Source organism: Pseudomonas sp. CAU 1711 (assembly GCF_039888625.1).
In the GTDB taxonomy this organism is placed as follows: domain Bacteria; phylum Pseudomonadota; class Gammaproteobacteria; order Pseudomonadales; family Pseudomonadaceae; genus Aquipseudomonas.
Genome location: NZ_JBDQQT010000003.1, coordinates 1 through 230,686, shown reverse-complemented (window position 1 = coordinate 230,686; position 230,686 = coordinate 1). Strand labels below are relative to the sequence as shown.

Genomic DNA, 230,686 nt, shown 5'->3' with positions numbered 1-230,686 from the left:
CAGCCGACGCCGCGCCTACTGCTCGGCAGCAAGCTGCTGAGCGTCTACCTGCCTGGCAGCGGGCGCATGAGCCAGCAGTACCAGCACCGCGCCGCGCTCAGCTTCGACTATGCCGGCAAGCGCGTGCATGGCAAGGCCGCCCCCGGCGAGCGCATCCGCCTGACGCGCGATAACCAGCTGCTCAGCATCTGCCGCCAGGCCGAGCAGGAGAAGGCCCTGCGTCGCCAACTGGAGAAGCACGGCCCGCGCCCGGCCAAACGCCAGAGCCAGGCACTACCGGCGCAGGCCGGCGACATGTTCGAGCTGGCCGACGACAACGCCTGGCTGGCATTCGCCCAGCAGGCCCTGCCCCTGCTGCGCGAGCAAGGCTGGCAGATCGAGATCGCGCCCGGCTTCCAGTTCGACCTGACGCCGGTGGATGGCTGGTATGCCGACCTCGACGAGGCCCCCGAGCACGACTGGTTCGATCTGGAACTGGGCATTCTGGTCGAGGGTCGGCGCATCAGCCTGCTACCGGTGCTGCTGCGCTTGATCCAGCGCAGCCCCGAGCTGCTCAGTCCGGCCAACCTGCAGCAGCGCGGCGATGAGGAGCTGCTACGCCTGCAGCTCGACGAACAGCGCAGCGAGGATGGCCGTCCGTTGCAAGTGGTGCTGCCCTACGGCCGCCTCAAGCCGGTGTTGGCCACCCTCGGCGAACTCTATCTGCGCGACCAGACCCCGAGCGCCGCCCTGCGCCTCTCCGCCCCCGACGCCGCGCGTCTGAGCGAGCTGGAGGGCCTGCCACTGGAGTGGCAAGGCGGCGAACGGCTGCGCGACTTCGCCCGCCGCCTGCGCGACTGCCACAGCGCCCCGGTGCTCGCCCCGCCAGGCCTGCAGGCCGAACTGCGCCCCTATCAGCTCGAAGGGCTGGGCTGGATGCAGACCCTGCGCGAGCTGAGCGCCGGCGGCGTGCTGGGCGATGACATGGGCCTGGGCAAGACGCTGCAGACCCTCGCTCACCTGCTTACCGAGAAGCACGCCGGCCGCCTCGACCGCCCTGCCCTGGCGGTGATGCCCACCAGCCTGATCCCCAACTGGCAAGACGAGGCCGCGCGCTTCGCCCCGCAGCTGCGCGTGCTGGCCCTGCACGGCCCGCAGCGGCAGAAGGACTTCGCCCGGCTCGGCGAATACGACCTGCTGCTGACCACCTACGCCCTGCTCCCGCGCGACCTCGAACAACTGCGCCGGCAGCCGCTGCACCTACTGGTCCTCGACGAAGCGCAGTACATCAAGAACCCCGCCAGCAAGGCCGCCCAGGCCGCCCGCCAGCTAGAGGCCCGCCAGCGCCTGTGCCTGACCGGCACGCCCCTGGAGAACCACCTGGGCGAACTCTGGTCGCTGTTCCACTTCCTCATGCCCGGCTGGCTCGGCGACAGCAAGCGCTTCACCCGCGATTACCGGACCCCGATCGAGAAACACGGCGACGGCGCCCGCCTGGCCCACCTCAATGCACGGATCAAGCCCTTCCTGCTGCGCCGCAAGAAGGACCAGGTAGCCAAGGAGCTGCCGGCCAAGAGCGAAATCGTCCATTGGGTCGAACTCAGCGAGGCGCAGCGCGACCTCTATGAGACCGTGCGCCTGGCGATGGACAGGAAGGTGCGCGACGAGATCGAGCGCAAGGGCCTGGCGCGCAGCCAGATCGTCATCCTCGAGGCCCTGCTCAAGCTGCGCCAGGTCTGCTGCGACCTGCGCCTGGTGAAGGGCGGCGCGGCCGGGCGCAAGTCCGGCAGCCACTCCGGCAAGCTCGACAGCCTGCTGGAGATGCTCGAAGAGTTGCGCGAGGAAGGCCGCCGCGTGCTGCTGTTCTCCCAGTTCACCTCGATGCTGGCGCTGATCGAGGCTGAGCTGCAGCAGCGCGACATGCCCTACGTGCTGCTGACCGGCGACACCACGGACCGCCGCACGCCGGTGCGCCGCTTCCAGAGCGGCGAGGTTCCGCTGTTCCTGATCAGCCTCAAGGCCGGCGGCACCGGACTCAACCTGACCGCCGCCGATACCGTGATCCACTACGACCCCTGGTGGAATCCGGCGGCGGAGAACCAGGCCACCGACCGCGCCTACCGCATCGGCCAGGACAAGCCGGTGTTCGTCTACAAGCTGATCGCCCGTGGCACGGTGGAGGAGAAGATCCAGCAGTTGCAGCAACGCAAGGCCGCCCTCGCCGCCGGCGTGCTGGAACGCGGCGCCGAGGCCGACTGGCAGCTGCGCGACGAGGATATCGACGCGCTCTTCGCGCCGCTGCCCGCCTAGCCGGTCGTTGCCGATGCGCCGCGACCGCGACGAGATTAGTCCGCCGCCAGCACCCTGCCCAGCACCGCGCGCACCTTGTCGATGCCGCGCGCCAGCTCGGCCTCGATCTCGGCCATGGAGATGATGCCGCTGGCCTTGCCGGCCGCCGGATTGACCACCAGCGCCAGGCAGGCGTAGGGCAGCTCCAGCTCACGGGCCAGGGCGGCCTCGGGCATGCCGGTCATGCCGACGATGTCACAGCCGTCGCGCTCCAGGCGGGCGATTTCCGCCGCCGTCTCCAGGCGCGGCCCCTGGGTGGCGCCATAGACACCGTGACTACTGTGCGGGTAGCCGAGTTCCTGCAGGGCGGCGATCAGCCGGCCGCGCAGCGCCTCGTCGTAGGGGTGGCTGAAATCGACATGGGTGACATGCGCGAGCTCGCCCTCGAAGAAGCTATGTGCGCGCCCCCAGGTGTAGTCGATCAGCTGATGCGCTACACAGAGGTGGCCGCTGCCCATGGCCGGGTGAATGCCGCCCACCGCGTTGACCGCCAGCACCGCCTCGGCACCGGCCTGCTTGAGCGCCCAGAGGTTGGCGCGATAGTTCACCTGGTGCGGCGGAATGCGGTGTGGATGGCCGTGACGGGCGAGGAACAGCACCTCGCGCCCGGCATACTGGCCACGCAGCACCTCCGCCGAGGGCTGGCCATAGGGCGTGTCGAGGCTCTGCGCCTGTTTGAGGTCGAGGCCCTCCAGCTGGGTCAGGCCGCTGCCGCCGATGATGGCGTAGGTCGTCATCGCCAACCCCTCAATCGATCAGCTGGGCGTCGCGCAACGCGGCGACGGCCTGCAGCCAGCGCGGCTGCTGTTTGTAGTCGGTGCGGGCGAAGCCCCGCCCGCGCATGCGCGCAAGCCCCTGGGGCGGTCGCACGCCGAGACGCTGCAGGGCGCTCAGGGCCAGCTCGGCGGCGCCACGGTCGTTGCACACCAGGCCCATGTCGCAACCGGCGCTCAGGGCCGCCTCGATGCGGCTGGCGGCGTCGCCCACCACATGGGCGCCGGCCATCGACAGGTCGTCGCTGAAGATCACCCCCTGGAAGCCCAGCTCGCCGCGCAGGATGTCCTGCAGCCAGCGCCGCGAGAAACCGGCCGGCCCGGCGTCCACCTGCGGATAGATGACATGGGCCGGCATCACCGCGGCCAGCTGCCGGCTCAGGCGCTGGAACGGGATCAGGTCCTTGGCGCGAATCTCCTCCAGGCTGCGCTCGTCGACCGGGATGGCCACATGGGAGTCGGCCTCGGCCCAGCCATGGCCGGGGAAGTGCTTGCCGCAGGCGGCCATGCCCGCGGCGTTCATGCCGCGGATAAAGGCGCCGGCCAGGCGGGTCGCAAGCTCCGGGTCGCCCTCGAAGCTGCGGCTGCCGACCACGGCGCTGCGCTGGTGGTCCAGGTCCAGCACCGGGGCGAAACTGAGGTCCAGCCCCACGGCCAGCACCTCGCTGGCCATCAGCCAGCCGCAGTGCTCGGCCAGCCGCTCGGCGGCGGCGTTATCGGCCAGCGCGCGCATCGCCGGCAGGCGCACGAAGCCGCGGCGCAGGCGCTGCACGCGCCCACCCTCCTGATCCACGGCCAGCAGCAGGTCCGGACGCACGGCGCGGATCGCCGCGCACAGCTCGCGCACCTGGCGTGGCTCCTCGATGTTGCGGGCGAACAGGATCAGGCCGGCCACCTCGGGCTGGCGCAGCAGGTGGCGATCTTCGGCAGTCAGCCAGGTGCCCTGGATGTCCAGCATCAGGGAGCCATGCAGAGTCTGTGTCACAAGTAATCCTTAAGCGAGGTCGGTGGTGGCCCACTGCGGGCACGCCGCCTCGTCGATCTGAACCGGGCAATGGAGCGGGACGCGGGGGAAGAGTTCCAGCAGGTCGGCGTTGCGCAGGCGGATGCAGCCATGGGAGCGCGGCACGCCCATCGGCTGGTTGTCGGGCGTGCCATGCAGGTAGATGTAGCGGCGGAAGGTGTCGACCGCACCCAGGCGGTTGATCCCGGGCTCGCGGCCGCTGAGCCAGAGGATACGGGTGAGGATCCAGTCGCGCCCGGGGAACTGTGCGTCCAGCGCCGCGGACCAGACCTCGCCGGTCCAGCGCCGCCCGCGCAGCACCGCCCCCAGCGGCAGGCCCTCGCCAATCTTCGCCCGCACCTGGTGGCGGCCGCGCGGCGTGCAGTTGGAGCCGCTGCGCTCGCCGGCGCCATTGAGCGCGGTGGACACCGGCAGGCGCACCACCAGCTGCCCGTCGGCGAAGCCGTACAGACACTGGTCGGCGATGGAGATATGCAGGAAATCGAGCGAACGCATAGTGGCTAGCTTAGCCCATCGACCCGCCCAGGCACAGCGTCAGCCGGCCTTGGCGGTCGCACTCACCTTGGCGCGCGGCTTGAACTGGGCGTTGGCCAGCACCTCGTCGTTCACCCCGCTCTCGGCGCGCATGCCGGCGGCGAGGAAGGGCACCATCAGGCGCATCACCTGCTCGATCGAGGTATCCACGCCGAAGTCGTTCTCCGCCATGCCGCGCAGGGCCTTGATCCCGGACATGCTGAACGCCGCGGCGCCGAGCATGAAGTGTACGCGCCAGAAGATCTCCAGCGGTGGCAGCTTGGGCGCCACCTCGTTGAGCAGCTGCATGTAGCGGCGGAAGACCTTGCCGTACACCTCTTCCAGATACTTGCGCAGGTGCCCCTGGCTCTGGCTGAAGGCCAGACCGAGCAGGCGCATGAAGATGGACAGGTCGTTGCCGCTGCGCGGCTTCACCGCGAGCGCCTGCTCCACCAGCATCTCCAGCAGCTCCTCCAGGCTGGCCTTGCCGTCCGGCCTGGCCTGGCGGCGGTCCAGCTCGCGTTCGAGACTGATGCAGAAAGGCCCGAGGAAGCGCGAGAACACCGCCTGGATCAGCGCCTTCTTGGAGCCGAAGTGGTAATTGACGGCGGCCAGGTTGACCCCGGCCTTGCTGGTGATCAGACGCAGGGAAGTCTCGGCGAAGCCCTTTTCCGCGAACAGCTGCTCGGCAGCATCCAAAATGCGCTCAACGGTCTCTGATTGAGCCATGACACCCTCACCTGACAAACACTTGTTTGAAACATACGTTTCAGGCTCTAGCCCTGTCAAGCCTGACAGGCCCATTCATGGCTGACCGGTCACGCATTTAACCATAGGTCAACCGGGCAAATTCCCCACTCGCCCCGCCGGGCGGCAGAAATGGCGATTTCGCCTTCGACTGAAACAACTGTTGCCAGCGGCCAATCACTGTATATAATCACAGCAACTGTATAAACAGACAGACCGCCAGCATGCTCAAACTGACGCCGCGCCAATCCGAGATTCTCGCCTTCATCAAGCGTTGCCTGGAAGACAACGGCTATCCGCCGACCCGCGCCGAGATCGCCCAGGAACTCGGCTTCAAGTCCCCCAACGCCGCCGAGGAACACCTCAAGGCCCTGGCCCGCAAGGGCGCCATCGAGATGACTCCGGGCGCCTCGCGCGGCATCCGCATCCCCGGCTTCGAGCCGGCCGCCCAGGAGGAAGAAGGCCTGCCGGTGATCGGCCGGGTCGCCGCCGGCGCGCCGATCCTCGCCCAGCAGAACGTGGAGGACTCCTGCAAGATCAATCCGGAGTTCTTCCACCCCAAGGCCGACTACCTGCTGCGCGTGCGCGGCATGAGCATGAAGGACATCGGCATCCTCGATGGCGACCTGCTGGCCGTGCACACCACCCGCGAGGCCCGCAACGGCCAGATAGTGGTCGCCCGTATCGATGACGAGGTCACGGTCAAACGCTTCCAGCGCACCGGCAACAAGGTGCTGCTGATCGCAGAGAACCCGGAGTTCGCCCCCATCGAGGTGGACCTGGAAGAACAGGACCTGGTGATCGAAGGCCTGAGTGTCGGCGTGATCCGCCGCTGAGCATCGAGGAGAGCTTCATGCAGTTCCCGCAGTCGCTGAACCGTTCGCAACTCCCGCTGTTTGAAGCCTTCCTCGGCAGTAGCCTGCCATTGCTCGACGAAGCGCCGGGCCCAGCCTGGCAAGACGAGCCCGAGCCCTTCAGCGAGCTGCGCCTGACCGGCTCGCTCGGCAACTGCCGGCACCTGCTCGGCCCGGTGCTGCGCGAGCTCAGCCTGAACCAGGACGCCCGCTGGCTGACCCTGGTCGCCCCGCCCGCCGCCATCACCACCGCCTGGCTGCGCAGCGCCGGCCTCAATCTCGATCGCCTGCTGCTGTTGCAACCGCGCGCCGGTCAGAATGCGCAGGATCTAGCCCGCGAGGCGCTACGCCTGGGCCGCAGCCACACGGTGGTGAGCTGGCTCGACCTGCAGCCGGTTCAGCGCGCAAGCCTGGCCTGCGCCGCTCGCCTGGGCAGCGCGCAGAGCCTGAATATTCGACTGGATTGATGTCTCTCGCCGCTTCGCAGCGCCCCTAGCGGGCGCCGCGATCAGTGCAGCACACGCGGCTGCTCTTCGTGCTCGATCTCGCCTTCGGCCAGGCGGCCGGCCATCTGCACGCCGACATTGAGCATGGCCTTGGCCACCTCGACATGATGCCCCTGCAGGAAGGCCTTGGCATCCGCCGAGAAGTCCAGGGTCACCAGCACTTCCTCATCCTCGGCGCGACGCAGAATGATGCGGCCATCGGGCAGTTCGACGATTTCGAGGAAGGAAGTGGGCATGGCGGGAATCTCCTAGCGGACGGCCAGTGTAACAGCCAAAAGGCCATCACCCCAGGATAAATGAGCCGCGCCGCACGCTCAGCACTCGCTGAGCGACTCCCGGTAGCGCAGCACCAGCTGCTTGAGCTGCTGGCGCCAGCTCTCCAGCTCATCGCTGTTCAACGCCGGCGACTCCTCCTCGATGCTGACCGCGCCGATCAGCGGCAGCCCCGGATCGACCTTGGCGGTCTTCGGCGCCTGCGGCGGCTGGAACAACGCCGCATGGGCGGCCAGCAGACGGGCCAGCCAGCTCTCCGGCTGCCGGGCGATCTCCACCAGCTCAGCCAGTTCCGGGGTCGGCGAGGCCTGCAGCACGTCCTGGTTCAGCAGCAGTTCCACGCGCGGCGCGTAGGCCTCGGCCAGCCTGTAGTAGCCGGCCACCTCGTGGCACAACCCCAGCAGCGCGCCATAGAGGTGGAACAGCGCCGCCTCGCGCTCGGCCAGCATCAGCGCCTGGGCGTTCATCGCCTCGCCGGCCTCGGCCTTGCGCAGGTTCTCCAGAGCCAGGCCGGCGAAGAAGATCTTCTGGTTGGTGCGGGTATAGAGTTCGTGGGCCATGCCAGTGCCTCGCAGATGTTCGGGGTGGACAGCGCGCCCGCATCACGGGCGCTCGGGCGCGATCAGCGCTTGTCTTCCACCTTCCACTTGCCGCCGTCGAAGAAGGCGCGCCAGCCGGTGGGCTTGCCGTCCACCTCGCTCTGCACATATTGCTCCTTGGTCTTGCGGCTGTAGCGGATCACCGCCGGGCGGCCTTCCGGATCCTTCTGCGGGGCGTCCAACAGGAAGTGATACTTGGGGTCGATCTCGCTCTTGTGCGGAATCAGTTCCAGCACCAGCGGCGCGCGGGTCTCGCGGTTCTTCGGGAAGCCGCTGGCGGCGAGGAACAGCCCCGAGGCACCGTCACGCAGCACATAGGTGTCGTCGACCTTCTCGCAGCGCAGCTCCGGCATCGGCACCGCATCCATCTTGGGCGGCGCCGCCTCACCGTTCTTGAGCAGCTTGCGGGTGTTCTTGCAGCTGGCGTTGGTGCAGCCGAAGAACTTGCCGAAGCGACCGGTCTTGAGCTGCATCTCGCTGCCGCACTTGTCGCACTCCAGGCTCGGGCCCTCGTAGCCCTTGATGCGGTACTGGCCCTGCTCGATCTCGTAGCCGGCGCAATCCGGGTTGTTGCCGCAGATATGCAGTTTGCGGGTCTCGTCGAGCAGATAGGCGTCCATGGCGGTCGCGCAGATCGGGCAGCGGTGCTTGCCCAGCAGCACCAGGGATTCGGACTCGCCCTCGTCGTCGGCGGCGATCTCGTCGCCCGGAATCAGGTTGAGGGTGGCCTTGCAGCGTTCCTTCGGCGGCAGCGCATAGCCGGAACAGCCGAGGAACACGCCGGTGGAGGCGGTGCGGATCATCATCGGCCGGCCGCATTCGCGGCAGGCGATATCGGTCGGGGTCGGCTGGTTGGCGCGCATGCCGTCGTTGGCCGCCTCGGCCAGCTCCAGCTTCTTGCGGAAATCGCCGTAGAACTCGTCGAGCAGGTGCTTCCAGTCGCGCTCGCCCTGGGCCACGTCGTCGAGGTGCTCCTCCATGGCGGCGGTGAAGCCGTAGTCCATCAGGTTGGCGAAACTCTCGTCGAGACGCTCGGTGACGATGTCGCCCATCTTCTCGGCGTAGAAGCGGCGGTTGTGCACGGTGACGTAGCCGCGCTCCTGGATGGTCGAGATGATCGCCGCATAGGTGGACGGCCGGCCGATGCCGCGCTTTTCCAGCTCCTTGACCAGGCTGGCCTCGGAGAAACGCGCCGGCGGCTTGGTGAAGTGCTGGCTGGGGTCGAGCTTGAGCAGCTCGAGCGCCTCGCCCTCCTTCATCTCCGGCAGCACGTCGTCCTCGCCCGGCTTGCCCTGTTGCGGCAGCACGCGGGTGTAGCCGTCGAACTTGAGGATGCGGCCCTTGGCGCGCAGCTCGAAGGCGCCAGCGGCGACGCTGACGCTGGTGGACAGGTATTCGGCCGGCGGCATCTGGCAGGCCACGAACTGGCGCCAGATCAGCTCGTACAGGCGCTCGGCGTCGCGCTCCATGCCGGACAGCTGAGTCGGGCGCAGGTTGACGTCGGACGGGCGGATCGCCTCGTGCGCTTCCTGGGCACCCTCCTTGCTCGAATAGAGGTTCGGCTTGGCCGGCAGGTATTTCTGGCCGAACTCGCTGTCGATAAAGCCCCTGACCATCTCGATGGCGTCGGCCGACAGATTGGTCGAGTCGGTACGCATGTAGGTGATGTAGCCGGCCTCGTAGAGACGCTGGGCCATCATCATGGTCTTCTTCACGCCGAAGCCGAGGCGGTTGCTCGCCGCCTGCTGCAGGGTGGAGGTAATGAAAGGCGCGCTCGGCTTGCTTGAGGTCGGCTTGTCCTCGCGCTTGGCCACGCTGTAGCTGGAAGCCTTGAGCTTCTCCAGCGCCGCCATGGCCTGGGCCTCGTTGAGCGGCTTGAAGGCCTCGCCGTTCTCGCGGACCACCTCGAAGCGCACCTTGTCGCTCTTGGCCGTGCCCAGGTCGGCGTGCACCTCCCAGTACTCTTCCGGCACGAAGGCGCGGATTTCCTTCTCGCGGGCCACCACCAGCTTCACCGCCACCGACTGCACGCGACCGGCGGACAGGCCGCGAGCGATCTTGGCCCACAGCAGCGGCGAGACCATATAGCCCACGACGCGATCGAGGAAGCGCCGCGCCTGCTGGGCATTGACCCGGTTGATGTCGAGCTCGCCCGGCTGGGAGAAGGCCTCTTGGATGGCCTTCTTGGTGATCTCGTTGAACACCACGCGCTTGTAGCGGCTGTCGTCGCCGCCGATGGCCTCGCGCAGGTGCCAGGCGATGGCCTCCCCTTCGCGGTCCAAGTCGGTTGCGAGATAGATGGTGTCGGCATCCTTGGCCAGGCGGCGCAGCTCCTCGATCACCTTCTCCTTGCCCGGCAGGATCTCGTACTTGGCCTTCCAGCCGTGCTCGGGATCGACGCCCATGCGGGCGAACAGCTGGCGCTTGGCCTTTTCCTTGGGCGACAGGGCCGGCGCCTCGGCGGCCGCAGCCTTGCCGCGCTTGGCCGGCTCCTTGCTGGCGCTGGCGGAACCGCTGGTGGGCAGGTCACGAATATGGCCGATGCTCGACTTCACCACGTACTGGTTGCCCAGGTACTTGTTGATGGTCTTGGCCTTGGCCGGGGATTCCACTATGACCAGCGATTTGCCCATGGATCGGAGAATTCCTGAAAGCTAGAAGGGAAGAAATAAGAGGCGGGAGCCTATCAAGGCACCGCTATATATAGTGGCGCCTGAGCCCAGGTCAAGGGCGAGCCTCTGCCGGCACCTGCCCGATCAGCGCCGGTTCGGCCTCGATCAGAGCAAAGCGCGGGACGCTTTCGCCGTCCAGTTCGACCGTGCTGCAGAACATCTCCAGCGGTCGGACCCACAAGCCGTAGTCGCCATAGAGCGCCTGGTAAACCACCAGCCACTCCTCGCTTTCCGAGTGCCGTGCGGTGCCGAATACGCGGTACTGCGGCCCCTTGTAGTGCCGGTAGAGCCCTGGTTGCAGCTGTTGCATGTGACGCCTCCCCAAAACAAAAACCGGGGCACCAGGCCCCGGTTTTCACATCGACTAGCGTTTAGACGGGGTCGCCTAGACGCGTTCGAAGATGGTGGTGATGCCCTGGCCGAGGCCCACGCACATGGTGGACACGCCCAGAGTACCGCCGTTCTGCTTCATCACGTTCAGCAGGGTACCGGAAATACGCGCACCGGAGCAGCCGAACGGGTGACCCAGGGCGATGGCGCCGCCGTGCAGGTTGACCTTCTGCTCCATCTTGTCGAGGAGTTTCAGGTCCTTCAGCACCGGCAGGGCCTGGGCGGCGAAGGCTTCGTTGAGCTCGACGAAGTCGATGTCGTCCATGGTCAGGCCGGCGCGCTTGAGCGCCTTCTGGGTGGACGGCACCGGGCCGTAACCCATGATCGCCGGATCGACACCGGCCACGGCCATGGCGCGAACCACGGCCATCGGGGCAATGCCCAGGTCCTGGGCGCGCTGGGCGCTCATGACGATCATGCAGGAAGCGCCGTCGGTGATCTGCGAGGAAGTACCCGCGGTCACGGTGCCGCCTTTCGGGTTGAACGCCGGTTTCAGCGCGGCCAGGCTCTCGAGGGTGGTCTCCGGACGAATGGTCTCGTCGAAGTCGAACATCTTGAGGAAGCCGTTCTCGTCGTAGCCCTGCATCGGGATGATTTCATCCTTGAACTTGCCTTCGACGGTGGCCTTGTGCGCCAGACGGTGGGAACGCTCACCGAAGGCGTCCTGCTGCTCGCGGGTCATGCCGTGCATCTTGCCCAGCATCTCGGCGGTCAGGCCCATCATGCCGGACGCCTTGGCGGCGTACAGGGACAGGTGCGGGTTCGGATCGACGCCGTGCATCATGCCGACGTGGCCCATGTGCTCCACGCCACCGACCACGAACACGTCGCCGTTGCCGGTCTGGATGGCCTGCACGGCGGTGTGCAGGGCGCTCATGGAGGAACCGCACAGACGGCTGACGGTCTGGCCGGCGCTGGTGTGCGGGATCTGGGTCATCAGCGACGCCATGCGCGCGATGTTCCAGCCCTGCTCCAGGGTCTGGTTGACGCAGCCCCAGATCACGTCTTCCACTTCGGCCGGATCGACCTTGGTGTTGCGCTCCAGGAGCTTGCTGATCAGATGGGCCGACATGTCCTCGGCACGGGTGTTGCGGTGCATGCCACCCTTGGAACGACCCATCGGGGTGCGGCCGAAGTCGACAATGACCGCGTCTCTCGGATTCAGGCTCATATTTCTACTCTCGCTCTGTTCGCTGCGCGATTAACCGAAGAACTTCTGGCCCTTGGCGGCCATTTCACGAAGCTTGGCGGTCGGGTGGTACAGGCCGCCCAGGTCGGCATACTTGTCGGCCAGGGCGACGAACTCGGCTACACCGATGGAATCGATGTAACGCAGGGCACCACCGCGGAAGGGCGGGAAGCCGATGCCGTAGATCAGGCCCATATCGGCCTCGGCTGCGGTATCGACGATGCCGTCTTCCAGGCAACGAACGGTTTCCAGGCACAGCGGGATCATCATGAAGTTGATGATGTCCTCGTCGCTCAGCTCGCGCTGCTCTTTGATGATCGGCTTGAGGATCTCGTAGGCCTGCGGATCCTGGACCTTCTTCGGCTTGCCGCGCTTGTCGGTCTCGTAGGCGTAGAAGCCCTTGCCGTTCTTCTGGCCCAGGCGGTTGGCGTCGTACATCACGTCGACGGCGGTCTTGCCTTCCACGGCCATGCGGTCCGGGAAGCCTTCGGCCATCACGTCACGGCCGTGGTGGCCGGTGTCGATGCCGACCACGTCGGACAGGTAGGCCGGGCCCATGGGCCAGCCGAACTTCTCCATGATCTTGTCGATGCGCACGAAGTCGACGCCGAATTCCAGCAGCTTGGCGAAACCGCCGAAGTACGGGAACAGCACGCGGTTGACCAGGAAGCCCGGGCAGTCGTTGACCACGATCGGGGTCTTGCCCATCTTCTTGGCGTAGGCCACGGTGGTGGCGACGGCCACTTCGCTGGACTTCTCGCCGCGGATCACTTCAACCAGCGGCATCATGTGCACCGGGTTGAAGAAGTGCATGCCGACGAAGTTTTCCGGGCGCTTGAGCGCCTGGGCCAGCAGGCTGATGGAGATGGTGGAGGTGTTGGAAGCCAGGATGGCGTCCTCGCGCACCACGCCTTCCACTTCGGCCAGCACGATCTGCTTGACCTTGGGGTTCTCGACCACGGCCTCGACGACGATGTCGACGTTGCCGAAATCGCCGTAGGACATGGTCGGGCGAATGGCGTTGAGCGCCTCGGCCATCTTGGCCGGGGTCATGCGGCCCTTCTCGACGCGCTTGCCGAGCAGCTTGGAGGCCTCGGTCAGCCCCATCTGGATACCCTCTTCGCGGATATCCTTCATCAGGATCGGAGTACCCTTGGAGGCCGACTGATAGGCGATGCCGCCACCCATGATGCCGGCGCCGAGCACGGCGGCCAGGTTCACGTCGCGGGCGATCTCGTCGTGGTGCTTGGCCTTCTTCTTCAGTTCCTGGTCATTCAGGAACAGACCGATCAGGCTCTCGGCGACGGAGGTCTTGGCCAGCTTGACGAAGCCGGCGGCCTCGACTTCCAGGGCCTTGTCGCGGCCGAAGTTGGCGGCCTTCTGGATGGTCTTGATGGCCTCGACCGGGGCCGGGTAGTTCGGGCCGGCCTGGCCAGCGACGAAGCCCTTGGCGGTCTCGAAGGCCATCATCTGCTCGATGGCGTTGAGCTTGATCTTTTCCAGCTTGGGCTGACGCTTGGCCTTATAGTCCAGCTCGCCGGAGATGGCGCGCTGAACCAGGTCCAGAGCGGCGTCCTTGAGCTTGGCCGGAGCCACGACGGCGTCGACGGCACCCACTTTCAGGGCGTCGGCGGCCTTGTTTTCCTTACCGGAGGCGATCCACTCGATGGCGTTGTCGGTGCCGATCACGCGCGGCAGGCGCACGGTGCCGCCGAAGCCCGGGTAGATGCCCAGCTTGACTTCCGGCAGGCCGATCTTGGCGTTCTCGGAGGCGACGCGGTAGTCGCCGGCCAGGCACATCTCGAAACCGCCGCCCAGGGCGATGCCGTTGATGGCGATGACGGTCGGAACGGCCAGGTCTTCGAAATCGCTGAAGATCTTGTTGGCTTCGAGGTTGCCGGCAACCAGTTCTTCGTCGGGCAGCTTGAAGTTGTCGACGAATTCGGTGATGTCGGCGCCGACGATGAACACGTCTTTGCCGCTGGTGACGATTACGCCCTTGATCGAACCGTCGGCCTTGATGGCATCCACGGACTGACGCAGCTCGGTCAGGGTGAGACGGTTGAACTTGTTAACGGACTCACCCTTGAGGTCGAAATTCAATTCGACGATGCCGCCCTCAAGAGCCTTAACCGTGATGGCTTTACCTTCGTAAATCATCAACTGATCTCCACGGTATGGAAGCTGAACTGTACACATCGGAGCCAACCGGCCGGAACCGCTCTAGGCACAGGCCGTCGAGCATAGTCCCAATCGATCCGACACACCCGCCGACGCGATAATCGGGCTGTAAAGGCGCAGCCTGGTGAGGCGAAACGCTCGATTCATACGCCCGTTTGATTTGGGTGGGCGTACATTCAGTGAAAACCCGGCAATTGTCAATTGCCCGTCGCAAGCGCCCCAAATAAGCCTAGCGTCATAGCGTGACCGAAATCCGCGCGAGAGCCACGAAATACTGCCGGACCTCTCTATCTAGACATTTAGCGGACACAGCGCGCGACATTCAACAGATTGATGCAGCCCCTCAAGCGCGCCGCGCCAGGAAGTCCGCCACCTGGCGCAACTCGGCCTCGCCGCCGCGCTCGCCCCAGTACAGCGCGATCATTCGCGGGTCGGCCTCGACCTTGTAGACGTCCGCCGGAAGCGCCTGCAACTCGGCCAGCAGCGCCTCGTCGGCACAGGGCTCGCGCCACTGGTTGCACCATTGCCCGGGCGCCACCTGCCAGCAACTCCAGCTATCGCCGCGCCCGGCGCGGCGGCCGCGATGGTACTGGGCGCAGCTGGTCGGCGGATGGCCCGGCAGCCAGTGCGGCCAGTCCTGCTGTACCAGCTGCATGCCGAGCCCCAGACGGCGCGCCGCCAGGCGCATTTCCATCTGCCCGCGCTGGCGCGGCGAGGGCCGCAGCCAGACCAGCGGGCTGAGCGCGGCACCTACCAGCAGCAGGACGATCCACCAAGTCATCGGGAAAAACCTGTGTTATGAAAGGAGCGGAACCATACTGCAAATATGCCCGCTCAGTGGAGAAGACCCATGCCCTACCAGCACATCCTGATCGCCGTGGACCTGACCGACGAGTGCCACCCCGTGGTCGAGCGCGCCCTGGCGATCGCCGCCAGCAGCGACGCCAGGGCCTCGCTGGTGCACATAGTCGAGCCGATGGCCATGGCCTTCGGCGGCGACGTGCCGATGGACCTGTCCCTGCTCCAGCAACAGCAGTTCGACCAGGCCCGCGAGCACCTGCAGAGCTTCGCCGGGCGCTATCCGCAGCTGGGCAGCGAGCAACGTCACCTGGCCTATGGCCAGCCGCGCCAGGAGATCCACCGCCTGGCCGAGGAACAGGGCTGCGACCTCATCGTGGTCGGCAGCCACGGCCGCCACGGCCTGGCCCTGCTGCTCGGCTCCACCGCCAACGACGTGCTGCACGGCGCGCCCTGCGACGTGCTGGCGGTGCGCCTGAAGAAGGCCAAGGAGTAGCGCAGGCTACTCCAGGTTCTCGCCCGCGCTCATCACCAGCGGACGAATCTTCTGCAGCTGGGTCTCCATGGACACCGTCATGCTCGACGACATGGAGAAGAAGGTGAGGAAGGCCTTGAGGTTGGAGTCGCCCTCGCAGACGTCGTGGATGCGCTGCCAGAAGGCCTGGTTGACCAGCTGCAGCTGCTGGAACTGCCTGACCAGCCCCTTCAGATCCCAGTCGGCGTGACGCCCCTCGCGATAGTTGAAGTACTGCCGGGTCAGGTACAGCGAGATGGTGCGCAGGATGAACTCCTGGCTGCTGGCGAACGGCAGATGGTTGTGCGCCATGGGCTTGAGCTTGCCCAGCACCGGGCAGGCGCTGGTGGCCATGATCACCCCGAGCAGCGAGCGCAGCCCCTCTTCCAGCCCCACCAGCTTGCTGTACTCGCGCTCCGGCGTGCGCACCCACACCTGGGCCTTCTTGAAGGCCGGCAGGCCCTGAAAATCCTCGATGACCCTGTGCAGATCCACCGCCGCCGGGCAGCGGCTGAACTGGTCCTTGCTCAGCGGGCAGTTGCTGCACTGGTGGTGTTCCAGGCGCGTCCACCTGGGGGTCTGCTCGGCACTCTGGGGGTCGTACTGACGGTCCAGCTCGATCCTGTAGCTGAACTGATGGTTGTCATCCAGAGTGACGCGGTACTCAATCGCCATGCATGTCTCCGACAGGCTACTCGGGCCTCGCACCGTGCTCGTCCAGTGTGGCGAACCGCGTGCAGGCCTCTCAGGCTTCCAGTTCGGCCCAGCGCTCCAATAGCTGGTCCAGTTCTTCTTGCAGACGCTGCAGACGCTCCAGCGCCGGCCCGGTGATGTCCGGGGCCTGCTGGTAGAACGCCGGATCGGCGATCTGCGCCTGCAGTTCCGTCAGCTGGGCCTCCAGGGCGTCGATCTGCCCGGGGATGGCCTCCAGCTCGCGCTGCAGCTTGTAGCTGAGCTTCTTCTTCGCGGCCGGAGCCGCTGAAATCTCATTCTCCACCGGAGCCGGGTCAGGCTGTGCGGCGGTATCGGCCTTGGCCGGCTTGTTCTCGCCGACACCCAGCAGGCGCGGCGAACCGCCCTGGCGCAGCCAGTCCTGGTAGCCGCCGACGTACTCGCGCACCCTGCCCTCCCCCTCGAAGACCAGGGTGCTGGTCACCACGTTGTCGAGGAAGGCCCGGTCGTGGCTGACCATCAGCACCGTACCGGGGAAATTCAGCAGGACCTCTTCCAGCAGTTCGAGGGTTTCCACGTCCAGATCGTTGGTCGGCTCGTCCAGCACCAGCAGGTTGGCCGGCTTGCTGAACAGCTTAGCCAGCAACAGGCGCGCCCTCTCCCCCCCGGACAACGCCTTGACCGGCGTACGGGCACGCTGCGGACTGAACAGGAAATCCCCCAGATAGCTCAGCACGTGGCGGTTCTGGCCATCGATGCTGATGAACTCGCGTCCCTCCGCGAGGTTGTCTATCACCGTCTTTTCCGGCTCCAACTGGTGGCGCAACTGGTCGAAGTAGGCCACCTCCAGCTTGGTCCCTGCCACTATCGTGCCAGTAGTCGGACTCAGCTCGCCGAGCAACAGCTTGAGCAACGTGGTCTTGCCGGTGCCATTGGCCCCGAGCAGACCGATGCGGTCGCCGCGCTGCAGCACCAGGGAGAGATCGCGCACCAGCGCGGCTCCCCCTGGGTGCGCAAAACTGACATTTTCCGCCACTATCACCTGCTTGCCGGACTTCTCCGCGGCCTCCAGCTGGATGCTCGCCTTGCCCTGGCGCTCGCGCCGCTCGCTGCGCTCGGCACGCATGGCCTTGAGCGCGCGCACGCGGCCCTCGTTACGGGTGCGGCGGGCCTTGATGCCCTGGCGAATCCACACCTCCTCCTGGGCCAGGCGCTTGTCGAACAGCGCGTTGGCCGTTTCCTCGGCCGCCAGCTGCTGCTCCTTGTGCACCAGGAAGCTGGCGTAGTCGCCGTTCCAGTCGATCAGGTGGCCGCGATCCAGCTCGAGGATGCGCGTGGCCAGGTTCTGCAGGAAGGAGCGATCGTGGGTGATGAACAGCACGGCGCCGCCGAAACCCAGCAGGGCCTCCTCCAGCCAGGCGATGGCGCCGATGTCCAGATGGTTGGTCGGCTCGTCGAGCAGCAGCAGATCCGGCTCGGCCACCAGCGCCTGGGCCAGCAGCACGCGGCGGCGCCAGCCGCCGGAGAGTTCGGCCAGGGTCTTGTCGGCCGGCAGCTGCAGGCGACTGAGGGTGCTCTCCACCAGCTGCTGCAGGCGCCAGCCGTCCTTGGCCTCCAGCTCCTGCTGCACGCGGGTGAGCTTGGCCAGGTCGTCGTCGCCCTGGATGTGCTGGCTCAGGTGGTGATACTCGGCCAGCAGCCGGCCGACATCGGCCAGGCCCTCGGCCACCACGTCGTACACCGTGCGCTCGTCGGCGCGCGGCAGCTCCTGTGGCAGCTCGCCGATGCGCAGCGCCGGGGCGCGCCAGACCTCGCCGTCGTCGGCCATCTGGTCGCCCTTGACCAGGCGCAGCAGGCTCGACTTGCCGGTGCCGTTGCGCCCGATGATGCATACCCGCTCGCCCCGGGCGATCTGCCAGGACACTCCGTCCAGCAGCGGCATGGCGCCGTAGGCCAGGGATACGTCGGAAAACTTCAGCAGGGTCATGACGGGAGCACCTCGGGAAACAGGGCGCGCATTCTAACCGAGTTGTGACGCACAGACCCCGACGGCATTCTCCCGCCCCGCGCAACCGGCTAAGCTAGCGCCAGTATGCTTCATTTACCCCCTCTCGCCGGATGTGTCATGCGCCGCCCTCTGTTCTGCCTGCTTTCCGCACTCTTTATCTGCAGCCTCGCCCCCGACGCCGCCCAAGCCGCCAACCTGACCCAGCAACGGCAGATGTACGACGAGGCCAAGCGCGCCCTGGCCAAGGGCGACAAGGGCCCCTACCTGCGCTATGCCTCGGCCCTGCGCGACTACCCGCTGGAGCCCTATCTGGCCTACGAGGAGCTCACCGCGCGGCTGAAGTGGGCGAGCAACGACGAGATCGAGGCCTTCCTCACCGAACACGGCGACCTGCCCCAGGCCGGCTGGATGAAGTTGCGCTGGCTGCGCTGGCTGGCCGAGCGCGGCGAATGGCAGACCTTCGCCAACCATTACGACCCCAAGCTCAATTTCACCGAGCTGGACTGCCTGTACGGCCAGTACCTGTACAAGCAGCGCATGCTGCCGGAGGCCCGCCAGGCGGCCGAGAAGCTGTGGCTGGTGGGCAAGTCCCAGCCCGAGGCCTGCGATACCCTGTTCGGCACCTGGCGCGCCGACGGCCAGCTCACCGAGGAACGCCGCTGGCAACGCGCCAAGCTGGCCGCCGAGGCGCGCAACTACGGCCTGGCCAGCTACCTGGTCAAGGGCCTGCCGAGCCTGGGCAAACAGGGCCAGCTGATGATCGAGGCGGCGCAGAAGCCGCAGATCATGAGCCAGACCGCGCGCTTCGCCCCGGCCGACCGCCATATGGCCGACGCCGCCGGCCTCGGCCTGCGCCGCCTGGCGCGCCAGGATCCGGAGAAGGCGCTGGGCCTGCTGCAGGTCTATGCCGGCAAACTGCCCTTCTCCGCCGAGGAGAAGGTGGCCATCGCCCGCGAGATCGGCCTGACCCTGGCCAAGCGCTTCGATATCCGCGCGCTCCAGGTGATGGCCCAGTACGACCCCGAGCTGCGCGACAACACCGTGTCCGAGTGGCGCGCGCGCCTGCTGCTGCGCCATGGCCGCTGGGACGAGGCCCACCAACTGACCGCGCGCATGCCGCAGGATCTGGCCGGCACCAGCCGCTGGCGCTACTGGCAGGCGCGCAGCCTGCAGCTGGCCCAGCCGCAGAACCCGCAGGCCGTCGCCCTCTACCAGCCGCTGGCCAAGGAGCGCGACTTCTACGGCTTCCTCGCCGCCGACCGCATCGAGGTGCCCTACAGCCTCAACCACAAGCCCATGGTCATCGACCCGCAGCTGCTGCACAGGGTGCGCAACACCGCCGGCATCCGCCGCGCCCTGGAGTTCCACGATCGCGGCCAGATCGTCGACGGCCGCCGCGAGTGGTACCACGTCAGCCGCCTGTTCAGCCGCGAGGAACTGGTGGCCCAGGCCCGCCTGGCCTACGACAAGGGCTGGTACTTCCCGGCCATCCGCACCATCAGCCAGGCGCAGTACTGGGACGATCTGGATATCCGCTTCCCCATGGCCTACAAGAGCAGCCTGACCTCCCAGGCCAAGCTGCGCGGCCTGCATTCGAGCTGGGTATTCGCCATCACCCGCCAGGAGAGCGCATTCATGGCCGACGCCCGCTCGCCGGTCGGCGCCATGGGCCTGATGCAGCTGATGCCGGCGACCGCCAAGGAGACCGCGCGCAAGTTCGGCATCGCCCTGGGCAATCCGCAGCAGGCCCTGGTGCCGGAGAAGAACATCCAGCTCGGCGCCGCCTACCTGAGCCAGGTGCACGGCCAGTTCAACGGCAATCGGGTGCTCGCCTCGGCCGCCTACAACGCCGGCCCCGGCCGAGTGCGCCAGTGGCTGCGCGGCGCCGACCACCTGGCCTTCGACGTCTGGGTGGAGAACATCCCGTTCGACGAGACCCGCCAGTACGTGCAGAACGTGCTGTCCTACTCGGTGATCTACGGGCAGAAGCTCGGCGCGCCGCAGAAGCTGGTGGACTGGCACGAACGCTTCTTCGACGATCAGTGACAACGCGACGGGCGCCCCAGGGCGCCCGTTTTGTTTGGCTATGCCCCGCTATACATCGAGGCAACACGATACTGCGTAGGGTGGGTTAGGCCGCAGGCCGTAACCCACCAGACTTTGCCTCATGTGCCCCAAGCGCTGGGTTACGCCGCGATGCGGCTAACCCAGCCTACGAAACGGCACTCAACGACCAGGCTGGTGATTGCGCCTGTAGGTGTCCTCGCCCATGGCCGCGATCTGCCCCTCGATCAGCGCCTCGAACGGCCGCAGCAGCGCGTCGAAACGCGCCGGCGCCTCCTGCAGTTCGAGCGCCGCGACTATAGCCTCGAGGGTCGCCAGGGCGCCCTCCGCCGGCGCCTTGCGCAGGCGGTAGCGCGACTGCAGCCCGGCCGGCAGGCAGACGCGCGGCAGCGCCGCCAGCTGGGGATTGAGGTGCAGCAGCTTGCGCGCCTTTCGCCAGGTGCCGTCCGGCACCACCAGCTGCAGCGGGCGCGGGTCGTCGTCGGGCAGGGGCAGCGTCCGCGCCGCCTCGCCGGGAAACAGCAGGCAGCTGCGATAGGCCGGGTCCAGCGCCAGCTCGGCGAACCGCTCGCCGACCCGCAGCTCGCAGTTCTCCAGGCCCAGGGCGGCCAGGCGCGCGGTGTTCAGCGCGTGGCCGACCTCATCCGGGTGCTGCAGGATCAGCACCCGGCTGCGGCTCGGCAGACGCGGGATCAGGTGGCACAGGCAGTGGCTCAGCGGGCGGGCACAGCGCTCGCAGCGCGCTCGGGACATGGTGGGCTTCCTCCGGCCGCGCAGTGTGCCACAGCGACCCGAGCTACAGGCCCAGCGATTGCAGCGTTCGGCCAGGCGGCAGGCTGCGCCTCAGGCGATGCGATCCGCTTTGCGCCGATAGGGGAACACGTCGATCACCTTGCCGGCGCGGATCGCCTCCTGCAGGCTCTTCCAGTAGTCGGCGTCGTACAGGTCGCCGTGCAGTTGGGCGAACAGGCGGCGCTGGCCGAGGTCGGCGAACAGGAAGCGCGGGAACTCCTCGGGGAACACGTCGTTCGGCCCCACCGAGTACCAGGGCTCGCTGGACATCTCGTCCTCCGGGTAGCGCGGCGGCGGGATATGGCGGAAGTTGACCTCGGTGAGGTAGCTGATCTCGTCGTAGTCGTAGAACACCACGCGGCCGTGGCGGGTGACGCCGAAGTTCTTCAGCAGCATGTCGCCGGGGAAGATGTTGGCCGCCGCCAGCTGCTTAATGGCCAGGCCGTAGTCTTCCAGCGCCTCCCGCACCTGCGCCTCGTTGGCGTGCTCCAGATAGATGTTCAGCGGGGTCATGCGCCGCTCGGTCCAGCAGTGGCGGATCAGCACGGTGTTGCCGTTCTCGATCTGCACCGTGGAGGGCGCCACCTCCAGCAGCTCCTCCAGGCACTCGGGGTCGAACTTGGCCACCGGGAAGCGGAAGTCGGAGAACTCCTGGGTATCGGCCATGCGCCCGACCCGGTCGACGCTTTTGACCAGGCGGTAGCGGTCGATCACCGTGGCGTGGTCGATGTTCTTCGACGGCGAGAAGCGGTCCTTGATGATCTTGAACACCGTGTTGAAGCCCGGCAGGGTGAACACGCTCATGACCATGCCGCGCACCCCGGGCGCCATGACGAACCTGTCGTCGGTACCCGCCAGGTGATTGATCAGGGCGCGATAGAACTCCGACTTGCCGTGCTTGTAGAAGCCGATCGAGGTGTACAGCTCGGCGATGTGCTTGCCCGGCAGGATGCGCTTGAGAAAGCCGATGAACTCCGCCGGAATCTCCACCCGCACCATGAAGTAGGAACGGGTGAAGGAGAAGATGATCGAGACTTCCGCCTCGTCGGTGATCAGGGCATCGATCTGCACGCCCTGGCCCTCGCGGTGCAGCAGCGGGAACACCAGCGGCCACTGCTCGTCCGGGGTGAAGATGCGCCCGACCAGGTAGGCCCCCTTGTTGCGATACAGGGTCGAGGAGAACAGCTCGATGCACAGTGCCTGGTCCTTGCACACCCAGTCCGGCAGGTTGCTGCGCAGCTGCTCCTCGAGGCGCGCCAGGTCGCGTTCGAGGTCCTCGTAGGGCACGCTGAAGGCGTAGTCGGTGAAGATCTGCCGCAGCGCCTGGCTGAGATCGCCGCGCGGCCGGTAGCTACGGGTCTGCGGGGTGCGTTCGTGGGAGCGCAGCGAAGGCCGGGTGGTGTGGATGAACATGCAGCCGTCGCTGATCTTGTCGTGACTGAACAGGCCGCAGAAGATCGAGTTGTACCAGGTCTCGGCCAGCTCGTCGTCGTTGCGCAGGTCGATCAGGCCGATATAGGCGCTCTTCACCAACGGCCACAGGTCGATGTCCAGCAGCTGCTCGGCGCTGAAGGCCTGGCGCAGGCGCTCGACCACCTCGGCAACCTTGTCCTCGTACAGGTTGATGCGCGCCGCCGACAGCCGCTGCACCTCCTGCCACTGCGCCTGCTCGAAGCGGGCGCGGGCGCCGTTGGTGATCTCGCGAAAGTCCGCTCGATAGTCGTCGAACCCTTCGAGTATCAGGCGGGCGATATCGGCGGCCGGGCGTTGCTGCGACATGGGAGAGCCTCTGCTGCATGGGCGAAAGGACGAGCTTAGCCAGAAGCGGGCGCCGAGGAAAAGCCGCAGCGGGAACCAGTCCGCCCGGTCATTTTGCGAACCGCGACCGCACGGCGTTCGGCCGCGCAAAAAAAAAGGCGATGCCGGGGGACATCGCCTAAAGGCTCTCGGGTCGAGCGGAGGTGTCAGCGCGGCCGCGGGTAATCCACGCGGGCGGCGCGAGCAGAAGTGCAACGAGAAATGGTGACGCGACCAGGCAGGCGAGGCCGGAGCGCCGGGCGGGAGGTGCGAAGTAGCGGGCAGGAGCGAGGCGGCAGGGCTTCGGCTTCCCGGGGCGCGCACGGGCGCGAGAGGTTCGACATGGCATCCGTTCCAGAGTCGTTACGCAGGCCCGTATTAAGCCGCGCCCTGCCCCGCTTGGCTCGTGCCATGCGAGCGAAATGCGAAGTCCGTCATACAAATGTTCACCGAAACGAAAAGGCCCGCCGACGAGGGCGGGCCCGGGACAGCGCCGCCCGGACTACCCGGGCGGCGGATTCACGGGGCCTCAGGCGGTCTCGCGCACGGCGCCGAGCTCGGTCGACGGCTTGCCGCCCTCGGCCAGCTCGCGCCGCAGGGTGCCCTCGTCGAGTTGCTTGCACCACTTGGCGACCACCAAAGTGGCCACGCCGTTGCCGATCAGGTTGGTCAGCGCGCGTGCCTCGGACATGAAGCGGTCGATGCCGAGGATCAGCGCCAGGCCGGCCACCGGCAGATGCCCCACCGCCGATAGCGTGGCCGCCAGCACGATAAAGCCCGAGCCGGTGACGCCGGCGGCGCCCTTGGAGGCGATCAGCAGCACGGCCAGAAGGGTCAGCTGATGGCTGATGTCCATCGGCGTGTCGGTGGCCTGGGCGATGAAAACCGCGGCCATGGTCAGGTAGATCGAGGTGCCGTCCAGGTTGAAGGAGTAGCCGGTGGGGATCACCAGGCCGACCACCGACTTGTTCGCCCCCAGCTTCTCCATCTTGGTCAGCATGCGCGGCAGGGCCGACTCGGAGGACGAGGTGCCCAGCACTATCAGTAGCTCCTCGCGGATGTAGCGGATGAACCTGAGGATGCCGAAACCGTGGGCGCGGGCGATGCCGCCCAGCACCACGAGGATGAAGAACAGGCAGGTGATGTAGAAACACAGCATCAGCTGGCCCAGCTGCACCAACGAACCGACGCCGTACTGGCCGATGGTGAAGGCCATGGCGCCGAAGGCACCGATGGGCGCGACCTTCATGATCATGTTGATGATGCCGAACATCGCCTGGGCGATGCGGTCGATGAACTCCAGCAGCGGCATGCCGTAGTCGCCCATGCGCTGCAGGGCGAAGGCGAAGATCACCGAGAAGAACAGCACCTGCAGGATATCGCCGTTGGCGAAGGCACCGACCACGGTGCCGGGAATCACGTTGAGCAGGAAGGCCACCGTGCTCTGCGCCTCGCCGGCCTTGGCATAGGCGGCGATGCTGCTGGCATCCAGGGTGCTCGGGTCGACGTGCATGCCGGCGCCCGGCTGGCCCAGGTTGACCACCAGCAGGCCGATGACCAGGGCGACGGTGGAGACTATCTCGAAATACAGCAGCGCGTAGCCGCCGGTCCTGCCCACCGCCTTCATGTCCTGCATGCCGGCGATGCCGCTGACCACGGTGCAGAAGATGATGGGCGCGATGGCCATCTTGATCAGTTTGACGAAAACGTCGCCGAGCGGCTTCAACGCCACACCGGTCTCGGGATAGAAGTGGCCGAGCAGGATGCCGATGGCGATAGCCACCAGCACCTGGACATAGAGGCTCTTGTACAAGGGTTTGCGGGTCATGGCAGTTCCTCTTCGCGGCGCGCGGTGGCGCCGCGGCGGCGGGTGGCGCTTGGGGTCTTGTTCTTGGCTGCCCCCTGAGGGGCTGAAGACCCAACGGCAAGCGCTATGCCAGACTCATATAAAGATTAAAATCCTTTAAAAACAAACACATATAGTGCAGCCAGCGACAGCCTCGGCGAGCCGAATGGCGAATATCCGCCAAGGCCATGGCGGGCCATCGCCAGGCCGACTAGAGACAGAGGATGACCTGCTGCGGATCGATCTGCAGGCCGACCCGCTGCCCGACCCGCAGTCGCATGGCATCGGCCGCGTCGATGCCGAGCAACGCCGTCAGCCGCACGCCGCCGGGCAACTCGACCTGCGCCTCGCAGTGACTGGCGCCACGGCGCAGCTCCCGCAGCTCGCCCTGCAACGCTCCGGCCTCGTCGACCAGGTGTACCCAGGGCGCCTTGACCAGCAACAGAACGCTGTCGCCCAGGCTCAGGCCCAATCGCTCGGTACTGCCGTGGGTGATGGCGGCCAGCAGGCGCTGGTCGCCGGCGAGCCCCAGTTCGACCTCGTCGCACAGGTCGCCGGGACGAATGGCCAGCACGCGCCCCGTCAACTGGTTGCGCGCGCTGGTGCGCAGCGCGCCGGGCGCGGCCTGGCCCTCCTCCAGGCTGGCGAGAAAACGGCGATGCTCCCGCTGATGCAGGCGGAAGCGCTCGATCAGCTCGCAGCCGGCGGCGGTGAGGCGCGTGCCGCCACCGCCCTTGCCGCCCACAGAACGCTCCACCAGGGGCTCCCCGGCCGCCTTGTTCATCGCATCCACGGCATCCCATGCCGCCTTGTAGCTCATGCCCATGACCTTGGCCGCCCGGGTGATCGAGCCACAGTCGGCGATGCGCGCGAGCAGTTCGATGCGTCCCTCGCCTGCCAGCCTCTGGCCATTGCGGGTGATCCAGAAACGCCCTTCCAGCTTCATCGCATCCACTTCTTGTCCCAGGTTGACGGCGATGGTAGCACCGGGCGCCCGCTACTCGGGCTGAGGCAAACAGCGCGGAAGGAGCCCCGCGCGTTTCACAATGGGGCAGCGCGGGCCCCGCGCGCCTCTTTTTGGGTCTCCCAGGCGTTGCCGCGAGTGCCCGATATGGCCACAAGGCCCGGCCGTAGAGGGCTGCAAGCAAACTGGCACAGCCGCTGCATAGTCCGTCACGAGCCCGCCCTGCCGGGTCGTCCACGCGATCAATGGCGATCGCGACGATGGACATAGAGGTGCCCCTGCAGGCACCGCATAGAACAGGCAAAGGCGCCTGAGACCGCGAGGTCTCAGGCGCCTTTTTATTTGCCGCGGAAAAACCTGATGAGCTTCGGCCGGGAAATGCCATGAACAGCACAGACACCTCCACAGACAAGCAACGGCTGATCGTCGTCGGCAACGGCATGGTCGGCCACCACTGTGTCGAGCAGTTGCTCGCGGGCGGCGCCCTGGCGCAGTACCGCATCGAGGTGTTCGGCGAAGAGGCGCAGCGCGCCTACGACCGCGTGCACCTGTCCGAGTACTTCGGCGGCCGCGACGCCGAGTCCCTGGCCATGAGCGCCGCCTCGCTCTACGAGGCCGACGGTCTGACTCTGCACCTCGGCTGCCAGGTACTGGAGATCGACCGCGCCAAGCGCGAGGTGGTCACCGCCAAGGGCCGCTTCGGCTACGACAAGCTGGTGCTGGCCACCGGCTCCTATCCCTTCGTGCCGCCGATCGAAGGCGCCGAGGGCGAGTCGCGCCTGGTCTACCGCACCCTGGACGACCTCGACGCCATCCGCGCCGCCGCCAACGGCAAGCGTCGCGGCGTGGTGGTCGGCGGCGGCCTGCTCGGCCTGGAGGCGGCCAATGCCCTGAAATCCCTGGGCCTGGAGGCCCATGTGGTGGAATTCGCCCCGCGCCTGATGCCGGTGCAACTGGACGACTTCGGCGGCGCCGCCCTGAAACAGCGCATCGAGGACCTGGGCGTCGGCGTGCACCTGTCCAAGGCCACCCAGTCGATCAGCGCCGGCGACGAGTACCGCTACCGCATGAACTTCGCCGGCGAGGACTACCTGGAGACCGACCTGATCGTGTTCTCCGCCGGCATCCGCCCACAGGACGCCCTGGCCCGTGCCTGCGGCCTGGACATGGGCGCGCGCGGCGGCGTGGCGATCAACGACCAGTGCCTGACCAGCGACCAGCACATCTACGCCATCGGCGAATGCGCGGCCTGGAACGGCAGCATCTTCGGCCTGGTCGCCCCCGGCTACCAGATGGCCCGCGGCGTAGCCGCCCAGCTGTGCGGCCAGGAGGCCCAGCCCTTCCTCGGCGCGGACATGTCGACCAAGCTCAAGCTGCTCGGCGTCGACGTCGGCTCCATCGGCGACGCCCACGGCGCCATGCCGGGAGCCAAGAGCTACCGCTACATCGACGAAGCCAGCGCCAGCTACCGCCGCCTGGTGGTCTCGGCCGACGGCAAGCAGGTGCTCGGCGCCGTGCTGGTCGGCGACAACAGCTACTACGACACCCTGCTGCAGTACGCGCAGAACGGCATCCAGCTGCCGGAGGACCCGGCCAGCCTGATCATGCCGGCCGGCGAAGGCGCTCCGGCCCTGGGCGCCGATGCCCTGCCGGACAGCGCCACCATCTGCTCCTGCCACAACGTCAGCAAGGGCGCCATCTGCGCAGCCATCGACGGCGGCTGCAGCGACATCGCCGGGGTCAAGGCCTGCACCAAGGCGGCCACCGGCTGCGGCGGCTGCGCGGCGCTGCTCAAGCAGGTGGTCGAGCACGAGCTGACCGCCCGCGGCGTGGAAGTCGACAAGAGCCTGTGCGAGCACTTCGCCTACACCCGCCAGGAGCTCTACCACTTCGTCCGCGTGGAGGGCATCGAGAGCTTCGAGGAGCTGCTGGCCAAGCACGGCAAGGGCCACGTCGGCTGCGACATCTGCAAGCCGGCGGTGGGCTCGATCCTCGCCTCGTGCTGGAACCAGCCGATCATGAACCCCTCGCTGGTGCCGCTGCAGGACACCAACGACACCTTCATGGCCAACATGCAGAAGAACGGCACCTACTCCGTGGTGCCGCGCATCCCCGGCGGCGAGATCACCCCGGACGGGCTGATCGCTATCGGCGCGGTGGCCAAGAAGTACGACCTCTACACCAAGATCACCGGCGGCCAGCGCATCGACCTGTTCGGCGCCCAGCTGCACGAGCTGCCGGACATCTGGGGCGAGCTGATCGCCGCCGGTTTCGAGACCGGCCACGCCTACGGCAAGTCCACCCGCACGGTGAAGAGCTGCGTCGGCAGCACCTGGTGCCGCTACGGCGTGCAGGACAGCGTGAAGATGGCCCTCGACATCGAACACCGCTACAAGGGCCTGCGCTCGCCGCACAAGCTCAAGTTCGCAGTCTCCGGCTGCACCCGCGAGTGCGCCGAGGCGCAGAGCAAGGACATCGGCGTGATCGCCACCGAGAACGGCTGGAACCTCTACGTGTGCGGCAACGGCGGCATGCGCCCGCGCCACGCCGAGCTGTTCGCCACCGACCTGGATGACGCCACCCTGATCCGCTACATCGACCGCCTGCTGATGTTCTACATCCGCACCGCCGACAAGCTGCAGCGCACCTCGGTGTGGCGCGAGTCGCTGGAAGGCGGCCTGGACTACCTCAAGGCCGTGGTCATCGACGACAGCCTGGGCCTGGCCGCCGAGCTGGAAGCGCAGATGCAGCTGGTGGTCGACCGATACGAATGCGAATGGGCCAACGCGCTGAAGGACGAGGACAAGCTCAAGCGCTTCCGCACCTTCGTCAACGAGCACGGCGGCGACCCGGATATCCACTTCGTCCGCGAACGCGGCCAGCGCCGCCCGGCGCGCGCCGATGAACTGCAACTCATCCCCCTGACCGAGGAAGCCGTCTGATGAACTCCGCACTCAACCTCGAAAACACCTGGCAGCCGCTGTGCAGTGCCGCCGACCTGGTGGCGGGCTCCGGCGTGGTCGCCCTGCTGGGCGGCCAGCAGGTGGCGCTGTTCTACCTGCCGGAGACCGAGCAGCAGGTGTTCGCCATCGGCAACTGCGACCCCAAGTCCGGCGCCAACGTGATAGGTCGCGGCATCATCGGCCACCTGCAGGGCGAACTGGTGATCGCCTCGCCGCTGTACAAGCAGCACTTTCGCCTGAGCGACGGCGGCTGCCTGGAATACCCTGAGCTGAACCTGCCGGTATGGCCGGCACGGCTCAACGGCGAACGGGTGGAAGTGCGCCTCTGAGCCGACAGCATGGCCGCCCGGTGCCCACCGGGCGGCCATTGCGCGACTCGGCCCCCGCTCGCCACCCCAGTCGCGCGCCCCTCACGCGAATCTTGTTGACTTCACAGTCAGCTTTTGGCCTCATGCACAGCTGACGCCGCCCCGCCCTTCGACTCCTCCACAGCTAGCACTATGCCCAGGAAACTGGGGACGCAGGCGTTCGACTAGCGTTATATAGACGACCATATAGCGATGGCTCGCCGGCATGCCCTGGAAAGCGAGGCCCTCCTCGGGCGAACTGCCGGTACGAACCGCGAGCCGCGCCAGCAGGCAAAGCCCGAGCCGACGCCGAGCGACTGCCTGGTCGACCATTACATTCGTCGGTGCATCCCGAGGAGACTCCATGTTCAAGACAGCGCAACTCAGCCTCCTGGCCCTGGGCCTGGCTTTCGCCGGTAGCGCCTTCGCCGAGCGGGTCCTGGTCGCCGTCGCCGCCAACTTCACCGCGCCGATGAAGGCCCTGGCCGCAGACTTCGAGAAGGACACCGGACACAGCCTGGTCGCGGCCTACGGCGCCACCGGCCAGCTGTATGCGCAGATCCACAATGGCGCCCCCTTCGAAGTCTTCCTCTCCGCAGACGACAGCACCCCGGCCAAGCTGGAGCGCGAAGGCCTGGGCGTGCCCGGCACTCGCTTCACCTATGCCATCGGGACCCTGGCGCTGTGGTCGGCCAAGCCAGGCTATGTCGATGACCAGGGCCAGGTACTGCACGGCGATCGGTTCCAGCACCTGGCCGTGGCCAACGCGAAGACCGCGCCCTACGGCCTGGCAGCCATGCAGACGCTGGCCAAGCTGGGCCTGAGCCAGGCCGTGGCGAAGAAGCTGGTGGAGGGACAGAACATCGCCCAGACCTACCAGTTCGTCGCCAGCGGCAACGCCGAGCTGGGCTTCGTCGCCCTGTCGCAGATCTACCAGGACGGCAGGATCACCAGCGGCTCCGCCTGGCTGGTACCGACCGAGTTGCATGAGCCGATCAGGCAGGACGCGCTGATCCTCGCCAAGGGCAAGGACAACCCCGCCGCCAAGGCCCTGGTCGAGTACCTGCGCGGCACCAAGGCCGTCGCGGTGATCCGCGCCTACGGCTATCAGCTCTAACCGACGGCCGGCTGCCCCGCTAGGGTGTGGCCGGCTCACTCTCGAACAGGACACCGACCATGCCTCTGAGCAGTGCCGACTTCGGCGCGATCTGGCTGACCCTGCAACTGGCGGCGCTGACCACCGTGCTGCTGTTGCTGCTGGGCACCCCCATCGCCTGGTGGCTGGCCCATACCCGCTCGCGCCTGAAAGGGCCAATCGGCTCCCTGGTCGCCCTGCCCCTGGTGCTGCCGCCCACGGTCATCGGCTTCTACCTGCTGGTCGCCATGGGCCCGCACGGCCCGGTCGGCCAGCTCACCCAGAGCCTCGGCCTGGGCGTCTTGCCCTTCACCTTCGCCGGCCTGGTGGTGGGCTCGCTGTTCTATTCCCTGCCCTTCGTCGTGCAACCCATACAGAACGCCTTCGAAGCCATAGGCCCGCGCCCGCTGGAAGTCGCCGCCACCCTGCGCGCCAGCCCCTGGGACTGCTTCTTCAGCGTGGTGCTGCCACTAGCCAAACCGGGCTTTCTCACCGCTGCGGTGCTGGGCTTCGCCCACACCCTCGGCGAGTTCGGTGTGGTGCTGATGATCGGCGGCAATATTCCGGACAAGACCCGCGTGGTCTCGGTGCAGATCTTCAACCACGTCGAAGCCCAGGAATACGCCCAGGCCCACTGGCTGGCCGGCGGCATGCTGCTGTTCGCCTTCCTCATCCTGCTAGTGCTGCACCTCAAGGGCCGCCCGACGATGAAGGTGAGCTGATCCATGAGCCTAGCGATCGAACTGAGCCTGAACCACGCCGACTTCCACCTGCAGGTCGCGCTGCAACTGCCCGGGCGCGGCATCACCGCGCTGTTCGGCCCCTCGGGCTCGGGCAAGACCAGCCTGCTGCGCTGCGTCGCCGGCCTGGAGCGGCCGCCGCGCGGGCGCATCGAGGTCAACGGCGAGTGCTGGCAGGACGACGCGCGCCAACATTTCCTCGCCCCGCACAAACGCGCCCTCGGCTATGTGTTCCAGGAGGCCAGCCTGTTCCCGCACCTGTCCGTGCGCAGCAATCTGGAGTTCGGGCAGAAGCGCATCGCCGCCGCCGCGCGGCGCATCGACCTGGACCAGGCCGCGCGGCTGCTGGGCATCGACCACCTGCTGGCGCGCGACCCCGCCACCCTGTCCGGCGGCGAGCGCCAGCGCGTCGGCATCGCCCGCGCGCTGCTCACCAGCCCGCGCCTGCTGCTGCTCGACGAGCCGCTGGCGGCGCTGGATGACAAGCGCAAGCAGGAGATCCTGCCCTACCTGGAACGCCTGCACGACGAGCTGGACATCCCCATGCTCTACGTCAGCCACGCCGCCGACGAGGTGGCGCGCCTGGCCGATCATCTGGTGCTGCTGGAGCGGGGCCGCGCCCTGGCCAGCGGCCCGCTGGAGCAACTGCTGGCGCGCCTCGACCTGCCCCTGGCGCAGGGCGACGACGCCAGCAGCGTGCTGCACGCCCGCGTGTGCGGCCACGACAGCCACTATCAGCTGCTGGAACTGCAGTTGCCGAACAGCGACCTGCGCCTGCGCCTGCCGCACGCGCCCCTGGCGAACGGCCAGGAACTGCGCCTCAAGGTGCCGGCCCGCGACGTCAGCCTGAGCCTGGAGCCACCGGGGCCGAGCAGCATCATCAACCGCCTGCCGGTGCGGGTACTGGAGCTGGTCGACGCGCCACAGCCGGCGCAGGTGCTGGTGCGCCTGGAGCTGGCCGGCCAGCCGCTGCTGGCGCGCATCACCCGCTACTCGCGCGACCAACTCGAGCTGCATCCGGGGCAGGCCCTGTGGGCGCAGTTCAAGGCCGTCGCCCTGCCCGCCTGAGCCAGATGGCTTGTCTGCGGCAAAGGCCAGCGCCTAACATCCGCCCAGCCTTTCGACGAGCCCGCCCATGCGCGAACGCACCATCGCCAGCCACTTCATCCGCGCCGCCCTGCGCGGCGCCGAGCGCCGGCAGCGTGATGTGAGCGGCCTGCTGCGCGCGGTCGGCATCCAGCCGGCGCTGCTCGACGAACCGCGCGCGCGCCTGGCGCCAGAGCAGTTCGCACAACTGGTGCAAGGGCTGTGGCAACTGCTCGACGACGAGTACATGGGCTTCGGCAGCACGCCCAGCAGGCGCGGCACCTTCGCCATGATGTGCCATGCCATCATCCACTGCCACAGCCTGGAGAAGGCCCTGGTGCGTGGCATGCTGTTCTACGGCCTGTTCCCCGAGGCGCCGCGCGTGGCCCTGCAGCGCGAGGGCGAGCAGGTGCGCCTGAGCATCGACAGCTCCGCCCTGTGGGACCCGGACCACTTCCTCACCGAAAGCCTGCTGGTGATCTGGCACCGCCTCGGCAGCTGGCTGATCGGCCAGCGCATTCGCCTGGAGGAAGCCACCTTCGCCTACCCCGAGCCGGCGCACAGCGCCGAGTACGACCTGCTGCTCCCCTGCCCGCGGCACTTCGACCGGGCAAGCACCAGCCTGCTGTTCCACGCCCGCTACCTGAGCATGCCGCTGCTGCAGGACGAGCGCACGCTCAAGCAGTTCCTCGAACACTCACCCGCCGACCTGCTGGCCCGCCCCGATGGCGGCGACAGCCTGACCAGCCGCATCCGCCGCCTGCTCGGCCGCGACTGCGCCCACTGGCCGGACCTGGAGCAGGTCGCCGAACAGCTGCACGTCAGCCCGCAGACCCTGCGCCGCCACCTGCGCGAGGAAGGCTCGAGCTTCCAGGAGCTCAAGGACCACCTGCGCCGCGACCTGGCCATCTACCATCTGGGCCGCGACGAACTGTCCATCCAGGCCCTGGCCGAACAGCTCGGCTTCTCCGAGCCTTCGGCCTTTCACCGCGCCTTCAAGAAATGGACCGGGCTCACGCCCGGGGCCTACCGGGCCCACCAGGACAACTAGCCACCGGCATACCCCGCCCATCCCAAGGAAGAACCATGAAAGCCACGGACCTACTTGCCATCGCCCTGCGCCTGTTCGCCCTGTTCCTGCTGTACATCGCCTTCGCCACGGCCATCCAGCAGTACCAGTACCTCCAGCAGGTCGCCAACCTCGGCACGCCCGGCGACACCCGCGGCCTGGTCGCGCTGGCCGTCGGCCAGGTGCTCTGCCTGCTGCTGGTCGCCCTCGCCCTGCTCAAGTTCCCCATGACCATCGCACGGCGCCTGGCCCCGCCAACCGCTGACGAAGCGCAGAGCCAGGGTCTCAGCACCCAGGAACTGCAGTCGGTGGCTTTCTGCGTGCTCGGTGTCTACCTGGTGGCACTGGGCCTGGCGGACCTCATCTACAATGCCGCCTGGATCATCTACATGCTGCGCGGCACCCCTGCCGTGCAAGACAACCTGGTGGCCTACAGCATCCAGGAACTGATCACCCTGGTCGAACTGCTGATCGGCCTGTTCCTCTGCCTCAGGGCCGAAGGCCTGAGCCAGCTGATCCGCCGCCTGCGCAGCGCAGGCCTGCGATGAAGCACCCGGGCAAGCGCCACCTGCTGCTGGCCTTTATCCTCGCCTGGCTGCTGGCCCCGGAATGGCTACGCATACCCGTGCACAACGGCAGCGCCCGCGACTGGAACACCAAGAGCTTCTGGTTCGAACCCTGGGGCCGCTCCGGCACCCACAAGGGCATCGACATCTTCGCCCGCCGGGGCACCCCGGTCACCGCACCGACCCACGGCCTGGTACTGTTTCGCGGCGAACTCGCAGCCGGCGGCAAAGTCATCCTCATGCTCGGCCCCAAATGGCGTCTGCACTACTTCGCCCACCTCAACGACTACCACGCCCTACCCGGCCAGCCCGTTCTGCCCGGAAGCCTGCTCGGCAGCGTGGGCGACAGCGGCAACGCCCGCGGCAAACCACCCCACCTGCATTACTCGATCGTCACCCTGCTGCCCTACCCCTGGCGCTGGGACGACAGCACACAGGGTTGGAAAAAGATCTTCTACCTAGACCCGAGCGAACTACTGAACGACGGCGCGATGGACAGCCAAAGCGAGTCAGGAGGCTAGAGTACGGCGTCGGGCTGGGCTTCGGGTGCGGCAGCCTTGAAGGCATCGAGGGCCAGGCAGCGTTCCTCCATCGCCAGCAGGCGCGGAAAAGCCTCCAGAGAACAGGCGAAGCGCCGCGCGTTATACAGCTGCGGAATCACGCAGGCCTCCAGATAGCCGGGGCGCTGGCCCAGCGACAGATCACCCTTGAGCGGTGCCAGCCCCTGCTCCACCGCCGCCAACCCCTTCTCCACCCAATGCCGATACCAGGCGTTCTTCGCCTCGTCCGAGACGCCCAGCTCGGCGCTCAGATACTGCAGCACGCGCAGGTTGTTCAGCGGGTGGATATCGCAGGCGATATGCAGGGCCAGGGCGCGCACCTGGGCGCGCTGGGCCGGGTCGGCCGGCAGCAGTGCCGGCACCGGGAACGCCTCGTCGAGGTATTCGAGGATGGCCAGCGACTGGGCGATGCGCACCCCGCCATTGCCCTCGTCGACCAGCAGCGGCACCAGCTCCTGCGGGTTGAGCGCCTGGTACTCGGCGCCATGCTGCTGGCCGCCGTCCTTGACCAGATGCACCGGCACCTGGCGGTAGGCCAGGCCCTTGAGACCGAGGGCGATGCGCACGCGGTAGGCGGCGCTGGAGCGCCAGTAGGAATAGAGGGTCAGCATAAGGCCACCTGCGTTGCTGCTTGAACGTAGGCTGGGTAGAAGCGCCTAGTGCGCTGAAACCCAGCTGGGTTGGCGCTGGGTTTCGCTGCGCTCTACCCAGCCTACGCCTGGTATTTCTCCACGGTTTGGTCGATGGCGCCGAAGATGCTCTGGCCGCTGGCGTCGAACATCTCGATGCGCACCCGGTCGCCGAACTTGAGGAACGGCGTCTTGGCCTCGCCCTGTTCGATGATCTCCAGCATGCGCTTCTCGGCCAGGCAGGAGGAACCGGCGCTGCGGTCATAGTTGGACACGGTGCCCGAGCCGATGATGGTGCCGGCGCCCAGCGGGCGGGTCTTGGCGGCGTGGGCGACCAGGGTCGGGAAGTTGAAGGTCATATCCACGCCGGCATCCGGCTGGCCGAACAGCGCGCCGTTGATATGCGAGACCAGCGGGCGATGCACCTTGCCGTCCTTCCAGGCGTCGCCCAGCTCGTCCGGGGTCACCGCCACCGGCGAGAAGCTCGACGACGGCTTGCTCTGGTAGAAGCCGAAGCCCTTGGCCAGCTCGCCAGGGATCAGGTTGCGCAGCGACACGTCGTTGACCAGCAGCAGCAGGCGGATATGTTCGCCCGCCTCGGCCGGTGTGGCGCCCATCGGCACGTCGTCGGTGATCACCGCCAGCTCGGCTTCCAGGTCGATGCCCCAGGCCTCATCGGCCAGACGGATCGGCGCATGCGGCGGGATGAAGGAATCCGCGCCGCCCTGGTACATCAGCGGGTCGTGCCAGAAGCTCTCCGGCATCTCGGCGCCACGCGCCTTGCGTACCAGTTCGACGTGGTTGACGTAGGCGCTGCCGTCGGCCCAGTGGTAGGCGCGCGGCAGCGGGCTGTGGCAGTCGGCCTGGTCGAAGACGAAGGCGTCCTCGATCAGACCGTCGTTGAGGCGCTGGTAGACCGACTCCAGCAGCGGGCGCTTGATCTCCCAGTCGTCCAGCGCCGCCTGCAGGGTAGCGGCGATCTGCGGTACCTGCACGGCGCGGGAGAGGTCGCGGGAGACGACGATCAGGGTGCCGTCGCGGCCTTGGTTGAGTGATGCGAGTTTCATGGGTTGTACCTGTTCCGTTGACTGTTTCCCCTCTCCCTATGGGAGAGGGGCCAGGGGTGAGGGATTACCAGGCTGCGCGGAGCTGCCTATAGCACCCTCACCCAAGCCCTCTCCCGGAGGGAGAGGGGGTTGTTTTGCGTCAGCCTTGCTTGCCTGGCGCGCGCCAGGAGTTCACGTATTCGGGCACGTCCACGGCGGCGGCGGCCTCGGCCACTTCCAGGGCGCGGCGGGTGTCGATCATCACCGCCACTTCCTCGGCGAAGGTGGCGGGGTCTTCCTGGGCCTTCTTCAGCGCCTTGGGGTGCGGGCCGTGGGGGAAGCCGCAGGGGTGCAGGGTGACCATGCCGGCCTCGATGTTGTCACGGCTGAAGAAGTTGCCGCGGTGGTAGAACAGCACCTCGTCGTAGTCGTCGTTGTTGTGGAAGAACGGCACCTTGAGCGCACCGGGGTCGGACTCGACCGGGCGCGGGGTGAAGGTGCACACCACGAAGCCATTGGCGACGAAGGTGGTGTGCGCCGACGGCGGCAGGTGGTAGCGGTGGCTCATCAGCGGGCGGATGTCGCGCCAGTTCAGGCGCACCACCGTGTTGTCGCCGTGCCAGCCGACCGCATCCAACGGGTTGAACGGATAGGTGACGGTGCTGATCTGGTTGCGCCGCTTGATCCTGATCTGCCAGGTCTGCTCGTCCTGCTGGGCCTTGAAGGCGGCATCGATGCGCGGATGGTCGAGCACGGCCGGGTCGAAGATCGCCTGCGGGCCGAGCAGGCCCTTGTCCGGCAGCTGGTAGGCGCCGTCGCTGTTCTCGATCAACAGGAAGTGGCTGGGCGCGGTCGGCTCGATGCGCCAGGCGGTGCCGCGCGGGATCACCAGGTAGTCGCCGTCGCGGTACTCCAGATGGCCGAAGTCGCAGTAGAAATGCCCGGCGCCGTCATGCACGAACAGCAGTTCGTCGCCGTCGGCGTTGCGCGCCAGGTGGCGCATGGCGCCGTGGGTCTTCCACACGCGCAGCTTGACGTCGGCGTTGTGCAGGCACAGCGGCGCCTCCAGCGGGCAGTCGCGCTCGCTGGAGATCTTGTTGAAGTTGAAGGCGTGCGGGCGCAGCGGGCCTTGCCAGTCGATCCAGCCGGTCGGCGGGTGCTTGTGGTGCAGGTGCGCGGTGGGCCCGAAGAAGCCCTCGCGGCCCATCTCCCGCTCGTAGGTGCCCTCGGGGAAGTCGCAGTGGGCCTGGCGCGAGTGCTCGCCCTCGCGCAGGGGGAAGCTGATCCATTTGCGGCTCATGAAAATCTCCTCGTTTCGCGGCGCCCAAACCCGGATGCCGGGTGGGTTAGGCGCCGGCGCTTAGCCTGGGATCGGTATAGGGAGCTGCCGCGCCATAATCCGCCATGGTGCGTTCGACCAACTCCGCCTGGTGGGTTACGCGGCGCACAGGCTCCGTGCAGTACGGACTCGCTGCGACAAGCGCCGCTAACCCACCCTCCATAGCGGCTCATTCCTGGCTAATCACGCCACGACGCAGCTGGTCTTCCTCGATGGACTCGAACAGCGCCTTGAAGTTGCCTTCGCCGAAGCCCTGGTTGCCCTTGCGCTGGATGATCTCGAAGAAGATCGGGCCGATCACGGTGTTGGTGAAGATCTGCAGCAGGATGCCGTCGTCGCCCGGTGCGCCATCGATGAGGATATTCAGCTCGCGTAGCTGATCCAGCGGCTCGCCGTGGCCGGCGACGCGGCTGTCGACCTTCTCGTAGTAGGTGTCCGGCGTGATCATGAAGTCCACGCCATTGGCGCGCAGCTTGCGCACCGTCTCGTAGATGTCGTCGGTGCTCATGGCGATGTGCTGGATGCCCTCGCCGTGGTACTCGCGGATGAATTCCTCGATCTGCGACTTGTCGTCGGCCGACTCGTTGATCGGGATGCGGATCTTGCCGCAGGGCGCGGTCATGGCGCGGGAGAACAGGCCGGTGAGCTTGCCCTCGATGTCGAAGTAGCGGATCTCGCGGAAGTTGGCGATGCGCTCGTAGAAGCCGGACCAGACGTCCATCTGCCCGCGCATGACGTTGTGGGTCAGGTGGTCGATCTGCTGCAGGCCGACGGCCTTGTCGCCCGCCGAACGACCCTCGATATATTCGAAGTCGACGTCGTAGATGGTCTTGTCGCCGTAGCGATCCACGAGGTACAGCAGCGAGCCGCCGATGCCCTCGACGCAGGGGATGTTCAGCTCGCCGAAGTTGGCGTGGCTGCCGACCAGGGTGGCGCCCTGCTGCTCGACGTAGGCGGCGGCCTGGGCCGCGTTCTTCACCCGGAAGGCCATGGCGCAGGCGCTCGGCCCGTGCTTCTCGCCGAAGGCGCGCATGTGCCCGGTGGGGCTGCCGTTGAGCACGAAGTTGATGTCGTTCTGCTGGAACAGCCAGACCTGCTTGGAGCGGTGCTTGGCGGTTTCGGTGAAGCCCATGGCGCCGAACAGCTGACGCAGCTGCTCGATACCTTCCGCGGTGGGTGCGGTGAACTCGACGAACTCGAAACCGTCGGTGCCTATGGGGTTGTGCTGATCGATCTTGGCCACGGCGTTCATCCGGCCTCCTTGATTGTTGTTGTGGGGCAGTCGCACGCCCTCATGGCTGTGCGCTGGATTGCCTTCATCACAATCCCTGGGCGGCGTGCGTACAAGCCGCGGCGCAGGCGCTCGGGGCGGCGCCATGCCGGGCCATTGGCAAGTTTTCCTTACACCACTTGAGACCTCTGAGTTCGCAGTCGTCGGCACCGGCAATGTGTAAGCTTTTCTTGCCAGCGTGGTTCAGCCGGCTGCCAGTCGCGCGGCCGACTCGGGCTCGGACTCAGCCAGCAGCTCGACGAGCGGCCGCGGTTTGCCCAGGTGATAACCCTGGGCGAAGTCCACGCCCATCGCGCGCAGGGCCTCGAGCACTTCGCCGGTCTCGACGAACTCGGCGATGGTGCGTTTGCCCATGACGTGGCCGATCTGGTTGATCATCTCGACCATGGCGCGGTCGATGGGCTCGTCCAGCATGTCGCGGACGAAGCTGCCGTCGATCTTCAGGTAGTCCACCGGCAGGTGCTTGAGGTACATGAAGGACGACATGCCGGCACAGAAGTCGTCCAGCGAGAACTTGCAGCCCAGCTCCTTGAGTTCCTCGATGAAACGGGTGGCGTCGGCCAGGTTGGCGATGGCCGCCGTCTCGGTGATCTCGAAGCAGAGCGTGCCCGGCGGCACCGGCAGGCGCTGGAACTGCTCGCGGATGAAGGCGAGGAACTCGTGGTCGCCGATGCTGGCCCCGGACAGGTTGACCGCGCAGCACTGCGGCATCGCCCTGGGCCGCTCGTGGTGCAGGCGGGCCAGCGTCTGCAGGGTGTGGCGCACCACCCAGCGGTCGATCTGCGGCATCAGGCCGTAGCGCTCGGCGGCCGGGATGAAGTGGCCGGGCGCGATCAGCGCGCCCTCCTCGTCCTGCAGGCGCAGCAGTATCTCCAGGTGCCCTACCCGCACGGCGTCGTGCAGCGGCACTATGGGCTGCCCATAGAGCAGGAAGCGGTCGTCCTCCAGGGCGCGCTGGATGCGCTGCACCCAGCTCATCTCGCCAACCCGGTGGGACAGCTCGGAGTCGTCCGGCTGGTAGGCGTGCACCCGGTTGCGCCCGCGCTCCTTGGCCGAATAGCAGGCCAGGTCGGCGGTGCGCAGCAGCTCGGCCAGGCTGATCTGCCCCGGCGGCACCTGCACCAGGCCGATGCTGGCGCTGATGCTGAACACGCGCCCGGCCCAGACGAAGCGCAGCTCCTGCACCGCCTGGCGCAGGGTCTCGGCCACCCGTTGCGCGGCATCCTCGGGGCAGTTCTCCAGGATTACGCCGAACTCGTCGCCGCCCAGGCGCGCCAGGGTGTCGCCCTCGCGCAGGTGCTGTTGCAGGACCTGGCACACCTGGCGCAGCAGCTCGTCGCCAGCGGCATGGCCGCAGGTGTCGTTGACCAGCTTGAACTGGTCCAGATCGATGAACATCAGCGCGTGGCGCCCCGCCTGGCGCAGCATGCGCGCCAGCAGCTGGGCCAGGCGGTACTCGAACTCGCGGCGGTTGGCCACGCCGGTCAAGGCATCGTGGCTGGCCTGCCAGGACAGGCTGGCGACGAACTGACGCTCGCGGGTCATGTCGTGCAGCACCATGACCACCCCGCTGACCCGGCCCTGTTCCTGGATGCGGGTGCCGACCAGATTGACCGCCACCGAGCTGCCGTCCGGGCGCCGCATCAGCTTGGGATAGTCGCCGCCCAGCGCCTGCTCGCCATGCAGTATCTGACGCAGCGGGGACTCGCCGGCGCCCTCGGCATGCTCATCGACGATGGAAAACAGCTGCTCGAAGGGCGCGCCCTCGGCCTGCCGTGCGCTGCAACCGGTGAGCTGCTCGGCGGCGGCGTTCATGTAGGCGATGCGCCCCTCGCGGTCGAGGCTGATCACCGCGTCACCGATCGCGGCGAGAATGGTCTGCGCGCGCTGCTTGGCGGCCGCCAGCGCACGGTCGACGGCGGCCCGCTGCAGCAGCAGGTTGCGCGTGCGCAGCAGGGCCAGGGCGATGAGCAGCGCGGCGGTGAGCAGATTGCCCAGCACCAGCAGCCAGAACACGGCGCGCGAGGCCTCGCCGAGTATCTGCGAGAAGGCCTCCGCCGCGCCGGTGGCGCCGACGTTGATCGCGTCGATACGCGCATGCCAGGCTTGCCGCGCCTCGGGCGGTTCATCGCCGCGCCGATGCGCCCGCTCGATCTCCTCGACCAGCTCCTGCAGCTCGAACACGTAGCGGTCGCCCAGGGCCCATTGCTCGATGGCCCGCCGCAGGTAGTCGAGCTGGCCGAAGTTGCGATAGAGCCAGATCATGCCGGGCACATCGTCGGGATGGTTCTTGCCTTGCAGGATGCCGGCCCGCGCCAGTTCCAGGTCCGGCTCGGGGCGATCCAGGGCGATGCGGAACTGGTGGTCGCCGAGCGGCACGGCGATCGCCTCGTAATACTTGTCCAGGTGGGCCTCGTCCCCGCTCTGCACATGCAGGTCCAGGTAGTAGATGGCGTCCTTGAGCCCCTTGGACCACAGGCTCTCGCCGGCGATATAGGCACGCACGGCCGAGTGCAGGTAGAGGCTGCCGCCGGCCAGCAGCGCCTGGACCACCACCACCAACACGAAAGGCCAGACCAGCCTTAGCAACTGCGAGGCGCTGCGCACTTCCTGGATTGTGCTCTCCTGGCTCATCTTTCCCTGTTCTCCGGGCAGACACGGACAAACCCGCCGTACGCGAGGACTGACGTACCTTCAGGTATAGATGGCTTATTGCCAACACTGGAGGGTGCGCGCCAGGATCCAGACAATCGGCAGTCGCCCCCCCTCATGAGAGGCACCGAACGCGAGCACAGAATCGCTCAGCCCCTATCAGGAAAGCCGGGACCTGGCCGGGAACCAGGGTCTGTCACGCCTGGGCGAACAGCGCCGCCACGCCTGCCACCAGCGCCTCATTCTCAAACGGCTTGGCCAGCACGGCATGGGCCCCCAGTTCGAGCGCCTCGCGTTGGCGCGCCTCGCTGTCCGCGGAGATCACCAGCACCTTCAGAGAGAACGGCAGGTTGGCACGCTGCAGGTAGCGCAGCACACCCAGCCCGTCGAGCCCAGGCATGCGCAGGTCGAGGGTCATCACGGCGGGTTGGAACCTGTAGAGCATCGCCCCCGCGGCAAAGCCGTCCGAGGCCACCACGGTCTCGTAGCCGGCGCGATCCAGTACCCGGGAAATAGCACTGGCCATTCCCGGGTCATCTTCGGTGATCAGCACCTTGCGCGCGCCGAGCGCCTCGCCGACCTCGCCCCCCGAGCCGGCCGCATTGGGAATACCGTTTTCGAGCATGAAGCGTTGCAACTCGCCGAGCGGCACGCGGTAGTCGCCGCGCCCCGGCAGGCGGTAGGACTGCAACAGGCCTCGCTCGATCCAGCGGATCACCGTGCGAAAGCTCACTCCGCACAGATGCGCGACCTGCCGAGTGGTCAATACCTCTGACATCCTTCCTCCTACGCCGAGCGATATACCATCTCGCGCCAGCGCAACATCATCGATAAGTGTCACGTTAGTCACGTTTGACATATTTGTCACACAAAACTAGCTTGATCCTGGCAGCTGCCTGAGCGGCATAGCGCAAGCGCCGATCTCATCGACCATCCCGCCCCGCAGAGGCACGCGATGATACGAGCCCTCGACTGCCTTAGATCCCGACACTGCCTCGCCACGCTGGGCAGCCTGCTGCTCTGCGCCAGCCTGACTCTCGCCCTGTGGTGGGGCGCCCAGCGCGAACAACTCGCCGCCGCCACGGAGCGATTCCAGTTCGAGATACGCGAAGTGCAGTTCGCCGTGGAGCAACGCCTGCTGGCCTATGAGCATGTGCTGCGCGGCGGGGTCGGGATGTTCGCCGCCTCGCGCCAGGTCGAGCGCGACGAGTGGCACCGCTACGTGGCCAATCTGGACATCGAGCACAACTATCCGGGCATCCAGGGCATAGGTTTCAGCAAGTGGCTGCGGGCCGAGGAGCGTGATGCGCTGGTCCGCCAGGTACGCGCCGAAGGGTTCGCCGACTTTCGCCTGTGGCCCGAGGGCCGGCGCGACGGCTATAGCGTCATCCTCTATCTAGAGCCGTTCGACTGGCGCAATCGCCGCGCCTTCGGCTTCGACATGTACAGCGAGGCGAACCGCCGCGCGGCCATGCGCCGCGCGATCGACACCGGGCAACCGGCGATTTCCGGCAAGGTACGGCTGGTCCAGGAAACCGAGGAAAACGTGCAGCATGGCTTCCTCATGTACCTGCCGGTGTACCCGCGCGGAGAGGTGCCGGATAGCGAGAGCGAACGCAGCGAGCGCCTGCTCGGTTTCGTCTACGCCCCATTCCGCATGAACAACCTGATGACCGGCACCCTCGGCAACAAGGCCCTGCCGGACATCCGCCTGCAGATCTTCGACGGCCCAGGCGTCGACGCCGAAAGCATGATGTACGACAGCGCCGCCGACTCGCGCCATGTACCGCTGTTCAGCGAAGTGCGGAGTGAGCAATTCAACGGCCGCGTCTGGACCTTCAGATTCTCCTCGCTGCCGGCCTTCGAAGCCGCCATGGATACTCAGAAGCCGGCACTGATCCTCGGCGGCGGCCTGCTGGTCAGCCTGCTGCTGTCTGGACTGATCTGGCTGCTGGGCCAGAACCGCAGCCGCGCCCGCAAGCTGACACAGGCCAACCGGGGCCTGCAGAAGGAGATCGGCGAGCGGCGCCGGCTCGAAGACAAGCTGGTGCAGGCCCGAGACAAGGCCGAGGAGGCCAACCGCGCCAAAAGCGACTTCCTCGCCAACATCAGCCACGAGCTGCGCACGCCTCTGACGCTGATCCTGGCTCCGGCCGAGCAGTTGCTCGAGCGCGCCCCGGCGGAGCTGCGCCCGCAGCTCGAGCGGATCTGCCGCAATGCATTGCTGTTGCTCAACCGGGTCAACGACCTGCTCGATTTCGCCAAGGCCGAAGCCGGCAAGTTCGAGCTGCACAACGAAAAGCTCGACCTGCAGCAATGGTTGCCCATATTGGCCGAGGATGCGGCCCTGGTGGCTCAGCGCAAGGGCTGCGCCCTCACCTGGGAAGTCGATGCGAGCCTCGGCGAAGTCTGGGTGGACCGTGGCCACCTGGAGACGATCCTGCTCAACCTGCTGAGCAACGCCCTCAAGTTCACCCCCGCCGGCGGCACTATCGGCGTCAGGGCGACGGTGCTCGACAGCCAGCGCTTCCAGCTCGAAGTGAGCGATACCGGCAGCGGCATCGAGGCGGAACAGCTGCCCCTGCTGTTCCAGCGCTTCCAGCAACTGGACAACTCGGCGACCCGCCCGCATGGCGGCACCGGCATAGGTCTGGCACTGGTCAAGCAGTTGGTCGAGCTGATGGGCGGCGAAGTCGAGGTGCACAGCGCCCCCGGCGCCGGCTCCAGCTTCCAGGTACGCCTGCCGCACTGCGCCACCCAGCAGCCAAACGACCTGGCCCCGCCCTGCGTACTGGAGGAAATGCCAGACCTGGCGGCCCAGCTGCGCCACACCCGCTTCGCCGAGAGCCAGCCGCTGTCGCCGGCCGCCTCGGCGTCTGCCGCCGGAGCGGGCGTTGCGTCGACTCTGCCCTGCGTGCTCATCGCCGACGACAACCCGGATATGCGCCAGTATCTGGCCGAGCTGCTGAGCGACGAATGCAGCGTACTCTGCGCCGACGACGGCGAGCAGGCCTGGGAGCTGCTGCAGCGTCAGCCGGTCGACCTGCTGCTGTCGGATGTGATGATGCCGCGCCTGGATGGACTCGGCCTGACCGCCCGGGTCAAGGCCAGCGAGGCCCTGGCCTCGCTCCCCGTCATCCTGATCACCGCGCGCGGCAGCAAGGAAGCCGGGGTCGGCGGCCTGGAGTGCGGCGCCGACGACTATATCGCCAAGCCCTTCGCCCCCGAGGAGCTGCGCGCGCGGGTACGCGCCGCCCTGCGCATGGCCCACACCCAGCGACTGCTGCAGGAACGCGCCCACGATGCCGGCATGGCCCTGCTGGCGGCCGGCATCCTGCACAACCTGGGCAACGTGCTCAACGGGGTCACCGTGGCCTCGGCGGTGCTGCGCAACAAGCTGCAACAGTCCAAGGTGAGCGCGGTAGGCCGGGTCGCCGCCCTGCTGCAAGAGCATGTCGACGGCCTGGGCCAGTTTCTCGACAACGACCGCCAGGGCCGTGCCCTGCCCGGCTTCGTCGCGCAACTGGCCGAACAGTTGGAAAGCGAGCAGCGCAGCCTGCTCCGCGAAGTGGAGATACTGCGCAACTGCGCGGAACACGCCGACGCCGTGCTCGCCAGCCAGCGCAATTTGACCGCTGCCGGCACCATGCTTGTGGAACTGGTGGCGGTGCATCGGCTGCTGGACAGCGCACTGGAGATGGCCAGCGCTTCCTTTCTTTCGCAGGATATCCTGATAGAACGCGACTATGGCCACGAGGAAGTGGTGCTGACCGATCAGCATCGGGCCCTGCAGATCCTGCTCAATCTACTGAAAAACGCCAGCCAGGCCCTGACCAAGTGCCCGGCCGGGCAGGCCCGTATCCGGGTGAGCTGCCGTAGCCATGAGAACGGCGTACGCCTGGAGGTCCAGGATAACGGCGTGGGCATCGCTCCCGAACGGATCCCCCTGCTGTTCAATCAGAACCCCACGAAACAGGCCAATGGCCACGGCTTCGGCCTGCATCTGAGCGCCATCTGGGCCGTGGAACTCGGCGGTCGGCTATGCTGCATGAGCGAGGGCCAGGGACAGGGAGCCAGCTTCACCCTGGAGTTGCCTGCTCCAACCAGCTAGGCGCCAGAGACGACGGCGCCCGTAAACGAACGGTTCCACGAGGGATGAAGCATGCGAACCGACTCCTCCCAGTCCGACGATCTACTCGCATCAGGATCGCACGAGACCACCCACGGCGCCGAGCCTGCCGGTAGCCCGGAGACACCCGCCAGGACACAAGATTTCGCGCAGAGCCAGGCGCCCGTGCGAGTCCTGCTGATCGACGACAACTGCGTGAACCTCGAACTCATGCAAAGCATCCTCGCCGACCAGGATGCCGCTGCGGCGCAGCACTTCGAGAGTCTCGAGTCGGAGCTGTTCGGCCGCGCGTCGACCAGCAGCCGGCCGGCGCTCCCCGGCTTCGTCACCGAGTGCTGCCAGGACGGCCGCAGCGGCTGCGAACTGGCGGCGCAGGCCAAGGCCGAAGGCCGGCCCTTCGCGGTGGCCTTCGTCGACATGCGCATGCCCGGCGGCTGGGACGGCCTGCAGACCATCGAAGCCCTGTGGCGCATCGATGCCGACCTGCAGGTGGTGATCTGCACGGCCTATAGCGACCACTCCTGGGAGGATATCAACGCCCGCCTCGGGGTATCGGACAGCCTGCTGATCCTGCGCAAGCCCTTCGACCCCATCGAGCTGTTGCAGCTGGCCAGCGCCCTCGGGGAGAAGTGGCGACTGCAGCGGGTACGCCAGCAGCAGCTGGCCGAACTCGAAGCGCAGGTGGCGGCACGTACCGAACACCTGAACCTGTCGCTCAAGAAGAGCCTGCGCACCGAACAGGAGCTGCAGTATCGGGCCACCCACGACGCCCTCACCGGCCTGGCCAACCGCGTACTGTTCATGGACCGCCTGCGCCAGGCGGTGGCGCGTGCCAGGCGATTGAACTGCCAGCTGCTGGTGGCGTTCATCGACCTCGACCGCTTCAAGCTGGTCAACGACAGCCTCGGCCACGAACTCGGCGACGAACTGCTGAAAGCCGCGGCCGAGCGAATGAGCGCCTGCCTGAGAGAATCCGACACCCTGGCGCGGATCGGCGGCGACGAATTCGCCCTGGTGCTGACCGATCTGGAGAGGTCCAGCGACGGCATGGCGGCCCTCGACCGCCTGCTCGAACGGCTGGCCGAGCCGCTGCAACTGTCAACCACCACCCTCAGCGTGACCTGCAGCCTGGGCTGCAGCGCCTTCCCGGACGATGCCATCGATGCCGACGAGCTGCTGCGCTTCGCCGATGCCGCCATGTACCGGGCCAAGGAGCTCGGCCGCAACAACATCCAGGTCTACAACCCGGCGCTGCGCGCGCGCATCGAGGAGCGCGTCCAACTGGAGGCGGCGCTGCGCCTGGCGATCGAACGCCAGCAGCTGGAACTGCACTACCAGCCGCAGATCGATCTGCGCAGCGGCCGCCTCAGCGGGCTGGAGGCGCTACTGCGCTGGAAACATCCCGAACTCGGCATGGTCGCGCCGGGCCGCTTCATCCACATCGCCGAGGATACCGGGCTGATCGAGGAGATCGGCGAATGGACCCTGCGCCGGGCCTGCGCGCAGATCAAGGAGTGGCAGGGCCAGGGGCTGCAGCCGCCGCGAGTGGCGCTGAATCTGTCGCCGTACCAGGTCCAGCGCCCCGGCCTCGTGGAAATGATCGAGGCATGCCTGCGCGAATCCGACACGAACCCCGCCCTGCTCGAACTGGAGCTGACCGAGAGCGCCTCGATGGACGACCCCGAGCGCACCATCCCATTGATGCGTCGTCTGCGCGCCCTGGGGCTCAGCCTGTCGATAGACGATTTCGGCGCAGGCTACTCGAACATGCGCTACCTGAAGCTGTTCCCGGTACAGACGCTGAAGATCGATGGCTGCTTCGTCCGTGAGATCACCAGCGATGCCGGTAGCATGGCGATCATCGACGCGGTGATCGCCATGGCCCATCGACTGGGGCTCAAAGTGGTGGCCGAGATGGCCGAGAACCAGGGGCAGGTGATGCAACTCGCCGCCCGCGGCTGCGATCTGGTGCAGGGCTATTACTTCAGCCGGCCACTGCCTCCGGAGCAACTGGGGCCCTTGCTGCGGGAGGGCTGCATGCCCCTGCCGCAACGCCTGGACAGCGACAGCAGTTGCCAACAAGTTCTCGTGCTGGACGACGAACCCAGCATCACCAATGCCATCAAGCGTGAGTCCCGTCAGCAGGGCTATCAGGTACTGACGGCCAACAGCAGCGCGGAGGCCTTCGACCTGCTGGCCCGCCATCCGGTCGGCGTGGTGATCAGCGATCAGCTCATGCCGGACATGAAGGGCACCCAGTTCCTCAACCAGGTACGCATGCTCTACCCGGATACCATCCGCATCCTGCTGACCGGCTTCACCGACTTCCGTTCGGCCCAGGAGGCGATCAACATCGGCGCGGTGCATCAGCTGCTCAGCAAGCCCTGGAACGCCCAGGAGCTGCGCCAATTGATCCGCGAGTCGCTGGAACGCTATGGCCGCACATGGCAGCGCGACCGGGTGCTCGAATGACGAAGCGCGCTTGCACTGGCATCTCCCTGCCTCGCCCTAGAGACATTCTGGTCGCCGACGGATAATGTTCCAGCCAGACCAAAACAAGGACAGGCGACCATGAGTGAAGACAGCGAGACCGGTGCCATCGAGGTGCTCGACGACCAGCAGCGCATCGCCCAGCTGGAACAGGCCGGCAAGCTCAACCGTATGCTGATCCTCGCCCTGGCCGGCGCGCTGCTGCTGAACCTGATCTCCTGGGTGCTGGTCGCCGCGCTGGGCGGCTCCGGCGGGCCGGACGAGGAGACCCTGGCGGCCCTGGCGAGCCGGGCCAGCGTGGAGTCCCTGCAGAAGGAGGTCGGCGCCCTGCAGCTGCAGAGCGAGACCCTGCAGCAACAGCTCAAGGATCAGCAGAAGACCATGCTCCTGCTGCAGAAGCAGGCCACCGCATCGCCCTCCTCTTCCTCCGCCCCCGCAGCGGCCAGCGAGGAGCCGAACAAGGAGAACGTGCAGATGCTGGCACGCACCCTGATCGGCCAGGAACGCAACTACCAGCAGACCCTGATCGCGCTGAAGGAAGGCATGCGCGAACTGGCCGGCATGACCCCCGGCTCGCGCAGCTGGCTGGCCTTCTACGAGGAGTCCCTGGCCAAGCCGATGGCCGACAGCCAGGCGCGGGTCAAGGCGCTGGAGAAGTGGTCGGCAGCGCAAGCCAAGTAACACAGTCGCCCGTGGACGCGGCTTCTCATCCCCTCTCTCCCTGGGAGAGGGTAGGCTGAGTGGCTCTGGGGTGGCCTGGTAGTCCCTCACCCCCCGCCCCTCTCCCAGGGGGAGAGGGGGGCAACAGCGGCTCAGTGCTGCAGATGCCCGTAGAGTTTGGCGTACAGCCCGCCCTCGGCGATCAGCTGCTGATGGTCGCCATCCTCGGCGATGCTGCCGCCGTCGAACACCAGCACCCGATCGGCCTGCTTCACCGCGCTCAGGCGGTGGGCGATGATCAGCGTGGTGCGGCCGTTGAGGAAGCGCCCCAGGGCCTGGTGCAGGGCGTATTCGGTGGCGGCGTCGAGGGCCGAGGTGGCCTCGTCGAGTATCACCACCCTGGGCTCGGCGAGGACCATTCGGGCGATGGCCAGGCGCTGACGCTGGCCGCCGGACAGGCGCACGCCGGAGCGCCCGACCATGCTGTCCAGGCCCTGCGGCAGGGCGCGAATGGCCGGGGCCAGCTGGGCGATCTCCAGCGCCTGCCAGCAGGCCTCGTCGCTGCGCGGGCGGCCCATGCACAGGTTGGCGCGCACCGTGTCGTTGAACAGCGCCGGGTGCTGCAGCACCACCGCCACGTGCTCGCGCACGCGCTCCAGGCCGATCTCCTCCAGGCTCGCGCCACCGAAGCGGATGCTGCCCGCCTGCGCGCTGTAGAGCCCCAGCAGCAGCTGCACCAGGGTGCTCTTGCCGCCGCCGGAGGCGCCGACTATGGCCACCTTCTCGCCGGGTGCGATGACCAGGTCGAGGTCGTGCAGCACCGGCTCCTCGCGGTAGGCGAAGCTCAGCCCGCGCACTTCGATGCCGACCGTCTCGCGGCCCTTGAACGGATCGACGCGGCCCTCGTGCTGCGGCTCGTCGGCGCGCGCCAGCAGCTCGTTGATCCGCGCCATGGCGCCGCCGGCGGCGTAGTAGGCGTATTGCAGGCCGAGCAGTTGCTCGACCGGGCCGATCATGTACCAGAGGTAGCTGAACACGGCGAGCATCTGGCCGATGGACAGGTCCGAGAGCAGCACGGTGAGCATGGCGGCGGCGCGGAAGATGTCGATGCCGAACTGGAACAGCAGGCCGCTGGTGCGCGCGGCGGCATCGCTCTTCCACTGCGAGGCCACGGCGTAGTCGCGCACCTCGCGCGCGCGCAGGCCGAGGCGGCCGAGGAAATGGCCCTGACGGTTGCCGGCGCGCACCTCCTGGATCGCCTCCAGGGTCTCGGTCAGGGCCTGGGTGAAGCGCGCGGTGCTGTCGTTCTCCTGCTTCTTCAGCAGCTTGACCTGCTTGCCCAGCTGCACCGTGGCGTAGATCACCAGGGGGTTGAACAGCAGGATCAGCAGGGCCAGCTGCCAGTGCATCCAGATCAGCACGGCGGCCGTGCCGACCAGCGTCAGCAGCGCCACCAGCACTCGGCTCAGGGTCTCGCCGATGAACTTGTCGAGGGTGTCCAGATCGGTGACCAGGTGCGCGCTGACCGTGCCGCCGCCGAGATTCTCGTACTCGCCCAGGGCGATGCGCTTGAGCCGTTCGATCAGGCGGATGCGCAGGCGGTAGATGACGTCCTTGGACAGGCGGGCGAACAGCCGTGCCTGCAGCACGTTGCTGACCAGGGCGCCCAGGCGCAGCAGCAGGGTCAGCGCCAGCATCAGGCCGATATAGCCGGGAGCGTTCTCCCAGGCGACCGGCAGGAAGCGGTCCATCACCTTGAGCGCGGCGTCGCCGTCGCCCAGCAACACCTCGTCCACCAGCAGCGGCAGTAGCAGGGGAATCGGCACGCTGCACAGGGTGGCGAACACGGCGATCAGATTGGCCAGCAGCAGCCCCTTGCGATGGTGCAGGGCCAGGCGGCGGATCTCCGCCCAGGTCAGGCGATCAGGCATGCACGGCGCGCTCCAGCCAGCGCCCCAGCAACGGCTGCAGCGCCTCCAGCGGCTGGTAGCCGTTGGTCAGCAGGGCCAGCTGGCCGTCGCGCTCGGCCAGCAGGGTGGGAAAGCCGGCGATGCCCAGATCCTGCACCCAGGCGAAGTCGGCCGCGGTGGCGGCCTGCATGGCCGGGCTGTCGAAGGCGGCGGCGAACTCGATGCGCGGAATGCCGGCGCGCTCGGCCAGCTCGACCAGCACCTGGGCGCGGGTGACGTCGCGGCCCTCGGCGTAGAAGGCCTGCTGGATCAGCCCGGCCAGCGGCCAGGCGCTCTGCTCGTCCAGCTGGCGGGCGGTGACCAGGGCCCGGCAGGCCGGCTCGGTGTCGTAGACGAAGCCTTCCGGCAGGGCATTGTGGAAGTCGAACAGCTGGCCGGTGGCGGCATTCACCGCCTGCCAGTGGCCGAGGATGCGCACCCGCGCGGCGGGGTCCAGCGCCGCACGCTCGCGGCGCAGGCCGCCGGCCACCAAGTGCAGCGGCACGCCGGCCGCGGCGGCCTGTTCGGCCAGGGCGCCGGCCACCGGGGCGAAGCCCCAGCACCAGGAACACATGGGATCCATCACATAGAGCAGACGGGTCGGGCGCAAGCTGGGCTCCTTAACGCACTGTAGGGTGGGTTAGGCCGCAGGCCGTAACCCAGCGTGGGGCATCGCCGGGGTACGCCGCCAAGCGGCTAAGCCAGCCTACGCCATGAAATTCCGTAGGCTGGGTTAGGTCGCAGACCGTAACCCAGCATCGGGGCCACGCGAAACCTCATTAGGAGGGTTACCCCGCGAAAGCGGCTAACCCACCCTACACCTGGCTCAACCTTCCTGCAGCGCCTTGTAGTTGTAACCGATGGGATGCGGCAGGTTACGCGCCTGGGCGATCTCGATCTGCTTCTGCCGCTCGCGCGCGGCCTGGCGGGTCTTCTCCGGCAGCGAGTCCCAGCAATGCGGGCAGCTGATGCCGGGCGAATAATGCTCGCTCTGGCGGTCCTCGGCGGAGATCGGGTTGCGGCAGGCGTGGCACTGGTCGTAGTCGCCCTCGGAGAGGTCGTGACGCACGGTGACCCGGTTGTCGAAGACGAAGCAGTCGCCGCGCCACTTACTCTCATCCTGGGGCACTTCCTCCAGGTACTTGAGGATGCCACCCTTGAGGTGGAACACCTCCTCGAAGCCCTCGCCGAGCATGTAGCTGGAGGCCTTCTCGCAGCGGATGCCGCCGGTGCAGAACATGGCGACCTTCTTGTGCTTGCTCGGATCGAAATGGGCCTTGATGTACTCGGGAAACTCGCGGAACGACTTGGTCTTGGGGTCGATGGCGCCCTCGAAGGTGCCTATGGCCACTTCGTAGTCGTTGCGAGTGTCGATCAGCAGCACCTCGGGGTCGTCGATCAGGGCATTCCAGTCCTGCGGCTCGACATAGGTGCCGACGCGCCGGTTGGGGTCCACGCCCGGCACGCCGAGGGTGACGATTTCCTTCTTCAGCTTGACCTTGGTGCGGTAGAAGGGCTGCTCATCGCAGTAGGACTCCTTGTGGTCGACATCGGCCAGGCGCGCATCGCGCCTGAGCCAGGCCAGCAGGCCGTCGATGCCTTCGCGGGGGGCGGAAACGGTGCCGTTGATGCCCTCCTCGGCGAGCAGCAGGGTGCCCTTGACGCCGTGTTCGAGCATGGTGTTGAGCAGGGGTTCGCGCAGCGCCTCGTAGTCCGGCAGGGACACGAACTTGTACAGCGCCGCGACGACGATCTTCGCAGTCATGAAAGGCTCTCCAGTGGTCGCCCGCGCAAAGGGCGGACCGGGGATGAAATAACAGCGCCGGCTGAGGCCGGCGCGGTGGCGATTCTAACGCAGCGGCGGGCCCGAGGGCACGCTATGCGGGATCAGTGGTCGTGCTTGCTGCCGCCACGGCAGGTGGGCGAGTCGGGTGCGGCGCCCTGCTGCACCCACTCCTCCGGGGTGTAGGTGTGCAGCGCCAGGGCGTGGAACTGCTGCATCAGCTCGCCGAGGGTGGCGTAGACCTTCTGGTGACGCTTGACCGCGTTGAGCCCGGCGAACTGCGGGCTGACGATCACCGCCTTGTAGTGGGTCTGCTGGCCGCGGCTGTGCATATGGCTCTCATCGAGCACCTCCAGGTGCTCGGCGTGCAGCGGCTGCAGGGCGGCGATGATCTTGTCGCGCATGCTCATGGGCGTTCCTCTCAGGGCTTGAGCTCGGCGCTCATCTCGCCGAGCAACTGGTTCACTTCCGGCACCGCCTGCTGCAGACGATCCTGGGTCAGCTGGGCGGACATCGCGGTCAGCTGCGGCAGCTGCTCCAGCAGCTTGCGCCCGGTCGGGGTCTGGTAGAAGGCCAGCAGCTCCTTGAGCTCGGCCTCGCTGAAGGCCCGTACATAGAGATCGACCAGCTCGGGCTCCAGGGTCTGCCAGCCGACCGCCTTGTCCAGCGCAGCATTGGCCTGGGCCTGGTAGCGTTCCAGTATGGGCTTCTGGTTGTCCTTGCCCTGCACCTGGGCGAAGCGCTGGGCGAACATCTGCTGCACCTGGGCGTAGGCCGGCACGCTGAGCTTGTCGGCACGGGTCAGCTGGAGGAAGCGCCGGGCCTCGGCGGCATGGCTCTGCGGGTCGGCCAACAGAGGGCCGCCGGCGAGCAGCAGGAAGACGGAAAGAATGACGCGCAGGCGGGTCATGGGGGGATCCTTGAAGGGGCGAATCTGCGGCCAGCCATTCTGCGCGCGCCGGCCATGCCACTCAAGCGCCGGGCTTAGCAAAAAGCCAGTACTTGCCCTATACAGAATCCCATGTGCATGCTTGATCACCTGACGCGCAGCGCCGACAGGCCGCCCGCGTGACAGAGCCTGTCCCACACACGGATGTGTCGATGAACAGTTTCACCAACCCGCTCGCTTCGCCGGCCGTGCAGCATCTGTGCGACGCCCGCGGTCGCCTGCTGGATGCCGCCATCGGCTGGTCGCCGCGCCCCCAGGTGCATTGCGCCCTGCCCGGCAACCTCGGCCGGCGCAAACGCTGGAACCACTGGTGCATCACCACGCCGGACTGGATGCTGGCGCTGACCATCGCCGACCTCGACTACCTGGGCTACGGCGCCGTCTACTTCCTCGATCTGCACAGCGGCAAGGCCGTCTCACGCACCCAGCTGAGCCCGCTGGGCCTGGGCTGCAAACTACCCGCCAGCGCGCTGGAAAGCCACGAATTCCGCCATGCCCGCCTGCACCTGCGGGCCGAGGATCGCGGCGCCGCGGTGCGCCTGACCGCCATGGCCGCCGACCTCGGCGGCCGGCCGCTGCAGTTGGCCCTGGACGTGCAGCGCCCCGCGCATCTGGAGTCGGTCAACCTGGTCTGCCCCATGGGCCGCCGCACCTTCCACGCCACCAGCCGCCAGCTGGGCCTGCCGGTGAGCGGCAACCTGCAACTGGGCGGCAGGCAGTACCTGTGCACCGGCGGGCAGAGCTTCGCCTCGCTGGACTTCGCCCGCGGCGTATGGCCGCTGCGCAGCCACTGGACCCGCGCCGCCTTCGCCGCCCCCGGCGGCATCGCCGGCAACTTCGGCAGCGGCTGGTGCGACTACAGCGGCCTGTCGGAGAACGCCCTGTGGTTCGGCGGCGAATTACTGCACCTCGAGGAGCGGGTGCAGATCGAACAGGGTCCGCGCAGCTCCCTCGAACCCTGGCGCCTGTCCTGCGCCAGCGGCCAGGTGGAGCTGTGCTTCACCCCGCGCCAGCTGCACCGGGCCCGCCCCAAGTTCGGCCCCTTCTACGCCGACACCCGCCAGTGGTTCGGCCGCTTCGACGGCCTGCTGCGCGGCCCGCAGGGCGAGAAGGTGCCGGTCAGCGCCGCCTACGGCTGGCTCGGCGCCACCCAGGCACGCTGGTGATAGCCGCGATAGCGAAGTCGTGGAACCGGCGCGACACACGAGGGCCTAAACTGCCGACAAAGCCCTTGGAGACTGCCCAACATGAGCCGCATCGAAACCGATAGCATCGGTGCCATCGAGGTCCCCGACGACGCCTACTGGGGGGCCCAGACCCAGCGCTCGCTGATCAACTTCGCCATCGGCGAGCAGCGCATGCCGCTGGCCGTGGTGCACGCCCTGGCGCTGATCAAGAAGGCCGCGGCGCGGGTCAACGACCGTATCGGCGAGCTGCCGCCGGATATCGCCCGGCTGATCGAGCAGGCCGCCGACGAGGTGCTGGCCGGCCAGCACGACGAGCAGTTCCCCCTGGTGGTCTGGCAGACCGGCAGCGGCACGCAGAGCAACATGAACGTCAACGAGGTGATCGCCGGGCGTGCCAACGAGCTGGCCGGCCAGGGTCGCGGCGGCAAGAGCCCGGTGCACCCCAACGATCACGTCAACCGCGCGCAGAGTTCCAACGACAGCTTCCCCACCGCCATGCACATCGCCGCCGTGCAGGCGGTGCAGCAGCAGCTGCTGCCGGCCATCGCCGAGCTGGCCGACGCCCTGACCGCGCAGGCCGACCGTTACATGGGCCTGGTCAAGACCGGGCGCACCCACCTGATGGACGCCACCCCGGTGACCTTCGGCCAGGAGCTGGCCGCCTTCGTTGCCCAGCTGGGCTATGCCGACCGCGCCATCCGCGCCGCCCTGCCGGCGGTCTGCGAGCTGGCCCAGGGCGGCACCGCCGTCGGCACCGGGCTCAACGCCCCCAAGGGCTTCGCCGAGGCCATGGCCGGCGAACTGGCGGTGCTGGCCGGGCTGCCCTTCGTCAGCGCGCCCAACAAGTTCGCCGCGCTGGCCGGCCACGAGCCGCTCACCGCGCTGTCCGGCGCGCTGAAGACCCTGGCCGTGGCGCTGATGAAGATCGCCAACGACCTGCGTCTGCTCGGCTCGGGGCCGCGCGCCGGCTTCGCCGAGGTGCGCCTGCCGGCCAACGAGCCGGGCAGCTCGATCATGCCCGGCAAGGTCAACCCGACCCAGTGCGAGGCCCTGTCCATGCTGGCCTGCCAGGTGCTGGGCAACGACGCCACCATAGCCTTCGCCGCCAGCCAGGGGCAGCTTCAGCTCAACGTGTACAAGCCGGTGATCATCCACAACCTGCTGCAGTCGGTACGCCTGCTGGCCGACGGCTGCCGCAACTTCGCCGAGCACTGCGTGGCCGGCCTGCAGCCGGACGCTGGGCAGATGGCCGCGCACCTGGAGCGCGGCCTGATGCTGGTGGCCGCGCTGAACCCGCACATCGGCTACGACAAGGCCGCCGAGATCGCCAAGAAGGCCTATGCCGAGGGCCTCAGCCTGCGCGAGGCGGCCCTGCAGCTGGGCCACCTGAGCAACGAAGAGTTCGACGCCTGGGTGCGTCCGCAGAACATGCTGGAGTCGGGACAACATGGTTGATGAAGTGAAAAGCGGCGCCACCCCGCTGGAGGGCGACGGCAAGCGCATCCTGATGATCCTCGGCACGCCCAAGCGCGACAGCCTGTGCCACGCCATCGCCGAGGCCTATGTGCGCGGCGCGCGCACCCGCGGCCACGCGGTACGCCAGCTGCATCTCGGCGAGCTGCAGTTCGACCCCATCCTGCGCGAGGGCTACGGCCAGAGCCAGACGCTGGAGCCCGACCTGCTCGAGGCGCAGCGGCAGATCCACTGGGCTGAGCACCTGGTGTTCGTCTATCCGGTCTGGTGGGGCGGCGTGCCGGCGTTGCTCAAGGGCTTCTTCGACCGTGTCTTCCTGCCCGGCTTCGCCTTCAAGTATCGCAACCGCTCGCAGCTATGGGACAAGCTGCTGAGCGGGCGCAGCGCCGACCTGCTGGTGACCCTGGACACCCCGCCCTGGTACTTCCGCTGGATCTACGGCGCGCCGGCGCACCGCCAGATGGTACGCACCATCCTCGGCTTCTGCGGCATCAAGACCCGTCGCCTGGCCGAGTTCGCCCCGGTGCGCCCCTCCAGCGAGGAGCAGCGCCAGGGCTGGCTGCGCCGGGCGGAGAAACTCGGCGTCAGGGCCTGAGCAGCGCCAGGCGCGCCCTGCGCGCGCGCCAGCCGGCCAGCAGCGACGGCCCCAGCGCGGTCAGCGCCGAGCCGCCGACCACCAGCAGGGCGCCGCCATAGGCCAGGGCGTTGAGCTGCTCCGGCTGCACGTGGTCGGGCCACAGCAGGGCGGCCAGGGCCACCGAGGCGAAGGTCACCAGCGGAGTGATCGCCAGGGTCGCGCTGACCCGCGAGGCCTCCCAGTGCGCCAGGGCCTCGGCGAAGGCGCCGTAGGCCACCAGGGTGTTCAGGCAGCAGGCCAACAGCAGCCAGCCCTGCAGCGGGTTGAGCTGCAGCGCCTCGAGCGGGCGAGCCCAGGGCGTGAGGATCAGGGCGCAGGCCAGGTAGATCACCATCATGATCTGCGGCGAGCTCCACTGGGTCAGCAGCTGCTTCTGCGCCAGGCCGTAGAACACCCAGACGAAGGCTGCCGCGAGGATGATCAGCACGCCGGTGGTGTAGGCGCTCAGCGAGCTCAGCAGTTCGTCCAGGCGCTGGTTGAAGAACAGGCCGAAGCCCAGCAGCAGCACGCCCACGCCGAGGCCCTGACCCAGGCTGAAGGACTCGCGGAACACCAGCAGGCTGGCGAGCAGGAACAGGATGGGCGCCATCTGGATCACCAGCTGGGTGGTGCCCGGGCTGAGCATATTGAGACCGACCAGGTAGAGCACGTAGTTGGCCGTGAGGCCGCCGATGGCCAGCGCCAGCAGCGCGCCACCGCGCCGACCGAGCGGGGCGAAGCGCGGCAGGCGGCGATTGGCAGCCAGCCAGGCGAGGAGGATCAGGCCGGCCACCAGCAGGCGATACCAGGTGACGGTCACCGGGTCCATCACCCGCAGCACTTCCTTGAGCTTGATCGGCAGGATGCCCCAGAGCACGGCGGTGGTCAGGGCGAGCAGCAGGCCATAGAGCCAGCGGCCGGAGGAAACGTGCATGGGGGTCTCGGATATGGAAGCGGCGGGAGCCTCATTCTAGGCCCGTGGCCGAGCGCCCGACAGCCACAGTTGACCACTCGGGCAAGAACAAACTGTGCTGCGCCATCCCATGCATGGTTAAAAAATGACCACTTATCGAGAATCCCGAACGCCCGGTAAGCAGGCACTAAACTAAAAACAGTGCACGCTTTTGCAGGAGCTCCCCTATGTTCGGTCAACGCCATATCGATCCCGCACCCGGTACCCATTACCGTAGCGAGCGGGTCAGTGCCGTCAACGGCCAGTACTTCTTCGCCACCCGCGAGGGCACCCTGGAAGGCCCCTTCTTCACCCGGGTCGATGCCGAGCGGGAGATCACCTCCTACATCCGCCGCATGCAGCAGGCCAGCAGACTCGTGGAAAACCGCGCCTTCTGAGACGCGGCCCTCAGCCCTCGGCGAAGGCACGTTCGAGGGCATCGTTGAGCGTGCGTAGCACCTTGACCCTGGCGAAGCGCTTGTCGTTGGCCTCGACCAGGGTCCAGGGCGCGATCGAAGTGCTGGTGCGGTCGACCATGTCGCCCACCGCGTCACGGTATTGCTCCCACTTCTCCCGGTTGCGCCAGTCCTCCTCGGTGATCTTGAAGCGCTTGAAGGGAATCTCCTCGCGCTCCTTGAAGCGCTGGTACTGTTCGTCCTGGTCGATGGCCAGCCAGAACTTCACCAGCACCACCCCGGCGCTGGTCAGCTGTTCCTCGAAGTCGTTGATCTCGCCGTAGGCGCGCAGCCAGTCGGCCGGATCGCAGAACCCCTCCACCCGCTCCACCAGCACCCGCCCGTACCAGGAACGGTCGAACACGGTGAACTTGCCGCGCGCCGGGATGTGCCGCCAGAAGCGCCACAGATAGGGTTGCGCGCGTTCTTCCTCGGTGGGCGCGGCGATCGGCACTATGCGGTACTGACGCGGGTCCAGGGCCGCCGCCACGCGGCGAATGGCGCCGCCCTTGCCGGCCGCATCGTTGCCCTCGAACACCGCCACCAGGGAATGCCGGCGCATGCGTTTGTCGCGCACCAGCATGGCCAGGCGCGCCTGCTCGGCGGCCAGCTGCTCCTTGTACTCGTCCTTGTCCAGGCGCTGGGCAAGATCGAGGCTGTCCAGCAGCACACGGTTGTCCAGGCTGGCGATCATCGGTGCCACGTGCGGCTGCGGAACGCGCCGGGTCTTGGCCTTGAGCGCGGCCTGCAGGCCGTCGAGGAGGATGCGCCCGACCATCAGGCCGCGATAGTGCTCGTCGCTGCCCTCGACCACGTACCAGGGAGCGAAGTCGCGGCTGGTGCGGCGCAGCACACGCTCGCCGTGGCGCACGAACTTGTCGTAGGTCTTCGACTGTTGCCAGTCCAGCGGGCTGAGGCGCCAGGCATGCTGCGGGTCGTCCTGCAGCGCCTTGAGGCGCGCCTTCATCTGCTTCTTGGACAGGTGAAACCAGAACTTGAAGATCAGTGCGCCCTCGTCGCAGAGCATCTGCTCCAGGGCCAGGGCGCTGTCTATCGCCTGGTCCAGCACCGCGTCCTTGAAGTGGCCATGGACGCGGCCCTGGAGCATCTGGCTGTACCAGTTGCCGAAGAAGATGCCGATCCGCCCCTTGCCCGGCAGCTGACGCCAGAAGCGCCAGGCCGGCGGCCGCGCCAGCTCCTCGTCGGTCTGCACGTCGAAGGTGCTGACCTGGATCAGCCGCGGGTCCATCCATTCGTTGAGCAGCTTGACCGTCTCGCCCTTGCCGGCCCCCTCGATGCCGTTGATCAGGATGATCACCGGAAAGCGCCCCTGCTGCTTCAGCTCGTACTGTGCCTCCAGCAATGCCTCGCGCAGCGCCGGCACTTCGCGCTGGTAGGTTTCCTCGTCTATCGCGTGGCCCAGCTCGGCGGACTCGAACATGTGCATCTCCTTGCCTCGGTGCGCTCAGCCTAGCGGATTCGCCGCCGCTTTGAACCGCCCGCTACAATGCGCACCTGTCTGCAAGGTGCCCCGATGTCCGACTCCCGCAACGCCCAGCTCGACTGGGACGACCAAGGCCAGCCGCTGTCGCGCCAGTTCGGCGACGTGTATTTCTCCCGCGACGACGGCCTGGGCGAGACCCGCCATGTGTTCCTCGACTGCAACGATCTGCCGGCGCGCTTCGCGGCCCTGCCCGCCGGCGGGCGCCTGGTGATCGGCGAGACCGGCTTCGGCACCGGGATGAACTTCCTCTGCGCCTGGCAGCTGTTCGACCGGCTGGCACCGGCCGACGCCCGCCTGCATTTCGTCAGCGTCGAGAAGTATCCCCTGGCGGCGGCCGACCTGCGCCGCGCCCTGGCCCTGTGGCCGGAGCTGGCGCCCTGGTCGGAGCAACTGCTGGCGCAGTACGTCGCCATCCACCCCGGCTTCCAGCGCCTGGTACTGGCCGGCGGCCGGGTGATCCTCACCCTGCTGGTCGGCGACGTGCTGGAGCAGCTGCCGCAGCTGGACGCGCGCGTCGATGCCTGGTTTCTCGACGGCTTCGCCCCGGCGAAGAACCCGCAGATGTGGAGCGACGCGCTGTTCGCCCAGCTGGCGCGGCTGTCGGCCCCGGGCGCCAGCCTGGCCACCTTCACCAGCGCCGGCTTCGTCCGCCGCGGCCTGATCGCCGCCGGCTTCGCCATGCAGCGCGTGCCCGGCTACGGACGCAAGCGCGAGATGCTCAGCGGCCGCTACCAGGGCCCGGCGCAGGAGTCCGCCAGGCCCTGGTATGCCCGCCCGCCGCAGGCCGCCTGCCGCGAGGCGCTGGTGATAGGCGCCGGCCTGGCCGGCTGCGCCAGCGCGGCCAGCCTGGCCGCGAGGGGCTGGCGAGTGACCCTGATCGAGCGCCACGCCGAGCTCGCCCAGGAGGCCTCGGGCAATCCCCAGGGCGTGCTCTACCTCAAGCTGTCGGCCCACGGCACCGCGCTGTCGCAACTGGTGCTGGCCGGCTTCGGCCACACCCGGCGCCTGCTGCAGCGCCTGCTACCCGCCGACTGGTCGGCCTGCGGCGTGCTGCAGCTGGCCTTCGACGCCAAGGAGGCCGAGCGCCAGGCCAAACTGGCGGAGGCCTTCCCCGCCGACCTGCTGCAGCCTCTGCAGCGCGAGCAGGCCGAGGCCATCGCCGGGGTCGCACTGCCGGCCGGCGGGCTGTTCTACCCCCAGGCCGGCTGGGTGCATCCGCCGGCCCTGTGCCGCCTGCTGGCCGAACACCCCAATGTGCGCCTGCTGCCCCATGGCGAGGCCCTCGAACTGCGCCGGGTCGACGGCCGCTGGCAGGCGCTGGACGGCGAGCGCCTGCTGGCCGAAGCGCCGGTGGCGGTGCTGGCCGGCGCCGCCGAAGTGCGCCGCTTCGCCGAACTGCCGCTCAAGCGCATTCGCGGGCAGATCACCCGCCTGCCGCAGACCGCCGCCAGCGCCGCGCTGAACTGCGTGCTGTGCGCCGAAGGCTATGTGGCGCCGCCGCGCCAGGGCGAACACACCCTGGGCGCCAGCTTCGACTTCCACAGCCAGGACTGCACACCGACCGCCGCCGAGCACGCCGGCAACCTCGATCTGCTGCGCGAAATCTCCACCGACCTGGCCGCGCGCCTGCAGGCCGACGCCCTCGACCCGGCCCGGCTGCAGGGCCGCGCCGCCTTCCGCTGCACCAGCCCGGACTACCTGCCCATCGTCGGGCCGCTGGCGGACGAGGCGGCCTTCGCCAGCGCCTACGCCGTGCTCGGCAAGGATGCGCGCCAGGTGCCGGACACCCCCTGCCCCTGGCGCGAGGGCCTGTACGTCAACAGCGGCCACGGCTCGCGCGGGCTGATCAGTGCGCCGCTGTGCGGCGAGCTGCTGGCCGCCTGGCTGGAGGACGAGCCACTGCCCCTGCCGCGCGCCGTGGCCGAAGCCTGCCACCCCAATCGCTTCGCCCTGCGCAAGCTGATCAGGAACGGCTGATGGAGATATTGCTGCTGGAAGCCCTGGGCATCGGCGCCGTGCTCGGCCTGCTGCTCGGCCTGACCGGCGCCGGCGGCTCGCTGGTGGCCCTGCCGCTGCTGCTCAGCCTGCACCTGCCGCTGCGCGACGCCATCGGCGTCAGCCTCGGCGCGGTGGCGCTTACCGCCCTGATCGGCGCCGTGCCACGCGCGCTGCGCGGGCAGGTGGCCTGGCGCCCGGTGCTGCTGCTGGCCGTCGCCGGCCTGCCCGGCAACGCCATCGGCCAGTGGCTGGGACGCCTGGTGCCGGAAACCCTGCTGATCCTCGGCTTCTGCAGCCTGGTGCTGTGGAGCGCCTGGCGCATGTGGCGCACCTCCTGCCAGGTGCGCAGCGGCAGCGGTCCGCTGCGCAGCGCACCCCTGATCGGCATAGGCCTGGGCGTCGGGGTGTTCTCCGGGCTGATGGGCGTGGGTGGCGGCTTCATGGTGGTGCCGGCGCTGCTAGCCTTCACCCCACTCAACATGCTGGCCGCCACCGCCACCTCGATGGCGGTGATCGCCCTGGTTTCCGGCGGCGGCTTCCTGCTCTACCTGAGCGGCGCGCAGCCCTCGCTGCCGCTGCTGGCCGGCCTGGCCCTGGGCGGCGCGGCCGGTGTGCTCGGCGGCAACGCCCTGGCCCAGCGCCTGGGCGGGCGCACCCTGCAGCGCCTGTTCGCCCTGCTGCTGGTGGCGGTCAGCCTGTCGCTGGCCGCGCAGAAACTGCTTGGAGGTAGCTGACCGTGTTGTTTCGCCAACTCTTCGATGCCGACAGTTCGACCTACAGCTACCTGCTGGCCGACGACGGCCAGGCCGTGCTGATCGACCCGGTGAAGGACAGACTCGACGACTACCTGCGCTTGCTGCACGAGCTGGGCCTGCAGTTGCACCTGGCGCTGGACAGCCATACCCACGCCGACCACATCACCGCCCTCGGCGAGCTGCGCGCCGCCACCGGCTGCCGCAGCGGCTTCGGCCGCGAGAGCGGCAGCGCCTGCGCCAGCTTCACCTTCGCCGAGGGCGATCACCTGGCCTTCGGCGCGCGCGAGCTGATCGCCTGGTACACCCCGGGGCACACCGACGACTCCTACTGCTTCCTGCTGCCGGCAGAGAGCGGCCAACCGGCCAAGCTCTTCACCGGCGACACCCTGCTGATCCGCGGCAGCGGCCGCACCGACTTCCAGAACGGCGACGCCCGCGCCCAGTGGGCCAGCCTGCAGCGCCTGCTGGCCCTGCCGGGCGCAACCGAGGTCTGGCCCGGCCACGACTATCGCGGCTGGACCCGCTCCAGCATCGCCGAGGAGGCCGCGCACAACCCGCGCCTGCAGGTCGCGGACGCCGAGGCCTATGCCGCCCTGATGGCCAACCTCAAGCTGCCGAGCCCCAGGCTGATGGACATCGCCGTGCCGGCCAACCGCGCCTGCGGTCAGGCTCCGCTGGGTAGCTAATCCGCCTCGCCGCACATCTCCGCCACCCGCAGCAGGGCGGCGGTCAGGCTGTGCCGCTCCCATTCCGGCAGGGCCGCGAAGGCGGCGCGCAGGGTCGGCGGCAGCAGGGACGGCGCCTCCACCAGCAAGGCCCGTCCGGCCTCGCTGATGCTCAGCCACTGGCGTCGGCGATCCTCCTCGTCGCGCCGGCGCAGCAGCAGGCCGCGCTCCTCCAGGCGCTCGAGCATGCCCGAGAGGGTCGCCGCGCTGAGGCTGACATGCCGGCTCAGGGCGCTGGCGGTCAAGCGCCCCTCGCCCTCCAGCACGCGCAGGATCATCAGCTGCATCGGCGTCAGCCCGCCGAAGCGCGCCAGACGCTTGGCGTGCACCTCGCCGGCCTGCTGCAGGCGCCGCATGGCACCGAACAAGGCGGGTTCGAAGTGGGACAAATCTATTTCAGATGTAAGTAATTTTTCTGACATAACCCACTTATTATCCTGAATAAAACTTTGACATCAAAGCATTTTTTTGTTTTGGTAGAAAAGGTTCGTCACCGCGCGAACCCATCCCCAACGGCAACACCGGTAAGGACATATATGTGCGGAATCGCTGGAGAACTACGTTTCGATCGACAACCGGCCAACCTGGCCGCCATCGAGAAAATCACCCATCACCTGGCCCCACGCGGCCCCGACGCGTGCGGCTTCCATAGCCAGGGCCCGCTGGCCTTCGGCCATCGCCGCCTGAAGATCATGGACCTGGAGCCCGCCTCCGGTCAGCCCATGGTCGACCACCAGCTGGGCATGACCCTGGTGTTCAACGGCGCCATCTACAACTACCCGGAGCTGCGCGCGGAGCTGCAGGCCCTGGGCTACCAGTTCCACTCCGACGGCGACACCGAGGTGCTGCTCAAGGGCTACCACGCCTGGGGCGAGCAGCTGCTGCCGAAACTCAACGGCATGTTCGCCTTCGCCATCTGGGAACGCGACCGCGAGACCCTGTTCCTCGCCCGCGACCGCCTCGGCATCAAGCCGCTGTACCTGGCCCAGGACGGCGCGCGCCTGCGCTTCGCCTCGACCCTGCCGGCCCTGCTGCAGGGCGGCGAGATCGACACCGAGCTGGACCCGGTGGCGCTCAACCACTACCTGAACTTCCATGCCGTGGTACCGGCCCCGCGCACCCTGCTGCGCGGCGTGGAGAAGCTGCCGCCGGCCACCTGGATGCGCCTGGGCCTCGATGGCAACCGCGAGCAGCAGTGCTGGTGGCAGTTGCAGTTCGGCCCGAAGCGCGACGAGGTGCCGTTCGAGCTGGCCGACTGGCGCGACCTGGTCCTCGATGGCCTGCGCCAGGCCGTGAGCATTCGCCAGCGCGCCGCCGTGGATGTCGGCGTGCTGCTGTCCGGCGGGGTGGACTCCAGCCTGCTGGTCGGCCTGCTGCGCGAGGCCGGGGTGGAGAATCTGTCGACCTTCTCCATCGGCTTCCAGGACGCCGGCGGTGAACGCGGCGACGAGTTCCACTACTCCGACCTGATCGCCAACCACTACGGCACCCGCCATCACCAGCTGCGCATCGGCGAGAACGAGATCATCGAGCGGCTGCCGGACGCCTTCCGCGCCATGAGCGAGCCGATGGTCAGCCACGACTGCATCGCCTTCTACCTGCTGTCGCGCGAGGTGTCCAAACACTGCAAGGTGGTGCAGAGCGGCCAGGGCGCCGACGAGCTGTTCGCCGGCTACCACTGGTACCCGCAGGTGGACGGCGCCCAGGACGCCTTCGCCGCCTACCGCCAGGCCTTCTTCGATCGCGACCACGAGGAGCTGCTGGCCACCCTGCAACCCAAGTGGCAGGGCGAGGACTGGGCCGGCGAGTTCGTCCGCGAGCACTTCGCCATGCCGGGCGCCGTGGCGCCGGTGGACAAGGCGCTGCGCCTGGACAGCACCATCATGCTGGTCGACGACCCGGTCAAGCGAGTCGACAACATGACCATGGCCTGGGGCCTGGAGGCCCGCGTGCCGTTCCTCGACTACCGCGTGGTCGAGCTGTCGGCGCGCATCCCCGCCCGCTTCAAGCTGCCCGACGGCGGCAAACAGGTGCTCAAGGAGGCCGCGCGCCAGGTCATCCCCCACGAGGTGATCGACCGGCCCAAGGGCTACTTCCCGGTGCCCGGGCTCAAGCACCTGGAAGGCGCCACCCTGGACTGGGTGCGCGAGCTGCTGCTCGACCCCGGCCAGGACCGTGGTCTGTTCGACCCGGCCATGCTCGACCGCCTGCTCAGCGACCCGCAGGGCCAGCTCACCCCGCTGCGCGGCTCCAAGCTGTGGCAGCTGGCGGCGCTGCACCTGTGGCTCGACCAACAAGGACTCTGAGGGAGGGATAGCCAAATGCGTGCCACTGCCTACAACCAACGCCTGCAACGCGGCCAGCCGCCCTCTTACCAGCGCCTGCAAGCGCACCTGGCGCGGGACGGCGGCGAAGCCAGCCAACCGCAGAGCGTGCACTGCGGCTGGGGTCGCCTGCTGATGGGGCACACCTACCCGGACCCGGCCAGCCTGGCCGCCGACCTGCAAGGCGAGCGCCATGGCGAGCGCGACATCGCCCTCTACGTGGCGGCGCCGCAACAGGTGCTGGCGCAGGCGCCGCAGCAGCTGTTCCTCGATCCCTCGGACACCCTGCGCCTGTGGTTCACCGACTACCGCCCGGCGCCGCGCAGCTTCCGTGGCTTCCACATCCGCCGCGCGCAGAGCGAGGCGGACTGGCAGGCGATCAACCGCCTCTATCTGCAGCGCGGCATGCTGCCGGTGGACAGCGAGCGCCTGACCCCGCGCGCGGCCGGCGGCCCCAGCTACTGGCTGGCCGAGGACGAGAGCGACGGCCGCATCCTCGGCACCGTGATGGGCCTGAACCACCTCAAGGCCTTCGCCGACCCGCAACTGGGCAGCAGCCTGTGGTGCCTGGCGGTGGCGCCGGATTGCCCGCGCCCAGGCGTCGGCGAAGCGCTGGTGCGCCACCTGATCGAGCACGGCATGAGCCGTGGCCTGGCCTACCTCGACCTGTCGGTGCTGCACGACAACGCCCAGGCCAAGGCGCTCTACGCCAAGCTCGGTTTCCGCGACCTGCCGACCTTCGCCATCAAACGGCGTAACGGCATCAACCAGGCGCTGTTCCTCGGCCCGGGCCCCGAGGCCGAGCTCAACCCCTACGCCCGCATCATCGTCGACGAGGCCCAGCGCCGCGGCATCGAAGTGCAGGTGGACGATGCCGAGGGCGGCCTGTTCACCCTCAGCCAGGGCGGCCGGCGCATCCGCTGCCGCGAGTCGCTGTCGGACCTGACCAGCGCGGTGAGCATGACCCTGTGCCAGGACAAGCGCCTGACCCACCGCGCCTTCGCTCGCGCCGGCCTGCGCCAGCCGGCGCAGCGCCTGGCCGGCAGCGCCGAGGACAACGCCGCCTTCCTCGCCGAGCACGCCAGCGTCGTGGTCAAGCCGGTGGACGGCGAACAGGGCCAGGGCGTGGCCGTCGACCTGCGCGATACCGAGGCGGTGGAGGCGGCCATCGAGCGCGCCCGCCAGTTCGACCAGCGCGTGCTGCTGGAGAGCTACCACGCCGGCATGGACCTGCGCATCGTGGTGATCGGTTTCGAGGTGGTGGCCGCCGCCATCCGCCATCCGGCCACGGTGATCGGCGACGGCGTGCACAGCATCGGCGCGCTGATCGAGACGCAGAGCCGCCGGCGCCAGGCCGCTACCGGCGGCGAGAGCCGCATTCCGCTCGACGCCGAGACCCAGCGCACCCTGCAGGACGCCGGCTACGACTACTCCAGCGTGCTGCCGGCCGGCGAACGCCTGGCCGTGCGCAAGACCGCCAACCTGCATACCGGCGGCACCCTGGAAGACGTCACCGAGCGCCTGCACCCGGCCCTGGCCACGGCGGCGATCGGCGCCGCACGCGCCCTGGACATCCCGGTGGTCGGCCTCGACCTGCTGGTGCCGGCCGCCGACCAGCCCGAGCACGTGCTGATCGAGGCCAACGAGCGGGTCGGCCTGGCCAACCACGAGCCGCAGCCGACCGCCGAGCGCTTCATCGACCTGCTGTTCCCGCTCAGCCGCGCCCATCCCTAAGCTTTCTGCGGCCCTCTCCCCGACGGGGAGAGGTGCCGACCTCCCCCGCCCCCTTCCCCAGGCCGTGGGAGAGGGGCACAACCATTCCGAGGAGACTCTATGCCCCACCTCGCCGAACCCGATCTCGCCTACCTGCGCCAGGTGCTGCTGGAGATGCTGGCCATTCCCAGCCCGACCGGTTTCACCGACACCATAGTGCGTTACGTCGCCGAACGCCTCGAGGAGCTCGGCATCCCCTTCGAGCTGACCCGCCGCGGCACCATCCGCGCCACCCTCAAGGGCCGCCAGAGCAGCCCGGACCGCGCCGTGTCGGCCCACCTCGACACCATCGGCGCCAGCGTCCGCGAGCTGAAGGACAACGGCCGCCCGGCCCTGGCGCCGGTGGGCTGCTGGTCCAGCCGCTTCGCCGAGGGCAGCCGGGTCAGCCTGTTCACCGACAACGGCGTGCTGCGCGGCAGCGTGTTGCCGCTGCTGGCCTCGGGGCATGCCTTCAACACCGCGGTGGATCAACTGCCGGTGAGCTGGGATCAGGTCGAGCTGCGCCTCGACGCCTACTGCACTACCCGCGCCGACTGCGAGGCGCTGGGCGTGGCGGTGGGCGACTTCGTCGCCTTCGACCCGCTGCCGGAGTTCACCGACAGCGGCCACATCAGCGCCCGCCATCTGGACGACAAGGCCGGCGTGGCGGCCCTGCTGGCCGCGCTCAAGGCCATAGTCGAGAGCGGCCTGGAGCCGGAGATCGACTGCCACCCGCTGTTCACCATCACCGAGGAGGTCGGCTCCGGCGCCGCCGCCGCCCTGCCCTGGGACGTCAGCGAATTCGTCGGCATCGACATCGCCCCGGTGGCGCCCGGCCAGCAATCCAGCGAGCACTGCGTCAGCGTCGCCATGCAGGACTCCGGCGGGCCCTACGACTACCACCTGTCGCGCCACCTGCTGCGCCTGGCCGGCGAGGGCGAGATCCCGGTGCGCCGCGACCTGTTCCGTTACTACCACAGCGACGCCCAGTCGGCGGTGACCGCCGGCCATGACATCCGCACCGCCCTGCTGGCCTTCGGCTGCGACGCCACCCACGGCTACGAGCGTACCCATATCGACAGCCTGGCGGCGTTGAGCCGCCTGATCGGCGCCTACCTGCTCAGCCCGCCGGTGTTCGCCAGCGACGCCCAGCCGTCTCGCGAGCATTCGCTGGAGCGTTTCAGCCACCAGATCGAGCACGACGTGCAGATGTCCAGCGACACGGCGGTACCGGCCCTCGACAGCCTGCTCGGCCAGCAACGCCAGGGCAGCAAGGACTGATCCGCGCGCGCTCTTGAAGCGCGGCCCGCAACTGGGCAAAGTGCAGGCTATAACCAATAAGAAAACCGAGGTGGCGATGCCGCGCTTTTGTCTGGCTGTGCTGCTGCTCTGCCTGTGCGGCCCGTCCTGGGCGCTGCCCCCGGTGCCGCTGGAGCGCGGCGAACTGCGCCTGGCCCTGGCGCCCTACATGGGCTACCACGAGGACAAGGACGGCAGCCTCGGCGTCGAGGAAGTGCAGCGCCTACCGGACAGCGCCTTCACCCGGGTCGGTGACGACCACGCCAATCTGGGCAAGAACGATTCGGTCTGGTGGTTCAGGGTACGCCTGATCAACGGCGGAGCGCAGCCGCGGGCCGGGTTCCTGGAAGTCAACTATGCCCTGCTCGACCGCCTCGACCTCTATCTGCAGGACGAGCACGGCAACCTGCAACATCAGCAGAGCGGCGACAGCTTCGCCTTCGCCCAGCGCCCGGTGCAGGTGCGCAACTTCTGGTTTCCCCTCGAGCTCCCCCGGGGCAGCAACACCCTGCTGCTGCGGGTCGAAACCACCAGCACGGTGTTCGTGCCGCTGTACTTCAGCACCCATGGCGCCAGCGCGGCGGCCCAGGAAAACCTGATGGGCCTGAACGGCGCCTTCTACGGCGTGCTGTTCGCCATGTTCGTGTACAACCTGTTCCTCTTCGTCTCCCTGCGCGAACGCGCCTACTTCTGGTACCTGACCTACATCCTGGTATCGGCCCTGTTCGCCGCCGCCTTCGACGGCATGCTGTTCAAGCTGCTACCCGAGCAGGTGGCCCTGCAGTCGGCCAGCATCTATGCCCTGATGTACCTGCTCGGCCTGATCGCCGTGCAGTTCAGTCGTCATTTCCTCGATATCCCGAGCAATTTTCCCCGCCTGGACAAGGCCATGCGCCTGCTCATGCTGGCTATCGCCGGCTGCCTGCTGTCCGGACCGCTGATCGGCCTGCAAGCCTGGAACATCCTGGCCAGCTTCACCGTACTGGGCTTCTCCAGCATCCTCCTGCTGATCGGCATCTACGTCTGGCGCCGCGGCCTGCGCTACGGTTCCTACTATGTGCTGGCCTGGGGTGCGCTGCTGACGTGCTTCATCCTCGCCACCAGTGGCTCGCTGGGCGTCGAGCTGTTCGGCATCTACGGCGCCAGCGCGGTCAAGCTGGGCGCCACCTTCGAGCTGCTGACCCTGTCCCTGGGCCTGGCCGACCGCATCAACCTGCTCAAGGAGGAAGGCTTCCACTCGCGCCAGGCCGCCGAGCAGGCCGCATTCGAGAGCGAGGCCAAGAGCCGCTTCCTGGCCAAGATGAGCCACGAGATCCGCACGCCGCTGAACGGCGTGCTGGGCATGCTGCAGCTGCTGCGCGAGACGCCACTGGACCGCAACCAGCGCTTCTATCTGGACACCATCGCCAGTTCCGGCAGCTCGCTGATGGCGGTGATCAACGACATCCTCGACTACGCGCGCATCGAATCCGGCAAGCTCAGCCTGGAGGAAATCGAGTTCGATCTGGAGCAACTGGTCTCCGACACCCTGGCGCTGTTCACCGCCCAGGCCCTGAACAAGCACCTGCGCCTCTACGCCAGCCTGGAAGGCGGCGTGCCCAGGCGCGTGCTGGGCGATCCGACCCGGCTCAAGCAGGTGCTGATGAACCTGCTGGGCAACGCCCTCAAGTTCACCCAGGAAGGCCAGGTGACCCTGAGCATCAGCCGGCGCAGCGATGGTCTCGGCCAGTTGTACCTGGTGTTCGCCATCGCCGACAGCGGCATAGGCATCCGCGACGACAGCCTCACCCAGCTGTTCCGCTCCTTCGCCCAGGGCGACTCCAGCACCACCCGACGTTACGGCGGCAGCGGCCTGGGCCTGGCCATCAGCAAGGAGCTGGTGGAGATGATGGGAGGCCGCATCGAAGTGCAAAGCACCCTGGGCCAGGGTTCGCGCTTCGCCTTCGACATGCCGCTGCGCCCCGTCGCCGATAGCCGCGACGAACTGGCCGAGCTGCTGAACAGCCGCACCGCCCTGCTCTGCTCGCTGGATGCCCAGGGGCTCGACTGCCTGGGGCACCTGCTCGGCCGCTGGGGCATGCGCACCCAGCGCTGCCAGGACCCGGAACGCCTGCGCGACTATCTGGAAGACTTCAAGGCACCGCCGCTGCTGGTGCTGATGGCCCCCTGGCCAGGCAGCTGCGGGCACTGGCTGGACAGCCTGCGCCCACAGCTGGAGCAGGGCCAACGGGTGCTGCTGCTGAGCCCGCCGGAGCAGCAATCGCCCCTGCCGGAGGGCCAGGGCCTGCACCTGCTCAACCTGCCCCTGCCGCTGTCGATCACCGCCCTGCGCGATACCCTGCAAGAGCTGTACAGCGAGCGCCGCCTCGCGCCAGTGGAACAGCCGCCGATGGAGAAGCGACTTGCCGCCAGCACGCCCTGCATCCTGGTGGCCGAGGACAACAAGGTGAACCAGATGGTGGTGCAGGGCTTCCTCAAGAAACGCGGCTACTCGGTGCGCCTGGTGAACGATGGACGCAGCGCGGTGGAGGAGTACCAGCGCGCCCCAGATGCCATCCGCCTGATCCTGATGGACTGCGAGATGCCCGAACTGGACGGCTTCGAGGCGACCCGGCAGATTCGTCAGCTGGAGCGCAGCCAGCAGTTGCCAGCGGTGCCGATCGTCGCCCTGACCGCCCACATACTCGACGAACATCGTGCCCTGGGCCTGGCCGCCGGCATGGATGACTTCCTCGGCAAGCCGCTGGACTGCCAGCAGCTCTATGCCCTGCTCGACCGCTATCTGCTCGCGCAGGCACACGCAAGCGAATAGCATGGGCGCCCGTCACAGGGCCTACAACATCGGGCCCGCCCCCGACCACAGGCCCCTGGAGCCGCCATGCTGATCCCCCACCAGATGCTCGAAGCCGACACCCTGACCCGACTGCTGGAGGACTTCGTCACCCGCGAGGGCACCGACAACGGCGACGACACGCCGCTGGCCACCCGTGTCGAGCGGGCACGCCAGGCGCTTAACAAGGGTCAGGCACTGATCGTCTTCGATCCGGAAAGCCAGCAATGCCAACTGGCCCTGCGCGAGGAAGTGCCGAAGGAGTGGCTGGAGGACTAGCCGCCGCTGTAGCGAGGGGGACGCCCAGTCCTCTGCTCGCGAAATTGGCTGACGGAGGTTTCACGAGCACAGGGCTCGGCACCGTCCTCGCGCCTACCGACTCAGTGACTGGCCAGGCGCGGGCCGAACAGGATGATGCCGGCGCCGAGCAGGCACAGCGCCGCCCCCAGCCAGTCCGTGGCCAGCGGCCGGGCCCGCTCGACCGCCGCCAGCCAGAATAGCGAAGCCACGATGTAGACGCCGCCATAGGCGGCATAGGCGCGCCCGGCATAGGCTGCCTCGACACGGGTCAGCAGTAGCGCGAACAGGCTCAGGCTGAGCAGACCGGGAAGCACCCACCAGGCGCTCTTGCCCAGACGCAGCCACATCCAGAAGGCATAGCAGCCGGCGATCTCGAACAGCGCGGCGAGAAAGAACCACAGGTAGTTCAGCATCCCCACCTCCTCAGCCGCGCAGGCCGCCTTCGCGCTCCCACACGCAGCGCACCCGCAGGTCCTCCTCCTGGGGGCCCTGGAAACCGCTCTCGGACTCCCAGCGGAAGGTGTGTACCCCGTTCAACTCGGTCTCCAGATGCACCACCGCGCTGGCCCAGTACAGGCGCCGGAGCAGGGCCTCGAACTCCTTGATCCAGAGCGACCACTCGTACTCGATGGCGCGGTAGCTGGCGCCGAAATGGATCACCTGGGTCTGGTACAGGCCCTCGCCCTCACTGGCGCAGAAAGAGAACATCTCGCGGCCGAGGAAGGGCCAGGCCTCGCCCTCCGGCAACTGATCCAGTACCCGGCGATTGCTGGTGCGACGCAGCCGATGCTGCTCGCGATCACCGGACGGCCAGTCGCGGATGCAGCCATAGACGATGGATTCGGACTCCACTCGGGTACTCCAGAAAGTGCAGGCTGCCTTCTAACACAGGCCCCCGCCCATGCAAAGGAACCACTGCGCCGCTTTGCGAAAAAGCCCCTAGGCCGTAGGTCTCGGCGTGCGCAGCGCCCAGGCGATCAGGGTCATCAACGCCCCCATGGCGATCAACACCATGAAGGGGGTCTGGTAGTCGCCCGCCAGATCGCGGCCCAGGCCGGCGAGCACCGGCGCCAGGCAGGCCATGCCGTAGCCGGCGCAGAGCATCATCGCGGTCCAGCGGCTGACCGCCAGCGGGCTGTGCGCCTCGTACAGCGGCAGCACCAGCGACAGGGAGAAGGAGCCGCTGAGGGCGAAGCCCAGCAGCGCCGCCCACAGCTCAGGCAACAGCAGCGGGTGGAAGGTGATCATCGTCAGGCACAGGGTCAGGCCCAGGCCACAGCTCACCAGCAGCGGCTGGCGGATGTCGAAGCGCTGCGCCAGCCAGGGCAGCAGCCAGGCGCTGGGCAGGCCGACCAGCATGAACAGGCTGAACAGCGCGTTGCCATGCATCAGGCTCAGCCCAGCCTCGTGGTAGCGCGCCACCAGCCAGGTGGCCAGGGTGTAGAAGAAGCCGGCCTGAATGGCGAAGAAACCGGTCACCAGCCAGGCCCGCGGCTCGCGCCAGGGCAGCCCCTGGCCGTCGCCGCCCTGCGCCTCCTCGGCGCGGCTGGGCAGGCACAGCCAGAACGGCAAGGTCAGCAGCGCCGGTACGCACCAGGCGGCCAGGCCCAGGCTCCAGTCGTCACCCAGCCCCCGACTGATGGGCACGGTCAGCACCGCGCCGGCTGCTCCGCCTATGCCCATGCTGAAGGAGTACCAGCCGACCACCTGGCCGACGCGGTCGCGGAAGTGGCGCTTGATGAATCCGGACAGCAGGGGCCCGGCCACGGCGATGCCGGCACCGAGCAGCGCCGCGCTGCCAAGCAGCAGCGGCGCGATATGCCCCCCCAGGCGCAGCAGCAGGGCCAGTGCGATCAGCCCCAGGCACCCAGCAATCGTGCGCTCCAGGCCAAAACGCACGGCCAGACGTGGCGCCAGGGGCGCGAGCAGGCCCATGCACAGCACCGGCAGGGCGGTGGTCAGGCTGATCAGGGCACGGCTCAGCGCGAGCTCCTCGGCGATGCGCTCGATCAACGGGGCGAGCGATGTGATGCCGGGGCGCAGGTTGACCGCCGCCAGCACCAGGGCCAGCAGCGGCAGAGCCTTGGACAGATATTTCACGGGACTTCCAACAAGGCCAAGAGCGGCAGCCACCCTACTCCCGAGACCGCCGAACAGGCAAGGGCTCGCGGCCATATCCTGCCCGACTGGACAACATTCTCGGCACGGCCGGACGCGCCCCAGGGGGCAAAGAAAAAGAACCCGCTCACGCCTCGAACAATAGCGACCCGCTGTATATAGTTTTTACTCGTGCAAGGAACCCCTACAACCCGAGCAGGCGCACGTCAACACGTCAGGAGTGTCGCGATGAAAACAACTAAAGACGCTGACTCCACCGTTTCCGAACCACGCACCATCGCCCCCAACCTTCTCGCACCCCCACCGCCCGTCATGCCGGCCATGCCCGCTACTCTGCAGCTCGGCAACGAGCAATACATGTACTTCACCGAGCGCGACATCGACCGCATCCTGGAGAACCTCGACGGCCTGCGCGAACGGGTGTTCCCCAAGCTGCTCGGCGACGACGGCCTCGACGCGCGCCACGCCCAGCACTTTCCCTCGGTGTGCCTGATCGGTCTCGGCCGCTGCGGCTCGAACATCGCCCTGGACGTCGCCTCGCTGGTGTACAACGCCAGGCGCTTCTACCTCAACGAGTTCAGCAACCCGGAGCGCCCCGCCGAACAACGCCCGGCTGGCTGGCTGCGCAGCAACCTGCGGCTGTCCTCGGGGCGCGGCGCCAAGCCGGTGTTCCTGATCGAGCCGCTGGTGATGCTCGGCGACCTGGACAAGGACATCGAGGGGCGCATCCGCTTCTCGCGCAAGGCCGAGAGCAGCGGCTTCCTCGACGACTACAGCAAGATGAAGATCATGGACCTGTCCGAGGTCCACGCCGGCGGCGCCGGCAACGCGCCGATCCTCGGCCAGTACCTGGCCAAGATCATCCTCAACAAGGACACCCAGCGCTTCAGCAACGCCGACTGGAAGTTCATCCACAGCTACCTGATCGACTCCTGCGGCATCAAGGCCAACCAGTCGCGCCTGTACTTCTACATCTTCAGCGCCGGCGGCGGCACCGGCTCGGGCATGGCCTCGGAGTTCGGCCTGGCCCAGCAGTTCGCCTACATGAGCAAGACCTTCGAGACCAAGCAGGAGATCAACAGCGAGGACAATCGCGACCACTCCTTCGTCTTCGAGCCGATCTTCACCAGCGGCATCTGCATCCTGCCGAACATCTCCGATCAGCGCATCGAGATGTCCGAGGCCCTGCATATCAACGCCGGGCGCCTGCTGTGCAAGTACCTCTCAGAGGAGTGGGACTTCTCCTACAACTTCGACAGCGAGGAGACCGGCGAAGAAAGCGTGATGCGCCGCATCCGCCCGTGGAACGCCATGATGCTGATCTCCAACGACATCATGCGCTACGCCGAGGAAAGCGACGGCGGCAACGTGCAGAACATCGACGTGAATGCCATGGAACGCCACGCCAACCAGTACATCTCGCAGCAGATCTTCAACATCCTCACCGCCCAGGCGGTGACCACCGACTACGACCAGAACTACTTCCGCCGCGCCGGCATCGACATCGGCGAGACCATCCGCCTGGACGCCAACGACCTGTTCATGAGCCTGGCCGGCCCGGTAGCGGTGGCCTACGCCGAGTCCGTGGTGGCCGAGCAGGCCGCACCGGCGCCCACCGAGAAGTTCAAGGTGTTCGACAAGGAGCAGCCCAAGCTCAACATCGACGACCTGTTCTTCCGCTCCATCGACCTGCCGCATTTCAACAAGGCGACCCAGGCCATCGAGGGCATCAGCCTGCTGCCGATCGAGGCCAAGCGCTACCGCGCGGCCCTGGAGCAGTACAAGAAGTCCAACTATGACGCCAGCGCCCTCAGCGACCTGCACTTCTTCAAGAACTGCTCCTCTGTGGTGTCCATCGTCTCGCTGCCGAAGGACTACAAGCTGTCCTACATGGACCTGAACCGGCTCAAGACCCACCTCAACAGCCTGTTCCCCAACACCACCCTGAAACGTTACGCCCTGGTGATCGGCGCCTCGGCCAACCTGTCGCTGACCACCCTGATCGTCAAGAGCCCGTGCCTGTCGGACGACTTCCTCACCCTGATCGTCGCCTTCATCAAGCGCTGCTTCGCCCGCGACCAGTTCCGCTACGACGAGAGCCTGGACAACGCCATGCTCGATTTCATCGTGGCCGACGAACTCGACGAGGTACGCCTGGAGGCCATGCTCAACGAGTACGAGAACCCGGCGAAGATCCTCGACACCAACTGGTACGCGATCAAGCCGATGTACGAGAAGAAGTACCGCGAGCTGATCCACGACCAGGACAAGTTCGTCTCGATCAACGATATCCGCCTGTCGCGCGACAGCGTGAAGAAAGCCATCCGCTACCTGCGCGAGATCTACCGCCACCGCGTCGGCAAGACCCGGGTGATCTCGCTCAACGGCTACAACGACAACAGCGCCTGACCCGCGAGTTAGTCGTTGCTCGCAGGCCGTTTCGGCCTCTGCACACCCAGCAAGATGCCAACAGGGAGCCAGAGCACTACCCAGTAGGGACTGGGGCGATGGAAGATGGCATAGATGTCTGACACCATTGCCACCATTGCGAACACCAACAAGCCCCCCCCCAGGCGAGCCAAGGGCTGTTCACGGCACAGCCAGGCCTTCCACAACAGGCTGAGCATAAGCGCGATGAACAATCCGATACCTAGCACACCATACTGGTACCAGAACTGGAGATAAAGGCTATGGGAATGGAAGAAGTCCCCCCCCCCTAAATAGTGGCCTTGGGGAAAGGTGAAAATAAAATCAACCCCTGCACCAGCCCCCCATAGCCAGAAAGAATCTAGGCGCTCGAACCAAGCAGCCCAGATAAGCTCTCTTCCAGTTACCCCTCGCGCGCGCTCAAGCTGTATTTCAGGCCAGAACAAATAGGCTCCAGCCACCAAGAGAATACCTCCCACCACTAACAGGCTGAATGCCTTACGGTTAGCAGTCAAAAGAAGCAATGCCACCCCACCCGCCCCAAGAGCAATCCAGGCGCCACGGGAAAAGGTAAAGAGCACATAAACAATCAACCCCAGCATGGCTAAAGCAAGCAAAATGGCTCGCCCGGTGGTCATTCGCCAGTGCACGAAGAGCCAGGTCAGCAGAATCGCAAACACACTGTAGTACAGCCCTGCGATAATGGGATGCTGCAAATCAGCCAAACCATTCCAGCCCATTTTCTCTATGCGCTGCTGCCGCAAAACATCATAGTCTAGCGACCGTTCCAGAACTCCGAACTGATAATACAGGGAAAGCCAAGCAAAAGCCGCCGCCACTACGACCGCTGCGCCCAAGACCCAGGCAAAGCGTTGCGGCTGTCTTGTCAACCAGGCTACGGCGTACAGATAAAGACATAGCAGCCCTACAACCTTGAACCAGTGCCAAACGGTTTTTTCAGAGCCAGGATGCGCCCCTCCGACCAGCAACACCCAGGCTGCTAGCGCAACAAAAAGATAAGCCGCCCACTGATGTGATCTGACGAGGGCAATACGCTCCTTTAGAACCAAGAGCAGGGCTGGCACGAACAGCAATAGATACAGTTGAGTGGCATAACGGCTACCATCATTGTTGAAGAGGATGCCGGCCAACTGAAAAAAAAGACCTATCGATAACCAGCCCAGCAGCAGGCTATCTATGCGTTCATTACTTTTATTAAACACCGCCCTCACCCATCTATCTAATAAATCAGGACCAGCAATCCCGACATGCAATCACACGGTACGCACCGAAACACCTAATAAGCAGCTTTACCCACGAACCCCTTGAACAGGGTCCAGAGAATAATCTTGATATCCAACCCCAGCGACCAGTTATCGATATACCAGAGGTCGTGTTCGACACGTTTTTGCATCTTCTCCAGCGTATCGGTTTCCCCCCGATAGCCATTGACCTGGGCCCAGCCGGTAATGCCCGGCTTGACCTTGTGCCGCTGCATGTAGGACTCGACCAGATCCTTGTAATACTCGTTGTGTGCCAAGGCATGGGGCCTGGGCCCGACGATGGACATGCGCCCCTGCAGCACATTGAAGAACTGGGGAAGCTCATCGAGGCTCGTCCGGCGAATGAAAGCCCCAATGGCGGTTACCCGGGCATCATTCTTGGTCGCCTGCGTCACACACCCTTCGCTCTCCTGATGCACAACCATGGAGCGGAACTTGTAGACCTTGAAGCGCTTGCCATTAATACCCGTGCGGTACTGCTTGAACACCACAGGCCCCGGCGATGTGCACTTGATCGCGAAAGCGATCAACAGGCAGACCGGCAAGATCGCCACAGAGATGGCACCGCCAATGACAATATCCTCCAGCCGCTTGACCAGCCTGGCCGGCCCATCCATCGGGCTGCAGCTCAGGTCCAGGGAATAGAGCCCGGCAATATTGCTGACCTTGTGGTTAAGTAATGGAATATCGCCCCACTCGGGGATGAAGCGCACCGCAACGACATGGTGGCGCAACGCATAAAGCACGGCCTTGATCGAGTCGCCCGCCGTCAACGGCAAACACAGCCAGACCTCATGGGCCCTCTTTTCCTCGACGGCCTCGACCAGTGCACTCACCCACCCCTCGCCCTGCTCATAGTGCAGACTGTGAGCCACGCGATAACCGAACTCGCGCAGCGGGCCCTCATGCCCCAGTTGCTCGGCCGCACGCCCACCGTCCCCCACCAGCACGACAGTCTTCAGATTGCGACCACTGGAGCGCAACCAGCGCAAGAACTGGAACATTGCGAAACGCAGAAGCGTGCTAGCCACAACCCCTACTGCCAACATTACGAAGGCCCATTGCCGCGAATAGTTGGTCGATATCTTGAGGGAGAAGGTCAGGGTAAGGGCTATGCCAAGAGCGGCCAGCCAGCCCGCATAGAGGCGCCCCAACTGATGGAGAAAGGACTTGCCGCGCCAGGAACCATAGACCCCGAACGCCCAGAAGCAGCAGATAACCAGGAAAGCGAACAGAAAGGCCGTAAGCGTATAGCGGCCATCCATTGCCAGCCGGCCGAATCGCCAGAAATGCGCCGCATAGCAGCTGGTCACCACAGTCAAGAAATCCAGAACCGCCGCCAACAACTGGATTGGATAGCGCTCGGCAAAGGTAGGCTGATATTGAGGGCGAAATAGCATTGGCGAACCAGAAATTAAAAAGCGCGCAAAGTTACCACAGATAGCCGGGACGATGCTGCCCCGAGCCTTATGAGGGCAACGCGGCAAGCATCACTCGCAATTCCTCTTGCCATACGGCCGGCTCAAGGCCATAGCGTGCCTCGCCCTTGCTGCAATCCAGCACCGACCAGAGAGGGCGCTTGGCCGGAGTCGGGTACTCCCGTGAAGTAATGGGTTTGACAGCTGGCATGCGCTCGAGCAGCCCACACGCCAACGCCTGGTGGAAAATCTCCACGGCGAACTCATACCAGCTCACCGCCGGCTGCCCGGCAAAGTGGTAAACCCCCCACTCCAACCTCCCCTCCTGCCGGCACACTGCAGCCAAGTGCCACAGGGCCTGCGCGATGCTGCGCGCCGAGGTTGGGCAACCACACTGGTCGGCCACCACGGCAAGCTCTTCGCGCTCGCGCCCCAGGCGCAGCATGGTCTTGACGAAATTGGCCCCGTGACTACCGAAGACCCAACTGGTGCGCAGAATCAGGTGCTGCATGCAGGTGGCCGCCAGCACCTGCTCACCGGCCAGCTTGCTTGCGCCATAAACCCCAGTGGGCGCGGTAGGCTGATCTTCACGGTACGGCTCGCTGGCGTCGCCTGAGAACACATAGTCCGTCGAGATATGGAAGAGCGGAATGCCCAGCCGCTGGGCCTCGGCTGCCAGATGGCCTATGCCATCGCGATTGACCGCATAGGCGGCTGCCGACTCCGATTCGGCCCGATCCACCGCCGTGTAGGCCGAGGCATTGATGATCAGATCCGGCCTGAGCTCCCGCACGACCGCCATCACTGCCGCCGGATCGGTGATATCCAGCTCGGCCGAACCCAACCCAACAGGCTCCGCCCATTGCGGTGCAAGACGCATCAGCTCATAGCCAACCTGGCCACGGGCACCACACACGAGAACGCGCATCAGCGTGCCTCTGCCGCGAGCAGATCGCGCAACAGAGGATTCACTCGATCCTTGGCAGAGAGCTGAGGATCGACGATAGGCCAGGGAATGCCCACCTCGGGGTCGTTCCAGAGCAGTCCGCCCTCATCCTCCGGCTGATAATAATCGGTGCACTTGTACTGAAAATCCGCCACCTCGCTGAGCACGCAGAAACCGTGGGCATAGCCCGGCGGCACCCAGAGCTGGCGATGATTCTCATCGCTCAGCTCCACGCCGACGAACTGGCCACAGGTCGGTGATTGCGGATCTATATCCACCGCGACATCGTAGACCACACCACGGCTAACGCTGACCAGCTTGCCCTGCGGCCGGGCACGCTGAAAGTGCAGGCCCCGTAGAACGCCACGCCCGGAACGGGAATGATTGTCCTGCACAAAAGGCAGGTCGATCCCGCACTGTCGGTAACGCTCTAGCTGGAATGTCTCCTGAAAAAAACCACGCTGATCGCCAAACACCTTCGGCTCGATGATCAGAACCCCAGGCAACAGCGTTTCTATCACCCTCACCGCGCGCACTCCTGCTCCAGAAGACGCTGCAGATAACGGCCATACCCCGTCTTACCCAACACGGCAGCCTGGCGCTTGAGACTGTCGGCACAGAGCCAGCCCTGGCGATAGGCGATTTCCTCCAGGCAAGCCACCTTCAACCCCTGCCGGGCCTCGATGGTCTGGACGAAATGGCTCGCCTCCATCAGCGAGTCGTGAGTGCCGGTGTCCAGCCAGGCGAAACCACGCCCCAGCAGGCTTACATGCAGCTCACCGCGCTGCAGATAGGCATTGTTGATGTCGGTGATTTCCAGCTCGCCACGCGCCGAGGGCCTGACCTGTTTGGCGATCTCCACTACCGAGTTGTCGTAGAAGTACAGGCCGGTCACCGCGTAGTTCGACTTGGGCCTCGCCGGCTTCTCCTCGATGGAAATGGCCTTGCCCTGTGCATCGAACTCAACCACGCCGAAACGCTCCGGGTCGGAAACGTGGTAGCCGAACACGGTAGCGCCACGAGAACGGCTGGCGGCCTCATCCAACATGGCACTGAAGCCGTAGCCATAGAAAATGTTGTCGCCCAGGATCAGACAGACACTGCTCTCGCCGATGAACGCCTCACCGATCAAAAAGGCCTGCGCCAGGCCATCGGGCGACGGCTGCTCGGCATAGCTGAGCTGAATGCCAAAATCGCTGCCATCGCCCAGCAGCTTGCGAAAGCTCGGCAGGTCATCCGGCGTGGAAATCACCAGGATCTCGCGAATGCCCGCGAGCATCAGCACCGACAGCGGATAGTAAATCATCGGCTTGTCGTATACCGGCAGCAGCTGCTTGGAAACGCCACGAGTGATAGGGTGCAGCCGAGTGCCGGAGCCCCCGGCCAGAATGATGCCTTTCATTGATTAGCCCTGTGAAATTCCAGAATATCGGATGCTCTCAGCCACCCAGCCTGTCCAGCCGGTAGTCACCACTCAAAACGCGCTGCCACCATTCGGAATTTTCCAGGTACCAGAGGACCGTCTTGCGGATACCGCTTTCAAAACTCTCCGCCGGCCTCCACCCCAGTTCCCGCTCGATCTTGCCCGCGTCGATAGCATAACGCTTGTCGTGCCCAGGACGGTCCTTGACGAAGGTAATCAAGTCACTGTAGCGCGCAACGCCAGTGGGTTTCTCGGGTGCCAGCTCTTCCAGAAGCGCGCAGATCGTTTCCACCACTTGCAGATTCCGCTTCTCGTTATGCCCACCAATGTTGTAGGTCTCGCCCACCACACCCCGGCACACCACCTCGCACAGTGCCCGCGCGTGGTCCTCCACATAGAGCCAGTCGCGAATTTGCGAGCCATCGCCATACACCGGTAGCGGCTTGCCATGGATCGCATTGAGGATCATGTGGGGGATCAACTTCTCCGGGAAGTGGTACGGCCCATAGTTGTTCGAGCAGTTCGTCACCAGCACCGGCAGGCCATAGGTACGATGCCAGGCGCGAACCAGATGGTCCGAACTGGCCTTGGACGCCGAATAAGGCGAGCTGGGCGCATAGGGCGTGGTTTCGGTGAAGAGATCGTCCGTGCCCTCCAAGTCCCCGTAGACCTCGTCGGTGGAGATATGGTGGAAACGGAACGCACTACGCTCCTCCTCCGCCAAGGCGCTCCAATAGCGACGCGCCGCCTCCAGCAACGTGTAGGTACCGACGATATTGGTCTCTATGAAATCCGCCGGCCCATCGATGGAACGATCCACATGGGATTCCGCCGCCAGATGCATTACCGCGCTCGGCCGGAACTCGGTGAACACCCTCTCCAGCGCAGGCGCATCGCAAATATCCACTTGATAGAAACGGTAGCGCGGCGAATCCGCCACCGCCGCCAAGGACTCCAGATTACCGGCGTATGTGAGCTTGTCGAGATTGGCAACCTCGAATGCCGTGTTGTCGATCAAATGACGGACGACGGCGGAGCCGATGAAGCCCGAGCCACCGGTGACCAGAATGCGCATCAGTATTTCTCCGCGTAGGGGCTGTCCCAATAACGTTTGTACATGCCCAATTTTTTCTTCAGAGCCACCGACATGCCCTGCTCCTTCTGCCCCAACTTGTAGGCAAGCAACTTGCAGGCGTTACGGAAAACGACCGATGGCCAAAGGTAAAGGCGGGACAGACCGAGAAACTTGAGTTCGGACTTCACGTAACGCAGCCCTTCCCCACCGGCCCCCCCGAAGCGCTCGCGAATCCAGGGCTCGCGAGCGTGGAAGACGCCCATGTCGAAATAGCGGCGGAATTCTTCCTGAAGACTGTAGTTATGGGAGTGCCGGCAACTCGCACTGCCGGCATAGGCCACCTTCCAGCCAGCGAGCAGCATCTTGGCCGCGACGTACATGTCCTCGGCGAATATCACATGCTCTGGAAAGCCACCCACTTCGAGCAGCGCAGCGCCCCGGTAGGCCGCGAATGAGTTGGACATGAACGCCGTCTTGATCCCCATCACGGGGGCATCCTCGAACGACTTCACCACGGAAGTCGCCGGGTAATTGAACAGGCGCGCATGCTCTGCCAGTGGCGAAGCATCCCTGTGCGGCAACTGGCGCCCGCATACCGCCCCAACCTTTTCGTCCTCGAAGGGAGCCACCAAAAGCTCGATGGCATCGACGTCCTCCAAATAGGCATCCTGAGTCAGGAACACATAGATGTCATAACCGGGGTTGCGGCTCACCATCATCTGCCGCGTGCCACCGTGGTTGAACTGGCTGCTGGGAATCGTTACGACGTTTGCCACACGAGAACGGGCCAACTCCCCCGTGCCATCCGAGGAACTGGAATCGACGATGAACAAATCAAAGGGGGCGCTCTGTTTTTCCAACGACCCCAACAGCCGGGCCAGGTCGTCCAGCCCGTTATAGGTCGGAACGATACAAGCGATCCGTGTCTTCCGATTATCGAGTAAATCCGACATGCAACCTCACGCTCATTGCCACTCTTGCGGACAGCTCTGCTTCCAGTCCGCAAAAGCGCTTTCCAGGGTGTATTGATAGGGATAGCCGTTCTCCACCAGATAGGTGGGAAGGATGTTGTTGGAGCGCACCAGCTTACGAATACGGACCGGACTGAACGGATGGCTGATGCGTAACGGCTTAGCGATGGCATCGATGGCATAGGCAGCGGTCAACAATAGGGGATAAGGCACAGCCGCAACCGCGCGCTTTACCCCCGCCACCTTACAAACGGTCTCGACATAGTCCTCAATGGACGGCCCGGGGTTCATCGACATATTGAACAGACTGAGGTGCTCGCCTTTCGCCTCTTGCTGCTGCAACACCCACCACATGGCGCTGCACAGCTCCTTGACATAGACGCCCGCCTTACGGGTGCCCCGATTCCCCATATAGAAGAAATAACGGTGCAGAACGGCCTTAATCAGGCGTGACACGTTGCCACCTTCACCCGGGCCGAACACCACGCCCGGCCGCACGATCACCAAGCGTCGATTGGCATCGTCCCGAGCTTGCCATACCTGGTGAATTTTCTCCGCAGCCAGCTTCGACCCGCCATAGGCAGTGGCCGGCACGGGCAACGAGCGCTCATCCTTCACCGCCTCGCTGGGGCCATAGGGCGAAATGGAACTGGTGAAGATCAGGCGCTTGCAACCCACCCTCTCCGCCCAGGCACAAACGTTCTCCGCCCCCAGCAGGTTGGTCTCGTAATACTCGAAATCCTCATGGCCGGGCTCGCGGTGCACGGCCGCAAAGTTGGCGATCAGCTCGACAGATTCAGCGGGAACCCAGCCGATAGGCTGACGCACATCGGCGATGACCACCTCGAGCTTGTCACAGGAACTCACCAAGGCTCGGCGAAAGGCACTAGCCTTTCGATCTAGGGGTTCGACATCGACAAGATAGACCTTCTCTACAACCTTCTGCTCCAGTAGAAAACGGGAAAAGAAGGAACCAATAAAGCCTGTACCGCCATAAATTACGGCGCAATGCATTCAGCCACTCCATAATCTTCATTTACCTCGAGAAATTGCCTCACGAGGCCCAAGTAAGCGCCGGAATTCTCTACCCACGTATTGATCTTCATGCACTTACAACCCTCTGAGCCCAGTGACTGTGTGATTGCCGCGAAGCACTGTTCCATGTCCTTGACATCAACTCGACAGTAACGCTCACTGTCGGAAAGGTGGGAATAGGAATAGGTAGTGGAGACGACATTACAGCCACATGCTAGAGCCTCTAGATCGACAAGAGGAGAGACCTCAAGCTCGCTAAAATTCAATAACACCCTGGCTCTGCGCATGAACCCATAGACCACCGAAGGGTCGCGCCTACCCAGATATATAACATTCCCCTTTAACACCCTAAGAAAGAATTTAAAACAGTAAGATGGGTGATACCAATTTATGCCGCCGATACAAACAAGCAGCGAATTAGGTGCCGCTTTTGCAACCGCATCAACAGCCTCTACTACTCTTTTCTTGGGCTCAATCCTCCCAACGACTATAAAATCAAAAAATCTCTCATGTTCGCCGTGCGCAATCTCATCAGCAACCCCGTTTTGATAGATAACGCTCTCACCCCCAGCACAGGCTGGAAAGCTTTTAAAGAAAGCCTCACTCTCCGCCTCAGAGAGAAAAACAAAACCATCAAACCGGCCAAGAAGCTCTTCAGGCTCTTTTAAAAAATGATGAAAAGAGGCCCGATCCCAAAGACAATTCCTTATGAAATTCTTTACCGCCAGTCTAAGACCAAACCTGAACCCAGGCTGAACTATAGGAGACAGCAGCAACCTCCTATACTTAACCCCCTGAAGAAGCGCCATGTTTTCATGCAACCTGGACACATTAAAAACCTGAACCAGATCCCAGCTAACCTTCTTTACTTCAGCCAGAGGTAACTCGTGAAAAAAATAGACCTTACAAGCTATCCTCTCTTCAAGCACCCTCTGATAAAATTTAGCCTGAACTAAGTCGCCACCGGATTTAACGCCAGCATCCGAACGAAGCAAGAATAAAATTTTCTTAAAATCATCAAGCATCACACCCCCCCTGGGAAACCGAAACCTCTTTAAGACCACGCAGACTCAAAACTGCCTCCAGAAAAAACAAAAATAAACACACAACAAAAAATTTCCAGTTAACAAACCCAGACAAAGACCCATGCTGAAACCAGGCCAAAGACGCCATATACAAGTATGCAGAAAAAAACAACCTCACCCTAGAACCAAGAAAAATCAGGCGAGCCAAGTAGAACAAAAACAAACCATAAAACCCCCACCAAAACACAGAAAACAGCAGCACACCCCAAAAACTAAAAACCAAGAGCAATATTGCTGGATACCCCGCAGTGAACTCGACTCCACTTTCAAGATAGCTAAGATACAAATATTCAGGCGCGAGACTTTCCATTATATACCGCATACCAACAGGCCCCTCACTTTCACTAGAAAGAATCGCACCAAACTCCTTCGCAATCTGATCATAATCAGGACCAATCGATAACACCTCATTGACACTCCCCCACCAAACGTGCCCCTGAAGCACCAGCACCCTTTCAATCAGTTGCTCACCTGCATCCAGCCCTCTCGATTGAAATCTCTCGTATTGCAGAAGAACCAAACTAGCAACCGTAAAAGCAAAAACCAGACCCAACAGGACCGTCCGCCGAAAAACAGGATAAGCCATACCATATCTTCTGCGAAATGAGACAACCCCCGGAACAAAATAAAAAAAAACAACCAAAAGCAGGGCAGAGAATTTATTCCCCCAACTCACATAATACAAACATGCAAGTATCAAAACAGAAAAAGACAAAACCCAAGAAACCCTACTTCTAACATACATAAAATAAGCACCATTCGCCCCAACCACAAACAAAATAGGGTAAAGCGCCCAATTAAAAATAGAGAGCGACTCAAGAATGGCCTTTTCTCTCCAAAAATTGAATTTTGTAATACCAACCTCCACTAAAGGCGAACCCGATAAAAAGACGTGAATAATCAGCAGCAACTCAAGAGCAATGACCAAAATCAAAACTTTAACAGAAAGCAGCGGCCTCCCAACCTCAGGAACCCTTACCACATTCGCTAAAGCCTGAAACACAAAAATCACTGAAACCACAGAGACAAACAGGACAGCAATGAGCAATAATGAAGAACCATTAAAGAATGAGAGCACCCCCTGCTCAAAAATAAAAGACGGAAATAACTCCAAATACAAACAAGAGACAAAAACACCAAAATAGCCATAGATAAAGGGAAATAACAAGGTAAAAATTGAACTAAACTTCCTCCACACAACAACCCCTAGTAAGAAAAATAGTAAAGCCCCTCCCCCCCCATAGATTACTCCAAACACGACACTTCCCCAGATTGTTTACAAAACAGCCTCAACTGCATCCACAACATCTGAAACATTACTTTCCTCAACAATCTCAGGATAGGCGTTAACATCAGAAAAAGTACCAGAAAAGCTATTCATATATACATACTCAAGAAACTCAAGCTTTTTAAACTCATCGCTCCCCCCCGAACAATACCCAATCAACTCATACATGACATTGGGAAGACTTCTTACCGCAGAGCAATACCTGACAGAAGGCAACTTACTAAAAAACATATCCGAAAAAGTAATGGCTGGCTTTCCTAGCAACCCTGCCTCGTATGCCATTGTCCCAGAGACTGTTACCACAAGAGCTGCCAACTTCAAAATATGAAAACTATCCACCACTGGAGAAATCAACCTGGTATTCGGAAGTTTCTCCACCTCGCGATAAAAACTTACAGGCCTATCTCCGATAGCATTCGAATGCTCTTTTACGTACAACTTATAGCCGACCGGAAGTGATCGAACAATCTGCTTGATCAGATTCAACTGATCGGAATAAAAATCCCCCAACACATCCACACTGGACTCCGGCTGTTTGTGCAAGGGGTATAAAACAAATCTTTCTCCCGGAAAAGCCTCCTGAAAATTTATTTCTTTCAGCCGATATCGATTGACAACCTCCCCCATACGCTTCCTTAACAACCACGACAGATTGAATCGGGTAGGGTCCGATTTTTTATATTTATACTCTTCAAAAATTGTCTTAAAAAACTTAAGGAACCATATTGCTTGAAACTTTGGAAGCTTGTTATTTTTATGCCAGTACGAAGGCTTCGGTTTCTTTTTCTCAAACGATGACGAGAACTCTTCGGCCCATCTCTTGGCGGCTTCGCGATCTTCTTCCGTTATATTTTTTCGTAACGCAAACTCGTTATGGAACCGCCCTTTAAAGAAAGCAAACCGGCTATCCGGCACGCGAACAGTAATCGGAAAATAATACGGTATGTCTATCCATTCACATACAACCGAAGTCAATAACTCACTAGCTGGTGTCGCCTCACCAATAACCATGTCAACCTTGTTTTCCAAAAGAAATCTCTTCAATAGCACATAGAGGCGAACCAGATAATTGTAAGCCTGCTCCGGCTTCCATTCCCTGACCAATCTATCCATCAGGATCATGCTATTTAAAGTGAGACTGCTCTTCCGCTCAGCCCTCTCAATCTCCTCAAAAAAGGATAACTCGTCCTCTGATAGAGGCTCACTCTTGATGGCTGCAGTCTGATCCAGAATCCTTTCTTTACTTATCCCTTTTCCCTGCAACCAATCGCGCCATTTGGGGCTAGGGCACAAAAAGAAAACAGTATGCCCCCTCCTTTCCAATTCAACAGAAAGAGCGTACACAAAGGGAGCACGATAGTGCAGCACCGTAAAACACACATTGGCCATCTATAGCGTTTCTCTAATATTTTCGAAACAGAAAACATGCGTAGCTGGAAGCTACTCTTCTATTGCATCCCAACTTACCGGGGTATTTCTTGTTACATCCCGTAAAAGTCGCTTGCCAACAACTCGTTCAAGGTACTTCGGGGCAAGACCATAACCAGGCCTTACACTTCTAATCGTAGAAGCCTGGATCACAGCACCAACCTTCAAGTCTTCCACAAAATAAAGCGATCGCCGGAACTGGACATTCCCCTGCTCACTGGACTTTCGCCCATAGTCAACTCGGCCCAAGGCGGCCCAAGCCGTCTTGCTGTCTCGACACAGGGCCTCCAGCTCCTTCGGCTCCAAGGAGAAGCTGTCGTCGGGGCCGCCACCGCTGCGATCCAGCGTGAAGTGCTTCTCGATGAGGGAGGCGCCCAACGCCACGCTGGCTATGGCCGTGGTGTTATCCAGGGTGTGGTCGGAGAGCCCCGTTACCAGACCGAAGCGCTGGATCATGTCCGGGATGGTGCGCAGGTTGTAATCCTCGGCCGGAGCCGGGTAGCCACTGACGCAGTGGAGGATTGCCAGTTCCTTGCAACCACCTGCACGTGCCGCCTCGATGGCCTCCTGAATTTCCTTGGCGTCGGCCATACCGGTGGAAATGATCATGGGCTTGCCGGTGCTGGCCACATATTTGATCAGCGGCAGATCCACCGCCTCGAAGGAGGCAATCTTGTAGGCCGGTGCGTTCAGGTCTTCGAGGAGATCGACCGCCGTGTTGTCGAACGGTGAGCTAAAGATAGTGATACCGATACGCCGCGCATAATCGAAAAGAGGAGCATGCCACTCCCACGGTGTATGCGCCCACTCATAGAGTTCGTAGAGGGTTTTGCCACCCCATAACCCCCCTTTAATCTGGAAGTCTGGCAGGTCGCTTTTCAAGGTAATGGTATCTGGGCGATAGGTCTGTATTTTTAAAGCATCCGCTCCTGCCTGCTTCGCCTGATCAATGATTTTGAAGGCGGTCTCTAAACTACCATTATGATTGGCAGACATCTCCGCAATGACATAGGGCGCGAAGTCCGCCCCAATCTTGCGCCCTGCGATTACAATTGATTCACTCATCGTCCAGCCTCTCAATAGTCAATTTATATCTATGCCCATGCAGCTTAAAAAAAGCGGGGAACCGCTCAGGGTCGCAGACACGCAGCAGATTAAATTGACTAGCAATAGTTAATTGTGGATCCAACTCACTATCGGCAGGCCCTCTGCGCGGATAGTAAGTTGGCTCGATACTGCAATCTTGAGCCATCGGCACAACGCTGTCGAAATGCTCCACGGCAAAGTCCATCAGTTCCGACTCGGCCCGAAACAACAGTTCGTTGATCTCTTGATATAGCGCGTGCGGGGGAATATCTATATGGACCTTCTTCCAGATATCCCCACTGTCTACTTTATCTTGCGCTTCCAGCAGGCTAACCGTTAACCCGGCGGCACCCTGTGTCAGCTCCCATATATGGGGGCTCCAGCCTCGCCCTCTGGGTAGATCGCTAGCATGAATGACCAGGGTCTTCTTGAAGCGCCGGCGCTCATGTTCAGTTATGATTTCGCCGCAGGAGATCAAAAAGAGAATATCCCCGGATGCAAGCTCCCGTTTACTCCGAGCCAATGCAACTTGATGAAGCGTCTTATTCTTCTCCATCCAGCGCTGGAGCATGCCATTGACCGGATGCACTTCAGAACTACACAGAATCGTTATATCCATAATTCAGCAACCGTTCGGTAATCTCAGCGCAGCCTGCCCCATTCGTAATGCTCGCCGTGGCCTGGCTCATTGCACACAAGCGGCCATCGATTTGTAAAAGCTCCGACAATGCAACCAGGCACCTCTCCTCGAAGCCAGGCTCATCCGGCGCGCCAATCAAGATAGCGGCGCCTGCGCGCTGCAGAGCGCAGCCAATTGCGGCCTGGTTCTCTGCCAATACTGCCATCAAGGCGGGCACCCCCATGCAGCAACGCTCCCAGGACGTACTCCCTGCGGCCCCGATGGCCAGATCACAATCCGCCATGCGTTGAGCCATGTCGGTAACATTGACCAGTACCTCGGTCGGCCAGGGCATATCCCTGGAAATTCCCTTGACCTCCTCCAACCAGGGAGCCTTGGCTCCCATCACCACATCGAGCCGAATATCATCCGGCAAGGCACTTCTTTTCAAAGCCGCCAATACTTTACCGGTGGCGTTGGGCTGGTCTACGCCGCCCATGGTAATGAGCAAACTCCGCAGTTTGGGCTGCCTACGACGCTCCAGGCTGTATTCTCGCAGCGCCGCGAATTCCGGGCGCAGCAAGGCGTACTGTGGCCCCACGAGCACGGCGCACTCCTTGGACACCAGCCCGGCGTAGTCTGTTGCTTGCCGCCCTAGATTCTGATCGAGCAACAGGTCGCACTGGTGGGCGCGATCAGCCAGGTCATCGATGACCATCAGCCGCTGGCAGAAGGGTCGAAGGTGCCGCTCCCATCGAATGTCCAGAGCGTAGTGGTCGACGATCAGCCAGTCTGGCTGGAGCGCCTGCAGGATGGGCAGGCAGGCCTGCGCATCCTGCTCCTGGGTAGTCCCCAGCCAGGCGGCATGGGCGGGGCCATCGCTGTCTATCGGGCTATTCGGTACACAAGGCAGGGCATGGACGGCATGGCCCTTGCCGCGCACCACCTCAATCAGGTGACCTGGGTGTTCCCGGCAGAGAAAGTGGCATTCCGCGCCCTTTTGTTTCAAGGCGTCGGCCAGCGTCACGCAGCGCATGAGGTGGCCGCTACCCATCTGCAGCGAGGCGTCCGCACGGAAGACGACTTTCATGAGCTTACCGTTTCGCCTGGGCCCGCATGGCCTTGAACAGCCACTCGGCCCGCTCCCAGTCCTCGGGAGTGTCGATGTCCTGAACGCGATGACGAGACAGCAACACCGGGGACGAGCTCGGCCCAAAGATCACCCTGCCGTCCATCCAGGCGCTGGCGCGCCCCCAGTAGAACTGACCCGCATCGTGATAGGCCTCTTCGAGGTCCTGGGAGCGCGTGTTGAAATGCTCCGGATGAAACATTTCGACGCGGCCCGCCGACGTGATGCGGATTGCTCGCTGGATGGGGAAGGCATAGCTGGTGACGGAAAAGGCGTAGTCGCAATCGTTCTCAAGCAACGACTCCAACCCCCTGCGGATATCCTCGCCGGTCACGAAGGGTGCGGTGGCGTAGATGCAACAGACCTGCTCCGGGGCCTCGTCGTTGGCGATGAACCACTCCACAGCATGGCGAATCACAGGAACGGTTCCGGTGTAGTCGTCCGAGAGTTCCGCCGGACGCATGAAAGGGACGTCGGCGCCATACTGACGGGCGACTTCGGCGATTTCGGCATCGTCGGTGGAGACGATCACCCGGTCGAAGCAACCGCTCTGCAGGGCGGCCTCGATCGAGCGGGCGATCATCGGCTTGCCGCAGAATGGCTTGATGTTCTTGCGGGGGATGCGCTTGCTGCCACCGCGCGCGGGGATGACCGCCAGCCTCATGCGCCGATTGCCTTGTTCAGGGCTGCGATTACTTCGTCCTGCTGCTGTTCCGTCATGGTTTGGAACATCGGCAGGCTGATGGCCTCGCGATAGTAGCGTTCGGCCTCGGGGAAGTCGCCGACCTGGAAGCCCATGCGCTGGTAGTACGGCTGGGTATGAACCGGTATGTAATGAAGGTTGACGCCGATGCCCTGCTCGCGCAGCGACTCGAACACCTGGCGATGGCTACTACGCAACTTGTCCAGTTGCAGGCGGATCACGTAGAGGTGCAGGCCGGAGTAGCCGTCCGCATGTTGCCAGGGCGTGATGAGCGGCAGCTCCGCCAGCAACTGGTCGTAGCGCCGGGCCAGTTCATGGCGCCGGGCGACGTAGCGGTCGAGACGCGCCAGCTGGGTTACGCCCAAGGCGGCCTGCAGTTCGGTCATCCGGTAGTTGAAGCCCAGGTCGACCTGCTGGTAGTACCAGGGGCCATCCGACTCGCGGGTCATCTTCGACGGTTCACGGGTGATTCCGTGGCTACGCAGGAGCGCCATGCGTTCGGCCAGCGCGGCATCATTGGTCAGCGCCATGCCACCTTCGGCGGTGGTGATGATCTTCACCGGATGGAAGCTGAAAACGGTGATGTCGCTGTAGCGGCAGTTGCCGATGAACTCGCCCCGGTATTTGCCCCCGATGGCGTGTGAGGCGTCTTCGATGATGCGAAAGCCATAGCGCTTCGCCAGGGCATGGATGGCCTGCATGTCGCAAGGTTGGCCGCACAGGTGCACCGGCACCACCACCTTGGGCAAGGTACCGTCACGTTCGGCCTGCTGCAGCTTCGCCTCCAGCGCCCGCGGGCAGAGGTTGTAGGTGCGCGGATCGATGTCCACGAAGTCCACTTCGGCACCGCAGTACAGGGCGCAGTTGGCGGAAGCGACGAAGGTGACCGGGCTGGTCCAGAGCCGATCGCCCGGGCCGAGGCCCAGCGCCAGGCAGGCGATGTGCAGGGCCGAGGTGGCGCTGTTCACCGCCAGCGCGTGTTCGGCGCCCACGTGCCGGGCCACGCCTTGCTCGAAGCGCGGCACCATCGGACCCTGGGTCAGGAAGTCGGACTGCAGCACCGCCACGACGGCATCGATGTCGGCCTGGCTGATGTCCTGGCGACCATAGGGAATCATGACTCAGATGCTCCCGATCTTTTCGCGGTTCTTGTCGATCCAGGCTTGCAGCTCTTGGTCGCTCATCCACTCGGTGTTGTTGTCGCTGGCGTAGACGAAGCCTTCCGGCACTTGCTTGCCGTCCTTAATGCGCTTCTCGCAAGTGGCCCAGTCGTTGATCACCGGCAGGATCTTGAAGTGCTCGGGGTACTCATAGGTGTAGTGGGCGTCCTCCGCGCTGATCATCTGCTCATGCAGCTTCTCGCCGGGACGAATGCCGACGATCTCCTGACGCGCATCCGGCGCGACGACTCGCGCCAGGTCGGTCACCTTCATGGAGGGTATTTTCTTCACATAGATCTCGCCGCCTTCCATGTCCTCGAAGGCATGCCAGACCAGCTCGACGCCCTCTTCCAGGGAGATCATGAAACGGGTCATGCGCTCGTCGGTGATCGGCAGCACGCCCTTGTCCTTGATCGACATGAAGAACGGGATGACCGACCCTCGGGAGCCCATGACATTGCCATAGCGCACCACCGAGAAGCGGGTGCCGTGCTCGCCGGAGTAGGAATTGCCCGCCACGAACAGCTTGTCGGAAGTCAGCTTGGTGGCGCCGTACAGGTTGATCGGGCTGCTGGCCTTGTCGGTGGACAGGGCGACGACGCCTTTGACCTTCTTGTCGATGCAGGCATCGATCAGGTTCATGGCTCCAAGTACGTTGGTCTTGACGCATTCGAACGGGTTGTATTCGGCGGTCGGCACAATTTTTGTGGCAGCGGCGTGAACGACATAGTCAACGCCATCCAAGGCACGATACAGGCGCTCCTTGTCTCGCACATCGCCAATGAAGAAGCGCACGCGCTTGTCGCCCTGAAACTTCTTGGCCATGTCCCACTGTTTCATCTCGTCGCGCGAGAAGATGATGATCTTCTTCGGGTTGTATTTGGCCAAAGTCATCGGCACGAAGGTGTTGCCGAAGGAACCAGTGCCACCGGTGACGAGGATGGTTGAGTTTTCGAACATGCGAGAAATACCTTTTCTAAAGATCAACGCTCAGGTCAATGTGAATAATACTGCGCAGGGGTCAGCCTGAAGAAGGCATACGATTTTCCAAGCGCCATGGTGAGGAATGCCAGGCAGAGGCCGAACGGAATTGCAATCTGCGGCCAGCTTAGCGAAAAGAGCCAAGTTGACAGGACGAAGACGACCAAGCCGGCTAGATGGTTCTGAACAATCGGGCGATCCTGCCCCTGGGCATAAAGGCCGTAGTGCGGGATCATGCCCAATGCGAACAACAACGTGCCTAACAGGATCCAGGGAAACATCGCTTGCTGCTCCACATACAATGGCTTATCCAGCCACAACAGCAAAGGACCGATCAGCAGGAGCGAAGCAACCGCGAAGCAGCCGGAGACCCCCACTGTCTGCACTGCGAGACGCTTCATCTCACGACGAAACCCCTGGGGGTCGGCTCGCTGAAACAAGGTGATTAGTTTCGGATAGCTGAAGGCGAACACCCCCGCATCCAGGAAGGACACCATGGCATTGGCAATGCCCATGAACAGCACATAGGCACCCAACACCTCAAGCCCGGCCAGCGCCTCCAGCCAGTAGCGATCCAGCGTATACAGGCCTCGCAGGGCCAGGGTGGCGATCAGGAGAGGAGCCGCAATCCTGATGCCCCGCCCAATCCAGCGCCAATCCACCTCGCTTTGCCAGCCGGATATTTCCAAGCGCGCCAGGCGCCAGAAAGCCAGCAGGACGGCCAGCAGCCCACCCAGGGTCCAGGCGCAGAGAATCGCCTGCAGAGTCTGCAGTTCCGGCCAGACGAACATCAACGCCACCACTACTACCCCCCAGGCCCCGGAGCGCAGGAATAGTACGACGCTAGCCATCAGCTGGTCAGATATCGCGATCAGCAAACGCATGAGCTCCTGATTCATGTGCTCAAGCACCAACAATGCGAAGAACCAGAAAGCCAGGTGCCACGGAAGGGTCTGTGTCACGAAAAGCAACAGCAGCAACGGGACAGACAGGGCGTAGAGAAGCAACGTGAGCGCCGCCTGACTCTTGAGCAAAGCGCCCCACTCGCACCGCTCACGCTTCAGAATCTCCCGAGTTGTAAAAGTGTAGAAGTCCAACCCGAGCAGATACAGGGCATAACCAACAGTTACCGATAACAGCCCATACAGCCCCAGCTCTGCCGGCTCAAGGAACCGGGCCAAGAAGAAGATCAACAGAAACTTGCTGCCCAAGGTTAAGCCCCGGAGCGCAACATTGAGCAGACGATGCGGAATCATGGTCGAGTCCCGTACTCCCTGGAGACCCTTCTAAGAGAACGCTTACCGCCCCCTATAGGCTCCACTCGATTCAAGCCCGCCTGTTGAGAACCCAACGAATCAAGGCAACGAACACCCCGAGCATCAAGCCCAACACGCCAGCCACCGCCAAGATCATCAGCTTCTTGGGCTTGGCCGGCCTGTCCGACTGCACTGCCACCTCGTCCACGCGCACCAGCTTGAGACCGGAAAGATCAAGCTTCATGGCCTTGAGCCGAGACTCTTCTTCCTTGTACTTGGCCAGTTCGACCAGGAAGAGATCCTCTTGCTCGCGCGCCTCCAATACTTCTATCTGTCGATTGTGCTCGAGCAGCTGAAGCTCTTTGGCAATTTCGGCCATGCGCGGCTCGGTGAAGTCGTCGGAGCGTCGCTGCTGCAAGACTTTACGCTCGGCCTCCAGCGCCTCGGTACCCATGAAATAGAGCGGGATCTGCTGGTTGTTGACCTCGGTGCGAATGACGTTCCCCCCGCCCTCTCGCCCGGCATCACCAAGGGCCGTGGGAGTTGTGGGCTTGCGAATGCCGAGGCTGTCGGCAATGCGGATGGCCTCGTCGAGTTGTGCGATTCGATTGAGGCGGCGCGTGCGACTGTGCTGACGAAGGGCTTTCAGCTCGTCTCTCAGCTTGGCGCGCTTGAGGCTGTCCGCCTCGGCCAACTGGGCGATCTTGCTTGCCTTGTCTGCCTCGTAACTGGCACGCGCTGCGTTGGTCTTGCGCTCCAACACTGCAAGCCTGTTGGCCAGAACCCCGTCAAAGTCAGCCGCAATGCGTTGACGCTCCAGCTCAATCGCATGCTCCACCAACCCATTGACGATTGCGACCCCGTCGATGGACTCCGGATACAGCAGCCGAACCCCGACGAAGTCGCTCAGGTTGTTGGGCTTCTTGGGATCGGGCTGCAGCAGTTTGAAACGCCCCTCATTGAACTCTCGAAAGACCTGATCGAGAGGGCGCCCCTCGGCCTCAAGCCCCTTAAACAGCTCCCGATTAGCCTCGAAAAAACTCTTACGGGTCTCGTAGGATTCCAGGGCCGCCCCCACCTTACGCAAGGCAGCCTCCGGTGTGAGCTCATAAATTTCAGTGCTGTTCAGCTCATCCAGGTCCTTGGCATAGGCCGGGCGAAGCTTGCTTTGGGCCTCATACTCGGCGGCGGCCAGCAACACATAAGCCAGCGCAACGGCGATAACGCTTACCGTGGCAGCGATAATGAGTATTTTTTGCCGCCATAAGCCCGCCATCAAATCCAGCAGATCGATCTCATCGGCTGGCGGATACATGGGAAGGGAGGGCTGATTCATTGGAACTCCAAATTTTCCGGCATGGCTGTCCCTAAGCACGTCATCCTAATGCCAGATAAACATCTAGCGGCCCGAGCAATACCAAGCGGATTCAGCCTGAGCTGAGAGAGGCGGGAGTCGCATCTACCTGAGCTTGCGCCCTTGGAACTAGCCCGATCGGTAGCCTGCCAAACATAGGTTAAGAACCGCTTTCCGATGGAATCGAGAAACGGAAAGCCTGTGATCTAGTGCCGAATTTTACTTTCCGTTCAGCTTTTTACAACCCTTGACAGCAAGCGCCTCACGCTTCCCGACCAGGACACGGGATCGCCAAACCGCTTTCGCCCTTTATCCACCCAAGCATCCACGCCAAATCCTCCAAGGCGTTCTTGCTGCGATACTCTGCCCCCAACCAGCCAGCGTAGCCGATGCGCTCCAGGGCCTGAAGCATGCTGTCAAACCTCACCACTCCACTACCCGGGGCTCCGCGCCCCGGGCAGTCGGCGAACTGCACATGGCCAATCCCTTCTCCCAACAGTTCTATCGCGCGCTCGGGGGCAATGCCTTGTCGGGCCATGTGATAGATATCCAACTGAGCCTTGCAGTTGGAGTGCCCCACACGATCAAGCAGATGAGCCATGTGCTCCGGCGTATTGACCAGGAATCCCGGCATGTCCAAGGGATTGATGGCCTCAACCAATACCTTTATGCCTAGCGGCTGAAACGCCTGCGCGGTTTTTCGCAGATTATCCACTAAGGCCTCCAGCGCATCCTCCCTAGCTGCATCAGCGGCCAAGCGCCCCGGCAGCACATTGACGCACAGCGGGCGGACCACGGCCGCGTAACTCAAGGCCTCCTGCAGGGCCGCATCGAAGTGCGCCTGGCGCGACGGCACCGCCGCCAGCCCGGGGCCGCCACTCATCAGGTCACCCGCGGGCAAATTGATCAGTACCAGCGGCATGGCACAGCGCGCCAACTCTTCCCTCAATGCGGCCGCTGGCAGCTCGTAGGGAAATTGAATTTCAACTCCATCAAACCCCGCAGCCGCCGCTGCAGCCACGCGCTCAATCAGGGATGACTCGGTGAAAAGCATGGACAAGTTGGCGGCAATCCTCATTGCTGCTCCTCCCGATAAAGCTGCACCAGGGTAGCAGGGTCGCGCTCAAGCCATCCCTGGCTGCCATGCAGGCGCATCAACTGCGCCGCCAGACCGCTCATGGGCGTCGCCCCGCCCTGCTCGCGCGCCAGCTTGACCGCAGTATCCAGGTCCTTGAGCAGGGTGCGCACATGCCACTTGACCGGCTCGAAGCGGCTCTCGGCCATCTGCGGCGCCAGAATCTGCAGAGGCTTGGAGTCGGCAAAGCCGCCACTCAGGGCCTGCGCCAGCAACGCGGCATCGACCCCGGAACGTTCCGCCAGGCCGACCACTTCGGCGATCACCAGGGCATTGCAGGCCACCAGCATCTGGTTGCAGACCTTGGTCACCTGGCCCGCGCCGACCGCGCCCATATGGGTCAGGCGCTGGCCCAGATGCATCAACAGCGGGCGCACCCGCTCCACATCCTCGGCACGCCCGCCGGCCATGATCGCTAAAGTACCCGCCTCGGCTCCCGGCGTGCCGCCGGACACCGGAGCATCAACCCAGCGCATGCCGCTGCGCGCTTCCAGTTCGGCAGCCATCTCACGGGTCGCCGCCGGCTCCAGGCTGGAGAAGTCGACCAGCAACTGCCCAGGACGGGCACGCTCGACAATGCCTCCGGCCCCGAAAACCACCTGGCGTACCGCCGCGGTGTCGGCCAAGCACAGCATCAGCACATCGGCCCGCTCACAGAGTCGGGCCGGGGTCGACACGATCTCGGCACCGGCTTCCTGCAAGGGCGCACACTTATCCAGCGAACGATTCCACACACTGAGCGGGTAGCCGGCCGCCAGCAGGCGACGGGTCATGGGCAGCCCCATCAAACCTATGCCGGCGAATCCAAGCGAGGGTAGTACCGGGGCCACAGCGAACTCCTTAGCAAAAGCAACATGGCATTCTATATCCGTCCCGAAGAAAGCAAAGAAGCCGGTCATTGACCGGCTTCTTTGCTTTCTTCGGGCTCTAGTTCACGCTCAACTTGGCGCGATTCTTCTCCAGGGTCGCCGGCCCTATGCCTTTGACTTCCAACAACTCGTCCACCGAGGCGAACGGACCATTGCTGTTACGGTGATCGACAATGGCCTGCGCCTTGACCTGACCGATACCGACCAGCTCGGCCTCAAGGGTGGCTGCATCGGCGGTATTGAGGTTGATCAGGCCGCTCACCTGTTGCACCTGCTCGGTGACGCTGGCCGCGGGCTGGCTCGTCTCGGCGGCGGAGACATTGAAGGACAGTACGGCAAGGCAGGATAACAGCAGTACGGCGAAGGGTTTCTTGCTCATGGGGCGAAGCTCCTTGTCATGGATGGAACGTGAACTTCCCGATCACGCCCGGAGAAAGCTAGCTATCGCCATGGAGCTGTCAAACCGCCACTACCGGGGTTCTGTGCGTCGCTGCACATGCATCCAGTCGACTATTTCACCTTCCGGCGCATAACCACTCACCGTCTCGCGCAAGAGCTGCCGGACACGGTCGCAATCATCATGAAGCAAAGCCGTCAACATGCCATCGAGCACCACCTTCAGCGACTCCCAAGAGAGGTGCTCCTCGCTCGCGCGCATGATCATCGGATGGCAGGTCGGACTGACGTTATCGCCGATCAGCAACTCCTCATAGAGTTTCTCTCCTGGACGCAGGCCAGTGAACTGAATCTCGATATCACCCAATGGGTTGCGTTCAGAGCGGATACTGAGGCCCGAGAGATGGATCATCTTCTCGGCCAGTTCGAGAATCCTGACAGGCTGCCCCATATCCAGAACGAAGACATCGCCCCCCTGCCCCATGGCGCCGGCCTGAATCACCAGCTGCGCCGCCTCGGAAATCGTCATGAAGTAGCGGGTGATGGAGGGGTGAGTGACGGTTACAGGACCACCACGCTTGATCTGCTCGCGAAACAGGGGAATGACGGAGCCCGATGAGCCCAGCACGTTGCCGAAGCGCACAATGGTGAAATGGGTCTTGTGAACCTGGTGCACGCCAAACTGATCCCGGAATAGCAGAGGCGCGGATTCGCGGCTCAGCGCCTGCAAGACCAACTCGGCCAGACGCTTGGTGCTGCCCATGATATTGGTTGGGCGCACCGCCTTGTCGGTGGATATCAGGACGAAGTGCTCAACCCCAGCCTTCAGTGCAGCCTGGGCGGCGCTCAAGGTGCCGAAGACATTGTTGCGCACCCCTTCGGCAATGTTGTGCTCGACCATCGGCACATGCTTGTAAGCCGCGGCGTGGTAGATGGTATGCACACCCCAGGCACGCATCACCTCGAGCAGATGTTCCTGCATGCGTATCGAGCCGAGGATTGGCACCAATCGAATGGGCAGGGACTCGCGACGGATGGTCTCCTCCAACTCTCCATGAACACTGTAGAGATTGAACTCGGCATGTTCGAACAGCACCAGAGTGCGCGGCTGACTACCAATAAGCTGGCGACACAGCTCTGAGCCGATGGAGCCGCCAGCCCCAGTCACCATCACCACCTTGTCGCGGATGCAGCGCTCGAAAAGCTCCGCCTGCGGAGGAACAGCATCGCGACCCAGTAGGTCAGCGATATCGACCTCCTGGATATCGTCGACCCTGACCCTGCCGCTGGCCAGGTCCATGATGTCTGGCACCGAACGGACATGCAGCGGAAAGGTCTCGAGAAACTGCAAAATCTCCTTGCGCCTCGCCCGGCTGGCCGAAGGAATCGCCAGAAGGACTTCCTGAGCCCCGGTCTCCTCGATCATCTGCGCGATATGTTTGGGTTTGTACACCTTGAGCCCGGCGATCACCCGGTGAGCAATACTGCTATCGTCGTCGATAAAGGCCACCGGGCGCATCGCCCGCCCCATACGCAGAGCAGCCACCAAGTGGTTGCCGGCCGTGCCCGCACCGTAGATGGCGACTCCGGGCAGCCCGTCGTCCCTGGAAGAAAAACTCATCGCGGCACGCACGTTGAACCAATCCCCCATGAAGTACTGGCGCATGAGCAGGCGCAGCCCCCCGGCGAGGAACAGGCTCAACCACCAGTAGTTGAACACCAACGAGCGCGGCACCACAGCGGGAGCCCCCTTGTGCCAGTAGACCAGCAACGCAAGCAGCAGCGCCGAAACGGTGACCGCCTTGAAAATAGTCATCAAGGCATCATTGCCCAGGTAACGCAGTACCGCGCGGTACATACCGGAACGGATATAAATAGGGATAGCAACCAGCGGCGCCGCAGCAAACAGCCACAGATAATCGCCCAGAGGATTGATCAGCCTGTCCGACCCCCAACGAACCCAGAACGCCAACCACAGCGACATCCAGCACAACAGGATATCCGCGCTGACCTGCAGCAGCCGTTTATAGCGGCGCGGCCACCCTAGCAGCCATAAGCGCATACTCATAGGCTTCGTGCCTCGTTAGAAATCAGACTACCCTGCAAGGCCTGCACGGTACCTCAGAACCAAACAGACCAGAGGCGCATAGGCTAGCGGCACAGCCAGCCAGATGGCTCCCCCCCAAACCACCCAGATGGCCAAGGGCATCAACCAGCCCAGGTTGATCGCCGCCACGCCCAGGGAAACCGGCAGATGTCGCCCGAACCGCCTGGCCGCATGCTGGTATGCGTGGCTCCGATGAGCCTGATAAACCCTCTCGCCACGCATGAAACGGCGCATCAGCGTGACGCTGGCATCGACCAGAAAGACCCCTAGCATAATCAACCAGGACCAGAGCAGCCTGGGCTCCAGCCAGGCCATTTGCACGGAAATCAACCCCAGGGTCAGCCCGAGAAAGCCACTGCCCGAATCCCCCATGAAGATCTTGGCAGGGGGAAAGTTCCAAAACAGGAAGCCGCCAGCTGCAAGCGCCAGAATTGCCGGCAGTACCGCAAGTTGCCAGTTGTCGATGAGGATGCACATCACGACTGCGGCCAGGCAAGTGGTCACGGCCTCGATGCCGGCAATACCATCTATGCCGTCCATGAAATTGTAGAGATTGAGCAGCCACACCAAGTAAAACAGCCCCAGAACGGCGCCCAGTCCCCCTAGATCGAGACGCGACTCGCCAAGCTGCAAGACAGGCAGGCCACCGAGCCAGTAGAGCCCCCACCCCGCGGCCAGAAAATGAATCAACAGGCGCCAACGCGCGGGAACATGACCATGATCGTCGAGAAAACCGATCAAGGCCACCAGAGCACCGCCGCCCAGAAGTGCGATAACCGAGCCTAGCGGCAGCCAGCCCACGAACCAGGCGACCGGCAGCGCCAGCAGAAAGCTCACCACTATAGCCATGCCTCCACCACGCGGAGTCGGCACGCTGTGAGAGCTACGCTGATTGGGCAGATCCATGATATTGCGTCTCAGCGCATAACGACGCAGGCAACCTGTCATCCCCCAGGACAGCAGCAATACGGCCGGCAAAAGCCATCCGAGGGTCAGCATGCCCTTCTCCGCAAGAAGTCGTCGGCGGTCCGCTGCAAGGCCCTCCGCACACTGACGGGAGGGGCCCAGCCAAGCAGTTCGCAGGTCTTTCCAATATCCACCTGCAGCGAGCCGTACAAGCGCTGCAGCAGGGCATCGCGCCCGGCAAGCTGCAACGCTCTGCGCAGCAGGGGGGATGCCCCCCCCCAGAGACGGGCAGGTCTGTGCAACGCGGCGCCCAGGCGCAGCAATAGCTCGCTGGTCGACAGATCCTCACCATCGCTGACCAGAAAGACCTGATTATCCGCTGCGGGGTGCTCTATGCAGCAGGCCAGGAGATCGACCAGATTATCCAGGGCCACCAGACTACGGCGGTTATCTATCCCACCTAATGGCAGCGGCACCCCCTTCGCCAACCATCTCATCATGCTGAGAAAGTTGGCGCGCACCCCAGGCCCATAAACCAGCGGCGGGCGCACGATGACCACCCCCATTCCCGTTTCGCGCGCAATCTGCAACAGACCCCGCTCGGCCTCGAACTTGGAAATGCCATAGGGATCCGCCGGAGCTGGCTCCATATCCGCCGTGAAAGGCAGGCCCGGCGGACTCGACTCGCCATTAACCTTGATCGAGCTCAGGAACACAAAGCGCTGCACCCCAGCGGAAGCCGCCGCCTTGGCCAGTGCCAGTGTGCCCGTGACATTGACCCGCCGAAACACGGCCAAGGGCTCTGAAGCACGCTCATGCATCACATGCACGCGCGCCGCGGCATGCACGATCGTGGAGAGCCCCTGCAACTGTCTGGGCTCCACAAGACACTCCTCCAGATTGCCCAGGGGCATGTACTCACGCCGACTCCGCTCTGATATATCCGGCAATCTACGCACACCGGCAACAGCCTGAATCCCTGGCACGTCGTCGAGCCTCTTCAGCAAAGCGGCCCCCACGAAGCCGGAGGAGCCAGTCACTAGTACTCGCCTCATCACCACAGACTCAGATCAAACTTCTTCGCCGCGGGAGCGCAAGTCCGTAAGGCCAGGAGCAGAAGCTGTAAGTGACTCAATCGGATCTGCTGCCCTTGAACCGCCCCAAGCGCAGAACTCGCAGAATCGCGACGCTGAGGATTCCCAGCACGAAAGCCAGAATCAAAAAAATGGAAAAAGGCAGCTCGGGCGTAGCCCAGTGCAGGAAGTGAAACTGGGTGCGCTGCGGATTCTGCAGAATGAGCAGCAATATTGCCGCACCAATCAGCAGCAAAACCAAGAGACCGATCAGGCGTTTGACACTGTCCAGCATATTCAGCTCCTTGCGAGCCGTGCCAGCAGCTCACTCCTCATCGTTGACGCGATCACGCAGTTCCTTGCCCGGCTTGAAGTGCGGGACATACTTGCCATCCAGACGCACCGATTCGCCGGTCTTGGGGTTGCGCCCCACGCGCGGCGCGCGGTAATGCAGGGAAAAGCTGCCAAAGCCACGAATCTCGATGCGATCGCCGGTCGCCAGAGCCTGGGACATCTGCTCCAGCATGGTCTTGATCGCCAGCTCCACGTCCTTGGACGAGAGCAGGCCCTGATGGCTGACGATACGCTCGATCAATTCCGACTTGGTCATGGTTTTCCCTTCTTTTTCAAGCGGCTAGATCACCTAGTAAGGTGTTTTTAGCACGCTTGCAGGGCTTTGAATAGCCCGCTGTCAAGAGGGGGAAAGCGCAGAAACGAAAAGGGGCGACCGAAGTCGCCCCTTTTTTCCGATGAAGCAGAACTTAGTTCTGGTTCATCTGGGCACGGATCAGATCACCGATGGTGGTCGGACCAGTGCTTTCGGCTTCCTGCTTGTTACGCAGCTCTTTCATCGCGTCCTTTTCGTCTTCGACGTCTTTGGACTTGACGGACAGGCTGATAACGCGGGACTTGCGGTCGATGCTGATGATCTTGGCTTCGACTTCGTCGCCTTCCTTCAGCACGTTGCGGGCGTCTTCGACGCGGTCGCGGCTGATTTCGGAAGCCTTCAGGATGCCTTCGATGTCGCCACCCAGGCTGATCACGGCGCCCTTGGCGTCCACTTCCTTGACGGTACCGCGCACGATGGTGCCTTTCTCGTTCAGGGAGGCGTAGTTGGAGAACGGATCGTCTTCCAGCTGCTTGATGCCCAGGGAGATGCGCTCACGCTCCGGATCGACGGAGAGGATGACGGTTTCCAGCTCGTCGCCCTTCTTGAAGCGACGCACGGCTTCTTCGCCGGCTTCGTTCCAGGAGATGTCGGACAGGTGAACCAGACCGTCGATGCCGCCGTCCAGGCCGATGAAGATACCGAAATCGGTGATCGACTTGATGGTGCCGGAGATCTTGTCACCCTTGTTGAACTGGCTGGAGAAGTCTTCCCACGGGTTGGACTTGCACTGCTTGATGCCCAGGGAGATACGACGACGCTCTTCGTCGATGTCCAGAACCTGAACTTCCACTTCGTCGCCGACCTGAACGACCTTGGACGGGTGGATGTTCTTGTTGGTCCAATCCATCTCGGACACGTGCACCAGGCCTTCCACGCCTTCTTCCAGCTCGGCGAAGCAGCCGTAGTCGGTCAGGTTGGTGACTTTGGCGGTGACACGGGTGCCTTCCGGATAACGGGCCTTGATGGCGACCCACGGATCTTCGCCCAGCTGCTTCAGACCCAGGGAGACGCGGTTGCGCTCGCGGTCGTACTTGAGGACCTTGACGTCGATCTCGTCGCCAACGTTGACGATCTCGGACGGGTGCTTGATGCGCTTCCAGGCCATGTCGGTGATGTGCAGCAGGCCGTCTACGCCGCCCAGGTCAACGAACGCACCGTAGTCGGTGAGGTTCTTGACGATACCCTTGACCTGCTGGCCTTCCTGCAGGGATTCCAGCAGGGCTTCGCGCTCGGCGCTGTTCTCGGCTTCCAGCACGCTGCGACGGGAAACGACAACGTTGTTGCGCTTCTGGTCCAGCTTGATGACCTTGAACTCCAGCTCTTTGCCTTCCAGGTGGGTGGTATCACGCACCGGACGGACATCGACCAGGGAGCCCGGCAGGAACGCGCGGATGCCGTTGACGTCAACGGTGAAGCCGCCCTTGACCTTGCCGTTGATAACGCCCTTGACCACTTCCTCAGCATTGAAAGCGGCTTCCAGAACCAGCCAGGACTCGGCACGCTTGGCTTTCTCGCGGGACAGCTTGGTTTCACCGAAGCCGTCTTCCACTGCGTCCAGCGCAACGTGGACTTCGTCACCGACCTTGATGGTCAGCTCGCCTTGTTCGTTGAAGAACTGGTCGAGCGGGATGACGCCCTCGGACTTCAGGCCGGCATGTACGGTGACCCAGTCACCGTCGATGTCGACCACGATGCCGGTGATGATGGCACCCGGCTGCATGTCGAGGGATTTCAGGCTTTCTTCAAAAAGTTCTGCAAAGCTTTCGCTCATGTTGATTCCTGTTGATCAAGGGCGGGGATTCGCCCAAACCACACTCCAGACAATGTGGGTTCGTTCATGTAAAAAGAGGCCTGCGGGACTATGACTGGTCTCCCGCATGCCTCCTTGCGAGCCTCTCGACTTAAGTCAGCCGTGGCTCATTCACCCGGCGAGATCGCGGCTGGCGACCTCGCTGAGAATTCTTTCCAGCACCTGCTCGATGCTCAGTTCGGTGGAATCCAGCTGGATGGCGTCGGCCGCCGGCTTCAGCGGAGCCACCGCGCGCTGCATGTCGCGCTCGTCGCGCGCACGAATCTCGTCTAGCAGACTCGGCAGGCTAACACCTTCCACCTTGCCTTTCAACTGAAGGTAGCGGCGACGGGCGCGCTCCTCGGCGCTGGCGGTCAGGTAAATCTTCAGCGGCGCGTCGGGAAACACCACGGTGCCCATGTCACGACCATCGGCCACCAGGCCCGGCGCTTCGCGGAAGGCACGCTGGCGCTGCAGCAGGGCCTCGCGCACGGCCGGCAGGGAGGCGACCATGGAGGCGCCGGCGCCGACCTGCTCGTTACGGATGGCGTCGGTGACTTCCTCGCCCTCGAGGATGATGCGCTTGTCGACGAACTGCACGTCCAGGTGAGCGGCCAGGGTCTTCAGCGCTTCCTCGTTGGTCAGATCGATGCCGTGGTTGCCGGCGGCGAAGGCCAGCAGGCGATACAGGGCGCCGGAGTCCAGCAGTTTCCAGCCCAGCTTGTTGGCCAGCAGGCCGGCGATGGTGCCCTTGCCCGAGCCGCTCGGCCCGTCGATGGTGATCACCACGGCGCTCATTTGCCTTCCTCCGCCACGCGGATGCCGGCCTGGGCGGCCAGACCGAGGAAGTTGGGGAAGGAGGTGGCGACGTTGGCGCAGTCGTGGATGCGGATCGGCGCCGATGCGCGCAGCGAGGCGACGCTGAAGGACATGGCGATGCGGTGGTCGCCGTGGCTCCACACCTCGCCGCCACCGATGGCGCCGCCTTCGATGACGATGCCGTCCGGGGTCGGCTCGGCCTTGACGCCCAGGGCGATCAGGCCGTCGGCCATCACCTGGATGCGGTCGGACTCCTTGACCCGCAGCTCCTCGGCGCCGCGCAGCACGGTGCGGCCCTCGGCGCAGGCGGCGGCGACGAACAGCACCGGGAACTCGTCGATGGCCAGCGGCACCAGGTCCTCGGGAATGTCGATGCCCTTGAGCCGGGCACTGCGCACGCGAATATCGGCCACCGGCTCGCCACCCACTTCGCGCTGGTTTTCCAGGGTCAGATCGGCGCCCATCAGCTTGAGGATGTCGATCACCCCGGTGCGGGTCGGGTTGATGCCGACGTGCTCCAGCACCAGCTCGGAACCTTCGGCGATGCTGGCGGCGACCAGGAAGAAGGCCGCCGAGGAGATATCCGCCGGCACTTCGATATGGGTAGCCGTCAGCTTGTGGCCGGACTCGACCGTCGCCACATTGCCGTCGACCTCGACCGGGTAGCCGAAGCCGCGCAGCATGCGCTCGGTATGGTCGCGGGTCGGCGCCGGCTCGGTCACCCGGGTTCTGCCGGCGGCGTAGAGACCGGCCAGCAGCAGGCAGGATTTGACCTGGGCACTGGCCATCGGCATCTCGTAGCTCATGCCGCCGAGGCGACGACCGCCGCGAATGGTCAGCGGCGGACGACCTTCCGGACCGGTCTCGATCAGCGCACCCATCTCGCGCAGCGGCTTGGCCACGCGGTTCATCGGGCGCTTGGACAGCGAGGCGTCGCCGGTCAGCACGGTGTCGAACGGCTGAGCGGCGAGCAGGCCGGAGAGCAGGCGCATGGAGGTGCCGGAGTTGCCCAGGTAGAGCGGCCCGGGCGGCGGCTTGAGGCCGTTGAGGCCGACGCCGTGAATGGTCACCTTGCCATGGTGCGGGCCTTCGATCACCACGCCCATGTCACGGAAGGCCTGCAGGGTGGCCAGGGCGTCCTCGCCTTCGAGGAAGCCTTCCACCTGGGTCACGCCTTCGGCCAGCGAGCCGAGCATGATCGAGCGGTGCGAGATGGACTTGTCGCCCGGTACGCGGATGCGGCCGGAGAGCGAGCCACCGGGATTGGCGAGGTAGATCAGGTCGTTCGAGTGCATGGCGTCCACATAGGCCCTGCGGGCCAGGATTTTGCTGAAATGCTCGCGGGCATGGCGGGCGCGGGTGAACACGCCCAGCAACTGATGCCCGTCCCCTGCGTCGACCGCTTCGCGCAGGGCGTCGAGGTCGTCGCGAAACGTGTCGAGGGTGCGCAGCACCGCCTCGCGGTTGGCGAGGAAGATGTCGTGCCACATCACCGGATCGCTGCCGGCGATCCGCGTGAAGTCGCGGAAGCCGCCGGCGGCATAGCGGAAGATCTCCAGGTTCTCGCTGCGCTTGGCCAGCGAGTCGACCAGGGAGAAGGCCAGCAGGTGCGGCAGGTGGCTGGTGGCGGCCAGCACCTGGTCGTGGTGCTCCACCTCCATGTGCTCCACGTCGGCGCCCAGCGCGCGCCACAGGCGATCGACCAGCGCCAGTGCCTCGGCATCGGTGGAGTCCTGCGGCGTCAGAATCACTTTATGGCGACGGAACAGCTCGGCATTGGCGGCTTCCACGCCGCTCTGCTCGGAGCCGGCGATGGGATGGCCCGGCACGAAGCGCTCGACCCTGCCGTCGAAGGCCAGGCGCGCGGCGCGCAGCACATTACCCTTGGCGCTGCCCACGTCGGTGAGCACCGCATCGCCCAGCTCGCACTGGGCCAGCTGAGCCAGCACTCTTTCCATGGCCAGGATAGGCACCGCCAGCTGGATCACCGCGGCCCCCTGACAGGCGGCGGCCAGCTCGGTCTCGCAGCGGTCGACCACGCCCAGCGCTACGGCCAGGCGCCGCGACTCGGCGTCCAGGTCCACGCCCACCACCTCGTCGAACAGCCCCTTGTCGCGCATGCCCTTGGCGAAGGAGCCACCGATCAGGCCGAGACCCACCACCACCAGGCGGCCGAGCTTGCCGGGCGCTCGCTGCAACGGCAGTGCATCAGCCACGGAGAATCTGCTCCAGCGCTTCGAGGAAACGGGTGTTCTCCGCTTCGGTGCCGATGGACACGCGCAGGAAGCTCGGCATGCCGTAGCCGGCCACCGGCCGCACGATGACGCCGGCTTGCAGCAGCGCCTGATTGATCGGCGCCGCATCGCGGGCGAAGTCGACGGCTATGAAGTTGCCCTTCGATGGAATCCAGCTCAGCCCCAGGCGGCGCAAGCCCTCTTCCAACTGCGCCATGCCGGCATCGTTGCTGCGCCGGCTGGCCGCCAGGTAGTCGGCATCGTCCAGTGCGGCGCAGGCGGCGGCCAGGGCCAGGCTGTTGACGTTGAACGGCGCGCGCACGCGGTTGAGCACATCGGCCACCTGCGGCGAGGAGAGCGCGTAGCCGACGCGCAGCGAAGCCAGGCCGTAGGCCTTGGAGAAGGTGCGCGAAACCAGCAGATTGGGGTAGCGCGCCAGGTAGTCGAGGCCATCGGGCAGCTCGTCGCCTTGCGCGTACTCGATATAGGCCTCGTCCAGCACCACCAGCACGTTCTGCGGCACGCGGGCGAGGAAGGCCTCCAGCGCATCGGCGCCGAACCAGGTGCCGGTCGGGTTGTTGGGGTTGGCGACGAATACCACGCGGGTGCTTTCGTCGATGGCCGCCAGCATGGCCTCCAGATCGTGGCCGTGGTCCTTCGCCGGCACCACCTTGCCCTGGGCACCGACCGCCTGGGTGGCGATGGGATACACGGCGAAGGCGTACTGGCTGAACACCGCGTTCAGCCCCGGAGCCAGCCAGGCACGGGCGACCAGGTCGAGAATGTCGTTGGAGCCGTTGCCCAGGGTGACCTGGGCCGGCGTCACGCCGCAGCGCGCGGCCAGCTTCGACTTCAGTTCGAAACCGTTGCCATCCGGATAGCGGGTCAGCTCGGCCAGCTCGCCACGAATCGCCTCCAGCGCCCTGGGCGAAGGGCCCAGCGGGTTCTCGTTGCTGGCCAGCTTGACGATGCCGGCGGGGTCAAGGCGCAGCTCGCGGGCCAGTTCATCGACTGGCTTGCCCGGCACATAGGGCGAGAGTTTCTGCACGCCCGGCACGGCCAGGGCTAGGAAATCACAAGTCATAGCTACAAGCCTCAAGCTGCAAGCCACAAGTCAGAAGCCGCGCGTCGATCCGCCTGCAGCTTGAGGCTTGCAGCTTGCCGCCGCTATTCAGAGTACCGCCTTCGGATAGGAACCCAGCACCTTCAGCGCCACGGCTTCCTGATTGATCTTTTCCAGCACGTCCTTGATCAGCGGGTCCTGGTGGTGGCCGACGAAGTCGATGAAGAACACGTAGGTCCACTTGCCGCTGCGCGACGGGCGGGTCTCAATGCGGGTCAGGTCGATGCCATTGGTGTGGAACGGCACCAGCAGCTCATGCAGGGCGCCCGGCTTGTTGCGCATGGAGACGATGACCGAAGTCTTGTCGTCGCCGGTCGGCGGCACTTCCTGGCTGCCGATGATGAGGAAGCGCGTGGAGTTGTCCGGGCGGTCCTCGATCTTCTCCTGCAGCTTGGTCAGGCCATAGAGGTTGGCCGCCATATCGCCGGCAATCGCGGCGGAATTCCACTCGCTCTTCACCCGCTTGGCCGCGTCGGCGTTGCTCGATACGGCCACCCGCTCGACGTTGGGGTAGTGCGCGTCCAGCCACTTGCGGCACTGCGCCAGGGACTGGGCGTGGGAATAGATGCGGGTGATCTTGTCGGTCTTGGTGGTATCGCCGACCAGCAGGTGATGGTGAATGCGCAGCTCCACCTCGCCGCAGATCACCATGTCGTGCTCGAGGAAGCTGTCCAGGGTGTGGTTGATCGCGCCCTCGGTGGAGTTCTCCACCGGCACCACGCCGAAGTTGACCGCGCCGGCGGCGACTTCGCGGAACACCTCGTCGATGGCGGCCATCGGCACGCTGATCACCGAGTGACCGAAGTGCTTCATCGCCGCGGCCTGACTGAAGGTGCCTTCCGGGCCGAGGTAGGCGACCTTGAGCGGCTGCTCCAGGGCCAGGCAGGAGGACATGATCTCGCGGAACAGCCGCGCCATCTCCTCGTTATCCAGCGGCCCCTTGTTCAGCTCCATGATGTGCTTGAGCACCCAGGCCTCGCGCTCGGGGCGGTAGAACACCGGCTTTTCGCCTGCAGGCAGGGACTGCATCTTGACCCGCGCCACGTCCTGGGCGCAGCGCGCGCGCTCGCTGATCAGCTCGAGGATCTTCTCGTCGAGGCTGTCGATGCGAACCCGCAGCGCCTTGAGCTGATCGGCGTCGCTCATCAGCCGTGCTCCTTCTCGAATTCGGCCATGTAGGCCACCAGGGCCTCCACGGCGTCCAGGCCGGTGGCGTTGTAGATGGAGGCACGCATGCCGCCCACCGAACGATGGCCCTTGAGGTTGAGCAGGCCGCGCGCCTCGGCGCCGGCGAGGAAGGCCTTGTCCAGCTTCTCGTCGGCCAGGCGGAACGGCACGTTCATCCAGGAGCGCGCGTTGGCCTGGATCGGGTTGGAGTAGAAATCGCTGGCGTCGATGGCCTTGTACAGCAGGTCCTTCTTGGCCTTGTTGCGTTGCTCCATCGCGGCAACACCACCCTGCTCCTTGAGCCACTCGAAGACCAGGCCGGAGAGGTACCAGGAATAGGTTGCCGGGGTGTTGTACATGGAGCCGTTATCGGCGGCGATCTTGTAATTGAGCATGGTCGGGCAGACGCTACGGGCCCGGCCCAGCAGGTCCTCGCGGATGATCGCGACGACCAGGCCGCTGGGGCCGATATTCTTCTGCGCGCCGGCGTAGATCAGGCCGAACCTGGAGACGTCGATCGGGCGCGAGAGGATGTCCGAGGACATGTCCACCACCAGCGGCGTGTCGCCCACCTCGGGGACCCAGTCGAACTGCAGGCCGCCGATGGTCTCGTTGCTGGCGTAGTGCAGGTAGGCGGCATTCTTGCTCAGCTGCCACTCGTTCTGCCCGGGGATGGCGAAGTAGTCGTAGCCCTTGGCGCTGGCGGCGACGTTGACGTTGCCGAAACGGCGCCCCTCCTCGATGGCCTTCTTCGACCAGATGCCGGTCTCGATATAGTCGGCCACGCCGTCTTCCGGCAACAGGTTGAGCGGAATCTCGGCGAACTGCTGGCTGGCGCCGCCCTGCAGGAACAGCACCTTGTAGTCGTTGGGGATGCTCAGCAGGTCACGCAGGTCCTGCTCGGCCTTCTCGGCGATGGCCACGTACTCGTCGCTGCGATGGCTCATCTCCATCACGGAGAGGCCCTTGCCCTGCCAGTCGAGCATCTCGGCCTGGGCCCGTTCGAGCACGGCGGTGGGCAGCGCGGCCGGGCCGGCGCAGAAGTTATGGGCGCGTTTGCTCACTTCGACTCTCTCACTCTTCGCTATTGCCGGCATCCGCGCCTTCTTCGGCGACGGCTACCGCTTCTTCGTTCTGCTCGACGGTTTCGCCTTCCAGCTCTTCCTCGTCGCCACCGGAAGGCTCCTGTACCCGCTCCAGGCCGACCAGGGTCTCGTCCTCGGCCAGCTTGATCAGGATCACGCCCTGGGTGTTACGACCGGCGCCGCGGACTTCATCGACCCGGGTCCGCACCAGGGTGCCCTGGTCGGAAATCAGCATGATCTCCTCGCCGTCCAGCACCTGCACGGCGCCGACCAGCTTGCCGTTGCGCTCGTTGATCACCATGGCGATCACGCCCTGGCCACCACGACCGCGGCGCGGGTAGTCGGCCAGCGGGGTACGCTTGCCGTAGCCGCGCGCGGAGGCGGTGAGGATCTGCGCGTCGGCTTCCGGAATCAGCATGGAGATGATGCGTTGATCGTCGGCCAGACGCATGCCGCGCACGCCACGGGCCAGGCGGCCCATGATGCGCACCTTGCTTTCCTTGAAGCGGATCACCTTGCCAGCGTCGGAGAACATCATCACGTCCTTCGAGCCATCGGTGATGGCGGCGGCGATCAGCGAGTCGCCCTCTTCCAGCTTCAGGGCGATCAGGCCGTTGGAGCGCGGCTTGGTGAACTGGATCAGCGGAGTCTTCTTCACCGTACCGAAGGCGGTGGCCATAAAGATGTAGGCGCCGGTCGGCTCGTCCTGGCTGAAGTCGGAGTCGTCGCCTTCTTCGGCCTCATCCACCTCGACCACTTCGCCGGCCTGCTCGGCGACCACGTCGTCGTCATCGTTTTCTTCGTCGGCGAAGCGCGCACGCACGGCTTCCAGGTCGATCTGCAGCATGGCGGTGATGCGCTCACCCTCGTCCAGCGGCAGCAGGTTGACCAGCGGGCGACCGCGCGCGGTGCGCGAGGCCTCGGGAATCTCGAAGGTGCGCAGCCAGTAGACCTTGCCCTTGCTGGAGAACAGCAGCAGGGTGGCGTGGCTGTTGGCGACCAGCAGGTGCTCGATATAGTCCTCGTCCTTCACCCCGGTGGCCGACTTGCCCTTGCCGCCGCGACGCTGGGCCTGGTAGGCGGCCAGCGGCTGGCTCTTGGCGTAGCCGCCGTGGGAGATGGTGACCACGCGCTCTTCCTCGGTGATCAGGTCGGCGATGGTCAAGTCCATCTGCGAGGCCATGATCTCGGTGCGGCGGGCGTCGCCGAACTCGGCCTTCACTTTCTCCAGCTCTTCGCGGATGACTTCCATCAGGCGCTCGGGGCTGGTCAGGATGCGGATCAACTCGCCGATCTGCAGCAGGATTTCCTGGTACTCGGCCAGCAGCTTCTCGTGCTCCAGGCCAGTCAGGCGGTGCAGGCGCAGTTCGAGGATGGCCTGGGCCTGCTCCGGCGACAGGTAGTACTTGCCCTCGCGCAGGCCGTATTGCGGGTCCAGGTCTTCCGGGCGGCAGGCATCGGCGCCGGCGCGCTCGACCATGGCTTCCACCGCGCTGGATTCCCAGGCGGTGGCGATCAGGCGCTCCTTGGCCTCGGCCGGGGTCGGCGAGGTCTTGATCAGCTCGATCACCGGGTCGATGTTGGACAGGGCGACGGCCTGACCTTCGAGGATATGCCCGCGCTCGCGGGCCTTGCGCAGCTCGTAGACGGTGCGACGGGTCACCACTTCACGGCGGTGACGGACGAACACCTCGAGCATGTCCTTGAGGTTCAGCGTGCGCGGCTGGCCGTCGACCAGAGCCACCACGTTGATGCCGAACACGCTCTGCATCTGGGTCTGGGCGTAGAGATTGTTCAGCACCACTTCGCCGACTTCGCCACGACGCAGCTCGATGACCACGCGCATGCCGTCCTTGTCGGACTCGTCGCGCAGCTCGGTGATGCCTTCGATCTTCTTCTCTTTGACCAGCTCGGCGATCTTCTCGATCAGACGCGCCTTGTTCAGCTGGTAGGGCAGCTCGGTGACCACGATCTGCTGGCGGCTGCCGCCCTTTTCCATGTCCTCGACGGTGGCGCGGGCGCGCATGTAGATGCGCCCGCGACCGGTGCGATAGGCCTCGATGATGCCGGCGCGACCGTTGATGATGCCCGCGGTCGGGAAGTCCGGACCGGGGATGTACTGCATCAGCTCGTCGACGGTCAGCTCGGGGTTATCGATCAGCGCCAGGCAGCCGTCGATCACCTCGGACAGGTTGTGCGGCGGGATGTTGGTGGCCATGCCCACGGCGATACCGCTGGAACCGTTGACCAGCAGGTTGGGGATCTTGGTCGGCATGACCGCCGGGATCTGCTCGGTGCCGTCGTAGTTGGGCACCCAGTCGACGGTTTCCTTGTCCAAGTCGGCCAGCAGCTCGTGGGCCAGCTTGGCCATGCGCACTTCGGTGTAACGCATGGCCGCGGCGTTGTCGCCGTCCACCGAACCGAAGTTGCCCTGGCCGTCGACCAGCATGTAGCGCAGGGAGAAGGGCTGGGCCATGCGCACTATGGTGTCGTAGACAGCCGTGTCGCCGTGCGGGTGGTACTTACCGATCACGTCACCGACCACACGGGCGGACTTCTTGTAGGCCTTGTTCCAGTCGTTGCCCAGCTCGCTCATGGCATAGAGCACGCGGCGATGCACAGGCTTGAGGCCGTCACGCGCATCCGGCAGCGCCCGCCCGACAATGACGCTCATGGCGTAGTCGAGGTAGGACTGTTTCAGCTCGTCTTCGATATTGACCGGGAGGATTTCTTTGGCCAGTTCGCCCATAAGAAGCCAGGTTCCTTTTTATAAGGTGCGTAATCCTGAGAAGCGCCGGATAGTACCACAGGCAGAGGCCCGCGAGCTGCATCCGGCGTAACTCGAACGAGGGTTCAGTGGAGGCGCTTGCGACACATGAGCTTCGCCATTTTCGCCGCATCTGGCCGCTCGACCACGCCCTTTTCGGTGACGATCGCGTCGATCAGGTCGGCCGGCGTTACGTCGAACACCGGATTGACCACCGCCACCTCGGCGGCGACCCGGCGACCGTCCAGTTCCAGCAGCTCGCGCCCGTCGCGCTCCTCGATGGGGATGTCGTCGCCCTCCTCCAGGCTCATGTCGATGGTCGAGCTGGGCGCCACCACCATGAAGCGCAGGCCGTGGTGCATGGCGTTGACCGCCAGCTGGTAGGTGCCGATCTTGTTGGCCACGTCGCCGTTGGCGGTGATGCGGTCGGCACCGACTATGACCCAGGTGATCGACTCGGTCTTCATCAGATGCGCGGCGGCGGCATCGGCGTTGAGGCTGACCGGCACGCCGTCGCCGGCCAGCTCCCAGGCGGTCAGGCGCGAGCCCTGCAGCCAGGGCCGGGTCTCGTCGGCATAGACCCGCTCGACCAGCCCGGCCAGGTGGGCGGCGCGGATCACGCCCAGCGCCGTGCCGAAGCCGCCGGTGGCCAAAGCCCCGGCATTGCAGTGGGTAAGCAGTTTCTGCGGGCCGTCCTGATGCTTGCGGATCAGCTCCATGCCCAGCTGGGCCATGGTCAGGTTGGCCTCGCGGTCGCTGTCGAGGATGCCGACCGCCTCAGCCTCCAGCGCCGCCAGCACCTCGCCGTCATTCTTGACGCGCTGCAGGCGCTCGCGCATGCGCTCCAGAGCCCAGCACAGATTGACCGCGGTCGGTCGCGATGCGGCCAGCGCGCGAAAGTCCTCCTCCAGCGCCGCCCGCCAGTCGCCGCCCGCCGCCAGGCGCGCCCGTGCGCCGAGCAGCAGGCCGAAAGCCGCGGCGATGCCGATGGCCGGCGCGCCGCGCACCACCATGTCGCGGATGGCCTGGGCCACGGCGACGGCCGAGTCATGGCCCAGCCAGACCTGCTCGCCCGGCAGCAGGCGCTGATCCAGCAGAAACAGCGTGCCGTCGCGCCACTCGATGGCCTTAACCTTCTCCGCCGCCAACAGTTCGTCGCGCATGACATCTCCACCCGGTGAAACAAAAAGCCGCGGATTATAACGAGCCGCCTTCAGTTATACTGCCGCCACCTTTTTATTGCCCGGAAATCACCTCATGCCCGAGTCCCGCCAGCCGCTCGACCTGCTGCTCCTGCCGACCTGGCTGGTGCCGGTCGAACCGGCCGGCGTGGTACTCCGCGACCACGGCCTGGGCATCCGCGACGGCCGCATCGCGCTGATCGCGCCGCGCGCCGAGGCCCTGCGCCACCCGGCCCAGGAAGTGCGCGAACTGCCGCAGCACCTGCTCACCCCCGGCCTGGTCAATGCCCACGGCCATGCCGCCATGACCCTGTTCCGCGGCCTGGCCGACGACCTGCCGCTGATGAGCTGGCTGCAGGAGCATATCTGGCCGGCCGAGGCCAAGTGGGTCGACGAGGGCTTCGTGCGCGACGGCACCGAGCTGGCCATCGCCGAGCAGCTCAAGGGCGGCATCAGCTGCTTCTCCGACATGTACTTCTTCCCGGAAGTGGCCAGCGAGCTGGTGCACAAAAGCGGCATCCGCGCCCAGCTGACCATTCCCGTGCTGGACTTCCCCACCCCCGGCGCGCGCGACGCCGAGGAGGCCCTGCGCAAGGGCCTGCGTCTGTTCGACGACCTCAAGCAGCACCCGCGCATCCGCGTCGCCTTCGGCCCCCACGCGCCCTACTCGGTCAGCGACGACAAGCTCGCCCAGGTGCTGATGCTGGCCGAGGAGCTGGACGCCGGCATCCACATGCACGTCCACGAGACCGCCTTCGAGGTGCAGCAGAGCCTGGAACAGCGCGGCGTGCGCCCGCTGCAGCGACTGGCCGACCTCGGCCTGCTCGGCCCGCGCTTCCAGGCCGTGCATATGACCCAGATAGATGAAGCCGACGTGGAACTGCTGGTGGCAAGCAACAGCAGCGTGATCCACTGCCCCGAATCCAACCTCAAGCTGGCCAGCGGCTTCTGCCCGGTGGAGAAGCTCTGGCAGGCCGGGGTCAACGTCGCCATCGGCACCGACGGCGCGGCCAGCAACAACGATCTCGACCTGCTCGGCGAGACCCGCACCGCCGCCCTGCTGGCCAAGGCCGTGGCCGGCAGCGCCACCGCCCTGGATGCCCACAGCGCCCTGCGCATGGCCACCCTCAACGGTGCCCGCGCCCTCGGCATGGACGAGCAGATCGGCTCGCTGGAGCTCGGCAAGCTGGCCGACCTGGCCGCCTTCGACCTCGCAGGATTAGCCCAGCAGCCGGTCTACGACCCAGTGTCGCAGCTGATCTACGCCGGTGGCCGGCAGTGCGTGAAGCACCTCTGGGTCGGCGGCAAGCAGCTGCTCGACGACGGCCGCCTGAGCCGCCTGGACGAAAACAGAATCACCGCCACCGCGCGCGCCTGGGGCGAGCGCATCGCCGCCAAGAATTCGCTTTGAAGAGAAACCTGCCATGAGCAACGTCGACCACGCCGAAATCGCCAAATTCGAGGCCCTCGCCCACCGCTGGTGGGACCGCGAGAGCGAGTTCAAGCCACTGCACGACATCAACCCGCTGCGGGTCAACTGGATCGACGAGCGCGTCGGTCTGGCCGGCAAGAAGGTGCTGGACGTCGGCTGCGGCGGCGGCATCCTCAGCGAGGCCATGGCCCAGCGCGGCGCCAGCGTCACCGGCATCGACATGGGCGAGGCGCCGCTGGCCGTGGCCCAGCTGCACCAGCTGGAATCCGGGGTCGAGGTCGAGTACCGGCAGATCACCGCCGAGGCCCTGGCCGAAGAAATGCCTGAGCAGTTCGACGTGGTCACCTGCCTGGAGATGCTCGAACACGTGCCGGACCCGGCCTCGGTGATCCGCGCCTGCTACAAGATGGTCAAGCCCGGCGGCCAGGTGTTCTTCTCCACCATCAACCGCAATCCCAAGGCCTACCTGTTCGCCATAGTCGGCGCCGAATACGTGATGCGCCTGCTGCCGCGCGGCACCCACGACTTCAAGAAGTTCATCCGCCCCTCCGAGCTGGGCGCCTGGAGTCGCGCCGCCGGCCTGCAGGTCAAGGACATCATCGGCCTGACCTACAACCCGCTGACCAAGCGCTACAAGCTGGAAGCTGACGTCGACGTCAACTACATGATCCAAACCCTGCGCGAGGAGTGAGGCGCATGGCCCTGCGAGCGATTCTCTTCGACATGGACGGCACCCTGCTGGACACCGCGCCGGACTTCGTCGCCGTGTGCCAGGCCATGCGCGCCGCCCACGGCCTGACGCCGGCGGACGAACAGCGCATCCGCGACGTGGTCTCCGGCGGCGCCCGCGCCATGGTCGAGGCCAGCTTCGACCTGGCGCCCGAGGCCGAGGGCTTCGAGGCCCTGCGCCTGGAGTTCCTCGAGCGCTACCAGGAGCACTGCGCGGTGCTCAGCCGGCCATTCGCCGGCATGCCCGAGCTGCTCGCCGACATCGAGGCCTCGCGCCTGCTGTGGGGCGTGGCGACCAACAAACCGGTGCGCTATGCCGAGCCGATCATGCAGCAGCTGGGGCTGGCCGAGCGCAGCGCCGTGCTGGTCTGCCCCGAGCATGTCGAGCGCAGCAAGCCCGCTCCGGACATGCTCCTGCTGGCCTGCGAGAAGATGGGCGTGGCGCCGGCCGACACCCTGTTCGTCGGCGACGACCAGCGCGATATCGAGGCCGGCCAGGCCGCCGGCTGCAAGACCGCGGCCGTCACCTACGGCTACATCCACCCCGAAGACAACCCGCGCCACTGGGGCGCCGACCTGGTGGTGGGGCATCCCCTGGAGCTGCGCGCCGCGCTCGAGCGCGCCCTGTGCGGCTGCTAGCGCAGCAGCTGCAAGCTGCAAGCTGCAGAGCGGATGGCCGCCCCGCATAATGCCCAGAATTCCCCTGTCTTCCGCTTTTTCTTGATGCCTGCAGCCTGAGGCTTGCAGCTCTCCGAAGGAGATTTCCCATGTTCGACTACCAAGCCCGCCCCGATCTGCTCAAGGACCGCGTGATCCTGGTCACCGGCGCCGGTCGCGGCATCGGCGCGGCCGCCGCCAAGAGCTTCGCCGCCCACGGCGCCACCGTGCTGCTGCTGGGCAAGAGCGAGGAGAACCTCAACCGGGTGTACGACGAGATCGAGGCCGCCGGGCATCCGCAACCGGTAGTGATCCCCTTCAACCTGGAGACCGCCCTGCCGCACCAGTACGACGAGCTGGCCGCCACAGTCGAGGCCGAGTTCGGCCGCCTCGACGGCCTGCTGCACAACGCCGCCATCGTCGGGCCGCGCACGCCGCTGGAGCAACTGTCCGGCGACAACTTCATGCGTGTCATGCAGGTCAACGTCAACGCCATGTTCATGCTGACCAGTACCCTGCTGCCGCTGCTCAAGCTGTCCGACGACGCCTCGGTGCTGTTCACCTCCAGCAGCGTCGGGCGCAAGGGCCGCGCCTACTGGGGCGCCTACGGGGTGTCCAAGTTCGCCACCGAGGGCCTGATGCAGACCCTGGCCGACGAGGTGGACGGCATCGCCAACGTGCGCGCCAACAGCGTCAACCCGGGTGCCACCCGCACCGGTATGCGCGCCCAGGCCTACCCGGGCGAGAACCCGGCGAACAACCCGCTGCCGGAGGAGATTCTGCCGGTCTACCTGTACCTGATGGGCCCGGACAGCCGGGGCGTCAACGGCCAAGCCTTCGACGCCCAGTGAGCCCGCCGGTTTTCCGACGGGCGCCGGCAGGGCGGCATCAGATTGCCATCAGCGCCGCCAGATAACCGGCAACAGCTCGCCACAAACCTCGCAAAATGCTCATTAAGCCAATGATTTTAAAGTAATTAATATCATTGGCACGGAACTCGCTTAACCCCTCTCGTCCAACGCGCACAGTGCCAGAGGTTGAGCCCCATGGTTCCGCACACTCCGTCCAACACCATCGATTTCGACGCCGCCAAGCTGCAGCGCCTGGGCTACGCCAGCCGTAGCCGCCAGGCGCTCAGGCCGGTGAGCCTGGCGCAGCTGCGCCAGCAGCTGAGCCTGCAGCTGCAGACCTCGCTGGAAGTCGAGCGCATCCTCGGCCTGTTCTTCCAGGAAGTGCAGCGCCTGGTGCCGCTGAGCGCCCTGAGCTACCAGCTGCAGGCCTGCGACCTGCGCCTCGAGCTGGGCGAGCGCGCCAACCACTCGGCCGGCTATCGCCTGAGTCACCAGGGCGAATACCTCGGCGAACTGGTGTTCCGCCGCAACCAGCGCTTCAGCGACGACGAACTGGGCCAGCTGGAGTCGCTGCTGGCCAGCCTGCTGTTCCCGCTGCGCAACGCCCTGCTCTACCGCTCGGCCCTGCAGAGCGCACTGCGCGACCCGCTGACCGACACCGGCAACCGCATCGCCATGGACCAGGCCCTGCAGCGCGAGGTCGACATGGCCCGGCGCAGCCTGCAGCCGCTGTCCGTGCTGATGCTGGACATCGACCACTTCAAGGACATCAACGACCGCTTCGGCCATGCCACCGGCGACGAGGTGCTCAAGGCCGTGGCCGCCGCCCTCAAGGACAGCCTGCGCAACATCGACATGGTGTTCCGCTATGGCGGCGAGGAATTCCTCGTGCTGCTCTCCAACACCGGCCGCGAAGCCGCGCAGATGGTCGGCGAGCGCCTGCGCCTGGCCGTGCTGGGCCTGCAGTACCTGGTCGAGGGCCAGGCCCTGGACATCTCCATCAGCCTGGGCTGCGCCAACCTGCTGCCGGGCGAGTCGGCCGAAAGCCTGCAGCGCCGCGCCGACAACGCGCTCTATGTGTCCAAGCGCGAGGGCCGTAATCGCCTGTCCATGGCCGGTTGAGCCACGCGCAAAGAAGGTTCATTGGGGGCTGGAAAGCGCGCCTTGATGCCGGACTGGCAAGATTGTTCTTGGTGGCCAAGCTGGTTTTCGCGCCTTCCGATGCTTCTTGTTTCGCCCTCCCTGGGCGACTCACTTTTCTTTGTTTGCGCAAAGAAAAGTAAGCAAAAGAAAGCGCACCCCGACATCCGGGTCTCGCTGTGCTCGACTTCCCTCCTTCCGGTGTCGCTCCGGGGGCCGTCACGAAGGGACGTCCCTGTCCCTTCGTTCCTCACTCGGCGTCCTGCCTCGCGTCCCCCTGCGCAACACCTCCACTCGGCCTGCTGACGGGGACTCCGGCTCCGAGCTGCTTGATGCTTTTTCTCTTCTTTTCACTCTGCTCTCGCGAACTGTCAGGCAGCGCCAAACGCCCCTTGCAGAAGGGTGAGTGGAATCGTTGCGTAGAGGGGTGAGCCGCAGGGATGCGGCGAAAGGCTTAAAGGGCCATGGAGGGCCCTTGTAAGCCGACCCTCGGAGAGACGATGGAGCGAACGAACCCGGAGCGAAGCGCAGGGCCGGATGAAGGGGCAAGCGTTTTGCCTACTTTTCCGCGACTGGAAAAGTAGGTCGCCCGGGGAGGGCGAAACAAGAAGCATCGGAAGGCGCGAAAACCAGCTTGGCCACCAAGAACAATCTTGCCAGTCGGGTATCAAGACACAAAAAAGCCCCGGCATTCCAGGGCTCAGGAAAGTCCGCCGCAGCGAACCGGACTATCTCAATGCAGCTTCATCAGCGCCTCGCGGCTGAACGGCAGGATGTCGCCCTCGCGGCCATCGCGCACCTTCACCGCCCAGTCCGGGTCGACCAGCAGGGCACGTCCCACGGCCACCAGGTCGAACTCCTGCCTGTTCAGGCGCTCCAGCAGGTTCTCGATGCTGGCCGGCTCGGCGACCTTGTCGGTGTTGACCATGAACTGCAGGAACTCGCCGTCCAGGCCGACGCTGCCCACGGTGATGGTCGGCTTGCCGGTGATCTGGCGGGTCCAGCCGGCCAGGTTGAGGTCGCTGCCGTCGAACTCCGGTTCCCAGAAGCGCCGGGTCGAGCAGTGGAAGATGTCCACGCCGGCCGCGGACAGCGGCTCGAGGAAGGCTTCCAGCTCCTCGGCGCTGTGCACCAGGCGCGCGCTGTAGTCCTGCTGCTTCCACTGCGAGAAGCGGAAGATGATCGGGAAGTCCGGGCCGACGGCGGCGCGCACGGCCTGGATCAGCTCGATGGCGAAGCGCGAGCGGCCGGCCAGGTCGCCGCCATACTCGTCGCTGCGATTGTTGCTGCCTTCCCAGAAGAACTGGTCGATCAGGTAGCCGTGGGCGCCGTGGATCTCCACGCCGTCCATGCCGATGGCCTTGGCGTCGCGGGCGGCCTGGGCGAAGGCGGCGATGACCTCGGCGATGTCCTCCTTGCTCATGCCATGCACCACCACCTTGCCGTCCTTGAGCTTCTCGCTGGGGCCGTAGCCCGGCACGCCGGCGTCCGGTTCGGTGCCCAGCTTGCGCACGTTGCCCACGTGCCACAGCTGCGGGACTATCTTGCCGCCCTCGGCGTGCACGGCCTCGACCACCTGCCTCCAGCCGGCCAGGGCATCCTCGCCGTAGAAGCGCGGCACATTCGGGTAGCCGTTGGCGGCCTTGTGGCCGACCGTGGTGCCCTCGGTGATGATCAGGCCGACGCCGGCTGCGGCGCGACGGCGGTAGTACTCCACCACCTTGGCATTGGGCACGCCACCCGGGGAGAAGGAACGGGTCATGGGCGCCATCACCACGCGGGTCGGCAGCTCCAGGCTGCCCAGGCGGAAGGGTGCGAACAGGGCTTGAACGGGGGCGGTCATGGGTACTCCTTGGGCCGGCCAGGCGACCGGTCGTCTCGTCGATGGGCAAAAAAAGAACTGTCAGGGCCGCAGCAGCAGCTCCAGACGCCGAATGAAGTCTTCCAGTGGCAGCAGGCTGCGGCCGACCTTGAGGCGGGCCAGCACGCCCTGCCAGGCATTGGCGATGAAGGTGGCCAGGTTGGCGCAATCCTCGTCGGCGCTCAGCTCGCCACGGGCCCGGGCCTGCTCCAGGCAGCCCTGCAGGATCTCCACCGAGGCCTGCTGGATACGCTCCACCTCGGCGCCGATGGCCGGCAACACCTCGCTCATCTCGAAGCTCAGGCTGCCGATGAAGCAGTGGTATTCGAGTCGCTCCTGGCGGGAAAAATGCGCCAGCAACTCGCGGTAGTAACCGAGGATGCGCGCCCGCGGGCTCGCCACCGGGTCGCCCAGGGCCTCGGCGTAGCGCGCCAGGCGCGGGCCGTAGACGAACTCCAGGGCCTGCAGGGCGAAGTCTTCCTTGCTGGCGAAGTAGTGATAGAAGCTGCCCTTGGGGATGCCGGCGGCCTGGACGATTTCCTGCACGCCGGTGCCGTGGTAGCCGCGGCGGGTCATCACCTGCGAGCCCTTGGCCAGGATCAGGTCACGCTTGTCGAGTCGGGTGGCATTGTTCATGGCGGCGAGCATATGACCGGTCGTCTCGCCTCGCCCAGCACTATTGATCCGGGTGATTAGGGGCCATGCGGGAGAGGGGCTGTCGAGCCAGGGGAAGAACTGCAGAGCGCGTCGCCTCAGGCGCAGGAACGAGCCCTGCTCGCGCGGCTTGTGAAACGACCGGGCTCGCGGACAGAGGCGAGAGCCGCCCCGAAAGAAAAACACCGCGCCAGCGCGTAATGCTGTTCACTTAAGAAAACGCCGCGACTTCTTTACAGAGCCGCGGCGTTCTTCTGGCCTGTGTCTGCCTGGGGGCACACTGCGCAATGCCATGACCTAGATGTCGCGGTGTCTTGAGAGCGCTCCCCTCTCCCGCCGGGAGAGGGGCTGGGGGTGAGGGCGTTTCGGCGAGTCCCTCACCCCGACCCTCTCCCAGGGGGAGAGGGAGAACAACAGCCTGAACCAAGAAAAGTCCGACCGTGGCCGTGATGCCGCTAAGTGAACAGCATTACGCGCCAGCGTGGTGCTTCTCGAGCGAACGGCGGGAGTATGGCGCGGTGGGCGTCAGCCCAGGGCCTGCTCGATGGCCTGGATCAGCGCCGGGTCGTCCGGCGTGGTGCGCGGCGAGAAGCGCGCCAGCACGCGACCGTCGCGGCCGACCAGGAACTTCTCGAAGTTCCAGGTGATGTCGCCGGGAAACTCGGCGCCCTCGCCCGCCAGCAGACGGTACAGCGGGTGGCGGCCGGGGCCGTTGACCTCCAGCTTGCAGCCCAGCGGGAAGGTCACCCCGTAGTTGAGGCTGCAGAACGCGCGAATCTCGTCTTCCGTGCCCGGCTCCTGGCCGGCGAACTGGTTGCACGGCACCCCCAGCACGGTGAAGCCGCGCTCGCGGTACTCCTGGTACAGGTTCTCCAGGCCGGCGTACTGCGGGGTCAGGCCGCACTTGGAGGCCACGTTGACCACCAGCACTATCTGGCCCTTGTAAGGCGCCAACGGCAATTCCTGGCCATCCAGCGCACGCAGATTGAGATCGTGAAAGGCACTCATCGGCTGACTCCTCGTGGACAAAAAAGGCGCCCATGGGCGCCTTTTCGGTTAGCTCAGCTTAGCAGCCGCGACGCCGCATGACATGACCATAAGTCGTCTTGCAGCAACGACCCGGTGGTCGAGCGAGCGTGCGTGCTAGAGCCGTGCGATCAGTGGTGATGACCGCCTTCGCCGTGGATGTGGCCGTGGGCGATCTCTTCGGCGTTGGCCTCGCGCACGTCGACTACCTTGACCTGGAAGTTCAGGCGCTGGCCGGCCAGCGGGTGGTTGCCGTCGACGATCACGTCGTCGCCCTCGATGTCGCGGATGGTGACGATCTGCATGCCGCCGTCCGGGCCGGAGGCGTGGAACTGCATGCCCACTTCCAGCTCGTCGACGCCTTCGAACATGCTGCGGTTGAGGGTGGCGACCAGCTCGGCGCTGTACTCGCCGTAGGCATCGCCCGGCTCGATGGCCACGCTCAGCTCGTCGCCGGCCTGCTTGCCCTCGAGGGCCTTCTCCAGACCGACGATGATGTTGCCGGCACCGTGCAGATACACCAGCGGAGCGCCACCGGCGGAGCTGTCGATCACCTCACCGGCATCGTTGGTCAGGGTATAGTCGATGGACACGGCCTTGTTGGCGGCGATCTGCATGGAGGGAAAACCTTTTGCAAGAGAATGGAAAGGGGCCAAGTCTACCCGTCATGCCGGCCGAATGCGACCGCAGGGCGGACGGACGGACCACGCTGCAGGGTTTCCACCAGGACGAGGACGGCCATTGGGTGGCCGAGCTGTCCTGCGGCCATACCCAGCACCTGCGCCACCAGCCACCCTGGCAGAATCGCGCCTGGGTCACCGACCCCGCGGAGCGTTTGCGCCATATCGGCCAGCCCTTCCCCTGTGGCTGGTGCGCGCAAACGGATAGGGAATAAGTCATCCCGGCACGACGGTCCGTCGCTCAAGCCCTCCTGAAAGCCCTGGCGCCTCGGTCGAGCGCCTCGGCAATCGCAGGCGGCGCCTCGCGCGTGATCAGGCGCGGCAGGCCCGGCGGTATTCGCCGGGGCCGACCCCGTAGCTCTGCTTGAACTGCCGGCCGAGGTGGCTCTGGTCGGCGAAGCCCAGGCGCATGGCCACCTCGAGCGGCGCGCAGCCCGCGCGTAGCAGCGCGCGTGCCTGCTCCAGGCGCCGCTGGCGCAGCCAGGCGTGCGGCGGTAAGCCGGTGGCGCGGCGGAACACTCGGGCGAAGTGGAAGGGCGACAGGCCCACCGCCGCGGCCAGCTGCTCCAGCGACGGCGGCTCGGCCAGGCTGGCGCCCAGCAGCTCCTTGGCCAGCGCCACCGCCCGCGGCTCGCGCCCGGCGCCGCGGGGCTCGGCCACCCGTGCATGGCGCTGCAGCAGTTGCAGCATCACCTCGCGCCATAGGGTCTGGCGCTGCAGGACCGCCGCATCCGGGCTCTCCAGCAGGCGATGCAAGCGGAGCAGCGCCGCCACCAGATCGGCATCGCCGTGCACGCTGCCCTGGAACATCGGCGCGCTGCCATGGGGCAGCTCGAGCTCGGCCAGCAGCGCCTGGAACTGCTGCGGTCGTGGGTAGAACACCCGGTAACGCCAGCCCTGCTCGCTGGCCCTGGAGCCGGTGTGCACCTCGTCCGGGTTGAGCAGGGCGAAGCTGCCGGCGGCGGCCAGGTGCTCGGCGCCACGATAGCGGTAGCGCTCGGCGCCCTCCTCCAGCACGGCGATGGCATAGCTCTCATGCACATGGGGATCGAAGCTGTGTTCGATGAAGCGCGCCGAGAGCAGCTCCAGGCCGTCCAGCTCGGCCACCGAGCTGAAGCGCGAGCGCTCGGCGTCAGGCGGCATGGGCGTGCTCCGGGGCCGGCGCGGGGCGGCACTGGCGCTGAACGATGGGCACGGGAAGGCTCCGCTGCGTCGACAATGGCCGACCACGTTAGAGTCTCAGCCCGCCTCGGTGCAAGTCGCGCCGCAGCGGTAACGGGCGGCGCGCGCCTGCGACCATGGTCGGCCTGACGCGCGCGCGCGGCCGTGCGAGACTGGGCAGCAATCGGACCCTCGCCCTGGAGCCCGCATGTCGCTGTCCGGCGGACTGATCGCCTTCGTCGCCCTGGCCTACATGGCCCTGCTGTTCGCCATCGCCTTCTACGGCGACCGCCGCCGCGCGCCGCTCAAGCCCCGCCAGCGCGCCTGGGTGTTCAGCCTGTCGCTGGCGGTGTACTGCACCAGCTGGACCTTCTTCGGCGCGGTCGGCCAGGCCGCCGGCGAGCTGTGGTCGTTCCTGCCGATCTACCTGGGGCCGATCCTGGTCCTGCTGCTGGCGCCCTGGGTGCTGGAGAAGATGGTGGCGATCAGCAAGCGCGAGAACATCACCTCGATCGCCGACTTCATCGCCGCCCGCTACGGCAAGTCGCAGAGCCTGGCGGTAGTGGTGGCATTGATCTGCCTGGTCGGCGTGCTGCCCTATATCGCCCTGCAGCTCAAGGGCATAGTCCTCGGCGTCAATCTGCTGGTAGGCACCGAGCCCAGCCCGAGCCGCGGCCAGGACACGGCGCTGATCGTGTCGCTGGTGCTGGCCCTGTTCACCGTGCTGTTCGGCACCCGCAGCCTGGACGTCACCGAGCACCACCGCGGCATGGTGCTGGCCATCGCCTTCGAGTCTCTGGTCAAGCTGCTGGCCTTCCTCGCCGTCGGCCTGTTCGTCACCTGGGGCCTGTTCGACGGCTTCGACGACCTGCTCGGCCAGGCCCGCAGCAGCCCCGAGCTCGAAGGCTTCTGGAGCAGCACCCTGAGCTGGCCGTCGATGCTGGTGCAGACCGGCCTGGCGATGGCCGCCATCATCTGCCTGCCGCGCCAGTTCCACGTCGCCGTGGTGGAGAACATCGAGGCCTGCGACCTGCGCCTGGCGCGCTGGGTGTTCCCGCTGTACTTGCTGCTGGCCGCGCTGTTCGTGGTGCCCATCGCCCTGGCCGGCCAGTTGCTGCTGCCGGCCGGAGTGGCGCCGGACTCCTTCGTCATCAGCCTGCCGCTGGCCGAGGCGCATCCGTCGCTGGCCCTGCTGGCCTTTATCGGCGGCGCCTCGGCTGCCACCGGTATGGTCATAGTCGAGGCGGTGGCGCTGTCGACCATGGTCTGCAACGACATGCTGCTGCCGCTGCTGCTGCGCCGGCAGAGCACCGAGCGGCCGTTCGAGGCCTTCCGCCACTGGATGCTCAGCGCGCGGCGCCTGAGCATCCTGATCATCCTGCTGCTCGGCTACGTGTGCTATCGCCTGCTCGGCACCAACGCCAGCCTGGCCACCATCGGCCAGCTGTCGTTCGCCGCCATCGGCCAGCTGGCGCCGGCCATGTTCGGCGCCCTGGTGTGGAAGCAGGCCAACCGCCGCGGCGTGTTCGCCGGCCTGGCCGCCGGCTGCGCGCTGTGGTTCTACACCCTGGTGCTGCCGCTGGTGGCCGGTGGCCTGCGCTGGTCGCTGGATGGCTTCCCGCTGCTGCCGGAGCTGCTCTACTACCCGCTCGGCATCGAGGTCGACCCGCTGACCCGTGGCGTGGTGCTGTCGCTGACCGGCAACCTGCTGCTGTTCGCCGGCGTCTCCTGGCTGACCCGCTCGCGGGTCGCCGAGCACTGGCAGGCCGGGCGTTTCATCGGCCTGGACACCGGCAACCGGCCCAGCGGCCGCCATCTGCTGGCGGTGCAGGTGGCCGACCTGATGGCCCTGGCCGCGCGCTTCGTCGGCGAGGAGAGGGCCCAGCAGAGCTTCGTGCGTTTCGCCGACCAGCAGGACAAGCCGTTCAACCCCGGGCAGAACGCCGACAGCGAGTGGATCGCCCACACCGAGCGCCTGCTCGCCGGCGTGCTCGGTGCCTCCAGCACCCGCGCCGTGGTGCGCGCCGCCATCGAAGGCCGCGAGATGCAGGTGGAGGACGTGGTGCGCATCGTCGACGAGGCGTCCGAGGTGCTGCAGTTCAACCGCGCCCTGTTGCAGGGCGCCATCGAGAACATCACCCAGGGCATCAGTGTGGTCGACCAGAACCTGCGCCTGGTGGCCTGGAACCGCCGCTACCTGGAGCTGTTCGACTACCCCGAAGGGCTGATCGGCGTCGGCCGGCCCATCGCCGAGATCATCCGCTACAACGCCGAGCGCGGCCTGTGCGGCCCCGGCGACGTGGAGGCGCATGTGAGCAAGCGCCTGTACTGGATGCGCCAGGGCAAGCCACACACCTCCGAGCGGCTGTTCCCCAACGGCCGGGTCATCGAGCTGATCGGCAACCCCATGCCCGGCGGCGGCTTCGTCATGAGCTTCACCGATATCACCGCGTTCCGCCGCGCCGAACAGGCGCTGCTGGAGGCCAACGAAGGCCTGGAGCAGCGGGTCGAGGCGCGCACCCGCGAGCTGTCGCAGGCCAACCAGGCATTCGCCGAGGCCAAGGCCAACGCCGAGGCCGCCAACGCCTCGAAGACCCGCTTCCTCGCCGCGGTCAGCCACGACCTGATGCAACCGCTCAACGCCGCCCGGCTGTTCTCCGCCGCCCTCTCCCTCCAGCAGGACGGCCTGCCGCGCGAGACCCGCGAACTGGTGCGCCACCTCGACAGCTCGCTGCGCTCGGCCGAGGACCTGATCGCCGACCTGCTGGACATCTCGCGCCTGGAGAGCGGGCGCATCGCCCCCGAGCGCAGCCAGTTTCCCCTGGCCCAGCTGTTCGAGGCGCTCGGCGCCGAGTTCCGCGTGCTGGCCCAGGAACAGGGCGTGGATTTCCGTCTGGTGCCCAGCCGCCTGTATGTCGACAGCGACCCCAAGCTGCTGCGCCGGGTGCTGCAGAACTTCCTCACCAACGCCTTCCGCTATGCCCGCGGCCGCGTGCTGCTCGGCGCGCGCCGCGAAGGCGGGCAACTGCGCCTGGAGGTGTGGGACCGCGGCCCAGGCATTCCCGAGGACAAGCGCCAGGTGATCTTCGAGGAGTTCAAGCGCCTGGACAGCCACCAGACCCGCGCCGAGAAGGGCCTGGGCCTGGGCCTGGCGATCGCCGACGGCCTGTGCCGGGTGCTCGACCATCGCCTGCAGGTGCGCTCCTGGCCGGGCAAGGGCAGCGTGTTCAGCGTCAGCGTGCCGCTGGCCCCGCAGCAGGGCGCGCAGCGGGTAGCCGTGCCCCCGGCGACGCACGAACTGGCCCTGGGCGGCGCCCAGGTGCTGTGCGTCGACAACGAGGACAGCATCCTCACCGGCATGCACAGCCTGCTGTCGCGCTGGGGCTGCCGGGTGTGGACGGCGCGCAACCGCCTGGAATGCGAGCACCTGCTGGACGAGGCGGTGCAGCCGCAGCTGGCGCTGGTCGACTACCACCTGGACGAGGGCGATACCGGCACCGAGCTGATGGCCTGGCTGCGCACCCGCCTGGGCCAGCCGCTGCCCGGCGTGGTGATCAGTGCCGACGGCCGCCCCGAACTGGTGGCGGCCGTGCACGCCGCCGGCCTCGACTACCTGGCCAAGCCGGTCAAGCCGGCCGCGCTGCGCGCGCTGATCAGCCGCCATCTGCCGCTCGGCTGAGGCGTTTTGCCCGCTGACCCAGTAGAATCCGCCGCACGCGCCAGGGCCGGCCGACATGACCTCGCGGTCAGACACAGCACTTGCCGTTCAGTGCACAAGCGTTAACCTTTTGCGCCGGACCGACTTGCCGCAGGGAGTGCAGCAGGTATCTCGACCCTCGACCCGGAGCTTTTCGCGCCCATGCTGCATTTCCTGCCCCATGCCCTGCGCGGCGTCCTCAGTGCCCTGCTGCTGGCCCTCAATACCCTGATCTGCTGCTGGCCGCTGTTCGGCGTCGCCCTGCTCAAGCTGCTGCTGCCCTTCCCCGCCGCCCAGCGCGCGCTGCGCTTCGCGATGCACGCCATCGCCGAGACCTGGATCGACGTCAACAAGTTCTGGATGAACCAGGCCGGCGCCACCCGCTGGGACGTCCAGGGCATGGAGGGCCTGGATATGCGCCACTCCTACCTGGTCACCAGCAACCATCAGAGCTGGGTGGATATTCTGGTGCTGCAGTACCTGCTCAACCGGCGCATGCCGCTGCTGAAGTTCTTCCTCAAGCAAGAGCTGATCTGGGTGCCGGTGATCGGCCTGTGCTGGTGGGCCCTCGAATTCCCCTTCATGAAGCGCTACAGCAAGGAATATCTGGCCAAGCACCCGGAAAAGCGCGGCCAGGACCTGGCCACCACGCGCCGCGCCTGCGCGCGCTACAAGAGCAACCCGGTGTCGGTGTTCAACTTCCTCGAAGGCACCCGCCTGACGCCGCACAAGCACGCCCAGCAGCAGTCGCCCTTCCGCCACCTGCTCAAGCCCAAGGCCGGCGGCATCGCCTTCGTGCTGGACGCCATGGGCGAGCAGCTGGACGGCCTGGTCAACGTCACCATCCACTATCCGGGCAGCGCCCCCGGCTTCTGGGACCTGCTCTGCGGCCGCCTCGAGCAGGTGGTGGTGCGCTTCGACAAGCTGGCGATCCCCGCCGAGTTCATCGGCAAGAATTACGACCAGGACGAGGCCTATCGCCTGAGCTTCCAGCAGTGGGTCAACCAGCTGTGGCAGGCCAAGGATACCCAGCTGGACGAACTGCGGCGGCAGTATCCGGGCTAAGCGTCGAACGCCTGGGGCGCTCCCGGCATGCGTGGCCCGGAAGGCTACGGCGGCGGTGTCTGCCAGGTCGACCAGTCCAGCTGCGCGGGAAAGGCGCTGGCCTGCTCCACCTTGAGCCCCGGCGCCACCAGGAAGCCCTGCAGGGTGCCGCAACCGTGGGCCAGCAGCCAATCGCGCTGCGCCAGGGTCTCCACCCCCTCGGCGATCACCTCCAGGCCCAGGTGATGGGCCAGGTCGATGATGGTGCTGACGATGGCCGCATCCTTCGGCGAGTCCAGCATGTTGGCGACGAACAGGCGGTCGATCTTCAGGGTGTCCAGCTCGAAGTGGCGCAGGTAGGCCAGCGACGAGTAACCGGTGCCGAAATCGTCGATGGCGATGCGCACGCCCAGCTCGCGCAGCTGGCGCAACTGCTCACGGGTGGTGTCGAGGTTCTGCATCAGCGCGCTTTCGGTCACCTCGATCTCAAGTTGCGCGGCCTGCAGCTGGTGTGTCTCCAGCACCCGACGCAGGTCGTCCACCAGTTGCGGCATGCCGAATTGCACCGGGCTGACGTTGAGGCTGAGCAATAGCTGCTCGCCGAACTGCGCCTGCCAGGCCCGGCACTGGCGCACGCCCTGGTTGAAGATCCAGTCGCCCAGGCGGTTGATCAGCCGGGTCTCCTCCAGCAACGGGATGAACACGCCGGGCGCGATGGTGCCACTCACCCGATGTTCCCAGCGCAGCAGCGCCTCGAAACCGCGCAGGCGGCCGCTGGCCAGTTCGATCTGCGGCTGGTAGATCAGCACGAAGTCGTCCTGCTCGATGGCCGTGCGCAGGCTCTCCTCCAGCATCAGGCGAGCGCGCGCCCGCCCGTTCATCTCCGGGGAGAAGAAGCGATACTGCTGGCGCCCGGCACGCTTGGCCTCGTACATGGCCATATCCGCCGCGCACAGCAGGCCGTCCACCGTCTGCCCGCACTCCGGATAGCAGGCGATGCCCACGCTGGCGCCCAGGGTGAACTCGACGCCCTCGAGCTTGTGCCGTACCGACACCAGCTCGATCAGCTTCTCCGCCACCCGCGCGGCATCCTCGGGATGTTCCAGGGAGTCGAGCAGGGCGGTGAACTCGTCACCGCCCATGCGCGCCACGCAGTCGTAGGGGCGCAGGCAGGTCTTCAATTGCTCGCCGACCTTGCGCAGCACCTGGTCACCGGCGGCATGGCCGAGCGAGTCGTTGATCCGCTTGAAGCCATCGAGGTCGAGGTAGAGCACGGCCATGCGCCTGCCCAGGCGGTCGACACGGGCCAGGGCGTTCTCCAGCGCCTGGTGGAAGCCACGGCGGTTGAACAGCCCGGTCAGGGCATCGGTGATCGCCTGCGACTCCAGCTGGGCGTGCAGGTCGCGCACCACCGACATGTCCAGGGCGATCAGCACCATGGAGCTCTGGTGCTGCGGCAACGGCGAGCAGGACAGCGCCGCCGGCAGGTAGCCACCGTCCAGGGTGGTCAGCACCGCGTCGTGGACGCGGTAGGTCTGGCCGGCACGCCAGTGGCGGTAGATCTCGCTGTCCTGCCAGTTGTCGGGCATCTGCGGCACCTGTAGGTAGGAAAGCAGGCGGCTGCCCTGCAGGTCGGCCACCTCGCCGCGCAGCATCCGCGCCATGGCCGGGTTGGCGAAGCGGATGATGCCCTGCGGGTCGATCACCAGGATGCCCTCGGAGGCATTCTCCAGCACCGAGGCGTTGAAGGCGCGCTCGCTGTCCAGCTGGCGGGTCAGCAGTTGCAGCTCGTGGCGATGGCGCTCCTGCTCCAGCAGGGTATTGATCTTGTGCCTGAGCACCTTGGGGTCGAAGGGCTTGAGGATGAAGTCCACGGCGCCGACCGCGTAGCCCCGAAGTACCGAATCCTCGGTATGCGCGATGGCGGACAGGAAGATGATCGGCGTGTAGCGGGTGCGCGGGTTGCCACGTATCAGGCGGGCCACTTCGAAACCGTCCATCTGCGGCATCTGCACGTCGAGCAACACCAGGCCGACCTCCTCCTCCATCATGCAGCGCAACGCCGCCTCGCCGGAGCTGACTGTGCGTACATCCCAGTCGCCATCGTCGAGCAGGGCTTCCATGGCCACCAGATTCTCTTCGCGATCGTCCACCACCAGCAGCACTTGCTGGGTCGCTACCGTTTCCGCCTGCAGCTGCGTCATATCCGTTCCTCCGTTCGCCCCTGCGCTGCATGACGCGGCGCATCGGCAACGGCCAGCCAGCGCAGCAGCATCTCCAGCAGTTCCTGGCGCCCCACCGGCTTGGCCAGGTAATCGTCGCAGCCCGCGCTGATGCACTTCTCGCGATCGCCCTTCATGGCATGGGCGGTCAGGGCGATCACCGGCACGCGGCAGCCGCGCTCGACCTTGAGGATGCGGGTGGCGCTGTAGCCGTCCATGTTGGGCATGGCCATGTCCATCAGCACCAGGTCGAGGGGTTCGCGGTCGAACAGCGCCAGCGCCTCCACACCATCCCTGGCCGGCACCACCGCCAGGCCCAGTTCGTCGAGCAGCGCGGTCATGGCGTAGATGTTGCGTACATCGTCGTCCACCAGCAGCACGCGACGGCCCTCCAGGCCCGGGTCGCCGGCCCGCGGCTTGTGCACATCGGCGAGAAAACCCTGCAATGCGGCGCTGAGCTGGGCGAGATCGTCGCCACTCTTGCGCACCACCACCGCCGAGTAGCGGCGCAGGCGCTGCAGATCCTGGCGAGTGACATCCACGCCGGTGTTGATCACCACCTGGCAACCCTGCAGCGGCCGCTCGCACTGCAGGGTCTCGAGCAGGTCGAAGCCATCGCGGTCGGGCAGGTCGAGGTCGATCACCAGCGCCTGGTAGTCACGCCCCCGATAGGCCTGCAGCGCCTCCTCGGCACCGCCCACGGCGGTGACGGCGAAGCCGATCTGCTGCAGATGCTCGCGATAGTGCTCGCGCTCGACCTCGACATCCTCCACCAGCAGCAGGGCCGGCGCCGGGGTGTCGGTCACGGCGATATGGCGAAAGACCCGTTCGAGGTCCTCGCGGGCGATCGGCTTGACCAGGTAGCGGGTGCCGCCCTCGTGCCAGTCCTGCGGTTGCGGCACGCAGGAGACGATGTGTACCGGCACGTCGCGGTACTGGGCCAGGCTGCGCAGGCGGCGGAAGATCTGCCAGCCGCTGATGTCCGGCAGCAGGATGTCGAGAATCACCGCGACGAAGCGCTCGCTCTGCAACAGGCCGATAGCCTGCTTGCCATTGCGGCAATGGACACTGGAGAAGCCATGGGCCTGGGCCGATTCGGCAATCACCGCGGCGAAGTTGAGGTCGTCCTCGACGATCAGCACGGTCGGCCCCGTACCGCTGCGCTGCGGCAACGCCGACTGCTTCTGCTCGACCGCCTCAGGCGTCGGCAGCGCGGTCACCGGCAGGCGCACGAGGAAACGCGCGCCCTGCCCCGGCGAACTCTCCAGAGCGATGCTGCCGCCCAGCACCTCGACCAGCTGGCGGGTGATGGCCAGGCCCAGGCCGGTGCCGCCGAAGCGCCGGCTGGTGGAGCCGTCGATCTGCTGGAAGGCCTGGAAGATGCGCTCGTGCTGGGCCGGGTCGATACCTATGCCGCTGTCACGAACGACGAACTGCAGGGTCTCGCGATCCTCGTCCAGGGGTATGGGCGAACGCTCGATGGACAGCTCGACCTCGCCACGCTCGGTGAACTTGAGGGCATTAGACAGCAGGTTGCGCAGGATCTGCTGCAGGCGCCCGCGATCGCTGTGGATCAGCCGGGGCAGCCCCGGCTCCAGATGGGTGATCAGGCGCAGGCCCTTGATCTCGGCCATCGGCCGCAGGCTGGAGTCCAGCTCCACCAGCAGGTCGTGCAGGTTCACCGGTTCGAGCTTGAGCTGCACCCGGCCGGCCTCGATCTTGGCCAGGTCGAGCACGTCGTTGATCAGCTGCAGCAGGTCATTGCCGGCCTTGTAGACGATGTCGGCATGCTTGACCTGTTTCTCGCTCAGGTTGCCGGCGGCGTTGTGCTTGAGCTGCTCGCTGAGGATCAGGATGCTGTTGAGCGGCGTGCGCAACTCGTGCGACATGTTGGCGAGGAACTCCGACTTGTAGCGGTTGGCCAGGGCCAGCTGCTCCGCCTGCTCGCGCAGGCGCTGCTCGGCGGCACGGCGTTCGCTGATGTCGATGATCACCGCCTGCACCAGCACATCGTCGCCGCTGCGCAGCGGCGACAGCCCCACTTCCAGCGGGATCAGCCGGCCGTCGCGATGCTGGCCGAACAGCTCGCGACTGCCGCCCATGCGCCGGGGCGTGGGGTCCTTGAGAAAGCCGTCGCGCAGCGTGGGATGCAGGGCGCGCATGGACTCCGGCAGCAACCGCTCCACCGGTGCGCCGAGCAGCTCGTCGCGGCCATAGCCGAACATCAGCTCGCTCTGCCGGTTGACCATGGCGATATGGCCACGACCGTCGACCAGCACTATGGCGTTGGGTGAGGCCTCCACCACCAGACGGAAGCGTTCCTCGGCGGCCTTGCGCTCGCTGATGTCGATGATCACCGCCTGCACCAGGGTCTCGCCGCCGACGCGCAGTGGCGACAGCCCCACCTCCAGCGGAATCAGCTGTCCGTCCCGATGCTGACCGAACAGCTCGCGGTTGCCGCCCATGCGCCGGTGCTCCGGGGCCTTGTAGAAGGCCTGGCGCAGGCCGACATGGCCGTGTCGCAGCGCCTCCGGCAGCAGCCGCTCGACGGGCGCGCCGAGCAGGTCGTCGCGGCCGTAGCCGAACATCAGCTCGGTCTGCTGATTGACCATGGCGATGCGCCCGTCGCCATCGACCAGCACCATAGCATTGGGCGAGGCCTCCACCACCAGGCGGAAGCGTGCCTCGCTCTCGCGCAGTTGCCGGCCCTGCCGCTCGCTGATGGCCAGGACCCGCTCGCGCTGGAGCAGGAAACCGCCGACCAGCAAGGCAAGCAACAGGGAGGCCAGCAGACCGCTGATCAGGCTGAGCGGCAGGCTGCTGTTGCTCACCGCTGCCTCGTAGGTCTGGGTGCTGACGACTCGTAGCACCCAGGTGCGGCCGTAGATGTCCAGTTCGCGGCGGGCCTCGAAGCGTGGCGAGTGGGCGCCGTTACCCACCTGGCCGAGCAGTGGATATTCGAGCGCCGCCTGGTCGACCAGTTCGATGCCGAACTGCTCGTTGCGGCCGAGGATGCCATGCATCAGGTCGCCCATGCGGAACGATCCCGAAACCATGCCCAGCAGTGCCTCGCGACGCTCCTCGACGCTGCTCAGCGGGGTGTCCTGGCGAAATACCGGCAGGTACAGCAGCACGCCCGTCTGCACATCCTTCTCGGACTCCTGCTTGAGGCGCAGCGGCCCGGTAAGCATCGCCTCGCCGCCGTCCCGCGCCTGGTCGATCGCCGCGCGGCGGGTCGGCTCGCTGTACATGTCGAAACCAAGCACCCGACGGTTGCGCCAGTCCAGCGGGTTGATGAAGTCGACTATCAGGTAGCGCTCGCGCTCACCGGCGGGATATGTCTGGAAGTCCTTGCGACCCCGTTCGTGCGTCCGAGCCACGAAGCCCGGCAACTGCTCCGCCTGCAGGTAACGGGCCCAGGCCAGTGCCTGAATTCCGGGGTAGTGCTCCTGCAAACGCAACTGGTCGGTGGCACGCTGCCACTCGGCGTCGGACACCTCCTCGCTGCCCGCGAGCAACCCGGACATGCCGCGCAGCACCATCTCGTAGGCATGCATGCGCTCGCGCACCGCAATCTCGATACCGTCCACGGCCAGGGCGAAACGACGCTCCTGGGCCTCGCGGCTGCCGCCCTCGAGAATAGTCCACTGCCAGAACACCAGCAGACTCAGGCCAACCAGCAGCAGCAGGCTGACCAGCAGGGGAATCCAGGGTTTGCGCGACGAGGTATCGTCCATGAAATGACCTGTTCCTCGGAGTCGGCGGGGTATCCCTGAGAGTGTAGTCAGGAATTGCCTCGCCAATGCCGGGCCGCATAAATGCGAAAGGCCCCTCGCGGGGCCTTCCTTCTATCCGGTCGTTATCAGTACTGCGCGCCGGGCAAGGGTCGCAGGGTCACTTCCACCCGGCGGTTCTGCGCCCGCCCCTCGGCCGTGGCATTGCTGGCGATCGGCTGATTCGGGCCGGCGCCGCGCGTGCTCAGACGCGAGGCATCGACGCCCTGGGCCAGCAGATAGTTGGCCACGCTCTGCGCGCGGCGCTGCGACAGATTCATGTTGTAGGCATGGCTGCCGGTGCTGTCGGTGTGACCGACGATCTCGATGCTGTTCTGGTTGTACTGGCGGAAGGACGAGGCCAGGTTGTTCAGCGGGGCGTAGAAGCTGCTGGCGATCTCCGCCGAATCGGTGGCGAAGGTGATGTTGCCGGGCATGATCAGCTGGATGGTGTCGCCCTGGCGCTGCACCTCCACGCCGGTGCCCTGCATGCTGCGGCGCAGCTCCTCTTCCTGCTTGTCGGCGTAGTAGCCATAGCCGGCACCGGCCGCGCCGCCGACGGCGGCACCGATCAGGGCGCCCTTGCCACGGTTGTCGTGGCTGATGGCGGCGCCGGCCACGGCGCCGGCCAGGGCGCCCAGGCCACCGTACTTGGCAGTCTTGCTCATGCCGCCGCTCTGGCCACCGGCCTGGTTATCATAGGGGTTCTGCGAGGCACAGCCTGTCACCAGGGCGACCAGGACGGCAGCGAGAGTCAGGCGTGAGGTATTCAGCATCTTGGGCTCCTGAATGCATTGGCGCCAGGCACCGGCCTGGCATGAGTTAGAACCGCGGTCGGGAGAAAGATTCCCGCTCGCTCAGGCTCGAATGAAGGGATTCTCGCGCATTTCGTCGCCCAGACGCGTATCGGGGCCATGGCCTGTGACCACCGTCGCGTCTTCGTCCAGGGTGTACAGGCGCCGGATCGAACGCTCGATGGTGGCGTAGTCGCCGCCCCACAGGTCGGTGCGACCTATGCCGCGACGGAACAGGGTGTCGCCGGCGATCAGCAGCTTGGCCTGGGGAAACCAGAAGCTGGTGGAGCCCGGCGTATGCCCCGGGGTGTGCAGCGCCACGCCGCAGCCGCAGGCCAGCTCCTCGTCGTCGGCCAGCCACTGGTCCGGCGCCGGCACCGGGGTATAGGGCACGCCGAACATGCGGCACTGCATCTCCAGGTTGTCCCAGAGGAACTGATCGTCCTTGTGCAGGTGCAGGCTGGCGCCGGTCCTCTCCTTCATCTGCCCGGAGGCGAGGAAGTGGTCCAGGTGCGCGTGGGTATGGATGATGCTGACCACCTTGAGGCCATGCTTGTCCAGACGCGCCATGATCAGCTCGGGGTTGCCGCCCGGGTCGACGACGATGGCCTTTTTGGTCACTGGATCGCCGATGATGGTGCAGTTGCACTGCAAAGGGCCGACCGGGAAGGTCTCGCGAATCAGGCTGGGTTGCGGGCTGTCGCTCATCTGGCATTCTCCTCGGGCGTCACGGGCTGCGCACGATAATCGCTCGGCACCCTGCCCGTCCATTTGCGGAAGGCGCGGCGGAAGTTGGAAGGGTCGCTGAAACCCAGCAACTGGGCGATCTCGAACAGCGGCAGGTGGGTGGTCTCCAGATATTGCAGGGCCAGGCGCTTGCGCACTTCGTCGAGCAGCTGCTGGTAGCTGGTGCCGGCGGCGGCCAGCTGGCGGCGCAGGCTGCGCCCGCTGGTGTGCAGGGCCCGCGCGGCGCTCTCCAGATCGGGGAAGTCGCCCGGCCGGGTCAGCAGCAGGCGGCGCACCCGGTTGAGGGGACCGTCCTGCAGATCCAGGCTGATCAGCAGCGCCTCGCACTGCTGCTCGCACATCTGCATGGTGGCCGGGTTGGCCAGGGCCATGGGGCGCGCCAGGTAGTGCCGCGGCAGGCGGAACCAGTGCCAGGGCTGCTCGAACAGGGCCGGCGCGCCGAAGGCTTCGCGATAGCGCTCGGCGTGCCCAGGCTCGGGGTAGGCGAAGCCGACCCGAACGCCCTGCGGGCGCTCGCCCAGGAGGAACTGGGCGATGCTGAACAGGCTGCCGAACAGCCCCTCGGCGGCGAAGCGGGCGAGCCCACCCAGGGGCAGCGACTCGCTGGCGCGCAACTCCAGCCAGCCCTCCTCCTCGACCAGCTCCAGTTCGAAGGTCAGCCCCAGCACCCGGTAGTACTTGAGGGCGAACTGCACCGCCCTGCCCAGATCGGCGCTGGACAGCAGGGCGTAGCCGAGGATGCCATGGGCGGAGGCGTTCAGGCGCAGGCCGAGCAGCAGCCCCAGCGCCGGCTCCTCGCACAGCAGCAGGGCCGCATGGGCGAGCTGATGAAAGTCGGCCAGCGCCAGCCGCCCCGTCGGATTGTGCAGCAGCTGCGGCCGCACGCCGGCCTGCTCCAGCAGGCGCTGGCGCGGCACGCCACGCTCCTCGGCCAGCGCCAGCAGCGCCTCGGCGTAGGCCAGGGGCGCCAGTTCGGCATGCAGAGCGGGAATCCTGTTCATGACGATAGTGGCCGGATATGACCCGAAAGATGGCTGAAGATAACCTTGTCCGGAAATGACCCGCAAGACCATAGTCGGGGCATCGACAAAAACAAGATGGGAGGCCCCATGCCCAGCCCCACGCCCAACGAGCTGCACATTCGCCCGCGCCAGCCGGAGTTCGATCTGCCCGCCCCCTGGAATCGTCACTGGCACGGCGGCAATGCCTTCAAGAGCCACTTCTTCGACGCCATGTCGCTGCTGTTTCCCGATGGCGAGCGCTTCTTCATCGACTCGGTGCGCGCCTTCCGCGACCGGGTCAGCGACCGCCAGCAGCTGGAGCAGATCCGCGGTTTCATCGGCCAGGAGGCCCATCACAGCCGCGAGCACCAGCACTACAGCGATGCCCTGCGTGCCTGCGGCTACGATCTGGACTATCTGGAGCGGCGGCTGAAGAAACGCCTGACCTTCGTACGCCAGCACTTGCCGGCCAAGGTGCACCTGGCGGCCACCGTCTCGGTGGAGCACCTGACCGCGATCATGGCCGATGCCATTCTCAAGAACCCCGACTGGCTGGCCGGCGCAGACCCGCGCATGGCGCGCCTGTGGCGCTGGCACGCGCTGGAGGAAAGCGAGCACAAGGCGGTGGCCTTCGACCTCTACCAGCAGGTCTGCGGCAGCGTCTGGCTGCGCCGGCGCGCCATGCTGCAGAGCACCTTCTTCTTCACCCTGGATACCTGCAAAGGCCTGCTGCACATGCTGCGCCGCGATGGGCTGCTGGGCAACTGGCGGCTATGGCGCGACGGACTGGCCTGGCTGTGGGGCAGCCGGGGCATACTGCGCCCGCTGGTGCGCGCCTATTGCGACTTCTACCGGGCCGACTTCCATCCCTGGCAGCACGACAATCTGCAGCTGATCCTGGAACGCCGCCGCGAGTTCGATCCGGCCACCGAGCTCAGCTGATCAGCCCCAGGCTCTTGGCCCTGGCCACCGCCTGGGTGCGCCGCTCCACGCCCAGCTTGCTATTGATGTGGCGGGCATGGGTCTTGACCGTGTGCAGGGAGATGAACAGCCGCTCGCTGATTTCCTGGTTGGAGCAGCCCAGGGCGATCAGACGCAGTACGGCCAGTTCCCGGCTGCTGAGTGTTTCCATCGCCCCCGTCGGCACGACCTCGCTCTCGCCCGCGTCCGGCAGCAAGCGCCCCAGCATTTCCTGCAAGGCACCGGCTGGCGCAGTCTGCAACTGCGCGCGCAACCAGCCCGGCTGATGCTCCAGCAGCTCATGAAAGGGCAACAGCACACCGCCGCTAGCCGCCTCGAAGCTCGCCAGCAACTGCTGCTGGGCCTCACGCTCGCGGCCGCCGGCATACAGCAGCAGGCTCAATTGCACCTGGGCGAACACGCCGAGCAGCTGCCCGCCCTGGGACTGGGCGCGCAGCAGCAGGGCTCGCAGACGCCGCTCGGCGGCCTCGATCTGGCCCAGGCGGCGCTCCAGGGCGGCCCGTTGCAGTTCGATGTGCAGCGGCAGCTGCGGATGGAACTCCGGTGCCGTGGCCGCCTGCTCGCCATCGTAGGTCTCGGCCAGTCGCGTCAACCAGGCCTGGGCCAGTTCGATCTGCCCCTGACTGAGCCACAGCTCGCACTTGGTGATAGTGATCATGGCCAGGTAGTAGACCGGTGGCACGTCCCAGATATGCATCAGGCGCTCGGCCTCGGCCAGATGGGCGAAGGCCTCGCCGAGGCGGCCAAAACGTCCGTCCTGGCTGGCCAGGAAGCAATAACCGATCAGCAGACTGATATCGCGACAGCCGCGCGCCTCGGCGATGCCGGCGAGCAGCCGTTCGCGCGCCTCGTCCGGCTGCAGGTGCAGGGCCAGCAGGCAGCCCTCGTACAGGGTCAGCCGGGCGCGCACCGCATAGACGCGCTGGGCGGGCAGATTGTGCAAGCGCGCCAGGCCGGTGCGCACTTCTTCCAGGGCACGCTCCAGTTCGCCACGGGCCAGCAGCACCCGCGCGCGATCGTAGTGACAGAACGCCTCGAACAACGGATTGCCCTGACGCTGAGCCAATTCCAGGGCCTCGCGATTGAGCCCGCGCGCACGCCACAGGTCGCCACGCACCACCGCCAGGTTGGACAGCGTGGACATGCACAGCAGGCGTGAACCGTAGTGCTGCGCGGGCATGCTGGCCAGGGCCTCACTGCAATAGAGTTCGGCCAACTGGCTGTCCCCCCGGCCCCGTGCGATCACTCCGCTGACGGCCAGCCACTGGGCCAGCAGCGACTGCTGCTCGGCGGCCGTCGGCGCCGGCAGGAAGTGCTGCAGGTGGGCCGCCAGCTCCTGGGCCGCGTCCAGCTGGCAGGCCAGCGCCAACGCCCAGCTGTACAGCAGAATCAGCCGCGGCGTGCTGGTCAGCAGGCTGTCCGGCAGGTCCATCTTCCAGCGCAGCAGCATGGCCACGTTCTGCTCGGCCAGCAGATGCTCCTCGGAGAAGTTCTGCACCAGGCTGGCCGCCACGTCCGGCTGGCCCGCACGCAGGGCCTGCTCGACGGCTTCGTCCAGCTGGCCCTGACCGCTGAACCAGCGGCAGGCGCGCAGGTGCAGGCGCGCCGTGGGCTGGCTGGCCGGATTGGCGCGTAGCAGGTCGGAAAACAGGTGGTGATAGCGAAACCAGCACCCGTTTTCGTCCAGCGGCACCAGGAACACCTGGTGCTCCTGCAGATACTGCAGCATGGCGGCGCTGTCGTGGCTGTCGCGCACCGCGTCGCACAGCTCGGCGCAGAAGCGCTCCAGGCAGGCGGTGTCGTAGAGGAAGGCCTGCAGCTCCGCCGGCTGGCGCTCGATCACCTCCTCCAGCAGGTAGTCGCGAATCATCCCCTGCGCGCCATGCAGATCGTGCTCGCCGGGCGCCAGCAACCACAGGCGCAGCCCGGCCACCCAGCCCTCGCTGCGCTGTAGCAGGCTGTCCAGCGCATCACCCGGCAGCTCGGCGCCCTGGGCCTGGAGCAACTCGCGCATCTCCTGCGGGGTGAGCCGCAGATCCTGCTCCTGCAGCTCCAGCAACTGGCGGGAAAGACGCAGTCGGGCAAGATGCCAGTCGGGCCGCTGGCGACTGGTGACCAGCACCAGCAGGCCGGCCGGCAAGTGATTGAGAAAGAACTGCAGGCAGCGATCCAGCACCGCGCCCTGGGCTAGATGGTAGTCGTCGAGCACCAGCAGCAGTGGGTTGTCCTGGCTCAGGCACGCGCCCAACTCGTCGAGCAGGCCATCCAGCCATTCCTCGAAGGCGAACGGCTGATGCCGCTGGCGCATCTTCAGCAGCCCCAGCGCCTCGTCGCCCATGCTGGGAAAGTGCTGGCGCAAGCCATCGAGCAGGCGCTCGAGGAAGCGCCCCGGGTCGCCATCGCGCCGGGTCAGGCCCAGCCACAGGCTCTGCCAGTGCTGCGGCAGGCGCTCGCAGAATTCCACCGCCAGGGAACTCTTGCCGAAACCCGCCGGCGCACAGACCAGCAGCAGCCGCCCCGCCATGCCGGCCTCCAGGCGCTCGCACAGGCGCGGTCGGCGTATATGGCCGGCAGGCAACGGCGGGCGAAAGAAGCGCCCCTCGCCGGCAGACGCCGGAAGGCTGGCAAGCATGGGAGAGCGGGACAGGTCGGTCACGGGCGAAGTCGGCATCCAGGCACGAATGTGCCGCAGCCTATCCCCTCGCGCCGCGTATTTGAAGCCCAGGACGTCCGCCGCAAAAGAAAAAGCCGGCGCAAGGCCGGCTTCTTCGAGGGTGACGCGAGGATTAACGCACGCCAGCCTGACGCAGGGCTGCCGGGGTGTAGTCGCTGGTAGCGGCCTTATAGTTGAAGTCGTAGGACTGCTTCTCCTCGTTCTTCATACCCAGGGCCAGGTAACGACCGGAGATGATGTCGTAGAGGGTTTCCACGGTGTACCACGGCACTTGCTTGTCGTAGTAGTACTGGGCATGGGCCTCGGCGACGCGCCACAGCGAACCACGACCATCGTAGTGGTCGATGATGGCGGCTTGCCAGGTATCCTCGTCGATGTACACATCACGCTTGGCGTAGATGTGACGCTCGCCGGCCTTCAGGGTACCGGTCACGTGCCAGACGCGGTGCAGCTCGTAGCGAGCGTGCTCCGGGTTCAGGTGGCCGGCCTTGATGATGTCGGCGTACTTCAGCTTCGGCGAGTCCATCTTGTAGGAGTTGTACGGGATGTAGATCTCCTTCTTGCCGTTCAGCTTCCAGTCGTAACGGTCGGGAGCACCGTTGTACATGTCGAAGTTGTCGGAAGTACGCAGACCGTCGGCGGCGGTACCCGGGCCGTCGTAGGAGACCTGCGGAGCGCGGCGCACGCGACGCTGACCGGCGTTGTACAGCCAGGCCAGACGCGGCTCCTTCACCTGGTTCAGGGTCTCGTGGACCAGCAGCACGTTACCGGCCAGACGCGCCGGAGCGGTCACCCGCTGCTTGAAGTAGAACAGGATGTTGCTCGGCTTGCTCGGATCGTAGTCGGTCAGGCTGGTCGGGAAGGTGAACTCGTCCTGGAAGTACACCAGGCTGTAGGAACCGTTGGCCTGCGGAGTGGCCTGGGTTACCAGACGACGCACGCTGCCACCGCGATAGCGGGTGATCTGGTTCCAGATCGCTTCCAGACCGTTCTGCGGGATCGGGAAGGGGTAGGCGGTCTTGAAGTTCTCCAGACCGTTACCGCCCTCGACCAGCTTGGTGTTGACCGCGTTTTCCTTCACCGCGGCCTGCACGTCGGCCGGCACGGTGGCGGAACGGTGAGTGGTGTACACCGGCATCTTGAAGCTGTCCGGGTAACGCTTGAACATGGCCTGCTGACCGGGGGTCAGCTTGTCCTTGTACTGGTCGACGTTCTGCGCGGTGATGGTGAACAGCGGCTGCTCGTTGGCGAAGGGATCGGACAGGAAGCCGCGATCATCGGAGGTACCCGCGCTCTGCGGCAGACCGCCGGTCCACTCCGGGATGGAGCCATCGGCATTGCCGGCCTTCTCGGCGCCCAGCGGCGTCAGGGTGGAGCCCAGCTTGGCGGCTTCGTCGGCGGAGACTGCGGCCATTACGCTGGTGGCCAACATGGACAGGGCCAGAACACCGGATTGCAGCATGTACTTTGTTGTTTTCATTTGCATGTGTTTCCTCAGGAATCCTGGTCTCTTAGAAGCTGGCGCCGACGCTGAAAGCTACGAAGTCACGATCAACCGAAGTGTTGTAGTCACCACCGAAGAAATCGGTGTAGGACAGGCTGGCGGTATAGGTGTTCTGGTATTCAGCCTCGACACCCAGACTGATGGCCTTGCGGCCCTCTTCGAAGTTGGCACCCGGGCCAGGCGAGTAGCCGTCGACATCGTGCGACCAGGCGACGCTCGGACGCAGGTTGATACCGGCGAACACGTCCGGGTAATCCCAGATAGCGCGAGCACGGTAGCCCCAGGAGCTGTGTGTGGTGAAGCCGTCGTCGTTGCAGTCTTTGGAGACGTTGGAGAAATCGGTGTTGGGCGCACCATCCACTACGGCACGACCGAGAGTGACATCGTTAAGAGCCTCGCAGGTACCGTTTGGCAATTCGCCCGGCCCGAAGACAGGATCACGACCATAGCGGGCTTCACTGGTGTGCTCCAAGCCGCCGACGAAGGTGGCACCTACTTCACCAACCAGAGTCAAACGACTAGCACCCATAACCTGATCGAGGAAATGGGTGAAGGTAGTCTGGATCTGGGTGACTTCCTTACGGTTGTAGCCATGACGAGTGGCGCCTGGCGCGCCATCCAGAACAGAGGCATCCGCATAGGGATTGGTAACAGTCGGACTGCTGATTGGCCGCACAGCGGAATATAGGACATCTGTAGTGTTCAACGCCACTGGAGCATTGGGGCGATAGCTGATCTCGCCGCTCCAAGCAGTCCCCGTAGGCAATGTGGTGGAGAAGCTCAGGCCATAGAGACGAATATCTTCTGGATACTCGATGAAATACTCCGAGTTACCTGCAATAGCCAGTGCTGACGCCGATCCACCAAGTCCCGGCCCAAGAAGAGTAAGTAGATTTCCAGCGACGTTGTAGACACCTTGGTCCGGTGCAGTAGCACTGAGGAACGGAGCGCGGCTGTGATAGTTCATGGCATAGGCACCGAACTCGGTATCCAGTGGCTCATAGAAATAACGGAAGGCCAGGCCCCACTGGCCGCTATCACGTGCATCGCGATCACCTCCGCGAGCAACCAGATTCCCCTCGACATTCGTGTCAAGTGGGTCAAGGCCACCGCCAACCAGAAATCCGTTTAGCGCACCAATCAATGCTGTATTGTTGGAAAGCAGGCGCAGATTGTCATCACAACCATCGGCAACCACGTCTACCTGGGAGAAGAAGGTGCCGCAGTTATCGACTACGGTCTGATCCCACTCCAGCTGATAGAAAGCCTCCATAGACAGGTTGTCGGTCAGGCTCTGCGAGACGTAGAACATATTGACCGGGATCAGACCTTCCTTGACCTCGGCACCGGGGCGGCGGAAGGCGGAAACGTCGACCGGGTTGACGGCGTTGATGCCGTTCTGGATGAAGGTGCTCTCGCCCCAGCTCACCACCTGCTTGCCCAGACGCACGGAGCCCGGCTGATCGGCGATGGCATAGTTGTGATAGACGAAGGCGTCGAGGATCTGCGCACCGGAGGCCTGGGCACCTTCCTTGCGGTTGGAGTCGTCGATATCCTTGAACAGGCGATGCTCGTCCTTCAGCTCGAAGTCGTACCAGTACTTGCCACGCACGAACATGCCGGTATCACCGTACTTCAACTCCAGATCGTGGATACCCTTGAAGATCTTCGAGAAGGTCTCGCCCCGCTTGAAGTTCAGACGGCCGTCGTCGGTGGTCTGGGACAGACCCTGACCGCCATTGTTGACACCGATCAGATCACGATCGGCGCTGCGCACCGACCAGCTGGCCCCCACGGACAGGGTGGAATCGAGCTGCCCCTCGATCTCACCGATATTGAAGGTGACACCGAAAGCCGGGGCAGCGAGAGTTGAGGCGAGGCTCACTGCCAGAGGCAGCTTGGCCATACGCCAGAACGGTTTAGTGGTTGTCATCGACGCTACTCCATGTGTTTTTTGTTATGGATGCTGCGGACTATATCCAGCGCCCCCAGAGGCTTGATCCCCCGAAAGTGTGATTTCCAGCCCCCAACCTCTCTAGACCGGCGGGTCATGAACTGCCTCCCCCACCGCAATCGACCAGTGACAGCAATATGCAAGCCAAACGCTTGTTTAAAGGCCGCCGAATCGCCGCCACTTGGCCATGAAGCGCTCAGAGCGTGGAAAGAAACGCACTTCCCGCCGCTTGCCACTGGGCGATATCCAGGCGAATGCGCTTCTTATCCAGTTTGCCCACACTGGTCTTGGGAACTTCGGTAACAAGCGCTATCTGGCTGGGTATCGCCCACTTGTTGATATTGCCCATCTCCACGAAGGGGATGAGGTGTTCCTTGAGGCCCTTGGCGTCCAGGCTCTGCCCTTCGCGCAGCACCAGCAGGGCGAAAGGGCGCTCGCCCCACTGCGGGTCGGGAACGCCGACCACCGCCACCTCGCGCACGGCCGGGTGACGACTGATCAGGTCTTCCAGCTCCAGGGAGGACAGCCACTCGCCGCCGGTCTTGATCACGTCCTTGATGCGGTCGCGAATGTCGATGAAGCCGAAGTCGTCCAGGGTGGCGACGTCGCCGGTGTGCAGCCAGCCATGCTCCCACAACTCGGCGCTCTTCTGCGGCTCGTTGAAGTAGCCCATGGTCAGCCAGGGCGCGCGCAGCACCAGTTCGCCCTGGGTCTCGCCATCGGCCGGTAGCAGCTGACCGTCCGGCCCCATCAGCGCGGCCTCCACCAGCGGCACCGGCACGCCGGCCTTGATCCGGTAGGTGGTGCGCTCGTCCTCGCTGCCGGCCTTGAGCTCCTCGTTGATATGCGCGCAGGAGATCAGCGGGCAGGTCTCGGACATGCCATAAGCCGCGGTGAGCTGGATGCCACGCGCCTTGGAGGCCTCGTACAGGGCCCGATTGAGCGCGCTGCCGCCGATGATGATCTTCCAGCCACCGAAGTCCTGCCCCTGCCCGGCCTTGGCGTTGAGCACCATCTGCAGGATGGTCGGCACGCAGTGGGAGAAGGTCACCTTCTCCTTCTGCCACAGCTGGACCAGCAGCTCCGGGTCGTAACGCCCCGGGTAGACCTGCTTGATGCCCATCATGGTGGCCACGTATGGAATGCCCCAGGCGTGTACGTGGAACATCGGGGTGATCGGCATATACACGTCGTCGGTGCCGAGCAGGCGCACGCTGTCCAGGCTGCCGAGCACGGCCGCCTCGGCCAGGCTGTGCAGCACCAGCTGGCGGTGGGTGAAGTACACGCCCTTGGGGTTACCGGTAGTACCGGTGGTGTAGAAGGTGGTGGCCACCGAATTCTCGTCGAAATCGGGGAAGTCGTACTCGGGGCTGGCCGCGGCCAGCAGGCTCTCGTACTCGCCGACCAGACCGGGCAGCTCGGCGCTCTTCTCGGCGCCATCGGTGAGCAGGATGGTCTTCTCCACCGTGGTCAGCTGGTCCGCCACCGCCTGGTACAGCGGCACGAATTCGCTGTTGACCAGGACGAATTTGTCCTCGGCATGATTCATGGTGTAGAGGATCTGGTCGGCGGACAGGCGGATATTGATGGTATGCAGCACCGCGCCGATCATCGGGATGGCGAACATGCATTCCAGATAGCGATGGCTGTCCCAGTCCATCACCGCCACGGTGTCGCCGGCCTTCACGCCGGCACTGGTCAGCACATTGGCCAGACGCGCCACACGCTCGTTGAAGGTCGCGTAGCTGTAGCGCACCAAGTCGCGATAGACGATCTCGCGGGTCTTCTCGTAGCGGCTGCCGGAGAGCAGCAGGCGCTTGATCAGCAGCGGGGCCTGATTGGCATTGGCGGTCGGCGGGATGATGCGGGTCTGTAGCATGGCGGGATACCTGTTTCTTGGATTTGTTCTATGCGGCCAATCTAGAGCCGCGTCGCCCCTGGCTTAATACGTCAAAAGAATGATTTTCCCCGTGACCCTTTGGCCACCCCGGGTCGCGCAGTAGAATCGAGCCGTACCTGCCGCTCCGGCTTCACTCTTCAGAGGTAATACCGATGTCCGATATCGTCATCGTCAGCGCCGCCCGCACCCCCATGGGCGGTTTTCAGGGCAGCCTGTCCAGCGTTCCGGCCGTGGAGCTGGGCGCCGTCGCCATTCGCGAGGCCGTGGCCCGTGCCGGTATCCAGCCCGCCGACGTGCAGGAAGTGATCATGGGCTGCGTGCTGCCCGCCGGCCTCAAGCAGGGCCCGGCCCGCCAGGCCTCGCTGGGCGCCGGCCTGCCCGCGGCCACCGGCTGCACCACCATCAACAAACTGTGCGGCTCCGGCATGAAGGCCGTGATGCAGGCCTTCGACGCGCTCAAGGCCGGCAGCAACGAGGTGATGGTCGCCGGCGGCATGGAGAGCATGTCCAACGCGCCCTATATCATCGAGAAGGCTAGAGGCGGCCTGCGCATGGGCCATGGCGAGATCAAGGACCACATGTTCTTCGACGGCCTGGAAGACGCCCGCACCGGGCGCCTGATGGGCTCCTTCGCCCAGGAAACCGCCGACAAGTACGGCATCACCCGCGAGGAAATGGACGCCTACGCCATCGAGTCGCTCAAACGCGCCCAGGCCGCCATCCAGAGCGGCGAGCTGGCCAGCGAGATCGTCCCGGTCACCGTCACCAGCCGCAAGGGCGAAGTGCTGGTGAAGGACGACGAGCAGCCGCTGACTGCCAACCTGGACAAGATCCCGAGCCTCAAGCCGGCGTTCAAGAAGGACGGCACCATCACCGCCGCCAACGCCAGCTCCATTTCCGACGGCGCCAGCGCCCTGGTGCTGATGACCGCCGAGGAAGCGACCAAGCGCGGTCTCAAGCCGCTGGCCCGGATCGTCGCCCACGCCACCCAGAGCCAGGACCCGAGCGAGTTCACCATCGCCCCCATCGGCGCCATGAGCAACCTGTTCAAGAAGACCGGCTGGAGCAAGGACAGCGTCGACCTGTATGAAATCAACGAGGCCTTCGCCATGGTCACCATGCTGGCCATGCGCGAGCACGGCCTGGACCACGCCAAGGTCAACGTCTTCGGCGGCGCCTGCGCCCAGGGCCACCCGGTCGGCTCCACCGGCTCGCGCCTGATCGTCACCCTGATCAACGCCCTGCAGAAGAAAGGCGGCAAGCGCGGCGTGGCCTCGCTGTGCATCGGCGGCGGCGAGGCCACCGCGGTGGCCATCGAACTGCTGTAAGCCGTAGCGCAATGAAAAAGCCCCGCCTAGGCGGGGCTTTTTCATGGGCGACTGCTTATCGAAGCTCGGTAAAGGCCAGCTTGACGCCAAGCCCCACCAGCACCGCCCCCATCAGCCGGTCGAACCAGTGGCCCAGGCGGGCGAAGCCGGCGCGCACGCGGCGCTGGCTGAACAGCAGCGCCACCAGGCAGAACCAGCTGGCGGTGGCGAAAGCCAGATACAGGCCGTAGCCGGCCTGCACCGCCAGCGGCGTGTGCGGATCGATCACCACGGTGAACAGCGAGAGAAAGAACAGCGTGGCCTTGGGATTCAGCCCATTGGTCACGAAGCCGGTCATAAAGGCGCCACGCGGCGAGCGCGCCTCGGCCGCGACCGCCACATCCAGCGCCCCCGCCACAGCCGGTCTGGCGCGCAGGGCCTTGATGCCGATGTAGAACAGGTAGGCCGCCGCCAGCCATTTCAGCGCGTTGAACAGCACGATCGACTGCGACACGATCAGGCCGATGCCCAGCAGCGAATAGGCCACATGCACGAAGATCCCGGTGCCCACACCCAAAGCGGTCCAGATGCCGGCGCGGCGGCCGTGGGCCACGCTCTCGCGCACCACTATGGCGAAGTCCGGCCCCGGGCTGGCCACGGCCAGCAGGTGGATCAGCGCCACGGTGAGAAACTCCGTCCAGTACATGCGGCCTCCGCAGGGTGGGAATGGAAACGATAGGCTGGCAACCTTACGCCAGTCTCGGCACACGCAACAGGTACAGCGAATGAACAACGCAAGAGCGGTCTTCCTCGACCAGGCCTCCCTCGATCTCGGCGACCTCGACATGGGCCCGCTGGAGCAGTGTTTCGGCGAACTGATCCGCTATCCGCGCAGCGGCGCCGGGCAGGTCGTCGAACGCCTGCGGGGTGCCCAGGTGGCCATCAGCAACAAGGTGCGCCTGGATGCCGCCAGCCTGGCCGCCTGCCCCGAGCTGAAGCTGATCCTGGTCGCCGCCACCGGCACCAACAACATCGACCTGGCCGCCGCCCGCGCGCGCGGCATCACTGTAGCCAACTGCCAGGGCTATGGCACTGCCTCGGTGGCCCAGCACGCGCTGGCTCTGCTGCTCGCCCTGGCCACCCGCCTGCCGGACTACCAGGCGGCGATTCGCGACGGCGCCTGGCAGCGCGCCGAGCAGTTCTGCCTGCTCGACTTCCCCATCGTCGAGCTGGCCGGCAAGACCCTCGGCATCCTCGGCCACGGCGAGCTCGGTGGCGCCTTCGCCCGCCTCGCCGAGGCACTGGGCATGCGCGTGCTGTATGGCGCCCTGCCCGGCCGGCCGCCACGCGCCGAGCGCCTGGCGCTGAACGAGCTGCTGCCCCAGGTCGATGCCCTCAGTCTGCACTGCCCGCTGACCGAGCAGACCCGCAACCTGATCGGCGCCGCCGAACTGGCGCTGATGAAACCCCGCGCCCTGCTGATCAACACCGCCCGCGGCGGCCTGGTCGACGAGCAGGCGCTGGCCAACGCCCTGCGCGCCGGCCACCTAGGCGGCGCGGCGTTCGACGTGCTCAGCGAGGAACCGCCGCGCCATGGCAACCCGCTGCTGGCGCCCGACATCCCGCGCCTGATCCTCACCCCGCACAACGCCTGGGGCAGTCGCGAGGCACGCCAGCGCATCGTCGGGCAGCTGGCGGAGAACGCCAGCGCCTACTTCGCCGGCGCTGCCATGCGGGTGGTCAACGGGTAAACTACGCGCCCTTTTCTAGCCCGGAGATCGTCATGGACCCACGAAGCGAGGTGCTGCTGCGCCAGGCGGAATTGTTCCAGGGCGATCTGCTGCTGGCCGGCCTGCCGGCCGACGACCTGCTCGGCCAGCTGCCGCAGGCCAGCGGCTGGAGCTGGCATGCCGGCGAACAGCAGGCGCTGCAGACACGTTTCGCCGGGCGCAGCCAGTTCGGCACCCGCCCCCCCGAACACGCCTTCGCCAGCGCCGTGCTGTTCCTGCCCAAGTCGCGCGAACTCGCCGACTATCTGCTGCAAGCCCTGGCCGCGCGCCTGCCCGGCCGCGAACTGTATCTGGTCGGCGAGAAGCGCGGCGGCATCGAGCGCGCCGCCAAACAGCTGGCCGCCTATGGCCAGCCGCGCAAGCTGGACAGCGCGCGCCACTGCCAGCTGTGGCAGGTCACGGTGGACAACGCCCCGGCCGCGCCCGATCTGCACGCCCAGGCTCGGCGCTATGAGCTGCAGCTGAGCGATGGCCTCTTGCAGGTGCTGAGCCTGCCCGGGGTGTTCAGTCACGGCCGCCTGGACCGCGGCACGGCGCTGCTGCTGGAGCGGCTGGACGGCCTGCCCAGCGGCCATCTGCTCGACTTCGGTTGCGGTGCCGGGGTGCTCGGCGCCGTGCTCAAACGCCGCTACCCGCAGAGCCGGGTGAGCCTGCTCGATGTGGACGCCTTCGCCGTCGAGAGCAGCCGCCTGACCCTGGCCGCCAACGACCTGGAGGCCGAGGTGATCGCCGGCGACGGCATCGATGCGGCGCCCTCGCAGCTCGCCGCCATCCTCAGCAACCCGCCCTTCCACAGCGGCGTGCACACCGACTACCAGGCCAGCGAGCAGCTGCTGCGCCAGGCCGCGCAGCACCTGCAACCGGGGGGCGAGCTGCGCCTGGTGGCCAACAGCTTCCTCAAGTACCCGCCGCTGATCGAGCGCCACCTGGGGCCCTGCCAGACGCTGAGCGAAGACGAGGGCTTCCGCATCTATCGCGCCATTTGCAGCTAAGGCTTGCCCATTCCTGGGCATGCAGGCAGAATTCGCGCCGTCCTAGGGGAGTAGTCTCCCGCGAGCAACCTGCTCGCCCGGCATGCGTCAACACACTTGCTCCGCAGAGCATGGCGCATGCGACCCGAGGCCCACGCGGCCTGGGTTTGACAAGACCTATGACACGCACACCTCAACCCGGGGCGGGGAGGTAGTACGTGTCATAGCACAGTCGAACCCGCCCCTCAGGAACATCCCATGCTCGAGTCCCTCCTGATTCCCACCGCGGCGGTCGCGCTCGCCGAGATCGGCGACAAGACCCAACTGCTCGCCCTGCTCCTGGCCGCGCGCTTCCGCCGCCCCTGGCCGATCATCTGCGGCATTGTCGCCGCCACCCTGGCCAACCACCTGGCCGCCGGTGCCGTGGGCAACTGGGTCGCCGGCTTCTTCTCGCCGAGCGCCCTGAGCTGGCTGCTGGCCGCCTGCTTCGCCGCCGTGGCGGCCTGGACGCTGATTCCCGACAAGCTGGACGAGGAGGACTCCGGGCTGCGCAGACACGGCCCCTTTCTCACCACCCTGATCGCCTTCTTCCTCGCCGAGATGGGCGACAAGACCCAGATCGCCACCGTGATGCTGGCGGCGCAGTACCCGCACTTTCTGCTGGTGGTCGCAGGGACTACCTTGGGCATGCTGATCGCCAATGTGCCGGTGGTGCTGGCCGGCAACTTCGCCGCCGATCGTCTGCCGCTGACACTCATTCGTCGCCTGGCCGCCCTGGCCTTCGCCGCCCTGGCGCTGTACGCGGCCGGTCAGGCGCTGGGGCTGCCGACGGCCGGCCTCTGAACCGGCGGCGTGCCGGCACGCACAAAACGGCTCCCGGGCATGCCCTGGGCTGGTAATCTGTGCAACGAATTGCACAGCAGTCCGGCAAGAGGAACAGCCCATGTCACCGGAAGATATGAAGAAGCGCGTGCGCCTGCACATCGATCTGACCTGGAACCGCGGACGCATCGCGCTGGCCGAGCAGATGCACGGCCCGGACTTTCTCTACAAGAGCTCGTTCATCGGCCGCCCTCTGGGCAGCACGGCCTTCGGCCAGATGGTGCAGGACATCCGCAGCGCCATGCCGGACCTGGAGGTGGTGATCGAAGAGTGCATCGCCGAGGGCAACAAGGTGGTGACCTGGAGCACCCTGATCGGCACCATCGAGAAGCCCGCCCTGGGCTACCCGCCCAGCGACAAGGTGCTGAGCATCTCGGCCATGGCCTTCTGGACCCTGGCCAGCAACGGCGATATCCGCGAGATCTGCACCATGTTCGACATGGAGAGCTTTCGCGCCCAGCTGGGCCTGGAGACCCGGCCCTTCGCCGAGAAGGCCCTGCCCTGATACGAAAAACGGCGCCCGAAGGCGCCGTTTTTCGTTACTGCCTGGCCTGCTGGTAGAGCGGCATCACCTTGGGGATGGCCGCCTGCAGCGCGGCGATGCGGCTGCTGGAGGACGGGTGGGTGCTCATGAACTCGGGCGGCGCACCGCCACCGGCCTTGCTCATCTTCTGCCACAGGCTGATCGCCGCATTCGGGTCGTAGCCCGCCCGCGCCGACAACTCCAGGCCGATGATGTCCGCCTCGTTCTCGTTGGCCCGGCTGTTGGGCAGAGTCATCAGGTACTCCACTCCGGTATCGGCCACCTGCTTGCCGGCCTCGCCGAGCCCCAGCAGCGCACTGCCCAGCTGGGTCGCCATCTGCGTGCCGTAGGCCTTGGACATGGCCTCGCGGCTATGCTCGCGCAGGGCATGGGCGATCTCGTGGCCCATCACCGCGGCCAGTTCGGCATCGCTCAGCTGCAACTGCTCGATCAGCCCGCTATAGACGATAATCTTGCCGCCGGGGCCGCAATTGGCATTGAGCTCCTGACTATCGATCAGGTTCACCTTCCAGTCCCATTGCCCGGCATCGGCGCGGAACACCGGCGTCTGGGCGATCAGGCGCCGGGCGATGGCCTGTACCCGCCGGGCATTCTGGCTGTTCTTGTCCAGCACGCCTTTGTTCGCAGCCTCGCTAAGGGTCTGCTGGTAGGCCTGGGCGTACATGCTGTCGACCTCCTGGGCCGAAAGCATGCTGAACATGTACTGCTTGCGCTCCACGCCCACCGCGCCGCCGCTGGTGGTATTGACGGCCTGACAGGACGCCAGCAGGGACAACCCCGCCAACGCGCCCAGGCGGAAAAACTTCTGCATATTGATCTCCATCGCATGACAGGGTGCGATCCTATCGCACACACCCACTTGCACTCTGACCACCATTTATCTTTTCTGGTTGCATGGACATGCCAACCGCGCCGCTAATGCTTTGCCGATAGCCGGCCGATATGCCAGGGACAGGTACAACCCGAGATTGTGGAGTCCCCATGCGCTTCAAGTCCATCCAGTTCTCCGTCGCCCTGCTGGCCGGAGCCAGCATTCTGGCCGTGGTCGTGGCACTGGTGCTGTACGCCCTGTTCGCCGGGGCCCGCACCCAGGAGCTGATCCAGCAACGCACCCAGGCGCTGCTGCAGGAGACCATCAACCAGCGCCTGGAGGCCATCGCCGACGCCCAGGTCGGCAAGTTGCAGCGCCAGTTCGAGCAGCCCATGCTAGTGGCCAAGAGCCTCGCCACCCTGAACAGCCGCCTCGGCCAGGGCATGGTCGACGGCACCGTACTGGGCACCAGCCGGGAGGAACTGAGCGCCCTGGTCGGCGAGTATCTGAAGGACAACCCCAACCTGCTCGACCTGTATATCGGCTGGGAGGCCAACGCCTTCGACCAGGACGACGACCTCTACGCCGACCAGAAGGAAAACGGCTACGACGCCACCGGCCGCTTCATGCCCTGGTGGTACCGCGACGCCGGCCAGCTCAAGCGTGACGCCCTGACTGCAGAACAGATGGAGAGCCAGGAGCGCCAGCCCACCGGGGTGCGCGTCGGCGAGTACTACCTGTGCCCGAAGGAGACCGGCAAACCCTGCGTGATAGATCCGGCCTCTTACGACTATGGCGGCAAGCAGGTGCTGGTGGCCTCGTTCAATGCGCCGATCATGGTCGACGGCCAGTTCAAGGGCGTGGTCGGCAACGACCTGGCCCTGGACTTCATCCAGGGCCTGCTCGGCCAGGCCAAGCAGCAGCTCTACTCAGGCGCCGGCGAGCTGGCGCTGATCGCCGCCAACGGCAGCCTGATCGCCGCCACCCAGAACGCCGGACTGATCGGCCAGGCCGCCGACAAGGCGCTCAACCCCGAACTGCTGCAGCAGCTCAAGCAGAGCGGTAGCGACGCGCCGATCCTCAGGCTGGACGAGCAGAGCCAGCAGATCCAGCTGCTGCAGCCCTTCCGCGTGGCCGGCACCGAGACCCGCTGGACCCTGGCCATCGAGCTGCCCACCGACGCGGTGCTGGCCGAGCTGCGCCAACTGCAGGGCGACCTGGCCAGCCAGGCCAACGAAGACACCCTGGGCATGGCCCTGGTCGGCCTGCTGGTCGCCGCCCTCGGCCTGCTGGTGATCTGGTTCGTCGGCTACGGCATCGCCCGCCCGCTGAAGGACATGGTCGCCATGCTCGACGACATCGCCAAGGGCGAAGGCGACCTCACCGCGCGCCTGCAGGTGGATCGCATCGACGAGCTGGGACAGATCGCCGGCGGCTTCAACACCTTCCTCAACAAGCTGCAGAACATGATCCGTGACGTGGTCAGCTCGGTGCAGAAAGTCAGCGACTCCTCCGAGCACACCGCCGACATCGCCATCCGCACCAACCAGGGCGTGCAACGGCAAATGGCGGAGATCGATCAGGTCGCCACCGCCGTGCACGAGATGACCGCAACGGCCCAGGACGTGGCACGCAACGCCACCCAGGCGGCCGAGGCGGCCAGCCACGCCGACCGCTCGGCCAACGACGGCAAGCGCATCGTCGAGGGTACCGCCAAGGCGATTTCCGCCCTGGCCGACGAGATCGGCCGCGCGGTGGGCGTGGTGCAGACCCTGGCCAAGGATAGCGAGAACATCAACGCCATCCTGGTGGCGATTCGCGGCATCGCCGAGCAGACTAACCTGCTCGCCCTCAATGCCGCCATCGAGGCGGCCCGCGCAGGCGAGCAGGGCCGCGGCTTCGCCGTGGTGGCCGACGAGGTGCGCAACCTGGCGCAGAAGACCCAGCAAGCCACCGAAGAGATCCAGAGCATGATCCAGCAGCTGCAACACGGCACCCGCGAGGTGGTGAGCGTGATGGAGCAGAGCCAGGCGCGCACCGACGACAGCGTGCGCCAGGCCGCCAGCGCCGCCGAGGCGCTGGAGAACATCACCCAGGCGGTGTCGGTGATCAACGACATGAACACCCAGATCGCCAGCGCCGCCGAGGAGCAGAGCGCGGTGGCCGAGGACATCAACCGCAACGTCACCAACATCGGCCAGGTGGCCGCCGAGGTGGCCGGCGGCGCCGACGAGGCCAGCGGCGCCAGCGCCGAGCTGACCAAGCTGGCCGAGCAGCAGCGACGGCTGATCAATCAGTTCCGGGTGTAATAGCTGTAGGGTGTACTCGCCCGCAGGGCAGTACACCGCGCCTCAACGGCGGACTTCCGCACGCGGCAAGCGGTTTGCCACCCGGGAAGCCCGCATCAGGCCATGTGCACCCACTTCGCAGAATGGGTGGAGCGCAGCGCTACCCATCGAATCCAGGTCCCGGGTATCGCCGCGCTCCACCCAGGCCACAAGAAGCGGGGCTCCTCAGTGTTTGTGCGCCCAGTGCTGGCGCAGCCACTCCAGGTCTTCCGGGCGGGTGATCTTCAGGTTGTCCGCCCGGCCTTCCACCAGCTTCGGCGCCTGACCGGCCCATTCCAAGGCCGAGGCCTCGTCGGTCACCGCCGCACCGGCCGCCAGGGCGCCGACCAGGGCGCCTTGCAGCTCGGCGAGACGGAACATCTGCGGCGTGTAGGCCTGCCAGATCAGGCTGCGATCCACTGTCTCGGCGACCCGGCCATCGGCTCCCGCACGCTTCAGCGTGTCGCGCGCCGGCACCGCCAGCAGGCCGCCGACAGGGTCGCCGGCCAGCTCGCCGAGCAACAGGTCGAGGTCGCCGCGCGCCAGGTTCGGCCGCGCGGCGTCATGCACCAGCACCCAATCGTCCGCCTGCGCGCCCAGCTCCCGCAGGCGCAGGAGGCCGGCCAGTACCGAGTCGGCACGTTCTGCGCCGCCCTCGGCACGCCGGATGCGGGTATCCGCGGCGCAGGGCAAGGCCGGCCAGTAGGGATCGTCCGCCGCCAGGCTGAGCACCAGCCCGCGCAGCCGCGGATGATCGAGGAAGCAGTCGAGGGTGTGTTCGAGGATGGTCTTGCCGGCCAGCTGCAGGTACTGCTTGGGGCGGTCGGCGCGCATGCGCGAGCCGATGCCGGCGGCGGGAATCACCACCCAGAACGGCGGGATATCGTGAGCGCTCATTCGGCCAGCTGATAGAGGGTCTCACCCTCTTTGACCATGCCCAGCTCATGGCGAGCACGCTCCTCGACGGTCTCGGTACCCTGCTTGAGCTCCAGGACTTCCGCCTCGAGGATGCGGTTGCGCTCGAGCAGGCGCTCGTTCTCGCCCTGCTGCTCGGCGATCTGCCGCTTCAGCTCGGCGACCTGGGCCAGGCTGCCCTCGCCCACCCACAGGCGATACTGCAGGCCGGCCAGCATCAGCACGAGCGCGACGAACAGCCAGTAGGGCGCTTTGTTGGGCATGGGAAGACGGGTATCCATACGAAAAGGGCAGCTTGCGCTGCCCTTTTACCATTCCCGGCTTAGCCGCGGAACTCGGCGCGGCCCTTATAGGGGGCCTTGCCACCGAGCTGCTCCTCGATACGCAGCAGCTGGTTGTACTTGGACACGCGATCGGAGCGGCACAGCGAGCCGGTCTTGATCTGCCCGGCGGCGGTGCCGACGGCCAGGTCGGCGATGGTGCTGTCCTCGGTCTCACCGGAGCGGTGCGAGATCACCGCGGTGAAGCCGGCGGCCTTGGCCATCTGGATGGCTTCCAGGGTCTCGGTCAGCGAGCCGATCTGGTTGAACTTGATCAGGATCGAGTTGCCGATCTTCTCTTCGATGCCGCGCTTGAGGATCTTGGTGTTGGTCACGAACAGGTCGTCGCCGACCAGCTGCACCTTGGCGCCGATCTTGTCGGTCAGCACTTTCCAGCCGGCCCAGTCGGACTCATCCATGCCATCTTCGATGGAGATGATCGGGTAGCGCTGGGTCAGGCCGGCCAGGTAGTCGGCGAATCCTTCGGCGCTGAACACCTTGCCTTCGCCGGCCAGGTCGTACTGGCCGTCCTTGAAGAACTCGGAGGAAGCGCAGTCCAGAGCCAGGGTCACGTCCTCGCCCAGCTTGTAGCCGGCGTTGGCCACGGCTTCGGCGATGGCGGCCAGGGCGTCCTCGTTGGAGGCCAGATTCGGCGCGAATCCGCCTTCGTCACCGACGGCGGTGTTCAGGCCACGGGCCTTGAGCACGGCTTTCAGGTGATGGAAGATCTCGGCGCCCATGCGCAGGGCGTCGGCGAAGCTCGATGCGCCAACCGGCTGGACCATGAACTCCTGGATGTCGACGTTGTTGTCGGCGTGCTCGCCGCCGTTGATGATGTTCATCATCGGCACCGGCATGGAATAGACGCCCGGGGTGCCGTTCAGATCGGCGATGTGCGCGTACAGCGGCACGCCCTTGGCCTGGGCGGCGGCCTTGGCGGCGGCCAGGGACACGGCGAGGATGGCGTTGGCGCCCAGCTTGCCTTTGTTCTCGGTGCCGTCCAGCTCGATCATGGCACGGTCGAGGCCCTTCTGATCCAGGGCGTCTTTGCCCAGCAGCAGGTCGCGGATCGGACCGTTGACGTTGGCCACGGCCTTGAGCACGCCCTTGCCCAGGTAGCGGCTCTTGTCGCCGTCGCGCAGTTCCAGCGCTTCACGGGAACCGGTGGAGGCACCGGACGGCGCACAGGCGCTGCCGACAATGCCACCCTCGAGGATCACATCGGCTTCAACGGTGGGGTTGCCACGGGAGTCGAGGACTTCGCGACCCTTGATATCGATGATTTTTGCCATCGCGTTTAACACTCCAAACGTTTACGAGAGAGGATGCCTGCCGGTCACGGCCAACGGGCGCGCACTTTACCGGAGAATTGCCCGATCAGGCAGTCTCAATCGGCGGGAAACTCTTCACCAGATCGTCCAGCTGCTTGAGCTGGCTGAGGAAGGGCTCCAGCTTGTCCAGGCGCAAGGCGCAGGGGCCGTCGCACTTGGCGTTGTTCGGATCCGGGTGGGCCTCGAGGAACAGGCCGGCCAGACCCTGACTCATGCCCGCCTTGGCCAGGTCGGTGACCTGGGCGCGGCGGCCACCGGCGGAGTCGGCGCGCCCGCCCGGCATCTGCAGGGCATGGGTCACGTCGAAGAACACCGGGTATTCGAACGACTTCATGATGCCGAAACCGAGCATGTCCACCACCAGGTTGTTGTAACCGAAGGAGGAACCGCGCTCGCACAGGATCAGTTGGTCGTTGCCCGCCTCCTCGCACTTGCGCAGGATGTGCTTCATCTCCTGCGGGGCGAGGAACTGGGCCTTCTTGATATTGATCACCGCGCCGGTCTTGGCCATGGCCACCACCAGGTCAGTCTGCCGCGAGAGGAAAGCCGGCAGCTGAATGATGTCGCACACCTCGGCCACCGGGGCGGCCTGATGCGGCTCGTGCACGTCGGTGATCACCGGCACGCCGAAGGTCTTCTTCACTTCCTCGAAGATCTTCATGCCCTCTTCCAGGCCGGGGCCACGGAAGGAGGTGACGGAGGAGCGGTTGGCCTTGTCGAAGCTGGCCTTGAACACGTAGGGAATGCCGAGCTTCTCGGTAACCCGCACGTATTCCTCGCAGGCCTGCATGGCCAGGTCGCGCGACTCCAGTACGTTGATACCGCCGAACAGGACGAATGGCTTGTCGTTGGCGATCTCGATACCGCCGACCTTGATGATTTTCTGGGCCATCTGTTCTTCCTTATGCCTTGCCGGCTTGCTTCAGCGCGGCCTTGACGAAGCCGCTGAACAGCGGGTGACCGTCGCGCGGGGTGGAGGTGAATTCCGGGTGGAACTGGCAGGCGACGAACCACGGGTGATCCGGGGCCTCGACCACCTCCACCAGCGCACCGTCAGCCGAGCGGCCGCTGATCTTCAGGCCGGCGGCCTCCAGCTGCGGCAGCAGGTTGTTGTTCACCTCGTAGCGGTGGCGGTGGCGCTCGACGATCACGTCCTTGCCATAGCACTCGCGCACGGTGGAGCCGGCCATCAGCTGGCAATCCTGGGCGCCCAGGCGCATGGTGCCGCCCAGGTCGGAGGCATCGGTACGGGTCTCGGTGGCACCGGTCGCGTCCTGCCATTCGGTGATCAGGCCGACCACCGGGTGGCCGCTGCTCTGGGTGAACTCGGTGGAGTTGGCATCGCTCCAGCCCAGCACGTTGCGGGCGTACTCGATCACCGCGACCTGCATCCCTAAGCAGATGCCCAGGTAGGGGATCTTGTTCTCGCGGGCGAACTGCACGGCCTTGATCTTGCCTTCGACGCCACGCAGGCCGAAACCGCCGGGCACCAGCACGGCGTCGACGCCCTCCAGCTTAGCGGTGCCTTCGTTCTCGATCTCCTCGGAGTCGATGTAGCGCAGGTTGACCTTGGTGCGGTTCTGGATGCCGGCGTGGCCCATGGCCTCGATCAGCGACTTGTAGGCGTCGAGCAGCTCCATGTACTTGCCGACCATGGCGATGGTGACTTCGCGCTCGGGGTTGAGCTTGGCGTCGACCACGCGATCCCACTCGGAGAGGTCGGCCGAACCGCACTGCAGGCCGAAGCGCTCGACGACTATATCGTCCAGGCCCTGGGCATGCAGCACGGAAGGAATGCGGTAGATGGTGTCGACGTCTTCCAGGCCGATCACCGCGCGCTCTTCGACGTTGGTGAACAGGGCGATCTTGCGCCGCGAGGCCTGGTCGATCGCGTGGTCGGAGCGGCATACCAGCACGTCCGGCTGCACGCCGATGGAGCGCAGCTCCTTGACCGAGTGCTGGGTCGGCTTGGTCTTGGTCTCGCCGGCGGTGGCGATGTAGGGCACCAGGGTCAGGTGCATGAACATGGCGCGTTTGGCGCCCAGCTCCACGCGCAGCTGGCGGGCCGCCTCGAGGAACGGCTGCGACTCGATGTCGCCCACGGTGCCGCCGATCTCGACCATGGCCACGTCGGCATCGCCGGCGCCCTTGATCACCCGGCGCTTGATCTCGTCGGTGATGTGCGGGATCACCTGGATGGTGGCGCCCAGGTAGTCGCCACGACGCTCCTTGCGCAGCACGTGCTCGTAGACGCGGCCGGTGGTGAAGTTGTTGTCCTGGGTCATGGTGGTGCGGATGAACCGCTCGTAGTGGCCCAGGTCGAGGTCGGTCTCGGCGCCGTCGTGGGTGACGAACACCTCGCCGTGCTGGAACGGGCTCATGGTGCCCGGATCGACGTTGATGTAGGGGTCCAGCTTGAGCATGGTGACCTTCAGGCCCCGCGCCTCCAGGATGGCCGCCAAGGAAGCCGAGGCGATGCCTTTCCCCAATGAAGAAACAACACCACCCGTGACGAAGATGTAGCGCGTCATGAAAAGTCCTAGAAGTCTGTGTTCAAGCGGTCGGCGCCGCCGGGGTATGAGCGCAGGAAGGCGGTTGCCGACCTGAAATAAGCAAAGCCCTGCGGGTTCCGGAGGAGCCCACAGAAGCAGCAATAAGACGGGAGCGTAGTCTACCCGAAAGACCCTTTCAGCTCAAACCTTGCTCGGACGCCAGTGCAGGCGCCATTCACCCGACGAAGGGCCATCCAGTCCCGGCAGGTTGGCCACCGCCAGCAGCTCGTCGCCGCGCAGCAGCAACGGCAGGCGGCCGCGCACGAAGGCCGGCACGCCCCGCTCGTTGAGCAGGCGCTTGAGATCGCGGTGGCCGCGCCCCGCCAGCGCCATGACCTCGCCACCTCGGCGATAGGCCAGGCGCAGCGGACCGCCCGGCGCCCCACCCTGCAGCCAGGCCGCGCCATTGCCGGGCAAGGCCAGCGGCTGCGTCGGGTCGAGCCAGGCTGCGGCCAGCTGCGGCTGGTGCAACCAGTCGCCGGAAAGCCACCACAGCCTGCCTGCGGCGCGGCGCAACTCGCCGCCGTCGAGTCGCCAGCGGGGATCGGCATCTACCGCCGCATCGCGCAGATCGCCCCAGCCGGCCCAGTGCTCGCTGTCCGGCATGCGCGTCAGCGGCGCCAGCCAGTGGCGCAGCGCGTTGCGCTGGCGCGCCTCGGACAGCTGCGCCAGCGGCTGCAGCGCCAGGGAAGGCAGCCCCAGCCAGGCGAACGGGCTGTCACTGCGCGCCGCCTCCAGATCCAGCTCGGCCAACTCGCCCAGCAGCGACTCGGACTCGCGCAGATGTTCGGCGGCACGCGCCAGGCCGGCGCCCGCCTGCGGCCAGTGGCGCGCCAGCGACGGCAGCACCTCGCGACGCAGGAAGTTGCGCGCCAGACGGGTGTCGACATTGGAGGGGTCCTCCACCCAGGCCAACCCCTGGCGACGGGCATAGGCCTCCAGCTCGGCGCGCGACGCGCGCAGCAGCGGCCGCACCAGCCAGCCGCCGCCGAGCGCACGGGTCGACGGCATGCCGGCCAGGCCGCGCACCCCGGCACCGCGCAGCAGGCGCAGCAGCAGGGTCTCGGCCTGATCGTCGCGGTGCTGACCGGTCAGTAGCAGCTCGCCAGCCCCCAGTCGATTCGCGAAGGCCGCATAGCGCGCCTCGCGCGCCGCGCGTTCCAGGCTGGCGCCCCGCTCCACCCGCACCCGCTCGATATGCAGCGGCACGCCGAGGCCGTCGCAGAACGCCTGGCAGTGGGCCGGCCAGGCATCGGCGGCCGCCTGCAGGCCATGGTGGACATGGATGGCCGACAGCGGCGGCAGCCGCTCGCGCTCGCCCAGCTTGGCCAGCAGGTGCAGCAGCACGCTGGAGTCCAGCCCACCGGACAGGGCGACATGCCAGGCCGGCGCATCACGCCAAGGACGCAGGGCTTCGAGCAGGAGGGATTCGAGTGCGATCATGCTGCCAGCTTAAACAACAACGGGCCCGAAGGCCCGTTGCATCTACGCGCGAGAAATCAGGCGACGCCGAAGCTCATCAGCTTCTCGTAGCGGCGCTTGAGCAGCTCCTCGGTGCCGAGCTTGTTCAGATCCTTGAGCTGAGCGAGCAGTTCCTTGCGGATGGTCGCGGCGGCGGCGGCCGGATCGCGATGGGCACCGCCCAGCGGCTCCTCGACCACCTTGTCGACTATGCCCAGCTCCTTCAGGCGCGGCGCGGTGATGCCCATGGCCTCGGCGGCTTCCGGTGCCTTCTCGGCGGTACGCCAGAGGATCGAGGCGCAGCCTTCCGGGGAGATCACCGAGTAGGTGGAGTACTGCAGCATGTTCAGCTGGTCGCACACGCCGATGGCCAGCGCGCCGCCGGAGCCGCCCTCGCCGATCACGGTGGCGATGATCGGGGTCTTCAGGCGCGCCATCACGCGCAGGTTCCAGGCGATGGCCTCGCTCTGGTTGCGCTCCTCGGCGTCGATGCCCGGGTAGGCGCCGGGGGTGTCGATGAAGGTCAGGATCGGCAGCTTGAAGCGCTCGGCCATTTCCATCAGGCGGCAGGCCTTGCGATAGCCCTCGGGGCGCGGCATGCCGAAGTTGCGCCGCACCTTCTCGCGCACCTCGCGGCCCTTCTGGTGACCGATGATCATCACCGGCTGGCCGTCCAGGCGGGCGGTACCGCCGACTATGGCGGCGTCGTCGGAGAAGTGGCGGTCGCCGTGCAGCTCCTCGAACTCGGTGAAGATGTGCTCGATGTAGTCGAGGGTGTAGGGCCGGCGCGGGTGGCGCGACAGCTGGGATATCTGCCAGCTGCTGAGGTTGCCGAAGATGCTCGTGGTCAGCTCGCTGCTCTTGTCCTGCAGACGGGCGATCTCGTCGCTGATGTTCAGCGCGTTGTCGTTGCCGACCAGGCGCAGCTCCTCGATTTTGGCTTGCAGGTCGGCGATCGGCTGTTCGAAGTCGAGAAAGTTCGGGTTCATAGGCATCCGTCTAGCATCGGCGGCCATGCGGCCGGGCGGTGTTCCATCTGGCGCCTACCTTAAGGGATAGCGCGCCCGTGGTCGAGGCCGACACGGCGAGGCCGAAGCCTGCCGATCAGCGATATTGGAGGAAGACGTTGTCTTTGCCGAACTGGTCACGCAGGGCCTGGATCAGGTTGTCCGCCGGATCGATACACCACTGCTCGCCGAACTGCAGCACGGCCTTGGCCTCGCTGCCACTGTAGTCCAGGGTCAGCGGGCAGGCGCCCCTGTGCCTGGCGAACAGCTCGCCCAGCCAGCGCAGGCGGTCGCCCTGCAGCGCCTCGCGCGGGGCGCGGATGCGCAGGCTCTCGGCCAGGCCGGTGCGCGCGTCCTCCAGGCTCATCACCCTTTTCGCGCGCAGGCGCAGGCCGCCGGAGAACTCGTCGTTGCTCACCTCGCCCTCGACCACCACCAGCGCGTCGTTCTGCAGCAGCGCCTGATTGCTGGCGAAGGCGTCGGCGAACAGCGAGGCCTCGATCCGCCCGGAACGGTCATCCAGGGTGATAAAGCCCATCTTGTCGCCCTTCTTGTTCTTCATCACCCGCAGGTTGACGATCAGCCCGGCGATGGTCTGGGTGTCGCGCGCGGCGCGCAGCTCGACGATGCGCTGGCGGGCGAAGCGGCGGATCTCGCCCTCGTACTCGTCGATCGGGTGGCCAGAGAGGTACAGGCCGAGGGTGTCCTTCTCGCCCTTCAGGCGCTCCTTGATCGACAGCTCGCGGGCCTTGCGGTGGTTGGCGTACATGTCCGCCTCGGGCTCGCCGAACAGCCCGCCGAACAGGTCGAGGTGACCGCTGTCGTGGCTGCGCGCGGTCTGCTCGGCGGCCTGCACGGCCTCCTCCATGGACGCCAGCAGCACCGCGCGGTTCTTGTCGACGCTGGCCTGGTAGGCCTTGAGCTCGTCCTGATAGTAGGGGCCGAGGCGATCCAGCGCGCCGGAGCGGATCAGCGCCTCCAGGGTGCGCTTGTTGACCCGCTTGAGATCGACGCGGTTACAGAAGTCGAACAGGTCCTTGAACGGCCCGCCCTCTGCGCGGCATTCGACAATGGCCTCCACCGGCCCCTCGCCGACGCCCTTGACCGCGCCCAGGCCATAGACGATGCGGCCATCGTCGTTGACGGTGAACTTGAACTCGGAAACGTTGACGTCCGGCGGGTCGATGCGCAGCTTCATGTGGCGGCATTCCTCGATGAGGATCACCACCTTGTCGGTATTGTGCATATCCGCCGACAGCACGGCGGCCATGAAGGGCGCCGGATAGTGCGCCTTGAGCCAGGCGGTCTGGTAGGAGACCAGGCCGTAGGCGGCCGAGTGCGACTTGTTGAAGCCGTAGCCGGCGAACTTCTCTACCAGATCGAAGATGTTACCCGCCAGGTCGGCCTCGATGCCGTTGTTGGCGCAGCCTTCGATGAAGCCGCCGCGCTGCTTGGCCATCTCCTCGGGCTTCTTCTTGCCCATGGCGCGGCGCAGCATGTCCGCGCCACCCAGGGTGTAGCCGGCCATCACCTGGGCGATCTGCATCACCTGCTCCTGGTACAGGATGATGCCGTAAGTGGGCTTGAGCACCGGCTCGAGGCCCGGATACTGGTAGTCCGGGTGCGGATAGGAGATCGGCTCGCGACCGTGCTTACGATTGATGAAGTCGTCCACCATGCCCGACTGCAGGGGGCCGGGGCGGAACAGCGCCACCAGGGCGATCATGTCCTCCAGGCAGTCCGGCTTGAGCTTCTTGATCAGCTCCTTCATGCCGCGCGATTCGAGCTGGAAGACCGCGGTGGTCTCCGCCCTCTGCAGCATGTCATAGGTCTTCTTGTCGTCCAGCGGGATGAAGTCGATGTTGACCAGTTCCTCGTCGCTGGCGCCCTTGCGCCGCTGCTCGCGGTGGATGGTCTCCATCGCCCACTTGATGATGGTCAGGGTGCGCAGACCGAGGAAGTCGAACTTGACCAGGCCGGCCTGCTCGACGTCGTCCTTGTCGAACTGGGTCACCAGGCCGCCGCCCTCCTCGTCGCAGGAGGTCGGCGCGAAATCGGTCAGCTTGGTCGGCGCGATCACCACGCCACCGGCGTGCTTGCCGGTGCCGCGCACTATGCCCTCGAGCTTGAGCGCCATGTCCCAGATCTCCTGGGCCTCCTCGTCGCTCTTGAGGAAATCGCGCAGCACCTCTTCCTGCTCGTAGGCGGCCTCCAGGGTCATGCCGACCTCGAAGGGAATCATCTTCGACAGGCGGTCGGCCAGGCCGTAGGACTTGCCCTGCACCCGCGCCACGTCGCGCACCACCGCCTTGGCCGCCATCGAGCCGAAGGTGATGATCTGGCTCACCGCGTTGCGGCCGTACTTGTCGGCCACGTAGTCGATCACCCGGTCGCGGCCGTCCATGCAGAAGTCGACGTCGAAGTCGGGCATGGAAATCCGCTCGGGGTTGAGGAAGCGCTCGAACAGCAGGTCGTAGGCCAGCGGGTCGAGGTCGGTGATCTTCAGCACGTAGGCGACCAGCGAACCGGCGCCCGAACCCCGGCCCGGGCCGACCGGCACGCCGTTGTTCTTGGCCCACTGGATGAAGTCCATCACGATCAGGAAGTAGCCGGGGAAGCCCATCTGGATGATGGTGCCCAGCTCGAACTCCAGGCGGTCGATGTAGACCTGCTTCTTCGCCTCGTAGTCCGGGGTGTCCTTGGGCAGCAGCACCTCGAGGCGCTCCTCCAGGCCCCGGAAGGAGGCGTAGCGCAGGTAGTCGTCGATGCCCATGCCATTGGGTGTGGGGAAGTCGGGGAGGAAGTACTTGCCCAGCTGCACCTCGATGTTGCAGCGCTTGGCGATCTCCACCGTGTTCTCCAGCGCCTCGGGCAGGTCGCTGAACAGCTCGGCCATCTCCTCGGGCGTCTTGAGGTACTGCTCCTCGGAGTAGTTGCGCGGGCGGCGCGGGTCGTCCAGGGTGCGGCCCTCGCCGATGCACACGCGGGTCTCGTGGGCCTCGAAGTCGCCTCGCTTGAGGAAGCGCACGTCGTTGGTCGCCACCAGCGGCACGCCGGTGCGGCTGGCCAGTTCGACGGCGGCGTGCAGGTGTTCCTCGTCATTGACGCGATGGGTGCGCTGCACTTCCAGATAGAAGCGCTCGGGGAATACCCCCAGCCATTCGCCGAGCAAGGCCTCGGCGCGCGCACCCTCGCCGGCCAGCAGGGCCATGCCCACCTCGCCCTCGCGGGCGCCGGACAGGGCGATCAGGCCCTCGGCGGCCTGCTTGACCCAGTCGCGCTGGATGATCACCAGGCCGTTGTCCTGGCCCTCGCTCCAGCCCCGGGAAATCAGCTCGGTGAGGTTGCGGTAGCCCTTGGCGTTCATCGCCAGCAGGGTCAGGCGCGACAGCGGGCCGTCCTCTTCCGGGCTGGCCAGCCAGATATCGGCGCCGCAGACCGGCTTGATGCCGGCGCCCATGGCGGTCTTGTAGAACTTCACCAGCGAGCACATGTTGCTCATGTCGGTGACCGCCACGGCCGGCATGCCGGCGCCCGCCACGGCCTTGACCAGTGGCTTGACCCGCACCAGCCCGTCGACCAGGGAGAACTCGGTGTGCAGGCGCAGATGGACGAAGCTGGCGGTCATGGCAATCCCGTTGGTGACACAGAAACGATAAGGCCCGGATTGTACCGGGCCCGGTTACAAAGGACAGCCTGGCGTCTATGCCTGGCCGGCCGCCTCCAGTACCGCGCGCACCGGCGCGAAGGAGCGCCGGTGGATGGGCGTGGCGCCCAGACGCCTGAGTGCCTCCAGGTGCACCGGCGTCGGGTAGCCCTTATGCCCGGCGATGCCGTAGCCCGGGTAGAGCGCGTCCAGCTCGGCCATCTCGCGATCGCGGCTGACCTTGGCCAGAATCGAGGCGGCGGCGATGGCCGGGACCTTGGCGTCGCCACCGACCACCGGCGCGCTGGGCACCGTCAGTTTCGGACAGCGGTTGCCGTCGATCAGCGCCAGCTTCGGCAGCAGGCTCAACCCCTCCACCGCGCGCTGCATGGCCAGCATGGTGGCATGCAGGATGTTCAGGCGGTCGATCTCTTCCACCTCGGCGCGGGCGATGCACCAGGCCAGGGCCTTCTCGCGGATCTCGTCGAACAGTTTGTCGCGGCGCGCCTCGCTGAGCTTCTTCGAGTCGTTGAGGCCGGCGATGGGCCGCGCCGGATCGAGAATCACCGCGGCGGTGACCACCGGGCCGCACAGCGGGCCGCGGCCGACCTCGTCGACGCCGGCGACCAGCTCCTCGACCAGGGCGAAGTCCAGGCCCAGCTGCATCAGGCCCCCGCAGCCAGGCCCAGCACGGCCTCGGCGGCCTGCTCGGAGGCGTCCCGGCGCAGGGCCCGATGAATGACATCGAAGCCCGCGGTCTGCAGCACGGCCCCCTCCTCCAGCAACGGCGACAGAGTCTGCGCCAGGGCCTCCGGCGTCGCCGCATCCTGAATCAGCTCCGGCACCAGCAGGCGCTCTGCGAGCAGGTTGGGCAGAGAGATATAGGGGCTCTTCACCAAGCGACTGAGGATACGGTAGGTCAAGGGTGCGACCCGGTAGGCGACGACCATCGGGCGCTTGTACAGCAGCGCCTCCAGGGTAGCGGTACCGGAAGCGATCAGCACCGCATCGCAGGCCGCCAAGGCCTCGTGCGACTGACCATTGAGCAGGCGCAGCGGCAGGTTGCGGCCGGCCAGCATCTGCTCGAGCTGGGCGCGACGCTCCGGCGTCGCGCAAGGCAGGACGAACTGCACGCCCGGGCGCATGGCGCGCAGACGCTCGGCGGCATCCAGAAACAACTCGCCAAGACGGGCCACTTCGCCACCGCGGCTGCCCGGCATCAGCGCCACCACCGGCGCATCCGCCTCCAGCCCCAGCAGCTCGCGCGCGGCGAGTTGGTCGGCCTGCAGGGGGATGGTGTTGGCCAGCGGATGTCCGACGAAACGCACCGGCACCTGGTGATCCAGGTAAAAACGCGCCTCGAAGGGGAACAGGCACAGCATCAGGTCGCAGGCTTCGCGAATCTTCAACACGCGCCTCTGCCGCCAGGCCCACACCGAGGGGCTGACATAATGCACGGTCTTGATCCCGGCCTTGCGCAGCTTGAACTCCAGGCCCAGGTTGAAGTCCGGCGCATCGATGCCGATGAAGACGTCGGGCTTCTGCTCGATCAGGGTACGGATCAGGCGCTTGCGCCGGGATAACAGCTCAGGAAGACGACCGAGCACCTCGACCAGCCCCATCACCGCCAGGCGCTCCATCGGGAAATACGACTGCATTCCCTCGGCTTCCATGCGCGGACCACCGACGCCGACAAACTCGACTTGCGGGTGTTTTTCCTTGAGTGCCTGCATCAGGCCGGCACCGAGAATGTCGCCGGAGGCCTCGCCGGCCACCAGCGCGACGCGAAGGGGACGACTCATATCAGCGGGTGATGCCGCGGGTCGAGGCCTGGATGGAGTCGCGGAACACCGCCACTTCCGGGAACTGCGCGGCGGACTCGGCCAGCTCGGCCAGCGCCTGCTCCACGGTCAGCCCCTGGCGATAGACCACCTTGTAGGCGCGGCGCAGGGCGGCGATGGCCTCGGCGCTGAAGCCACGCCGGCGCATGCCCTCGAAGTTCATGCTGCGCGCCTCGGCCGGGTTGCCGAACACGGTGACGTAGGCCGGCACGTCCTTGCCGATCGCCGTGCCCATGCCGGAGAAGCTGTGCGCACCGATGCGGCAGAACTGGTGAACCAGGGTGAAGCCGGAGAGGATGGCCCAGTCGTCGACCCACACATGGCCGGCCAGCGCCGTGTTGTTGACCAGGATGCAGTGGTTGCCGATCACGCTGTCGTGGCCGATATGCACATAGGCCATCAGCAGGTTGTGGTCGCCGATGGTGGTCTCGGAGCGGTCCTGCACGGTGCCGCGATGGATGGTCACACCCTCGCGGATCACGTTGTGGTCGCCGATCACCAGGCGGGTCGGCTCGCCCTTGTACTTGAGGTCGGGCGTGTCCTCGCCCACCGAGGAGAACTGGTAGATCCTGTTGTGCTTGCCGATCATGGTCGGCCCCTTGAGCACCACGTGCGGACCGACAACGGTACCCTCGCCGATTTCCACATCGGGCCCGATGATCGACCAGGGGCCGACCTGGACGTCATCGGCCAGCCTGGCCGACGGGTCGATGATGGCGCGAGGGTCGATCAAACTCATAGCTTGCGTTCCGCACAGATGATTTCGGCCGAGCAGACTTCCTTGCCATCCACGCTCGCCTGGCACTCGAACTTCCAGATGCCGCGCTTGGCGCTGAGGAACTTGGCCGACAGGCTCAGCTGATCGCCCGGCACCACGGGTTGACGGAAGCGCAGCTTGTCGGAGCCAACGAAGTAGTAGAGGGTACCGTCGGCCGGCGTCACGCCCATCATCTTGAAGCCGAGAATGCCGGCCGCCTGGGCCATGGCCTCGATGATCAGCACCCCGGGCATGATCGGATGCTGGGGGAAATGGCCATTGAAGAAAGGCTCGTTGATGCTGACATTCTTATAGGCGCGAATGCTCTTGCCTTCCACGTCCAGCTCGGCGACCCGATCCACCAGCAGGAAGGGGTAGCGGTGCGGCAGGTATTCGCGAATCTCGTTGATGTCCATCATGTGCATAGAGCCTGTAGCAAAAGTAGGGGGCGTGCCTCAGGCACGATCAGGCATCTGATGAGGCCCGATCGTCCGGGGTCACGGCGGCGAGACGCTTTTCCAGCTCGCGCAGGCGTTTCGCCATGTCGTCCAGTTGACGGATGCGCGCCGCGCTCTTCTTCCAGTCTGCTGCGGTCTGCATGGCGGTGCCGGAAGAATAGGCGCCCGGCTCGGTGATCGAGCGGGTGACCATGGTCATGCCGGTGACGAACACGTTGTCGCACACCTCGATGTGGCCGACCATGCCGACGCCGCCGGCGATCATGCAGTGCCTGCCGATCTTGGTGCTGCCGGAGATGCCGACGCAGCCGGCCATGGCGGTGTGATCACCGATCTGCACGTTGTGCGCGATCATGATCTGGTTGTCCAGCTTGACCCCGTTGCCGATCACGGTGTCGGCCAGCGCGCCACGGTCGATGGTGGTGTTGGCGCCGACCTCGACGTCATCGCCCAGGACCACGCCGCCGATCTGCGCGATCTTCTGCCACACACCCTTCTCGTTGGCGAAACCGAAGCCCTCGCCGCCCAGCACCGCGCCGGACTGGATGACCACGCGCTTGCCGATTTTCACGTCGTGATAGAGGGTCACGCGCGGGGCCAGCCAGCCGCCCTCGCCTATCTCGCTGCGCGCACCGACCACGCAGTGGGCGCCGACGGTGACGCCGGCGGCGATGCGCGCACCAGCCTCGATCACCGCATAGGCGCCGATGCTGGCGCTCGGATCGATCTGCGCATCGGTGGCGACCACCGCCGTCGGGTGCACGCCGGCGGCGGGCAGCGGCTTGGTGTCGAACAGATGGGAAAGCTGAGCGAAGGCCAGGTAGGGATTGGCCACCAGCAGCGCGTCGCCGGCATAGCCCTCGGCATCGGCCTCGGTCAGCAGCACGACCCCGGCCTTGGTCTCGACCAGAAACTTGCGGTACTGGGCATTGGCCAGAAAGCTCAGCTGGTCCGGGCCTGCGTCCTGTAGGGTGGCCAGGCCGCGGATCGGCTTGTCCGCGGCGCCGCGCAGGGTGGCGCCGAGGCGCTCGGCCAACTGGCCGAGGGTGAACACGGGGGCGGTCATGATCAGCGCTGGGCGTTCATGCGCTCGATGACTTGCCGCGTGATCTCGTACTGCGGCTTGACGTCGACCACGGCGCCACGCTCCAGCACCAGGTCGTAGTTGCCCTGCTTGATCACTTCCTCGACCGCCTTGTCCAGCTTCGGCTTGAGCTGCTTGAGCATGTCGCGATCGGAAATGGCCTTGGCCTCGTTCAGCTCCTTGGACTGGAACTGGAAGTCGCGGGCCTTCTGCTTGAATTCCAGCTCCAGACGCTCGCGCTCCGCCTGCTGCATCTTCTCGCCATCCTTGACCAGGCGGTCCTGGATGCGCTTGGCGTCGGCCTCGAGTTGCTTGAGCTTGTTCAGCTGCGGGCCGAACTTCTTCTCGGCATCGACGGCGTACTTCTTGGCGGCATCGGACTCGAGCAGGGCCATTTGATAATTCATCACCGCGATCTTCATCTCGGCGAGGACCGGGGTCGCCACCAGGGCTGCTGCGACCAGAACCAGTTGAGTCAACTTACGCACGATGCACTCCTGCAACAAACACTGTTGTCTAGCAAATTAGAAAGTTTGGCCCATGGAGAACTGGAACACCTGGGTGTCCGAGTCTTCCGGCTTCTTGATCGGCATCGCCAGACTGAAGCTCAGCGGGCCGAGGCCGGTAATCCAGGTCACACCGACGCCCACGGAGCTCGCCAGATCGCCGATGTCGATGTTGTTGCAGCTCGGCGAGGAGGAAGAACAGGAGGTGTCGTACACATTACCCACGTCCCAGAACAGAGCGGTACGCAGGGAACGCTGATCCTTGACGAACGGCAGCGGGAACAGCAGTTCCGCGCCACCCTGAATCAGCACGTTGCCACCGAAGGGCAGCGGATCCTGATCCGGGTCGGTATAGCGGCCATGCTTGTCCCGAACGTTGTAGACGATCTCGCCCGCCGCGTTGCGCACCACGCTCGGGGTGCTACGCGGCCCCAGGCTGCTGTCCTCGAAACCGCGCACCGAGTTGAAACCACCGGCGAAGTAGTGCTCGTAGAACGGCAGTTCGGAGGTGGATCCGTAGGAGTCGCCGTAACCCAGCTCGGTATGGAAACGCAGGGTGTAGTCCTTGCTGATCGGCTGGAACAACTGGCCGCGATAATCGATCTTGAAGAACGACAGGTCGCTGCCCGGCACGGTAGTTTCGAACACCAGGCTCTGCGAGTGACCACGGTTGGCCAGCACGCCGCGATTGAGGGTGGACTCGGACCAGCCGATGGAGGCCTTCAGGTTCAGGTAGTCGTCGCCTTCCTGCTCCATGAAGTCGATGATCTCGTCGACCGTGTAGTCGCCGGTGTTGATACTGTCGCTCTGGATGGTCAGGCCATAGGTCAGACGCGAGGTCTCGCTGATCGGATAACCGATGCTGACGCCGGCGCCGTAGCTGTCCACCGCATAGCTGGACACATTGGTGTTGAGCTCGTCGTAATCGGTGGTGCGATAGAAGGCGTTGTAGCCCAGGCTGACGCCGTCGACCGTCCAGTAGGGGTCGACGAAGCCGAAGCTGTAGCGGGTCTGGTACTCGGAACGGGTGAGGCCGACGCTGACCTTGTTACCGCTACCCAGGAAGTTGTTCTGGCTGATCGAGCCACCGAGGATCAGGCCGGCGTTCTGGGCGAAGCCGACGCTGGCGGTGATGGAGCCGGACGGCTGCTCCTCGACGCTGTAGTTGACGTCGATCTGGTCGTCGGTACCCGGCACCTGCGGGGTCTCGACGTTGACTTCCTTGAAGTAGCCCAGGCGCTCCAGGCGGGTCTTGGACTGGTCGATCAGGTAGGTCGAGGCCCAGCCACCTTCCATCTGGCGCATCTCGCGGCGCAGCACCTCATCCTCGGTCTTGGTGTTGCCGCGGAAGTTGATGCGGTTGACATAGGCACGCTTGCCCGGATCCACCACGAAGGTGATGGCGACGGTCTTGTCCTCGTCGTTGGGCTGCGGCACGCCGTTGACGTTGGCGAAGGTGTAGCCCTCGTTGCCCAGGCGGCGGGTGATCAGCTCGGAAGTGGTGGTCATCACCTTGCGCGAGAAGACCTGCCCCTGCTTGACCAGCAGCAGCTTCTCGATCTCTTCCTGCGGCACCTTGAGGTCACCGGACAGCTTCACTTCGCTGACGCTGTACTTCTCGCCCTCATCCACGTTGACGGTGATGTAGACGTGCTCCTTGTCCGGAGTGATGGACACCTGGGTGGAGGAGATATCCATGTTGATGTAGCCGCGATCCAGGTAATACGACCGCAGGCGCTCCAGGTCTCCGGAGAGCTTCTCGCGGGCGTACTTGTCGTCGTTCTTGAAGAAGGACAGCCAGTTGGTGGTCTTCAGCTCGAACAGGGCAATCAGGTCCTCGTCCGGGAATACGCTGTTGCCGACCACGTTGATGTGCTGAATGGCGGCGACCGAACCCTCGTTGATGGTGATCTTCAGCGCCACGCGGTTGCGCGGCTGGGGAATCACTTCGGCCTCGATCTCGGCGGAATAGCGGCCCTGGGCCACATACTGGCGCAGCAGCTCGTTGCGCACGCCTTCCAGGGTGGCGCGCTGGAAGATCTCGCCCTCGGCCAGGCCGGACTGCTGCAAGCCCTTCATCAGGTCTTCGGTCTTGATCGCCTTGTTGCCTTCGATCTCGATGGTGGAGATCGACGGACGCTCGACCACGTTGATCACCAGTACATCGCCTTCGCGGCCGAGCTGGATATCCTGGAAGAAGCCGGTCTTGAACAGGGCGCGGGTCGCCTCCACCAGGCGAGCATCGTCGATCTGGTCGCCGACATTGAGCGGCAGGGCGCCGAACAGGCTACCGGCGGAAACCCGCTGCAGGCCATTGACGCGGATATCTGAGATGGTGAAGGACTCGGCGTGAACTTCGGCGATCATCAACGCGGCGAACACCGCAGGTAGCAGCAGACGTTTCATGAAGTCCTTTCTTATTCCAACTGATAATAAAGAAACTGCCGCGGAACGCGGCAGCTTCGGCATTCAGCTTTTGGTTACAGTCGACTCAGATCGTTGACCAGGGCCAGCAACATCACCCCCAGCACCAGACTGATACCGATCTGAACCCCCCACCCCTGCACCCGTTCGGACAGAGGGCGACCACGCACCCACTCGACCAGGTAAAACAGCAAATGCCCCCCATCCAGCACGGGTATGGGCAGCAGATTGAGAACCCCCAGGCTAATGCTCAGATAGGCGAGGAAAGTGAGGAATTCCGCCACACCCGACTGAGCCGAAGCGCCCGCCACTTTAGCAATGGTTATCGGCCCACTCAAGTTTTTTACCGAGAGCTCGCCGAGCAGCATTTTCTTCAGCGAATCAAGGGTTAGCAGCGTCATTCCCCAGGTCCGGCGCAATCCTTCGACAACCGCCTCCAGGGGACCATAGCTGACCTCGTGCAGCATGCGCGCGGGCCATTCGCCGCCTTTTACCCCGACCCCCAGATAGCCAATCCGGGCCTCGCCCTCGCCCTTGCCCCCGAGCCTGACCGACAACTCCAGCTGTTCGCCGGCCCGCGACAGGCGCAGCGTCACCGTCTCGCCCGGACGCTCGCGCAGCCAGTCGACCACCTGCTGCCAGTCGTCCACGCGCAACTCGCCCAACGCCAGCAGGCGATCACCCAGGCGCAAACCGGCGGCCTGGGCCGGCCCCTCGGGATCGAGCTCGTTGACCACCGGCTCGGTCGCCGGGCGCCAGGGCTGAATGCCCAGGGAGCTCAGCGGCTCGGGCTCGTCGACACCACGCAGCCAGTCACGCAGAACCAGCTGGCGACTGGAGATCAGGGAGCCGCCATCGTCGCGCACCTGCAGCTCGACCGTGCCGCTCTCCCCCAGCCGGCGAACCAGCTGCAGATTGACCGCGGACCAGCCCGGCGTGGCCTCGCCGTCCACCGAGACTATCTCCTGCCCGGCACGCAACCCGGCAGCGGCGGCCATGCTGCCCGGCTCGACCTGGCCGATCACCGGGCGCACCTGCTGACTGCCGAGCATGGCGATGACCCAGAAGAACAGGATGGCCAGGAGGAAATTGGCGATGGGGCCGGCGGCGACTATGGCGATGCGCTGCCGCACCGACTTGCGATTGAAGGCCTGCTCCAGCTGCTCGACCGGCACCTCGGCCTCGCGCTCGTCGAGCATCTTGACGTAACCGCCCAGGGGAATGGCGGCCACCACGAACTCGGTGCCCTGGCGGTCGTGCCAACGCAGCAGCGGGCTGCCGAAGCCCACGGAGAAGCGCAGCACCTTGACCCCGCAGCGCCGGGCGATCCAGAAGTGGCCGAACTCGTGGAAGGTCACCAGCACCCCGAGTGCGACCAGGGTGCCGACGAGCATGTACATCGCACTCATTACATCTTCCTCCGGACTCAGCGCCCGTGGCGACTCAACCAGCCATGGGCGCATTCGCGGGCCCGCGCATCGGCCGCGAGCACATCGGGCAGTTCCTCGGCGGCGCCGGCAGGCAGACGCTGCAGAACATCCTCGATGATACCCGCGATTTCGCTGAAACGAATGCGCCGTTCGAGAAAGGCCGCCACCGCCACCTCGTTGGCCGCGTTGAGCATGGCCGGCACGTCGCCGCCGGCCTCCGCCGCCTGGCGCGCCAGGCGCAGGCAGGGAAAGCGCGCCTCGTCGGGGCGCTGGAAGTCGAGCCGGGCCACGGCGAACAGGTCCAGCGGCGCCACCCCGGAGTCGATGCGCTGGGGCCAGGCCAGGGCATTGGCGATGGGCGTGCGCATATCCGGATTGCCCAGCTGGGCCAGCACCGAGCCGTCCACATAGTCGACCAAAGAGTGAATCACGCTCTGCGGATGCACCACCACCTCGACCTGCGCCGGCCGCGCATCGAACAACCAGCAGGCCTCGATCAGCTCCAGCCCCTTGTTCATCATGCTGGCCGAGTCGACCGAGATCTTGCGCCCCATGGACCAGTTCGGATGGGCGCAGGCCTGCTCGGGCGTGACCCGCTCCAGCTCGGCCAGCGGCGTCTCGCGGAACGGGCCGCCGGAGGCGGTCAGCAGGATGCGCCGCACGCCCACCGCGCCGAGGCCGCGCGCGTAGTCGCCGGGCAGGCACTGGAAGATGGCATTGTGTTCACTGTCGATCGGCAGCAGGGTGGCGCCGCTCTGCCTCACGGCCTGGATGAACAGGTCGCCGGACATCACCAGCGCCTCCTTGTTGGCCAGCAGCACCTTCTTGCCGGCACGCACCGCCGCCAGGGTCGGCTGCAGCCCGGCGGCGCCGACTATGGCGGCCATCACCGCGTCCACCTCGGGATGCCCCGCCACCTCGCACAGACCGGCCTCGCCGGACAGCACCCGGGTCTGCAGCCCAGCGGCCTGCAGGGCCTCCTGCAACACCCGCGCCGAGGCCTCGTCGGCCGTCACGGCGAAGGCGGGACGATGGCGCAGGCAGAGCACTTTCAGCTCGGCGATGCGCGAGAAGCCGCTCAGGGCGAAGGCCTGGTAACGCTCGGGATGGCGCGCGATGACATCCAGGGTGCTGAGCCCGATGGAGCCGGTCGCGCCCAGCACGCAGATCTGCTGCACGGCGCTCACAGCACACCCCAGCCGGCCAGCCAGAGCAGCACGGCGAACAGCGGAACGGCAGCGGTGAGGCTATCGATACGATCCAATACACCGCCATGCCCGGGCAGCAGATTGCTGCTGTCCTTGATCCCGGACTGACGCTTGAACATGCTCTCGGTCAGATCGCCGACCACCGAAACGGCCACCACCAGGGCGGCACCGGCCAGCGCCAGGAGCAGATCAAAGGCCCGCCAACCCTGCTGCAAGCCGACCGCCAGGGTGATCGACAGACTGGCGGCCATGCCGCCATAGAAGCCTTCCCAGCTCTTGCCCGGGCTGACGCGCGGCGCCAGCTTGCGCTTGCCGAAGGTCTTGCCGGCGAAATAGGCGCCGATATCGGCGCCCCAGACCAGCACCATCACCGCGATGATCAGCGCGTTGCCCTGCGGCCACTGCTTGAGCAGCACCAGCCCCTGCCAGGCCGGCAGCAGGATCAGCAGGCCGATCAGCAGCTTGCCCGGCCGACCACCCCAGAAGCGGCTGCTGTCCGGGTAGCCCAGCACCAGCAGGGTCGCCGCCAGCCACCAGAGCAGCGCGACGCCCAGCAGCCAGGGCGCCAGCGCCGGCAGCAGCCAGGCGCCATAGAGCAGCGCAGCGACCAGGGCCGCGTAGGCCACGCGTTGTGACTGCGCCGCGAACCCGGCCAGACGCGCCCACTCCCAGCCGCCCAGGACGACCGCGGCGCCGATGAACAGGGCGAACCAGGCGCCCTCGAGCAGAAAGAAGCCGCCCAAGGCGACGGGCAGCAGGATCAGGGCGGTGATGACGCGCTGTTTCAGCATTGCTTGCGGGCCTCGGCTTCCACCTGCTCGCTGGTCTTGCCGAAGCGGCGTTGGCGGGTAGCGAAATCGGCCAGCGCCTTGCGCATGGCGTCGTGCTTGAAGTCCGGCCAGTACAGGTCGGAAAAATACAGCTCGCTGTAGGCCAGCTGCCAGAGCAGGAAGTTGCTGATGCGGTGCTCGCCACCGGTACGGATGCACAGGTCCGGCAGCGGCAGGTCGCCGGTGGCCAGGCAGCCCTGCAGCAGCTCGGGCGTGATGTCCTCCGCCTGCAGATGCCCGGCCTGCACCTCGCGCGCCAGGCGCTGGGCGGCCTGGGCGATATCCCACTGGCCGCCGTAGTTGGCGGCGATCTGCAGGACGAAGCGGTTGGCACCGGCGGTCTGCAACTCGGCCTCGCGCATGGCGGCCTGCAGCTCCGGGTGGAAGCGCGAGCGGTCGCCGATGATGCGCAGGCTGATGGCGTTCTCCTTGAGCTTCTTAGCCTCGCGCCGCAGGGCGCCGAGGAACAGCTCCATCAGCGCGCCGACCTCTTCGGCCGGGCGCTGCCAGTTCTCGCTGGAGAAGGCGAACAGGGTCAGCACCTCGACGCCGGCCTCGGCGCAAACCTCGATGACCGCGCGCACCGCGTCGACCCCGGCCTTGTGCCCGGCGACGCCGGGCAGCAGGCGCTTCTTCGCCCAGCGATTGTTCCCATCCATGATGATGGCGACATGCCGCGGCACCGCCGCCGGGGCGTCCTGCTTGGTCTTGCTCACATCACACCGCCATCAGGTCGGCTTCTTTGGCTTCCAGGGCCTTGTCGATGTCGGCGACGAACTTGTCGGTGAGCTTCTGCACCTCGTCGGCGGCACGACGCTCCTCGTCCTCGCTGATTTCCTTGTCCTTGGACAGCTTCTTCAGCTCGGCCAGGGCGTCGCGGCGCACGTTGCGCACGGCCACTTTGGCATCCTCGGCGACGCCACGGGCCTGCTTGGTGTAGCCCTTGCGGGTCTCCTCGGTGAGGGCCGGCATCGGCACGCGGATGGTGTTGCCCGCGCTGCTCGGGTTCAGGCCGAGGTCGGAGGTCATGATGGCCTTCTCGATCGCCGCGCCCAGGGTCTTGTCGTGCGCGACGATCTTCAGGGTGCGGGCATCTTCCACGGTGATCGCGGCGACCTGGTTCAGCGGCATCTCGCTGCCGTAGGCCGGGACCCTGACGCTGTCCAGGATGCTGGGGTGCGCGCGACCGGTACGAATGGAGGCCAGGTTGCGCCCCAGGGACTCCAGGGACTTGCTCATGCGCTCCTGAGCGTCCTTCTTGATCTCGTTGATCATTGTGCTTCCTCCTCGATCAGGGTTCCTTCGGCGCCACCCACCACGATATTCAGCAGGGCGCCGGGCTTGTTCATGTTGAAGACCCGCAGCGGCATCTTGTGATCGCGCACCAGGCAGATGGCCGTCAGGTCCATCACGCCCAGCTTGCGGTCGAGCACCTCGTCATAGGTCAGGCGCTCGTATTTCTCCGCATTGGGATCCTTGAAGGGATCGGCAGTGTACACGCCATCGACCTTGGTGGCCTTCAGCACCAGATCGGCCTCGATCTCGATGGCGCGCAGGCAGGCCGCCGAGTCGGTGGTAAAGAAGGGGTTGCCGGTGCCTGCGGCGAAGATCACCACCTCGCCCGCGGACAGGTGGCGCATGGCCTTGCGCCGGTCATAATGATCGGTCACGCCGACCATGGAGATGGCCGACATCACCAGCGCCGGGATATTCGAGCGCTCCAGGGCGTCGCGCATGGCCAGGGCGTTCATCACGGTGGCCAGCATGCCCATGTGGTCGCCGGTGACCCGGTCCATGCCGGCGGCGGACAGCGCCGCGCCGCGGAACAGGTTGCCACCACCGATCACCAGGCCGACCTGCACGCCGATGCCGACCAGCTGACCGACCTCGAGCGCCATGCGATCCAACACCTTGGGGTCGATGCCGAATTCTTCCGAGCCCATCAGGGCCTCGCCGCTTAACTTGAGCAGAATGCGTTTATAGCGAGGTTGACGACCACTCACCTGCTGAGCCATTGCTTGTCTCTCCTGCGGCGTTGTTTGGCTGCTTATCTTACCCGGCAGTCAGACCGCTGCCCGGCGAAATAGTGCGGAGTTCTCCCCGCTTTGCAAAAGAGGCTGCACGCGCGAGCGGGCAGCCTCTTCTGTGCGACAGTGCGAAACCGTCTTACTGCTTGGCAGCAGCTACCTGAGCGGCGACTTCGGCGGCGAAGTCGGACTCGGCCTTCTCGATGCCCTCGCCCACTTCGAAGCGGGTGAAGGAAACGATCTCGGCGCCGGCCTTCTTGACCAGTTCACCGACCTTGACTTCCGGATCCATGACGAAGGCCTGCTCGACCAGGCTGGCCTCGGCCAGGAACTTGGCGATACGGCCCTTGACCATGTTCTCGACGATGTTTTCCGGCTTGCCGGCGATCTTCTCGGCGTTCAGCTGCAGGAAGATTTCCTTTTCCTTGGCGATCAGCTCCTCGGAAACATCCGACGGGCTCAGAACGGCAGGGTTGGAAGCAGCGACGTGCATGGCCACGTGCTTGGCCAGCTCCTCGTTGCCGCCCTTGAGGACGACCAGAACGCCGATGCGGTGGCCGTGCAGGTAGGAACCGACCACTTCGCCTTCGACAGCGGCCAGACGACGGATGTTGACGTTCTCGCCGCACTTGGCGACCAGGGCCTCACGGGCGGACTCGCGGGAAGCGATCAGCGGAGCGGCTTCGCTCAGCTTCTGCTCGAAGGCCTCGTCCAGGCTCTCCTTGACGAAGGCCTTGAAGTCGTCCTGCAGGGCCAGGAAGTCGGTCTGCGAGTTGACTTCGATGATCAGGCCACGGCCACCTTCCACACGCACGGCGATGGCGCCTTCGGCCGCGACGTTGCCGGCCTTCTTGGCGGCCTTGATGGCGCCGGAGGCGCGCATGTCGTCGATGGCCTTCTCGATGTCGCCACCGGCGGCGACCAGGGCCTTCTTGCACTCCATCATGCCTTGGCCGGTGCGCTCGCGCAGTTCTTTAACCAGGGCTGCAGTGATTTCTGCCATGTTCACAATCCTCTTGAAGTGGTGTTCAACCATTCAACCCGGCCACGCCGGGCACAAAATTCATAAGTGGCAAAAAGGGGGCCTAGCCCCCTTCTCGCGCAACGGGATGCTTACCCCGTTATCAGCCTTCGCTGGCCTCGGAGGCGGCTTCCTCGACGAACTCGTCGGTGCCGCCAGCGGAGTTGCCGCGACCACGGATCACCGCGTCGGCCATGGCGCCCATGTACAGCTGGATGGCGCGGATGGCGTCGTCGTTACCCGGGATGATGTAGTCAACGCCTTCCGGGCTGCTGTTGGTATCGACGATGCCGATGACCGGGATGCCCAGCTTGTTGGCTTCGGTGATGGCGATGCGCTCGTGGTCGACGTCGATCACGAACAGCGCGTCCGGCAGGCCGCCCATGTCCTTGATGCCGCCCAGGCTGCGATCCAGTTTTTCCAGGTCGCGGGAGCGCATCAGGGCTTCTTTCTTGGTCAGCTTGGCGAAGGTGCCGTCCTGGGACTGGGTTTCCAGCTCGCGCAGGCGCTTGATCGAGGCACGAATGGTCTTGTAGTTGGTCAGCATGCCGCCGAGCCAACGGTGATCGACGTAGGGCGAACCGCAACGGGCGGCTTCTTCGGCGACGATCTTGCCGGCCGAACGCTTGGTGCCCACGAACAGGATCTTGTTCTTGCCGGCAGCCAGCTTCTCAACGAAGGACAGGGCCTCGTTGAACATCGGCAGGGTCTTTTCCAGGTTGATGATGTGAATCTTGTTGCGCGCGCCGAAAATGTACTTGCCCATTTTCGGGTTCCAGTAACGGGTCTGGTGGCCGAAGTGCACACCGGCCTTCAGCATATCGCGCATATTGACTTGGGACATGATAGTTCCTTGATAAGTCGGGTTAGGCCTCCACGCATCCCAATCTCCAACCCTTGCGGGCACCCAGGAAATCGTGTCGATACGTGTGCGGGTTAGTGCTTCGCAGGCCCACTGCCCGCAAAGCGGCGCGTTTTATATCACAAATGGCGAGCGCAAGCTACCAGCTTCGAGCAACAAGATGGCAACCCCGCCACTTGCGGCTTATGGCTTGCGGCTTGAAGCTGTTAATATCGCTTCCTTTATCGATACGCCGCCCGAGACCCGATATGACCGTCACCATCAAGACTCCCGACGAAATCGAAAAGATGCGCGTGGCCGGCCGCCTGGCCGCCGAAGTGCTGGAGATGATCGGCGAACACGTCAGACCGGGCATCACCACCGAGGAAATCGACCGCATCTGCCACGACTATATAGTCAACGTGCAGCAGGCCATCCCCGCCCCACTCAACTACGGCGCCGCGCCAGGCCGCCCCGGCTTCCCCAAGTCGATCTGCACCTCGGTCAACCACGTGGTCTGCCACGGCATCCCCAACGACAAGCCGCTGAAGGACGGCGACGTGCTGAACATCGACGTCACCGTGATCAAGGATGGCTATCACGGCGACACCAGCAAGATGTTCATGGTCGGCAAGGTGCCGGAGTGGGCCCAGCGCCTGGCGCAGATCACCCAGGAGTGCATGTACAAGGGCATCGCCCTGGTCAAACCGGGCGCGCGCCTGGGCGATATCGGCGAGGTGATCCAGAAGCACGCCGAGAAGAACGGCTTCTCGGTGGTGCGCGAGTACTGCGGCCACGGCATCGGCGCGGTGTTCCACGAGGAGCCACAGGTGCTGCACTACGGCCGCGCCGGCACCGGCATGGAGCTCAAGGCGGGCATGACCTTCACCATCGAGCCGATGATCAACCAGGGCCGCCCGGAGACCCGCCTGCTCGGCGACGGCTGGACCGCCATCACCAAGGACCGCAAGCTCTCCGCCCAGTGGGAGCACACCGTGCTGGTCACCGAGAGCGGCTACGAGGTCCTCACCCTGCGCAGCGACGACACCCTGCCGCGCACTTCCGCCTGAGCAGCCATATAGAGGAAGGCGCGCATGCCCCAGATGGACCCGGAGTTGTTTGATCGCGGCCAGTTCCAGGCGGAGCTGGCGCTCAAGTCCAGCCCCATCGCCGCCTTCAAGAAGGCCATCAAGCAGGCCCGCGAGGTGCTCGACACGCGCTTTCGCGAGGGCCGCGACATCCGTCGCCTGGTCGAGGACCGCGCCTGGTTCGTCGACCAGATACTGGCCGAGGCCTGGAAGCGCTTCGCCTGGAGCGAGGACGCCGACATCGCCCTGCTCGCCGTCGGCGGCTACGGTCGCGGCGAGCTGCACCCCTACTCCGACATCGACCTGCTGATCCTGCTCGACAGCGCCGATCACGAGACCTTCCGCGAACCCATCGAGGGCTTCCTCACCCTGCTCTGGGACATCGGCCTGGAAGTCGGGCAGAGCGTGCGCAGCGTGGACGAGTGTGCCGAGGAGGCGCGCGCCGACCTGACGGTGATCACCAACCTGATGGAGAGCCGCACCATCGCCGGCCCCGAGCGCCTGCGCCTGCGCATGCAGGAGGTCACCGACAGCTCGCAAATGTGGCCGAGCAAGCACTTCTTCCTGGCCAAGCGCAGGGAAGCCAAGGCGCGCCACGCCAAGTACAACGACACCGAGTACAACCTGGAGCCCAACGTCAAGGGCTCGCCCGGTGGCCTGCGCGACATCCAGACCATCCTCTGGGTGGCCCGCCGCCAGTTCGGCAGCCTCAACCTGCACTCCCTGGTGCAGCAGGGCTTTCTGGTCGACAGCGAGTACAGCATGCTGGCCTCGGCCCAGGAGTTCCTGTGGAAGGTGCGCTACGCCCTGCACATGCTCGCCGGCCGCGCCGAGGATCGCCTGCTGTTCGACCACCAGCGCAGGATCGCCGCCCTGCTCGGCTTCGAGGACGGCGACGGCAGGCTGGCCGTCGAGCGCTTCATGCAGAAGTACTACCGGGTGGTGATGGGCGTCGCCGAACTGTCCGACCTGATCAACCAGCACTTCGAGGACGTGCTGCTGCGCGAGGACGAACAGGGTCCGGCGCAGCCGCTGAACAGCCGCTTCCAGGTGCGCGACGGCTATATCGAGGTGACCAACCCGGGCGTGTTCAAGCGCACCCCCTTCGCCATCCTCGAAGTCTTCGTGCTGATGGCCCAGCACCCCGAAATCAAGGGCGTGCGCGCCGACACCATCCGCCTGCTGCGCGACAGCCGCCACCTGATCGACGACGACTTCCGCCGCGACATCCGCAATACCAGCCTGTTCATCGAACTGTTCAAGAACAAGCAGGGCATCCACCGCAACCTGCGGCGGATGAACCGCTACGGCATCCTCGGCCGCTACCTGCCGGAGTTCGGCCACATAGTCGGGCAGATGCAGCACGACCTGTTCCACATCTATACGGTCGACGCGCACACCCTCAACCTGATCAAGCACCTGCGCAAACTGCGTTGGCCAGAGCTGGCGGAGAAGTTCCCGCTGGCCAGCAAGGTCATGGACAAGCTGCCCAAGCCCGAGCTGATCTACCTGGCCGGGCTCTACCACGACATCGGCAAGGGCCGCGGCGGCGACCACTCCGAGCTCGGCGCGGTCGATGCCGAAGCCTTCTGCGAGCGCCACCAGCTGCCCAACTGGGACAGCCGGCTGATCGTCTGGCTGGTGCAGAACCACCTGGTGATGTCGACCACCGCCCAGCGCAAGGACCTGTCCGACCCGCAGGTGATCTTCGACTTCGCCCAGCTGGTCGGCGACCAGACCCGCCTGGACTACCTCTATGTGCTGACCGTGGCCGATATCAACGCCACCAACCCGAGCCTGTGGAACTCCTGGCGCGCCAGCCTGCTGCGCCAGCTCTACACCGAGACCAAGCGCGCGCTGCGCCGTGGCCTGGAGAACCCGCTGGACCGCGAGGAGCAGATCCGCACCACGCAGAGCGCGGCCATCGACATCCTGGTGCGCGGCGGCATCGACCAGGACGACGCCGAGCAGCTGTGGAGCCAGCTCGGCGACGACTACTTCCTGCGCCACAGCGCCGCCGACGTGGCCTGGCACACCGAGGCCATCCTCCAGCACCCGGCCGCCGGCGACCCGCTGGTGCTGATCAAGGAAACCACCCAGCGCGAGTTCGAGGGCGGCACGCAGATCTTCATCTACGCCCCCGACCAGCACGACTTCTTCGCCGTGACCGTGGCGGCCATGAGCCAGCTCAACCTGAACATCCACGACGCGCGGATCCTCACCTCGACCAGCCAGTTCACCCTCGACACCTACATAGTGCTGGATGCCGATGGCACGCCGATCGGTAACAACCCGGCGCGCATCGACGAGATTCGCCAGGGCCTGATCGAGACGCTGAAGAACCCGGACGACTACCCGGCCATCATCCAGCGCCGGGTGCCGCGCCAGCTCAAGCACTTCGCCTTCGCCCCGCAGGTGACCATCCACAACGACGCCCAGCGCCCGGTCACGGTGCTGGAAATCACCGCGCCGGACCGCCCCGGCCTGCTGGCGCGCATCGGCCGCATCTTCCTCGACTTCGACCTGTCGCTGCAGAACGCCAAGATCGCCACCCTCGGCGAGCGGGTGGAGGACGTGTTCTTCATCACCGACGCCGACAACCAGCCGCTGTCCGACCCCGAGCTGTGCGCGCGCCTGCAGGAGACTCTGGTGCGCCAGCTGTCCCAGGCCAATGGCGAGGCCAGCACGCCCGGCACCATCAACATCTGAACCGGGCCGCCCATGGCGGCCCGCAGCTTTGCGGAACCCAAGATGAACCCAGCCCTCGACCTGCTCCAGCCCTACCCCTTCGAGAAACTCCGCGCCCTGCTCGGCAGCGTGCAGCCGGCCGCCGACAAGCGCCCCATCGCCCTGTCCATCGGCGAGCCCAAGCACGAGTCACCGAAGTTCGTCGCCGAGGCGCTCGCCGGCAGCCTCGATCAGCTAGCGGTCTACCCCACCACCCTGGGCCTGCCGGCCCTGCGCGAAGCCATCGCCACCTGGTGCCAGCGCCGCTTCCGCGTGCCCGCCGGCTGGCTGGACGCCGCCCGCCATGTGCTGCCGGTCAACGGCACCCGCGAGGCGCTGTTCGCCTTCACCCAGGCGGTGGTCGACCGCTCGGCCCGCGGCCTGGTGGTCAGTCCCAATCCCTTCTATCAGATCTACGAAGGCGCGGCCCTGCTCGCCGGCGCCGAGCCGCACTACCTGCCCTGCCGGGCAGACAACGGCTTCAACCCGGACTTCGACACCGTGCCGGCGGACGTCTGGCAACGCTGCCAGATCCTCTTCCTGTGCTCGCCGGGCAACCCCACCGGTGCCCTGGTGCCGATGGAACAGCTGAAGAAGCTGATCGCCCTGGCCGACCAGCACGACTTCGTGATCGCCGCCGACGAGTGCTACAGCGAGCTGTACTTCGACGAGGACAACCCGCCGCCCGGCCTGCTGTCCGCCTGCGTCGAACTGGGCCGCAGCGATTTCAAGCGCTGCGTGGTGTTCCACAGCCTGTCCAAGCGCTCCAACCTGCCGGGCCTGCGCTCCGGCTTCGTCGCCGGCGACGCCGACATCCTGAAACCTTTCCTGCTGTACCGTACCTACCACGGCTGCGCCATGCCGGTGCAGACCCAGCTGGCCAGCATCGCCGCCTGGAGCGACGAAGCCCACGTGCGCGCCAACCGCGACCTGTACCGCGCCAAGTACGACGCGGTGCTGGACATCCTGCAGCCGGTGCTGGACGTGCAGCGCCCGGACGGCAGCTTCTACCTGTGGGCCAGGACTCCGGGCGACGACGAAAGCTTCGCCCGCGACCTCTATGCCCGCGAACACGTCACCGTGGTGCCGGGTTCCTATCTGTCTCGCGAGGTCGACGGCGAGAACCCCGGCGCCGGGCGTGTGCGCATGGCGCTGGTCGCGCCGCTGGCCGAGTGCATCGAGGCCGCCGAGCGCATCCGCACCTTCGTGCAGAGCATGTAAGCCGGCCCTCACCAGTTCCACCTCTTCACCCAGCCCCCAAGGACGAACCATGAATACAGTCGAACAGCAGTTCTTCACCGAGCTGGAAAAGAAGCTTTGGACTGCCGCCGACAAACTGCGCTCTGCTCTGGACGCCTCGGTCTACAAGCACGTGGTGCTCGGCCTGATTTTTCTGAAGTACGTCTCCGATGCCTTCGAGGAACGCCAGCGCGAGCTACGCGCACAGCTCACCAACCCAGCCGACGATTACTTCATGGACCCGGAGGATTACGGCGAGCTCGGCAGCGACGAGTACGAAGAGAATGTCGCGGCCGAGCTCGAGGTGCGCGACTACTACACCGAGAAGAACGTGTTCTGGGTGCCCTTTGAGGCGCGCTGGCAAACCCTGCGTGAGCTGGCGCAACTGCCGCCTGGCGAACCCTTGCCCTGGAACGCGCCGGGTAAAGACACTCCGGAAAAAATGCGCACCGTCGGCTGGCTGATCGACAACGCCATGGAGGCCGTGGAGCGCGAGAACCCCAAACTCAAGAACGTGCTCAACAAGGACTTCGCGCGCACCCAGATCGACAGCCACAAGCTGGCCGACCTGATCGCCCATTTCTCCGACACCCACTTCAGCCAGCCCAGCTACGACGGCCAGCCGCTGAACCTCAAGAGCAAAGACATCCTCGGCCACGTCTACGAGTACTTCCTCGGCCAGTTCGCCCTGGCGGAGGGCAAGAAGGGCGGCCAGTACTACACGCCCAAGAGTATCGTCACCCTGATCGTCGAGATGCTGCAGCCCTTCAAGGGCCGCGTCTACGACCCGGCCATGGGCTCGGGCGGCTTCTTCGTGCAGAGCGAGGAATTCATCGCCGAGCACGGCGGCAAGGTCGCGAACGGCAAAACCGGGCAAATCAGCGTCTACGGCCAGGAAAGCAACCCCACCACCTGGAAGCTGGCCGCGATGAACATGGCCATTCGTGGCCTGGACTTCAACTTCGGCGGCGGCCCGGCAGATACCCTGCTGAACGATCTGCACCCCGATCTGCGCGCCGACTACGTGATGGCCAACCCGCCCTTCAATATGAAGGAATGGTGGAACGAGAAGCTCGCCAACGACCCGCGCTGGCTGGTGGGTACGCCCCCGCAAGGCAACGCCAACTTCGCCTGGCTGCAGCACATGCTCTACCACCTGGCCCCCACCGGCAGCATGGCGCTGCTGCTGGCCAATGGTTCGATGAGCAGCAACACCAACAACGAAGGCGAAATCCGCAAGCAATTGGTAGAGCGCGACTATGTGGAATGCATGGTCGCTTTGCCCGGCCAGTTGTTTACCAACACGCAGATTCCCGCCTGCATCTGGTTCTTAACCCGCGACAAGGCCAACGGCTTTAACCTCGACAAGAAAAAGCGCGACCGCCGTGGCCAGTTCCTGTTTATCGACGCCCGCCAGCTCGGCTATATGAAAGACCGCGTGCTGCGCGACTTTACCCTGGATGACATCCAGAAGATCGCCGACACCTTCCACGCCTGGCAGCACGGCGAGGGCTATGCTGACGTGCCGGGCTTCTGCTACTCCGCCTCGTTGGACGATATCCGCAGGCACGAGCATGTGCTAACGCCGGGGCGCTATGTGGGTGCCGAGGAGCAGGAGGTCGACGGTGAAGCCTTTGCCGACAAGATGGCGCGGCTAACGGCGCAGTTGGCGGAGCAGTTTGCAGAAAGCGCCAAACTGGAGGAAGAAATCAGGAAGAATTTGGCGGGGGTCGGCTATGGCATCTGATACCCAGCTCACACCTTATGGAGAATTCTCAGTCTCGCTAATTGGCAGCCGGCTCGCAGATTTGTGTCTTGCTGACGGCGTTCAGACTGGGCCTTTCGGCAGCCAGTTGCATCAAGAGGACTATGTAGAGGACGGAACGCCAATCATCACAGTGGAGCACCTTGGTGAGAACCGGATTCTTCATCAGAACCTACCACGGGTCTCAGAAGAAGATAGGCTGAGACTGGCTAAATACAGCCTACGAACAGGCGATATCGTGTTTAGTCGGGTCGGATCGGTGGATCGAAGGGCAATCGTTCGTGAAGCTGAGAACGGATGGCTCTTCTCAGGCCGATGCCTGAGGGTGAGACCCGACCCTGAAAAGCTCGATCCATTGTGGCTTTCATATTTCTTCGGACTACCGACTTTTAAGCAGTACATCCGTGGAATTGCTGTTGGTGCGACGATGCCGTCGATCAACACAAAGATTCTGAGCGATGTGTCCATCTATTTCCCTGGGCTTTCTCAGCAACGCTATATCGCGACGCTCTTGGCGTCCCTTGATGACAGAATCGAACTCAACCGCCGCATCAACCAAACCCTCGAAGCCATGGCGCAAGCCCTGTTCAAATCCTGGTTTGTCGATTTCGACCCGGTCAAAGCTAAGATCGCCGCCAGGCTTGAGGGCCGCGACCCGCTGCGCGCCGCGATGAGCACCATCAGCGGCAAGGCAGATGCCGAACTCGATGCGCTGCCGCCCGAGCAATACGAGCAGCTCGCCGCCACCGCCGTGCTGTTTCCGGATGAGATGGAAAAGTCGGAGTTGGGTGAGATTCCGAGGGGGTGGGGATTCAAATCGGTTGCGGATATCGCCCAATTCACCAGCGGAAAGGTCGATGTCTCGTTATTGAGCGAAGACCTCTACGTCTCCACTGAAAACATGCTTGAAAACAGAGCCGGTGTAACTCGCGCCACTTCGCTGCCCTCTGTGGCTAGCGTGCCAAGTTTCAAGACGGGCCATATTCTTATTTCTAACATTCGGCCTTACTTCAAAAAAATTTGGATGGCACGCTTTGATGGCGGACGATCCCCCGATGTATTGGCTTTTGAACCTACAGATCCACAGCGGGCCGAATTCCTATACAACTTGCTGTACCAAGATGCGTTCTTTGAGTTCATGACGCGTACAGCCAAAGGCGCCAAGATGCCTCGCGGGGACAAGGACGCCATCATGGGTTGGAGGTTTCCATGCCCAAATGAGCCTCTTATGGTTGTCTTTTCAGAAAAAGTCAGACCGCACTACGCTCACATCGAAGGCTTGGTTTCACAAAGCAAGTCGCTGACCGAACTGCGCGACACCCTCCTTCCCAAACTCCTTTCCGGCGAGTTGTCGGTTGAAACGCTGGCCGAACAAGCAGGGATCGCTTGATGGATATCAAAAAGCTCCGCGAAAGCAAGCTGATCGTGGATAAAGTCGAGGAGGCCTTGCAGCAGGCCTATTCGGCGAATCAGGCGTTCAATGCGCTGCTGGATGAAGCAGAGCCGCTGTCGTTTAAAAGTTTGCGTGACCCGGAGCATGAGTACCTGGTTAAGGTCAGCGATGTCCTGTTTTGGGCTGAGCGCGACGCCTATCTGGATGAGCTGGAACACTGGGAGGGGCAGTGCCAGGTCAATCAACATGAGGCGGCGGCCACCTTTATCAAAAGTTCAGATCAGCAAGCCGTCTTTCTTGATCTGGTGGATGCCATTCGCTTTGGGCGCATTGCGCCCTTTGTCGGGGCGGGGCTTTCCAAGCCTTGCGGGTATCCAATGTGGGGCGAGGCACTGCGCAAGATCGCACAAAAGCTCGGTGGCCTGGATGTGCAGGACATCGAGCCGCTGATGGCGCAGTACGACTACCTGCAAGCCGCACAAGTGCTGCACGATACAGATGCTGAAATTGTGCGGCATTTCATTAAGACCGAGTTTCGCCAGCGCGGGGCAATCAATGGGCCGGTCACGCTGCTGCCCGAACTCGCCAACGGCTGCATCGTCACCACCAACTTCGATACGGTTATCGAGGACCTGTTTCGCGAAAAAGGGCAGCCGCTGGACGGCTACATGCACGGCATGCAGGCGGGTAATAACTTCGTGCAGCGGCTGTTGCGCGGGGAGCGTTGCATCCTCAAGCTGCATGGCGACGCCGGGCAGGCCAACACCCATGTGTTCACCCAGGTGCAATATCAGGAGGCCTACGGTGGCGCCGCCGGCGCGCCGTTCGCGTTCCAAAGCCAGTTGCCCAGGGCGCTTCGGCAAATCTTTATCAGCCACTCGTTGTTGTTTTTGGGCTGTAGCCTGGAGCAGGACAAGACGCTCGATCTGTTCAAGTCAGTGGTCGATGAAGCCGCGTTTGAAATCCCAGATCACTTTGCCCTGCTCAATGAACCCGCCACAGCGCAAGATCGCGCCCGCAAGGAAGCTCGCCTGCTGCAGCTAAAGATTCGCCCGCTCTGGTACTCGACCCCCCACGATGCGGAGGGCGCGCCGGATCACAGCCTGCTGGAGCAGATTCTCAGGCTAGCCATCGCCGTAGCGCGTAGACAGGTGGTGTTTGCATGAGCACCTCACCCGCACAAATCGATATCTGGCGCGGCCTCGCCTGCGAAACCCAGAACCTCGAGTTCAAAGAGGCGGGCAATCAGTACGACACGCGCAAGCTGTGCCGCTACTGCGTAGCCATTGCCAACGAGGGCGGCGGGCATCTGGTGCTCGGTATTACGGATAAACCACCGCGCGCCGTGGTGGGCAGCCAGGCGTTTCCCGACACCCAGGACATCGCCGAAAAGCTGTTTCATTGGGTGGGTTTTCGCGTCGATGTAGAGGCCGTTGCTCACCCGAATGGGCGGGTCGTGGTGTTCAGTATTCCGGCGCGGCCCAAGGGCACGGCCTACCACCATGATGGCGCCTACCTGATGCGCTCCGGCGAAGAGCTGGTGCCGATGAGCGAGGATCAGCTGCGCAAGATTTTCGCGGAAGGCCAGCCCAGCTGGCTGGAGAACCCTTCGCTCAAGGATGTATCCGCGCAAGATGTGGTGCAGTTGCTCGATACCCAGACCTTCTTCGACTTGATGCGTTTGCCTTATCCCACCGATCAGGAGGGAGTGCTGGCTCGCTTGCTGGATGAACGCCTGATCGAGCGCACCTCGGCTGGCTTCAACATCTTGCATATCGGTGCGGTGCTGCTGGCCAAGAACATGCGGCACTTCCCCGACATCAGCCGAAAGGCGGCGCGGGTGATCCTCTATGCCGGTGAGTCGAAGATGCAGACTCTCTCTGATGTGACCGACGAAAAGGGCTATGCCGTAGGCTTTGCCGGGCTGGTGCAGTACGTGATGGGCAAGTTGCCGCAGAACGAGGTGATCGAGGGGGCGATTCGCAAAGAGGTCAAACTGCTGCCCGAAGTGGTGGTGCGAGAGCTGCTCGCCAATGCGCTGATCCACCAGGACTTCGACATGGGCGGCACCTCTCCCGTGGTGGAGGTCTTCAGCAATCGGGTGGAGATCTCCAACCCAGGAGAGCCCATCGTGCCGGTTGAGCGCTTTATCGACGGCTACCAGTCCCGTAATGAGCGGTTAGCCGACCTGATGCGCCGATTCGGAATTTGCGAAGAAAAGAGCAGCGGCATTGACCGGGTGATCGAAGCGGCCGAGTTGATGCAGCTGCCGGCCCCCGAATTTTTAACCAGCCACCGCCGCACCATTGTGGTGATCCACGGCCCCCGTTCGTTCCGCGACATGAATGGCAGCGACAGGGTTCGCGCCTGTTACCAACACTGTGTCTTGCAGTACGTGTTGCGCAAGCAGATGACCAATCAGTCTCTGCGCGAACGCTTTGGCCTATCTGAGGGCAGTAGCAACACGATTTCGCAGATCATTACCGCGACCATGGAACAGGGGTTGGTCAAGAGCGACCCGAACGCGCCGGATTCCAGACGCTATGCGCGGTATATCCCGGCATGGGCGTAGTCGTCATTTCATCGCAAATCGATCCCGGTCAGCGATCAACATCCAACCAATTGATTTATATGGATTTTCTTATTTCATCACAAACCAGGGCGTTTGCCAGCTAGCCCGGGAAGGCGTAAGGGTTTCACATGTTGAACGAACAGCAACTCGAAGAACTGTGCCTGAGCTGGTTCCAGCAGGTTGGCTGGCGATTTGCGCACGGCCCGGATATTGCGCCGGATAGCAGCAGCCCCGAGCGTACCGATTACCGCGATGTGGTCTTGCGTGAGCGCCTGCTGGCCGCACTGGCGCGGATCAACCCGCAGATTCCGGCTGCCGCCCTTGAGCAGGCCGTGCATGCGCTGCAGACGGTGAGCGAGCCACAGATGGTGGTGCGCAACCGCAATGTGCACCGCTTGTTGCTCGGCGGTGTGGCGGTGACGTTTGAGGTCGGCGAGCAGAAGAAGCAGGACTGGGTGTACTTCATCGACTTTGCCCAACCCAGCAACAACGACTTTCTGGTGGTGAACCAATTCACCATCGCCGGCACTCGGCAACCGCGCCGGCCCGACCTGATCGCCTTCGTCAATGGCCTGCCGCTGGCGGTGGTGGAGTTGAAGAACCCCGCCAACGAACAAACGGATGTTTGGGACGCCTTTAACCAGCTGCAGACCTACAAGGATGAGATCGGCGATCTGTTCAACAGCAACGCCGCCCTGGTGGTGAGTGATGGCTGGACGGCGCGGGTGGGTTCGCTCACCGCGAATGCCGAACGCATGTTGCCCTGGCGCACCGTGACCAGCGAAGACGACCGGCCGCGCCTGCAGATGGAGCTGGAAACGGTGGTACGCGGCTTCTTCAAGCCCGAGTTGTTTCTGGATTACCTGCGGCACTTCGTGTTGTTCGAGCAGGATGGCGACCGCATCGTCAAGAAGATTGCCGGCTATCACCAGTTTCATGCGGTGCGCGAGGCCGTGCGCGCCACGGTGATTGCCTCCCAGAATGCGGATAAAGGCATGCTGGAGGTCCACGAAGAGCGTGCCACCTATGCCAAGGAGGTGCAGCCGGGCTCACGCAAAGCGGGGGTGGTGTGGCACACGCAGGGCTCGGGCAAGAGCATCACCATGGCCTGCTATGCGGGCAAGCTGTTGCAGCAGCCTGAGATGAAGAACCCCACATTGGTTGTCGTGACCGACCGCAATGACCTGGATGGCCAGTTATTCGCCACCTTCTGCGCCGCCAGTGACTTGCTCAAGACCACCCCACAGCAAGCCGGCGACCGCGATGAGCTGCGCGCGATGCTGGCTTCACGCGAGGCGGGCGGGATCATCTTCACCACGGTGCAAAAGTTCGCGCTGCAGGAGGATGAAGAGCAGCACCCATTGCTCTCTGATCGCACCAATATCGTGGTGATTTCCGATGAGGCCCATCGCAGCCAGTACGGCAGCAAAGGCCGGTTGGACACCAAAACCGGCAAGTATGTGTTCGGCTATGCCAAACATCTGCGCGACGCCTTGAAAAACGCCACCTTCCTGGGTTTTACAGGCACGCCCATTGCCTTGGAAGACCGCGATACCCGCGAGGTGTTTGGTGACTACGTCAGCATCTACGACATTCAGGATGCCGTGGATGATGGCGCAACAGTGCCGATCTTCTACGAAAGCCGGCTGGCCAAGCTGGATGTCAACCAAGCCGACATCGACACGCTCAATGAGCAGATTGAAGAGGTCGTTGAAGACGAAGAAGACATCGTCAGCCGCGAAAAAACCAAAGGCGAGTGGGCCGCACTGGAAAAGCTGGTGGGTTCAGAACCGCGCCTGCAGCAAGTGGCGCGTGACCTGATCAAGCACTTCGAGGCGCGCGTCGCTGTGGCAGACGGCAAGGCCATGATCGTGTGCATGAGTCGCGACATCTGCGCCCATCTCTACAACGCCATCGTAGATTTGCGCCCGGACTGGCACAGCGACGACCCCGAGCAAGGGGCTATCAAGATCGTGATGACCGGCTCGGCTGCTGACAAGGCTCTGCTGCAGCCGCACCTGTACAGCAAGCAGGTGAAGAAACGGCTGGAAACTCGCTTTAAAGATGTGAAAGACCCGCTGAAGCTGGTGATCGTGCGCGACATGTGGCTGACGGGCTTTGATGCGCCGTGTTGCCACACCATGTACATCGACAAGCCCATGAAAGGGCATAACCTGATGCAGGCCATTGCCCGGGTCAACCGGGTGTTTAAGAACAAGCCTGGCGGCTTGGTGGTCGATTACATCGGCATCGCCAACGAGCTGAAAGCGGCGCTGAAGACCTATACCGATGCCAAAGGTAAGGGCGACCCCACGCACAACGCTGCTGAAGCATTGGCTGTGCTGTTGGAGAAGATGGATATCGTGCGAGGCATGATGCACGGCTTCGACTACCGCGCATTTGAGACCCGGCCGCTCGAACTACTGGTGCCCGTTGCCAACCATATTCTGGGACTGAAGGACGGGAAAACACGTTTCCTCGACACCATGCTGGCGGTGACTAAGGCCTTTTCGTTGTGTGGCACGTTGGATGAAGCCGCGCCACTGCGTAAGGAAATTGCCTTCTTCTCGGCCATCAAAGCGGCCATTAGCAAGTTCACCACTGTGGATAAGAAGCGCAGCGATGCCGAGAAGAACAGCGCGCTGAAGCAGATTCTGGACAATGCCATCATCGCGGATGGCGTGGACGATATTTTTGCGTTGGCCGGGCTGGATAAGCCCAACATCGGCCTGCTCTCGGATGAGTTCCTGGAGGACGTGCGGCAGATGGAAAGCCGCAACCTAGCCGTGGAGCTGCTGGAAAAACTGTTGCGTGACGAAGTTAAGGCGCGCGCCCGCAACAACGTAGTGCAAGAAAAAAAGTACGGCGACCGCTTGCTGGAGACATTGCGCAAGTATCACAACCGCGCAGTCGAGACGGCGCAGGTAATCGAAGAACTAATCCAGATGGCCAAGGAGTTTCAGGCCGTACTGGAGCGCGAGGCTACGCTGGGTCTGGGCCAAGACGAAATAGCCTTCTACGACGCACTGGCCAATAACGAGAGCGCCGTGCGTGAGCTGGGCGATGACATCCTGAAGAAGATCGCCGTCGAGATCACGGAAAAGCTGCGGGCCAGCACCACGGTGGACTGGCAGGTGCGCGAGAGCGTGCGCGCTCGGCTGCGGATATTGGTCCGGCGCTGCTTGCAGAGGTGGAAGTACCCGCCCGACCAACAGGCCGATGCGGTCGAGCTGGTGCTCAAGCAGGCGGAGTCGCTATCGAACGAGTGGTCGAAGTGACGCTGCAAGCTGGCCTCTGGAATAATTCATCACTCATCCTAGTCTGACTAACGCTTGGAATATCCATGAGCATCACCCTCTACGGCATCAAGGCCTGCGACACCATGAAGAAGGCCCGCACCTGGCTCGACGAGCAGGGCGTGAGCTACAGCTTCCACGACTACAAGGCCTCCGCCATCGACCGCGCGAGCCTGGAAAAATGGTGCGCCGAGCATGGCTGGGAGAAGATCCTCAATCGCGCCGGCACCACCTTCCGCAAGCTGGACGAGGCGCAAAAGGCCGACCTGGATCAGGACAAGGCCATCGCCCTGATGCTGGCCCAGCCCTCGATGATCAAGCGCCCGGTCCTCGACCTGGGCGAGCGCACCCTGGTCGGCTTCAAGCCGGAACTCTATTCCGCCGCGCTGGCCTGATGCCGCGCCCCACCCCACTTCGCAAAAGGAACACGATATGACCGCATCCCTGTTCAGCCTGGCCTTCGGTGTCGGCACCCAGAACCGCCAGGGCGCCTGGCTGGAAGTCTTCTACGCCCAGCCGCTGCTCGACCCGGCCGCCGAGCTGGTCGCCATCGTGACCGCCAAGCTGGGCTACAGCGGCGGCAACCAGGCCATCGCCATCAGCACCACCCAGGCCGGCGAACTGGCCGGCGCCCTCAAGGGCGTAGACGCCACCCAGGCCGCCCTGCTCACCCGCCTGGCCGAGAGCCACAAGCCGCTGGTGGTGACCCTGCTGGCCGAAGACGCCGCGCTGACCTCCACCCCCGAGGCCTACCTCAAGCTGCACCTGCTGTCGCACCGCCTGTCCAAGCCGCACGGCCTGAACCTGACCGGCATCTTCCCGCTGCTGCCCAACCTGGCCTGGACCAGCCAGGGCGCCGTCGACCTGGGCGAGCTGGCCGAGCGCCAGCTGGAAGCCCGCCTGAAGGGCGAGCTGCTGGAAGTCTTCTCGGTGGACAAGTTCCCCAAGATGACCGACTACGTGGTGCCGGCCGGCGTACGCATCGCCGACAGCGCGCGCGTGCGCCTGGGCGCCTACATCGGCGAAGGCACCACCGTGATGCACGAGGGCTTCGTCAACTTCAACGCCGGCACCGCCGGCCCGGGCATGATCGAGGGCCGCGTCTCCGCCGGCGTGTTCGTCGGCAAGGGCTCGGACCTGGGCGGCGGCTGCTCGACCATGGGCACCCTGTCCGGCGGCGGCAACATCGTGATTTCCGTCGGCGAAGGCTGCCTGATCGGCGCCAACGCCGGCATCGGCATCCCGCTGGGCGACCGCAACACCGTGGAGTCCGGCCTGTACGTCACCGCCGGCACCAAGGTCGCCCTGCTCGACGAGGCCAACAATCTGGTCAAGGTGGTCAAGGCCCGCGAGCTGGCCGGCCAGCCGGACCTGCTGTTCCGCCGCAACTCGCAGACCGGCGCGGTGGAATGCAAGACCAACAAGACCGCCATCGAACTCAACGAGGCGCTGCACGCGCATAACTAAGAGGCAGCGACAAGCTGCAAGCCACAAGCGGCGAGTAGCCGCGGTTCCGACTTGCAGCTTGCGGCTTGAGGCTTATGGCTCTTAATTCCCCCTGGCGCGCCGACTTCCCCGGCATCCTCGCCCTCGAAGCCGAAGGCCAGACCTATCTCGACAGCGCCGCCACCGCGCAGAAGCCGCAGGCCATGCTGGACAGCCTGCTCGGCTACTACGCCAGTGGCGCCGCCAATGTGCACCGCGCCCAACACCTGCCCGGCGAGCGCGCTACCCGCGCCTTCGAGGCCACCCGCGACAAGGCCGCCGCCTGGCTGGGCGCCGCCAGCCGCGAGGAAATCATCTTCACTCGCGGCAGCACCGAGGCGCTGAATCTGCTGGCCTATGGCCTGGAGCACCTACTGCAGCCCGGTGACGAGATCGTCGTCAGCGCCCTCGAGCACCACGCCAACCTGCTGCCCTGGCAGCAGCTGGCGCGGCGCCTGGGCCTCAGGCTGGTGGTGCTGCCGCTGGACGACGACGGCACTATCGACCTGGCCCAGGCCGCCGCGCTGATCGGCCCGCGCACCCGCCTGCTGGCGGTGTCGCAGCTGTCCAATGTGCTGGGGCGCTGGCAGCCGGTCGCCGAGCTGATCGCCCTGGCCCGCGCCCAGGGCGCCCTGAGCGTGGTCGACGGCGCTCAGGGCGTCGTTCACGGCCGCCACGATGTACGGGCGATAGGCTGCGACTTCTATGTCTGCTCCGCGCACAAGCTCTACGGTCCGGACGGCGTCGGCCTGCTCTACGGCCGTGGCGAGGCGCTGGCCCAGCTGCGCCACTGGCAGTTCGGCGGCGAGATGGTGCTGCAGGCCGACTACCAGGAGGCGCGCTTCCGCCCCGCGCCACTGGGCTTCGAGGCCGGCACCCCGCCGATCTCGGCGGTGATCGCCCTGGGCGCGACGCTGGACTACCTGAGCGACCTGGACGCCGCAGCCGTGGCCGGCCACGAGGCCGCCCTGCATGCCAAGCTGCTGGCCGGCCTGGCCGCGCGCGACGGCATCCGTCTGCTCGGCGCACCACAGGTGGCGCTGGCCAGCTTCGGCGTGGACGGCGTGCACGGCGCCGACCTGGCCCATTTGCTGACCGAACAGGGCATCGCCGTGCGCAACGGCCATCACTGCGCCATGCCGCTGCTCAAGCACCTGGGCCTGCCCGGCGCCCTGCGCGTGTCGCTCGGCCTGTACAACGACGGCGAGGATCTGGAGCGCTTCTTCACCGCCCTGGACAAGGCCCTGGAGCTGCTGCGATGACAGGCTACAGGGGTAGGAGCGAGCGCTGCTCGCGAATAAGGATCACGGCAAGCGCTTCGCGAGCAGAGCTCGCTCCTACGCGGGTGACACCGGCATGACACTCCCCTCTGCCGCCCAGCAAGCCCTCGACGCCTTCGCCGCCTGCCCCGGCTGGGAACAGCGCGCGCGCCTGCTGATGCAGTGGGGCGAGCGCCTGCAACCGCTGACGGAGGCGGAACGTAGCGACAGCAACCGGGTGCACGGCTGCGAGAGCCAGGTGTGGCTGGTCGGCGAGAAGCATGATGACCGCTGGCGCTTTCGCGCCGCCAGCGATGCCCGCCTGATCCGCGGCCTGCTGGCCGTGCTGCTGGCGCGCGTCGATGGCCTCAGCCACGCCGAACTGGCCGCGCTCGACCTGGCCGACTGGTTCGCCCAGCTCGGTCTCGCCCGCCAGCTCTCGCCCTCGCGCAGCAACGGCCTCAATGCCGTGCTGCAACGCATGCGCGAGCTGGCGAGCGGCTGATCAGCGCCGCCAGGCCTCGAACAGGGCGAACTCCCAGCGGCGCATCGCCAGCACCAGGGTGTAACCCTCGCGCTCGGCCTCGGCCAGCTTCTGGTCGGCCAGATGCTGTTGGGCAAACTCTTGGGCCAGCCGTTGCAATCGCTCGACGAAGGAAGGCGCCAGCGCCCGGCTGATGCGGCCGTGCACCAGCAGTAGACCCTCGTCGTCACCGGCGAAGCTGCCGGCGTAGTAGTCCTGCAGCGCCTGCTTGCGGAAATAACGCATCACCGGCCCGTCGGGTTGCCAGCGAAAGGTCTTGGCCAGCTTGAGGCGATAGCGGTTCAGCGGCTTGAGCTCGATCACGCCCAGGCGGTCCAGATGGATCAACGCCCGTATCGCCTGCGCATCGCTCAGCCGGTAGGTCGCGACGATCTGCTCGAAGGTCCATTGGCTGAGCACGCAGATGGCCACCAGCAACAGCTGCTCGTCGGCGACCACGGCCTGCTCCTGCTCCAGGCTGAGGCTGCCGAGCAGCGGCTGGGCATCGACCACCTGGCGAGCCAGGTCGGCGAAGTCCAGCTGCAGCACGCGACAGATCGCGTCCACCCGCGACAGCGGCATATCCGCCCTGGCCAGCATGCGCTTGACGTTGGACTCGGACATGCCCAGCTCGCGGGCCAGGTCCGCATAGGTGAGCTGCCGCGCTTTCAGCTCGCGCTTGATGATGTCGATCAGATCCGTGGTAGCGCCCACAAGTATCTCCATACTGAACTCAGGCGACACTTATACGCCACTCAGCATTACCAGGAGAGACTTTTCCAAGCTTGCCCAACAGACTGCCTGCACAGCCAACCGATGGAGCAGGCCATGCACGCACAGACCCCAGCCCGCAAACTCGACGCCGGCACTCAGGCACTCGGCCTGTTCGGCCTTTGCCTGGCGCTGATCGCCGCCTGCGGCCCCTCGCTCGCGCAGCCGCCGCTGTACCACGACTTCGCCGACCAGCACACCCTGCTCGGCATCCCCCATGCGCTGGACGTGCTCAGCAACCTGCCCTTCCTGCTACTTGGCCTGCTCGGCCTGGGCCGTCTGCAGCGCATCGCCGAACCGCGCTGGCGCAGCCTGGCCCTGCTCCTGAGCCTGGGCCTGCTCGGCACCTGCCTCGGCTCTGGCGTCTACCATCTCGCCCCTGGCGATAGCGGGCTGCTGTATGACCGTCTCGGCATGCTGGTGCTGTTCGCCGCCATACTCGGGCTGGCCGCGGCCGATCGCCTGGGCTTTGCCGCGGCGCGCCTGGCGCTGGGCGGAGTGCTGCTGGGTGGCGCGGCCAGCCTGTGGGCCTGGTGGGCACTCGGCAACCTGCTGCCCTGGGTCGTGCTGCAGGCCGGCGGCATGCTGATGCTGCTGGCCCTGGCCTTCTGCCGCCCGCTGCGCTCGGGCTACGCACTGCGCCTCGAGCTGTGTCTCGCCTGCTATGTCCTGGCCAAACTGTGCGAACTGGCCGATGTGCAGTTGTTCCACCCGAGCGGCGAGCTGCTGTCCGGACACAGCCTCAAGCACCTGTTCGCCGGCCTGGCCGTACTCCCCCTGCTGCTGCCGTTGGTGGCTAACGGCCGGGCCGCCACCTGTCGGCATTGCCGCTAAAGAGAGCCTGCTGCAGGCGACGCAGCTCGCCGCGCCGGGCGAACTCCGCCAGCCGCGCGTTGAACTGCTGCAACAGCGCCCGCGCATGCGGGTCGTCCTTGCGGAACAGCAGGCGCAGCGGTTCGGTGTTCAGGTAGCGCGGATGATGGGTGATGGCCAGGCGCTGCTCGGGCGAGAACAGGCTGTGCAGCAGGGCATAGCCGACCGCGCGATCCTGCGGGTGCAGGTCGACCCGGCCCAGCTCCAGCAGGCGGAAGGCGGTTTCCTCCTTGCTGCTCTGCTCGATCTGCAGGGCCCCATCTTGCACCGCCCGGTCGAACTGCGGGCCATAGGAGTAGCCGAGCGTGGTGGCGATCCGCAGCCCTCGCAGGTCCTGCAGGCTCTCCCAGTCGAACGTCCGGTCCTTGCGATGGAACAGCACTATCTCGCCGCTCACCAGGGGCTCGCTGCAGGCGGCATAGTCCTGGCGGGCGGGGGTGCAGCTGTAGGGCATGATGGCGTCGAGGGCGCCCTGCTGCAGCATCAGCACATTGCGGTCCCAGGGGTAGAAGGAGAACTCGACCCGGTAACCGGCCTCGGCGAACACCGCGTCGACCAGCCGCGCCAGGGCACCGGCGTCCGCCCTGCCCTGGTCGACGTAGGGCCGCCAGTCGCCGGTGCCGACGCGCACCACCTGCTCCGCCGATAACGGCGGGATGATCGACGACAGCACAGCCAGCAACAGGACCCTAAGCACGCAGAGGAGCACCTTGTTGATACCTCTGAAGACCACTAACCCGTGAAGACACGCCTACATAGCCAGCCTAGCCAAGACGCCGTCGGTCAGTCGGCGGCGGCTGACCGACGGCGCTCGGCCGGGCGCCGCGCGCCGGCCACCAGCTTGTCGACGATGCGCGCGGCGGCGACCATGCCGAAACTGGCGGTGACCATCATCACCGCGCCGAAGCCGCCGGCGCAGTCGAGCCTGACGCCCTCGCCGACGAAGCCCTTGGCCTGGCACACCGTGCCGTCCGGCTTGGGATAGCGCAGCTGCTCGGTGGAGAACACGCAGGGCACGCTGTAGCTGCGCCCCGGCGTGCGCGAGAAGCCGTAGTCGCGGCGCAGCAGGCTGCGCACCTTGGCCGCCAGCGGGTCGTTGAAAGTCTTGTTGAGGTCGGCGACCTGGATCTGCGTCGGGTCGACCTGGCCGCCGGCGCCGCCGGTGGTGACGATCTGGATCTTGCGCCGCTTGCACCAGGCGATCAGCGCCGCCTTGGCCGCCACGCTGTCGATGCAGTCGATCACCCCGTCGAGCTGCTCGCCGATGTACTCGGCCATGGTCTCGCGGGTGACGAAGTCGGCCACCGCGTGCACCACGCAGGCCGGGTTGATGGCGCGGATGCGCGCGGCCATCTCCTCGACCTTGGCCTTGCCCACCGCGCCCTCGACGGCATGCACCTGGCGGTTGGTGTTGGTGATGCAGACGTCGTCCAGATCGAACAGGGAAATCTCGCCCACCCCGGAACGGGCCAGGGCCTCGGCCGCCCAGGAGCCCACGCCGCCGATGCCGACCACCGCCACATGGGCCGCCGCCAGGCGCTGCAGGCCCTCGCTGCCGTAGAGCCGGGCTATGCCACCGAACCGCTGATCGTCTGTCGCCATCGCACACCTCGCAAACCGGCCGGCATTATAAGCCTCACGGCGCCTTGGCTATAGTTTTGGGATGCCTGCCTAGTGTGCTGTCTCGGAAATACGTTCAAGAACGGGTGAGTGGATTTTTCTGCCAGCCAAGGCGCCGCGACGAGTCATGGCAGGGCTATGGCGAGGAGTGGCAACGCAGGATGGCGGGAAAAGACGCCAGCCGAATTGAACAGCTATTTTCGGGACAGTACACCAGAGCCTGCCATGCGCAACTTCAGCTACTACAACCCGACCCGCATCCTGTTCGGCGCCGGCCAGATCGCCAGCCTGGCCCAGCTCATTCCCGGCGGCAGCCGGGTGCTGGTCACCCACGGCGGCGGCAGCATCCTGCAGAACGGTGTGTGGCAGCAGGTCGAGCAGGCCCTGGCCGGGCACTGGATCAGTCGCTTCGCCGGCATCGAGGCCAATCCGCAGTACGCCACCCTGCTGCGCGCCGCCGCGCAGGGCCGCCGCGAGCGCTGCGACTTCGTCCTGGCGGTCGGCGGCGGCTCGGTGATCGACGGCAGCAAGTTCGTCGCCGCCGTACTGGCCTACCCCGGCGAGCCCTTCGACCTGCTCAGCGGCACGCCGATCCGCCGCGCCCTGCCGCTGGGCTGCGTGCCGACCCTGGCCAGCGGCGCGGAAAGCACCCCGCACGGCGTGCTGCACCATGCCGGGCTGCAGGCCCGCCTGCCCTTCTCCGGCGCCTGCCTGCACCCGCGTTTCGCCATCCTCGACCCCTGCACCAGCTTCAGCCTGCCGCCGCGCCAGCTCGGCCACGGCGTGGTCGCCAGTTTCTGCCACTGCCTGGAGCGCTACCTGGCCGGCTCCGGCGAGACGGCCCTGCAGGACCGCCAGGCCGAGGCGCTGCTGCTGACCCTGCTGGAGCAGGGCCCGCTGGCCCTGGCCGAACCGGACAACTACGAGGCGCGCGCCCAGCTGATGTGGTGCGCCAGCCAGATCCACGGCGGGCTGTTCGCCTGCGGCCTGCAGCGCGACGGCAGCCTGCGCCGCCTCGGCCATGCGCTGAGCCTGCTCTATCACCTGGACCAGGCGCAGAGCCTGGCCCTGCTGCTGCCGGCCCTGCTCGCCGAGGACAACGGCGGGCGCCGGGCGCGCCTGCTGCAATACGCCGAGCGGGTCTGGGGCGTGCGCAAGGGCAGCCCGCAGACGCGCATCGCCGCCGCCATAGCCGCCAGCGAGGGCTTCCTGCGCCGCATGGGCGTGGCCACGCACCTGGCCGAGCACGGCCTGGACGCGGAAACCCTGCCCCAGGTGCTGGCCCTGCTGCAGCACCAGAGCGCCGCCGGCGAGCGCCGCGAGATCGACCTGCAGCTGTGCGAGCGCCTGCTGCTGCGCGCCCTCTGAGCGGTGCTATACAGGCTATCGGGCGCGGAGTAGCATGCGCGCCGATCGGCGCTCGCCGCCCCTTTCCCGACCCCCTTCGAAGCAGCCATGCCAACGCGCAAACTCGGTCTCAACCTGGTGATCATAGTCGCGGTCGCCGCCCTGATCACCGGTCTGTGGGCACTGTACAACCGCCCCGTCAGCGCCCCGGACTGGCCGGAGCAGATTTCCGGCTACTCCTTCTCGCCCTTCCGCGCCGGGCAGAACCCGCAGCAGGGCATTTACCCCAGCGATGGGCAGATTCGCGCCGACCTGGAGCTGCTCACCCGGCAGACCGACAACATCCGCACCTACTCGGTGGACGGCAAGCTGGCGGACATCCCGCGCCTGGCCGAGGAGTTCGGCCTGCGCGTGACCCTGGGCATCTGGATCGGCACGGACCTCGAGCGCAACGAGCGGGAGATCGCCAAGGCCATCGAGATCGCCAACGACTCGCGCAGCGTGGTCCGCGTGGTGGTGGGCAACGAGGCCCTGTTCCGCCGCGAGATCGAGGTCGACGCCCTGATCGCCTACCTCGACCGGGTGCGCGCCGCGGTCAAGGTGCCGGTGACCACCTCCGAGCAGTGGCACATCTGGCAGGAGCACCCTGAGCTGGCCGAGCATGTCGACCTGGTCGCCGCCCACGTGCTGCCCTACTGGGAATTCGTGCCCATGGAGGACTCCACCGAGTTCGTCCTGGAGCGGGCCAAGGACCTGAAGAAGCTGTTCCCGAAGAAGCCGCTGCTGCTGTCCGAAGTGGGCTGGCCGAGCAACGGCCGCACCCGCGGCGGCGCCGAGGCGGACCAGGCCGAGCAGGCCATCTACCTGCGCACCCTGGTCAACGCGCTGAACGCCAAGGGCTACAACTACTTCGTCATCGAGGCCTTCGACCAGCCGTGGAAGGCCAGCGACGAAGGCTCGGTGGGCGCCTACTGGGGCGTGTACAACCTCGACCGCCAGGCCAAGTTCGCCTTCGAGGGCCCGGTGGTGGCCATCCCGCAGTGGCGCCTGCTGGCCGTGGCCTCGGTGGTCATGGGCCTGCTGGCCCTGGCCCTGATGCTGATCGACGGCAGCGCCCTGCGCCAGCGCGGGCGCACCTTCCTCACCCTGGTCGCCTTCGTCGGCGGCTCGGCCCTGGTGTGGATCGCCTACGACTACAGCCAGCAGTACAGCACCTGGTTCAGCCTGACCGTCGGCGGACTGCTGGGCATCGGCGCGCTGGGCGTGTTCATCGTCCTGCTCACCGAGGCCCACGAGCTGGCCGAGACGGCCTGGGTGCGCAGCCGGCGCCGGGCCTTCCTGCCGGTGCTGACCGATACCGCCTACCGGCCCAAGGTGTCGATCCACGTGCCCTGCTACAACGAACCGCCGCAGATGGTGAAGCAGACCCTGGATGCCCTGGCGGCCCTGGACTACCCCGACTACGAAGTCATCATCATCGACAACAACACCAAGGACCCGGCCGTCTGGCAGCCGGTCGAGGCCTACTGCGAGCAGCTCGGCCCGCGTTTCCGCTTCTTCCACGTCGCCCCGCTGGAAGGCTTCAAGGGCGGCGCGCTGAACCATATCCTGCCGTACACCGCGGCGGACGCCGAAGTGGTGGCGGTGATCGACTCCGACTACTGCGTCGACCGCAACTGGCTCAAGCACATGGTGCCGCACTTCCGCGACCCGAAGATCGCCGTGGTGCAGTCGCCGCAGGACTACCGCGACGGCGACGAGAGCAGCTTCAAGAAGCTCTGCTACGCCGAGTACAAGGGCTTCTTCCATATCGGCATGGTCACCCGCAACGACCGCGACGCGATCATCCAGCACGGCACCATGACCATGATCCGGCGCAGCGTGATGGACGAGCTGAAATGGGCCGACTGGACCATCTGCGAGGACGCCGAACTGGGCCTGCGCGTGTTCGAGAAGGGCTATTCGGCCGCCTACGCCCACCAGAGCTACGGCCGCGGGCTGATGCCGGACACCTTCATCGACTACAAGAAGCAGCGCTTCCGCTGGGCCTACGGCGCCATCCAGATCATGAAGGGCCACGCGCGCAGCCTGTTCCGTGGCGAAGGCTCGCAGCTCAACCGCGGCCAGCGTTACCACTTCATCGCCGGCTGGCTGCCGTGGATCGCCGACGGCCTGAACATCTTCTTCACCGTCGGCGCCCTGCTCTGGTCGGCCGGCATGATCATAGTGCCGCAGCGCGTCGACCCGCCGCTGCTGATCTTCGCCATCCCGCCGCTGGCGCTGTTCTTCTTCAAGCTCGGCAAGATCCTGTTCCTCTATCGCAAGGCGGTGGGGGTGGATCTCAAGCGCTCGTGCCAGGCCGCCATCGCCGGCCTGGCGCTGTCGCACACCATCGCCAAGGCGGTGCTGTACGGCGTCTTCACCAAGACCATCCCGTTCTTCCGCACGCCGAAGATGGCCAGCAACCACGGCATCCTGGTGGCCCTGGCCGAGGCCCGCGAGGAGGTGTTCGTCATGCTCCTGCTGTGGGGCGCGGCGATCGGCATCGGCTTCGCCCAGGACATCGGCAATGCCGACGTGCAGTTCTGGGTCGCCACCCTGCTGGTGCAATCGCTGCCCTACCTGGCGGCGCTGCTGATGGCCCTGCTCTCCTCGCTGCCCAAGCCGCAGCAAACACCGTAGGCTGGGTTAGCCGCACCGCGGCGTAACCCAGCGAACGCGGCTTCATGCGACACCCATGCTGGGTTACGGCCTGCGGCCTGACCCAGCCTACGAAACGGCGGCCTTGGGGTCGCCGTTTTGCTTTAGAATGGCGACCTTTTCGCCCATCGCCGTACCGGAGCCGCAATGACCGCCCTCTCCCCCACCCTCGAGCTCGCCTGCGAGCTGATCCGCCGCCCGTCCGTCACCCCGGTCGACGAGGGCTGCCAGGAGCTGATGATGCGCCGCCTGGAGGCACTCGGCTTCGCCGTGGAGCGCATGCGCATCGAGGACGTGGAGAACTTCTGGGCCCGCCGCGGCGGCGAGGGGCCGGTGCTGTGCTTCGCCGGCCACACCGACGTGGTGCCGACCGGCCCGCTGGACGCCTGGCAGTACCAGCCGTTCGACGTGCGCGTGGACGAGCAAGGCATGCTCTGCGGTCGCGGCGCGGCGGACATGAAGGGCAGCCTGGCGTCGATGATCGTCGCCGTGGAGCGCTTCGTCGCCGACCACCCGGACCACAAGGGCGCCATCGCCTTCCTCATCACCAGCGACGAGGAGGGCCCGGCCCAGCACGGCACCAAGGCCGTGGTCGAGCGCCTGCGCGAGCGTAACGAGCGCCTGGACTGGTGCATCGTCGGCGAGCCGTCGAGCACCAGCCTGCTCGGCGACGTGGTGAAGAACGGCCGCCGCGGCTCGCTCGGCGCCACCCTCACCGTCTACGGCAAGCAGGGCCACGTCGCCTACCCGCACCTGGCCAAGAACCCCATCCACCTGGCCGCCCCGGCGCTGGCCGAGCTGGCCGCCGAGCACTGGGACAACGGCAACGACTACTTCCCGCCGACCAGCTTCCAGGTCTCCAACCTCAACTCCGGCACCGGCGCCACCAACGTCATTCCCGGCGAACTGAAGGCGGTGTTCAACTTCCGTTTCTCCACCGAGTCGACCGTTGAAGGCCTGCAGCAGCGGGTCAATGCGATCCTCGACAAGCACGGCCTCGACTACCACATCGACTGGGCGCTGTCCGGCCTGCCCTTCCTCACCCAGCCGGGCGACCTGCTCGACGGCGTGGCCGCCGCTATCCGCGCCGTCACCGGTCGCGAGACCACGCCGTCCACCTCCGGCGGCACCTCGGACGGGCGCTTCATCGCCACCCTGGGCACCCAGGTGGTCGAACTGGGCCCGGTCAACGCCACCATCCACCAGATCAACGAGCGGGTGCTGGCCAGCGACCTGGAGCTGCTCACCGAGGTCTACTACCAGACCCTGGTCAAGCTGCTGGCATGAGTCTGCTCTGCCCCATCTGCCAGGAGCCGCTGAACAGCACAGGCAGCGGCCTGGCCTGCGGCAACCGGCACAGCTTCGACCGTGCCCGCCAGGGCTACTACAACCTGCTGCCGGTGCAGCACAAGAACAGCCGCGACCCGGGCGACAACGCCGCCATGGTCGAGGCGCGCCGGCGCTTCCTCGGCGCCGGCCACTACGCGCCGCTGGCCGCGCGCCTGGCCACCCTGGCCGCCGAGCGCCAACCGCAGAGCTGGCTGGATATCGGCTGCGGCGAGGGCAATTACACCGCCCAACTGGCCCAGGCCCTGCCCGCTGCCCGGGGCTATGCCCTGGATATCTCGCGCGAGGCGATCAAGCGCGCCGCGCGCCTGGCTCCGCAACTGACCTGGATGGTCGCCAGCATGGCCCGCGTGCCGCTGAGTGATGCCAGCTGCGAGCTGCTGGCCAGCGTGTTCAGCCCGCTCGACTGGAACGAAGCCAAACGCCTGCTCAAGCCCGGCGGCGGCCTGCTGCGCATGGGCCCGACCGGCGCACACCTGATGCAGCTGCGGCAGAAGCTGTACGACGAAGTGCGCGACTACGACGACCAGAAGCATCTGCAGCTGATCCCCGAGGGCATGCGCCTGGCCCACAGCGAGACCCTCAGCTTCGCGCTACCGCTGGCCGACGCCCAGGCCCGCGCCGACCTGCTGGCCATGACCCCGCACGGCTGGCGCGCCAGCGCCGAACGGCGCGCGGCGGTGATCGCCGAAGCCTTCGAAGTCACGGTGTCCATTCGCTACGATTGGATCGAGAAAATCTAGGGACATACCCATGCGCCAACCCGATATCGAGATCTATCTCAAGGACGCCGACCAGGACGGCATCACCGCCTGGCTGAACGAGGCCGTCGGCCCCTGCGGCGAGTGGCGCCAGCACGGCCAGACCTTCAAGTGCCTGGCCGGCGGCATCCCGGTCACCTTCCTGCCCAAGGCCGTGGGCAAGTGGCACAGCCTGCTGCTGGAGAGCGACGCCAGCCCCTGGGAGGACGACCTCGGCTGCGCCCGCGCCGCCTTCGCCGCGCTCGGCGTGGAAGTGCGCTGCTCCATCGGTGGCTGGAGCGAGGAACAGGGCGAGGAAGACGCCGACCGCTGGATCAAGGTCAATGCCGAGGGCGAGCAGGAATTTATCTGGCGTACCGACTGACTCCCCCCTGCCTCGGGCGGACCGCGCAGGGGGAGGGATCTATGGGCAACTCGCAGCCCCTCCCTCACCCCACCCTCTCCCGGAGGGAGAGGGGGCAGGAGCCTACACACCGAAAAGCAAAAGGCCCGTCGCTGACGGGCCTTTTGTCGTGCGCGCGGCGCAGGTCCTCAGACCTTGGCCACGTCCTCCGCCTGCAGGCCCTTCTGGCCCTGGATCACGGAGAACTCCACCTGCTGGCCTTCGACCAGGGTGCGGTGACCTTCGCCACGGATGGCGCGGTAGTGGACGAACACGTCCGGACCGCTATCGCGTTGAATGAAGCCATAGCCCTTGGAATCATTGAACCACTTGACGGTTCCGACCTCACGATCAGCCATTACCACTTCCCTCGATGCTCGATTTTATTGTTGGGCGGATCGGCGCAAACGTTCTTCTTCTTCTCTCCGACCCCGGCCAAAACAAGCATGGAGCGGTGTTCCGAATGGCGTCCTGATGCGACCGCCAAGCGAGTATAAAACAAGCGTTCGGCTTGCCAAGGGATTTTTCCGGCCGCCTTGCAAACCTACTCCGGCATGGCTTGCAAGGCATTTCACTCAGTTCGCGGCGAGCAGGTCGGTCAGCTTTCTGGCCAGGCTCTGGTAGTCGTAGGGCTCCAGGCGATAGGCCCAATCGCTGCGCCCAGGCAACTGTTCGGCCGGCAGGTCGCTGGCCTCGTCGAGCAGCAGCCAGTGCTGATCGCCCTTGCCGTACAGGCGCCCCTTGAGGCTCTTGCCGGCGAAGGTGGTGAGGCTGAAGCTCAGGCTCGGCTTGCCCTCGAAACTCAGCTGCGCCAGCGGCGCCGCATCGGCGAAACGCAGGTCGGCGAAGAACTGCGCCGGGCCGTTGGCCGCGCCGTCGAACGCCAGCTTCTTGCCCTTGGGCAGCTGGCGCACCTGCAGGTTGGCCTGCTCGGCCTTGTCGCGCTGCAGGGTCAGGCGTTCGCCACCGGCATGCTGCAGGTCGAGCTCGCGTACTTCGGCGAAGGGCACGGCGGCGACGCGCCGATCCAGCCACTCCAGCTCGCTCTGCGGCAGCTCGATGCGCTGGCTGACCAGCCAGCTCTGCGCCTCGCCTGCGCTGCGCACCAGCTGGCCGTCACGCTGGCCGGGCTTGCCGATCAGCAGCTGCAGGGTCTGCTCGCCCTGCTGCAGCTTGAGGCGCACGGCCTGCTGCTCGGCAGCGCCCTGCTCGGCCAGGCCCAGCTTGCCGTACAGCTCGGCATTGGCCGTGCGCGGCTCGACCTTGCGCGCCTCGCCCAGGGCCTTGAGCAGCCCGGCGACCACGGCCTGGTCGGCCGGGTAGTCGGCCTTGGCCGGCAACACCCAGCCCTGCTCGCGACGCTCGATACGCACCAGCGGCTGGCCGACACGCTGCACCTCGATGGCATCGACCCGGGCGCCCTGCAGCTGCGGCAACCAGGCCTCGGCCTGGGTCGGCGTCTGCGGCCGGCTCGCCTGGCTGGTGAAGTACCAGCCGGCCACCAGGGCCAGGGCCAGCCCGGCCAGAATGGATAGGGATTTGCGATTCATAGCCTTGCTCTCCTCACTCGGGAAATGGGCATGAAGACGGGAACAAAAGCAGGGGAAAGGGCCTCGCCCTCTCCCCCGCCAGGATCACGCGGCCTTGCGCCGGCGCCACAGCCACAGCGCCAGCACGCCGAGGGTCAGCAGCGCCGGCACCAGCAGGATATTGACCCGCTTGAGGGTACGCCCGAGCGCCTCGATCTCGGCGTTGAGCTGGTAGCGCACCTCGCGCAGCTCCTTGCGGATGCGCAGCTTCTCGGCGATGAACTGCTGCACCGCGGCCTGCTGCTCGGGCGTCAGCTCCAGGGCCTTGCTCGGGTCCTGGTTCTGCAGGGCGGCGAGCTTCTGCTCGGTCTCGGCCAGGCGCTGCTGCAGATCCTCCTCCTTGACCCGGAACTGCGCCTCGGCCTCGCGCTGCAGCGCCTCGACCACCTCGAACGGACGGCTGAAACGGCCGCGCGAGCGCACGCTGATCAGCGCATCGCTGCCGGACAGGTTGTCCAGCGCATTGATGGCGAAGCCGGCGTTGTCGGCGAAGGGCTGCGGCACGCGCTGACCGAAGAAGTCCTGCACCCGCACCCACATGCGGTCGCTGAGCAGGTCGGTGTCGGCCACGGCGATCACATTGATGTTGTCGGCGGATTTCAGGCCGTCCTTCTGCCCCTCGATGCCGTCGGGGAAGGCCGACTGCGCCGGGCCGCTGATGCGCGCGGCGATGGCGTAGCGCTCGCCGGTCGGCTCCAGGTCGCGGATCAGTTCCTCGGGGTTGCTCAGCATGGCGAAGCGCGCCGCGTCGAAGGGCATGGCGTACTCGGAGCTCTGCAGCAGCGGCACGAACTGGGTCTTGGCGCCCTCGATCGGCTCCAGGATGCCGCTGGTGGCGATATTCAGGGTCTCCAGGCCGGCGGTAGCCACGTCGTCCTGGTTCATCGCCCGCTGCGGCAGCGCCAGCCAGGCGGCATGCCGCGCCGGACGCTGGCCCTGGCCCATGCTCACCGCCAGCGCGTAGGAGCCGTCGCCGAGCACCTTGTCCGGCACCAGGCGCAGGCCCCAGGCCTTGAACAGCGGCGCCAGGTCCGAGGCCTTGCCCTGGTCGTCGCCCGGCATCATCGGCGCGGCGTTGTCGGCCTCGGCGAAGGGGTCGACGAACACCAGCAGCTTGCCGCCGCGCAGGACGAACTGGTCGATGGCGTACAGGGTCGCCTCCGGCAGCGCCTTGGGATGCACCAGCAGCAGCACCGAGACCTCGTCCGGAATCTTGTCGATGCCGGCCTTGAGGCTGTCGATCTTGAACAGCTGGCGCACTTCCTCCATCACCATCCAGGGCGCGGTCGGCTGGCGCGCCATCATGTCGAAGCCGCCATTGATCTGCAGCCCGGAGAGCAGGCCGATCACCGGCCGCTCCGGCTTGGCCAGGCCCTGCACCAGCTGGCTCAGCTGGTATTCGAGGAACTCCTCCTGATCCAGCGGGAAGAACGGGATGACTTGCTTGTCGTCCACCGCGTTGGTGCCGGCCAGGCCGAAGTAGATCTTGTCGTCGCCCTGCCCGGACGGCACGCCCTGCAGGCCGAAGGCGGCGGCGCGATCCTCGTCCTCGGAGAAGGGTTCGGGGTCGATCAGGTTCAGCCTGATCTTGCCGTGCGCCGCGCGCTCGTAGGCCTTGAGCATCTCCTCCACGCGCTGCGCGTAGTTGCGCAGCACCGGCAGATCGCGGGCGGCCTTGTCGGAGTAGAAGAAGTACAGGTTGATCGGCTCGTCGAGCTCGCCGAGGATGCGCTCGGTACCCTCGGAGATGGTGTAGAGCTTCTGCTCGGTCAGGTCCAGGCGCAGGTTGCCCAGGCTCAGAGCCGAGAGCATGTTGAAGGCCAGGAAGGCCACGGCGATCAGCAGCAGGCCGGCGCCGGAATACATCAGTTTCTTCATGGTCAGTCAGCCTTCTTCAGATCGACCACTATGGCGGTGGCGGCGAGCCAGGCGGCCATCAGGGAGACGAAATAGAGCAGGTCGCGCAGATCGATCACGCCCTTGCTGATCGCGTCGAAGCGGGTCAGGAAGCTCAGCGAGGCGACCGCGTCTAGCAGCCACTGCGGGGCCCAGGCCAGCGCGTCGAGCACCATCGGGAAACCGCTGACGATGAACAGGAAGCAGGCGCTGACGGCGAGGATGAAGGCGATCACCTGGTTCTTCGCCAGCGCCGACATGCACGAGCCGATGGCCAGATAGGAGCCGGCCAGCAGCCAGCTGCCGATATAGCCGGTGAAGATCGCGCCGTTGTCCGGCGCGCCCAGGTAGTTGACCGTGACGATCATCGGGAAGGTCAGCAGCAGGGCGATGCCGGCGAACACCCAGGCGGCGAGGAACTTGCCCAGCACCGCCTCGGCGCGGGTGATCGGCAGGGTCATCAGCAGCTCGATGGAGCCGGACTTGCGCTCCTCGGCCCACAGGCGCATGGCGATGGCCGGTACCAGGAACAGGTAGAGCCAGGGGTGGAAGTTGAAGAACGGTGCCAGGTCCGCTTGGCCGCTCTCATAGAAGCCGCCGAGGTAGAAGGTGAAGACCCCGGACAGCACCAGGAAGATCAGGATAAACACGTACGCAAGCGGGGTGGCGAAATAGCTGGCCAGCTCGCGCTTGAAGACGATGGGCAACTGTTTCATGCCGCCTCCCCCCGGGTCAGACTGCGGAACACTTCATCGAGCCGGCCGCGCTCCACGTCCAGCTCCTTGACCCGCCAGCCGCGCTGGCGGATCAGCTCGTTGACCTGCGGGAATATCACTTCGCCCGGCTTGGCCAGCAGGGTCAGGCTGCCCTCGGCGTTGTCCTCCACGCCGGCCACGCCCGGCAGGGCGGCCAGGGCGGCGCGGTCCAGCTCGCCCTCGGCCAGCAGGGTCACCGCCTGGTGGTAGCGCGAGCGGCTCTCCAGCTCCTGCGGGGTACCGTCGGCCACCAGCTTGCCGCCGGCGATCACCACGGCGCGGGTGCACACGGCCGACACCTCCTCAAGGATGTGGGTGGAGATGATCACTATCTTGTCCTTGGCCAGGCTCTGGATCAGCTGGCGCACCTGGTGCTTCTGGTTCGGGTCGAGGCCGTCGGTGGGCTCGTCGAGGATCAGCACCTTGGGATCGTGGAGGATCGCCTGGGCCAGGCCGACGCGGCGCTTGAAGCCCTTGGACAGGGTCTCGATGCTCTGCTCCAGGACTTTCTCCAGCTCGACCTGGGCGACCGCGCGCTGCACCCGCTGCTGCTTCTCGGCACCGCGATAGCCCCTGACTTCCGCGATAAATTCGAGGAAGCCGCGCACCGTCATGTCGCCATAGCAGGGTGCGCCCTCGGGCAGATAGCCGATCTGCTGCTGGGCCTTGAGGGTGTCGGTCTGGATGTCGTGGCCGAGGATGCTGGCGCTGCCCGAGGTCGGGGCCAGGAAGCCGGTGAGCATCTTCATGGTGGTGGATTTGCCGGCGCCGTTGGGGCCGAGAAAGCCCAGCACTTCCCCCTGCTGGACCTTGAAGCTCAGCCCGTCCACGGCCGTGTGCTGAGCAAAACGCTTGGTCAGGTTTCTTATTTCGATCATGGCCTCTCACCATCGCGATTGAGGCCCGCTCCCGGATAGCAGGCACGGGCCCGACTAAATGCCGGCCGGACTATAAGGAGTCGCCGGACGGCATTGCAAGACAACGCCAGGCGCGGAAAGTTGCGTGGTTTTTCCAGGCAGATGACCGGCAGATGACTTTTGCCGCCATGCGGTCGATGCGGCACACTATCGCCCCCGAGCAAATGCTCGCTTCACTGCTGTCAGCCGAGCCCGTATGACCCGCTCCCCCTTCCGCCGTTTCGCCTTCGGTACCCTGCGCCGCCTGCTGTTCCTCTGGGTGCGCTCGGAGACCATCAACCAGTCGTCCTTCAACCTGCGCCTGGATCGCAGCAAGCCGGTGTTCTACGTGCTGCAGCAACCCTCGGCGGCGGACCTGGCGGTGGTCGACCGCGAATGCAGCAAGGCCGGCCTGCCGCGCCCGGTGCTGGCGGTGGCCAACGAGCCGGCCGCGTTCTTCTACCTGACCCGCGAACCCAGCTGGTTCGGCGGCCACGACAAGCGCGGCGCGCCGCCCACCCTGCAGCGCCTGCTCGCCAGCCTGGACGAGCGCACCCTGGACGACGTGCAGATAGTCCCGGTCAGCGTGTTCTGGGGGCAGTCGCCGGACCGCGAGACCAGCGCCTGGAAACTGCTGTTCGCCGACACCTGGGCGGTGACCGGGCGCCTGCGCAAGCTGGCCGGCATCCTCATCCTCGGGCGCAAGACCCGCGTGCAGTTCTCCGCGCCCATCCACCTGCGCGAACTGCTCGACCAGGGCAAGGGCCGCGAACGCACCCTGCGCATGGTGCAGCGCATCCTGCGTGTGCACTTCCGCAACCAGAAGGCCGCGGTGATCGGCCCGGACGTGTCGCACCGGCGCAACCTGGTCAAGGGCCTGGTGCACGACCCGCTGGTGCGCCAGGCCATCGCCGAGGAGGCCGAACGCGAAGGCATCAGCCTGGAGAAGGCCGAGGCCAAGGCCCTGCACTACGGCAACGAGATCGCCTCGGACTACACCTACACCGCCATCCGTTTCCTCGAGGTGGTGCTCAGCTGGTTCTGGAACAAGCTGTACGAGGGCATCCAGGTCAACCACCTGGATGCGGTGCGCGAGGTGGCCCACGGCCACGAGATCATCTACGTGCCCTGCCACCGCAGCCATATCGACTACCTGCTGCTGTCCTACCTGCTGTTCCGCAACGGCCTGACTCCGCCGCATATCGCCGCCGGCATCAACCTCAATATGCCGGTGGTCGGTGGCCTGCTGCGCCGTGGCGGGGCCTTCTTCATGCGCCGCACCTTCAAGGGCAATCCGCTGTACACCGCGGTGTTCAACGAGTACCTGCACACCCTGTTCCGCAAGGGCGTACCGGTCGAGTACTTCGTCGAGGGCGGGCGCTCGCGCACCGGCCGCACCCTGCAGCCGAAGACCGGCATGCTGGCCATCACCCTGCGCAGCTTCCTGCGCTCCTCGCGCCTGCCGATCGCCTTCGTGCCGGTCTACATCGGCTACGAGCGTGTGCTCGAAGGCCGCACCTACCTGGGCGAGCTGCGCGGCGCGGCGAAGAAGAAAGAGTCGATCTTCGACATCTTCCGGGTCATCGGCGCCATCCGCAGGCAGCGTTTCGGCAGCGTGCACGTCAACTTCGGCGAGCCGATCAAGCTGGCCGAGTTCCTCGACGCCGAGCAGCCGGGCTGGCGCGGCCAGGATCACGGCGAGCAGTTCCGCCCGGCCTGGCTGAACAGCACCACCAATCGCCTCGGCGCCAAGGTGGCGCAGCACCTCAACGAGGCGGCGGCGATCAACCCGGTCAACCTGGTGGCCCTGGCCCTGCTCTCCACCGCCAAGCTGGCACTGGACGAGCAGGCCCTGGTGCGCGTGCTCGACCTCTATCTGGAGCTGCTGCGCCAGGTGCCCTACTCGCCGCACGCCACCCTGCCGCAAGGCAATGGCCAGGACCTGATCCGCTACGTGCAGAGCATGGACCTGCTGGCCGAGCAGAAAGACGCCCTGGGCAGGATCCTCTATCTGGACGAGCACAACGCGGTGCTGATGACCTACTACCGCAACAACGTGCTGCACGTGTTCGCCCTGCCGGCGCTGCTGGCCAGCTTCTTCCTCAGCAGCTCGCGCATGAGCCGCGAGCAGATCCTGCGCTACGTCGGCGCGCTGTACCCCTATCTGCAGTCGGAGCTATTCATCCGCTACCGGGCGGAAGAGCTGGAAGGCGCAGTGGATCAGTGGCTGCAGGCCTTCGTCGAGCAGGGCCTGCTGCGCCGCGAGGACGACATGTTCATCCGCCCGGCGCCCAGCTCGCGCCAGTTCGTCCTGCTCAGCCTGCTGGCCCGCGCCATAGTGCAGACCCTGCAGCGCTTCTACATGGCCACCGCCCTGCTGCTCAACGCCGGCCAGTACGCCCTGAGCGCCGAGGAGCTGGAGAACCTCTGCGTGGTGATGGCCCAGCGCCTGTCGATCCTGCACGGGCTCAACGCCCCGGAATTCTTCGACAAGAGCCTGTTCCGCCACTTCATCCAGACCCTGCTCGACCAGGGCGTGCTGCGCCAGAACGGCGAGGGCAAGCTCAGCCACCACCCGCAGCTGGCCGAGCTGGTGGAAGGCGCCGCCAAGCGCGTGCTGCCGGCCGAGATTCGCCTGTCGATCCGCCAGGTGGCGCTGGAGCGCGGCGAGGAAGCCACCGAGCCGGCCTGATGGCCGCAACCCACGACAAGGGCCGCAGTAGCGGCCCTTGTCGTTTGTGCCCGCAGCACGGACATAGCTATGATCGACAGCCATGTCCCAATCCCCCCCGCTCCGCCACCCCTGCCCGCCCGGCGCCTGCGACTGCGACCGCGAACGCCTGCTGCAGGAGCCCGACGCCGACCTGCGCATCCTGCGCCTGACCCGCCAGGAAGAGAAACGCTTGCTCGAGCGCCTGGAGAACCTGCAGAGCCTGGAAGACCTGGAGCACATGCAGCGGCGCATGTTCGAGCTGCTCGGCCTGCGCGTGCACATCGCCCCGGGCGCCAGCGAAGTGCGCAGCATGCGCGGCATCGCCATCCACCTGGAGCCCCTGCCCGGCCTGTGCCGCAAGACCCGCCAGGCCATCCCCGCCGCCATCCGCCGCGGCCTGGAGAGAAACCCCGAGATCGCCTACCGGCTGCTGGACGCGCACGACCTGCTGGGTGGTGCCTGAGCACCCTAGAGCAGTTCAGTCAGGCCTGGGCATCGTCCGCCGTCCATACGGCCAGTTCGTAGCCGTCCGGATCGATGAAGTGAAAACGCCGCCCGCCGGGGAAGGCGAAGGTCTGCCGACTGATGACGGCGCCGGCCGCCTCCAGCCGGCGCTGGGTCCGCTCGAGATCGTCGGCGTAGAGGATGACCAGCGGCCCGCCCGGACGCACCGGCTCGCCGCTGGTGAAGCCCCCGGTGAGGCGGCCGTCGCTGAACTCGCTGTAGCTCGGCCCGTAGTCGACGAAGCTCCAGCCGAACACCTCGCCGTAGAAGGCCTTGCTGCGCGCGATATCGCCGACGTTGAACTCGATGTTGTCGATCTGGCGGTCCCTTCCTCGAATGCTCATGGCGCTCTCCTGGTTGCTCGACGGCCACATCCTGGCACCGCATGCGCACCACCGGCAACCGCCTCGGCCATCCGTCCATTTGGCTCTGCCGCGCCACTCCATTACTCTCGCCCCATCCCTCCGCCACAAGGAATCGCCCCCATGCTTCGTCTCACCACCCTGGCCACCGGCCTGCTGCTGTCCGCCAGCGCCTTCGCCCTGTCCCTCGCCGACCTGACCCAGAGCGACGCCAGCGGCGGGCTCAAGGATGCCCTCAGCCAGGGCGCGCAGATCGCCGTCAAGCAGCTCGGCAAGCCGGGCGGCTTCAGCGACAACGATCAGGTGCGCATCGAACTGCCGGGCAAGCTGGGCAAGGCCGCGCAGACCATGAAGATGATGGGCATGGGCGCCCAGGTGGAAGAGCTGGAGAGCAGCATGAACCGCGCCGCCGAGGCCGCCGTGCCGCAGGCCCAGGCGATCCTGCTGGACGCGGTGAAGAAGATGACCGTGAGCGACGCCAAGGCCATCCTCGCCGGCGGCGACGACTCCGCCACCCAGTACCTGAACAAGAGCAGCCGCGAACAGATTCGCGCCCGCTTCCTGCCCATCGTCAAGCAGGCCACCGACAAGGTCGGCCTGGCCCAGCAGTACAACGCCTTCGCCGGCCAGGCCGCGGCCTTCGGCGTGGTCGAGGCGAAGCACGCCAAGGTGGAGAGCTACGTGACCGAGAAGGCCCTGGACGGCCTGTTCAAGATGATCGCCGCGCAGGAAGCGAGCATCCGCCAGAACCCGGCCGGCGCCGCCACCAGCCTGGCGAAGAAGGTGTTCGGCGCGCTCTGAGGCTCGACCATTGGCTGGGTTTCGCTGTGCTCTACTCACCTACCAATGCCTCCATGTAGGCTGGGTAGAGCACAGCGAAACCCAGCAACACGAAACTTCTCAGCTATCCAAGGATGGATATATGCCCGGCCACAGGCGCAGCTACCGTCGGGTCTATCAACCCGGCGGCACCTACTTCTTCACCCTGGTGCTGGCCGACCGCAGCCAGGACAGCCTGACTCGCCACATCGGCCTGCTGCGCAGCGCCCTGCTGGAAGAAAAGCACAGCCACCCTTTCGCCCTGCTCGCCTGGGTGGTGTTGCCGGAGCATCTGCACCTGCTCTGTCGCCTGCCGCCCGATGACAGCGATTACCCGAATCGTCTGCGCCGCTTCAAGGCGCGCTTTTCCAGAGGTCTTCCCGCCTCGGAAGCCATCGGCGATAGCCGCCGGAGCAAGCGGGAGCGCGGCATCTGGCAGCGGCGCTATTGGGAACACCTGATCCGTGATGCCGACGACCTGCAGCGCCATATCGACTACATACACTTCAACCCGGTGAAGCATGGGCGAGCCCGCAGCCCAGGGGAGTGGCCGCACTCCTCGTTCGCCCATTTCGTGGATAAAGGGCTGTATCCCTGGGATTGGGGTTCGCCCGAGTAGTGCGCCGGGTCCCGCGGTAATCCACCCCACAGACCGGGACCGCTGGGTTTCGCTGTGCTCTACCCAGCCTACCTCACCCCCACCGTAGGCTGGGTAGAGCACAGCGAAACCCAGCACCTCTAACAAGCAAACAGCAAAAAGCCCGGCATCCTGGCCGGGCTTTTTGTTTCGCGCCGTGTTTGGCGCGACCCCACTTCCTTGACCCTCAGAGAAAACGCGGGTCTGTCCCTCATTGTTCCGACTGACCGGGACTGCTGGGTTTCGCTGCGCTCTACCCAGCCTACCCCACCCCCGCCGTAGGCTGGGTAGAGCGCAGCGAAACCCAGCAACTCCAACGAGCAAACAGCAAAAAGCCCGGCGCGCTGGCCGGGCTTCTGGTCGAAAACGGGGGCTGTCCCTCATTGTTCTCTTGATCTATCCCCACTCACCAAATCCGCGCCGTTTTCGGTAATACCTGAAACACTTAGAAACCGTGGTCTGTCCCTAATTACTTGTAATTACTTGTACTTGCAGCCACATACACCTAAGCAGGAAGCCCTCGACGCCATCCAGCGCATGCCCGATACCGCCGACATGGAGGAGATCATGTATCGACTCTATGTGCTGGAAAATATCCGGCGTGGACAGAAGGATGCCGAAGAGGGTAAAGCCACGTCCGCTGAACAGGTGCTGCGAGATATTCACTCATGGTGAAGTGGACGGACCATGCCTTGGCCCAACTTCGTCACATTCACGATTACATTTCTTCAGGGTCTGTCCCTCATTATTCTGAGGGCAGGTAGGCTTTGGATCTTGACGTAGGACCGGCTAATGGGTGTCCCTAATTACTCTCTTCAGACCTTCCTTAGATGGCTTCAATTCCTATCGCGTTTATCAAGAATTCTTCCAGTGATGGGGCAATGTAACTTGCATCATCAACATCTAGGTCGCCAAATCCTACCTTATATAAACCAAAGCCATGATCTCCTGCCATCAATATCAGCGCAGAACCACCTTCATCGTCACCTATCGCCAAGGATGTAGGGATATTCTTCTGTACCTCATAGGCTTCATTCATTTCTAACACCCTAGCTGGTCCCCAGATACGAACATACTTCTGTTGATTTACAAGAATCTCCACATCTGTCATCTCACGAACAATGCGCAAATAAATATCTGGAATTGTGACTCCAGCCGATGATAGAAGCGATTCAATTTCCATAGTCGATGCTTGAGGTTTGTACGCCTCTATTTTGAATGCCGCATTGATGGGCAAGCTTTTAATCCCCATGATTCTCTCCGTTAATAGTCCAGTTTATGATAAGGAACATTTAGCTTTTCGAGCATTCTATACTGTTGTTCCAATACATTCTGAATGGTTGATTTCTGGAAACCTGCCGCCTTCATATCGCTGACGATATATCCCAGCTCATCTTGTAATGAAGAACCCCACTTTGCATGGCCTTCGGCTATCCGAGCATTGCGACGGGCATTCTGGGCCTGACTGATTATTGTATGAGGTAAACCCTTACCAGTTTCCAACGTAATTGTCGGCGCAAGTTCAGGGTCGTACCCATAGACTCCAAGATTTTCTTTTGCCCACTGTTGCTGCAACCCATGATGTGACTGAAGAAGTCCGCCATTGGGGCCATTACCTTTTGGCTTAGGTAGAGAGTCCGTGTGTGTCTTATTAAGAAGAACGAAGTTGGATTCATTTATGCTGCTTGGAGCAACTGCTTCATTTGGCGCGGTGATTTTTAAATTTATGCCCCCTCTTTGGCTGCTCGCATAAGAGGGTCCGCCTATGTCTCCAACCTCTACGCGATACCTGCCGAACTTGCTAATGACTCCGCCAGTCAACAGCCCGCCAAGGAGGGCTCCACCCTCTTGGGCTGGATTGTTATAGCTGAAGAGGGGGGTAATGTTATAAACCTCGGTTTCTCGGAAGCCAGCAAAGGTTCCCTCTTGAGCAAACAAGCTCTCGGCAAGCAGCGAGTACCCATCCAGGCTTGTTTTGACAGTATTTACACCACCATTGAATAGGTCTGGCCCCAAATTGATGATGGAATTATGTAGGCCGACAGCACCATGAGTTGGATTATTAAAGAGCCCGACACCCATGCTGGCTAAGCCGTAACCAGCCGCTCCGAAACCTCTCATGAAATGAGCGCCAACATAATAGAAGGGGTTGCTTTCCACGACAGCGTTGTCTTGCACAGAGAGCCAGTAGTCATCCATTGCGGCTCTGTTTTCAGCCAGCCATTTTTGCCCCGAATCGTCAAATGTTCCAGCCAGGGGAGCAAAAACGATCTCCCGTAGATTATCCGGCAATACCCCCCCGTTCTGGTCTGCCGCGCGGGCCAAATAGGCCAATTCTGCCCTTGTCAACGTATCCGGTTGCTCACCATTCGCCAGCATTCTCTCGAACTGGTTGGTCGCCAACGAGGCGGTTAATCGCTCTTCCTCGGTAGATTTCTGCATTCTCCCGACAATGGCATTACCCAGTGTATTGCCAAAGGCATCGGCGGCGATCTGGCCGTAGTGCGGGCGGGCGCCGCCGAACCATTTGTCTTCGATGGCGGCGGAGGCGTGGGCACTGAGCTGGTCACCGATCAATTTGCCGGGAAGCTTGTCTCCGAACGCGCCCCCTACATAGCCACCGATGTTCGCGCCGGCCACGGATGTGGCCATGCCGCTCCAACTGAAGGAGGTATTAAGTCCTACGATTCGGTTAGCCGCTTGGCTGCTGGCATAGTTGAACACTCCTTGTGCGCTATATCGCGCATAGCCAGTGCTGTTAACTGCGTTCTGCATCAAAGCTCCAAGTTGGCCGGTTCTCGCCAAAGAACCCAAGCCAGAGCCTATGCCTGCACTCAAGCCACTAACCGCAACCTGTTTCCAAGAGAACTTGTCCTGTACGCCCATAGCCATGCCGGCCAGCTGCGAGGCAGCGCTGCCAGCCATAGCCCCCACAATAGCTCCGCCAGCCAGTGCCCAGCCACTTAACCCGGCAGTAGTACCGAGCACACCGCCAGACAGGGCTGCTGCGCCGACAGACCAAGCAGAGGCAGTCCCAGCAGCGGCAGCTCCCGCCCCGGCTGCTGCACCCGCCCCAGCAGCCGAGGAAGCCGCACCAAACGCAGACGCAGCCGCCCCAGCGGTATAGATCGTGACCACAATCGCCACCACAATCATCACAATGCTCGACAACCCACCGCTCTTCTTCTTCTTCGGCTTCGGCGGCGGCGGTGCTTTGGCGCTGGGTGTAGTGTTGCCAATGACTTCGTTGCTGTCGTACGGCCTGAAGGTGGTCGCATCGTTGTGCGTGCTGCTAACCACGTTAGGGATTTTCAGGCTGTTGCCGGGGGTAAGCGGGGTGCTGGGGTCCAGGCCATTGGCGTCGGCGATCAGGTACCACATCTTCGCATCGCCCCACACTGTCTGGGCGATGCTCTCTAGGGTGTCGCCCAGGTTGACGACGTAGTTGCTTGGGGTGCGTCCGGGGTAGTCCGGGGAAATCGGTGTGAAGGTGTCGCTGATCTCCGGTGTGGAGGCATTACCGATGTTCGCGAGTGCGACACCTTGGTAGTACAGGTAGCTCTGCGCTACGCCTGAAGCCTCCTGGCGCGTAGACAGGCGTCCTTCGGCATTGGATGCGAGCCGGCGGGTAAAAACATTGCCGCCGGTGCCGATAGCCTGCTGGAGTTCGCCACGCAGAGAATAAGTGTAGGTCGTGGTGCCCGGCGAGCCGCCATTCGTTCGGGTAACTGTTGCTTTGCCGTCTTTGTATGTATCAAAAAGCTCATGGGTAGCTACATAATTTCCCCGGTGATTGATACTGCCATTAGAGTTATAAGAAACATATCGATAGGCCTGCTGATTGCCCGCGGCATCCAGCATGCCGACTTCATTAAAGTAGTTTGCTTGGGCGAGTCGCTGTGCGCTGTCATAAGTGAGCTGGGAAACCAGCTGACCGTCACCACGATAGGCGTAGCGCGTCGAGGAGTCGTTTGTAACCCTTGAGTTGATTCGATAGTTATGGGTTCGCTGAAATGTGGCGTTCCCGCGCTCATCGTAAGTCCTAGAATATTTGATCCGCTCAGTTTCTGAGCTTGGATATTCTTTAGATATATCCCGTGGAGCAACAGCCACTTGAGAAGTATCCGACCCGGTTGCCCCATTTAGTCTGCGCCCCACTGGGCGCCCTATAGTGGTTTCTAATTGCCCCAGGTCGTTGTAGCTGTAAATTTCAACTTCATAAAGGTGACCTACAGGATAGCTAAACCTCTCTCTGTCATAGGTATTATCTATGAAACCTTTCCATGTGTCGGAGGACATACGCTGGCCAATAGCGTTATAAGTCAGAGCATATCCCTTGGCATTTTTATTCCACCCCCCCAAATGCCCTGCTACTACTTGTCCGTTAGTACTGAGAAAACCTTCAGTAATAAGTGCTCGCCCCTCCAGGTCATATTTATACCAGTCATCGATCACCTTCTGGCTACCCGACTGGTTAGTTGTGTTCATATACACGCGCCGCCGATTACCCACTTCGTCGTAGTCATATTTCAGCGAATCCAACCGTGCGGTACTGACCAAGTTGTATTGGGTGCCTAGCGCCCCCACAAGTTGGTTGCCCGCAGGTGCTTTGACTTCTTTCAGGCGCCCCTGCTCGTCGAATTTATAGCGAGTCTCTGCACTGCTGTTCTGGTTGACGCCTCCGGCTTTGTAATAGCGCCCAGCGTTGATTTCCCGGATGCGATTGCCAGCTTGGTCGTATTCGTAGGTCGAAGTGCGTATGTCCTCGGCTGTAACGGTTCCGGACGCGTCTTTAGTAGTGACGCCCCCTTCGATGATGGCCTTGGTAAAACCGTTGGCGTAGTAGCTGTAGGTCTTGTCTGGGCCTGCACCGGAGGAAGTGCTCAGGCTCTCTTTAGTCACCTGATTGAACGCGTTGTAGGTATAGGTATATACCCGCCCAGCCAGATCCTTACGACTGGCCAGCCGGCCGAATCCGTCCGCAGTGTAGGTCCAGGTCAGGGTGTTGTTTAGCCCGTCGGTTTCCTTCACTTTGCGGTTGGATGTGTCGTACTCGAAGCTTTTTGCCACCCCCGATTCGTTGCGAGTCCAGGTGATATTCCCGCGCTCGTTGTAGACGGTGTAGCGGGTGTTGCCCATCACCCCGCTGGCGCTGCTGCTCCAGTCTGAATTGGCGACGCTCTTGAGGGTTTCCTCGACGGCGCTGGTACCACTGATTTCGCCATACAGGCGTCCGGCTTGGTCGTACTGGTTGGTCAGCAGGGTGACCTTAGCGCCGTTGCGCAGGATGCCGTGGCTGGTGTGGCGATTCATGGCGTCGTAACCGTCCAGGGTCACGGTGCCAAGGGCGTCTCTGGTGGCCACGCGATTGCCATGGGCATCGGTCAGGTAGGCACGGGTATAGCCCAGGGCATCGATATCGCGAGTCAGTTCACCCACTTGGTTGTAAACATGCTGGCGGGTGCGTAGCAGGGTGCTGCTGGCAACCCCGGTATAAGGCCCGACCCAGTCGGCTTCCTGGATCAACTGGCCGAGGGCGTCGTAGCGCTTCTCGTGGATCAGGCTGGCGCGGTAGCTGCTGCCGTTCTCGCGCAGGATATCGGTGGCCGGCAGAGACTCATGGGTGAGTTGATTATTGTGGTTGTAGGCGTAATGGCTGGTCTGCCCGCGCGCATCGGTGCGGCTCAGCACATTGCCCCAGCGGTCGTAGGTCTGGCGGATGATCGGGGTGGTCAGGGTCAGGTTGAGGTTGTTCAGGGTGTCGGCATTGAGATTGGCTTCAAAGGCCGGCAGGTGTTGTTCCAGGGTGCGGCCGAGCAGGTCGTTGCGCATATAGGTGATGCGGTCGTCGGCAGCGGTGCCCCAATCGCCAAGCACGGTGCTTTTGCTGACCTTGCCGGACAGGTCGTAATTGAACACCGTGATGGCACTGGTAGCATTGCCATGGGACTCGACCCGGCCAACTCTGTCGTAATTGAAGATTTCAATGGTGTCGCCATTGAGCTGCTTGTGGGTGACTTCGCCAAATCGGTTGTACAGTGCGCTGTCGCGCATCGACATCTGAGTGCCCCAGCCGACGGTGTACCAATCCACTGTGGCGGTCTGCTGGCCGAGCTTGTCGTACTCGAAGGTGCGGCGGATGCTGTGGTTCATGTTCATCGCTACACCAAAGGCGGGTAGCCACCAGGCACTCATGGTGACGCTGATCTGCCGACTCTCTTCGATACGGCGGCCGGCGACGTCGACCTTGTAGTGTTGCGCGGAGCCGGCTGCGTCGATCTCCTGGATCTCATAACCGGCGGCGTCGAAACGGGTGCGAGTGGTCTGGGTCAGGCCCGCCTGGACGTTGCCGTTGCCATCGCTGCCGGCCGCGCGGATTTCCCGGATGATCTGGCCGAAGGCATTCAGCAGGTAGCTGACGGTCGGCGAGGCCATCATCAGCCCGCTGAAGTCGCTCGCAAGGGGGTTCAGGGCACCAGCTTTGGCGGTCCAGCGCGCCGGCTCGATCAGTTTGGTGACTTGGCCCAGGGCGTTGTACTCGGTGGTGGTGACGTTGCCCAGGGCGTCGGTGGCGGTCTTGATATTGCCGACATTGTCGTAGGTCAGTCGGCTGTCGATCAGGTTGCCACGCACTTCTGTGGCGGTGACCACCCCATTCAGGTTGCTGGCGTCCTGTTGCCAGTACAGCACGTTCTCGCGGGTGGTCTGGATCACCCGGCCCAGGGCGTCATAGGCGTACAGGGTGCTGCGGTCGGCGAGATGGGTTGCCGGTGCGCTCGGCAGGCTGTTTTCGGTCCAGCTGGCCAGTTTGTTGACGTACTCGACCTGGCGGGTCAGTTGCCCGAGGGCGTCGTACTCCTGGCGGGTGTAATGGCCGAGGGCATCGACGCTGCCGATGCGCTGACCGGCCCGGTCGTAGTAATGCACACTGCTGGCGCCGGTCAACACGGTGACATTGCTGGCATTGCGCGCGACCTGGGTCTCGCGCACCAACTGGCCGAGGGCGTTGTAGCTGTAGAGCGTGGTCGGCGCGGCGGTGATCAGGCTCGAGGTGGCGACGTTGCCAGTGAATGTGTATATGCCGGTGTGGTTCTGTTGCACCGCGGTCTTACGGCCGAGGGCGTCGTAGCTGGTGGTCAGGGTGCGATCAAAGGTGGCATCCGGGATCAGAGTGGCGCTGTTGATATCGGCTTTGAGGTAGTAGCCCAGAGCCGGTACGGCCTTGGTTAGGGCATTGTGGTGACGGGTGGTCGTAAGCACATTGCCCAGCGCATCGTAGCTGTAGGCGGTCACGCCCATCAGCGCGTCGATATCGTGGGTCACCCGGCCGAGGATGTCGTAGACCTTGAAGCTGTCGACGAAGTCGGTGGCGACGGTGCCCGTGTTATTCACCCGCACGCGGTTGCGCACGGCATTGCCGAGGGCGTCGTAGGTGACTTCGGTGCTGACCCGGAACGTATTGGTGGTGCCGTCCGAGGCCTGGGTGTACTGTCCCGTCAGCTTGTTGTACCAGCCGGGACTAGTGGTGCGGATCTGCCGGCCAACGGCGTCGTAGGCGTAGCTGGTGGTGCGCGCCTGGCTGAGGTCGTCGCTGCTGGCCGCATCAGCCACGTTAGCACGCAGGCGACCTTCGCTGCGGCTGAGCACGTTGCCCAGGTTGTCGTAGCTGATCAGGGTGACGAGGCGTACCGTCTTGCCCGTTACGGCTCCTGCCGCATCGATGCTGGCCACGTACAGCGGTGGCGTGATCTCCTCGACCAGCCGATTGCGTGCGTCGTAGTTGTAGGTCCAGACATGGCCGTTCTTGTTGGTCAGGGTCGTGCGGTTACCCACCGCGTCATAGGTATAGCGCTCGACCTTGCCAGCGGCATCTGTGACGCTCTTCAGTTGGCCTATGGCGTCGTAGGTATAAGTGGTGCGGCGCGCCTGAGCGCCGACTTCGGGGAGCAGAGTCCGGTCGGATAGGCTGATATTGTCGAGATAGGCCGTAGCATCCTGGCCATAGTTGCCTTGCGCCGCATACGCCACCCAGCGTACCTGGCCCCATTCGGCAGCAGTCGCCGCCAAGTTGTGCTGCCAACCGGAGCTACGCGTTTGGCCCTTCTCGTACACGTAGAGAGTGGCGCCAGTAGCAGTCGTTTCCACCTCCAGCACATAGGTGGTGCTGAGTTTCGCCGTACCCAGGTTGCCACGCGTGGCATTCAAGCCGTCGCTGCCAGCCGCCTGTACCGAGAACACGCCGTTCATCAGGTTGGCGTAGAGGGAGCGGTGCTCCACCCCACTCTTACCGTTGTTGACCCCAACCATGAAGCGTCCTGCTGCCAGGCTGGCGCTGGTGAGTTCCTGACGGTAAACCAATCCGCTTTTGAATTCGCGGAGCTCGTTACCTAACGCGACAGGCCAACTGACAACTCCAGTTCGGCTATCCAAGGTGAGCCGTTCGGCTTCATGCCGAATTGCCGTACCTGCAGCCGCCAGATTCAAGCCTGCGGAATCCTTGGTCAGGTCCTGGCTCCACAGGCTGCACAGGGCCAGCTGCACGTCGTGCTCTGTGGCCACGGCCATGGGGTTGATGGCCTTGCTGTAGCGCAGGGTTTCAATGACCTTCCCATTGGCGTCGTAACGGCTCTCGCTCACTCCGCCTAAGGAGTCGATGACATAGCGCTGGCGGCCTGCGGCATCGTAGATATAGCGGGTGCGACGATCATTGCTCGAGGGCTGCAGCAAGGGCTGCATGGCCGCCTCGGTGGCGGGAGCCTGCGCAGCCAGGCTGATTTCACCGACCAAGCCCGTGCCACGAATCAAGAATGCACTCACCGAGAGCAGCTCGGCATCCGGCTCCAACGCCGCCAGGTCGGCCTTCAAGTCCCGGTCTATACGTTGCCAGCTGCCATTGGCGACGTTGCCCAGATAATGGTGCAGGTAGCTGCTGGCACTGCTATTGATGTGAGGCGCTGTAGTGCCTGGTCTATAGGTCAGGTAGCGGAGCCCCTTGTTGGTCTGCACACTGACGTAGACGGTAAAGCTCTCACTGTACTTCAGGTCCCAGCTCAGCTGGCTTGAGACGCTGCCCCAGGGGGTTTTGTTGCTGTCCTTCCACAGGCGATAACCGCTCGCCTGCGCGTTGCCGGTCAAGCTCACCACATGCTCGTCACGCTCGGCGTCGTAAACACGGGTGATAGTGCCGCCACCGGTAGCCTCATGGGCGGTGTAGACCTCCCAAGCAGCGATGCTGCCGCCGACGCTCTGATAGCGTTCGGCCAGACGGTTGGCGTACTGCACGCTCTCGATCACCCGCCCATTGGCGTCGTAACGGTTTTCGCTCACCCCTCCCAATGCATCGACGGTATAGCGTAGCTGGCCCACCGCATCGTAGACGTAGCCCGTGCTGTTTCCTGCTGCATCTAGCTTACGAATGACCTGGTCGTTCTTGTTGTACACGTAGCGGGTGGTCAGGTTCAGCCCATCCGGATCCACACGCTCGGCGGTTCGCCGCCCCAAGTTATCGAACTCATACCGAGTCACCTGCTGGTTCGGCGCCGCCACCGTGCCGCGGCTGACTTGCAGCTGGCGGCCCAGGCCGTCGTACTGGTAGGTGGTGCTGAGCTGCAGGCCATTCGGGTCCTGGATCACTTGCAGCAGCTGATCCTGGGCGTCGTAGCGGTAGTCGGTGATGCGCTGCGCGGCCGTGCCCTCGGCCTCGGTGACGCGCATCTTGCGGCCCAGGCCGTCGTAGGCGTAGCGGGTCACCGTGCCCAGCGCGTCGGTGCTGGTCAGGGTGCGCCCGTTGACGTCGTAGCTGTAGCGGGTGACGTTGCCGGCGGCGTCGGTGACGCTGGTCTTGAAGCCGCTCTTGGCGTCATAGGCATGACGGGTGACCTGGCCCAGGGCGTTGGTGCTGGTCAGCAGTTGGCCGTCTTTGTTGTAGCTGTAGGTGGTGCTGTTGCCGTTGCCATCGGTGACGCTGAGGGTCTCGCCATGGCGGTTGCGGGTGGTGACCACCTGCACGCTGCCCGGCAGGGTCTGGGTCAGGCTGCGGTTGGCGTCGTCGTAGTGATACGAGGTGACCCGGCCCAGGGCGTCGGTCTGGCTCAGCACGCGGGCAAAGGCGTCGTACTCAGTACTTTGGCTCTGGTTCAGCGGGTTGGTCGTGACGACTACCCGGCCGCCGTGGTCGTAGCGGATGCTGCTGGTCAGGCCGCGGCCGTCGGTGCGGGCGATCACCCGGCCAAAGGCGTCGTACTGGGTGGCCGTGCTGCGCGCCAGGCCGCCGATATCCTCAACCGTATCGATAAGCTCGCCGCGCTTGTTGTAGGCCAGCCAGGTCGTACTGGTCTTCGGCGTCGCCCCCTGATTGATGGTGCGGGTGATGGCGTTCTGCTCGCCGAAGCGGTTGTAGCCATAGGTGGTGACATAGCCCAGGGCGTCGCGGCTGCTGCTCAGCTGGCCGCGGCGGTCGTAGCTGTAGGTCTGGGTGCTGTTGCCGGCATTGCTGCGCATGGCCTGGGTCAGCGCCGACAGCGGGGTGGTCAGCAGGCCGCCGGTGAGGCCGGCGGTGTCGCTGATGCGGTCCAGGAAGCGGGTGCGGCTGAGCACCTCGCCAAAGGCGTTGTAGGCGGTCTCGCTGACTTCGCCGAGCGTGTTGACGGTGTGGGTCAGGCGCCCGGCGGCATCGTAGTAGGACAGCAGGGTGTTGCCGGCGGCGTCGCTGACGCTGAGCTGGCGACCGGCTTCGTCGTAGCTGTAGGTCAGGCCGTACTGGGCGTAGGTGGCCTGGATCTGCGCCTCGCTCATGCCGGCCGTGAGGCGGCTGGCGCCTTCGCCGCTGAGCTTGCCCAGGGTCTGGCCGAGGGCGTCGTAGCGCCAGGCGCTGCTGCGGGCTTCGGCAGTGCCCTGGGCGCGGATCTCGCGCACCAGACGCCCGGCGCTGTCGTACTCATAGGCGGTGACGCTGCCGTCGATCGCGATGCGCTGGCTGACCCGGCCGTAGCTGTCATAGACCGTGGTGCTGGTCTGCTGGGCTCCGCCGGCCACGGCCGCGCGGATCGTGGCGAAGCCGGTGCCAGTGCCGATTGCCGCAGTATGGCGCGTGGCGTAACGCATGCTCTGCTGGCGATTGCTAGCCTCGTCGTACACCGTTTCGCTGACGAAGCCCTGCTCGTCGACGCTGCCGATCTGGCGCCCGGCGCCGTCGTAGAAGTACCAGTTGCTCAGCGCGCCGCTGGCGGCCGGGCGCAGTTGTTCCAGGCTGCCCTCGGCGCGCAGGCCCTCGGCGCTGGCCAGGGCATAGCGGATGCTCTGCTGCAAACGGCCGCTGGCGTCGTAGCGGTTCTCGCGCAGGTAGCCTTCGCCATCCAGTGCTGCGGCCACGCGGCCGTCGGCGTCGTAGAAGGTGCGGCTGATGCGCTCGCCGCTCTGGCTCTGGATCAGC

The 230,686-nt window shown here is 65.2% G+C and carries 186 protein-coding genes and 1 riboswitch (1 of these 187 cut by a window edge); of the genes, 67 read left to right on the top strand and 119 right to left on the bottom strand.

Going from position 1 to position 230,686, the window contains the following annotated elements:
* A protein-coding gene (locus tag AAFN46_RS04695; protein ID WP_347807534.1) for a DEAD/DEAH box helicase crosses the window boundary here: on the top strand, positions 1 to 2,289 show its 3' portion. It extends 999 nt beyond the left edge of the window; only the last 2,289 of its 3,288 coding nucleotides appear in the window; its start codon lies beyond the left edge, outside the window; the stop codon is at positions 2,287 to 2,289.
* Positions 2,290 to 2,324: 35 nt separating this feature from the next.
* On the opposite strand, the gene AAFN46_RS04690 is transcribed toward AAFN46_RS04695, so the two are convergent.
* From AAFN46_RS04690 to AAFN46_RS04675, 4 genes are read right to left on the bottom strand one after another with little or no spacing between them, the layout of a single operon-like run.
* Positions 2,325 to 3,065 (bottom strand): S-methyl-5'-thioinosine phosphorylase, encoded by a 741-nt coding sequence (locus AAFN46_RS04690; RefSeq protein ID WP_347807533.1) that lies wholly within the window; start codon positions 3,063 to 3,065, stop codon positions 2,325 to 2,327.
* 10 nt (positions 3,066 to 3,075) lie between these two features.
* Positions 3,076 to 4,074 carry a beta-N-acetylhexosaminidase gene (gene nagZ, locus AAFN46_RS04685; protein WP_347807623.1) on the bottom strand — a complete coding sequence of 333 codons (999 nt, stop codon included), beginning with the start codon at positions 4,072 to 4,074 and terminating at the stop codon, positions 3,076 to 3,078.
* 21 nt (positions 4,075 to 4,095) lie between these two features.
* Entirely contained in the window at positions 4,096 to 4,620 is a 525-nt protein-coding gene (locus AAFN46_RS04680; RefSeq protein WP_347807532.1) for a L,D-transpeptidase, read from the bottom strand.
* A gap of 39 nt (positions 4,621 to 4,659) precedes the next feature.
* Positions 4,660 to 5,367: a TetR family transcriptional regulator gene (locus AAFN46_RS04675; protein ID WP_347807531.1), complete on the bottom strand. Its 708-nt coding sequence runs from the start codon at positions 5,365 to 5,367 to the stop codon at positions 4,660 to 4,662.
* A gap of 242 nt (positions 5,368 to 5,609) precedes the next feature.
* Here AAFN46_RS04675 and lexA point away from each other — a divergent pair, with 242 nt between their 5' ends.
* Both lexA and sulA read left to right on the top strand, forming a co-directional pair.
* Positions 5,610 to 6,221, top strand: coding sequence for a transcriptional repressor LexA (gene lexA / locus AAFN46_RS04670; protein ID WP_347807530.1), 612 nt, complete (start codon positions 5,610 to 5,612; stop codon positions 6,219 to 6,221).
* A 17-nt stretch (positions 6,222 to 6,238) separates the two neighbouring features.
* On the top strand, positions 6,239 to 6,706 hold the full coding sequence (gene sulA / locus AAFN46_RS04665) for an SOS-induced cell division inhibitor SulA (RefSeq protein WP_347807529.1): 468 nt from the start codon (positions 6,239 to 6,241) through the stop codon (positions 6,704 to 6,706).
* A gap of 41 nt (positions 6,707 to 6,747) precedes the next feature.
* Here sulA and AAFN46_RS04660 read toward each other — a convergent pair whose 3' ends face one another.
* The 7 genes from AAFN46_RS04660 to AAFN46_RS04630 form a co-directional block, all read right to left on the bottom strand.
* Complete coding sequence (locus AAFN46_RS04660) at positions 6,748 to 6,981, bottom strand: hypothetical protein (RefSeq protein ID WP_347807528.1); 234 nt, start codon at positions 6,979 to 6,981, stop codon at positions 6,748 to 6,750.
* Between the two features lie 78 nt (positions 6,982 to 7,059).
* Positions 7,060 to 7,578, bottom strand: coding sequence for a DUF6586 family protein (locus AAFN46_RS04655; RefSeq protein ID WP_347807527.1), 519 nt, complete (start codon positions 7,576 to 7,578; stop codon positions 7,060 to 7,062).
* Between the two features lie 62 nt (positions 7,579 to 7,640).
* Positions 7,641 to 10,250, bottom strand: a complete 2,610-nt coding sequence (gene topA / locus AAFN46_RS04650; protein WP_347807526.1) for a type I DNA topoisomerase — start codon at positions 10,248 to 10,250, stop codon at positions 7,641 to 7,643.
* Between the two features lie 91 nt (positions 10,251 to 10,341).
* Entirely contained in the window at positions 10,342 to 10,599 is a 258-nt protein-coding gene (locus tag AAFN46_RS04645; protein WP_347807525.1) for a DUF1653 domain-containing protein, read from the bottom strand.
* 75 nt (positions 10,600 to 10,674) lie between these two features.
* On the bottom strand, positions 10,675 to 11,850 hold the full coding sequence (gene fadA, locus AAFN46_RS04640; RefSeq protein WP_347807524.1) for an acetyl-CoA C-acyltransferase FadA: 1,176 nt from the start codon (positions 11,848 to 11,850) through the stop codon (positions 10,675 to 10,677).
* A gap of 30 nt (positions 11,851 to 11,880) precedes the next feature.
* Positions 11,881 to 14,028 carry a fatty acid oxidation complex subunit alpha FadB gene (gene fadB, locus AAFN46_RS04635; RefSeq protein ID WP_347807523.1) on the bottom strand — a complete coding sequence of 716 codons (2,148 nt, stop codon included), beginning with the start codon at positions 14,026 to 14,028 and terminating at the stop codon, positions 11,881 to 11,883.
* Positions 14,029 to 14,392: 364 nt separating this feature from the next.
* Positions 14,393 to 14,830 (bottom strand): hypothetical protein, encoded by a 438-nt coding sequence (locus AAFN46_RS04630; protein WP_347807522.1) that lies wholly within the window; start codon positions 14,828 to 14,830, stop codon positions 14,393 to 14,395.
* A gap of 69 nt (positions 14,831 to 14,899) precedes the next feature.
* On the opposite strand from AAFN46_RS04630, the gene AAFN46_RS04625 reads away from it, so the two are divergent.
* Positions 14,900 to 15,343 (top strand): universal stress protein, encoded by a 444-nt coding sequence (locus AAFN46_RS04625; protein ID WP_347807521.1) that lies wholly within the window; start codon positions 14,900 to 14,902, stop codon positions 15,341 to 15,343.
* A gap of 6 nt (positions 15,344 to 15,349) precedes the next feature.
* On the opposite strand, the gene AAFN46_RS04620 is transcribed toward AAFN46_RS04625, so the two are convergent.
* A complete protein-coding gene (locus AAFN46_RS04620; RefSeq protein WP_347807520.1) occupies positions 15,350 to 16,036 on the bottom strand; it encodes a hypothetical protein in 687 nt (228 codons plus the stop codon).
* A 70-nt stretch (positions 16,037 to 16,106) separates the two neighbouring features.
* Positions 16,107 to 18,020 (bottom strand): ATP-binding cassette domain-containing protein, encoded by a 1,914-nt coding sequence (locus AAFN46_RS04615; protein WP_347807519.1) that lies wholly within the window; start codon positions 18,018 to 18,020, stop codon positions 16,107 to 16,109.
* Between the two features lie 138 nt (positions 18,021 to 18,158).
* On the opposite strand from AAFN46_RS04615, the gene AAFN46_RS04610 reads away from it, so the two are divergent.
* Positions 18,159 to 20,087, top strand: coding sequence for a transglycosylase SLT domain-containing protein (locus AAFN46_RS04610; protein WP_347807518.1), 1,929 nt, complete (start codon positions 18,159 to 18,161; stop codon positions 20,085 to 20,087).
* 180 nt (positions 20,088 to 20,267) lie between these two features.
* Here the strand turns inward: AAFN46_RS04610 and AAFN46_RS04605 are convergent, their stop codons facing one another.
* The 4 genes from AAFN46_RS04605 to AAFN46_RS04590 all read right to left on the bottom strand — a co-directional run bounded on the left by AAFN46_RS04605 (position 20,268) and on the right by AAFN46_RS04590 (position 25,486).
* The gene (locus AAFN46_RS04605) at positions 20,268 to 20,858 is read right to left on the bottom strand and encodes a DTW domain-containing protein (protein ID WP_347807517.1); all 591 of its coding nucleotides are present in this window, start codon (positions 20,856 to 20,858) and stop codon (positions 20,268 to 20,270) included.
* Positions 20,859 to 20,948: 90 nt separating this feature from the next.
* Positions 20,949 to 22,676 (bottom strand): bifunctional isocitrate dehydrogenase kinase/phosphatase, encoded by a 1,728-nt coding sequence (gene aceK, locus AAFN46_RS04600; RefSeq protein ID WP_347807516.1) that lies wholly within the window; start codon positions 22,674 to 22,676, stop codon positions 20,949 to 20,951.
* 547 nt (positions 22,677 to 23,223) lie between these two features.
* Positions 23,224 to 24,522 (bottom strand): dicarboxylate/amino acid:cation symporter, encoded by a 1,299-nt coding sequence (locus tag AAFN46_RS04595; RefSeq protein ID WP_347807515.1) that lies wholly within the window; start codon positions 24,520 to 24,522, stop codon positions 23,224 to 23,226.
* A 229-nt stretch (positions 24,523 to 24,751) separates the two neighbouring features.
* On the bottom strand, positions 24,752 to 25,486 hold the full coding sequence (locus tag AAFN46_RS04590; RefSeq protein WP_347807514.1) for a TOBE domain-containing protein: 735 nt from the start codon (positions 25,484 to 25,486) through the stop codon (positions 24,752 to 24,754).
* Between the two features lie 401 nt (positions 25,487 to 25,887).
* Between AAFN46_RS04590 and nirB the strand changes: the two genes are divergently transcribed.
* The 8 genes from nirB (at position 25,888) to AAFN46_RS04550 (ending at position 33,931) form a co-directional block, all read left to right on the top strand.
* Entirely contained in the window at positions 25,888 to 28,446 is a 2,559-nt protein-coding gene (gene nirB / locus AAFN46_RS04585) for a nitrite reductase large subunit NirB (RefSeq protein ID WP_347807513.1), read from the top strand.
* A complete protein-coding gene (gene nirD / locus AAFN46_RS04580; protein ID WP_347807512.1) occupies positions 28,446 to 28,796 on the top strand; it encodes a nitrite reductase small subunit NirD in 351 nt (116 codons plus the stop codon). Before nirB ends, nirD begins: the two co-directional genes overlap by 1 nt.
* A 382-nt stretch (positions 28,797 to 29,178) precedes the next feature.
* Positions 29,179 to 29,931, top strand: a complete 753-nt coding sequence (modA, locus tag AAFN46_RS04575; protein WP_347807511.1) for a molybdate ABC transporter substrate-binding protein — start codon at positions 29,179 to 29,181, stop codon at positions 29,929 to 29,931.
* A 59-nt stretch (positions 29,932 to 29,990) separates the two neighbouring features.
* Entirely contained in the window at positions 29,991 to 30,671 is a 681-nt protein-coding gene (modB, locus tag AAFN46_RS04570) for a molybdate ABC transporter permease subunit (protein WP_347807510.1), read from the top strand.
* A 3-nt stretch (positions 30,672 to 30,674) separates the two neighbouring features.
* On the top strand, positions 30,675 to 31,757 hold the full coding sequence (modC, locus tag AAFN46_RS04565; RefSeq protein WP_347807509.1) for a molybdenum ABC transporter ATP-binding protein: 1,083 nt from the start codon (positions 30,675 to 30,677) through the stop codon (positions 31,755 to 31,757).
* A gap of 67 nt (positions 31,758 to 31,824) precedes the next feature.
* Positions 31,825 to 32,826 (top strand): AraC family transcriptional regulator, encoded by a 1,002-nt coding sequence (locus AAFN46_RS04560; protein WP_347807508.1) that lies wholly within the window; start codon positions 31,825 to 31,827, stop codon positions 32,824 to 32,826.
* Positions 32,827 to 32,861: 35 nt separating this feature from the next.
* On the top strand, positions 32,862 to 33,392 hold the full coding sequence (locus tag AAFN46_RS04555) for a hypothetical protein (protein WP_347807507.1): 531 nt from the start codon (positions 32,862 to 32,864) through the stop codon (positions 33,390 to 33,392).
* Complete coding sequence (locus AAFN46_RS04550; protein ID WP_347807506.1) at positions 33,389 to 33,931, top strand: M23 family metallopeptidase; 543 nt, start codon at positions 33,389 to 33,391, stop codon at positions 33,929 to 33,931. The genes AAFN46_RS04555 and AAFN46_RS04550 overlap by 4 nt, the downstream gene beginning before the upstream one ends.
* On the opposite strand, the gene maiA is transcribed toward AAFN46_RS04550, so the two are convergent.
* The 6 genes from maiA to AAFN46_RS04520 form a co-directional block, all read right to left on the bottom strand.
* Positions 33,928 to 34,581, bottom strand: a complete 654-nt coding sequence (gene maiA, locus AAFN46_RS04545) for a maleylacetoacetate isomerase (protein WP_347807505.1) — start codon at positions 34,579 to 34,581, stop codon at positions 33,928 to 33,930. The genes AAFN46_RS04550 and maiA overlap by 4 nt on opposite strands.
* A gap of 101 nt (positions 34,582 to 34,682) precedes the next feature.
* Positions 34,683 to 35,666: a fumarylacetoacetate hydrolase family protein gene (locus AAFN46_RS04540; RefSeq protein ID WP_347807504.1), complete on the bottom strand. Its 984-nt coding sequence runs from the start codon at positions 35,664 to 35,666 to the stop codon at positions 34,683 to 34,685.
* A gap of 139 nt (positions 35,667 to 35,805) precedes the next feature.
* Positions 35,806 to 36,945 (bottom strand): homogentisate 1,2-dioxygenase, encoded by a 1,140-nt coding sequence (locus tag AAFN46_RS04535; protein ID WP_347807503.1) that lies wholly within the window; start codon positions 36,943 to 36,945, stop codon positions 35,806 to 35,808.
* A gap of 208 nt (positions 36,946 to 37,153) precedes the next feature.
* A complete protein-coding gene (gene hppD / locus AAFN46_RS04530; protein ID WP_347807502.1) occupies positions 37,154 to 38,236 on the bottom strand; it encodes a 4-hydroxyphenylpyruvate dioxygenase in 1,083 nt (360 codons plus the stop codon).
* 222 nt (positions 38,237 to 38,458) lie between these two features.
* Complete coding sequence (locus tag AAFN46_RS04525; protein WP_347807501.1) at positions 38,459 to 40,909, bottom strand: EAL domain-containing protein; 2,451 nt, start codon at positions 40,907 to 40,909, stop codon at positions 38,459 to 38,461.
* 214 nt (positions 40,910 to 41,123) lie between these two features.
* On the bottom strand, positions 41,124 to 41,705 hold the full coding sequence (locus tag AAFN46_RS04520; RefSeq protein ID WP_347807500.1) for a response regulator: 582 nt from the start codon (positions 41,703 to 41,705) through the stop codon (positions 41,124 to 41,126).
* A 177-nt stretch (positions 41,706 to 41,882) separates the two neighbouring features.
* Here AAFN46_RS04520 and AAFN46_RS04515 point away from each other — a divergent pair, with 177 nt between their 5' ends.
* The 3 genes from AAFN46_RS04515 to AAFN46_RS04505 all read left to right on the top strand — a co-directional run bounded on the left by AAFN46_RS04515 (position 41,883) and on the right by AAFN46_RS04505 (position 48,227).
* Entirely contained in the window at positions 41,883 to 45,038 is a 3,156-nt protein-coding gene (locus AAFN46_RS04515) for a CHASE domain-containing protein (protein ID WP_347807499.1), read from the top strand.
* Between the two features lie 183 nt (positions 45,039 to 45,221).
* Entirely contained in the window at positions 45,222 to 47,528 is a 2,307-nt protein-coding gene (locus AAFN46_RS04510) for an EAL domain-containing protein (RefSeq protein ID WP_347807498.1), read from the top strand.
* A gap of 99 nt (positions 47,529 to 47,627) precedes the next feature.
* On the top strand, positions 47,628 to 48,227 hold the full coding sequence (locus AAFN46_RS04505) for a hypothetical protein (RefSeq protein WP_347807497.1): 600 nt from the start codon (positions 47,628 to 47,630) through the stop codon (positions 48,225 to 48,227).
* A gap of 131 nt (positions 48,228 to 48,358) precedes the next feature.
* Here AAFN46_RS04505 and AAFN46_RS04500 read toward each other — a convergent pair whose 3' ends face one another.
* From AAFN46_RS04500 to AAFN46_RS04480, 5 genes are all read right to left on the bottom strand, one after another.
* The gene (locus tag AAFN46_RS04500; protein ID WP_347807496.1) at positions 48,359 to 50,137 is read right to left on the bottom strand and encodes an ABC transporter ATP-binding protein; all 1,779 of its coding nucleotides are present in this window, start codon (positions 50,135 to 50,137) and stop codon (positions 48,359 to 48,361) included.
* Complete coding sequence (locus AAFN46_RS04495; protein ID WP_347807622.1) at positions 50,130 to 50,729, bottom strand: DsbA family protein; 600 nt, start codon at positions 50,727 to 50,729, stop codon at positions 50,130 to 50,132. The genes AAFN46_RS04500 and AAFN46_RS04495 overlap by 8 nt, the downstream gene beginning before the upstream one ends.
* Before the next feature lie 252 nt (positions 50,730 to 50,981).
* Entirely contained in the window at positions 50,982 to 51,920 is a 939-nt protein-coding gene (locus AAFN46_RS04490; RefSeq protein WP_347807495.1) for a rhodanese-related sulfurtransferase, read from the bottom strand.
* Positions 51,921 to 52,042: 122 nt separating this feature from the next.
* The gene (locus AAFN46_RS04485) at positions 52,043 to 52,348 is read right to left on the bottom strand and encodes a BolA family protein (RefSeq protein WP_347807494.1); all 306 of its coding nucleotides are present in this window, start codon (positions 52,346 to 52,348) and stop codon (positions 52,043 to 52,045) included.
* Positions 52,349 to 52,359: 11 nt separating this feature from the next.
* On the bottom strand, positions 52,360 to 52,848 hold the full coding sequence (locus AAFN46_RS04480) for a DUF2059 domain-containing protein (RefSeq protein ID WP_347807493.1): 489 nt from the start codon (positions 52,846 to 52,848) through the stop codon (positions 52,360 to 52,362).
* Positions 52,849 to 53,039: 191 nt separating this feature from the next.
* On the opposite strand from AAFN46_RS04480, the gene AAFN46_RS04475 reads away from it, so the two are divergent.
* The 3 genes from AAFN46_RS04475 to AAFN46_RS04465 all read left to right on the top strand — a co-directional run bounded on the left by AAFN46_RS04475 (position 53,040) and on the right by AAFN46_RS04465 (position 56,142).
* Positions 53,040 to 54,053, top strand: a complete 1,014-nt coding sequence (locus AAFN46_RS04475; protein ID WP_347807492.1) for a DUF2804 domain-containing protein — start codon at positions 53,040 to 53,042, stop codon at positions 54,051 to 54,053.
* 81 nt (positions 54,054 to 54,134) lie between these two features.
* Complete coding sequence (locus tag AAFN46_RS04470; RefSeq protein ID WP_347807491.1) at positions 54,135 to 55,529, top strand: class II fumarate hydratase; 1,395 nt, start codon at positions 54,135 to 54,137, stop codon at positions 55,527 to 55,529.
* A complete protein-coding gene (locus AAFN46_RS04465) occupies positions 55,522 to 56,142 on the top strand; it encodes an NAD(P)H-dependent oxidoreductase (RefSeq protein WP_347807490.1) in 621 nt (206 codons plus the stop codon). Before AAFN46_RS04470 ends, AAFN46_RS04465 begins: the two co-directional genes overlap by 8 nt.
* Here AAFN46_RS04465 and AAFN46_RS04460 read toward each other — a convergent pair.
* The gene (locus AAFN46_RS04460; protein WP_347807489.1) at positions 56,132 to 57,097 is read right to left on the bottom strand and encodes a DMT family transporter; all 966 of its coding nucleotides are present in this window, start codon (positions 57,095 to 57,097) and stop codon (positions 56,132 to 56,134) included. The genes AAFN46_RS04465 and AAFN46_RS04460 overlap by 11 nt on opposite strands.
* A 206-nt stretch (positions 57,098 to 57,303) precedes the next feature.
* On the opposite strand from AAFN46_RS04460, the gene AAFN46_RS04455 reads away from it, so the two are divergent.
* On the top strand, positions 57,304 to 57,513 hold the full coding sequence (locus AAFN46_RS04455) for a DUF6316 family protein (RefSeq protein ID WP_347807488.1): 210 nt from the start codon (positions 57,304 to 57,306) through the stop codon (positions 57,511 to 57,513).
* Positions 57,514 to 57,523: 10 nt separating this feature from the next.
* On the opposite strand, the gene pap is transcribed toward AAFN46_RS04455, so the two are convergent.
* The gene (gene pap / locus AAFN46_RS04450) at positions 57,524 to 59,011 is read right to left on the bottom strand and encodes a polyphosphate:AMP phosphotransferase (protein WP_347807487.1); all 1,488 of its coding nucleotides are present in this window, start codon (positions 59,009 to 59,011) and stop codon (positions 57,524 to 57,526) included.
* 93 nt (positions 59,012 to 59,104) lie between these two features.
* Here pap and mnmC point away from each other — a divergent pair, with 93 nt between their 5' ends.
* Genes mnmC through AAFN46_RS04435 form a run of 3 tightly spaced genes read left to right on the top strand, consistent with a single transcriptional unit; the run spans position 59,105 to position 62,513 of the window.
* Positions 59,105 to 61,051, top strand: coding sequence for a bifunctional tRNA (5-methylaminomethyl-2-thiouridine)(34)-methyltransferase MnmD/FAD-dependent 5-carboxymethylaminomethyl-2-thiouridine(34) oxidoreductase MnmC (mnmC, locus tag AAFN46_RS04445; RefSeq protein ID WP_347807486.1), 1,947 nt, complete (start codon positions 59,105 to 59,107; stop codon positions 61,049 to 61,051).
* On the top strand, positions 61,051 to 61,806 hold the full coding sequence (locus tag AAFN46_RS04440) for a sulfite exporter TauE/SafE family protein (RefSeq protein ID WP_347807485.1): 756 nt from the start codon (positions 61,051 to 61,053) through the stop codon (positions 61,804 to 61,806). Before mnmC ends, AAFN46_RS04440 begins: the two co-directional genes overlap by 1 nt.
* Positions 61,807 to 61,808: 2 nt before the next feature.
* Positions 61,809 to 62,513, top strand: coding sequence for an MBL fold metallo-hydrolase (locus AAFN46_RS04435; RefSeq protein ID WP_347807484.1), 705 nt, complete (start codon positions 61,809 to 61,811; stop codon positions 62,511 to 62,513).
* Here the strand turns inward: AAFN46_RS04435 and AAFN46_RS04430 are convergent.
* Positions 62,510 to 62,974, bottom strand: a complete 465-nt coding sequence (locus AAFN46_RS04430) for a MarR family winged helix-turn-helix transcriptional regulator (protein ID WP_347807483.1) — start codon at positions 62,972 to 62,974, stop codon at positions 62,510 to 62,512. The genes AAFN46_RS04435 and AAFN46_RS04430 overlap by 4 nt on opposite strands.
* A 114-nt stretch (positions 62,975 to 63,088) precedes the next feature.
* On the opposite strand from AAFN46_RS04430, the gene AAFN46_RS04425 reads away from it, so the two are divergent.
* The 5 genes from AAFN46_RS04425 to AAFN46_RS04405 all read left to right on the top strand — a co-directional run bounded on the left by AAFN46_RS04425 (position 63,089) and on the right by AAFN46_RS04405 (position 71,036).
* Positions 63,089 to 64,858, top strand: coding sequence for an N-acetylglutaminylglutamine amidotransferase (locus AAFN46_RS04425; RefSeq protein WP_347807482.1), 1,770 nt, complete (start codon positions 63,089 to 63,091; stop codon positions 64,856 to 64,858).
* Between the two features lie 15 nt (positions 64,859 to 64,873).
* Positions 64,874 to 66,610, top strand: coding sequence for an N-acetylglutaminylglutamine synthetase (gene ngg / locus AAFN46_RS04420; protein WP_347807481.1), 1,737 nt, complete (start codon positions 64,874 to 64,876; stop codon positions 66,608 to 66,610).
* Between the two features lie 99 nt (positions 66,611 to 66,709).
* Positions 66,710 to 67,909: an osmoprotectant NAGGN system M42 family peptidase gene (locus AAFN46_RS04415; protein ID WP_347807480.1), complete on the top strand. Its 1,200-nt coding sequence runs from the start codon at positions 66,710 to 66,712 to the stop codon at positions 67,907 to 67,909.
* A gap of 76 nt (positions 67,910 to 67,985) precedes the next feature.
* Entirely contained in the window at positions 67,986 to 70,739 is a 2,754-nt protein-coding gene (locus AAFN46_RS04410; RefSeq protein ID WP_347807479.1) for a 7TM diverse intracellular signaling domain-containing protein, read from the top strand.
* A gap of 66 nt (positions 70,740 to 70,805) precedes the next feature.
* The gene (locus tag AAFN46_RS04405) at positions 70,806 to 71,036 is read left to right on the top strand and encodes a YheU family protein (protein WP_347807478.1); all 231 of its coding nucleotides are present in this window, start codon (positions 70,806 to 70,808) and stop codon (positions 71,034 to 71,036) included.
* A gap of 101 nt (positions 71,037 to 71,137) precedes the next feature.
* Here AAFN46_RS04405 and AAFN46_RS04400 read toward each other — a convergent pair whose 3' ends face one another.
* The 3 genes from AAFN46_RS04400 to AAFN46_RS04390 all read right to left on the bottom strand — a co-directional run bounded on the left by AAFN46_RS04400 (position 71,138) and on the right by AAFN46_RS04390 (position 73,157).
* Positions 71,138 to 71,470, bottom strand: coding sequence for a YnfA family protein (locus AAFN46_RS04400; protein WP_347807477.1), 333 nt, complete (start codon positions 71,468 to 71,470; stop codon positions 71,138 to 71,140).
* 10 nt (positions 71,471 to 71,480) lie between these two features.
* Entirely contained in the window at positions 71,481 to 71,909 is a 429-nt protein-coding gene (locus AAFN46_RS04395) for a hypothetical protein (RefSeq protein WP_347807476.1), read from the bottom strand.
* Between the two features lie 87 nt (positions 71,910 to 71,996).
* Entirely contained in the window at positions 71,997 to 73,157 is a 1,161-nt protein-coding gene (locus tag AAFN46_RS04390; protein ID WP_347807475.1) for an MFS transporter, read from the bottom strand.
* Between the two features lie 330 nt (positions 73,158 to 73,487).
* Here AAFN46_RS04390 and AAFN46_RS04385 point away from each other — a divergent pair, with 330 nt between their 5' ends.
* Positions 73,488 to 75,584, top strand: coding sequence for a hypothetical protein (locus tag AAFN46_RS04385; protein ID WP_347807621.1), 2,097 nt, complete (start codon positions 73,488 to 73,490; stop codon positions 75,582 to 75,584).
* Between the two features lie 8 nt (positions 75,585 to 75,592).
* On the opposite strand, the gene AAFN46_RS04380 is transcribed toward AAFN46_RS04385, so the two are convergent.
* The 35 genes from AAFN46_RS04380 to mtnA form a co-directional block, all read right to left on the bottom strand.
* Positions 75,593 to 76,825: an O-antigen ligase family protein gene (locus AAFN46_RS04380; protein WP_347807474.1), complete on the bottom strand. Its 1,233-nt coding sequence runs from the start codon at positions 76,823 to 76,825 to the stop codon at positions 75,593 to 75,595.
* 74 nt (positions 76,826 to 76,899) lie between these two features.
* Positions 76,900 to 78,285 carry an undecaprenyl-phosphate glucose phosphotransferase gene (locus tag AAFN46_RS04375; protein WP_347807473.1) on the bottom strand — a complete coding sequence of 462 codons (1,386 nt, stop codon included), beginning with the start codon at positions 78,283 to 78,285 and terminating at the stop codon, positions 76,900 to 76,902.
* Positions 78,286 to 78,352: 67 nt separating this feature from the next.
* The gene (gene rfbD / locus AAFN46_RS04370; protein ID WP_347807472.1) at positions 78,353 to 79,231 is read right to left on the bottom strand and encodes a dTDP-4-dehydrorhamnose reductase; all 879 of its coding nucleotides are present in this window, start codon (positions 79,229 to 79,231) and stop codon (positions 78,353 to 78,355) included.
* On the bottom strand, positions 79,231 to 79,776 hold the full coding sequence (gene rfbC, locus AAFN46_RS04365) for a dTDP-4-dehydrorhamnose 3,5-epimerase (RefSeq protein WP_347807471.1): 546 nt from the start codon (positions 79,774 to 79,776) through the stop codon (positions 79,231 to 79,233). Before rfbC ends, rfbD begins: the two co-directional genes overlap by 1 nt.
* Positions 79,773 to 80,651: a glucose-1-phosphate thymidylyltransferase RfbA gene (rfbA, locus tag AAFN46_RS04360; RefSeq protein WP_347807470.1), complete on the bottom strand. Its 879-nt coding sequence runs from the start codon at positions 80,649 to 80,651 to the stop codon at positions 79,773 to 79,775. Before rfbA ends, rfbC begins: the two co-directional genes overlap by 4 nt.
* Before the next feature lie 37 nt (positions 80,652 to 80,688).
* Positions 80,689 to 81,747, bottom strand: a complete 1,059-nt coding sequence (rfbB, locus tag AAFN46_RS04355) for a dTDP-glucose 4,6-dehydratase (RefSeq protein ID WP_347807469.1) — start codon at positions 81,745 to 81,747, stop codon at positions 80,689 to 80,691.
* Positions 81,747 to 82,700, bottom strand: coding sequence for a glycosyltransferase (locus tag AAFN46_RS04350; RefSeq protein WP_347807468.1), 954 nt, complete (start codon positions 82,698 to 82,700; stop codon positions 81,747 to 81,749). The genes rfbB and AAFN46_RS04350 overlap by 1 nt, the downstream gene beginning before the upstream one ends.
* A 12-nt stretch (positions 82,701 to 82,712) precedes the next feature.
* Positions 82,713 to 83,732 carry an NAD(P)-dependent oxidoreductase gene (locus tag AAFN46_RS04345; protein ID WP_347807467.1) on the bottom strand — a complete coding sequence of 340 codons (1,020 nt, stop codon included), beginning with the start codon at positions 83,730 to 83,732 and terminating at the stop codon, positions 82,713 to 82,715.
* A complete protein-coding gene (locus tag AAFN46_RS04340) occupies positions 83,717 to 84,778 on the bottom strand; it encodes a glycosyltransferase (protein WP_347807466.1) in 1,062 nt (353 codons plus the stop codon). The genes AAFN46_RS04345 and AAFN46_RS04340 overlap by 16 nt, the downstream gene beginning before the upstream one ends.
* Entirely contained in the window at positions 84,771 to 86,096 is a 1,326-nt protein-coding gene (locus AAFN46_RS04335; RefSeq protein WP_347807465.1) for a DUF6418 domain-containing protein, read from the bottom strand. Before AAFN46_RS04335 ends, AAFN46_RS04340 begins: the two co-directional genes overlap by 8 nt.
* A gap of 18 nt (positions 86,097 to 86,114) precedes the next feature.
* Positions 86,115 to 87,515 (bottom strand): hypothetical protein, encoded by a 1,401-nt coding sequence (locus AAFN46_RS04330; RefSeq protein WP_347807464.1) that lies wholly within the window; start codon positions 87,513 to 87,515, stop codon positions 86,115 to 86,117.
* A gap of 51 nt (positions 87,516 to 87,566) precedes the next feature.
* Positions 87,567 to 88,619: a pseudaminic acid synthase gene (gene pseI / locus AAFN46_RS04325; protein ID WP_347807463.1), complete on the bottom strand. Its 1,053-nt coding sequence runs from the start codon at positions 88,617 to 88,619 to the stop codon at positions 87,567 to 87,569.
* Positions 88,612 to 89,229, bottom strand: coding sequence for a formyltransferase family protein (locus AAFN46_RS04320; protein ID WP_347807462.1), 618 nt, complete (start codon positions 89,227 to 89,229; stop codon positions 88,612 to 88,614). Before AAFN46_RS04320 ends, pseI begins: the two co-directional genes overlap by 8 nt.
* A gap of 7 nt (positions 89,230 to 89,236) precedes the next feature.
* Positions 89,237 to 90,349 (bottom strand): UDP-2,4-diacetamido-2,4,6-trideoxy-beta-L-altropyranose hydrolase, encoded by a 1,113-nt coding sequence (gene pseG, locus AAFN46_RS04315; protein WP_347807461.1) that lies wholly within the window; start codon positions 90,347 to 90,349, stop codon positions 89,237 to 89,239.
* A 4-nt stretch (positions 90,350 to 90,353) separates the two neighbouring features.
* On the bottom strand, positions 90,354 to 91,052 hold the full coding sequence (gene pseF / locus AAFN46_RS04310; protein WP_347807460.1) for a pseudaminic acid cytidylyltransferase: 699 nt from the start codon (positions 91,050 to 91,052) through the stop codon (positions 90,354 to 90,356).
* A complete protein-coding gene (gene pseC, locus AAFN46_RS04305; protein WP_347807459.1) occupies positions 91,049 to 92,209 on the bottom strand; it encodes a UDP-4-amino-4,6-dideoxy-N-acetyl-beta-L-altrosamine transaminase in 1,161 nt (386 codons plus the stop codon). Before pseC ends, pseF begins: the two co-directional genes overlap by 4 nt.
* Before the next feature lie 3 nt (positions 92,210 to 92,212).
* Positions 92,213 to 93,211, bottom strand: a complete 999-nt coding sequence (pseB, locus tag AAFN46_RS04300) for a UDP-N-acetylglucosamine 4,6-dehydratase (inverting) (RefSeq protein WP_347807458.1) — start codon at positions 93,209 to 93,211, stop codon at positions 92,213 to 92,215.
* A 35-nt stretch (positions 93,212 to 93,246) separates the two neighbouring features.
* Positions 93,247 to 94,488 carry a hypothetical protein gene (locus tag AAFN46_RS04295; RefSeq protein ID WP_347807457.1) on the bottom strand — a complete coding sequence of 414 codons (1,242 nt, stop codon included), beginning with the start codon at positions 94,486 to 94,488 and terminating at the stop codon, positions 93,247 to 93,249.
* Positions 94,489 to 94,558: 70 nt separating this feature from the next.
* Positions 94,559 to 95,824 (bottom strand): Wzz/FepE/Etk N-terminal domain-containing protein, encoded by a 1,266-nt coding sequence (locus AAFN46_RS04290; protein WP_347807456.1) that lies wholly within the window; start codon positions 95,822 to 95,824, stop codon positions 94,559 to 94,561.
* Between the two features lie 280 nt (positions 95,825 to 96,104).
* Complete coding sequence (locus AAFN46_RS04285) at positions 96,105 to 96,920, bottom strand: TIM barrel protein (RefSeq protein ID WP_347807455.1); 816 nt, start codon at positions 96,918 to 96,920, stop codon at positions 96,105 to 96,107.
* Complete coding sequence (locus tag AAFN46_RS04280; protein ID WP_347807454.1) at positions 96,917 to 97,807, bottom strand: NAD(P)-dependent oxidoreductase; 891 nt, start codon at positions 97,805 to 97,807, stop codon at positions 96,917 to 96,919. The genes AAFN46_RS04285 and AAFN46_RS04280 overlap by 4 nt, the downstream gene beginning before the upstream one ends.
* 97 nt (positions 97,808 to 97,904) lie before the next feature.
* On the bottom strand, positions 97,905 to 98,225 hold the full coding sequence (locus AAFN46_RS04275) for a ComEA family DNA-binding protein (RefSeq protein ID WP_347807453.1): 321 nt from the start codon (positions 98,223 to 98,225) through the stop codon (positions 97,905 to 97,907).
* Positions 98,226 to 98,315: 90 nt separating this feature from the next.
* A complete protein-coding gene (locus AAFN46_RS04270) occupies positions 98,316 to 100,310 on the bottom strand; it encodes a nucleoside-diphosphate sugar epimerase/dehydratase (RefSeq protein WP_347807452.1) in 1,995 nt (664 codons plus the stop codon).
* Positions 100,311 to 100,337: 27 nt separating this feature from the next.
* Positions 100,338 to 101,345, bottom strand: a complete 1,008-nt coding sequence (locus AAFN46_RS04265) for a glycosyltransferase family 4 protein (RefSeq protein WP_347807620.1) — start codon at positions 101,343 to 101,345, stop codon at positions 100,338 to 100,340.
* A complete protein-coding gene (locus AAFN46_RS04260) occupies positions 101,342 to 102,310 on the bottom strand; it encodes an NAD-dependent epimerase/dehydratase family protein (RefSeq protein ID WP_347807451.1) in 969 nt (322 codons plus the stop codon). Before AAFN46_RS04260 ends, AAFN46_RS04265 begins: the two co-directional genes overlap by 4 nt.
* 76 nt (positions 102,311 to 102,386) lie before the next feature.
* Complete coding sequence (locus AAFN46_RS04255; RefSeq protein ID WP_347807450.1) at positions 102,387 to 102,623, bottom strand: LapA family protein; 237 nt, start codon at positions 102,621 to 102,623, stop codon at positions 102,387 to 102,389.
* Between the two features lie 30 nt (positions 102,624 to 102,653).
* Positions 102,654 to 102,938: an integration host factor subunit beta gene (ihfB, locus tag AAFN46_RS04250; protein WP_252271384.1), complete on the bottom strand. Its 285-nt coding sequence runs from the start codon at positions 102,936 to 102,938 to the stop codon at positions 102,654 to 102,656.
* A gap of 151 nt (positions 102,939 to 103,089) precedes the next feature.
* Positions 103,090 to 104,769 (bottom strand): 30S ribosomal protein S1, encoded by a 1,680-nt coding sequence (rpsA, locus tag AAFN46_RS04245; RefSeq protein WP_347807449.1) that lies wholly within the window; start codon positions 104,767 to 104,769, stop codon positions 103,090 to 103,092.
* Between the two features lie 150 nt (positions 104,770 to 104,919).
* Positions 104,920 to 105,585, bottom strand: a complete 666-nt coding sequence (gene cmk / locus AAFN46_RS04240; RefSeq protein WP_347807448.1) for a (d)CMP kinase — start codon at positions 105,583 to 105,585, stop codon at positions 104,920 to 104,922.
* A complete protein-coding gene (locus AAFN46_RS04235; RefSeq protein ID WP_347807447.1) occupies positions 105,582 to 107,822 on the bottom strand; it encodes a bifunctional prephenate dehydrogenase/3-phosphoshikimate 1-carboxyvinyltransferase in 2,241 nt (746 codons plus the stop codon). Before AAFN46_RS04235 ends, cmk begins: the two co-directional genes overlap by 4 nt.
* A complete protein-coding gene (gene hisC / locus AAFN46_RS04230; protein ID WP_347807446.1) occupies positions 107,815 to 108,924 on the bottom strand; it encodes a histidinol-phosphate transaminase in 1,110 nt (369 codons plus the stop codon). Before hisC ends, AAFN46_RS04235 begins: the two co-directional genes overlap by 8 nt.
* A gap of 87 nt (positions 108,925 to 109,011) precedes the next feature.
* Positions 109,012 to 110,109, bottom strand: a complete 1,098-nt coding sequence (pheA, locus tag AAFN46_RS04225) for a prephenate dehydratase (protein ID WP_347807445.1) — start codon at positions 110,107 to 110,109, stop codon at positions 109,012 to 109,014.
* Complete coding sequence (gene serC, locus AAFN46_RS04220) at positions 110,109 to 111,194, bottom strand: 3-phosphoserine/phosphohydroxythreonine transaminase (protein ID WP_347807444.1); 1,086 nt, start codon at positions 111,192 to 111,194, stop codon at positions 110,109 to 110,111. The genes pheA and serC overlap by 1 nt, the downstream gene beginning before the upstream one ends.
* A 10-nt stretch (positions 111,195 to 111,204) precedes the next feature.
* Entirely contained in the window at positions 111,205 to 113,964 is a 2,760-nt protein-coding gene (gene gyrA / locus AAFN46_RS04215; RefSeq protein WP_347807443.1) for a DNA gyrase subunit A, read from the bottom strand.
* A 104-nt stretch (positions 113,965 to 114,068) separates the two neighbouring features.
* Complete coding sequence (gene mtnA, locus AAFN46_RS04210) at positions 114,069 to 115,145, bottom strand: S-methyl-5-thioribose-1-phosphate isomerase (RefSeq protein ID WP_347807442.1); 1,077 nt, start codon at positions 115,143 to 115,145, stop codon at positions 114,069 to 114,071.
* Between the two features lie 94 nt (positions 115,146 to 115,239).
* Between mtnA and AAFN46_RS04205 the strand changes: the two genes are divergently transcribed.
* The 5 genes from AAFN46_RS04205 to AAFN46_RS04185 all read left to right on the top strand — a co-directional run bounded on the left by AAFN46_RS04205 (position 115,240) and on the right by AAFN46_RS04185 (position 119,954).
* Positions 115,240 to 116,574 carry a TRZ/ATZ family hydrolase gene (locus AAFN46_RS04205; protein ID WP_347807441.1) on the top strand — a complete coding sequence of 445 codons (1,335 nt, stop codon included), beginning with the start codon at positions 115,240 to 115,242 and terminating at the stop codon, positions 116,572 to 116,574.
* Between the two features lie 13 nt (positions 116,575 to 116,587).
* Positions 116,588 to 117,286, top strand: a complete 699-nt coding sequence (gene ubiG, locus AAFN46_RS04200) for a bifunctional 2-polyprenyl-6-hydroxyphenol methylase/3-demethylubiquinol 3-O-methyltransferase UbiG (protein ID WP_347807440.1) — start codon at positions 116,588 to 116,590, stop codon at positions 117,284 to 117,286.
* A 5-nt stretch (positions 117,287 to 117,291) separates the two neighbouring features.
* Positions 117,292 to 117,963: an N-acetylmuramic acid 6-phosphate phosphatase MupP gene (mupP, locus tag AAFN46_RS04195; protein WP_347807439.1), complete on the top strand. Its 672-nt coding sequence runs from the start codon at positions 117,292 to 117,294 to the stop codon at positions 117,961 to 117,963.
* Positions 117,964 to 118,091: 128 nt separating this feature from the next.
* Positions 118,092 to 118,832, top strand: a complete 741-nt coding sequence (locus AAFN46_RS04190) for a YciK family oxidoreductase (protein ID WP_347807438.1) — start codon at positions 118,092 to 118,094, stop codon at positions 118,830 to 118,832.
* A 195-nt stretch (positions 118,833 to 119,027) separates the two neighbouring features.
* Positions 119,028 to 119,954, top strand: a complete 927-nt coding sequence (locus AAFN46_RS04185; RefSeq protein WP_347807437.1) for a GGDEF domain-containing protein — start codon at positions 119,028 to 119,030, stop codon at positions 119,952 to 119,954.
* A gap of 751 nt (positions 119,955 to 120,705) precedes the next feature.
* Here the strand turns inward: AAFN46_RS04185 and AAFN46_RS04180 are convergent.
* From AAFN46_RS04180 to AAFN46_RS04165, 4 genes are all read right to left on the bottom strand, one after another.
* On the bottom strand, positions 120,706 to 121,815 hold the full coding sequence (locus tag AAFN46_RS04180) for an NADH:flavin oxidoreductase (protein WP_347807436.1): 1,110 nt from the start codon (positions 121,813 to 121,815) through the stop codon (positions 120,706 to 120,708).
* A 60-nt stretch (positions 121,816 to 121,875) separates the two neighbouring features.
* The gene (locus tag AAFN46_RS04175; protein WP_347807435.1) at positions 121,876 to 122,481 is read right to left on the bottom strand and encodes a TetR/AcrR family transcriptional regulator; all 606 of its coding nucleotides are present in this window, start codon (positions 122,479 to 122,481) and stop codon (positions 121,876 to 121,878) included.
* A gap of 531 nt (positions 122,482 to 123,012) precedes the next feature.
* Positions 123,013 to 123,495, bottom strand: coding sequence for a glutathione peroxidase (locus AAFN46_RS04170; RefSeq protein WP_347807434.1), 483 nt, complete (start codon positions 123,493 to 123,495; stop codon positions 123,013 to 123,015).
* A 149-nt stretch (positions 123,496 to 123,644) separates the two neighbouring features.
* A complete protein-coding gene (locus tag AAFN46_RS04165) occupies positions 123,645 to 124,130 on the bottom strand; it encodes a peptidylprolyl isomerase (RefSeq protein ID WP_347807433.1) in 486 nt (161 codons plus the stop codon).
* A 50-nt stretch (positions 124,131 to 124,180) separates the two neighbouring features.
* On the opposite strand from AAFN46_RS04165, the gene AAFN46_RS04160 reads away from it, so the two are divergent.
* A complete protein-coding gene (locus AAFN46_RS04160) occupies positions 124,181 to 124,408 on the top strand; it encodes a DUF3565 domain-containing protein (RefSeq protein WP_347807432.1) in 228 nt (75 codons plus the stop codon).
* 97 nt (positions 124,409 to 124,505) lie between these two features.
* Here the strand turns inward: AAFN46_RS04160 and AAFN46_RS04155 are convergent, their stop codons facing one another.
* Complete coding sequence (locus AAFN46_RS04155) at positions 124,506 to 125,336, bottom strand: AraC family transcriptional regulator (protein WP_347807431.1); 831 nt, start codon at positions 125,334 to 125,336, stop codon at positions 124,506 to 124,508.
* A gap of 226 nt (positions 125,337 to 125,562) precedes the next feature.
* Here AAFN46_RS04155 and AAFN46_RS04150 point away from each other — a divergent pair, with 226 nt between their 5' ends.
* Positions 125,563 to 129,033 carry a PAS domain-containing hybrid sensor histidine kinase/response regulator gene (locus AAFN46_RS04150; RefSeq protein ID WP_347807430.1) on the top strand — a complete coding sequence of 1,157 codons (3,471 nt, stop codon included), beginning with the start codon at positions 125,563 to 125,565 and terminating at the stop codon, positions 129,031 to 129,033.
* 180 nt (positions 129,034 to 129,213) lie between these two features.
* Positions 129,214 to 130,116 carry an acyltransferase gene (locus AAFN46_RS04145; protein ID WP_347807429.1) on the top strand — a complete coding sequence of 301 codons (903 nt, stop codon included), beginning with the start codon at positions 129,214 to 129,216 and terminating at the stop codon, positions 130,114 to 130,116.
* A 44-nt stretch (positions 130,117 to 130,160) separates the two neighbouring features.
* Here the strand turns inward: AAFN46_RS04145 and AAFN46_RS04140 are convergent, their stop codons facing one another.
* From AAFN46_RS04140 to AAFN46_RS04120, 5 genes are all read right to left on the bottom strand, one after another.
* Entirely contained in the window at positions 130,161 to 132,299 is a 2,139-nt protein-coding gene (locus tag AAFN46_RS04140; RefSeq protein ID WP_347807428.1) for an EAL domain-containing protein, read from the bottom strand.
* Entirely contained in the window at positions 132,296 to 136,054 is a 3,759-nt protein-coding gene (locus AAFN46_RS04135) for a CHASE domain-containing protein (RefSeq protein WP_347807427.1), read from the bottom strand. The genes AAFN46_RS04140 and AAFN46_RS04135 overlap by 4 nt, the downstream gene beginning before the upstream one ends.
* Before the next feature lie 125 nt (positions 136,055 to 136,179).
* Positions 136,180 to 136,866, bottom strand: coding sequence for an OmpA family protein (locus AAFN46_RS04130; RefSeq protein WP_347807426.1), 687 nt, complete (start codon positions 136,864 to 136,866; stop codon positions 136,180 to 136,182).
* 81 nt (positions 136,867 to 136,947) lie between these two features.
* A complete protein-coding gene (locus tag AAFN46_RS04125; RefSeq protein ID WP_347807425.1) occupies positions 136,948 to 137,592 on the bottom strand; it encodes an MBL fold metallo-hydrolase in 645 nt (214 codons plus the stop codon).
* Entirely contained in the window at positions 137,589 to 138,632 is a 1,044-nt protein-coding gene (locus AAFN46_RS04120) for an AraC family transcriptional regulator (RefSeq protein WP_347807424.1), read from the bottom strand. Before AAFN46_RS04120 ends, AAFN46_RS04125 begins: the two co-directional genes overlap by 4 nt.
* Before the next feature lie 108 nt (positions 138,633 to 138,740).
* On the opposite strand from AAFN46_RS04120, the gene AAFN46_RS04115 reads away from it, so the two are divergent.
* On the top strand, positions 138,741 to 139,574 hold the full coding sequence (locus AAFN46_RS04115) for a metal-dependent hydrolase (protein ID WP_347807423.1): 834 nt from the start codon (positions 138,741 to 138,743) through the stop codon (positions 139,572 to 139,574).
* Here the strand turns inward: AAFN46_RS04115 and AAFN46_RS04110 are convergent.
* The 4 genes from AAFN46_RS04110 to AAFN46_RS04095 form a co-directional block, all read right to left on the bottom strand.
* Positions 139,567 to 142,269 carry a LuxR C-terminal-related transcriptional regulator gene (locus AAFN46_RS04110; protein ID WP_347807422.1) on the bottom strand — a complete coding sequence of 901 codons (2,703 nt, stop codon included), beginning with the start codon at positions 142,267 to 142,269 and terminating at the stop codon, positions 139,567 to 139,569. The genes AAFN46_RS04115 and AAFN46_RS04110 overlap by 8 nt on opposite strands.
* A gap of 130 nt (positions 142,270 to 142,399) precedes the next feature.
* Positions 142,400 to 143,767 carry a DUF1329 domain-containing protein gene (locus AAFN46_RS04105; protein WP_347807421.1) on the bottom strand — a complete coding sequence of 456 codons (1,368 nt, stop codon included), beginning with the start codon at positions 143,765 to 143,767 and terminating at the stop codon, positions 142,400 to 142,402.
* Between the two features lie 31 nt (positions 143,768 to 143,798).
* Positions 143,799 to 145,724 (bottom strand): DUF1302 domain-containing protein, encoded by a 1,926-nt coding sequence (locus AAFN46_RS04100; protein WP_347807420.1) that lies wholly within the window; start codon positions 145,722 to 145,724, stop codon positions 143,799 to 143,801.
* A gap of 217 nt (positions 145,725 to 145,941) precedes the next feature.
* Positions 145,942 to 147,624 carry a fatty acid--CoA ligase gene (locus AAFN46_RS04095; protein ID WP_347807419.1) on the bottom strand — a complete coding sequence of 561 codons (1,683 nt, stop codon included), beginning with the start codon at positions 147,622 to 147,624 and terminating at the stop codon, positions 145,942 to 145,944.
* A 173-nt stretch (positions 147,625 to 147,797) separates the two neighbouring features.
* On the opposite strand from AAFN46_RS04095, the gene AAFN46_RS04090 reads away from it, so the two are divergent.
* Positions 147,798 to 148,973 carry an acetyl-CoA C-acyltransferase gene (locus AAFN46_RS04090; RefSeq protein WP_347807418.1) on the top strand — a complete coding sequence of 392 codons (1,176 nt, stop codon included), beginning with the start codon at positions 147,798 to 147,800 and terminating at the stop codon, positions 148,971 to 148,973.
* A 55-nt stretch (positions 148,974 to 149,028) separates the two neighbouring features.
* Here AAFN46_RS04090 and AAFN46_RS04085 read toward each other — a convergent pair whose 3' ends face one another.
* Positions 149,029 to 149,658, bottom strand: a complete 630-nt coding sequence (locus AAFN46_RS04085) for a LysE family transporter (RefSeq protein ID WP_347807417.1) — start codon at positions 149,656 to 149,658, stop codon at positions 149,029 to 149,031.
* A gap of 79 nt (positions 149,659 to 149,737) precedes the next feature.
* On the opposite strand from AAFN46_RS04085, the gene AAFN46_RS04080 reads away from it, so the two are divergent.
* The 4 genes from AAFN46_RS04080 (at position 149,738) to AAFN46_RS04065 (ending at position 153,100) form a co-directional block, all read left to right on the top strand.
* On the top strand, positions 149,738 to 150,703 hold the full coding sequence (locus AAFN46_RS04080; RefSeq protein WP_347807416.1) for a 2-hydroxyacid dehydrogenase: 966 nt from the start codon (positions 149,738 to 149,740) through the stop codon (positions 150,701 to 150,703).
* Positions 150,704 to 150,735: 32 nt separating this feature from the next.
* On the top strand, positions 150,736 to 151,734 hold the full coding sequence (locus AAFN46_RS04075) for a class I SAM-dependent methyltransferase (RefSeq protein ID WP_347807415.1): 999 nt from the start codon (positions 150,736 to 150,738) through the stop codon (positions 151,732 to 151,734).
* 33 nt (positions 151,735 to 151,767) lie between these two features.
* Positions 151,768 to 151,881, top strand: a riboswitch (yybP-ykoY riboswitch).
* 90 nt (positions 151,882 to 151,971) lie between these two features.
* Positions 151,972 to 152,556 (top strand): TMEM165/GDT1 family protein, encoded by a 585-nt coding sequence (locus tag AAFN46_RS04070; protein WP_347807414.1) that lies wholly within the window; start codon positions 151,972 to 151,974, stop codon positions 152,554 to 152,556.
* A 100-nt stretch (positions 152,557 to 152,656) separates the two neighbouring features.
* A complete protein-coding gene (locus AAFN46_RS04065) occupies positions 152,657 to 153,100 on the top strand; it encodes a ketosteroid isomerase-related protein (RefSeq protein WP_347807413.1) in 444 nt (147 codons plus the stop codon).
* Between the two features lie 34 nt (positions 153,101 to 153,134).
* Here AAFN46_RS04065 and AAFN46_RS04060 read toward each other — a convergent pair whose 3' ends face one another.
* Positions 153,135 to 153,950, bottom strand: coding sequence for a M48 family metallopeptidase (locus AAFN46_RS04060; protein WP_347807412.1), 816 nt, complete (start codon positions 153,948 to 153,950; stop codon positions 153,135 to 153,137).
* 170 nt (positions 153,951 to 154,120) lie between these two features.
* Here AAFN46_RS04060 and AAFN46_RS04055 point away from each other — a divergent pair, with 170 nt between their 5' ends.
* Complete coding sequence (locus AAFN46_RS04055) at positions 154,121 to 156,259, top strand: methyl-accepting chemotaxis protein (protein WP_347807411.1); 2,139 nt, start codon at positions 154,121 to 154,123, stop codon at positions 156,257 to 156,259.
* Positions 156,260 to 156,463: 204 nt separating this feature from the next.
* Here the strand turns inward: AAFN46_RS04055 and ispD are convergent, their stop codons facing one another.
* From ispD to rpsB, 23 genes are all read right to left on the bottom strand, one after another.
* Positions 156,464 to 157,174 carry a 2-C-methyl-D-erythritol 4-phosphate cytidylyltransferase gene (gene ispD / locus AAFN46_RS04050; protein ID WP_347807410.1) on the bottom strand — a complete coding sequence of 237 codons (711 nt, stop codon included), beginning with the start codon at positions 157,172 to 157,174 and terminating at the stop codon, positions 156,464 to 156,466.
* Entirely contained in the window at positions 157,171 to 157,455 is a 285-nt protein-coding gene (gene ftsB / locus AAFN46_RS04045; RefSeq protein ID WP_347807409.1) for a cell division protein FtsB, read from the bottom strand. The genes ispD and ftsB overlap by 4 nt, the downstream gene beginning before the upstream one ends.
* 59 nt (positions 157,456 to 157,514) lie before the next feature.
* Positions 157,515 to 158,804, bottom strand: coding sequence for a phosphopyruvate hydratase (eno, locus tag AAFN46_RS04040; RefSeq protein WP_347807408.1), 1,290 nt, complete (start codon positions 158,802 to 158,804; stop codon positions 157,515 to 157,517).
* An 85-nt stretch (positions 158,805 to 158,889) separates the two neighbouring features.
* The gene (gene kdsA, locus AAFN46_RS04035) at positions 158,890 to 159,735 is read right to left on the bottom strand and encodes a 3-deoxy-8-phosphooctulonate synthase (protein WP_347807407.1); all 846 of its coding nucleotides are present in this window, start codon (positions 159,733 to 159,735) and stop codon (positions 158,890 to 158,892) included.
* Positions 159,736 to 159,745: 10 nt separating this feature from the next.
* Positions 159,746 to 161,374 carry a CTP synthase gene (locus AAFN46_RS04030; protein WP_347807406.1) on the bottom strand — a complete coding sequence of 543 codons (1,629 nt, stop codon included), beginning with the start codon at positions 161,372 to 161,374 and terminating at the stop codon, positions 159,746 to 159,748.
* Positions 161,375 to 161,536: 162 nt separating this feature from the next.
* Positions 161,537 to 162,838 carry a tRNA lysidine(34) synthetase TilS gene (tilS, locus tag AAFN46_RS04025; RefSeq protein WP_347807405.1) on the bottom strand — a complete coding sequence of 434 codons (1,302 nt, stop codon included), beginning with the start codon at positions 162,836 to 162,838 and terminating at the stop codon, positions 161,537 to 161,539.
* Positions 162,839 to 162,894: 56 nt separating this feature from the next.
* Positions 162,895 to 163,845, bottom strand: coding sequence for an acetyl-CoA carboxylase carboxyl transferase subunit alpha (gene accA, locus AAFN46_RS04020; protein ID WP_347807404.1), 951 nt, complete (start codon positions 163,843 to 163,845; stop codon positions 162,895 to 162,897).
* A 115-nt stretch (positions 163,846 to 163,960) separates the two neighbouring features.
* A complete protein-coding gene (dnaE, locus tag AAFN46_RS04015; protein WP_347807403.1) occupies positions 163,961 to 167,491 on the bottom strand; it encodes a DNA polymerase III subunit alpha in 3,531 nt (1,176 codons plus the stop codon).
* A 75-nt stretch (positions 167,492 to 167,566) separates the two neighbouring features.
* Positions 167,567 to 168,175 carry a ribonuclease HII gene (gene rnhB, locus AAFN46_RS04010; RefSeq protein ID WP_347807402.1) on the bottom strand — a complete coding sequence of 203 codons (609 nt, stop codon included), beginning with the start codon at positions 168,173 to 168,175 and terminating at the stop codon, positions 167,567 to 167,569.
* Positions 168,175 to 169,311, bottom strand: a complete 1,137-nt coding sequence (lpxB, locus tag AAFN46_RS04005; protein ID WP_347807401.1) for a lipid-A-disaccharide synthase — start codon at positions 169,309 to 169,311, stop codon at positions 168,175 to 168,177. Before lpxB ends, rnhB begins: the two co-directional genes overlap by 1 nt.
* Before the next feature lies 1 nt (position 169,312).
* A complete protein-coding gene (gene lpxA, locus AAFN46_RS04000) occupies positions 169,313 to 170,089 on the bottom strand; it encodes an acyl-ACP--UDP-N-acetylglucosamine O-acyltransferase (protein WP_347807400.1) in 777 nt (258 codons plus the stop codon).
* Entirely contained in the window at positions 170,086 to 170,526 is a 441-nt protein-coding gene (gene fabZ / locus AAFN46_RS03995; protein ID WP_347807399.1) for a 3-hydroxyacyl-ACP dehydratase FabZ, read from the bottom strand. The genes lpxA and fabZ overlap by 4 nt, the downstream gene beginning before the upstream one ends.
* Before the next feature lie 46 nt (positions 170,527 to 170,572).
* Positions 170,573 to 171,634 (bottom strand): UDP-3-O-(3-hydroxymyristoyl)glucosamine N-acyltransferase, encoded by a 1,062-nt coding sequence (gene lpxD, locus AAFN46_RS03990; RefSeq protein WP_347807619.1) that lies wholly within the window; start codon positions 171,632 to 171,634, stop codon positions 170,573 to 170,575.
* Complete coding sequence (locus AAFN46_RS03985) at positions 171,634 to 172,137, bottom strand: OmpH family outer membrane protein (RefSeq protein WP_347807398.1); 504 nt, start codon at positions 172,135 to 172,137, stop codon at positions 171,634 to 171,636. The genes lpxD and AAFN46_RS03985 overlap by 1 nt, the downstream gene beginning before the upstream one ends.
* A 36-nt stretch (positions 172,138 to 172,173) precedes the next feature.
* Positions 172,174 to 174,561 (bottom strand): outer membrane protein assembly factor BamA, encoded by a 2,388-nt coding sequence (bamA, locus tag AAFN46_RS03980; protein WP_347807397.1) that lies wholly within the window; start codon positions 174,559 to 174,561, stop codon positions 172,174 to 172,176.
* A 74-nt stretch (positions 174,562 to 174,635) separates the two neighbouring features.
* Complete coding sequence (rseP, locus tag AAFN46_RS03975) at positions 174,636 to 175,988, bottom strand: sigma E protease regulator RseP (RefSeq protein ID WP_347807396.1); 1,353 nt, start codon at positions 175,986 to 175,988, stop codon at positions 174,636 to 174,638.
* A gap of 17 nt (positions 175,989 to 176,005) precedes the next feature.
* Positions 176,006 to 177,196, bottom strand: coding sequence for a 1-deoxy-D-xylulose-5-phosphate reductoisomerase (gene ispC, locus AAFN46_RS03970; protein WP_347807395.1), 1,191 nt, complete (start codon positions 177,194 to 177,196; stop codon positions 176,006 to 176,008).
* Positions 177,193 to 178,008 (bottom strand): phosphatidate cytidylyltransferase, encoded by an 816-nt coding sequence (locus tag AAFN46_RS03965; RefSeq protein ID WP_347807394.1) that lies wholly within the window; start codon positions 178,006 to 178,008, stop codon positions 177,193 to 177,195. Before AAFN46_RS03965 ends, ispC begins: the two co-directional genes overlap by 4 nt.
* Positions 178,002 to 178,763: a polyprenyl diphosphate synthase gene (uppS, locus tag AAFN46_RS03960; protein ID WP_347807393.1), complete on the bottom strand. Its 762-nt coding sequence runs from the start codon at positions 178,761 to 178,763 to the stop codon at positions 178,002 to 178,004. The genes AAFN46_RS03965 and uppS overlap by 7 nt, the downstream gene beginning before the upstream one ends.
* A gap of 1 nt (position 178,764) precedes the next feature.
* A complete protein-coding gene (gene frr, locus AAFN46_RS03955; protein ID WP_347807392.1) occupies positions 178,765 to 179,322 on the bottom strand; it encodes a ribosome recycling factor in 558 nt (185 codons plus the stop codon).
* The gene (gene pyrH / locus AAFN46_RS03950; RefSeq protein ID WP_347807391.1) at positions 179,319 to 180,062 is read right to left on the bottom strand and encodes a UMP kinase; all 744 of its coding nucleotides are present in this window, start codon (positions 180,060 to 180,062) and stop codon (positions 179,319 to 179,321) included. The genes frr and pyrH overlap by 4 nt, the downstream gene beginning before the upstream one ends.
* 151 nt (positions 180,063 to 180,213) lie before the next feature.
* Entirely contained in the window at positions 180,214 to 181,077 is an 864-nt protein-coding gene (gene tsf / locus AAFN46_RS03945; RefSeq protein ID WP_347807390.1) for a translation elongation factor Ts, read from the bottom strand.
* Between the two features lie 121 nt (positions 181,078 to 181,198).
* Positions 181,199 to 181,939 carry a 30S ribosomal protein S2 gene (gene rpsB, locus AAFN46_RS03940; protein WP_347807389.1) on the bottom strand — a complete coding sequence of 247 codons (741 nt, stop codon included), beginning with the start codon at positions 181,937 to 181,939 and terminating at the stop codon, positions 181,199 to 181,201.
* A gap of 266 nt (positions 181,940 to 182,205) precedes the next feature.
* Between rpsB and map the strand changes: the two genes are divergently transcribed.
* The 12 genes from map to AAFN46_RS03880 all read left to right on the top strand — a co-directional run bounded on the left by map (position 182,206) and on the right by AAFN46_RS03880 (position 199,265).
* Positions 182,206 to 183,006, top strand: a complete 801-nt coding sequence (gene map / locus AAFN46_RS03935; protein ID WP_347807388.1) for a type I methionyl aminopeptidase — start codon at positions 182,206 to 182,208, stop codon at positions 183,004 to 183,006.
* A 24-nt stretch (positions 183,007 to 183,030) separates the two neighbouring features.
* A complete protein-coding gene (locus AAFN46_RS03930; RefSeq protein WP_347807387.1) occupies positions 183,031 to 185,733 on the top strand; it encodes a [protein-PII] uridylyltransferase in 2,703 nt (900 codons plus the stop codon).
* Positions 185,734 to 185,775: 42 nt separating this feature from the next.
* A complete protein-coding gene (gene dapC / locus AAFN46_RS03925; RefSeq protein WP_347807386.1) occupies positions 185,776 to 186,972 on the top strand; it encodes a succinyldiaminopimelate transaminase in 1,197 nt (398 codons plus the stop codon).
* Between the two features lie 49 nt (positions 186,973 to 187,021).
* Positions 187,022 to 188,737 (top strand): class I SAM-dependent DNA methyltransferase, encoded by a 1,716-nt coding sequence (locus AAFN46_RS03920; RefSeq protein WP_347807385.1) that lies wholly within the window; start codon positions 187,022 to 187,024, stop codon positions 188,735 to 188,737.
* The gene (locus AAFN46_RS03915) at positions 188,727 to 190,145 is read left to right on the top strand and encodes a restriction endonuclease subunit S (RefSeq protein WP_347807384.1); all 1,419 of its coding nucleotides are present in this window, start codon (positions 188,727 to 188,729) and stop codon (positions 190,143 to 190,145) included. Before AAFN46_RS03920 ends, AAFN46_RS03915 begins: the two co-directional genes overlap by 11 nt.
* Complete coding sequence (locus AAFN46_RS03910; protein WP_347807383.1) at positions 190,145 to 191,314, top strand: SIR2 family protein; 1,170 nt, start codon at positions 190,145 to 190,147, stop codon at positions 191,312 to 191,314. The genes AAFN46_RS03915 and AAFN46_RS03910 overlap by 1 nt, the downstream gene beginning before the upstream one ends.
* A complete protein-coding gene (locus AAFN46_RS03905) occupies positions 191,311 to 192,720 on the top strand; it encodes an ATP-binding protein (RefSeq protein ID WP_347807382.1) in 1,410 nt (469 codons plus the stop codon). The genes AAFN46_RS03910 and AAFN46_RS03905 overlap by 4 nt, the downstream gene beginning before the upstream one ends.
* Positions 192,721 to 192,851: 131 nt before the next feature.
* The gene (locus AAFN46_RS03900) at positions 192,852 to 195,998 is read left to right on the top strand and encodes a type I restriction endonuclease subunit R (RefSeq protein ID WP_347807618.1); all 3,147 of its coding nucleotides are present in this window, start codon (positions 192,852 to 192,854) and stop codon (positions 195,996 to 195,998) included.
* A 65-nt stretch (positions 195,999 to 196,063) separates the two neighbouring features.
* Positions 196,064 to 196,411, top strand: a complete 348-nt coding sequence (locus AAFN46_RS03895; RefSeq protein ID WP_347807381.1) for an ArsC family reductase — start codon at positions 196,064 to 196,066, stop codon at positions 196,409 to 196,411.
* Positions 196,412 to 196,448: 37 nt separating this feature from the next.
* Positions 196,449 to 197,483 (top strand): 2,3,4,5-tetrahydropyridine-2,6-dicarboxylate N-succinyltransferase, encoded by a 1,035-nt coding sequence (gene dapD, locus AAFN46_RS03890; protein WP_347807380.1) that lies wholly within the window; start codon positions 196,449 to 196,451, stop codon positions 197,481 to 197,483.
* A 74-nt stretch (positions 197,484 to 197,557) separates the two neighbouring features.
* Positions 197,558 to 198,763 (top strand): cysteine desulfurase, encoded by a 1,206-nt coding sequence (locus AAFN46_RS03885; protein WP_347807379.1) that lies wholly within the window; start codon positions 197,558 to 197,560, stop codon positions 198,761 to 198,763.
* Positions 198,764 to 198,857: 94 nt separating this feature from the next.
* A complete protein-coding gene (locus AAFN46_RS03880) occupies positions 198,858 to 199,265 on the top strand; it encodes a SufE family protein (protein ID WP_347807378.1) in 408 nt (135 codons plus the stop codon).
* On the opposite strand, the gene AAFN46_RS03875 is transcribed toward AAFN46_RS03880, so the two are convergent.
* Positions 199,266 to 199,997: a helix-turn-helix transcriptional regulator gene (locus AAFN46_RS03875; RefSeq protein ID WP_347807377.1), complete on the bottom strand. Its 732-nt coding sequence runs from the start codon at positions 199,995 to 199,997 to the stop codon at positions 199,266 to 199,268. It lies immediately after the preceding gene.
* A 114-nt stretch (positions 199,998 to 200,111) separates the two neighbouring features.
* On the opposite strand from AAFN46_RS03875, the gene AAFN46_RS03870 reads away from it, so the two are divergent.
* Positions 200,112 to 200,888 carry a hypothetical protein gene (locus AAFN46_RS03870; protein WP_347807376.1) on the top strand — a complete coding sequence of 259 codons (777 nt, stop codon included), beginning with the start codon at positions 200,112 to 200,114 and terminating at the stop codon, positions 200,886 to 200,888.
* On the opposite strand, the gene AAFN46_RS03865 is transcribed toward AAFN46_RS03870, so the two are convergent.
* Together AAFN46_RS03865 and tcdA are read right to left on the bottom strand one after the other, a co-directional pair.
* On the bottom strand, positions 200,851 to 201,624 hold the full coding sequence (locus AAFN46_RS03865) for a transporter substrate-binding domain-containing protein (RefSeq protein WP_347807375.1): 774 nt from the start codon (positions 201,622 to 201,624) through the stop codon (positions 200,851 to 200,853). The genes AAFN46_RS03870 and AAFN46_RS03865 overlap by 38 nt on opposite strands.
* Before the next feature lie 86 nt (positions 201,625 to 201,710).
* Entirely contained in the window at positions 201,711 to 202,529 is an 819-nt protein-coding gene (gene tcdA / locus AAFN46_RS03860; protein ID WP_347807374.1) for a tRNA cyclic N6-threonylcarbamoyladenosine(37) synthase TcdA, read from the bottom strand.
* Positions 202,530 to 202,772: 243 nt separating this feature from the next.
* Between tcdA and AAFN46_RS03855 the strand changes: the two genes are divergently transcribed.
* From AAFN46_RS03855 to AAFN46_RS03835, 5 genes are all read left to right on the top strand, one after another.
* Positions 202,773 to 203,915: an iron-containing alcohol dehydrogenase gene (locus tag AAFN46_RS03855; RefSeq protein ID WP_347807373.1), complete on the top strand. Its 1,143-nt coding sequence runs from the start codon at positions 202,773 to 202,775 to the stop codon at positions 203,913 to 203,915.
* 87 nt (positions 203,916 to 204,002) lie between these two features.
* Positions 204,003 to 206,576, top strand: a complete 2,574-nt coding sequence (locus AAFN46_RS03850) for a glycosyltransferase (RefSeq protein WP_347807372.1) — start codon at positions 204,003 to 204,005, stop codon at positions 206,574 to 206,576.
* Between the two features lie 165 nt (positions 206,577 to 206,741).
* Complete coding sequence (gene dapE, locus AAFN46_RS03845) at positions 206,742 to 207,881, top strand: succinyl-diaminopimelate desuccinylase (protein WP_347807371.1); 1,140 nt, start codon at positions 206,742 to 206,744, stop codon at positions 207,879 to 207,881.
* On the top strand, positions 207,878 to 208,684 hold the full coding sequence (locus tag AAFN46_RS03840) for a putative RNA methyltransferase (protein ID WP_347807370.1): 807 nt from the start codon (positions 207,878 to 207,880) through the stop codon (positions 208,682 to 208,684). The genes dapE and AAFN46_RS03840 overlap by 4 nt, the downstream gene beginning before the upstream one ends.
* 10 nt (positions 208,685 to 208,694) lie before the next feature.
* Positions 208,695 to 209,066 carry a hypothetical protein gene (locus AAFN46_RS03835; protein ID WP_347807369.1) on the top strand — a complete coding sequence of 124 codons (372 nt, stop codon included), beginning with the start codon at positions 208,695 to 208,697 and terminating at the stop codon, positions 209,064 to 209,066.
* 167 nt (positions 209,067 to 209,233) lie between these two features.
* Here the strand turns inward: AAFN46_RS03835 and AAFN46_RS03830 are convergent, their stop codons facing one another.
* The 5 genes from AAFN46_RS03830 to AAFN46_RS03810 all read right to left on the bottom strand — a co-directional run bounded on the left by AAFN46_RS03830 (position 209,234) and on the right by AAFN46_RS03810 (position 214,202).
* Positions 209,234 to 209,443, bottom strand: coding sequence for a cold-shock protein (locus tag AAFN46_RS03830; protein ID WP_347807368.1), 210 nt, complete (start codon positions 209,441 to 209,443; stop codon positions 209,234 to 209,236).
* A 216-nt stretch (positions 209,444 to 209,659) separates the two neighbouring features.
* Entirely contained in the window at positions 209,660 to 210,634 is a 975-nt protein-coding gene (locus AAFN46_RS03825; protein ID WP_347807367.1) for a DUF4340 domain-containing protein, read from the bottom strand.
* A gap of 84 nt (positions 210,635 to 210,718) precedes the next feature.
* Positions 210,719 to 212,551 (bottom strand): Gldg family protein, encoded by a 1,833-nt coding sequence (locus AAFN46_RS03820; RefSeq protein ID WP_347807366.1) that lies wholly within the window; start codon positions 212,549 to 212,551, stop codon positions 210,719 to 210,721.
* Positions 212,552 to 212,553: 2 nt separating this feature from the next.
* Positions 212,554 to 213,285: an ABC transporter permease subunit gene (locus tag AAFN46_RS03815; protein ID WP_347807365.1), complete on the bottom strand. Its 732-nt coding sequence runs from the start codon at positions 213,283 to 213,285 to the stop codon at positions 212,554 to 212,556.
* Positions 213,282 to 214,202, bottom strand: a complete 921-nt coding sequence (locus AAFN46_RS03810) for an ABC transporter ATP-binding protein (RefSeq protein ID WP_347807364.1) — start codon at positions 214,200 to 214,202, stop codon at positions 213,282 to 213,284. The genes AAFN46_RS03815 and AAFN46_RS03810 overlap by 4 nt, the downstream gene beginning before the upstream one ends.
* A 235-nt stretch (positions 214,203 to 214,437) precedes the next feature.
* On the opposite strand from AAFN46_RS03810, the gene plsB reads away from it, so the two are divergent.
* On the top strand, positions 214,438 to 216,912 hold the full coding sequence (gene plsB, locus AAFN46_RS03805; protein WP_347807363.1) for a glycerol-3-phosphate 1-O-acyltransferase PlsB: 2,475 nt from the start codon (positions 214,438 to 214,440) through the stop codon (positions 216,910 to 216,912).
* A gap of 82 nt (positions 216,913 to 216,994) precedes the next feature.
* Positions 216,995 to 217,396 carry a hypothetical protein gene (locus tag AAFN46_RS03800; protein WP_347807362.1) on the top strand — a complete coding sequence of 134 codons (402 nt, stop codon included), beginning with the start codon at positions 216,995 to 216,997 and terminating at the stop codon, positions 217,394 to 217,396.
* Between the two features lie 19 nt (positions 217,397 to 217,415).
* Here the strand turns inward: AAFN46_RS03800 and AAFN46_RS03795 are convergent, their stop codons facing one another.
* Positions 217,416 to 217,781 (bottom strand): VOC family protein, encoded by a 366-nt coding sequence (locus AAFN46_RS03795; protein WP_347807361.1) that lies wholly within the window; start codon positions 217,779 to 217,781, stop codon positions 217,416 to 217,418.
* Positions 217,782 to 217,922: 141 nt separating this feature from the next.
* Between AAFN46_RS03795 and AAFN46_RS03790 the strand changes: the two genes are divergently transcribed.
* From AAFN46_RS03790 to AAFN46_RS03780, 3 genes are all read left to right on the top strand, one after another.
* Positions 217,923 to 218,600 carry a DUF4197 domain-containing protein gene (locus tag AAFN46_RS03790; RefSeq protein WP_347807360.1) on the top strand — a complete coding sequence of 226 codons (678 nt, stop codon included), beginning with the start codon at positions 217,923 to 217,925 and terminating at the stop codon, positions 218,598 to 218,600.
* 121 nt (positions 218,601 to 218,721) lie between these two features.
* Positions 218,722 to 219,237: a transposase gene (locus AAFN46_RS03785; RefSeq protein WP_347807359.1), complete on the top strand. Its 516-nt coding sequence runs from the start codon at positions 218,722 to 218,724 to the stop codon at positions 219,235 to 219,237.
* A 555-nt stretch (positions 219,238 to 219,792) separates the two neighbouring features.
* A complete protein-coding gene (locus AAFN46_RS03780; protein ID WP_347807358.1) occupies positions 219,793 to 219,930 on the top strand; it encodes a hypothetical protein in 138 nt (45 codons plus the stop codon).
* 151 nt (positions 219,931 to 220,081) lie between these two features.
* On the opposite strand, the gene AAFN46_RS03775 is transcribed toward AAFN46_RS03780, so the two are convergent.
* Both AAFN46_RS03775 and AAFN46_RS03770 read right to left on the bottom strand, forming a co-directional pair.
* The gene (locus tag AAFN46_RS03775) at positions 220,082 to 220,507 is read right to left on the bottom strand and encodes a hypothetical protein (protein ID WP_347807357.1); all 426 of its coding nucleotides are present in this window, start codon (positions 220,505 to 220,507) and stop codon (positions 220,082 to 220,084) included.
* A gap of 11 nt (positions 220,508 to 220,518) precedes the next feature.
* Positions 220,519 to 230,625, bottom strand: coding sequence for a LysM peptidoglycan-binding domain-containing protein (locus AAFN46_RS03770; protein ID WP_347807356.1), 10,107 nt, complete (start codon positions 230,623 to 230,625; stop codon positions 220,519 to 220,521).
* Between the last annotated feature and the right edge of the window lie 61 nt (positions 230,626 to 230,686).

Coding starts and splice junctions, on each gene's coding strand:
- AAFN46_RS04690 (WP_347807533.1), bottom strand. CDS start 3,065: ATGACGACCTACGCCATCATCGGCGGCAGCGGCCTGACCCAGCTGGAG.
- AAFN46_RS04680 (WP_347807532.1), bottom strand. CDS start 4,620: ATGCGTTCGCTCGATTTCCTGCATATCTCCATCGCCGACCAGTGTCTG.
- AAFN46_RS04675 (WP_347807531.1), bottom strand. CDS start 5,367: ATGGCTCAATCAGAGACCGTTGAGCGCATTTTGGATGCTGCCGAGCAG.
- lexA (WP_347807530.1), top strand. CDS start 5,610: ATGCTCAAACTGACGCCGCGCCAATCCGAGATTCTCGCCTTCATCAAG.
- sulA (WP_347807529.1), top strand. CDS start 6,239: ATGCAGTTCCCGCAGTCGCTGAACCGTTCGCAACTCCCGCTGTTTGAA.
- AAFN46_RS04660 (WP_347807528.1), bottom strand. CDS start 6,981: ATGCCCACTTCCTTCCTCGAAATCGTCGAACTGCCCGATGGCCGCATC.
- AAFN46_RS04655 (WP_347807527.1), bottom strand. CDS start 7,578: ATGGCCCACGAACTCTATACCCGCACCAACCAGAAGATCTTCTTCGCC.
- topA (WP_347807526.1), bottom strand. CDS start 10,250: ATGGGCAAATCGCTGGTCATAGTGGAATCCCCGGCCAAGGCCAAGACC.
- AAFN46_RS04645 (WP_347807525.1), bottom strand. CDS start 10,599: ATGCAACAGCTGCAACCAGGGCTCTACCGGCACTACAAGGGGCCGCAG.
- fadA (WP_347807524.1), bottom strand. CDS start 11,850: ATGAGCCTGAATCCGAGAGACGCGGTCATTGTCGACTTCGGCCGCACC.
- fadB (WP_347807523.1), bottom strand. CDS start 14,028: ATGATTTACGAAGGTAAAGCCATCACGGTTAAGGCTCTTGAGGGCGGC.
- AAFN46_RS04630 (WP_347807522.1), bottom strand. CDS start 14,830: ATGACTTGGTGGATCGTCCTGCTGCTGGTAGGTGCCGCGCTCAGCCCG.
- AAFN46_RS04625 (WP_347807521.1), top strand. CDS start 14,900: ATGCCCTACCAGCACATCCTGATCGCCGTGGACCTGACCGACGAGTGC.
- AAFN46_RS04620 (WP_347807520.1), bottom strand. CDS start 16,036: ATGGCGATTGAGTACCGCGTCACTCTGGATGACAACCATCAGTTCAGC.
- AAFN46_RS04615 (WP_347807519.1), bottom strand. CDS start 18,020: ATGACCCTGCTGAAGTTTTCCGACGTATCCCTGGCCTACGGCGCCATG.
- AAFN46_RS04610 (WP_347807518.1), top strand. CDS start 18,159: ATGCGCCGCCCTCTGTTCTGCCTGCTTTCCGCACTCTTTATCTGCAGC.
- AAFN46_RS04605 (WP_347807517.1), bottom strand. CDS start 20,858: ATGTCCCGAGCGCGCTGCGAGCGCTGTGCCCGCCCGCTGAGCCACTGC.
- aceK (WP_347807516.1), bottom strand. CDS start 22,676: ATGTCGCAGCAACGCCCGGCCGCCGATATCGCCCGCCTGATACTCGAA.
- AAFN46_RS04595 (WP_347807515.1), bottom strand. CDS start 24,522: ATGACCCGCAAACCCTTGTACAAGAGCCTCTATGTCCAGGTGCTGGTG.
- AAFN46_RS04590 (WP_347807514.1), bottom strand. CDS start 25,486: ATGAAGCTGGAAGGGCGTTTCTGGATCACCCGCAATGGCCAGAGGCTG.
- nirB (WP_347807513.1), top strand. CDS start 25,888: ATGAACAGCACAGACACCTCCACAGACAAGCAACGGCTGATCGTCGTC.
- nirD (WP_347807512.1), top strand. CDS start 28,446: ATGAACTCCGCACTCAACCTCGAAAACACCTGGCAGCCGCTGTGCAGT.
- modA (WP_347807511.1), top strand. CDS start 29,179: ATGTTCAAGACAGCGCAACTCAGCCTCCTGGCCCTGGGCCTGGCTTTC.
- modB (WP_347807510.1), top strand. CDS start 29,991: ATGCCTCTGAGCAGTGCCGACTTCGGCGCGATCTGGCTGACCCTGCAA.
- modC (WP_347807509.1), top strand. CDS start 30,675: ATGAGCCTAGCGATCGAACTGAGCCTGAACCACGCCGACTTCCACCTG.
- AAFN46_RS04560 (WP_347807508.1), top strand. CDS start 31,825: ATGCGCGAACGCACCATCGCCAGCCACTTCATCCGCGCCGCCCTGCGC.
- AAFN46_RS04555 (WP_347807507.1), top strand. CDS start 32,862: ATGAAAGCCACGGACCTACTTGCCATCGCCCTGCGCCTGTTCGCCCTG.
- AAFN46_RS04550 (WP_347807506.1), top strand. CDS start 33,389: ATGAAGCACCCGGGCAAGCGCCACCTGCTGCTGGCCTTTATCCTCGCC.
- maiA (WP_347807505.1), bottom strand. CDS start 34,581: ATGCTGACCCTCTATTCCTACTGGCGCTCCAGCGCCGCCTACCGCGTG.
- AAFN46_RS04540 (WP_347807504.1), bottom strand. CDS start 35,666: ATGAAACTCGCATCACTCAACCAAGGCCGCGACGGCACCCTGATCGTC.
- AAFN46_RS04535 (WP_347807503.1), bottom strand. CDS start 36,945: ATGAGCCGCAAATGGATCAGCTTCCCCCTGCGCGAGGGCGAGCACTCG.
- hppD (WP_347807502.1), bottom strand. CDS start 38,236: ATGAACGCCGTGGCCAAGATCGATCAGCACAACCCCATAGGCACCGAC.
- AAFN46_RS04525 (WP_347807501.1), bottom strand. CDS start 40,909: ATGAGCCAGGAGAGCACAATCCAGGAAGTGCGCAGCGCCTCGCAGTTG.
- AAFN46_RS04520 (WP_347807500.1), bottom strand. CDS start 41,705: ATGTCAGAGGTATTGACCACTCGGCAGGTCGCGCATCTGTGCGGAGTG.
- AAFN46_RS04515 (WP_347807499.1), top strand. CDS start 41,883: ATGATACGAGCCCTCGACTGCCTTAGATCCCGACACTGCCTCGCCACG.
- AAFN46_RS04505 (WP_347807497.1), top strand. CDS start 47,628: ATGAGTGAAGACAGCGAGACCGGTGCCATCGAGGTGCTCGACGACCAG.
- AAFN46_RS04500 (WP_347807496.1), bottom strand. CDS start 50,137: ATGCCTGATCGCCTGACCTGGGCGGAGATCCGCCGCCTGGCCCTGCAC.
- AAFN46_RS04495 (WP_347807622.1), bottom strand. CDS start 50,729: ATGTGTTCCTGGTGCTGGGGCTTCGCCCCGGTGGCCGGCGCCCTGGCC.
- AAFN46_RS04490 (WP_347807495.1), bottom strand. CDS start 51,920: ATGACTGCGAAGATCGTCGTCGCGGCGCTGTACAAGTTCGTGTCCCTG.
- AAFN46_RS04485 (WP_347807494.1), bottom strand. CDS start 52,348: ATGAGCATGCGCGACAAGATCATCGCCGCCCTGCAGCCGCTGCACGCC.
- AAFN46_RS04480 (WP_347807493.1), bottom strand. CDS start 52,848: ATGACCCGCCTGCGCGTCATTCTTTCCGTCTTCCTGCTGCTCGCCGGC.
- AAFN46_RS04475 (WP_347807492.1), top strand. CDS start 53,040: ATGAACAGTTTCACCAACCCGCTCGCTTCGCCGGCCGTGCAGCATCTG.
- AAFN46_RS04470 (WP_347807491.1), top strand. CDS start 54,135: ATGAGCCGCATCGAAACCGATAGCATCGGTGCCATCGAGGTCCCCGAC.
- AAFN46_RS04465 (WP_347807490.1), top strand. CDS start 55,522: ATGGTTGATGAAGTGAAAAGCGGCGCCACCCCGCTGGAGGGCGACGGC.
- AAFN46_RS04460 (WP_347807489.1), bottom strand. CDS start 57,097: ATGCACGTTTCCTCCGGCCGCTGGCTCTATGGCCTGCTGCTCGCCCTG.
- AAFN46_RS04455 (WP_347807488.1), top strand. CDS start 57,304: ATGTTCGGTCAACGCCATATCGATCCCGCACCCGGTACCCATTACCGT.
- pap (WP_347807487.1), bottom strand. CDS start 59,011: ATGTTCGAGTCCGCCGAGCTGGGCCACGCGATAGACGAGGAAACCTAC.
- mnmC (WP_347807486.1), top strand. CDS start 59,105: ATGTCCGACTCCCGCAACGCCCAGCTCGACTGGGACGACCAAGGCCAG.
- AAFN46_RS04440 (WP_347807485.1), top strand. CDS start 61,051: ATGGAGATATTGCTGCTGGAAGCCCTGGGCATCGGCGCCGTGCTCGGC.
- AAFN46_RS04430 (WP_347807483.1), bottom strand. CDS start 62,974: ATGTCAGAAAAATTACTTACATCTGAAATAGATTTGTCCCACTTCGAA.
- AAFN46_RS04425 (WP_347807482.1), top strand. CDS start 63,089: ATGTGCGGAATCGCTGGAGAACTACGTTTCGATCGACAACCGGCCAAC.
- ngg (WP_347807481.1), top strand. CDS start 64,874: ATGCGTGCCACTGCCTACAACCAACGCCTGCAACGCGGCCAGCCGCCC.
- AAFN46_RS04415 (WP_347807480.1), top strand. CDS start 66,710: ATGCCCCACCTCGCCGAACCCGATCTCGCCTACCTGCGCCAGGTGCTG.
- AAFN46_RS04410 (WP_347807479.1), top strand. CDS start 67,986: ATGCCGCGCTTTTGTCTGGCTGTGCTGCTGCTCTGCCTGTGCGGCCCG.
- AAFN46_RS04405 (WP_347807478.1), top strand. CDS start 70,806: ATGCTGATCCCCCACCAGATGCTCGAAGCCGACACCCTGACCCGACTG.
- AAFN46_RS04400 (WP_347807477.1), bottom strand. CDS start 71,470: ATGCTGAACTACCTGTGGTTCTTTCTCGCCGCGCTGTTCGAGATCGCC.
- AAFN46_RS04385 (WP_347807621.1), top strand. CDS start 73,488: ATGCCGGCCATGCCCGCTACTCTGCAGCTCGGCAACGAGCAATACATG.
- AAFN46_RS04375 (WP_347807473.1), bottom strand. CDS start 78,285: ATGCTATTTCGCCCTCAATATCAGCCTACCTTTGCCGAGCGCTATCCA.
- rfbD (WP_347807472.1), bottom strand. CDS start 79,231: ATGCGCGTTCTCGTGTGTGGTGCCCGTGGCCAGGTTGGCTATGAGCTG.
- rfbA (WP_347807470.1), bottom strand. CDS start 80,651: ATGAAAGGCATCATTCTGGCCGGGGGCTCCGGCACTCGGCTGCACCCT.
- rfbB (WP_347807469.1), bottom strand. CDS start 81,747: ATGCGCATTCTGGTCACCGGTGGCTCGGGCTTCATCGGCTCCGCCGTC.
- AAFN46_RS04350 (WP_347807468.1), bottom strand. CDS start 82,700: ATGTCGGATTTACTCGATAATCGGAAGACACGGATCGCTTGTATCGTT.
- AAFN46_RS04345 (WP_347807467.1), bottom strand. CDS start 83,732: ATGCATTGCGCCGTAATTTATGGCGGTACAGGCTTTATTGGTTCCTTC.
- AAFN46_RS04340 (WP_347807466.1), bottom strand. CDS start 84,778: ATGCTTGATGATTTTAAGAAAATTTTATTCTTGCTTCGTTCGGATGCT.
- AAFN46_RS04330 (WP_347807464.1), bottom strand. CDS start 87,515: ATGGCCAATGTGTGTTTTACGGTGCTGCACTATCGTGCTCCCTTTGTG.
- pseI (WP_347807463.1), bottom strand. CDS start 88,619: ATGAGTGAATCAATTGTAATCGCAGGGCGCAAGATTGGGGCGGACTTC.
- pseG (WP_347807461.1), bottom strand. CDS start 90,349: ATGAAAGTCGTCTTCCGTGCGGACGCCTCGCTGCAGATGGGTAGCGGC.
- pseF (WP_347807460.1), bottom strand. CDS start 91,052: ATGAGGCTGGCGGTCATCCCCGCGCGCGGTGGCAGCAAGCGCATCCCC.
- pseC (WP_347807459.1), bottom strand. CDS start 92,209: ATGATTCCCTATGGTCGCCAGGACATCAGCCAGGCCGACATCGATGCC.
- pseB (WP_347807458.1), bottom strand. CDS start 93,211: ATGTTCGAAAACTCAACCATCCTCGTCACCGGTGGCACTGGTTCCTTC.
- AAFN46_RS04295 (WP_347807457.1), bottom strand. CDS start 94,488: ATGATTCCGCATCGTCTGCTCAATGTTGCGCTCCGGGGCTTAACCTTG.
- AAFN46_RS04290 (WP_347807456.1), bottom strand. CDS start 95,824: ATGAATCAGCCCTCCCTTCCCATGTATCCGCCAGCCGATGAGATCGAT.
- AAFN46_RS04285 (WP_347807455.1), bottom strand. CDS start 96,920: ATGAGGATTGCCGCCAACTTGTCCATGCTTTTCACCGAGTCATCCCTG.
- AAFN46_RS04275 (WP_347807453.1), bottom strand. CDS start 98,225: ATGAGCAAGAAACCCTTCGCCGTACTGCTGTTATCCTGCCTTGCCGTA.
- AAFN46_RS04270 (WP_347807452.1), bottom strand. CDS start 100,310: ATGAGTATGCGCTTATGGCTGCTAGGGTGGCCGCGCCGCTATAAACGG.
- AAFN46_RS04260 (WP_347807451.1), bottom strand. CDS start 102,310: ATGAGGCGAGTACTAGTGACTGGCTCCTCCGGCTTCGTGGGGGCCGCT.
- AAFN46_RS04255 (WP_347807450.1), bottom strand. CDS start 102,623: ATGCTGGACAGTGTCAAACGCCTGATCGGTCTCTTGGTTTTGCTGCTG.
- ihfB (WP_252271384.1), bottom strand. CDS start 102,938: ATGACCAAGTCGGAATTGATCGAGCGTATCGTCAGCCATCAGGGCCTG.
- rpsA (WP_347807449.1), bottom strand. CDS start 104,769: ATGAGCGAAAGCTTTGCAGAACTTTTTGAAGAAAGCCTGAAATCCCTC.
- cmk (WP_347807448.1), bottom strand. CDS start 105,585: ATGAGCGCCGTGGTGATCACCATCGACGGGCCGAGCGGCTCGGGCAAG.
- hisC (WP_347807446.1), bottom strand. CDS start 108,924: ATGACTTGTGATTTCCTAGCCCTGGCCGTGCCGGGCGTGCAGAAACTC.
- pheA (WP_347807445.1), bottom strand. CDS start 110,109: ATGAGCGACGCCGATCAGCTCAAGGCGCTGCGGGTTCGCATCGACAGC.
- gyrA (WP_347807443.1), bottom strand. CDS start 113,964: ATGGGCGAACTGGCCAAAGAAATCCTCCCGGTCAATATCGAAGACGAG.
- mtnA (WP_347807442.1), bottom strand. CDS start 115,145: ATGCGCGACGAACTGTTGGCGGCGGAGAAGGTTAAGGCCATCGAGTGG.
- AAFN46_RS04205 (WP_347807441.1), top strand. CDS start 115,240: ATGCCCGAGTCCCGCCAGCCGCTCGACCTGCTGCTCCTGCCGACCTGG.
- ubiG (WP_347807440.1), top strand. CDS start 116,588: ATGAGCAACGTCGACCACGCCGAAATCGCCAAATTCGAGGCCCTCGCC.
- mupP (WP_347807439.1), top strand. CDS start 117,292: ATGGCCCTGCGAGCGATTCTCTTCGACATGGACGGCACCCTGCTGGAC.
- AAFN46_RS04190 (WP_347807438.1), top strand. CDS start 118,092: ATGTTCGACTACCAAGCCCGCCCCGATCTGCTCAAGGACCGCGTGATC.
- AAFN46_RS04185 (WP_347807437.1), top strand. CDS start 119,028: ATGGTTCCGCACACTCCGTCCAACACCATCGATTTCGACGCCGCCAAG.
- AAFN46_RS04180 (WP_347807436.1), bottom strand. CDS start 121,815: ATGACCGCCCCCGTTCAAGCCCTGTTCGCACCCTTCCGCCTGGGCAGC.
- AAFN46_RS04175 (WP_347807435.1), bottom strand. CDS start 122,481: ATGCTCGCCGCCATGAACAATGCCACCCGACTCGACAAGCGTGACCTG.
- AAFN46_RS04170 (WP_347807434.1), bottom strand. CDS start 123,495: ATGAGTGCCTTTCACGATCTCAATCTGCGTGCGCTGGATGGCCAGGAA.
- AAFN46_RS04165 (WP_347807433.1), bottom strand. CDS start 124,130: ATGCAGATCGCCGCCAACAAGGCCGTGTCCATCGACTATACCCTGACC.
- AAFN46_RS04160 (WP_347807432.1), top strand. CDS start 124,181: ATGCCGGCCGAATGCGACCGCAGGGCGGACGGACGGACCACGCTGCAG.
- AAFN46_RS04155 (WP_347807431.1), bottom strand. CDS start 125,336: ATGCCGCCTGACGCCGAGCGCTCGCGCTTCAGCTCGGTGGCCGAGCTG.
- AAFN46_RS04150 (WP_347807430.1), top strand. CDS start 125,563: ATGTCGCTGTCCGGCGGACTGATCGCCTTCGTCGCCCTGGCCTACATG.
- AAFN46_RS04145 (WP_347807429.1), top strand. CDS start 129,214: ATGCTGCATTTCCTGCCCCATGCCCTGCGCGGCGTCCTCAGTGCCCTG.
- AAFN46_RS04140 (WP_347807428.1), bottom strand. CDS start 132,299: ATGACGCAGCTGCAGGCGGAAACGGTAGCGACCCAGCAAGTGCTGCTG.
- AAFN46_RS04135 (WP_347807427.1), bottom strand. CDS start 136,054: ATGGACGATACCTCGTCGCGCAAACCCTGGATTCCCCTGCTGGTCAGC.
- AAFN46_RS04130 (WP_347807426.1), bottom strand. CDS start 136,866: ATGCTGAATACCTCACGCCTGACTCTCGCTGCCGTCCTGGTCGCCCTG.
- AAFN46_RS04125 (WP_347807425.1), bottom strand. CDS start 137,592: ATGAGCGACAGCCCGCAACCCAGCCTGATTCGCGAGACCTTCCCGGTC.
- AAFN46_RS04120 (WP_347807424.1), bottom strand. CDS start 138,632: ATGAACAGGATTCCCGCTCTGCATGCCGAACTGGCGCCCCTGGCCTAC.
- AAFN46_RS04115 (WP_347807423.1), top strand. CDS start 138,741: ATGCCCAGCCCCACGCCCAACGAGCTGCACATTCGCCCGCGCCAGCCG.
- AAFN46_RS04105 (WP_347807421.1), bottom strand. CDS start 143,767: ATGAAAACAACAAAGTACATGCTGCAATCCGGTGTTCTGGCCCTGTCC.
- AAFN46_RS04100 (WP_347807420.1), bottom strand. CDS start 145,724: ATGACAACCACTAAACCGTTCTGGCGTATGGCCAAGCTGCCTCTGGCA.
- AAFN46_RS04095 (WP_347807419.1), bottom strand. CDS start 147,624: ATGCTACAGACCCGCATCATCCCGCCGACCGCCAATGCCAATCAGGCC.
- AAFN46_RS04090 (WP_347807418.1), top strand. CDS start 147,798: ATGTCCGATATCGTCATCGTCAGCGCCGCCCGCACCCCCATGGGCGGT.
- AAFN46_RS04085 (WP_347807417.1), bottom strand. CDS start 149,658: ATGTACTGGACGGAGTTTCTCACCGTGGCGCTGATCCACCTGCTGGCC.
- AAFN46_RS04080 (WP_347807416.1), top strand. CDS start 149,738: ATGAACAACGCAAGAGCGGTCTTCCTCGACCAGGCCTCCCTCGATCTC.
- AAFN46_RS04075 (WP_347807415.1), top strand. CDS start 150,736: ATGGACCCACGAAGCGAGGTGCTGCTGCGCCAGGCGGAATTGTTCCAG.
- AAFN46_RS04070 (WP_347807414.1), top strand. CDS start 151,972: ATGCTCGAGTCCCTCCTGATTCCCACCGCGGCGGTCGCGCTCGCCGAG.
- AAFN46_RS04065 (WP_347807413.1), top strand. CDS start 152,657: ATGTCACCGGAAGATATGAAGAAGCGCGTGCGCCTGCACATCGATCTG.
- AAFN46_RS04060 (WP_347807412.1), bottom strand. CDS start 153,950: ATGCAGAAGTTTTTCCGCCTGGGCGCGTTGGCGGGGTTGTCCCTGCTG.
- AAFN46_RS04055 (WP_347807411.1), top strand. CDS start 154,121: ATGCGCTTCAAGTCCATCCAGTTCTCCGTCGCCCTGCTGGCCGGAGCC.
- ispD (WP_347807410.1), bottom strand. CDS start 157,174: ATGAGCGCTCACGATATCCCGCCGTTCTGGGTGGTGATTCCCGCCGCC.
- ftsB (WP_347807409.1), bottom strand. CDS start 157,455: ATGCCCAACAAAGCGCCCTACTGGCTGTTCGTCGCGCTCGTGCTGATG.
- eno (WP_347807408.1), bottom strand. CDS start 158,804: ATGGCAAAAATCATCGATATCAAGGGTCGCGAAGTCCTCGACTCCCGT.
- kdsA (WP_347807407.1), bottom strand. CDS start 159,735: ATGGCCCAGAAAATCATCAAGGTCGGCGGTATCGAGATCGCCAACGAC.
- AAFN46_RS04030 (WP_347807406.1), bottom strand. CDS start 161,374: ATGACGCGCTACATCTTCGTCACGGGTGGTGTTGTTTCTTCATTGGGG.
- tilS (WP_347807405.1), bottom strand. CDS start 162,838: ATGATCGCACTCGAATCCCTCCTGCTCGAAGCCCTGCGTCCTTGGCGT.
- accA (WP_347807404.1), bottom strand. CDS start 163,845: ATGAACCCGAACTTTCTCGACTTCGAACAGCCGATCGCCGACCTGCAA.
- dnaE (WP_347807403.1), bottom strand. CDS start 167,491: ATGACCGCCAGCTTCGTCCATCTGCGCCTGCACACCGAGTTCTCCCTG.
- rnhB (WP_347807402.1), bottom strand. CDS start 168,175: ATGCAGCTGGGCCTGGACTTCGCCCTGGTCGAGGAGCTGGTCGCCGGC.
- lpxB (WP_347807401.1), bottom strand. CDS start 169,311: ATGAGTCGTCCCCTTCGCGTCGCGCTGGTGGCCGGCGAGGCCTCCGGC.
- lpxA (WP_347807400.1), bottom strand. CDS start 170,089: ATGAGTTTGATCGACCCTCGCGCCATCATCGACCCGTCGGCCAGGCTG.
- fabZ (WP_347807399.1), bottom strand. CDS start 170,526: ATGATGGACATCAACGAGATTCGCGAATACCTGCCGCACCGCTACCCC.
- bamA (WP_347807397.1), bottom strand. CDS start 174,561: ATGAAACGTCTGCTGCTACCTGCGGTGTTCGCCGCGTTGATGATCGCC.
- rseP (WP_347807396.1), bottom strand. CDS start 175,988: ATGAGTGCGATGTACATGCTCGTCGGCACCCTGGTCGCACTCGGGGTG.
- AAFN46_RS03965 (WP_347807394.1), bottom strand. CDS start 178,008: ATGCTGAAACAGCGCGTCATCACCGCCCTGATCCTGCTGCCCGTCGCC.
- frr (WP_347807392.1), bottom strand. CDS start 179,322: ATGATCAACGAGATCAAGAAGGACGCTCAGGAGCGCATGAGCAAGTCC.
- pyrH (WP_347807391.1), bottom strand. CDS start 180,062: ATGGCTCAGCAGGTGAGTGGTCGTCAACCTCGCTATAAACGCATTCTG.
- tsf (WP_347807390.1), bottom strand. CDS start 181,077: ATGGCAGAAATCACTGCAGCCCTGGTTAAAGAACTGCGCGAGCGCACC.
- rpsB (WP_347807389.1), bottom strand. CDS start 181,939: ATGTCCCAAGTCAATATGCGCGATATGCTGAAGGCCGGTGTGCACTTC.
- map (WP_347807388.1), top strand. CDS start 182,206: ATGACCGTCACCATCAAGACTCCCGACGAAATCGAAAAGATGCGCGTG.
- AAFN46_RS03930 (WP_347807387.1), top strand. CDS start 183,031: ATGCCCCAGATGGACCCGGAGTTGTTTGATCGCGGCCAGTTCCAGGCG.
- dapC (WP_347807386.1), top strand. CDS start 185,776: ATGAACCCAGCCCTCGACCTGCTCCAGCCCTACCCCTTCGAGAAACTC.
- AAFN46_RS03920 (WP_347807385.1), top strand. CDS start 187,022: ATGAATACAGTCGAACAGCAGTTCTTCACCGAGCTGGAAAAGAAGCTT.
- AAFN46_RS03915 (WP_347807384.1), top strand. CDS start 188,727: ATGGCATCTGATACCCAGCTCACACCTTATGGAGAATTCTCAGTCTCG.
- AAFN46_RS03910 (WP_347807383.1), top strand. CDS start 190,145: ATGGATATCAAAAAGCTCCGCGAAAGCAAGCTGATCGTGGATAAAGTC.
- AAFN46_RS03905 (WP_347807382.1), top strand. CDS start 191,311: ATGAGCACCTCACCCGCACAAATCGATATCTGGCGCGGCCTCGCCTGC.
- AAFN46_RS03895 (WP_347807381.1), top strand. CDS start 196,064: ATGAGCATCACCCTCTACGGCATCAAGGCCTGCGACACCATGAAGAAG.
- dapD (WP_347807380.1), top strand. CDS start 196,449: ATGACCGCATCCCTGTTCAGCCTGGCCTTCGGTGTCGGCACCCAGAAC.
- AAFN46_RS03885 (WP_347807379.1), top strand. CDS start 197,558: ATGGCTCTTAATTCCCCCTGGCGCGCCGACTTCCCCGGCATCCTCGCC.
- AAFN46_RS03880 (WP_347807378.1), top strand. CDS start 198,858: ATGACACTCCCCTCTGCCGCCCAGCAAGCCCTCGACGCCTTCGCCGCC.
- AAFN46_RS03870 (WP_347807376.1), top strand. CDS start 200,112: ATGCACGCACAGACCCCAGCCCGCAAACTCGACGCCGGCACTCAGGCA.
- tcdA (WP_347807374.1), bottom strand. CDS start 202,529: ATGGCGACAGACGATCAGCGGTTCGGTGGCATAGCCCGGCTCTACGGC.
- AAFN46_RS03855 (WP_347807373.1), top strand. CDS start 202,773: ATGCGCAACTTCAGCTACTACAACCCGACCCGCATCCTGTTCGGCGCC.
- AAFN46_RS03850 (WP_347807372.1), top strand. CDS start 204,003: ATGCCAACGCGCAAACTCGGTCTCAACCTGGTGATCATAGTCGCGGTC.
- dapE (WP_347807371.1), top strand. CDS start 206,742: ATGACCGCCCTCTCCCCCACCCTCGAGCTCGCCTGCGAGCTGATCCGC.
- AAFN46_RS03840 (WP_347807370.1), top strand. CDS start 207,878: ATGAGTCTGCTCTGCCCCATCTGCCAGGAGCCGCTGAACAGCACAGGC.
- AAFN46_RS03835 (WP_347807369.1), top strand. CDS start 208,695: ATGCGCCAACCCGATATCGAGATCTATCTCAAGGACGCCGACCAGGAC.
- AAFN46_RS03830 (WP_347807368.1), bottom strand. CDS start 209,443: ATGGCTGATCGTGAGGTCGGAACCGTCAAGTGGTTCAATGATTCCAAG.
- AAFN46_RS03825 (WP_347807367.1), bottom strand. CDS start 210,634: ATGAATCGCAAATCCCTATCCATTCTGGCCGGGCTGGCCCTGGCCCTG.
- AAFN46_RS03820 (WP_347807366.1), bottom strand. CDS start 212,551: ATGAAGAAACTGATGTATTCCGGCGCCGGCCTGCTGCTGATCGCCGTG.
- AAFN46_RS03815 (WP_347807365.1), bottom strand. CDS start 213,285: ATGAAACAGTTGCCCATCGTCTTCAAGCGCGAGCTGGCCAGCTATTTC.
- AAFN46_RS03810 (WP_347807364.1), bottom strand. CDS start 214,202: ATGATCGAAATAAGAAACCTGACCAAGCGTTTTGCTCAGCACACGGCC.
- plsB (WP_347807363.1), top strand. CDS start 214,438: ATGACCCGCTCCCCCTTCCGCCGTTTCGCCTTCGGTACCCTGCGCCGC.
- AAFN46_RS03800 (WP_347807362.1), top strand. CDS start 216,995: ATGTCCCAATCCCCCCCGCTCCGCCACCCCTGCCCGCCCGGCGCCTGC.
- AAFN46_RS03795 (WP_347807361.1), bottom strand. CDS start 217,781: ATGAGCATTCGAGGAAGGGACCGCCAGATCGACAACATCGAGTTCAAC.
- AAFN46_RS03790 (WP_347807360.1), top strand. CDS start 217,923: ATGCTTCGTCTCACCACCCTGGCCACCGGCCTGCTGCTGTCCGCCAGC.
- AAFN46_RS03785 (WP_347807359.1), top strand. CDS start 218,722: ATGCCCGGCCACAGGCGCAGCTACCGTCGGGTCTATCAACCCGGCGGC.
- AAFN46_RS03780 (WP_347807358.1), top strand. CDS start 219,793: ATGCCCGATACCGCCGACATGGAGGAGATCATGTATCGACTCTATGTG.
- AAFN46_RS03775 (WP_347807357.1), bottom strand. CDS start 220,507: ATGGGGATTAAAAGCTTGCCCATCAATGCGGCATTCAAAATAGAGGCG.